General features: G+C 67.4%; 140 protein-coding genes, 7 pseudogenes, 1 CRISPR repeat array and 1 riboswitch. Of the genes and pseudogenes, 85 read left to right on the forward strand and 62 right to left on the reverse strand.

Going from position 1 to position 164,763, the window contains the following annotated elements; translation table 11 throughout:
- The first annotated feature begins 21 nt into the window (after window positions 1-21).
- The 3 genes from addB to trxA all read left to right on the forward strand — a co-directional run bounded on the left by addB (window position 22) and on the right by trxA (window position 6,887).
- Window positions 22-2,988, forward strand: a complete 2,967-nt coding sequence (gene addB, locus ASG29_RS06405) for a double-strand break repair protein AddB (RefSeq protein WP_055981840.1) — start codon at window positions 22-24, stop codon at window positions 2,986-2,988.
- 123 nt (window positions 2,989-3,111) lie between these two features.
- A complete protein-coding gene (gene addA, locus ASG29_RS06410; RefSeq protein WP_055981843.1) occupies window positions 3,112-6,510 on the forward strand; it encodes a double-strand break repair helicase AddA in 3,399 nt (1,132 codons plus the stop codon).
- A 53-nt stretch (window positions 6,511-6,563) separates the two neighbouring features.
- Window positions 6,564-6,887 (forward strand): thioredoxin, encoded by a 324-nt coding sequence (gene trxA, locus ASG29_RS06415; protein ID WP_055981846.1) that lies wholly within the window; start codon window positions 6,564-6,566, stop codon window positions 6,885-6,887.
- Window positions 6,888-6,976: 89 nt separating this feature from the next.
- Here trxA and ASG29_RS06420 read toward each other — a convergent pair whose 3' ends face one another.
- Together ASG29_RS06420 and dapE are read right to left on the reverse strand one after the other, a co-directional pair.
- The gene (locus ASG29_RS06420) at window positions 6,977-8,890 is read right to left on the reverse strand and encodes an alkyl/aryl-sulfatase (RefSeq protein WP_055981848.1); all 1,914 of its coding nucleotides are present in this window, start codon (window positions 8,888-8,890) and stop codon (window positions 6,977-6,979) included.
- A 127-nt stretch (window positions 8,891-9,017) separates the two neighbouring features.
- Complete coding sequence (gene dapE / locus ASG29_RS06425; RefSeq protein WP_235532804.1) at window positions 9,018-10,136, reverse strand: succinyl-diaminopimelate desuccinylase; 1,119 nt, start codon at window positions 10,134-10,136, stop codon at window positions 9,018-9,020.
- Between the two features lie 11 nt (window positions 10,137-10,147).
- On the opposite strand from dapE, the gene ASG29_RS06430 reads away from it, so the two are divergent.
- Window positions 10,148-10,582: a cupin domain-containing protein gene (locus ASG29_RS06430; protein WP_055981854.1), complete on the forward strand. Its 435-nt coding sequence runs from the start codon at window positions 10,148-10,150 to the stop codon at window positions 10,580-10,582.
- Between the two features lie 9 nt (window positions 10,583-10,591).
- Here the strand turns inward: ASG29_RS06430 and ASG29_RS06435 are convergent, their stop codons facing one another.
- The 7 genes from ASG29_RS06435 to ASG29_RS06460 all read right to left on the reverse strand — a co-directional run bounded on the left by ASG29_RS06435 (window position 10,592) and on the right by ASG29_RS06460 (window position 14,727).
- A complete protein-coding gene (locus ASG29_RS06435) occupies window positions 10,592-11,257 on the reverse strand; it encodes a glutathione S-transferase family protein (RefSeq protein ID WP_055981857.1) in 666 nt (221 codons plus the stop codon).
- 20 nt (window positions 11,258-11,277) lie between these two features.
- Window positions 11,278-11,937 (reverse strand): ribosome biogenesis GTP-binding protein YihA/YsxC, encoded by a 660-nt coding sequence (yihA, locus tag ASG29_RS06440; protein WP_055981858.1) that lies wholly within the window; start codon window positions 11,935-11,937, stop codon window positions 11,278-11,280.
- Window positions 11,934-13,649 (reverse strand): membrane protein insertase YidC, encoded by a 1,716-nt coding sequence (yidC, locus tag ASG29_RS06445; protein ID WP_055981860.1) that lies wholly within the window; start codon window positions 13,647-13,649, stop codon window positions 11,934-11,936. Before yidC ends, yihA begins: the two co-directional genes overlap by 4 nt.
- A gap of 16 nt (window positions 13,650-13,665) precedes the next feature.
- Window positions 13,666-13,878, reverse strand: a complete 213-nt coding sequence (yidD, locus tag ASG29_RS16335; protein WP_082515717.1) for a membrane protein insertion efficiency factor YidD — start codon at window positions 13,876-13,878, stop codon at window positions 13,666-13,668.
- On the reverse strand, window positions 13,860-14,183 hold the full coding sequence (gene rnpA / locus ASG29_RS06450) for a ribonuclease P protein component (protein WP_055981861.1): 324 nt from the start codon (window positions 14,181-14,183) through the stop codon (window positions 13,860-13,862). Before rnpA ends, yidD begins: the two co-directional genes overlap by 19 nt.
- 35 nt (window positions 14,184-14,218) lie before the next feature.
- On the reverse strand, window positions 14,219-14,353 hold the full coding sequence (gene rpmH, locus ASG29_RS06455; protein ID WP_028056723.1) for a 50S ribosomal protein L34: 135 nt from the start codon (window positions 14,351-14,353) through the stop codon (window positions 14,219-14,221).
- A gap of 101 nt (window positions 14,354-14,454) precedes the next feature.
- Complete coding sequence (locus tag ASG29_RS06460; RefSeq protein WP_055982363.1) at window positions 14,455-14,727, reverse strand: hypothetical protein; 273 nt, start codon at window positions 14,725-14,727, stop codon at window positions 14,455-14,457.
- A gap of 89 nt (window positions 14,728-14,816) precedes the next feature.
- On the opposite strand from ASG29_RS06460, the pseudogene ASG29_RS06465 reads away from it, so the two are divergent.
- Together ASG29_RS06465 and ASG29_RS06470 are read left to right on the forward strand one after the other, a co-directional pair.
- Window positions 14,817-15,455 (forward strand): annotated as a pseudogene (locus tag ASG29_RS06465) (magnesium chelatase domain-containing protein); the annotation flags it as partial.
- 177 nt (window positions 15,456-15,632) lie between these two features.
- Window positions 15,633-17,231, forward strand: coding sequence for a recombinase family protein (locus tag ASG29_RS06470; protein ID WP_055981865.1), 1,599 nt, complete (start codon window positions 15,633-15,635; stop codon window positions 17,229-17,231).
- A 106-nt stretch (window positions 17,232-17,337) separates the two neighbouring features.
- Here ASG29_RS06470 and ASG29_RS06475 read toward each other — a convergent pair whose 3' ends face one another.
- From ASG29_RS06475 to ASG29_RS06490, 4 genes are all read right to left on the reverse strand, one after another.
- Window positions 17,338-18,834, reverse strand: a complete 1,497-nt coding sequence (locus ASG29_RS06475) for a TM0106 family RecB-like putative nuclease (RefSeq protein WP_156457909.1) — start codon at window positions 18,832-18,834, stop codon at window positions 17,338-17,340.
- A gap of 10 nt (window positions 18,835-18,844) precedes the next feature.
- Window positions 18,845-19,498: an ATP-binding protein gene (locus tag ASG29_RS06480; protein ID WP_055981871.1), complete on the reverse strand. Its 654-nt coding sequence runs from the start codon at window positions 19,496-19,498 to the stop codon at window positions 18,845-18,847.
- A 116-nt stretch (window positions 19,499-19,614) separates the two neighbouring features.
- Window positions 19,615-19,914 (reverse strand): helix-turn-helix domain-containing protein, encoded by a 300-nt coding sequence (locus ASG29_RS06485; RefSeq protein ID WP_162242945.1) that lies wholly within the window; start codon window positions 19,912-19,914, stop codon window positions 19,615-19,617.
- Between the two features lie 150 nt (window positions 19,915-20,064).
- Window positions 20,065-20,775, reverse strand: coding sequence for a hypothetical protein (locus tag ASG29_RS06490; RefSeq protein ID WP_055981876.1), 711 nt, complete (start codon window positions 20,773-20,775; stop codon window positions 20,065-20,067).
- Between the two features lie 510 nt (window positions 20,776-21,285).
- On the opposite strand from ASG29_RS06490, the gene ASG29_RS06495 reads away from it, so the two are divergent.
- The 3 genes from ASG29_RS06495 (at window position 21,286) to ASG29_RS06505 (ending at window position 25,116) form a co-directional block, all read left to right on the forward strand.
- On the forward strand, window positions 21,286-21,477 hold the full coding sequence (locus ASG29_RS06495) for a type II toxin-antitoxin system HicA family toxin (RefSeq protein WP_200932378.1): 192 nt from the start codon (window positions 21,286-21,288) through the stop codon (window positions 21,475-21,477).
- A 97-nt stretch (window positions 21,478-21,574) separates the two neighbouring features.
- Window positions 21,575-23,626: a hypothetical protein gene (locus tag ASG29_RS06500; RefSeq protein WP_055981882.1), complete on the forward strand. Its 2,052-nt coding sequence runs from the start codon at window positions 21,575-21,577 to the stop codon at window positions 23,624-23,626.
- Window positions 23,627-23,715: 89 nt separating this feature from the next.
- Window positions 23,716-25,116 (forward strand): hypothetical protein, encoded by a 1,401-nt coding sequence (locus ASG29_RS06505; protein ID WP_200932379.1) that lies wholly within the window; start codon window positions 23,716-23,718, stop codon window positions 25,114-25,116.
- A gap of 57 nt (window positions 25,117-25,173) precedes the next feature.
- On the opposite strand, the gene ASG29_RS06510 is transcribed toward ASG29_RS06505, so the two are convergent.
- Genes ASG29_RS06510 through ASG29_RS06520 form a run of 3 tightly spaced genes read right to left on the reverse strand, consistent with a single transcriptional unit; the run spans window position 25,174 to window position 31,756 of the window.
- On the reverse strand, window positions 25,174-27,441 hold the full coding sequence (locus ASG29_RS06510; RefSeq protein WP_156457910.1) for a hypothetical protein: 2,268 nt from the start codon (window positions 27,439-27,441) through the stop codon (window positions 25,174-25,176).
- Between the two features lie 50 nt (window positions 27,442-27,491).
- On the reverse strand, window positions 27,492-29,213 hold the full coding sequence (locus tag ASG29_RS06515; protein ID WP_055981888.1) for a hypothetical protein: 1,722 nt from the start codon (window positions 29,211-29,213) through the stop codon (window positions 27,492-27,494).
- A gap of 2 nt (window positions 29,214-29,215) precedes the next feature.
- Window positions 29,216-31,756 (reverse strand): sensor histidine kinase, encoded by a 2,541-nt coding sequence (locus ASG29_RS06520; protein WP_055981891.1) that lies wholly within the window; start codon window positions 31,754-31,756, stop codon window positions 29,216-29,218.
- Window positions 31,757-32,316: 560 nt separating this feature from the next.
- Between ASG29_RS06520 and ASG29_RS06525 the strand changes: the two genes are divergently transcribed.
- Window positions 32,317-32,577 carry a hypothetical protein gene (locus ASG29_RS06525; protein ID WP_055981894.1) on the forward strand — a complete coding sequence of 87 codons (261 nt, stop codon included), beginning with the start codon at window positions 32,317-32,319 and terminating at the stop codon, window positions 32,575-32,577.
- A gap of 7 nt (window positions 32,578-32,584) precedes the next feature.
- Window positions 32,585-35,104: a hypothetical protein gene (locus ASG29_RS06530; RefSeq protein WP_156457912.1), complete on the forward strand. Its 2,520-nt coding sequence runs from the start codon at window positions 32,585-32,587 to the stop codon at window positions 35,102-35,104.
- On the opposite strand, the gene ASG29_RS06535 is transcribed toward ASG29_RS06530, so the two are convergent.
- Window positions 35,105-36,367, reverse strand: coding sequence for a DNA methyltransferase (locus tag ASG29_RS06535; RefSeq protein ID WP_055981900.1), 1,263 nt, complete (start codon window positions 36,365-36,367; stop codon window positions 35,105-35,107).
- Complete coding sequence (locus ASG29_RS16650; RefSeq protein WP_156457913.1) at window positions 36,357-36,707, reverse strand: hypothetical protein; 351 nt, start codon at window positions 36,705-36,707, stop codon at window positions 36,357-36,359. The genes ASG29_RS06535 and ASG29_RS16650 overlap by 11 nt, the downstream gene beginning before the upstream one ends.
- 282 nt (window positions 36,708-36,989) lie before the next feature.
- On the opposite strand from ASG29_RS16650, the gene ASG29_RS06540 reads away from it, so the two are divergent.
- Both ASG29_RS06540 and ASG29_RS06545 read left to right on the forward strand, forming a co-directional pair.
- Window positions 36,990-37,574: a hypothetical protein gene (locus ASG29_RS06540; protein ID WP_156457914.1), complete on the forward strand. Its 585-nt coding sequence runs from the start codon at window positions 36,990-36,992 to the stop codon at window positions 37,572-37,574.
- Between the two features lie 169 nt (window positions 37,575-37,743).
- Window positions 37,744-38,307, forward strand: a complete 564-nt coding sequence (locus ASG29_RS06545) for a hypothetical protein (RefSeq protein ID WP_055981905.1) — start codon at window positions 37,744-37,746, stop codon at window positions 38,305-38,307.
- An 86-nt stretch (window positions 38,308-38,393) separates the two neighbouring features.
- Here ASG29_RS06545 and ASG29_RS06550 read toward each other — a convergent pair whose 3' ends face one another.
- Window positions 38,394-39,080, reverse strand: a complete 687-nt coding sequence (locus ASG29_RS06550) for a hypothetical protein (protein ID WP_055981909.1) — start codon at window positions 39,078-39,080, stop codon at window positions 38,394-38,396.
- Window positions 39,081-39,198: 118 nt separating this feature from the next.
- On the opposite strand from ASG29_RS06550, the gene ASG29_RS06555 reads away from it, so the two are divergent.
- The gene (locus tag ASG29_RS06555) at window positions 39,199-39,414 is read left to right on the forward strand and encodes a hypothetical protein (protein WP_055981912.1); all 216 of its coding nucleotides are present in this window, start codon (window positions 39,199-39,201) and stop codon (window positions 39,412-39,414) included.
- A gap of 74 nt (window positions 39,415-39,488) precedes the next feature.
- On the opposite strand, the gene ASG29_RS06560 is transcribed toward ASG29_RS06555, so the two are convergent.
- Complete coding sequence (locus tag ASG29_RS06560; RefSeq protein WP_156457915.1) at window positions 39,489-40,172, reverse strand: hypothetical protein; 684 nt, start codon at window positions 40,170-40,172, stop codon at window positions 39,489-39,491.
- A 161-nt stretch (window positions 40,173-40,333) separates the two neighbouring features.
- Window positions 40,334-40,549: a hypothetical protein gene (locus ASG29_RS06570; RefSeq protein ID WP_055981922.1), complete on the reverse strand. Its 216-nt coding sequence runs from the start codon at window positions 40,547-40,549 to the stop codon at window positions 40,334-40,336.
- A 546-nt stretch (window positions 40,550-41,095) separates the two neighbouring features.
- Here ASG29_RS06570 and ASG29_RS06575 point away from each other — a divergent pair.
- The 4 genes from ASG29_RS06575 to ASG29_RS06590 are packed head-to-tail and all read left to right on the forward strand — an operon-like array spanning window position 41,096 to window position 47,182.
- Window positions 41,096-42,391 (forward strand): hypothetical protein, encoded by a 1,296-nt coding sequence (locus tag ASG29_RS06575; protein ID WP_055981925.1) that lies wholly within the window; start codon window positions 41,096-41,098, stop codon window positions 42,389-42,391.
- Window positions 42,384-44,408, forward strand: a complete 2,025-nt coding sequence (locus tag ASG29_RS06580; protein WP_055981928.1) for a hypothetical protein — start codon at window positions 42,384-42,386, stop codon at window positions 44,406-44,408. The genes ASG29_RS06575 and ASG29_RS06580 overlap by 8 nt, the downstream gene beginning before the upstream one ends.
- A complete protein-coding gene (locus ASG29_RS06585) occupies window positions 44,401-46,560 on the forward strand; it encodes a hypothetical protein (RefSeq protein ID WP_055981930.1) in 2,160 nt (719 codons plus the stop codon). The genes ASG29_RS06580 and ASG29_RS06585 overlap by 8 nt, the downstream gene beginning before the upstream one ends.
- Window positions 46,550-47,182 carry a hypothetical protein gene (locus ASG29_RS06590; protein ID WP_156457916.1) on the forward strand — a complete coding sequence of 211 codons (633 nt, stop codon included), beginning with the start codon at window positions 46,550-46,552 and terminating at the stop codon, window positions 47,180-47,182. Before ASG29_RS06585 ends, ASG29_RS06590 begins: the two co-directional genes overlap by 11 nt.
- On the opposite strand, the gene ASG29_RS06595 is transcribed toward ASG29_RS06590, so the two are convergent.
- Window positions 47,179-47,892, reverse strand: a complete 714-nt coding sequence (locus ASG29_RS06595; RefSeq protein WP_055981934.1) for a hypothetical protein — start codon at window positions 47,890-47,892, stop codon at window positions 47,179-47,181. The genes ASG29_RS06590 and ASG29_RS06595 overlap by 4 nt on opposite strands.
- A gap of 228 nt (window positions 47,893-48,120) precedes the next feature.
- A complete protein-coding gene (locus ASG29_RS06600) occupies window positions 48,121-49,344 on the reverse strand; it encodes a hypothetical protein (protein WP_055981938.1) in 1,224 nt (407 codons plus the stop codon).
- Window positions 49,345-49,731: 387 nt separating this feature from the next.
- Between ASG29_RS06600 and ASG29_RS06605 the strand changes: the two genes are divergently transcribed.
- From ASG29_RS06605 to ASG29_RS06620, 4 genes are all read left to right on the forward strand, one after another.
- Window positions 49,732-50,421, forward strand: coding sequence for a hypothetical protein (locus tag ASG29_RS06605; RefSeq protein ID WP_156457917.1), 690 nt, complete (start codon window positions 49,732-49,734; stop codon window positions 50,419-50,421).
- 36 nt (window positions 50,422-50,457) lie between these two features.
- Window positions 50,458-51,606, forward strand: coding sequence for a hypothetical protein (locus ASG29_RS06610; RefSeq protein ID WP_055981944.1), 1,149 nt, complete (start codon window positions 50,458-50,460; stop codon window positions 51,604-51,606).
- 181 nt (window positions 51,607-51,787) lie between these two features.
- Window positions 51,788-52,957 carry a reverse transcriptase family protein gene (locus tag ASG29_RS06615; RefSeq protein ID WP_055981947.1) on the forward strand — a complete coding sequence of 390 codons (1,170 nt, stop codon included), beginning with the start codon at window positions 51,788-51,790 and terminating at the stop codon, window positions 52,955-52,957.
- Between the two features lie 449 nt (window positions 52,958-53,406).
- Window positions 53,407-53,646 (forward strand): hypothetical protein, encoded by a 240-nt coding sequence (locus tag ASG29_RS06620; protein WP_055981950.1) that lies wholly within the window; start codon window positions 53,407-53,409, stop codon window positions 53,644-53,646.
- A gap of 181 nt (window positions 53,647-53,827) precedes the next feature.
- On the opposite strand, the gene ASG29_RS06625 is transcribed toward ASG29_RS06620, so the two are convergent.
- The gene (locus tag ASG29_RS06625) at window positions 53,828-54,454 is read right to left on the reverse strand and encodes a hypothetical protein (RefSeq protein ID WP_055981953.1); all 627 of its coding nucleotides are present in this window, start codon (window positions 54,452-54,454) and stop codon (window positions 53,828-53,830) included.
- Window positions 54,455-54,700: 246 nt separating this feature from the next.
- Between ASG29_RS06625 and ASG29_RS06630 the strand changes: the two genes are divergently transcribed.
- Complete coding sequence (locus ASG29_RS06630) at window positions 54,701-55,258, forward strand: hypothetical protein (protein WP_200932380.1); 558 nt, start codon at window positions 54,701-54,703, stop codon at window positions 55,256-55,258.
- 252 nt (window positions 55,259-55,510) lie between these two features.
- On the opposite strand, the gene ASG29_RS06635 is transcribed toward ASG29_RS06630, so the two are convergent.
- Window positions 55,511-56,614, reverse strand: coding sequence for a hypothetical protein (locus ASG29_RS06635; RefSeq protein ID WP_055981959.1), 1,104 nt, complete (start codon window positions 56,612-56,614; stop codon window positions 55,511-55,513).
- A gap of 141 nt (window positions 56,615-56,755) precedes the next feature.
- The gene (locus ASG29_RS06640) at window positions 56,756-58,249 is read right to left on the reverse strand and encodes a hypothetical protein (RefSeq protein WP_055981962.1); all 1,494 of its coding nucleotides are present in this window, start codon (window positions 58,247-58,249) and stop codon (window positions 56,756-56,758) included.
- A gap of 113 nt (window positions 58,250-58,362) precedes the next feature.
- Between ASG29_RS06640 and ASG29_RS06645 the strand changes: the two genes are divergently transcribed.
- Window positions 58,363-59,532, forward strand: a complete 1,170-nt coding sequence (locus ASG29_RS06645; protein ID WP_055981965.1) for a DUF3800 domain-containing protein — start codon at window positions 58,363-58,365, stop codon at window positions 59,530-59,532.
- A 344-nt stretch (window positions 59,533-59,876) separates the two neighbouring features.
- On the opposite strand, the gene ASG29_RS06650 is transcribed toward ASG29_RS06645, so the two are convergent.
- From ASG29_RS06650 to ASG29_RS06660, 3 genes are all read right to left on the reverse strand, one after another.
- Entirely contained in the window at window positions 59,877-60,569 is a 693-nt protein-coding gene (locus tag ASG29_RS06650) for a GNAT family N-acetyltransferase (RefSeq protein WP_055981968.1), read from the reverse strand.
- 79 nt (window positions 60,570-60,648) lie between these two features.
- On the reverse strand, window positions 60,649-60,999 hold the full coding sequence (locus tag ASG29_RS06655; protein ID WP_055981971.1) for a hypothetical protein: 351 nt from the start codon (window positions 60,997-60,999) through the stop codon (window positions 60,649-60,651).
- 475 nt (window positions 61,000-61,474) lie between these two features.
- Window positions 61,475-62,116, reverse strand: a complete 642-nt coding sequence (locus tag ASG29_RS06660; protein WP_055981976.1) for a hypothetical protein — start codon at window positions 62,114-62,116, stop codon at window positions 61,475-61,477.
- A gap of 17 nt (window positions 62,117-62,133) precedes the next feature.
- Here ASG29_RS06660 and ASG29_RS06665 point away from each other — a divergent pair, with 17 nt between their 5' ends.
- The 3 genes and pseudogenes from ASG29_RS06665 to ASG29_RS16340 all read left to right on the forward strand — a co-directional run.
- Window positions 62,134-62,619: an SMP-30/gluconolactonase/LRE family protein gene (locus ASG29_RS06665; protein WP_414884289.1), complete on the forward strand. Its 486-nt coding sequence runs from the start codon at window positions 62,134-62,136 to the stop codon at window positions 62,617-62,619.
- A 22-nt stretch (window positions 62,620-62,641) separates the two neighbouring features.
- On the forward strand, window positions 62,642-63,445 hold the full coding sequence (locus ASG29_RS06670) for a 2-keto-4-pentenoate hydratase (RefSeq protein WP_055981981.1): 804 nt from the start codon (window positions 62,642-62,644) through the stop codon (window positions 63,443-63,445).
- Between the two features lie 50 nt (window positions 63,446-63,495).
- A pseudogene (locus ASG29_RS16340) lies at window positions 63,496-63,717 on the forward strand (acetaldehyde dehydrogenase (acetylating)); the annotation flags it as partial.
- A gap of 350 nt (window positions 63,718-64,067) precedes the next feature.
- On the opposite strand, the gene ASG29_RS06680 reads toward ASG29_RS16340, so the two are convergent.
- Entirely contained in the window at window positions 64,068-64,547 is a 480-nt protein-coding gene (locus ASG29_RS06680) for a hypothetical protein (RefSeq protein WP_055981986.1), read from the reverse strand.
- Window positions 64,548-64,617: 70 nt separating this feature from the next.
- Here ASG29_RS06680 and ASG29_RS17735 point away from each other — a divergent pair.
- Window positions 64,618-64,719 (forward strand): annotated as a pseudogene (locus tag ASG29_RS17735) (ATP-binding protein); the annotation flags it as partial.
- A gap of 136 nt (window positions 64,720-64,855) precedes the next feature.
- On the opposite strand, the gene ASG29_RS16655 reads toward ASG29_RS17735, so the two are convergent.
- Both ASG29_RS16655 and ASG29_RS06685 read right to left on the reverse strand, forming a co-directional pair.
- Window positions 64,856-65,770 carry a hypothetical protein gene (locus ASG29_RS16655; protein ID WP_156457918.1) on the reverse strand — a complete coding sequence of 305 codons (915 nt, stop codon included), beginning with the start codon at window positions 65,768-65,770 and terminating at the stop codon, window positions 64,856-64,858.
- Window positions 65,722-65,952, reverse strand: coding sequence for a DUF6471 domain-containing protein (locus ASG29_RS06685; RefSeq protein ID WP_055982367.1), 231 nt, complete (start codon window positions 65,950-65,952; stop codon window positions 65,722-65,724). Before ASG29_RS06685 ends, ASG29_RS16655 begins: the two co-directional genes overlap by 49 nt.
- A gap of 86 nt (window positions 65,953-66,038) precedes the next feature.
- On the opposite strand from ASG29_RS06685, the gene ASG29_RS06690 reads away from it, so the two are divergent.
- Both ASG29_RS06690 and ASG29_RS16350 read left to right on the forward strand, forming a co-directional pair.
- Window positions 66,039-66,995, forward strand: a complete 957-nt coding sequence (locus ASG29_RS06690) for an IS1595 family transposase (protein WP_055981991.1) — start codon at window positions 66,039-66,041, stop codon at window positions 66,993-66,995.
- A gap of 209 nt (window positions 66,996-67,204) precedes the next feature.
- Window positions 67,205-68,119, forward strand: coding sequence for a hypothetical protein (locus ASG29_RS16350; RefSeq protein WP_082515723.1), 915 nt, complete (start codon window positions 67,205-67,207; stop codon window positions 68,117-68,119).
- Between the two features lie 28 nt (window positions 68,120-68,147).
- Here ASG29_RS16350 and ASG29_RS06695 read toward each other — a convergent pair whose 3' ends face one another.
- Window positions 68,148-68,582: a hypothetical protein gene (locus ASG29_RS06695; RefSeq protein ID WP_055981994.1), complete on the reverse strand. Its 435-nt coding sequence runs from the start codon at window positions 68,580-68,582 to the stop codon at window positions 68,148-68,150.
- A gap of 68 nt (window positions 68,583-68,650) precedes the next feature.
- Here ASG29_RS06695 and ASG29_RS06700 point away from each other — a divergent pair.
- The 4 genes and pseudogenes from ASG29_RS06700 to rimM form a co-directional block, all read left to right on the forward strand.
- Window positions 68,651-69,442 (forward strand): annotated as a pseudogene (locus ASG29_RS06700) (ATP-binding protein); the annotation flags it as partial.
- A 153-nt stretch (window positions 69,443-69,595) separates the two neighbouring features.
- The gene (ffh, locus tag ASG29_RS06705) at window positions 69,596-71,113 is read left to right on the forward strand and encodes a signal recognition particle protein (RefSeq protein ID WP_055981997.1); all 1,518 of its coding nucleotides are present in this window, start codon (window positions 69,596-69,598) and stop codon (window positions 71,111-71,113) included.
- Window positions 71,114-71,226: 113 nt separating this feature from the next.
- Window positions 71,227-71,679 (forward strand): 30S ribosomal protein S16, encoded by a 453-nt coding sequence (rpsP, locus tag ASG29_RS06710; protein ID WP_055981999.1) that lies wholly within the window; start codon window positions 71,227-71,229, stop codon window positions 71,677-71,679.
- A gap of 107 nt (window positions 71,680-71,786) precedes the next feature.
- Window positions 71,787-72,347 carry a ribosome maturation factor RimM gene (gene rimM, locus ASG29_RS06715; protein ID WP_414884291.1) on the forward strand — a complete coding sequence of 187 codons (561 nt, stop codon included), beginning with the start codon at window positions 71,787-71,789 and terminating at the stop codon, window positions 72,345-72,347.
- Between the two features lie 19 nt (window positions 72,348-72,366).
- Here rimM and ASG29_RS06720 read toward each other — a convergent pair whose 3' ends face one another.
- Both ASG29_RS06720 and ASG29_RS06725 read right to left on the reverse strand, forming a co-directional pair.
- Entirely contained in the window at window positions 72,367-73,407 is a 1,041-nt protein-coding gene (locus ASG29_RS06720) for a potassium channel family protein (protein WP_055982002.1), read from the reverse strand.
- Window positions 73,407-74,318: an NAD(P)/FAD-dependent oxidoreductase gene (locus ASG29_RS06725; protein WP_055982369.1), complete on the reverse strand. Its 912-nt coding sequence runs from the start codon at window positions 74,316-74,318 to the stop codon at window positions 73,407-73,409. The genes ASG29_RS06720 and ASG29_RS06725 overlap by 1 nt, the downstream gene beginning before the upstream one ends.
- Before the next feature lie 89 nt (window positions 74,319-74,407).
- Between ASG29_RS06725 and ASG29_RS06730 the strand changes: the two genes are divergently transcribed.
- From ASG29_RS06730 to ASG29_RS06790, 13 genes and pseudogenes are all read left to right on the forward strand, one after another.
- The gene (locus ASG29_RS06730; protein ID WP_055982004.1) at window positions 74,408-75,883 is read left to right on the forward strand and encodes a serine hydrolase domain-containing protein; all 1,476 of its coding nucleotides are present in this window, start codon (window positions 74,408-74,410) and stop codon (window positions 75,881-75,883) included.
- A gap of 37 nt (window positions 75,884-75,920) precedes the next feature.
- The gene (locus ASG29_RS06735; RefSeq protein ID WP_235532806.1) at window positions 75,921-76,208 is read left to right on the forward strand and encodes an AbrB/MazE/SpoVT family DNA-binding domain-containing protein; all 288 of its coding nucleotides are present in this window, start codon (window positions 75,921-75,923) and stop codon (window positions 76,206-76,208) included.
- Window positions 76,205-76,594, forward strand: a complete 390-nt coding sequence (locus tag ASG29_RS06740; protein ID WP_082515730.1) for a type II toxin-antitoxin system VapC family toxin — start codon at window positions 76,205-76,207, stop codon at window positions 76,592-76,594. The genes ASG29_RS06735 and ASG29_RS06740 overlap by 4 nt, the downstream gene beginning before the upstream one ends.
- Window positions 76,591-77,309: pseudogene (trmD, locus tag ASG29_RS06745) on the forward strand (tRNA (guanosine(37)-N1)-methyltransferase TrmD); the annotation flags it as partial. The gene ASG29_RS06740 and the pseudogene trmD, both read left to right, overlap by 4 nt.
- A 16-nt stretch (window positions 77,310-77,325) precedes the next feature.
- Window positions 77,326-77,721: a 50S ribosomal protein L19 gene (gene rplS, locus ASG29_RS06750; protein WP_055982015.1), complete on the forward strand. Its 396-nt coding sequence runs from the start codon at window positions 77,326-77,328 to the stop codon at window positions 77,719-77,721.
- Between the two features lie 131 nt (window positions 77,722-77,852).
- Window positions 77,853-80,087 (forward strand): DPP IV N-terminal domain-containing protein, encoded by a 2,235-nt coding sequence (locus ASG29_RS06755; protein ID WP_055982017.1) that lies wholly within the window; start codon window positions 77,853-77,855, stop codon window positions 80,085-80,087.
- Between the two features lie 9 nt (window positions 80,088-80,096).
- Complete coding sequence (locus ASG29_RS06760) at window positions 80,097-81,275, forward strand: hypothetical protein (protein ID WP_055982019.1); 1,179 nt, start codon at window positions 80,097-80,099, stop codon at window positions 81,273-81,275.
- Window positions 81,276-81,330: 55 nt separating this feature from the next.
- Window positions 81,331-82,353 (forward strand): DUF2336 domain-containing protein, encoded by a 1,023-nt coding sequence (locus ASG29_RS06765; RefSeq protein WP_082515733.1) that lies wholly within the window; start codon window positions 81,331-81,333, stop codon window positions 82,351-82,353.
- A complete protein-coding gene (locus tag ASG29_RS06770; protein ID WP_055982025.1) occupies window positions 82,350-83,672 on the forward strand; it encodes a sensor histidine kinase in 1,323 nt (440 codons plus the stop codon). The genes ASG29_RS06765 and ASG29_RS06770 overlap by 4 nt, the downstream gene beginning before the upstream one ends.
- Before the next feature lie 58 nt (window positions 83,673-83,730).
- Complete coding sequence (locus ASG29_RS06775; RefSeq protein WP_055982029.1) at window positions 83,731-84,396, forward strand: pyrimidine 5'-nucleotidase; 666 nt, start codon at window positions 83,731-83,733, stop codon at window positions 84,394-84,396.
- A complete protein-coding gene (gene dapD / locus ASG29_RS06780) occupies window positions 84,393-85,226 on the forward strand; it encodes a 2,3,4,5-tetrahydropyridine-2,6-dicarboxylate N-succinyltransferase (RefSeq protein ID WP_055982032.1) in 834 nt (277 codons plus the stop codon). Before ASG29_RS06775 ends, dapD begins: the two co-directional genes overlap by 4 nt.
- 154 nt (window positions 85,227-85,380) lie before the next feature.
- Window positions 85,381-86,343 (forward strand): class II fructose-bisphosphatase, encoded by a 963-nt coding sequence (gene glpX / locus ASG29_RS06785; RefSeq protein WP_055982036.1) that lies wholly within the window; start codon window positions 85,381-85,383, stop codon window positions 86,341-86,343.
- Between the two features lie 156 nt (window positions 86,344-86,499).
- On the forward strand, window positions 86,500-87,090 hold the full coding sequence (locus ASG29_RS06790) for a CPBP family intramembrane glutamic endopeptidase (RefSeq protein ID WP_235532807.1): 591 nt from the start codon (window positions 86,500-86,502) through the stop codon (window positions 87,088-87,090).
- Here ASG29_RS06790 and ASG29_RS06795 read toward each other — a convergent pair.
- From ASG29_RS06795 to ASG29_RS06815, 5 genes are all read right to left on the reverse strand, one after another.
- Window positions 87,080-87,841: an ABC transporter permease gene (locus ASG29_RS06795; protein WP_055982042.1), complete on the reverse strand. Its 762-nt coding sequence runs from the start codon at window positions 87,839-87,841 to the stop codon at window positions 87,080-87,082. The genes ASG29_RS06790 and ASG29_RS06795 overlap by 11 nt on opposite strands.
- Entirely contained in the window at window positions 87,838-88,770 is a 933-nt protein-coding gene (locus ASG29_RS06800; RefSeq protein WP_055982045.1) for an ABC transporter ATP-binding protein, read from the reverse strand. The genes ASG29_RS06795 and ASG29_RS06800 overlap by 4 nt, the downstream gene beginning before the upstream one ends.
- A gap of 73 nt (window positions 88,771-88,843) precedes the next feature.
- Window positions 88,844-89,560, reverse strand: a complete 717-nt coding sequence (locus tag ASG29_RS06805) for a DsbA family protein (protein WP_055982048.1) — start codon at window positions 89,558-89,560, stop codon at window positions 88,844-88,846.
- Window positions 89,557-90,918, reverse strand: a complete 1,362-nt coding sequence (locus tag ASG29_RS06810) for a M48 family metalloprotease (protein WP_055982050.1) — start codon at window positions 90,916-90,918, stop codon at window positions 89,557-89,559. The genes ASG29_RS06805 and ASG29_RS06810 overlap by 4 nt, the downstream gene beginning before the upstream one ends.
- Before the next feature lie 88 nt (window positions 90,919-91,006).
- Window positions 91,007-93,664 carry an Rne/Rng family ribonuclease gene (locus tag ASG29_RS06815; RefSeq protein ID WP_055982374.1) on the reverse strand — a complete coding sequence of 886 codons (2,658 nt, stop codon included), beginning with the start codon at window positions 93,662-93,664 and terminating at the stop codon, window positions 91,007-91,009.
- 456 nt (window positions 93,665-94,120) lie between these two features.
- Between ASG29_RS06815 and ASG29_RS06820 the strand changes: the two genes are divergently transcribed.
- Window positions 94,121-95,086, forward strand: coding sequence for an N-acetylmuramoyl-L-alanine amidase family protein (locus ASG29_RS06820; RefSeq protein ID WP_082515735.1), 966 nt, complete (start codon window positions 94,121-94,123; stop codon window positions 95,084-95,086).
- A gap of 7 nt (window positions 95,087-95,093) precedes the next feature.
- Here the strand turns inward: ASG29_RS06820 and ASG29_RS06825 are convergent, their stop codons facing one another.
- Complete coding sequence (locus tag ASG29_RS06825) at window positions 95,094-96,479, reverse strand: porin (protein ID WP_156457919.1); 1,386 nt, start codon at window positions 96,477-96,479, stop codon at window positions 95,094-95,096.
- A gap of 120 nt (window positions 96,480-96,599) precedes the next feature.
- Between ASG29_RS06825 and ASG29_RS06830 the strand changes: the two genes are divergently transcribed.
- From ASG29_RS06830 to ASG29_RS16360, 6 genes and pseudogenes are all read left to right on the forward strand, one after another.
- On the forward strand, window positions 96,600-99,062 hold the full coding sequence (locus ASG29_RS06830) for a penicillin-binding protein 1A (RefSeq protein WP_055982056.1): 2,463 nt from the start codon (window positions 96,600-96,602) through the stop codon (window positions 99,060-99,062).
- A gap of 75 nt (window positions 99,063-99,137) precedes the next feature.
- Window positions 99,138-100,265, forward strand: a complete 1,128-nt coding sequence (gene prfB, locus ASG29_RS06835) for a peptide chain release factor 2 (protein ID WP_055982059.1) — start codon at window positions 99,138-99,140, stop codon at window positions 100,263-100,265.
- Window positions 100,262-101,044: a class I SAM-dependent methyltransferase gene (locus tag ASG29_RS06840; protein WP_082515737.1), complete on the forward strand. Its 783-nt coding sequence runs from the start codon at window positions 100,262-100,264 to the stop codon at window positions 101,042-101,044. The genes prfB and ASG29_RS06840 overlap by 4 nt, the downstream gene beginning before the upstream one ends.
- Window positions 101,041-101,673, forward strand: a pseudogene (gene thyA / locus ASG29_RS06845) (thymidylate synthase); the annotation flags it as partial. The gene ASG29_RS06840 and the pseudogene thyA, both read left to right, overlap by 4 nt.
- Window positions 101,674-101,753: 80 nt before the next feature.
- A complete protein-coding gene (locus ASG29_RS17815; RefSeq protein ID WP_414884293.1) occupies window positions 101,754-101,957 on the forward strand; it encodes a recombinase family protein in 204 nt (67 codons plus the stop codon).
- A 118-nt stretch (window positions 101,958-102,075) separates the two neighbouring features.
- Window positions 102,076-102,975 (forward strand): thymidylate synthase, encoded by a 900-nt coding sequence (locus tag ASG29_RS16360; protein WP_082515740.1) that lies wholly within the window; start codon window positions 102,076-102,078, stop codon window positions 102,973-102,975.
- Window positions 102,976-102,992: 17 nt separating this feature from the next.
- On the opposite strand, the gene ASG29_RS06855 is transcribed toward ASG29_RS16360, so the two are convergent.
- A complete protein-coding gene (locus ASG29_RS06855; protein WP_162242948.1) occupies window positions 102,993-103,277 on the reverse strand; it encodes a hypothetical protein in 285 nt (94 codons plus the stop codon).
- A 131-nt stretch (window positions 103,278-103,408) separates the two neighbouring features.
- Between ASG29_RS06855 and ASG29_RS17820 the strand changes: the two genes are divergently transcribed.
- Window positions 103,409-103,681: a helix-turn-helix domain-containing protein gene (locus tag ASG29_RS17820; protein WP_055982065.1), complete on the forward strand. Its 273-nt coding sequence runs from the start codon at window positions 103,409-103,411 to the stop codon at window positions 103,679-103,681.
- 322 nt (window positions 103,682-104,003) lie between these two features.
- Here the strand turns inward: ASG29_RS17820 and ASG29_RS17450 are convergent.
- Window positions 104,004-104,360: pseudogene (locus ASG29_RS17450) on the reverse strand (LysR substrate-binding domain-containing protein); the annotation flags it as partial.
- 239 nt (window positions 104,361-104,599) lie between these two features.
- Here ASG29_RS17450 and ASG29_RS06870 point away from each other — a divergent pair.
- The 5 genes from ASG29_RS06870 to arsH are packed head-to-tail and all read left to right on the forward strand — an operon-like array spanning window position 104,600 to window position 107,745.
- Window positions 104,600-104,929: an ArsR/SmtB family transcription factor gene (locus tag ASG29_RS06870; protein ID WP_055982071.1), complete on the forward strand. Its 330-nt coding sequence runs from the start codon at window positions 104,600-104,602 to the stop codon at window positions 104,927-104,929.
- Window positions 104,930-104,943: 14 nt separating this feature from the next.
- Window positions 104,944-105,372: an arsenate reductase (glutaredoxin) gene (arsC, locus tag ASG29_RS06875; RefSeq protein ID WP_055982074.1), complete on the forward strand. Its 429-nt coding sequence runs from the start codon at window positions 104,944-104,946 to the stop codon at window positions 105,370-105,372.
- Complete coding sequence (locus ASG29_RS06880; protein ID WP_055982077.1) at window positions 105,369-106,655, forward strand: arsenic transporter; 1,287 nt, start codon at window positions 105,369-105,371, stop codon at window positions 106,653-106,655. Before arsC ends, ASG29_RS06880 begins: the two co-directional genes overlap by 4 nt.
- Window positions 106,652-106,975 carry a YnfA family protein gene (locus tag ASG29_RS06885; RefSeq protein WP_055982079.1) on the forward strand — a complete coding sequence of 108 codons (324 nt, stop codon included), beginning with the start codon at window positions 106,652-106,654 and terminating at the stop codon, window positions 106,973-106,975. The genes ASG29_RS06880 and ASG29_RS06885 overlap by 4 nt, the downstream gene beginning before the upstream one ends.
- A 29-nt stretch (window positions 106,976-107,004) precedes the next feature.
- The gene (arsH, locus tag ASG29_RS06890) at window positions 107,005-107,745 is read left to right on the forward strand and encodes an arsenical resistance protein ArsH (protein ID WP_055982082.1); all 741 of its coding nucleotides are present in this window, start codon (window positions 107,005-107,007) and stop codon (window positions 107,743-107,745) included.
- A 13-nt stretch (window positions 107,746-107,758) separates the two neighbouring features.
- On the opposite strand, the gene ASG29_RS06895 is transcribed toward arsH, so the two are convergent.
- Both ASG29_RS06895 and ASG29_RS06900 read right to left on the reverse strand, forming a co-directional pair.
- On the reverse strand, window positions 107,759-108,586 hold the full coding sequence (locus ASG29_RS06895) for a DUF5677 domain-containing protein (RefSeq protein WP_055982085.1): 828 nt from the start codon (window positions 108,584-108,586) through the stop codon (window positions 107,759-107,761).
- Window positions 108,586-108,990 (reverse strand): MerR family transcriptional regulator, encoded by a 405-nt coding sequence (locus ASG29_RS06900; RefSeq protein WP_055982088.1) that lies wholly within the window; start codon window positions 108,988-108,990, stop codon window positions 108,586-108,588. Before ASG29_RS06900 ends, ASG29_RS06895 begins: the two co-directional genes overlap by 1 nt.
- Before the next feature lie 68 nt (window positions 108,991-109,058).
- Here ASG29_RS06900 and ASG29_RS06905 point away from each other — a divergent pair, with 68 nt between their 5' ends.
- Genes ASG29_RS06905 through ASG29_RS06930 form a run of 6 tightly spaced genes read left to right on the forward strand, consistent with a single transcriptional unit; the run spans window position 109,059 to window position 116,641 of the window.
- Window positions 109,059-109,703 carry a cation transporter gene (locus ASG29_RS06905; RefSeq protein ID WP_055982091.1) on the forward strand — a complete coding sequence of 215 codons (645 nt, stop codon included), beginning with the start codon at window positions 109,059-109,061 and terminating at the stop codon, window positions 109,701-109,703.
- A gap of 11 nt (window positions 109,704-109,714) precedes the next feature.
- Entirely contained in the window at window positions 109,715-110,044 is a 330-nt protein-coding gene (locus ASG29_RS06910; RefSeq protein WP_156457921.1) for a hypothetical protein, read from the forward strand.
- Between the two features lie 57 nt (window positions 110,045-110,101).
- On the forward strand, window positions 110,102-111,364 hold the full coding sequence (locus ASG29_RS06915) for a TolC family protein (protein WP_055982096.1): 1,263 nt from the start codon (window positions 110,102-110,104) through the stop codon (window positions 111,362-111,364).
- Window positions 111,361-112,509 carry an efflux RND transporter periplasmic adaptor subunit gene (locus tag ASG29_RS06920; protein ID WP_055982099.1) on the forward strand — a complete coding sequence of 383 codons (1,149 nt, stop codon included), beginning with the start codon at window positions 111,361-111,363 and terminating at the stop codon, window positions 112,507-112,509. The genes ASG29_RS06915 and ASG29_RS06920 overlap by 4 nt, the downstream gene beginning before the upstream one ends.
- Before the next feature lie 3 nt (window positions 112,510-112,512).
- The gene (locus ASG29_RS06925) at window positions 112,513-115,734 is read left to right on the forward strand and encodes an efflux RND transporter permease subunit (RefSeq protein WP_055982102.1); all 3,222 of its coding nucleotides are present in this window, start codon (window positions 112,513-112,515) and stop codon (window positions 115,732-115,734) included.
- Window positions 115,724-116,641, forward strand: coding sequence for a cation diffusion facilitator family transporter (locus ASG29_RS06930; protein WP_055982105.1), 918 nt, complete (start codon window positions 115,724-115,726; stop codon window positions 116,639-116,641). Before ASG29_RS06925 ends, ASG29_RS06930 begins: the two co-directional genes overlap by 11 nt.
- 257 nt (window positions 116,642-116,898) lie before the next feature.
- On the opposite strand, the gene ASG29_RS06935 is transcribed toward ASG29_RS06930, so the two are convergent.
- From ASG29_RS06935 to ASG29_RS06940, 3 genes are read right to left on the reverse strand one after another with little or no spacing between them, the layout of a single operon-like run.
- Window positions 116,899-117,111: a hypothetical protein gene (locus ASG29_RS06935; RefSeq protein WP_055982108.1), complete on the reverse strand. Its 213-nt coding sequence runs from the start codon at window positions 117,109-117,111 to the stop codon at window positions 116,899-116,901.
- 43 nt (window positions 117,112-117,154) lie between these two features.
- Window positions 117,155-117,490: a hypothetical protein gene (locus tag ASG29_RS16660; RefSeq protein WP_156457922.1), complete on the reverse strand. Its 336-nt coding sequence runs from the start codon at window positions 117,488-117,490 to the stop codon at window positions 117,155-117,157.
- 52 nt (window positions 117,491-117,542) lie between these two features.
- Window positions 117,543-118,298 carry a MauE/DoxX family redox-associated membrane protein gene (locus ASG29_RS06940; RefSeq protein WP_055982110.1) on the reverse strand — a complete coding sequence of 252 codons (756 nt, stop codon included), beginning with the start codon at window positions 118,296-118,298 and terminating at the stop codon, window positions 117,543-117,545.
- A gap of 73 nt (window positions 118,299-118,371) precedes the next feature.
- Here ASG29_RS06940 and ASG29_RS06945 point away from each other — a divergent pair, with 73 nt between their 5' ends.
- Window positions 118,372-118,770 (forward strand): MerR family transcriptional regulator, encoded by a 399-nt coding sequence (locus tag ASG29_RS06945; protein WP_200932382.1) that lies wholly within the window; start codon window positions 118,372-118,374, stop codon window positions 118,768-118,770.
- Between the two features lie 357 nt (window positions 118,771-119,127).
- Window positions 119,128-120,192, forward strand: a complete 1,065-nt coding sequence (locus ASG29_RS06950) for a hypothetical protein (protein ID WP_055982112.1) — start codon at window positions 119,128-119,130, stop codon at window positions 120,190-120,192.
- Between the two features lie 322 nt (window positions 120,193-120,514).
- On the opposite strand, the gene ASG29_RS06955 is transcribed toward ASG29_RS06950, so the two are convergent.
- The 4 genes from ASG29_RS06955 to ASG29_RS06970 form a co-directional block, all read right to left on the reverse strand.
- Window positions 120,515-120,997: a c-type cytochrome gene (locus ASG29_RS06955; RefSeq protein WP_037529331.1), complete on the reverse strand. Its 483-nt coding sequence runs from the start codon at window positions 120,995-120,997 to the stop codon at window positions 120,515-120,517.
- Between the two features lie 12 nt (window positions 120,998-121,009).
- Window positions 121,010-122,245, reverse strand: coding sequence for a molybdopterin-dependent oxidoreductase (locus ASG29_RS06960; RefSeq protein ID WP_055982114.1), 1,236 nt, complete (start codon window positions 122,243-122,245; stop codon window positions 121,010-121,012).
- Between the two features lie 89 nt (window positions 122,246-122,334).
- Window positions 122,335-123,486, reverse strand: coding sequence for a TDT family transporter (locus ASG29_RS06965; protein WP_055982116.1), 1,152 nt, complete (start codon window positions 123,484-123,486; stop codon window positions 122,335-122,337).
- A complete protein-coding gene (locus ASG29_RS06970) occupies window positions 123,483-124,355 on the reverse strand; it encodes a LysR family transcriptional regulator (RefSeq protein ID WP_055982119.1) in 873 nt (290 codons plus the stop codon). Before ASG29_RS06970 ends, ASG29_RS06965 begins: the two co-directional genes overlap by 4 nt.
- 146 nt (window positions 124,356-124,501) lie before the next feature.
- On the opposite strand from ASG29_RS06970, the gene ASG29_RS06975 reads away from it, so the two are divergent.
- Both ASG29_RS06975 and ASG29_RS06980 read left to right on the forward strand, forming a co-directional pair.
- A complete protein-coding gene (locus tag ASG29_RS06975; RefSeq protein WP_037529332.1) occupies window positions 124,502-125,569 on the forward strand; it encodes a sulfite oxidase in 1,068 nt (355 codons plus the stop codon).
- On the forward strand, window positions 125,566-126,078 hold the full coding sequence (locus ASG29_RS06980; protein WP_052149081.1) for an MgtC/SapB family protein: 513 nt from the start codon (window positions 125,566-125,568) through the stop codon (window positions 126,076-126,078). The genes ASG29_RS06975 and ASG29_RS06980 overlap by 4 nt, the downstream gene beginning before the upstream one ends.
- Before the next feature lie 51 nt (window positions 126,079-126,129).
- Here ASG29_RS06980 and ASG29_RS06985 read toward each other — a convergent pair whose 3' ends face one another.
- From ASG29_RS06985 to ASG29_RS07000, 4 genes are read right to left on the reverse strand one after another with little or no spacing between them, the layout of a single operon-like run.
- Window positions 126,130-126,900, reverse strand: coding sequence for an anti-sigma factor family protein (locus ASG29_RS06985; protein ID WP_037529333.1), 771 nt, complete (start codon window positions 126,898-126,900; stop codon window positions 126,130-126,132).
- Window positions 126,897-127,406, reverse strand: coding sequence for an RNA polymerase sigma factor (locus tag ASG29_RS06990; RefSeq protein ID WP_055982122.1), 510 nt, complete (start codon window positions 127,404-127,406; stop codon window positions 126,897-126,899). The genes ASG29_RS06985 and ASG29_RS06990 overlap by 4 nt, the downstream gene beginning before the upstream one ends.
- Before the next feature lies 1 nt (window position 127,407).
- Window positions 127,408-128,847, reverse strand: a complete 1,440-nt coding sequence (locus ASG29_RS06995; RefSeq protein ID WP_055982125.1) for a YncE family protein — start codon at window positions 128,845-128,847, stop codon at window positions 127,408-127,410.
- Window position 128,848: 1 nt separating this feature from the next.
- On the reverse strand, window positions 128,849-129,214 hold the full coding sequence (locus tag ASG29_RS07000) for a DUF305 domain-containing protein (protein ID WP_229668351.1): 366 nt from the start codon (window positions 129,212-129,214) through the stop codon (window positions 128,849-128,851).
- Window positions 129,215-129,378: 164 nt separating this feature from the next.
- Window positions 129,379-129,455: riboswitch (Fluoride riboswitch) on the forward strand.
- Between the two features lie 23 nt (window positions 129,456-129,478).
- Here ASG29_RS07000 and ASG29_RS07005 point away from each other — a divergent pair.
- From ASG29_RS07005 to ASG29_RS07015, 3 genes are all read left to right on the forward strand, one after another.
- Window positions 129,479-130,837 carry a voltage-gated chloride channel family protein gene (locus ASG29_RS07005; protein ID WP_055982128.1) on the forward strand — a complete coding sequence of 453 codons (1,359 nt, stop codon included), beginning with the start codon at window positions 129,479-129,481 and terminating at the stop codon, window positions 130,835-130,837.
- Window positions 130,838-130,863: 26 nt separating this feature from the next.
- Entirely contained in the window at window positions 130,864-131,247 is a 384-nt protein-coding gene (locus tag ASG29_RS07010; protein ID WP_055982130.1) for a DUF190 domain-containing protein, read from the forward strand.
- Between the two features lie 1,305 nt (window positions 131,248-132,552).
- A complete protein-coding gene (locus tag ASG29_RS07015) occupies window positions 132,553-134,880 on the forward strand; it encodes an AAA family ATPase (RefSeq protein ID WP_235532809.1) in 2,328 nt (775 codons plus the stop codon).
- On the opposite strand, the gene ASG29_RS07020 is transcribed toward ASG29_RS07015, so the two are convergent.
- From ASG29_RS07020 to ASG29_RS07040, 5 genes are all read right to left on the reverse strand, one after another.
- Window positions 134,868-135,518: a hypothetical protein gene (locus ASG29_RS07020; protein WP_055982136.1), complete on the reverse strand. Its 651-nt coding sequence runs from the start codon at window positions 135,516-135,518 to the stop codon at window positions 134,868-134,870. The two genes, ASG29_RS07015 and ASG29_RS07020, sit on opposite strands and share 13 nt — an antisense overlap.
- A 69-nt stretch (window positions 135,519-135,587) precedes the next feature.
- Window positions 135,588-136,493: a hypothetical protein gene (locus ASG29_RS07025; RefSeq protein WP_156457923.1), complete on the reverse strand. Its 906-nt coding sequence runs from the start codon at window positions 136,491-136,493 to the stop codon at window positions 135,588-135,590.
- Window positions 136,494-136,555: 62 nt separating this feature from the next.
- Window positions 136,556-137,881 carry a hypothetical protein gene (locus tag ASG29_RS16370; protein ID WP_082515742.1) on the reverse strand — a complete coding sequence of 442 codons (1,326 nt, stop codon included), beginning with the start codon at window positions 137,879-137,881 and terminating at the stop codon, window positions 136,556-136,558.
- Window positions 137,878-139,419, reverse strand: coding sequence for a hypothetical protein (locus tag ASG29_RS07035; protein ID WP_055982142.1), 1,542 nt, complete (start codon window positions 139,417-139,419; stop codon window positions 137,878-137,880). The genes ASG29_RS16370 and ASG29_RS07035 overlap by 4 nt, the downstream gene beginning before the upstream one ends.
- The gene (locus ASG29_RS07040; RefSeq protein ID WP_156457924.1) at window positions 139,419-141,791 is read right to left on the reverse strand and encodes a hypothetical protein; all 2,373 of its coding nucleotides are present in this window, start codon (window positions 141,789-141,791) and stop codon (window positions 139,419-139,421) included. The genes ASG29_RS07035 and ASG29_RS07040 overlap by 1 nt, the downstream gene beginning before the upstream one ends.
- A gap of 412 nt (window positions 141,792-142,203) precedes the next feature.
- Here ASG29_RS07040 and ASG29_RS07045 point away from each other — a divergent pair, with 412 nt between their 5' ends.
- The 5 genes from ASG29_RS07045 (at window position 142,204) to ASG29_RS07065 (ending at window position 150,555) form a co-directional block, all read left to right on the forward strand.
- Window positions 142,204-143,562 (forward strand): hypothetical protein, encoded by a 1,359-nt coding sequence (locus ASG29_RS07045; protein WP_156457925.1) that lies wholly within the window; start codon window positions 142,204-142,206, stop codon window positions 143,560-143,562.
- A 342-nt stretch (window positions 143,563-143,904) separates the two neighbouring features.
- The gene (locus ASG29_RS07050) at window positions 143,905-145,158 is read left to right on the forward strand and encodes a metallophosphoesterase family protein (RefSeq protein WP_055982152.1); all 1,254 of its coding nucleotides are present in this window, start codon (window positions 143,905-143,907) and stop codon (window positions 145,156-145,158) included.
- Window position 145,159: 1 nt separating this feature from the next.
- Window positions 145,160-148,606 (forward strand): ATP-binding protein, encoded by a 3,447-nt coding sequence (locus tag ASG29_RS07055; protein ID WP_055982155.1) that lies wholly within the window; start codon window positions 145,160-145,162, stop codon window positions 148,604-148,606.
- Window positions 148,603-149,460: a hypothetical protein gene (locus ASG29_RS07060; protein ID WP_156457926.1), complete on the forward strand. Its 858-nt coding sequence runs from the start codon at window positions 148,603-148,605 to the stop codon at window positions 149,458-149,460. Before ASG29_RS07055 ends, ASG29_RS07060 begins: the two co-directional genes overlap by 4 nt.
- A gap of 315 nt (window positions 149,461-149,775) precedes the next feature.
- The gene (locus ASG29_RS07065) at window positions 149,776-150,555 is read left to right on the forward strand and encodes a hypothetical protein (RefSeq protein WP_200932383.1); all 780 of its coding nucleotides are present in this window, start codon (window positions 149,776-149,778) and stop codon (window positions 150,553-150,555) included.
- Between the two features lie 80 nt (window positions 150,556-150,635).
- On the opposite strand, the gene ASG29_RS07070 is transcribed toward ASG29_RS07065, so the two are convergent.
- Window positions 150,636-151,610 (reverse strand): tetratricopeptide repeat protein, encoded by a 975-nt coding sequence (locus ASG29_RS07070; protein ID WP_055982160.1) that lies wholly within the window; start codon window positions 151,608-151,610, stop codon window positions 150,636-150,638.
- Window positions 151,611-151,803: 193 nt separating this feature from the next.
- Here ASG29_RS07070 and ASG29_RS07075 point away from each other — a divergent pair, with 193 nt between their 5' ends.
- The 7 genes from ASG29_RS07075 (at window position 151,804) to ASG29_RS16375 (ending at window position 163,908) form a co-directional block, all read left to right on the forward strand.
- On the forward strand, window positions 151,804-152,313 hold the full coding sequence (locus tag ASG29_RS07075) for a hypothetical protein (protein ID WP_235532810.1): 510 nt from the start codon (window positions 151,804-151,806) through the stop codon (window positions 152,311-152,313).
- A 1,498-nt stretch (window positions 152,314-153,811) separates the two neighbouring features.
- Window positions 153,812-156,313, forward strand: coding sequence for a hypothetical protein (locus ASG29_RS07080; RefSeq protein WP_156457927.1), 2,502 nt, complete (start codon window positions 153,812-153,814; stop codon window positions 156,311-156,313).
- Between the two features lie 4 nt (window positions 156,314-156,317).
- Window positions 156,318-158,360 carry a site-specific integrase gene (locus ASG29_RS07085; protein ID WP_156457928.1) on the forward strand — a complete coding sequence of 681 codons (2,043 nt, stop codon included), beginning with the start codon at window positions 156,318-156,320 and terminating at the stop codon, window positions 158,358-158,360.
- Window positions 158,357-158,929 carry a hypothetical protein gene (locus tag ASG29_RS07090; RefSeq protein ID WP_156457929.1) on the forward strand — a complete coding sequence of 191 codons (573 nt, stop codon included), beginning with the start codon at window positions 158,357-158,359 and terminating at the stop codon, window positions 158,927-158,929. Before ASG29_RS07085 ends, ASG29_RS07090 begins: the two co-directional genes overlap by 4 nt.
- Window positions 158,930-159,458: 529 nt before the next feature.
- Window positions 159,459-161,648: an AAA family ATPase gene (locus ASG29_RS07095; protein ID WP_162242950.1), complete on the forward strand. Its 2,190-nt coding sequence runs from the start codon at window positions 159,459-159,461 to the stop codon at window positions 161,646-161,648.
- Window positions 161,641-163,026: a hypothetical protein gene (locus tag ASG29_RS16665; protein ID WP_156457930.1), complete on the forward strand. Its 1,386-nt coding sequence runs from the start codon at window positions 161,641-161,643 to the stop codon at window positions 163,024-163,026. Before ASG29_RS07095 ends, ASG29_RS16665 begins: the two co-directional genes overlap by 8 nt.
- Window positions 163,027-163,590: 564 nt before the next feature.
- Complete coding sequence (locus ASG29_RS16375) at window positions 163,591-163,908, forward strand: thymidylate synthase (protein WP_235532811.1); 318 nt, start codon at window positions 163,591-163,593, stop codon at window positions 163,906-163,908.
- A gap of 67 nt (window positions 163,909-163,975) precedes the next feature.
- Window positions 163,976-164,671: direct repeats of the CRISPR family, unit length 36 nt; unit sequence GTTGCTGTTGGCCTGCGATTTCTGAACTGCTAGGCC.
- Window positions 164,672-164,763 lie beyond the last annotated feature (92 nt).

The following is a 164,763-nucleotide window of genomic DNA, read 5'->3' on the forward strand; positions in this document are numbered from 1 at the left end:
TCCCCGTGCTGGGGAGGATAGATGGGCCGGCTGCGCCTCTACACCATCCCGGCGCACCGGGCGTTCGCCGACGCGCTGGTCGCGGGACTGCTGCGCCGGGTCGGTGACGATCGGCTCGCGCTCGCGCGCGGCATCGTGCTCGTTCCCAACAACCGCGGCGCACTGGCGGTGCGCGATGCGTTCGTGCGGGCGAGCGGGGCGGGGCTGCTGCTGCCGCGGATCGTCGCGCTGGGAAGCGACGATATCGGCGAGGCCCTGGGCGCCGCGCTCGACCCCGCCGATGCGCAGCCGCCGGTGCCGCCCGCGATTCCGCCGCTTCGCCGCCGCCTCGTCCTCGCGCGGCTGGTCGCGGAGGAGCGCGCCGCCGCGCGGCGTCCGGTCGACGCGGCGGAGGCGGTGCGGCTGGCGGGCGAACTGGCGCGCACGCTGGACCAGCTGGCGCTGGAGGATGTCGCGCCCGAACGCCTGGCGCAGATCGATCCCGGCGAGGGTCTGTCCGACCATTGGGAAAGCGCGTTGCGGCTGTTCCGCCTGCTGCTGGACCGCTGGCCGCAGGAGCGCGCGTCGCTGGGCGGCGTCGATGCGGCGGAGCGGCGGATGCTGTTGTTGCGGCGGCAGGCGGATCGCTGGCGCGCGGCGCCGCCTGCCACGCTGGTCTGCGCGGCGGGCATCACCGACACCGCCCCCGCGGTTGCGGAGTTGTTGCGCGTGGTCGCGGGATCGCCGCAGGGGATGACGGTCTTCGCGGGGCTGGACCGCGACATGCCGGCGGAGGAATGGGACGCGCTCGGCCCGCACCCGCGCGACGAGGCGACCGGCCGCACGAAGCGCGCGATCGAGGTGCATCCGCAATTCCATCTGAAGTTGCTGCTGGGCCGCATCGGCGCGGGGCGGGACGAGGTGATGCGCTGGGCCGACGGCAGCGAGCAGGACGCCCCCCCCTCGCGTGGCCGCGCCATCGCCGACGCGCTGGCGCCGGCCGCCTTCACGGGCAAATGGACGCGGTTGTCGCCGGCCAGCCGCCGCCTCGACGGCGTCGCCGCCGCCGAACTGGCGACCCCGGCGGAGGAGGCGCAGGGAATCGCGCTCACGCTGCGCGGCGCGCTGGAGCGGGAGGGGCAGACCGCCGCGCTGGTGACGCCCGATCGCGCGCTGGCGCGCCGCGTCGCCGCGCATTGCCGCCGCTGGGGCATCGACGTCGACGACAGCGCGGGGCGTCCGCTGTCGATCCTGCCGCCGGGTACGCTGCTCACCGCGATCGTCGAGGCGGCGGCGCAGGACTTCGCGCCGCTCGCGCTGCTAACGCTGCTGAAGCATCCGCTGGTCCGCGCGGGCGAGGCGCGTGGCGCCTGGCTCGACGGCGTCCGCCGCCTCGACCGCGCGCTGCGCGGGCCGCGCCCCGGCCCGGGGCTGGACGGGATCGACGCGCACCTGCGCGACGCGCCCGAGCGCGAGAAGCACGTCCGCGCCGCGGCGGCAGCATTCTGGCCAGAAGCGCGCGCATTGCTGGAACCGCTCGCGCGCACGTTCGGCGACGGCACCGCGCCGCTGCCCGCGCTCGTCGCCTGCCTGCGCGTCGCGGCGGAGGCGCTGGCGGGGGAGGAGGCGTGGCGCGGCCCCGCCGGGCGCGCCGCATCGGACCTGCTGGCGGACCTGGAGGAACAGGCGCCGCTGGGGCCCGCCGCGGTCGAGCGCGGCGGGTTCGCGCCGTTGCTGCGGCTGCTGATGGACGAGGTCGCGATCCGCCGCGCGCCGGGCGACCGGCACCCCCGGCTGGCGATCTACGGCCTGCTGGAGGCGCGGTTGCAATCCGCGGACCTGATGATCCTGGGCGGGCTGAACGAGGGCACGTGGCCCGGCATCCCCGCGCCCGACCCGTGGCTGGCGCCGCGCATCCGCAGCGAGCTGGGCCTGCCGGGGCTGGAGCGGTCGATCGGCATCGCCGCGCACGATTTCGGGCAGGCGCTGGGCGCGAAGCAGGTTCTGCTGACGCGCAGCCGCCGCGACGTGCGCTCGCCCGCGCTCGCCTCGCGCTTCTGGTTGCGGCTGGAGGCGATGGCGGGGGACCGATTCGTGCGTGCGCGCGATTTGGAGGGGTGGACCCGCGCGATCGACGACGGCGGCGTGCCGATGCCCGCCGCACGCCCCGCGCCGATGCCCGCGAAGGCGCACCGCCCCGATCGCATTTCGGTGACCGAGGTCGACCGGTTGAAGGCCGATCCCTTCGCCTTCTACGCCCGCCGCATCCTGAAGCTGATGCCGCTCGACGCGGTCGATGCGGATCCGAGCGCGGCGTGGCGCGGTACCGCGGTGCATGGCGTGCTGGAAGCCTGGGCGAAGGAGGACGATTGCGATCCCGCTGCGCTGATGCCGCGCGCGCTGGCGCTGCTGGACGATCCCGCCGCGCACCCGCTGCTGCGCGCCTTGTGGCAGCCGCGCCTGCTCGCGGGGTTCGAGTGGATCGCGCGCCGCACCGCGGAGCAGCGCGCGGAGGGGCGCGAGGTGCTGTCGGTCGAGGGGCAGGGCGGCGCGCGCATCGCGGGCATCGACCTGTCGGGCCGCTACGACCGGATCGACCGCATGCCCGACGGCGGGCTGGGCATCGTCGATTACAAGACCGGCAAGGCCCCCTCCACTGCCGCGGTGGAGGGCGGGTTCAACCTGCAACTCGGCCTGCTCGGCGCGATCGCGGAGGCGGGGGGATTCGAACGGGCGACGGGGACGGCGACCGCGTTCGAATATTGGTCGCTGGCGAAGAAGGACGATTCGTTCGGCGTCGTCAGCAGCCCGGCCGATCCCGCGGGAAAGAACGGGCGTATCCCGACCGACGATTTCGTCCGCACCGCGGTCGACAGCTTCACCGACAGCGCCAAGAAATGGTTGCTGGGCGAGGAGCCGTTCACCGCGAAGCTGCACCCGGAATTCGCGCCCTATGCGGAGTATGACCAGCTGATGCGGCGCGACGAATGGTATGGCCGTGAGGGGTGACATGTCCGTCATGCCGGACGTGATCCGGCATCCATCGTGCCGCGAGAGCAACGCCTGCAAGCCTGCGCGGCGCGATGGACCCCGGATCGAGTCCGGGGTGACGGATGTTTCGGGGCGAAGCGTATGACCACCGTCCGTCCGCTCCCCACCCTCGTCGGCGAGCAATTGCGCGCCAGTCGTCCCGACGCGCACGTATGGCTGTCCGCGTCCGCGGGTACCGGCAAGACGCAGGTGCTCGCCGCCCGCGTGTTCCGGCTATTGCTGCGCGGGACCGATCCGTCCGCGATCCTGTGCCTGACCTTCACGAAGGCGGGGGCGGCGGAGATGGCGACGCGGATCAACCGGCAGCTCGCGCACTGGGTCCGCATCGACGATACCGCGCTGTTCGACGATCTGCGCGCGCTGGGCGAGCCCGGCGGCCCTGCGCAGCGCGATTTCGCGCGGACGCTGTTTGCCAAGGTCCTCGATGCGCCCGGCGGCGGCCTGCGCATCCAGACGATCCACGGCTTCTGCCAATCGCTGCTCGCCGCTTTCCCGATCGAGGCGGGGCTGGTCCCCGGTTTCCGCCCGATCGAGCCGCGCGAGGAGGCGTTGCTGCGGCGGCAGTCGCTCGCCGACCTGCTGGTCGACGCGCAGCGCGACGGGCGCGAGGGGCCGGTGCGGACGATCGGCGCGCTCAGCGTGCGGCTGGGGGAGCAGGGGGCGGAGGGGTTCCTTGCCGCCTGTTCGCGCGCCGGGGAGGCGCTGGATGCGCTGCCCAGCGGCATCGCGCCGTTCGTGCGCGGGCAATTGGGCGTGCCGCTGGAGGATATCGAGGCGGTCATCGCCGCGGGGTGCGACGACCTCGATACGTCCGCCGTCGAGCGCCTCGGCGTCGCCAACCGCGCGTGGGGAACCGCGACGGGCACGAAACACGCCGACGCGATCGCAGGCTGGCTCGCCGCCGATATCGCGGGGCGGGTGGCGATGCTGCCGGGCCTGCTGGCGGTCGTGCAGACCGGGAAGGGCGAGCCGCGCAAGGCGTCGGCGAAGCTGCTGGCGGCGGAGCCGGATTACGTCGAACTGGCGGCCGACCTCGGGGATGCCTGCGCCGAACTGATCGGCCTGCGCATCCGCGCCGCCTATGCCGATGCGCTGGGCGCGGCGCTGGAGGTCGGGCGCGACTATGCCCGCGCCTATGCCGGCGCGAAACGGCGCGCGGGGGCGGTGGATTTCGACGACCTGATCCGTGCCGCGGTGGACCTGCTGCGCCAGCCGGGGATCGGCGAGTGGATCCGCTACAAGCTGGACCAGGTGACCGAACACGTGCTGGTCGACGAGGCGCAGGACACCAATGTCGCGCAATGGACGATCGTGCGCGCGCTGGTGGACGAATATTTCGTCGGCCGCGGCGTCTTCGCGCCGTCGGTGCGGACGCTGTTCACGGTCGGCGACCTGAAGCAGGCGATCTTCGGTTTCCAGGGCACCGATCCGCTGTTCTTCCAGGCGGCGGAGGAGCATTTCCGGCGCGCCGCCGAACAGGTGGCGGGCGACGACATGATGCCCGACGACGAACGCGGCCTGCCGCTCGAACGCCTGTCGCTGACCGATTCCTTCCGCTCCACCGCGCCGATCCTGCAATTCGTCGACGCCGCGATCGAGACGGTCGGCGCGGATGCGCTGGGCACCGACGTCGTCCCTGCGCATGCCAGCCGCGTGGCCGGGCCGGGGGAGATCGAGCTGTGGCCCCCCGTCGTCGCGGGCCAGACCGAGGGGGAGGATGCGGGCGAGGAGGGATGGATCGAGGATGCGGTGCGCGAGAATGCGACGCGCATCGCCAAGCAGGTCCGCCGGTGGCTGGACGACGGATTGTGGCTGGGTGCGAAGCGACGCGCATTGCGGCCCGAGGACGTCATGATCCTGGTCAAGCGACGCGGCGACCTCGCGCAATTGCTCGTCGCGCGGCTGTATGCGGAAGGGGTGCCGGTCGCGGGCGTCGATCGCCTGCGCCTCGCCGCGCCGCTGGCCGTGCAGGATTTGCTGGCGGCGGTGCGGTTCGTGTTGCAGCCCGACGACGACCTCAGCCTGGCGGGGCTGCTCGTCTCCCCGCTGATCGGCTGGACGCAGGACGAGTTGATGGCGCGCGCGATCCCGCGCGAGGGCCCGCTGTGGCGGCATCTGCTGCGCACCTGTCCGGAGCATCTGGAGGCTGTGCGCGCGATCCTGGCGAACGGCGCGATCGACACGCCGTATCGCTTTCTGGAACAGATCCTGTCCGGTCCGCTCGACGGGCGGCGCAAGTTGCTGTCGCGACTGGGGGAGGAGGCGCGCGATCCGATCGAGGAATTGCTGAACGCCGCGCTCGATTTCGAGACGAACACGACGCCCTCGCTGCAACGCTTCCTCGACTGGTTCGAGCGTGACGAGGTGGAGATCGTCCGCGACGCCGCCGCGCCGCTCGACGCGGTGCGCGTGATGACCGCGCACGGGGCGAAGGGGTTGCAGGCGCCGCTGGTGATCCTGGCCGACGCGACGGTCGATCCCGATTCGACGCCGCGATCGGTGGTGATGTGGACGCCCGACGATCACGATGCCGCGGTCCCGGTCTTCCGCCCGCGCAAGGCCGAGCGCGCGGGCGCGATCGATGCCGCACTGTCCGCGGTGGAGACGCGCGAGCGGCAGGAGCATTGGCGGCTGTTCTACGTCGCCGCGACGCGCGCGGAGGAGCGGCTGGTGATCGCGGGTGCCCTGGGACCGAAGGCGAAGGGCGTCCCGCCGGAGGCGAGCTGGTACGCCGCCGCGGCGCGCACGTTCGATGCGCTGGGGGTCGCGGGCGGGGAGGGGGAGGCGCGCCGTTTTGCGGGCAGCACCCCCGCCGCCGCCCGCGCGCCTGAGCCTGCCGCGCCATCGGCGGTGGAGCCGCGCGCGGCGCTTCCCGACTGGGCGCGCCTGCCCGCGCCGCCGGAATCGCGGCCGACGCGGCCGCTGGCGCCGTCGTCGCTGGGCGAGGACGGCGTCGCGGATGCGCCGCCCACGCCCGCGATGCGCGCCGCCGCGGCGCGCGGGCGGTTGATGCATGCGCTGTTCGAGCGACTGCCGCCGCTGGCCCATGGCGCGCGCCGCGCCGCCGCCGCGACGTGGCTGGCGGCACGGACCGACGACCCCGCCGCGGTGATCGATCCGGTGATGGGGGTGCTGGACGATCCCGCGATGACCGACCTGTTCGGGCCGGACGCCCTTGCGGAAGCGCCGATCAGCGCGACCCTGCCCGACGGTCGCGTCATCGCGGGGACGGTCGACCGGTTGCTGGTCGCGGATGGGGTCGTGCGCGTGATCGATTACAAGACCGGTCGCCACGTCCCCGCCGACGCGGCCGACGTGCCGCCCTATCACCGCGCGCAGATGGCGGCGTATCGCGCCGCATTGGCGGTCATCTTTCCCGATGCGCGGATCGAGGCGGCGCTGCTGTACACCGCCGGCCCGCGGCTGATCGTCCTTTCGGAAGAAGCTCTTGTCGCCGACGGAGCAAAGCTTGCCCCCTGACGGTTGAGCGGGCGATGCGCGCGCCCTAGCTAAGGGGCGAAGGAGATTTCGACATGGCGACGAAGAAGGTTACCGACGCGAGTTTCAAGGCCGACGTGCTGGATGCCGACAAGCCCGTGCTGGTGGATTTCTGGGCCGAATGGTGCGGCCCGTGCAAGATGATCGGCCCGAGCCTGGAGGAATTGTCCGACGAGCTGGGCGAGCAGGTGACGATCGCCAAGATCAACATCGACGAGAATCCGGAGGCCCCTGGCGCCTATGGCGTGCGCGGCATTCCGACGATGATCCTGTTCAAGGCCGGCGCCCCCGCTGCGACGAAGGTCGGTGCGTCGCCCAAGGGACAGATCAAGGGCTGGCTTGAGGGCGAGCTGCGCTAGGTCTTTCGTCGTTGCGAGCGTAGCGACGCAATCCAGTGTATCTCGCGAAACACTGGATTGCTTCGCTCCGCTCGCAATGACGGTATCGATTACGGCGTGACGATCGCGAAGTTCGGATCGGGCGCGTCGAACCAGCCCGCGAAACGTGCCAGCAGCGCGCCGTCGCCCTCGATCCGTGCTGCGCCGCTCGCCACCTGATCCGCCAGCGGCGCACCGCCGCCGAGGCTGTCGAGGAACGCGGCGCGTGGCACCGTCAGCGTCGCATCCGCCGTTCCCGTCGCGCCGATCCGGTGGGTCAGTACGCCGTTCGCCACCGACACCAGTACGCGCTCGTTCCGCTCCGGGAAGACGAAGGCGATCCGTGCTGTGCCCGCCTTCGCGGGGTCGAGCCGCGTCGCGAGCACGTCGAACACCGCCGCGGTCGGCAACGCGCCCAGTCGCGCGGGCGCCCGCGGTGACGGCGTCACCCCGCGCCGCAACTCGGCCGCGCCCGACAGATAAAAATTGCGCCACAGGCTCGTCTCGCTCTGCCACGCAAGCTGCTCGTAGCAGCGCGCCAGCAGCGTCTTCGCCGCAGCGTCGCCCGCGTCCGCGAACACCCCGCGGTTCAGCAGTTCCGCCGCCCACGCGTAATCGCCCGCGTCATAGGCGGCCTGCGCGAGCGCCAATACCTTCGCCGCGCCCCCCATCGCCGCGACGTACTTCCGCCCGCCCTCCTCCGCAGGCAGCGGCGCGAGATGCGCGGGATTGCCGTCGAAGAAACCCAGATAATATTGGTACACCGCGCGCGCGTTGAAGCTGGTGGAGCCGTAATAGGGCCGGTTGTACCATTGCCGCGCGAGGACGGGCGGCAGCTTTAGCGTCGCGGCGATCTCGTCCCCTGTCATCCCCTTGTTCATCATCCGCACGGTCTGGTCGTGGAGATAGGCATAGGCGTCGCGATGCTTGCCGAGATAGTCCGCCACCTCGGCCTGCCCGAAGCGCGGCCAGCCGTGGCTGGCGATCAGCACGTTCGACCCGGCGTACAGGTCGATCGCCTCGGACAGCCCGCGGGCCCAGCGGCGCGCGTCGCGGATCTGCGCGCCGCGCGGGGTAAGGATGTTGTGCTGCGTCGCATTGGCGTTCTCCGCCATGTCCACCACGCGCCAGTCGGGGAAGCCGACGTTCATTTCGGCGGGCGCCTCCGTCCCCGGCGTGAACTGGAACAGCATCCTGACGCCGTCGATCGTCACCTCCTCGCCGGTCCGCGCGATCTCGCGCGTCGGCGGGACCAGCGAGGGCGTACCTTGCGCGACGGCGGGGCCGATGCCGCTGTTGACCAGGCCGGTCGCGCTGCGCGGCAGGGCCATGCCGAGGTGGTAGGTCGCGCGGCGCTGCATCGCCGGGCCGGCGATGACGTTCTCGCTGATCGCGGATTCGAGGAAGCCGCGTGGGGCGATGACGGGCACGTCCTTCACCGCGAAGGGAAGCAGCCCGCCGGTGCCGCCATAATGATCGGCGTGGCTGTGCGTCAGGACGATCGCCGCGATCGGGCGCTTGCCCAGCTTCTCGGTGACGAGGTCGTAGGCCGCCTTCGCGGTTTCGGTGCTGGTCAGCGCGTCGATGACGATCCAGCCGGTGCCGCCCTTCACGAAGGTGATGTTGGCGAGGTCGAAGCCGCGTACCTGCCAGATGCGGTCCGTGACCCTGAACAGCCCGTGCCGCGCCATCAGGCCCGCCTGCCGCCACAGGCTGGGGTGGACGCTGCCCGGTGTCTGTTTCGCACGCGTGAAGGCGAAGGCGTCGAGGTCGAACACCGTCCGCCCATCCGCGGCCTTGATGAGCGGATCCTTGCGCGTGCCGACGAAGCCGCGGGTGGCGCGGTCGATGTCGGCGCGGTCGGCCCAGTTCAGCGCGGCGGCGTCCGCCTTCTGCTTCGCCAGCGTCGCGGGGGAGGGAGGATCGACCTGCGCCCCTGCCAGTGTCGCGATCGCCAGCGCCAGCGCGCTCCAATATCGTGTCATCGTCCCTCTCCCCGCTTTCCGAAGAAGGTAGAAGGGTTCCCGGCCGGATGACCAGCCCTTGTACTCTGTGCTCCCGCGAAGGCGGGAGGCCAGACTGGGTCCCCGCCTGCGCGGGGACACGAGGGGATCACCCCAGCGCCCGCCGGATCACCCCTGCATAGATCGCCGTCAGCGTGTGCAGGTCCGCCACCGCCACCGCCTCGTCCAGCTTGTGCATCGTGGCGTTGAGCAGCCCGAACTCCACCACCGGACACAGCGCGCGCAGGAAGCGGGCGTCGGACGTGCCACCGGTGGTGGACAGTTCCGGCACCCGCCCCGTCTCCTCCTCGATCGCGGCGGACACCAGTGCGGACAGCGGGCCCGGCGGGGTAAGGAATGCCTCGCCCGATACCTTCGCGGTCACCACCGCATCGGGCGCATGCAGCCGGACGATCGCGGTCACGCGCTCGGCCAGACCCTGTCCGGTGTGGAGGTCGTTGAAGCGGATGCTGATCCGCGCCGATGCCTTCGCCGGGATGACGTTGGTCGCGGGGTTGCCGACGGTCACGTCGGTGATCTCCAGGTTCGACGGCTGGAACCAGTCGGTGCCGTCGTCCAGCACCAGCGCGTCGAGCGCCGCCAGCGCGGCGACCAGTCGCGGGACCGGATTGTCGGCGAGATGGGGATAGGCGACATGCCCCTGTCGCCCGGGCACGTCGATCCACATGTTCACCGATCCGCGCCGTCCGATCTTGACCATGTCGCCGAGCTGCGCGGTGGAGGTCGGCTCGCCGACCAGGCAGAGGTTCGGTGCGATCCCGCGCGCGCGCATCCGTTCGATCAGCGCGACCGTGCCATGGGTCGCCGGTCCCTCCTCGTCGCCTGTGATGACGAGGGTGAGCTGCCCGGCATGCGCCGTCCGTGCCGCCGCGGCGACGAAGGCAGCGATCGCACCCTTCATGTCCACCGCGCCGCGCCCGTAGAGCATCTCCCCGCGCACCTCCGGCACGAACGCCCCGGCGGTCCACCCCTCGCCGGGCGGCACCACGTCCACATGCCCCGCGAAGGCCAGATGCGGCGCGCCGGTCCCGCGCGTCGCCAGCAGATTTTCGACCGGCCCGTCGGGCGCGGTTCCGTCCACGGTCCGTTCGACCGCGAAGCCGATCGCGACCAGCGCCGCCTCCAGCACGTCGAACACCGCGCCGCGCGCGGGGGTGACGCTGTTGCAGGCGATCAGGCGCGCGGTAAGGTCGACGGGATCGATCATGGGAGGCGCCATTGCCGAAGCTGGATCTGGACGCAATCGCGCATGAACCGGATAGCGATTATCCCGAACCGTTCCGCGCCGCCGCCGCGGGGCGGCTGGTCCGGGTGCTGTCGCACGCGGGCGGACTGACCGATTTCGTCGCGACGCATGTGACGGTGCCGCCGGGCGGCTGGTCGTCGCAGCGGCACTGGCACGAGGAAGAGGACGAGATCGTGCTCGTCGTATCGGGGGAGGGGACGTTGGTCGACAACGCCGGTCGCCACCCGCTGCGCGCGGGGGACGTGGCGACGTTCGCGAAGGGCGACGGCAACGCGCATCATATCGCGAACGACGGCGCCGCGCCGCTGGTCCTGTTCGCGCTCAGCCTGCCCGAACGCGGCCGGGTCCATTACCCCGACATCGGCATGGCGTGGACGCCCGGCGGCGACATGGTGGAGGAACGCTGACCCGCGCCGTCACGCTGTCGCCGGCTGCTCGTACTTCTCGATCACCCACTCCTCCGCCTGCGCCGCGGCGATCCAGTCCTGCATGAACGGGTGCTGCAAGACCGCCATGACATAGGCCGTCGCGAAGCGCGGCGTGGGCAGCGAATAGGTGACGATGCGGGTGCACACCGGCGCGAACATGATGTCCGCCGCGCCGAATTCGCCGTACAGGAAGTCGCCCTCTCCGCCGAACCGCGCGCGCGCCTGCGCCCATAGTTCGAACAGGCGCGACAGGTCGGCCAGGACCGCGTCGGACGGCGCCACCGGATCGAAGATCTGGCGCACGTTCATGCTGTGCTCGCGGCGCAGCGCGGCGAAGCTTGAATGCATCTCCGCCGCCATCGACCGCGCCATCGCGCGCGCCGCCTCGTCCGTGGGCCAGAACCGGTCGCGCCCGACGCGATCGGCGAGGAAGTCGACGATGGCCAGGCTGTCCCAGACGACCATGTCGCCGTCCCACAGGATCGGGACCTTGCCCGACGACGGCGCGAACTCGTCGCCCTCGCGCCGCTTGTCCCAGTCGGCGTCGTACATCGGCACGACGACCTCCTCGAACGGAAGGCCCGACTGCCGGCACGCGAGCCAGCCGCGGAGGGACCAGGAACTGTACGCCTTGTTGCCGATGATGAGTTTCATGGCCGCAGGGTGTAGCCGCGCTATCCGATCGCGTCGAGGACCGCGGCGCGCAGTTCGGGAATGCCGAGGCCGGTATCGCTCGACGTCGAGATGACCTCCGGATAGGCCGCCGCGCGCGTCCGCGCCTCCGCCACCGTGGCGGCGAGGACCGCTTCGTGGTCGGTCGCCTTGATCTTGTCGACCTTGGTCAGGACGAGGCGGTATCCGACCGCGGCGCGGTCCAGCATCTCCAGGATTTCGCGATCCACGTCCTTGATCCCGTGGCGGCTGTCGATCAGCACCAGTGCGCGTTTCAGCGCCTGCCGCCCACGCAGGAAGTCGTTTACCAGGTAGCGCCACTTGCGCACCACGTCCTTGGGCGCCTTCGCGAAGCCGTAGCCCGGCATGTCGACCAGCCGCATCGTCAGCGGCGTGCCCTCGGAACCGCCGACGTCGAAGAAGTTCAGCTCCTGCGTCCGCCCCGGCGTGACCGAGGTGCGCGCCAGCGCCTTGCGCCCCGTCAGCGCGTTCAGCAGCGACGACTTGCCGACGTTCGACCGGCCCGCGAACGCCACCTCGGGCACCACCGGATCGGGCAGATGCTCCAGCGCGGGCGCGGATTTCAGGAACGCGATCGGCCCGGCGAACAGCTTGCGCGCGGTTTCGATGTCCGCCGCGGGATCGACCTCGGGGTCCGTCATTTGACCGGTGCTTCCTTCAATTGCGGATGGCGGCTGTACAGCCACCGCTGCTGCGCGATCGAGATGCAGTTGGTCGTGATCCAGTACACCTGAAGCCCGACAGCGAACGGCGCCATCACGAACATCAGCACCCACGGCAGGATCGCGAAGATCTGCTTCTGCGTGTCGTCGATCGGGGCGGGGTTCAGCTTGAACTGGAAATACATGCTGATGCCCAGCAGGATCGGCACGACGCCGATCGCGATGAAGTGCGGCGGGGTGAAGGCCAGCAGGCCGAACAGGTTGACCGGGGTCAACGGATCGGGGGCGGACAGATCCTTGATCCACAGCACGAACGGCTGGTGGCGCATCTCGATCGTGATGAGCAGCACCTTGTACAATGCGTAGAAGATCGGGATCTGGATCAGCGTGGGCAGGCATCCGGCGAAGGGATTGACCTTCTCCGCCTTGTACAGCGCCATGATCTCCTGCTGCTGGCGCTGCTTGTCGTCCTTGTGACGCTCCTGGATCGCCTTCATCTTCGGCTGGATCGCACGCATCGCCGCCATGCTGGCGAACTGGCGCTGCGCGATCGGGAAGACGAGGAGGCGGATCGTCAGCGTCAGCAGGATGATCGACACGCCGAAATTGCCGACGTGGCGGAACAGCCAGTCGAGATAGTAGAAGATCGGCTTCTCGACGATGCGGAACCAGCCCCAGTCGATCGCGAAGTCGAGTCGCGCGACGCCCTGCTGGTCGGTGTAGCGGTCGAGCAGCGGCACTTCCTTCGCACCAGCGAAGAAGCGCGTCGTCTGCGTCAGTTGCCGCCCCGCGGGCAGCAATTGCGCGGCGGCGGTGTAATCCGCCTGATAGGCGCGGCCGGCGCCCGTGCCGCCCCCGGTGCGGAACTGCCCGTCGAAGGCGCGCGCCTGATCGGGGATCAGTGCGGTCAGCCAGTATTTGTCGGTGAAGCCCAGCCAGCCCCCGGTGGTGGTGAACCGCTGCGCGCCCTCGTCGATCGTCGTGAAGTCGACGTCATAGTCGGCCTTGTCGTTGTGCGCGCTGATCGGTCCGGTGTGGACGGTCCAGCTGTCCGCGTCCTTCGACACGCCGACGCGGTTGACCAGGCCGTAGGCCGCGACCGGCACCGCGCCGCTGCCCGCATTGGCGACGGTCTGGCGCACCGTGAACATATAGCCGTCGTCGACCGCCAGCTCGATCGCGAAGCGCTGCCCCGCGGCGTTGCTTGCGGTCAGCGTCACCGGACGGCCGGGGGCGAGGAGCTGCCCCGACGCGGTCCAGACCGCATCGGCGGCGGGCGGGCGGAGGCCGGCGTCGCGCCAGCCGAACGACGCGAAATAGGCGTCGCCGGTGCCCGCTGGGGACAGCAGGCGGATCGGCGGCGAATCCTTCGCCACCGTCTCGCGATGCCGTTTGAGCACCAGATCGTCGATGCGCGCGCCGCGCAGGTTGATCGAGCCCGACAGGCGCGGCGTATCGATGCGGATGCGCGGCGTCTCCGCCAGCACCGCGCGGCGGTCGCGGATTGCGGCAGGACCATCGGCGGCAGGATCCGCCTGCGGCTGGGGCAGCGGCTTCGACTTGCCGTCCACGATCTTCGTCACCGGCGGGTTCGCGGTGGGGAAGAAGCGCCCCTGCACCAGCGGCCAGCCGAACAGGATCAGCGCCGCGATCACCGCGAACAGCACGAAGTTCTTGTTGTCGTCCTTCACGGCGTATCCCGGCTAATCATGGGACGGGGTCGTACCCGTGCCCACCCCATGGATGGCAGCGCGCGATCCGCCGCGCGGCGAGCCATCCCCCTTTCAGCGCGCCATAGCGGGCAAGCGCCTCGATTGCATAGGCGGAACATGACGGCGCGTACCGGCACGAGGGCGGCAGGACCAGCGACGGCCCCAGTTGCCACGCGCGCGCGACGAGGATCAGGAGCTTCGCGAGCATTTCGCCAATGCCTTCGACAGGTCGGTGCGGAGCTGCGCGAAATCGCGTTCGATCCCGCCGGCGCGGCCGATCAGGACGTGGTCCGCGCCCGCGATCCCGGCCTGCGGCAGGATCTCGCGCGCCAGGGCGCGGAAGCGACGCTTGATGCGGTTGCGGACGACGGCGTTGCCGACCTTCTTCGTCACGGTGATGCCGATCCGCATCATCATGTCCCGGTCGTCGCGGGGCCGCACCAGAAGCACGAAGCCGGGCATCGGAGCCCGACGCCCGGCATTCGCCGCCAGATAGTCCGCCCGTTTCGTCATCCTTCCCACGGAAGGACGCACGGGCGCGATGCCGGTTACGCCGACAGCTTCTTGCGGCCGCGCGCGCGACGCGCCCGGATCACCGCCCGGCCGCCGACCGTCGCCATCCGCGCGCGAAAGCCGTGACGGCGGGCACGCACCAGGTTGCTCGGCTGAAAGGTCCGCTTCATCGTTCATGTCCCGAATACAAATACCAAGGGCCGCCTCCGCCAGGAAACTGGTTGAGGACGACCCGTATGTCGGGGGCGGTTAGGCGAAGGGGCGGCGAAAGTCAACGCGGCCCCTTGCGCCGCGCGCGCCGCCGCAGCGCGCTCCGCCGCCGCATCGCGACGTCGACGGCATGGCCGATCCTGGGCCAGCGTCGCTTCGCGCGCGCGAACCGCACCCGCGCGCCGCGCGAGTTGCGCAGGACCAGCACCATCCCGCCCGCGAACAGGAAGATGCCGCCCGGTCCGGGCAACGGCCCGACGATCCCCGCCGCCACGATCAGCAGCGCGCCGAGCGTCAGCTGCGTCACGCGTGCGACGGGATGGCGATCGGTCATGGCGGGCATGTGGTCGGGCCTTCCGGCATTGCAAGGCAGGTTTCGCCGTCTGGCAAACCGGCTATGAACGCGGTCTGACAGGGGGAATGATGGTCGCGATCGTATCGACGGTGGCGTACCTCGGGCTGGAGGCCCGGGGCGTCGAGGTGCAGGTGCAGCTGATCCCCGGCTTGCCCGCGTTCAACGTCGTCGGCCTGGCCGACAAGGCGGTGGGCGAAAGCCGCGAGCGCGTCCGCGGCGCCATCGCGGGCATGGGGCTGGCGTTGCCGCCGAAGCGGATCGCGGTGAACCTGTCGCCCGCCGACTTGCCCAAGGAAGGTTCGCATTTCGACCTGCCGATCGCGCTCGGCCTGCTCGCCGCGATGGGCGTGGTCGATGCGGAGACGCTGGCCGATTACGTCGTCGTCGGGGAACTCGGCCTCGACGGCCGTCTGGCCGCGTCGCCGGGCGTGCTGCTCGCCGCGCTGCATGCGGCGGAGACGGGCAGGGGGCTGATCTGTCCCGCGGCGCAGGGGGCGGAGGCGGCGTGGGCGGGCAGCGTGGAGGTCGTCGCCGCGCCCGACCTGCTGTCCCTGCTGGCGCATCTGAAGGGCGACCAGCTTCTTGCCCGCCCGCGTCCCGGCGACGTGGCGGAGGCGCGGACCGGCCCCGACCTGCGCCAGGTGAAGGCACAGGAGATCGCGAAGCGCGCGCTGGAGATCGCGGCGGCGGGTGCGCACAACCTGCTAAGGTTATGCAAGGCTACACCTCACGGTCGTTTGATCGTATGGGAGTTCGCCGGACGAGCTACGGAAGGCGGGAAATGAGGTGCGGTGTCTGGGCGTGATCGTGTGATCTGGCATCGCCAGGGGGTGCGGTCGCGGGTCGCAAGGTAGCACCGGCCGTCGTTTTGTGGGAGCGTTTTCGTGGACACCGTCATCTACATACGATGGTCCAGTGCGGAGCAGGGCAAGGGCAGCAGCCTCGAGCGGCAGCGCGAGGATTGCCGCCGACACGCCGCGCGCAAGGGATGGAACGTCGTCGATCAGATGGTCGATGACGGCGTGTCTGCCTTCAAGGGAAGGCACTCCTCCGTGGGCGAGCTGGGGCGGTTCATGTCGGCGGTCGAGGCGGGTGCCTATCCGGACGGCGTGGTGCTGCTGACGGAGAAGCTGGATCGCCTTTCCCGCGAAAGCGCGAAGACGGTCTTCTCCTGGATGCTCCGCGTCACCGAGCTCGGCGTGATCGTCGCGACGGTCGAAGGCGACAGGCAGTACAGTCGCACCAACATGGACATGCCGGCGATCATCGAGGTGATCGTGAAGGCGCAGCTGGCCAACGAGGAGTCGGAGAAGAAGGCGTCGCGCCTCTCCGCCGCGTGGGCGTCCAAGCGCGGACGGCTGGAGCGGGGCGAGGAACTTGTGCTGACCCGCCGGGCGCCCGCCTGGCTGACGGTTGCGGGGACGCCGCCCAGGTTCGAGGTCGTCGCCGAGCGGGCGGCCGTCGTGCGCCGCATCTTCGAGGAGACGGTCGCAGGTATGGGTAAGCACCACATCGCGAGGAACCTCAACCAGGACGGCGTCGCGCCGTTCGGACGGGCGGAGGGGTGGCACTCCTCATACATCCAGAAGATCCTCAAGAGCCCGGCCGTGCTGGGCGAGTACCAGCCGGGCCAGAAGCCCCGTGGCGAGGTGCGCCGGGAGGTGGGGGAGGCGATCCCGAACTATTATCCGAAGGTCATCGATTCGGACCTGCACGCTAACGCGATGCGCAGCATGGCCGGGCGCCAGCGGCAGGTGGCGGGACGCGGCAGGCGGCTCGTCAACCTGTTCGCCGGCCTCGCGGTCTGCGGCTCATGCGGCTCGCGCATGACGTTCAGGGGGAAGGGGCTGAAGCGCCGCGCGGACGGATCGATGGTCAGCGAGGACTATCTGATCTGCGACGGCTACCAGCGCGGACTGGGCTGCGACAGCGGCCACCACTTCAACTATCCGCTCTGGGAGAGCGGCATCCTCGACGCGATCCTGCTCGACGCGATGGAGGACCGGCACTTCGCGTCGCCCGAGGCATTGCGTCCGCTCGAGATCGAGCTGGCCGAGCGGATTCGTAGGCGCGCGGCGGACAAGGAGCGGTCCGGGAACGCGATGGCGCTCCACGTCGATACCGGACGGCCGGAGGCGAAGGCGATGTGGCTGTCGCTCGCCGAGATGGTCGACGAGCATGACGTCGCCATCTCGGAGCTTCGGCGAAGGGTCAAGGATGCCCGCGGCGCCGTGTCCCCGGAGGAGCACCGCCGGCGAATCTTCGCGCTGCGCGACACGCTCGAGGACGACGACGAGCAGGTGCGCTTCGAGACGCGGTCGCGGATCATGGAGGCGGCCCATGAACTCATCGCAAGCATGGCCTTCAGATCCAGCCCGAACTTCGTCGAGATCACGACGAAGGGTGCCGTCGTCATGCATCTGACCTACGAGGAATGGGCCGGGCAGAAGGGCATCGTCTGTTCGAAGTGGATGCCGCAATGACGGCATCGGGGGTCGCGGACCAGGTGCCGATCGATCGCCGCGACCGTCGCCGCTGGCTGACCCTCGGACGCGGCGGGCCTGTGCCCCTCACCCTGCTTTGTGCCGTCTACGGTGACGACGGTGCCGTCACCGGCGGCCACGGCGGCCGGCCACGCACGGGCAGCGCGCGAAGGCCATCGAGCAGGACGGCGGAGGCGACGACGTCGTCGTGGTTGTATTCGACGATGCGGCGGCGGACGGCTGGGTCGCCGCTTGCCTGATACTCGGCGAACCACGCGATGGAGGCGGCGCCGCCCGCCTCGGCATCGCGCCAGCGGAATCCGAGGGTCTTCGCGAGCGTCTTGATGCTGACGTTCCTGGTCGGCCATTCCGTGTCGGGCATCACGACGTGGAGCAGGAGGTCGACGGCGCGTCCCCTGGCGAACAGGGCCTCGACGTCCTCGGGCGAGCAGACCGACGGGTGGCGGCGCTGGAGCGCGCGGTAAGCGACGGGTTCGAACGCGCTGTAGTGGTAGATGACCGCGCTTGGATCCTCCGTGAGGTGGGCCATCGCGGCGGCGAACGCCTCGCGCTCGCCGTCGGGCCCGTCGGCGAAGAAGTGGACGAAGCGGTCCTCGGCGCCGGCCTGGCGCTCGAGGATGCCGTGGAGGTAGGTGAGCGGGATCGAGGGATCCGCCTCGAGGTCGAGGTGGAGTTCGCGCCGCGGCCGGGGCAGGTCGAGTGGGCGGCGCGCGTAGGGAGTCGCGCCCGGCGTCTTCAGCAGCCGCGCGCGGTCCTGGAAACGCTCCAGGCGTACCCTGCCGACGCCCTTCAAGGCTGTGCGCTCGCCACGGGCGGCGAGGGTGCCGACATCGAGGTCGGCGAGCGCCAGCACCGTTCGGGCCGCCGGCGCGATGGCGTCGCGGAGCGAACGGCCGAGACCTGCGATCAGCGACAGGTCGTCGAGCGCCTCCAGCTCTGCCGTGCACGCCGTCCTCCACTTGCATAGGCCACACGCCGCCGAGAGTGCGCCTCTCGTCTCCGCGTCGCCGCCGATCATCCGACGGGCCTTGTCCGTCAGCTCGCCCGCCAGTGACGCGGGCGTCCTGCCCGCCCGGTCGATCGCTTCGCCGAGGTCGTAGGTGGTCCGCTCGCCGTCCGCGCCGATCACGATCGCGGTCGTGCCGTCGCCGTGGCCCGCCGTGCGCAGCAGGTCGGCGTAGTGCGCGACCTGCACGGCGTACTCGACCTTCGGGCGCCGTCCGTCCGGCTGGAGCGGGGAGCCCGCCTTCACGTCGGCCGCCGTCCAGCCGACGTCGCCACGCAGGAGGATGTCCGGCATGCCGATGCGGTCGGCGCTGGCGAGCGTCGCGCCGAGGATGGTGTCGGACCGGCCGGCCATCGCCTCCTGCGTCGCGCCGGCGCGCAGATGCCGGGGCACCTCCCGCAGATCGGCGACCGCGCCCGGCAGCTCCGCGAGGATGCGCGCCTCGTGCCGCACGCCGGACGCCCACAGCATCTCGACGAAGGGCGACGTGGGATCGCGCTTCGCCGGTGGCGAGTGCAGGTCGTGGTGGGCCCGCCGCTCACACAGCCACAGGTCGCGCAGCATGGTGCCGGTCACCGGCCGTGGCTCAGCCACGGCCGCGGACCCTAGCGAGCGCGGTCATGTCGAGCGGCAGCGTCACGGTCACCGTGGTGCCCGCGACCCCGGTGCGGCGCTCGATCGTGCCCTCGGACAGGTGGACCAGGTCGTCGACGATGCCCGTGCCCTGGCCCGTGCCGCCGGTGGCGGCGGACGGTGCGATGCCGGGGCCGTCGTCGGCCACCGTCATAACGGCGTCCGTACCCTCGACCGTCAGCGCGACCTCCAGCCGCGACCCGCCGACGGCGAGGGAGTGGTGCAGGGCGTTGGCCACCAGCTCCGCCGCGATGAGCAGCAGGCGTCGGGCCGTGGCGCCATCGAGCCAGAGGTCGGGGATAGAGAGGGTGACCGTCTTCCTCCCGCCGAGCCGCCGGCCCTCGACGATCTTGCGGCAGAGCTGCTCCAGGTCGGCGCCCGCGTTAACCGACGTGACCGGGAGGTGCGCGAGCAGCCGGTGCGTCCCGGCGAAGCCCTCGAGCCGCAACAGCGCCTCGTCGACCATGCGCAGCCGCGCGTCGGGTCCGCGAGCCGCCTTGACCAGCCTGAGCGCCGCGATCGCCGCGGTGATCTCGTTGGCGGTGCGGTGCACGCTCTCGTCGAGCAGCAGTCTGTCCTCGCTGCGCGGCGGTCGCGCCTCGACCATACCGCGTTCATTTTGATGTCCCATAGTTCACCTCCTGATCGGCGGGAACTAGACACTGTCATCACTACCTACAAGTAGTGTTTTTTATCAGGTGACTCGTTTCGGGACCGGTCCCGCTACGCGCCCTTTCCGGTCGTGACGCCCGGGATCGTTCCGGTCGCGGCGATCTTAGCCTCCAGGCCAGCGGTCAGTTCGGCGACCGTGGTCCCCAGTCCTTGGGCGATCCGAATGAGGGTGCGGAGCTGGACGTTCTGCCGCCCGTCCTCGATACGCCAGATGTACGCGGGGCTGAGTTCGGACCTGCGTGCGAGTTCCTCCTTGCTCATCTCCCGCTCGGCGCGCACCTCGGCGACCCGCTGGCCGAGCGCCACGTAGGCCGGGTCGCGCGCGTCGCCCTCGATGTCCTTCTTGGCCATGGCCCATTGTAGGATGAGCGAGGGGTGTAGGCCAAGCGCCATCGCGTGGCGGGCGCGACAAGGGGACGCGGGACGTTCGCATCCGATCTATGCGGCGACCCTCGGCGCGGAGATGCTCCCTCGGCTGCAGTTATGACGGTCTGCGGCGCTTTAAGGGACTTGATGGGACGGGGTTTCCGCCAGCCTGTGCTCGGCGCGGCTCAGGTCGGCGTGCGGTAAGCCAGCCCGCCGCAGGCTGCCGGTCGTGACGTCGTAGATCGCGGTCAGGTCGATCGTGACCTGCGGCGGTGGGAGCGAGCCTCCAGCGTTCCTTGCGTCCTGCCGACCGGTCAGCGTCAGCGTACCAACCGGGTCCTCGGAGAACCGGCCCGAGCGCATGCCGTCGCGTCCCGTGTGCGACAGCGCATCGATCGCCACGGTGACCTCCGCCCTCTCGCCCCGTGCCGCGGCCGCCCAGAGCGCGTCGAGCGTCGGCCGGTTGCCCGTGAGGAGCGCGGCGGCGGCGGCGGGGGGCACGAACGCCCGCTGCAACGTCAGTGCGAGCGCGACGTCGAGCGCGTCCGGCAGCCCGTTGCGATGGCCCCGGCCGCGGCCTGGCGCGGGCCCGGCGTGGCGACGCAGGCCAAGTCCCAAGAGCGCCTTGACCCGCGCGCCCATTGCCTCGGTTCCCTTGTCAGGCGTTCCGAAGGCCGCGACCAGCGCGTCGCGCAGCACGTTGTACCTGATGACGAGCGCAGCGACGTCATTTATGTCCCGGGGATTGTGAGCAATCCCGGTTGCGCGGCGCGTCTGGGCACGGGGGCGTTGGTCGCGAGGCGTGGCGATCGCCGGCTGTGGCGCCGAGGCAACGGACGTGGCCATTCTCTTTTCCCTTCAATAATTTTTGGACCCCTCCACCGTCTCGGCGGGCTTTTTTTGCGCAAGGGCATCGACGTTGTGGACCGGGCTGGATCTTCGATGGCGCGGTTTGGATATCGATGCGGGACCCGTTCGGATGTCGATCCGCGGGCCGCCGGGTTGCGCACATCGATGGTCGATCCATGGAGGGTGAGAAAGAAGTTGCACTCCTCATCGTCACGTATATGTGGAAAAGACCGCGACATGGTTTTGCGGGCGCTCCACCCCTCGACTCGGTCGAGGGGGCGGCAACGTGGGTAGGTCGATCAGCTCGGCACGCCTTCACGCCTCGGGCTCGCCTCAACGGACCGTTGCCGCCCTGCATGACGCCGGCCGACCGCCGGTAAGTGTTGGGGGATGCGCACGGAGCGATGCTCCTTGGCAACCTGGATCCACGCAACCAAGTGTGCGTCCGGGATAGCCGCGTGCTCCCGGCGCCTGCCGAGGAGTATGGCGATGTCCGCCCATTCTACGATGACCAAGCTGCTGCGCGAACTCGAGCGCGACGGCTTCACCGCCACCCGCACCCCCGGTGGCCACCTCCGGTTCCAGCACCCCGCGATCAGCGGATGCGTGTTCGGCCCGAGCACGCCGTCCGACCACCGCGGCGTGAAGAACCTGCTCGCGACGCTGAAGCGCAAGCTGCGCACCGCCAACGACGGTTGAGGACGGGCGCGGCGGGGCCCCACGTCCCGCTGCGCCCTTCTGCCGCATTCCACATCTAGGATCGATGCGGGCCATGGCCCGCCAAGGAGCTTTCAACATGGCCAAGACCAACCTCGACGACCACGTCCTTCCCCGCCCGGTCGAGCGTCTGCCCGATTACGCCCACGCCAAGTCGCGCCAGTCGCTCGCCGAGCGCCTGCACGACGCCTTCGGGCTGACGCCGCAGTCCGCCAGCACGATCGCCGACGCGATCGTCGACCCGAGCGACGTTCGGCGCTCGATCGGCGAGCCTAGCGAGCCCGACGTCGAGCGCATCCCCGTGCCTGGCGGCACGCTGCTCGGCATCCGCACACAGGTGTGGGCGCGCCGGGTGATGCCCGACCCGCGCAACCCGCGCACCCTGCCGTCGCGCCGCCACCCGTTCGCTGTCGATCCCGGTTCGGGTGACGAGGACTCGCGCTTCCGGCCTGTGCCGGAACCGCAGCCGCTCGACGCCGCGCGGCCGCAGTCGGCCGAGTTGGTCGTAGACGTCGAGAGCCGCCACCATCTCGCCTGGGCCGCGCAGCAGACGGCGGCGTACGTCCTCAACGAGAACGACTGGCGCGTCTCGATCCGCAGCCAGGGCGTCATGGAGGCGGTGTGGCTCGTCGCGACGACGTTCCGGCATGCCGACGGCTCTGACTCGTCGACGACGCTGACGACCGCCGAGGGCTCGTCGCGCGCGACCGCGGTGCACAGCATTCTCAACATCGTTTCGGCCGACGTGCCGTACGATGATAACGACGCGGGGATGCGCGCACGCGTGAAGCGCATTAACGAGGCGTTCGACCGCGGCGAGCGCGACGCCGACACGATCTTCGCGCTGCGTTGCGAGCGCGTGCCGGCGCTGATCCTGGTGGGGTTCGAACCCTATCCGGGCGGCGCGACCACCTTCCCGACGGCGGTGCGTTCGCTCGTCGCGCTGCGCCACGTCGATCCGCCCAAGCCGTGGGGGGAGGGTCCGGAGAACGAGTCCCTTGCGGACGAGGTTCTGGACGAGTTGATGCGCCGTGGCCTCGTGACCTCGACCGAGCGCGAATACTATGCCGGCTCATGCACGAAGGCGGAAGCCCGCGCCGCGCATCTGCCCGATGATCCAGTGCTGCGCGCCGCCAGGCTCGTCCACCTGTTTAGCGCCGGTGGTGAAGAGGTGTACGAGGCGATCCGGGTCGCGGTCACCAGCCAGTCGACGCGCAAGCGCATGACTCAGAAGCTGATGAACGACCTCGCCACCGCGCTGATCCTTCGGGCGGTGTCCAAGGACCGCGCCGACATCGACCAGGCCCGCCGCTACCTCCGCCACGCGTTCGGCAAGGCGGCCCACCGCCGCGACGCCTGGACTGCGACCAGCCGGCCGACCGCCGAGCTCGTGGCGGCCGCGCTGAAGGAGGTGGAGACCGCGATCGCATCGGACCGGGACGAGCCCGGCCCGGCCTCGGTCGAGCTCGCCGTGCGCGCGGCCTTCCCGCTGGTGGTCGACGGCCGCCTGAACGCGGACCGGGGCACGTCGGGCAACGACCAGCCGGACCGTCGCACGCCCGGCGAGGTGCTCGACGCGATGCGGCGCAAGCCGCAGGGCATTCGCCAGCTCGGACAGGCGCTGGGCGACTTCGCCGAGGATATCGACATCCGCGCGGTCGGCGAGGACGGTGGAGTCCGCCGGCTCGAGGACGGGTCGGCGGACCAGGTCCTGAGCGACGTCTGGCTCCGCAACGAGTATCCGCCCGCGGGGAAGGCGAAGGCGGCCCGGCCGGGCGACTCGCCGACCGACCGCTACGACCGCGCCGTCGAGGCGCTCGGCGGCGCGATGGAGGAGCTCTCCCGGTGCTTCGTCGAGCTGGCCAAGGTCGCGGGGGAGGACGGGCAGCCGCTGGTCGATCGCCGCGGGGTGGAGGCGCGGCTGACCGACCCGTGGCGCAAGACGCTCCGCTCGGTGGACGAGGAGCTGCTGCTGTGGGCCCGCGCGTACCGCAAGCGGCACGGCCAGGGTCGGCCAGCGCCGCTCGCCACCGGCGGGGACGACGATGACGATGCGGAGGACGGCGGCATCGAGGCGGAATGGGACGCCGCCGACGACGCCCCTGTGGTCACTGCGGACGAGGAGGCCTGACGGCCGGCCGGGCGGGGGCTTAGACCCCGCCCGGTGTTCGTTCAGATCTGGCTTCGCACGGTACCGCCGTCGCGGTTCGACGCGCGGCGATGATCGATGATCGCCGGCTGCGATGGAAACGAAAATTGGGGATGACCGAGATGCCAAGGGACAACACGCTCTGGATCGCGCAGCGCGAGGGGCAGGACTGGCGCGACGAGGACGTGCTGGCCGGTGTTGGCTGGCTGCGTTCGCTCGTGCCGTCAGCGGAGTGGGCAGACCGCGAGGCGGCGGTCGAGATGCGTTTCCAGGCTGCCAAGCGCGAATGGGCGCAGGGACGACGGGTGCCGCTGTTCGATCCCGAGGACGCGATCGCCTGGTACGTGCATCAGGCGACCAGGTATGCCGACCCCGCGCTACGCCCCGATTTCTTCCTGCCCGAGGGCTACCGCATCGCGCCGCTGTTCAAGCGTATCGGCCAGCTCCGCGACGCGCTCATCGGCATCGAGGGCGGCGAGGCCCGCGCCGCCCGGCTCATGACGGAGAATACGGCGCAGCCCGACGATAGCATCTACGAGCTGCTGGTCGCTGGCGCCTACGCCAGACGGGGATGGGCCACCGTCCGCTTCGTGCCCGAGACGCCGGGCGTCGGGAAACGCCACGACCTCATGGTCGAGCGGCCCGGTGAAGGCTGGGGCGTCGAGTGCAAGCGGTCCGGACGCTCGGGATACGCGCGCGACGAGCGGCTTGCCGGCGAACGCATGGCCGACGGCGCGCACGCGTTGTCGCGCCGTGCCGGACGGCCCCTCATCGTGCTCGCCCGGTTCCGCGAGGAGCTCCATACCCTCGGCGATGACTATCTTGCCGCGCGGGTCGGGTATTTCCTGAACGCCGTGGGTCCATACGAGTGGGACGACGAGGGCGGTGAGGGCATGGTCGCCGACGTCGATTGGACAAGGCTGCACTCGGTCATGGTCGAGGACGACATCTACTTCGGGTCGAGCCGCATGGTCGAGCTGCTGCTCGGCAGCTACGAGCCCGCGGTCGACTTCACGATGGCGGGCGACTGGACCCCGGCCGATGGCCGCCCGCTCCACGCGGAATGGGTCGATCACCTGAGCCTCGTCGGTTGGAGGAGCGTCTCCGACGAGGCGGCGCGCCGCAAGTCGATGCACTTCCGCGGGCTGGTGGCCAAGGCGTCGACGCAGCTTCCGGGCGACCGGCCCGGCGCGATCCACGTCGGCTACGAGGGCGTGGGCGGCAATAGCGAGGATGGCCGCCGCCACGAGCTCAACCGACGGGAGATGGCTTCGTTCGAACCTGGCAGGACGGGCCTGCGCATGGTCTACGGCAACTACTTCATGCCGGAGCTGGTCACGTCGCGGAACGAGAGTGCGGCCGTCAGCGAGACTTTGGCGTGGTATCCGGTCGGACGGGGTGGGGTTCGCGATCCGTTGCCGGGCCACATGCTATTCATGGACGAGGACGGCCGGCCGGGATCGCATCTCTGACGGCCTGCTCCCTGAGGTTCGTGAACGCCCGGCGCCGTTCCGACGGACATGCTGTCCTCAGGGATGGGGCCGCGCGATCGCCGCGATCTGGTATGGTTCCTCCCAGCGGTCGATGTGGCGGGCGAGGATCACTTGGTCGCCGCTGCCGTCCAGTTCCTGCGAGGCGACGCGCTCGACCGCTCGCCGAAGCCCGTCGCGCTCCTTCTCGTCGTGGACGAGGAACGCGATGCTTGCCTTGCGGTCGAGCGGGGGCTTCACCGACACTAACACCCCGTGCTCCATACCCTTCGCTCTTCGGCGGACGGCCTTCCGCGCCCGTTCGAGCAAGCGGACCAGACGCGCTTGCTCCCCTTGGTCCGCCGCGCTCAGCAGGTGCATGCCGATGAGGGTCCAACCGGCGGGTCGGCGCGTCGCCAGCGCGTCCAGGATGGATGCGAAGTACCTCCCCAATTTCGGTCGCGGCTTTTCGAGGATCCGACCCGCGTCCCGCGCGTCGTAGTATCTGTCGATCGCCTCCGACATGCCGGATGGTGAGAGGCTCATCTCCTGCGGCACGCCACCGAGGTTGAAGCCGCTTTCCAGATAGAGTCCGAGAAAGTCGAGCTCGTCGCCGAGAAGTTGGAAGTGCCGCTGGAACGGGCCGCGCTCCGCCATGTAGTGCAGGAAAATTACTGGACGGTCGAGCACATCGGCGATCGCGAGCAGATCCGCGATGTTCATCATCGGCGCGAGCACGTGGTCGGGCGGCACCCACCCGGCGTCGCGAAGCTCCTGCTCTGCGGATGCGAGCACGGAGAGATCGTCAAGCGATACCGAGATCCTGATGATGCGGTCGATGTCCCCGGGCGCGGTGATGCCTGCCTCAGCCACCGTGGCGAGGGCCTCGGCGGAGCCCGCCTGCGCGTCACACACGACACCCTCGAGCCGCGCCGACTGCAGCGATGGCTCCACGACCATGTCGCGAACGTGGCGCCTGACGCGGTCCGGAGCGCCGCGAAGGCCCTGCGGTGTCAGGTGGTTGGCCTTGGCCTCCGCGATCAGAAGCACCTTGTCGATCTGGACGATCGCGTCCGTCTCGAACCGCTGGTCCCCGTAAGACCATGTCACGCCCGCTCTGACTGCCGCCATCGGCAAGGCCATCCGCAGTGCCTCCACCATCCGCCGCTCGAGGTAGGCGTTGCGGGCGGTATCCAGCCGGTTCAACGCGCCCGCCTCTTCGGCAAGCCTCCGCACGATCGCGTGTATGTGGCTCAGGATCGCCTGCGGCATCGGCGCGAGGAAGGTATCGCCGAGGTCGATGAGGGGCGCGAGCCAGATGGGGTTTGCGAGGAACAGAAAGTCGAGGTTGTGGCTGGACAGAGCGCCGGGCTTAAGCGAGATCGCCCGGAGTGCCCTTTCGGTTCGGGCGCCGTCCAAACCCGCGAGTTCGCCAAGCTCCTTCGCGCCGAAGCTCATGTTGTCGGGATGTCGCAGATCGGCATGCCCCAGCAACATGGCTAACACCTGCTGGCGAGTGATCCCTGACGGTAGTCGCTCCGTAAGTTCCTTGGCCGACCCGGCGATGTCGGGAAAACCTTCGCAGTAGCGCGCGAGCATCTCGGGAACCGACCTCGCGTTGGCGACAGATCGCATGGCGCCCGTCCAGAGATTGGCGCGACGCTCGAGTTCGGCGACCATGGTGCGGCCGAGCTCGATCACATCGCTCGCGGCGAAGCCGTGATGCGCGAGGAAGGCCGCATCGAGCGGTGAGTACATCTCCCTGGACATCGAGACGACGTCGCCGAAATAGCCCCAGTTGCGCACCGCGTGCGTGTGTAAACGTATCCGTTCCTGGAGGGCGGCTATCGTCCTCGCCTGGGGATCGTCCGTCTCTACGCCCGCGACGATTCGCTGCGCCAAAAAGCCGAGGGCCAGTGAAGGGAGTTCATCGAAGACGCGCTGGACGGCGCTCGGCACGGACGGGTTGTCCGACCAGTCAGCATGCGGAACGGTAAGGAGGACTGCTTGAAGCAGTTCGACGTGGTGCTGTTCGAGCTTGCTCGAGATCGGGGTGGTCGATCCGTCCTCGAGGACGCCGCGCTGAAGTCCGTAGTATGCCGCCGAGGCGATGAGCCCGGCGGGGTCGTGCTCGCGGAACAGCTGCTGGAACGCGGCGAACATCTCCGGCACTCGGGCCACGTGGGCTTTCGCCCCGGCCGCCATCTTCGCGCGGAACCCCTCGCGGTCGGCCGGCGGGGAGATGATCCTGAAGGTCGGCCCTCCGCCGTGGCCCGCCGGCGGCACGGTGTGATCCGTCTTCTTCCTGCGTCCTCGGCTCTTCGGCATGTTTCTGTTCGTCGCGCTTGAGCTGAGTTCGGTCGGCGGTTGAGGACGCGTCAGGGTTCGAAGTCGATGTCGAATGCCCGCCGGCCGAGCACCAGGAGCGTCGTCTCCAGCAGGGCGGAGGAGAACGGGGGGCGCACCCGGCCGATCCGCCTGAGGTTCCAGCTGACCCTCTCGGGCAGTGGACCCCGCTGATCGCCCTGTCGCTGAAGCGCCGCCTTGCGGATCCCGATACGTACCTGTTGCACCTTGACCGTCCGCGAGGTCGTCAGGATCAGGTCTTCCACTAGAGGTGGCGCGGGCATGGCTGGTGCCCCGAGCACCGCGTCGAGAGGCCCAGTGATCGCGACGTAGGCGGACGCGAGTCCTGCCAGGAGGTCCTCGTTCGGCGTGTGGCCCGTGTCCAGCCTTACCCTGCCGTCCGGTCTCAGGCTGGCGAGATCGAGCGCCGCAAGGCGCGCGAACGTGCAGTTCTCGATGTCGAGCTTCCACTCGGCCCCGTCGAGCTTGAAGGGAAGGAGGGGCATCTTGAGCCGCTCGTTCCCGGCACCCTCGTGTCGCCGCAGTGGGATGAGCATGGCTTCATGTTGCCGCCGCCCCCCATCAGCTCTGATCATGATGTCGCATGGCTGCCCGAGCAGAATGAAGCGGGTCGAGGCGGTCGCCCCGGGCTCGTTGGCGTCGATCTCGAAGAGGTCCCCATTCGCGACCGGGGAAAGCGCGCGGTTGACCACCTGCTCTCCGTCGAGAACCTCGGCCCGGCGGAGAGCGGAAAGAGCTTCGGAAGCGTCCTCACCCTCAGTGTCCAGGACCGTGGCGCGCAGCGCTCTCAGGGCGCGTCCCGCACCGATCGCCGTCTCATCCGTCGCGAAGAACTCACGCAGCCGCTGCGACTGCCCTGCCGCGAGTGCGCGTTCCACCACGTGGAGTTCGGACACCCCTTCCCGAAAGCCGCGTTCGAAAACGTGCGTCTCCAGGCGTTCCGGCACGATGTCCAGCAGCGCTCCCGCCGACTTGTCGAACGCGTCCTGCAGCTGGCCCCTCGCCGCGCGCAGGACGTCGCTGAGCGCCTTACGGAGGCCCGCCCTCTTGAACCCGATCTGCAGCGCACTCTCGATCGCGGCGGCGTCGCCCTCGAGGCGTTTCTTCGCCATGACGGTGACCGGAATGACCTCGCCTTCGGGGCCTCGCGGCAGGCTATTGCCAAGCTCCCTCTCCAGGGTTCCTTCGCCCGCCGCGTCGGTCGCGTGCGTCAGGATGAAGGGCGTTCCCCGCGACGCCCGCGCGCAGAGATCTGCGAGGACGTCGGCTCCGCGCCTGTCGTCGCCGGCGCCTTCGTTGAGGTCGACGACGTAGCCAATGCGCCCGTCATCGCCGGCAAGAGCGGGGAGCTTCGCCAGCGCGTCGTCGAACGACCACCTGTCCTCCGGCGCGATGCGCAGCACCGCACAGATTGCATCGGTGGTTTCCGTTGAGAGTTCGGCGGTGGCGAAATCACCTGGGGGGGCTTCGGCTGTCTCGGCCGCGAGCGCGGCGGTGAGGATCTCGGCGCGCCGATCGGAGCTGAGGTCGGCGAGACGCTGCTCGAGCTCGCCGGTGACATCGCCGCCGACGGCGATTACCGCGGTCAGCTCTGCGATCTCCGCGAAGCCGGCGCCCGCCGCTGGGTATACGAGCAGAAGTTCCGTAAGGTCGTGCGGCTTTGTGATCAGCTTGTCATCGATCCAGATCACCCGATCGATGCCCAGAGCGGTCCTGATCTCCTCGAGTGCCATCTTCAGATCCCGGTGGTGACGGCGCTGAGATCGACCGTGAAGCGATACCGACGTCCTTCCTCGTTTCGATCGGGCGAGAGGGCTATCGAGCATCCATCGATCGCGAGCAGCTGGTTGACGATGAAAAGGCCGAGACCCTGGCCTTCCTCCTCCTGGTGCTTGGTCGTGACGAATAGGTCGAAGAGGCTCTCCTCCACGCGCGGGTCGACGCCTGGTCCAGTGTCCTCGAGGATAAACCCTCCTGGAGTTGTCTGCACCGTGATCATCCGCTTGCCCTCCGGGGTCGAGCGGCGCATCCAGAAGAGGCTGTTGCGCACGAGATTGTCGACCACCTGCAGGAGCCGCGCTCGGTTCATGCGAACGCTGGTGTCGGGGCCCTGGACAGCTGCCGTCGCGCCCCAGCGCGCCAACGTGCCGTCACGCTGCTCGAGATACGTCTGCACGAACTCGACCAAGCCGAACCTGTCCTTCACCGCTCTGGACCGCTGCATCAGCGGATCGACCAGCGAGGCCGCCTGCTGGAGGGCGGCGCACGAGCGCTTGATCGCCACTAGGTGCTGCTTGGCCGCGGTGCCGCCCCCGGCGCTTCGCTCGAGCCGGGTCACCCGCTGCCGGATCTCGCCCAGATGCGTGCGGAGCTCGTGGGTGAGGCCGCGCGCCGCGAGCCCCACGGCGGCGCTCTCCACCAGCCTCTCGGCCTGCGCACGACCCTCCTCCACCTCGAGTTGCAGACGCTTGAGCAGGTCGCTGTCCGGCGTCGCCTCCGTCAGGGCCGCACCCGCTTCGTCGATGCTGCGCAGCGCTTCGCGAACAACGGCGGCCGCCCGTGACGGATCGGCCCCCGGGGCCCCGAGATCGTCCAGTTCCTTCGTGAGCCGCACGGTGGCCGCGCCCAGTCCCGCGCGCATCGCGACGACGGTCTTGAGGCGCCTCCCCACGGTCGAGAGCGCGCCCTCGAAGGTCTGCTCCGGTGGCGGAAGCCGATCCATCTCCAGCTTCTTCGCGAACGCGTCGACGGAACGCCGCACGTCGACGAGCGCCCCGTTCGCGAAGTCGCGGCAGCGACGGGCGATGCGCAGGAAGCCCCGGTAATTGGCGTCCTCGACGAAGCCCTCCCGGTCCGACTTCTCCACGAGGCGGTGGTTCTCGGAACCGCTCAGCACGAAGTACCCGACGGTGTTGTCCACGCGCATGTTGTACGTGCTTCCCGACGTCATGCCCGACGATAGCTCGAGCCAGTCGCCGCGCGACCTGACCTGGAAGCCGTCGCGGAGGATGGCGACGCCCGCCATGCTCTTCACCAGGCTGGGTGTCACGCCGCTGCCGGAGGCGGTCCCGTCGGCATCGTCGTCGTCGCCGACGAGGTGGAAGAAGTAGAACGCGCCTCGGAACGGACCCGGGTCGGCTGCGACCGCCGCATCCGCCGCGAGGGTGTCGTCATGCGCGTCGGTGCGATCGAGCTCGGCGAACCACGCGCCGTCGGGGTCGATCGACAGATCGTCGTAGCGCTTCCTCAGCCGGGGGCTGGCGCGCAGCGTCTCGGCGAAGGCGGCGCCCCCGTCGGCTTCGAAGACCGCCGCCGTTCGCGTCCGCTGCCGATCTGACCGCATTGGCGCCAGCAGGCGCTTGCGCAGCCGGGCGGTCGCGTGGAGCACGTTGGGTCCGCCCTCGAACGCCGGGCCCCAGTTGAAGTCGAAGCGCGCGACGGCGCGCGAGAGGAGCTCGTCGGTGACCATGCCGAGCGTGTTCTCGCGACCGTCGAGCTCGACCGTGACGGGGAAGGTGGATGTGGCCTCGAAGGGGGATATGAGGCGCGCCAGACTGGCGGTGATCTCGGCCAGCCGCCTGTCGCGTCGCCATTCCGCCAAGTCCCTCAGTCCAAGGACCGAGACCCTCGTTCCCTTGAAGCCGTCGATGTTGGGTCTGCTGCCGAGCGCCACGGGTATCTGGTCAATCGTGTCCGCGGTGTCGCAGTCGCGCCATCGGAACTGGGCGGAGGCGATCTCCGCGTCCGGCGCGATCGCCGTCTCCACGAGCAGGATGTCCCCCAGCTTCATCGACCCGAGGCGGCCCAGACCCTTGTCGCCGAGCGGAGTGCGTCCCAGCGCCGTGCGCGCCTTGGGTCCGCCGCCGTCCGCGCGCTTGCCCGACCCGCTGACGACCAGCCACGAGTTGGCGAGGTCCGCAGACGCTATGCCGGTCCCCGCGTCCTCGACGGTGATGCGGCCCTCGTAGTCCAGCCGGCGGACGACCGGGGTGTCGGGTCCGGGCTCCGAGCTCAGGGGCTGGCCGTCGACGCCTTCGATCGTCGCCAGAACCGTATCGGTGTCCTCGATGAAGCGGGCGAGGCGGGCGGCGGTGCCCGTCTCCGTCCTCGATGCGCGCTCGCGCGTGTCGATCTCGATGCGACAGGTCGGCGAGTCCGCGTCGTATGCGTTCTTGACGCACTCCAGGATCGCCTGCTCGGCGTCGGTGACGAGTTCGCTGCCGAGCTGGACGAGGACGTGCGCCCCGACGCGCAGCTCTGCGATGCTCTCTGTCAAACCCAACGCTTCCCCGTTTCACACTACGTCCTGGCGGTACCGCCCACGGACGGACCACCGTCGCAACCCAGCCGGACATGCGCAAGAGCGTTCCGTCGAAACGATTGGGCGAGGAGAAGCCCGAGCACAAGCGCGACTCGCGTCCCACACCCGGCAGCGTCACGAGGCGCGTCGACGGTCTGTCGCATCACCGCGACGCGGCTGATGACGTCTGGATCAGCTCAGTCAACGCCTCGGGCGTGCCGCGGACGAGCCCACCGGGAGGGGGCGGCGGCTTTGCTGAGCGGCGTTGTGCCGGTCGCGTGGTTTGCTCGTCGGCCGGATCGGCGAACGGGAACGGACAGCGAAACAGCCGCTTTTCTGGCGCTTTTACAGGCCGTCAAGTATCACCAGCGATGCCCCGCATTCCACCGCAGGGGGCTAGTTCTCAGTTAGTGTACCACCAAATGCCCGTTTTAGCGGTCTGTAGGACCGCTAATTTAGGAAATAAAACCTTTCCGCATATTGATTTTATTTGGTGCTGTCATATATCCGGTGTATCGCTCATCCAGGAGGTTCATATGGCGCGTGCAGATACAGATCAGACCGACCAGCCTGGCATCCGGGACAAGCGCACGAAGTTCGTGTCGCTGGCCGAGAGCCGGACCGCTGCGGCGATCAAGGCGATCCGCGTCGTCGCGAAGCTCGGGAACCAGTCCCACTACGACTACACCGAGACGGACGTGCGCAAGATCGCGACCGCGCTGAACAAGGAGGTCGACGCCATGAAGACGCGCATGTTGTCTCGCGGCGGCAAGGAAACGGTCGAATTCAAGCTGTGAGGTGACGATGACGAGGCTGACCAACAAGGAGTTGTGCGAGGCGCTCCTCCGGGCGGACACGGAGGATGCCGTCATCAGCCTCCTCACCGAACAGGGCCACTGGACGGACGCATCGGCGTGGCGCCACTACGGCGACGTCGAGAACAACTGGGGCCAGAGCGGCAATCAGCAGAGCCTCGCGGAGGCCGCGCTGGCGGAGAAGGTCGTCAACTCGGTCGACGCCACTCTGATCGGCAAGTGCCGCGAGGCTGGCATCGATCCCGAGGGGAAGGCGGCGCCGCAGACCATCCGCGCGGCCGTCTCCCGTTTCTATGACGTCGGCAGCGACAACATCGCGTCGGGCGGCAAGGTCACGGATTGGACGCCGGAGAAGCGCCGTGCGGTCGCGGAGACGATCACGCTGGCCGCGACCGGTGCCTCCCCCGAGATGTCGCTCACGATCTCGGACATGGGGGAGGGGCAGACGCCGGACCGCGTCCCGGAAACGATCCTGTCGCTCAACCGCAGCAACAAGATGCGCATCCCGTTCGTCCAGGGGCAGTTCAACCAGGGCGGGACGGGGGCGTTGCGGTTCGCCGGCAAGAACAACCTGCAGCTTGTCGTGACGCGGCGGAACCCGGCGTTCGTCCCCGCCGACGCGGTGGAGCGGGATCGCGAATGGGGGTTCACCCTCGTGCGGCGCGAGCGGCCGAGCCAGACCCAGAGCCGGAACTCGATCTACACCTTCCTCGCGCCGGTCGGCGTCGATCAGGGTCGCGACGGCGGCATACTGACGTTCGCGGCGGAACGGTTCGGCATCTTCCCCGATCAGGACACCGCCTACGGTCGCGAAGCGGCGCACGGCACCGCGATCAAGCTATACGACTACAGTTTCATCGGTGAGCGCTCGAACATCCTGCGGGGCAAGAGCCTGTTCTCGCGGCTGGACCTGCTGCTGCCGCGCATCGCGCTGCCGGTTCGCGTCTACGACCTGCGCAGGCGCCGCAGCGGGAAGCTGCTGCCGGTCGGGAGCCGCGAGACGACGCTCGACGGACTCGTTCGTCGTCTGGGCGAGTCAAGCAACCTCGAGCCGGGCTTCCCGGTCTACGTGCCGTTCTCGCCCTTGGGCGAGCGACTGACGGCCTGCATCTACGCTGGCAAGAAGGCCGGGTCTTCAGCCGACGACGCCGACGACGACAACACCGACGAGGACCGCCGCAAGGTTGGAGGCCTCAAGCGGTACCGGAAGCGTGAGGGTGTCATCTTCACGCGTAACGGGCAGACGCAGGGTTCGCTGCCCAAGGAGTTCTTCCAGCGGCCCGGCGTCAAGATGAAGCCGATCGCGGAGGACCTGCTCGTCTTCGTCGACTGCGACGGCCTGAGCGCGGACACCCGCGAGGACCTCTTCATGGCGAGCCGCGACCGTCTCGTCGATGGTGCCTTCAAGGCCGCGGCGGTTCGCGAGCTTGAGATCGCGCTCGCGAGCTGCGAGGAGCTCAAGGAGCTTCGCAACCGCCGCCAGCAGCAGGAGCTGGAGGAGAAGATCAAGGACGACCGGCCGCTCACCCAGGTGCTCGAGAGCCTGATCGACAAGTCGCCGAACCTGCGCCAGCTGCTGCGGCTGGGCACCCGCATCCAGACGCCGCTCCGCATCGTGCAGAACGATGTCGACGTGACGAAGCCGGCCAAGCTCGAGGCCTATCCCAGCTACTTCACGCTTCGTGGCTCAAGGGACGGCAAACCTCTCCCGAAGCCGTGTCCGATCAACCAGCGATCACGGTTCACCTTCGACACCGACGTGCGCGACGACTACTTCGTGCGGGACGAGCGCGAGAGGGGAAACCTCGGATGCCAGTCCGCCGACGGTACCATGATCTCGTTCTCCGGTCCGAACCTCCGTTCGGGCGTCGCGACCATCACCATGTCGCTGCCGGAAGGGGTCAGGGTCGGCGACGTGCTGCGGCTGACCTTCACGGTCAAGGACGATTTCCGTGAGTTCGTCAGCGAGGCCGAGGTCCGGGTGACGCCTGCTGCGGAACGGGCCGAGCCGCGGCCGCCGCAACCGCGTAAGGACGGTCGGAAGCGCGAAGGTGAAGGCCCGGACGGCCCATCGCGGCTGAACCCGCCGCATATCGAGAAGGTGTTCCGGGCCGATTGGGTCGAGCGCGGGTTCGACGAGACGACCGCGATGGTCGTGCAGAGCGCCGGCTACGACCAGGACGAGAAGGAGATCCGCAAGTTCCTCGTCAACATGGACAATGCCTCGCTGCTCCACGAGGCCGTGCAGAACAAGATGCATCTCGAGCTGGCGCGTAACCAGTTCCTGTACGCGAACGTCCTGTTCGGCTTGGCCCTCCTGCTCGACGACGCGAAGCGGTCGCACAGTACGCTCGGCGAAGGACCGACCGAGGTCGAGCCGGAGACGATCGAGAACCTGATCGCCCGCACGACCCGGGCGCTCGCGCCCTTCATGTTGGCGATCGCCTCGCTCGGCGGCACCGAACTCGGCGAAGGGATGGAGGTGGACGGACTCGAGGACGTGGCCTGATCAGTGGGCGCGCAGGCGGTGGAACAGCACCACCTCGCGCGCGCCGCCGGTCTGCCCACGGCTCGTCGCGTGCCACTTCCGGTTCGGGACGGAGCGCCAGAGACGGCCGTCCTCCTCGCCCGCAAGCGTGGAGAGCCCGAACTCCTGCCAGCCCGATCGATCGGCGACCTCGAGATAGCGCGCCAGCTGCCACTCCGGATCGGCGAAGGCCACGACCTGAACCAGGGTCGTCGCGCCATCGGCGATCGACGCGAGCGATCGCAGCGCGCCGCCTAGCTGGTCGAAGTACTTGTGGAGACCCGGACCCTTGCGACCTCCCATGGTGTAGTAGCTCTCGCCCGATCCATCCAACGCCTTGGCGATGAAGAACGGGGCCGGCGATTCCTTCCGGCCGTCGACCTGCCAGCGATGGTATAGCACATGGACACCGGGGTAGGGGGGGCTGGTCATGATCAGGCGCGGTGCGCCTGCCTTGATGATCGTCGGATCGGCCTCGAGCCCGATCACCGAACGGTTGAGGACGATGGGGCGTCCACCCGGGAACGCCCAGCTGGCTTTCTGCAGTGCGAGCGCACCCTCGACGATCAGCGACGCGCTTCCCGAGAGGGTCCGCCTGAAGGCGTCGGTCGACGGTAGCTGCTTGCGCCCGTCCAGTGCCCAATGGGCGGTGCGGAGCACGGCGCAGCGCGCGAGCGCCTCTAAGGTGGGATCGCTGATCTCCTCGATGGCGGACACGGCCTGCGCGATCGCCTTCCGTAGCCGCCACCGCTGGCTGGTGCCCATGTTCCGGAAGTATCCCTTCGTCGCCCAATCGTCGAAGGGGGGCTCGGGAAGCCGGAGGTTGATCCGACCGGCGATCCCCGCGATGACCTCGATGAAGCGCTCGGCGCGGTCCTGCGTCAGCGTCATCAGCTTCGCATTGGCCACGAAGGTCGCCAGCGTGCTGATGTCGCTGCCGATCGCTTCGCGCCCGCGCGCGTATGCCTCGACCAGGGTGGTGCCGCCGCCGACGTAGGGGTCCAGCACCAAGTCGCCCGGGAGGGTGAACGTCTCGATCGCCTCGGCGACGAGCAGCGGGGAGAAGCGGGCGGGGTAGTTGTAGTGCCGGTGGGTCAGCCCGCCGACCGCCTGCGTGTCCCGCGCCCGGTCGATCAGCGCGCGTTGGCTGGCCTCGCTCAGGGGGAGCGGTGCCGGCGGCGGGGCTAGCGAGTACGCTTCGCTCGATGTTTCGTTCGGCGCGACAGATGTGGGCTCAACGCGCATTGCACTGGCCTTCGGTACCGAGGTCACGCTCCAGAACGGTCGTCATGTATCGCAGCACCTGGAGCGCGATACCTGGCACGTCGCGGTTCGGATGTATCGCTTTTGTATCGGATGTATCGCTTTTGGCTGAGCCGTCAGCATTACGGTCTAGTGACTCCAGCAGTTTCCACAACTCGTTGCGTACGGCTGGCGTCGCGCCTCCCCCCTTTTTCCGTATCCGGTTCAAACGTAGGCGGGTCGTGCCGATGCGACGCGCCGCCTCGGACTCGTTCCCGCCTGCCTGTTCCACCACGGCTTCGATCGCGTCGAACAGGAGAATGTTGGGATCAACCTTCGGCATCGTGTTTCAGATGTATCGCAAGGATTGATGAAACGCAACAACTGATACGAAGCATTGGAGATGAGGTTGCTGAGCGTCGGTACTGGTCGCGGTGGCGGATCGCCTCGCTGACGGGAGCGCAACGCACGCGAAGCCGGAGGTATCGAGCGGCACCCGGGTGCGTCGTCGAGCATGGACGGAACTGAATAACTACCCAGGAGTAGTGATGTTCTCAGCATCTGGATTTGCCTAATGCATGCCGACGTTACACTCGACCCGCCCCCCTTGCAGGTTCCTGGCCTGATGCTGGCGATCCTGCGGGAAGCTCGCATGGGAAGGCGGAACCGGGCCGAGCGTCTCTTCGCGGGTCCTTCCACAGACCACGGATGTGAGCGCGATCGCGCGCGGCGGAAGCGCGCGAGGATGATGGTGGAGCGGCTGCTCTCGGCCCGTTCGGAAGGGGTGGTCGATCTGGGTTGCCTCGTCGCCCGCCATGCCACGCTCGAGCAGATCGCCACCCCAGGCGTCATGCGCCTGCACACCAGCGTCGAACGCATCCTGGTGCCGGACTGGTCGGCCCGCCTGCTGCTCGTGGCTCTCAGCGAATTGATCCATGCGGCCGGTACCGCGGCGCTGACGCCGTGCGGGGCGGCGCTGTACCTGGCGGTAGGCTGGAGCGGTGGGCAGCTCGTCGTCGCGCTCGCCGTCCGGCATCCGGATTGCGCGCCGGTCCTGACGGGTAGCGGGGCCGACGCATTCATGCGAGCGGACCGGGTCGCCCGCGCGATGGGCGGTGGCCTGGTCCGGGGGATGGAGCGGGACGGCATGCTGTTCGGCCTCACGTTCGAGTGGCCGTCCGCCGACCCCGGCGACTGGATTCCGTTCTGACATGGCACGCCTGCCGTCTTTCAGGATGTCGCCGGATCTGCGGAACGCCGCCCACCTCACCAGCGAAGCCGCATGCCGAGTGCGAGCGCACCGGCTCGCCCGGGGTCACGTTTCGTTCAAGGGTTCCGTGCGAGAACGCTGGCTCTACAGAGGACATGGAACGCCAAGCATGCCGATCGAGCTCGCGGACCCGGAACTGGTGGATACCCTTGAGCGGGTCGGTGTCCGCAGCGTGTACGAGCCGCTGGTTCCCTTCCTCGCTGACGCAACCGTCGACCTGGACAGGACCGTCGCGATCGCGACCGACGTACACCGCGAGGGCCTCCGCTCGGTGCCGAGCGCCCACGCGGCGCTCATCATCACCCGGATGACCTACGGCGCGCCGCCGACATGCTTCGAGCCCTATGTGGAGGAGGGCGTGCTCGGCGGGTTCATCCCGTTCTCACCGGATGTCTGGGGGGTCTGCCGCCATGGGCGTCTCGCCGTCCGCACGTATCAGCAGTTTCCCGACACGGTGCGGGTTGCGCTGGCGGGTCGGCCCTTGCGGCGGCTCATCGACGTGCCAGCGTTCGCAAACCGGGCCTACGTAATCGATGACTGCGTCGTCGAAGGCGGGGTGACGGTCGCCACGTGCACCGTTGAAACGCTGCCGGTCGGCGAGGCGGTGCGGCGGGCGTTGGAGATGCGGGCGGCCGCAGCGCCGGTCACGGCGTCCGATGCCGACGTCGACTAGCCAGTGAAGTCGATGTCGACCGATCGATATCGGGGGCACGTTGTGTCAGCCCACCCAGGCGGCCGCGTGACCGCGCCTCGCGCGGCTTAGCCGGCCCCTCGACTGGCCCCGCGACGTCGCGGCGACAGATATCTGTCCCCTAGCGGATGGTCGCTGGCGACATAGCCGTGGCCGCGCGTCGTGGCATGCGCAGCCTCGCGAAACAGCGCGTCGAAGCCCTCCGATCCCCCCCCTTCGCCACCAAGGAGCTTCCGCACGCCGCGACCGGCCATGCCGGCGAGATCGAGCAGCATCGCGCCGCGGCCATGCTGCTCCTCCGCCAACATCGAGGCGATCTCGGCGCCGGTGATCGGCGTCAGGGTGAGCGCCGACGGATCGGAGAGCCGGTTGGTCGCGGGCCCAACCGCGCCGGGCCGGTGCAGCGCGTGCATGCGGCCCTTTGGGTTTCGGTGGCCAACGCCGGTCGCCATGATCGCGAGCACTGCGTTCTCGTTCTCGCGCGCGAGCCTGATCGCGTCGGTGGGGCCGTAGCCCGCGTCGAGCAGCGCGGCGGCGGTGAGGATGCGGAGTGACTGGCGGGGGGTGTAGCCCTTCCTAAGGTCGACATCGGTCGAGGTGGTGTCCGGCCAGTCGTGCCGCTGCATCTGCTTGATGCGCCACCTGATGTCGGGGGCGTCTCCGTCAGTGATGCCGAATGCGGCGAGAAGCATCCCTTCGACAGCCGCCAGGCCGAACCTTCTCTGGGTAACCGGCTCGCGATTTTCGGTGCTCATGCTGATTCCTTCTCGCATCTTGACGATCGTTCACGCTCACTCGGCTTAGCTTATATCCATTGACAAACGGCGTCATCGTCCTATTTCGGATATAAGTTAAACCGAGAAGGAGTTTCTGATGAATAGGCTTGCAGACGACATCCTTCGCGGGGCCAAGGCGATCGCGGAATTCACCGGCCTGGAGGAGTGGGAGGTCTACTACCTGAAGAAGTCCGGCGCGCTGCCGGTCTTCAAGTTGCCCGGTTGCCGCGGTCTGTTCGCCCGCAAGTCGGAGATCGAGCGCGCGTTCAGCGCGCGCGGTTTGCAGGCGGGGGGTCTCGCGGAGGCGGCCTGACCGTCCCGCGATCCGTTCCCGCAGAAGCCACCCGCCCCTGATGGGGCGATACCGCGCGGGTGCCGCCGTTGGCGTCAACAAACGATCCCGGGCATGTCGGTGCCAGCGCCCACCGCCCTTCCCATGCGGTCGATGGGCACGAGCGGCATGTCCAACGACAATTCCAGCCGTGGACCCGTGGCGGACTGCACGTTTACGATGTCGCAGATCCTAAGCCGATCGCTGAGCAACTGGTGGCTGATCAATTCGGTTACCGGTCGCCCCTGGACCGCCGCCATCAGCGTGTCCGGAAGGCTCCAGCCCTCGATCGACATCGATGTACCACACCATCCGATCCCGGCTGCCGTCCCGCCGAGCGAGCGCAGGACGCCCTGATGCCAGAACAGCACGAGGTCGGCATGTGCGAGCCCCACCGTTCTGCCAAACGGATCCGGAATCTCCGCCTCAGCGCCGAACTGCGAGATCGCGCGCAGCGTCAGCTCGTCGGCCCAAGCCACACCCCCAACGGATGCGCACGCCTTCCGCGCGCTTAGGCGGCGCCTGAGCTTGGCTAGATCCCAGGCGAATTCGCGCCGCAGCAAAGCCGGGTCGGCGACATCCTTTATGATCGGCGCGGGCATTAGCCGATCATCGATACCTTCAAGTGAGACGGAGAAACGATCGGCTGCCGCCGGCGTCCAGCTGCTGCGCGCGGTGAGCTCGACCCCGGCAACGCCCGTCGCGATGCCGCGCGAGACTGCGATGGCCGCCAGTGCCACGGCGGCTCGCGACATCTCGAGCCGCGCCGCCGCGAGCTCGACGCGGCGCGGCGCGTTCGCCTCGACGGCCTCTCCGACTAGCTTCGCCGCGTTGGCCCCCTGATCGACCTCGGCGACGCCCGGCCGGGCGACGTACTCGATCGGCAGGATGAGGTCGGTGGTTAGCGCGACTTCGAACCGGAGGCCTGGACCCCAAGCCTGTCGATATGGGTCGTCGCGATCAGGCGCGGCCGGTCTCCCGGTCCACCGACGCTCGACGACAGGCGACGCTCGACGGCGGTGATCAACGGCTCGGCTGCGACGTGCCTGAGCAAACCCTCCGTCGCGATCACGCCATGACGCATCGCTGCGTTCACGCGCCACGTCAGGTCGCGCATGTCTCGGGGCGAGATGCTGGCGGGCGGGGGGCCTGCCGGCGCGGGATGCCGGACTCTGTCGCTGTTGGCCGCTGACCTGACGATGGCATCATGGCTCTCCCCCACGACGGAAGTCGCCAAGCGATCCGCGGAACCGCGATCGGGATGCTTCGGCGTCATTGCCGTCCCCCAGTGAACAGTTCGCAGGAGGGTGCCGCTCGCCGGAAAATAGTGGGAGTTGAAGCTAGTTGAAGCTCGTTGGAGGCCAGTACAGTCGGTTCGAAGTCGAAAAGACAAGATTCCTCTGAACAGAACAGATCCTTGCAGTATAAGTTGTGTTAACACTCGCGGTTTCGCCTGTTCAGCAGAGCATCTCGCGAACCGTTCACATCTACTCGCACTCAGCGATAGCTACAAGATTAGCAGGAATTTTCACCGAAGGTCTGGACTGTTGAACGCTGTCACAAGCGTTATTTGGTTGCCTCCACCGAGTCGCGACGACGACGGCGCTGACCTTTCAGCGGGGTCTAGCTAGGTCATCGCGGCCCCATCCCGGAGGCCGATCCGATGCCCATCGATGTCCAGCGCTACAACCCGCTCGCCACCACGACGCCGCTCTCCCGGGTGCCGCTCGAGGTGCGCAAGGACTCGATCGTGCCGGTCGGTTTCTCGTACCTCGTCAAGCGCACGTCCCGCGAGATTCTGCCGGAGGAGTTCGCCTATCTGATGTCCGTCGCCGACGTGCCCAAGCGCAAGGAGACAGGCAGCTATCCGCAACAGACCAACCGGATCTACGCCTACGACCTCCGCCCCTACGCGATCGTGCGCGAGATGGAGGGGCGCCCCTTCCGCTACATGTGCGACGACGTGGTGCAGGCGGCGGTGATCGGGATGACCATGGGCGTCACCCAGCGCGGCCAGTCCTACAAGCGCGGCACAATCGCGCAGTCGCTGCGGACCTTGTTGCGCTGCGTCGATCACGCGAACAAGGCCGATGGCTGCGACATCCAGCTCGACGGCGACGCCGCGTTATGCCGCGCCTGGGGTGTCGAGCGGCTCCGCGACGATGACGGCAAGGCGATCGACCCCTCCCATGTCGACGCGGCGCGGCGCCATATGATCCGGCCGCTCGCGCCGGACACCCGACGGCGGCTGGCGGCGTCGATGGTGGTCCTCCCGTCCGAATGGGTGCGCGGTGGGCCCTCCTCCAGGCCCGGTCTGGAGCTCGACCACGGCATGCGGGTCGGGTGCAGGCTGGTCGAGAACCTCGGTATCCACTTCGAGGACGTCCTCAGGATCACGGTGGCGGACCCCACGCGCGAGTACCCGTTCGTGTTGAGGCGCACCAAGGGCGCGGACACGCGTGAGGTGCAGGTGCCAGGCAGGGTGCTGCTCCGCCAGCAGGACTACATCAGCAACGAGCGCGCCGCGTGCGTCGAGGAGGCGAGGGAGCTCCATGGCAGCAACTGGGACGAGCCCGCCGAGTTGCTCGTAAACACCCTCGCCTCGGGCGTGCACGTCGGACACGCGACCCAGCCCAGCTCCATCCAGCGCGATTTCCGCGTCGCACAGGAGAGGCTCGGCATGGTGCGGCCGTTCGAGGGCGTTGACGAGGACGGCGGGCCCAGGACGATCGAGCTGCCCTGGCACTGCTACCACGACCAGCGTCACACCTACGCGTTCGCTATGTACAAGGTGGCGCTCCGCCGCCGCGAGGCGGATCCGGTCGCGTTCGTCCAGCGTCGCCTGGGCCATGCCGACCGCGGCACGACCGACCGCATCTACCTCTTCCCGGACCGCCGGCGCGTCGCCGAGGTGGGTGACATCGCGGTCGCGGGCACCGGGGCGATCATCCGTGGATGAGCTGTCCGCCGCGGAGCGGCGCCACCTGCGCCTGAAGGAGGGGCTCCTCTCCGGCGCGGTCGTCATCCCGCCAGCGCGCGGTGCCGTGCCGCCAGCGCCGCTGACGGCAGGCGCTGACGGCGGCGCGGCGGCGGAGCTGGCTGGCGCGCTGCCGGTGCTGCCCGGCTCCGGCCGCTGCGATCCGGCCGCGCCTGTCACGCTCATGCTCGCCGACGGCGGCCAGCCCTTCCTCGACCTGCCGCTGCGCACCGGCCTGTCCGGGCGCTGCGCGGTCGGGCTCGAGGATGTCTGGGCGCTCCCGCTGATCCGCGCCCCGCTGATCGGCGCGGTCGCCCGCTACGCGGAGGGCAGGGCGGAGGCCACCGCCAGGGCCGCCGCATGGGCGGCCGTCGCGCTCGCCCGTCAGATCGCGGCGCTTGGCCTCGGGGCTTCGCCACCGGAAGGTCTGCCCGCGGACCTCTTCGACCAGATCCATATCGCCGAGGAGGCTCGCACGGGCGAGCCGATGCATGCGAACCTCAGGCGCCGGCTCAACGTGGCGCGCGACCTGGTCGGCCGCATCCCCGGATGCGCGCACGTCGATGTCCGCGCGGAGAGCGTGGACCGTCCTGTGCCCGACGGCGACTGCGGCGGGATCTCGGGCGACGTGGATCTGCAGCGGCTGCTGAAGGAGTGCGCCGCGCGTGTTGATCGCGTGGTGCGCGAACAGACCCGCCTGGCCGCCGTGCTCGCAGGCGGTGACGGTGGCGACCGCGCCGATGACGGCGACGCCAGCGAAGATGGCGGTGACGGCGGTGGGGAACTCGACCCCGACGACGCGGATCGCTCCGAGCTCGCCGCGTTCCTGGCGACCGCCTATCCCGGCGGACCGCCACCGTGCCGCGAGCTGACGGCCGACGACCCGGTGCTGAGGAAGCGGATCCGCAGGTTGGGCTACCGGGCCATCTGCCGGATCGCGTGGCCCACCGTCTCCGACATGGTCGCCTTCGCGGTGCTGATCGGCATCCAGACGCGCTACAATGCGGGGATCCTGGCGTGTCTGCCCGTGGACGCGTTCATCTCCGAGGAGGGACCGGCGGGCCCGGGCGACGGAAACAGTGCCGAAGACGATGGTTGGGAAGACGATCTCGGCGACGTCGGCGCGCCACCTGCCGGTGGCGATCGCGTCGTCGCGTCGCAGTACAAGCCCCGGGCGGGACGGGAGCAGCCGGTCAGCTTCCCCGACTCCGGCGACCCGTGGGGTCCCGCGGTACTGGTCGAGTTCGTGCGCTCGTGGACGACCCCGATCCGCGAACACGCGGGCGGCCTGAGGGGCTACCTCTTCATTTACGCCAGGGAACGCAAGGCGGCCACCGTATGCTCGTTCGCCACGCAAGGCGGGGCGAACCTGCGGAGGGCTCTGGCGGAGCTTTCCCGCGACCTGGGGTTCGACGGCAAGGTCAGGAACAAGGACCTGCGCCCCGCCGGCGTCGACATCATCCACGAGGCCACGGGCGGCGACCCCCTGATGATCCGCGCGGCGGGCTGGTGGCGCAACGTCGTGACGGGCGTGCGGCACTACCTCGGGGGACCGGCGCGGCTCCGCGACGAGGAGCGGCTCATCTGGGGTCTGAAGATCGAGCACCGCCGCCTGCTGTGGGGCATCGAGGTCTACGGCCGGCCCGATGGCGCCGACCTGTTCAGCGCGACCGACGGCTTCCGCTGCGGGGATCCGCTGCGCGGGCCGCTCGGGCAGGATCCACGCGAGCTCTGCCGGGCGCGGGGCCTCTGCCCGATCTGCCCGCACGCTGACGTCGACGTCGCGGCGCCTGCCTGGTCGTGCGCGCAGATGGTGGCGCTGGCCGACCACCTTCACCGCGAGCTCGCCCACGGCGACCGCTCGCTCCGGTGGCGGGCCCGATGGCGCCCGGTGCTGACCGAGCTGCTCGACCTGTGGATCCCGCTCTTCCCCGACGCGGTCGTCGCCGAGGCGCGCCGCCTGCCCACCATCCGGATCGAAGGACTTGGCAATGGCTGAACTCGAGACCACCGCCCTCTCGCGGACGGGAACATGGCTTCGCACGATGGCGGAGCATCGTTCCCTGAGTGAGACGGTGCGCGTGTCGCGCGCCTCGGTCGTCACCGACGGACGCTGGACCGTGGACCTGCGCCAGCCCAGCGATGCCCGCACCTCGGTCATCTACCTCGACGGCCTGCCCGAACCGCTGGCCGACGAGATCAGGATCGCCTTGCTGGTGGGGATGGCCCATCCGTCGTCGACCGCCCGGTCTGCGAAGTCCATGGCCGCGTTGGGGCACTCGCTCACCATGATCGGGCGATGGATGGTCCACGGGAAGATCGGTTCCTTCGGCGAGCTGGGGGCGGGCTGCGGCGAGCTCTTTCTGGATGCCCTCAAGCAGTTCCACGAGCGCAAGCGGTCCGACACCCACGAGCCGGGGCGCGGACATTGGGAGCCCCGTCCCCGGTTCGGCAAGCGGCCCGGCAAGATCGGCGATACGCCCCGCGCGACGCGTGGGCTGGTCAAGGACGTGGCCAGCGCGTTCCTCTTCCTGCGCCGCAACGCGGCGCTCCTCGAGCGGTATGGCGGTGCCGCCCCGCGCGGAGATCCCTTCGGGCATACCGCCGCCCAGGCGGTGGCGACGGACTGGGCCGACGATGGCGCCGACCGCACGACCGAGCGCCTCCCCGACGCGGTGCTCGAACGGCTCGTTTCTGGCGCGACGCGCATGATGGGCGTGCCGGCCGACGACGCGATCCGCCTGGTCAAGCGGCTTGCCGCGCTCTGCGCGCGTGGACTGACCGGCGCGGAGGCGGCCGAACGCCTCCGCGACTTTCGCTTCGGGAAGGTCGAGGGGGAGACCTCGCGCTGGCGCGATGGCTTGCTCGTCGAGGGGATGAGCCCGATTGACTCGATCCGGCAGATCGTGCACCTCGTGCGCGACGCCGCGTATGCGCTCCACTTGCTTGGCGTTGGCCAGCGGCCGGGCGAGGCACTCGGCCTGCGCGGCGGGAGGCATCCGCCGAAGGGGACGGAGCGCGCCGGCGGGTTCGGCTTGGCCGGGCGCCCGGACGCCCCCTGGTGCCTGTCGGAGGCGCCGAGCAAGAGCGGCTTCTCGACGGTGCTGCATCTGCACGGCCACGTCTACAAGCGCGAGGCGACGCCCAGGCCGGTGCGGTGGGTGGTCGGCGGGCGGCAGCCCGGCGAGGGGCCGCCCGACGCGCTGCTCGCGCTCGAGGTGCTCGAGCGTCTGCACGCGCCGCTTCGCAGGTTCGCGCCCAAGGAGGCCCAGGGGCTGCTGGTGGTCGACTTCGCGTCGGAGGCCGGGGAGCCTCTCCGGACCGACTGGCTGGTCGTCACCCGGCTGTCGGCTTCCATGAAGCGCTCGATCCCGCGCTTCGCCGACTTCAGTGGCATCCCTGACGAGGAGATGGGCCGCGATCTCCGCAAGTACCGCGAGCCGGGGCCGAGCTGCATCGCCCTGTACGCCTTCCGCAAGACCTACGCGCAGACGCTCTACAAGCTCTACCCCGGGCTTCTGATGGCGATCGCCAGGCAGTTGCAGCACGCCTCGCCGGACTTCACCATGAAGGACTACGTGACGGGTGATCCGTCCTTCCAGCGCGAGCTGGAGCTCTTCCGCTCCAGGCACACCGTCCTGCTGTTCGACGAGATCATGGACGGGGTCGCGACCACGGCGCACACCATGGACGCGGCCATGGACCGTGTGCTGGGGCGCGTCGCCGGACGCGGCGCGGCGATCGATCCGACGCGGCGCGATGCGATCTGGGCCGAGCAGGCCGCCGCCCCGCAACCGCTGTTCGCGCGCGACGGCCTGCGCCCCGCCGCCGGCCTCGTCGCTGCCTTCATGGGAGCGGGCACCGGATCGGATCTGGCCATGGAAGGATCCGTCCCGGACAGCATCGGCGCCGGCGCCCCTCGGCCGGACCGCGCGCGCAATGGGGCCGCCATCATGCGAACGTACGTGACGGAGCGGCGGCGGGCGGTCGCGGCAGCCGCCGCGGGCGACTCCGCCGCTGGCCGGGAGGCAAGGGACCGCGTGCTGGCGGCAGCGCGGGCCCTCGGGAGCTCGGGCTTCAGGAACAGGCATCAGGCCGCCGCGACCGCGCCCGGCATCACTACCAGCGAAGGAGAGTACGATGACGAATGACGTTCAGACGGGCTGCGCAACCGACACGGCGGGTGCTCGTACCATCGCCGGCGCTGCTCCGCCGTCGCGGACCGCCGGCGTCTATGCACCCACGTCCCCGTCGGCGCAGCCTTGGCCGTCGGGCCACGTCCCGTCGGGCCTGGTGGAGCGCGAGATGTGGGCGGCGTTCGCGGCGATCAGCCGGAAGCAGGGTGCCCGCCTGTCGCTGTCGGCCGTCGCTAGGCAGTCGGGGCACTCCCGCACGATGATCTCGCACGATGGGGGTGACTTCCCCGTGCTGCGTGGCGCCATCCTGGAGGAGATCGGTCGCAGGAAGCCGGCGAGGGCCGCCAAGCCGACGCGCGAGGAGGCGGAGGCGATCGCCGAGGCGCGGAGGGAGCGGAAGGTGAACCACTGGCGGGCGGTGGCCCGCGAGGCGGATGGCCGCAACGCCGAGTGCATGGCGGCCGCGGTCGCGGCTGAGACCAGGACGGAGCGGGCGCACGGCGTGCTCCGGCGCATCCTGGACGACATGGTCGCCGGGCGCTGGGTACGCGCCGACCCGTCCGCGGTCCTCCTCGGCGAGATCGAGGTGCTGCTGGGGTCGCCCGTCCGGACCGGCGCCGCCGACGCCGCCGGCTAGCGCGTTCGGCGCGCCGGCGAGATCGCGCCGGTCGCCCCCCAGTCAGGTGCCGGGAGGTCGAGGTCCAGTTCGGGTCGCCAGCCAAGGCCATCGAGGAGGTCGTGGACGGCGCGGTCGAGCAGGGGATGGTCGGCACCGCGCAGCATGGGCGATGGCCGGCCGCCTCTCAATACCCCGACTGTGAGCGCCGCCGCGCCGCGCGTCACCAGCGACCGGACACGTCGCTCGCGGTTGACCCAGGTGAAGTCGGTCAGCGCGCGCGCGAGCAGGGCGGCGGCGAGATCGTTTTCGACAAGCAGCTTGGCGTCGGCGGAAGCGATCAGGTCGTGGCACGGGTCGGGCGGGGCGGCCGTGGGGAATCGGGCGGTGGCACCTTCGTCGGCATGGAAGGAGCCCTCGGCGTCCTGGGTCCCGCGGACCGCGATCGGGCTGGCGCCGTCACGTATCAGCCAGACGCCGGTATCGCGGCCATCGTCGAGGATCAGGGGTACGGCGGCCGCACCTTCGGCGGCAGGCGGCAGCTCGCGCGCCAGCACGGCGGCGCGTGCGGACGCCGCCAGCCGGAGGCTCTGGCAGGCGTCGGCGACGTAGGCCGCCGCGACGGGAAGCCCGCCGTCGGCGAGTGCACGGTGACACAGCGCCGCGGCGTCGATCAGCTGCTCCAGGACGGCGACGTCAGGCCTCGCACCTCCGGTGGCGGACGCGCTCACGCCGGGCCTTTCGCGGGGCGGCGCGCCGGCGCGGGCCGTGTCGACCTCTCCACGACGGACATGTCGGCGGCAGCCACGGCCGTGCCTTCGGCGACGGCCTCGCCGTCGCAGCGCAGAAAGGTGGAGACAGAGACAATCACTACTTGTAAGTAGTGATTGTCTCTGTCTCGTCAATATGCGCGGGTTCGCAGACGTGTGGCCGGGTGCGGGTCGATTGCGATCAGCGGATCACGCCGCGAGCGCCTGCGGCAGATCGTGGGTGACGGCGGCTTCCACCGGGATCGGCTTGCCGTCGTGGAAGATGTCGAGGGCACCCTGGCGGCTCTCGGCCCCGGTCGCGACCAGCTCGGCCGATACGAATGCCGGGTGGTCGACGAAGTCCGATAGCTTCCTTCCCGTGGCGCCGAGCGCCAGCGTTTCCGGGTAGCTGCCCCAGAGCGAGAGGGCGTTGTCCGAGTAGACGCCGCCTTCGAACTCAAGGAGGGCGACGAGTACGCCGTCCTGGTAGTGGAGGGTCTCGCGCTTGCCGTTCCTGTCGAACTGGACCCCGCCGCGGAAGTCTTCCGCACCCGCTGCCACCGCCTGCCGAAGCACCTCGCGGGGGTCGAGGCCCCGTTCCCTGACGATGGCCAGCGCGACCTCGCTGATCAGGCCCTGCGATCCGGCCGATTGTAGATTGGCCAGTGCGGTCGCGCGGCTCCGGTGTTCCCGATGGTGGTACCCGTAGTGGCTGCGGATCTCCCTGACCGTGCGGATGCGCTCGTCGCCGGTCGGCGCCCAGACGAGGCCCCGGTTCAGCGCGACCATCAGCATGACGTAGCGCAGCTCCGCGATGTCCTTGGGCCTTCCGTAGTGGGGTAGGGGCTCCATCCGCAACCAAAGCGGCGCGGTGCCGCGTCCGATCTTCGCGGCGGTCTCCTCGAGTGCGCGGCGCAGGCCGGCCTCGCGCTTGGCGATCCGGCCGCGGACCCTGTCGGCGTGCGCGAGGATGTCGAGCATCCCACCCGCGATCTCGTCGACCGTCGGCTTCTCGGTGACCCAGTAGCGGCGGTGGTCGACGCAAAGCGGCAGGATGAAGTCGCCGAAGTCGAAATCGATGACCAGTGCGATCTGGTCTGCCGTGCTGAGGCAGCACGTGCGGACGCTGTCAGGCATGGGGGGTGCGACGCCGGCGATTCGGAGTGCGAGGATGCCGCGGTGCAGTTCCCCGAGCAGCTGCGTGATCTCGGGTGCGCTCAGCATGACCGTCCGTTCGTCTTCGGAGCCGACGCGGATGTCCGACCGGCCATCCCACGCGTTGCCCACCCACTCGATGCGGCTGATACGCTCCTGCGTCGCGGAGCGTGGTAGGGTGCTGACCCAGTCCTGCACGTCGCCCGCGCGCAGTTCCCAATAGTCGCGTCCCCGCGCGATGCTCGCCACGATCTCCAATCCGTCCGTCATGTTCTTCATGCTCGTACCCCTGCTTCCTGTTTTCCCTCCAGCCGAAGGGAACACCTGCACTCTTCTGATGGAATAGACCTAGGGACGCACCGACGCGGCCCCACGATCGCGACCCTGATCCTCGCAACGACCAGGCCCCTCCCGAACGGGGCGAGGCGACGCCGTCCGCATGTTCGGCCGCGCTGCTCAAGAATTCGTGAAGGTCCGACCGAGCGCGATTGGCGTCGGCGCTGCCGACTGGCATGGTCTTCGGTCGCAGGTGCTTATGCGGTCGTCATCAATACGGCGGCGGGAGGATACGTTCGATGAGAGTTCTTCTGGTCATTTCGGAGCGAGCGCAGGGATCAAGCCGCGGCACGGGCGCGGATCGAGGGTGAGGCCATGCCGAACTTCTCGATGATCCTGAACGACGACGGTTCCGTTCGGCAGTTGCTGCGCGACGGCGAGCCATACGACCGCGCCATCCGGCTCGAGCCGGCGTACGCGATCGTGTCGACCTACTTCCGGCTTTCCGCGAGCAACATCGCCGGGCTCGCGGGCGCCGCCGATGACGAGCTGCGCCGCTTCCATGGCATCCAGGCCTTCCTGATGGCGCTCACCGGCGTCGAGGCGTTCACCAACGTCTTCTTCACGTTGCGCGCGCGGGAAACCGGCGACGACGCCCTCAAGGCGATCGTCGATGCGAAGAAGGGTTCCCTGCTGGCGCGGCTCGAGCGGTGCGTCGAACGTGCGTTCGCGGCCTCGCTCGACGATCAGGAAGCGCTGATCGGACGGTTGCGCGAGCTCTTCGCCATGCGCGCGCAGATCGTGCATCCCCGCTGGGACCCGGCGTCGGCGACCATCGGCGGCTTCATCCCGCTGCACATCGACGGCCTCTCGATGAACTTCCAGTCGAGCTTCGAGGACGAGCGCCTGTGCCGGGAGGCGTTCCTCTGGTGCCTGCTGCTGGTGATCAGGGTCGCGAAGGCGGCGGGTGCCGGGGACGTCGCCGCGTTCTGCCGGTTCTGGACCGGGCAGGAGAACGTCTCGGAGGAAGCCGTCCTGCGGCAGCTGGGTCTCGGCGCGGACGATGCGCCCGGTGGCTGACGACGCGTCGTCTAGCTCGCGGGCTCGGCGACGCTGATGGCGATCGCGCCTCGCACCGGTCATCCGCGCGTCGCCGCCTGGCTGTCAAACCTCCCGCCCAACCGGCAGGAGGCGGGGGCGCTGCTGGTGGACGGACTGCGGCTGGTGAGCGAGACCGACCTGCGCCGCGATCTGGGCGACCTCGTCGAGCGCCTGCTGGGCCAGCTGCCCGGCCCCGTCGCGGCGTTCCCGGCGCGCGAGGTTCCGTCCGGCGAGTCGGCGCATCCCACCGGCCGCGACGCCGGCTACGACGTGTTCCAGCCTGGACTGCCCGGCAGCGAGGCGGTCGTCGGGAACGTGCTGACCGGCGTGCTGCGGCAGCCGGCGGCGCGGGGCCAGCTGCTGCCCGATCACGGTCTCGCGCCGCTGCGGGCGGCCAAGGTGCGCACGATACTGCTGGTCGACGACTTCTCCGGCTCGGGCAAGCGGCTGGTCGACTTCGCGACCGCCCTCCGCCGTCACGCGACCGTGCGCAGCTGGGCCTCGGCGGGACTGATCGAGTTCCACGTGGCCGTGTTCGCCGCCACCGCCCGGGCGCTCCGGCTTCTCCACCGGCGGTTCGGGGAGGACCGCGTCCATCTGGTGCTGGCCGCGCCGACCTTCGCCGGCGCCGGCTGGACGGCCGAGCAGCTCGCCGACGTCGAGGCGATGTGCCTCGCCCAGGCCGGGAGGCGCCGCAAGGCGATGGCGCTTGGCTTCAAGGAGAGCCGCGCGCTGATCGCGTTCGAGCACACCGCGCCGAACAACCTGCCGTTTGTGCTCTGGAAGGTGGCGGACGGGTGGAACAGCCTATTCGAGGGAAAGGCGGTCCCGCGCGATCTGCTATCGCTGTTCGCGATGACTCCCGCGCCGCCGCGCGAGCCGCTCGCAGGGACGGCGGGGGCGGAGCGCCTCGGGCGGGTGATCGACCTGCTCGGTCACCGTGTCCGTCGGCCCGATCGGATCGCCGAGGTCACGGACACGACCCCCGCCGAGGTCGCGCGGCTGCTCGCCCTCGCTCAGACCTTGGGGCTAGCGGGGTCCACGCTGAGGCTGACCGATGCGGGTCTCGTCGAGCTCCGCCGCTGGCGGTCCGAGTACGCGCCCAGGGAGTTGCGCGACCACGACGAACCATACTATCCGTCGCAGCTGAGGGCGGAGCGGTGAGCATCCAGCCTCCCGCCGGCCGCAAGGCCGGTCCATGCCCCGGCTCGTCCGGGGCGGGCTGGCGCGTCGCGCTTCGCCTGGGAGAAGGTGTCGCCGTGATCGGCCATGGTGAAGCGGACTCCGGCACCGACGAGGACTGGGCTCGTCCCCTCCACCATCGCCTCCTATCGGGTCAAAGTGGATGATCGGCGCTTCGCCCCACCGATACGTCGTCGACGGCCGCGCGTCGGGTCGGTCCGACGAGCTCCTCGTCCGGGCTCTCGCGCAGGCCCGGTCGGTCGAGGTGGCCGGCGCGCCCGCGATCGTGACGCTGCGTCACCTCGCGGCCCGGATGGGCGTGGACTACAGGTATCTCCGCTCGGTGATCGCAAACAGGTCGGGCGACCGCTACCGCGACTTCAGCATATCCAAGCGCGGCGGCGGGGGCAGGCGGATCGCCGTCCCCGAGCCGACGCTGATGGCCGTTCAGCGCTGGATAGTCCGCGAGATCCTTCGCGGACGGCCGGTCCATCCGGACAGTCACGCCTACGCCGCCGGCAGCTCGATCGTGGCCTGCGCGCGGCGCCACTGCATGGCGGGATGGCTGCTCAAGCTGGACATCCACGACTTCTTCGAGAGCGTGCCCGAGCGTTCGGTGTACGACGTCTTCCGGACTATCGGCTATCAGCCGCTCGTATCCTTCGAGCTCGCGCGCCTGTGCACGCGGCCATGGGTCGACCCTCCGCAGGACAGGCGCGCCGCCCGCACGGTCTCCAACCACGCCAACCGTGGCATCGACCTGTATCGCCGTGAACTGACCGGCTTCCTCCCGCAAGGGGCGCCTACCAGTCCGATGCTGTCGAACCTCGCCTGCGTGGGACTCGACGGACGCCTGTCCAGCTTGGCCCGGTCCGCCGGGCTGACCTACACGCGCTACTCCGACGACCTGACGTTCTCAGGTCCGCCGGGCACGTTCGACCGAAGCCATGCCGTCGCGATGGTCGACGGCGTCCGGGACGTCCTGCGCGACCACGGCTTCCGCATGCACGAGCGCAAGATCTCGATCGTGCCGCCCGGCGGACGCAAGGTGGTGCTGGGCCTGCTCGTCGACCGGGACCGTCCGCGGCTGCCGGGCGGGTTGCGCCAGCGGTTGTCGGACCACGTCCGCGGCATCGAGGGCTTCGGCATCGCCGCCCATGCAGCCGAGCGCAACTTCGAGGCGGTCACGGGCATGGTCAACCACATCGCCGGGCTGCTCCGCTTCGCGCGGGACGTCGAGCCCGCTTTCGCCGATCGGCTGCGGGTGCGCTTCGAGGCGGCGCTCGCGCGGCATGGGTGGGGTGCCGCCCCCGAGAGCGGGTCCGAACCGTAGGTCTTAGCGCTCCGGAACAGGCCCGATCACGGCGGACGAGCCCAGCCGATCCGACTGATCCTGCTTCCTGCGAACAGACGGGGGCGTCGTGGGTTCGCGACGGGTAGGCGCATTTGCGTCTAGGCTTTGGGGACATGGCGCCGGACTATGGCCGCGCCCATTCTCGGCCTCGCGTCCCGCGCAGTCGGTGCCGTGCGCAAGCGGACCGGCGACGAGTGGAGGGGACGGGCGGCCGCCCGGGAAGGCCCGATTCTCGCGTTGGGGTAAAACACGGCAAGTCGCGCGTTGAAAGCGGTCTCGCCTTCGGTGGTTGGCGGTTTCCGAGCGGTCCCTCCGGCGCATCGCGCTGAACCGGGGTGACGGGTGCGGTATCGTGGGCAATGGCTTGACGATCGTCGCGCGGACGAAGGTTATGGCCTGTCGGGGCATCAAGGGGAATACGGGGGCTAATGAGCTACATCGACGACCTGATCGAGAATGGCACCAACTTCCAGGTCCGGCGTGGGGAGGGCACCGCGTCGTTCACGCCGGTCAGCGGACGCGACGAGGACATCGAGGCGTTCCAGGGCGTCGTGCGCGACCTGCGGTGCCACGAGGGTGACGGATACTCGATCCACATCGACCATCTGATGAGCGATCGGGCCGGTTCGTTCGTGGACGTGGTGATGATCACCTTCGACGCGAAGTGACATTAAGGGGCCCTCTATCGACGGAGGCCTCGGGGACCGCGATGCCGAGCTACCGCCGTGGACGGCTAGTGAGGCGTGGTCAGCGGCGGCGCGGTCGAGGCGCCACCAGCGGGCGGAGGGGCCGCGTCGACCGCGACGTTGGACCGCCTGCGGCCGGCCTGACGGCCGACCGCGTCGGCCGTCAGGCTGCGAGCCGCGACGTCTCGGCGTATATGTCCTGCCCGACGTTGTGGATGCAGTGCATGTAGCCCTCGCGGTGCACGTCGCGCAGGGCGTCGGACGACAGCAGGCGCTGCATGCGCGCGCTGGCGCGCCGCAGGCCGGCCTGGAGGTCGCCCGGCACGGGCGCGTCGACGAGCTTGAGCGTCCGCCCGGGCCGGAACGCGAAGTGGCCGACCTCCGGCCCGATGCCCATCGGCACAAGCAGGGCGCGGCCGTCGTTCGCCGGCGACCAGAGGCGGCAGTCGCCGTAGACGAACATGTTGTCGTCCTGCTTGCGGAACACCCCGGCGGCTAGCGGAGGCCCGGCCGCGTCGTCGACGTCGAAGGCGATGTAGATGTAGTCGGTGCCCGATCGCCGTGCGGCCGCCGCGCAGAGGTTCTGGTCGCCGTGCGTCAGCACGAACCCCGCCCCGAGCTGCGGCTCGCCCTGCCGCCGGTCCCGGCCGCGCCGCCCGGTGAGCATGATCGAGTACGCCGCGACGTACTTCATCATGTTCGCGCCGGCCGCCGGATCGGATGCGGAGAGCAATTGCAGGTCGTGGCGCGCCTGGCGCATCTCTTCGGTTTCTTCAGCCTTGTTCATCATTTCTCAACTCCTGTGGTTCAATGCGAAGCGGCGGGGCGGACCCGTCCCCGCTTTTCCCCTCTGCACCGCTTCACACCCTCCGCCGTGCCGATGGGCACTGGCTCCTGCTGCGGCCCTGGGAAGGTGCCGCCGTCGCTGGGGCGGCTGCGGCTTCTCCGCTTCGCAGGCCGGCTGCCAGACTTGAGTCCCACGCCGCAGGCGGGCGAGCTTCAGGAATCCTTACCGTTTGCGTGCCACGGCGGATCCGTGGCTGAACGTGATCCCATCTATCCGGGCGAACGCGCCTCCGCCCGTGACTTGCACAGGCTCGCCGAGGTGTACCGGGACGCCGCCTTCCGCGCGGCCGGGGCCATCCAGCGCGGCGACCCGTTGACGGCCGCACCACTCCGGCTGCTCGCGCTGCATTCCGTCGAGCTGAACCTGTCTGCCTACCTCATCCTCAAGGGCGGCACCGCGGCGACGATCCGCCGCTTGGGGCACGATCTGGGCGCTCGCTTGGCATTGGCGACGGAAGCGGGACTCGTGCTTCGTCGGCGGACTGCGGCCCATGTCGAGGCGGTCGCCCGCGACCGCGAATATCTCGTCGCGAGATACGGCCCGGAGCTGCTGGGCACCGTGTCGCAGGTGAACCGCCTGCTGGCGACCATGGAGGAGGTCGCCGGCAAGGTCTCCCGCGCCTTTGTCTGCGAGATCGCAACCGTCCCGTCGGCGATCGCACCGTTCGACGCGGCGTCATCTGCTGAGGGGAGGGTGGCAGGCCCGGCGGGTGCCGGCCCGATGTCGCAGACGAGCTTGGACCGGTGACGCCCCAAGCCATCCGGAGGCTCCACCGTCTCGGTCGTGATCCCGTGGGACGGCCCCGGCGGAGCTTGGACTAGGCCGACTCGACCGCGCGATCGTCCTGACGCCGGGCAAGTAAGGGATATGGCTGTCCGCGGTTTCGCCTTCCTGCCGCTGCGGGGGATTGGGAAGGGGTGACGGCGGGACGCCTACACGGACCCATGGCCATGCCCATATCTCGGCGTTCCGCATCGCCGTGGTGGCCGGCGGCGACCGCTATGGGATCGGTTGGGCCTTGGCGAGCTGCAGCAACTGGTTGACCTCGGACCTGCTCGACGGGTCCTCGACGTGCAGCTTCACGCTCGACGAGCGGTAGGTCCCTGCGCCCTGACGGAGCTGATCCAGCTTGCGGCCGACCCCGCGTGCGGTCGCGGTGTCCAGCATCCGCTTCATCCCGTCGACGTTGGCGTACCGCATGGCCAGCAGGCGGAGCATCTCGGTCTGCACCGCGCCCGCGACGAGGTTGTGGGCCAGGCAGCTCAGGGTATGCCGCCGCTGAGGTCCATCCTGTGGGCGATGCCGGGCGAACAGTCCTGGTCGCCAGATCGTCCGCCCTCGCGTCGCTGCGTAGAGGGCGTCGCCGGCCACACCGTTGAGGGATCTCATCGGCAGGAAGGCGGGCGGCTGGCCCAGTGGCGGAAGGATCGCGTTCTGCCAGTCCTGCGGCCATGCGGTGACGGCGTGCAGCTGGCGTTGCAACGGTTCGGGGACGGGTCCTGCCGGATCTCCGCCGGCGGCTTGCATGACTGTGTTGATGCTTATCGGCTCCGCCGACCGGGTCCCCGACGCGACGCCTGGGAAGTGGCAAGCGCGGTAGTGGTCCAGGAGATGCGTCACGACGTCAGGCAGCGTCGCGGTGGTCCCCGCGTTGACGAAGCTCGAGCCCAGTCGCAGCGTCCGGAGCCGCTCGACCCATTGGTCCAGCGTCAGCGCCGCACGCTTCGCGACGTGCACCGTGATCGCCACCACGAGACCGAACCGATAGCCGAACGCGTCGATGACGACGCGTTCCCCGAGGTCGGTTCCTATCGGTTCGGGGTCGCCCATGAGCCGGAGCGGCACGAAGGCCCTCCAGGCCCGTTCCGCGGGCACGTTGCCGGGTGAGTCCCCGAGGTAGTGGCGCCAGAACCCGCTCTTCTGGCTATCGCGCCACGGCATCGCGTATCTCAGCGGCGCGGAGCTGCCCCGGACGAGGTTGTAGACGTAGCCGTACATCCACTCGTCCGTGAAGGGCACGTCGTGGCCGTAGTGGCGGTCGAGGTGCCCATCGAAGCAGTCGCCGGCGATGAACGTGATCCGGGCATCGGTGATCGTCGTCATGCCGCCGTTATTGCGCGTATGATCATCGGCTGCTAGTCGGCTCGGGACTGAGAGTGAACCGCGAGGCCTTGGCCTAACCGCCATCGTAAGTGGACGCTTAAGGGCGGGCCACAGGGTCCGCCCACCTCAGTCGCCCGAGACTTAGCGCTGGGTCACTATCGACCCGGGACCCTCGGTCTGGTCGAGCCGGGCGGCGGGCACGATGCCCACGCCGCGGACGTCACCCGCCTGGGTCCAGTCGAGGCGTATGGCGCCCGCGGCGACGAGGTTCGCGAGGTGGTCACTCAGTTCCTTCGGGTCGCCGGCCCTGATCCTTCTGGCCAGTTCGAGCGCGTCGAACTCGGGCCGCGAGCGGTCCAGCACGTTCAGCTCGATCGCCGACGCGACCCATGCCTGACCGGCGCCTGCCGCGGATTCGAGCGAGTATATCCGGCTGTCGTCGTCGAGGGTCACGAACGGGAGCAGCGCTGACGACTTCCGGCTCGCGAGCCTCTCCAGCAGCTCGATCGGCGCGAGATCCTGGTTGAACGCGGCCGCGGCGCGCCGGCGCGCGACCAGGCTGGCCACGGCCGCGGTGAGGAGTGCAGCCAGGATGCCCGTCGCGATTGAGATGATCCAGACCCGGATCACGTCACCCAGGTCGAAGCCGTAGAGGATGTCCCGGCGGCTGCCGAGCCACATCTTCATCAGGCCGGGATAGATCCACACGAGGATCATCGACAGCGAGATCGCTACCAGCCAGTGGCCCGCCGACCACCCGAGCGAGAGGAGGCTCTCCTTGCCGTCCGCAGAGGGACCGGCGCCCGCGGCGGGACGGCGCAGCAGCCGCGTCGTGAGCGCGAACGCGGATACCAGCAGAAACCCGGGGAAGAGCAGGAAGGAGGGGACCTGTAGCACACCCTGCACCTCCGCCATGCCAGGGACGCCGACCGAGAGCTCGGCATCGGCGACGACCTGTCCGCTCCAGGCGGGCGATCCGACCCTCCGCGCCGCGACGATCACGGCCACCTTGTGCTTGCCGCTGGCGACGGGGTGGTCCCCTGACCCCGCCGTCGAGACGGGGATCGGCACGATGACCGACGAGTGCGCCGCGACGCGGCGCCCCTTGCTCCACTCCCCCTCGCCGGCGGCGAGGAACGCGGGCAAAGCGGGCCGCAGCGTCATGTCGAGGGGCAGGTCGGACAGGTTCGACAGACGCACGAGGAGCGGCCGCGTGAAGCCGTCGAGCAGGGTCTCCCCCTCGAAGGAAAGCCCGGCGCTCAGGAGCGCGGAGGCGGCCGGAGAGGGCCGGGCCTTGATCATGAGGGGCGTGGCGAGCGTCCGCCGCCGATCCTTCGCCTCCACGATCGCGGTCGCCTCGCCGTCGAACCCGGGGCGAGCCTCCAGCTCGAGGACCCACTGCGCGCTCCCGAACCGCCGCGCGGTCCACCGGACCGAGGCGGGGCCGGAGACCGCGATCGAGCGCCGCGCGACGCCGCCGCCCTCGACACGGACGAGCACCCGGCCCTCGTCGCCCGCGGCCAGCGTCACCGTGGATGGCTCGACGATCAGGCGTTGGGCTGCGGCGACGCCGGGACGGAGGAGGGCCGTCGCCAGCGACATAGCGAGCAGCATCAGGCCCACCACCTTGGTCATGCTGTTACTGTCGGGCGGGGCGGCGTCATCCGGGATCGATAGACCAACTCGGCGCGACCCTACAATCGAGGGGACGGCGTTGGCCTCGCCAGCGGCAGCACTATATCGTCGCTATGCCCGAACCCCGACGGATCTTCTGCGATGAATCCGGCCAGACCGGACCTAACCTGCTGGATCCGCAGCAGCGTCTGTTCGCATACTCCGGTGTCGCGACGTCGGACGAGGAGGCGTGGCGCCTCCTCGCGGCGGCGAGACGTGACCACGGCGTCCTGGATGACGAGCTCAAGGCCACCGCACTGCTGAAGAGCGAGCGTGGGCGCCTGTTCGTGCGGGACATCCTGCGGGCGGTGGAGGGGCGCTACTCGGTGGTGGTCTACGACAAGGCCTTGGCGCTCTGCGCGAAGGTCTTCGAGTACGTCTACGAGCCGGTCTTCCAGGACCGTCCGGAGCTGCTCTACGAGAAGGACCTCCACCGCTTCGTCGCGATGTACTGCTACACCTTCCTGATAACCAGGGACGAGCTGGGCGAGGAGGCCGTGCGGCAGTTCCTGGCGTTCATGCGCACCTATGACCCGGCGGCCGCGCCGCTCCTCTTCGGTGATGGGGGCGGCGGTCGGACGTTCGACGGCAACCCGTTCGAGATGGTGACGAGGTTCGCGAATGGCTATCGCGACGCGATCGTCGCCGACAACCAGTCCGAGCGCGACGCGCTGAGGCCGGGGACGCTCACGCTCGACTTGGCGGCGTCCGGTCTCTTCAGCCTGCTCTGCCACTTCGGGCAGGAGGGCCGTCCGCTGGACGTGACGTGCGACGAGCATCCCCAGCTGGAGAGGATCGCCCCCGCCCTCGTCGGCGGCGAGGACGATCCGGCGCTGCAGCGCGCGCGGCGCATGGCGTCCGGCGGGGCGCCTCTGGGCTGGTCGCTTGCCCGGCCGATCGACTTCGACGACTCGAGGAACCGGCCCGCGCTCCAGATCGCCGACCTCGTCGCCGGGACGGCCGGTGCCGTGGGATCTGGAAGGACAGCGACGCGCGGGCTGGAGGAGCACCTTGAGCTGATTGATCGGCACCTCAACCCGCACGCCATGCTGCCCGACTACTCCGTCGTCCGGCCGCAGCTTCGCGGCCCGATGGTGAACTGGGTCGTGCTGTACGGGCTCGGCGAGCGGGCGAGCAGGGGCGAGGACCCGTACCATCTGCTGCGGGAGGTCTACGAGGAGGCTGAGCGGGCCTGGGATGCTGGCGAGCTGAGGGTATCGACGTTGGCGGACGATGGCGGGTAGCGACGCCGAGGGGGTCGCCCTTCGTGGTGCACCCGCCATTGCTCGGTAGCCGCCCCGTCGGAAAGTGGTTGGGCCGAGTGCGGTCGACCGGCCAATGCCCGACGTCGCCGGGTGGTCGCCGCTACGGCGCGGGGGGCGGGGACCCGCGGGATGACCGGACGTGGCAGGCTTCGGTCATCCGGTCGGAGACGCTTTCCGTCTTGATCGGTTTGAGTTCGCGGGACGACTTGCGGGCTCGACGCCGGCCGGGGCCGTTCATGGCCTGCGGGATGCCGGCGGCGGACGGAGTGGATCGGCATCGACGATCGACGCGATGACCACCCCTTCGGTCGATCACGGCGCCGTTACGTGGGGGGGTGTGCCTGAACGACGCTTGGGCCCGCGCGGGCCGCCATATCGCGGAACGCCTGCGCCCAGAGTGCGAGCGAATACCCGGGGAGCATGTCGATCCTGGCGGGCGTTCCATCGCGTAGCGCACCCGGCCATCCTTCGGCCCACTCCGCGAGTGAGACGAGCGCGTCCGGAACGACGAGGTGGAACTCGTCCCCATGGACCATGCCGTCCGGCTCGGCGCGCAGGCCCGGCATGATCTCGGATGGTATCGTGACGGGCTTGTGGAATGCGAAGCCAACGGCTGGAACGATGCCCCGCGGGGCCTCGTTTCCCTTGAGCACGTGCGTCACGATTGCGGCGGGCGGGGTGCTGCCCAACGGGTCTTCGGTGAACAGCACGTGCGCCAGGGGAAGCTGCATCATGAGTTTGCCCAGTCCCTTGTCGCGCGCCTCGGGCGAGACCATCAGCCCGCCGACCTCCCATTCGTTTTTGGGTTCGTCGAAGCTGGCGTAGGACATCGCCAGGAACTCGTCGTTCGACGATATCGCACCCCAGACGCAGCGGTCCATGGCGAGTTCGAGGAAGTGCTTGGCCGTCCGCGGGTAGAGCGCGTCGTTGGTGGCGGCGAACTCCTCGTGCCACTGGTGCGCGCGACCGATCTCCGACGTGTCGAAGGCTCTCAACTCAACCTGCAATGCGACCATCCCCGTTGCCGGGCGCTCGTTATCGCCCGGAACGGGATGGTTTAGCGACGCCCGGGGATTCGGGCAACGCGCGAGGCGTTCAGGACCTGAGGTTCTTGGCCTTGACGCGTGCGTGTCCGCCCAGCGCCTCGAAGATCGCGCCTCGGCCCAGCGGGTGTGGCTGCGAGACGCCTCGGATCCAACGGCCGACGGTCGGGCGCGACACTTTCAGCATGCGCGCCATTTCGCCATCATCCAGCTCGAGGATACGCTGTGCCGCCTTCACCAGCCCGCCGAAGTCCACGTCCGCATCGGACGAGGAGGCGTCCGCCAGCTTAGCCACGAGTTCGTCGAGCGCGCCGGCCATCTGGGCACGCGCCGCCTCTACGAGCGCGACGAGATGCCCGATGTCGATGAAGGCGCCTGGCGACTGCGAATGTGCCTTGATCATGTCATGCTCCTCTGCCGGTTCATGCCCGGCTGATATCTGATAATATGCACAAAATGCTACTTATTCAAGATCCATCACCACTACGACATTTTTCAACTCCCTCAGCTACTTACGCGTCTGGCACCTCTGCTTCAACCGTGCATGATGCACAAATCCAGCTCGGGGAGGCGGAATTTCCCACCGACTCGCCGCCGCTTCGCCGGATGGGCCGGGGAGGCGCCCACTGGCCAGCGGCGGACACGTTCGCCGAGGCGATTGCGACCGAACCGAGGGCGCCGACGGTGTCGTCCGGCGCCGGGCCGCAGCGGCATCGGCCTCAGCTTCGAGGCCTGCCCAGATGGCGCGACCGGCGGAGCGGCCGCCCTCCCGAAGGTCGTCTTCGTCGATGGATTGCGGTCCGTCCGCTTCTGGGAGCCGATCAGCGGGAGCGCTGGCCGCCCGTCGCGCCGGATCGCTGATCCGTCTCCCTCCGGCGCTAGACACCACGGCGGCTGATCGAGCGGCCCCATCGAAGCCATGTCTGGGAATTCGTCAGACTCGATGCGACGACGTCGAGCTCCGGGTTGCCGCTGATCTCGCGAAAGGTCTCGGCCACGCTGTCGAAGATCGTCGGCGCGATCCATGGATTGAGGACGATCCGCTTGATCCATGCCAGGTCGATCGTCAGGAAATGGACCTCCTCGTCGCAGGCACCCTCGAAGATGACGCGGAACTCCTGCTCGGGTCCGAAGCCCGCCCCCTTCAGGAAGGGAAGACTCGCGATGTCGTAGTCGCAGTCCTCGATCTCGTTCAGGTGGATGTAGTCGACGGCGTTCGCCCGGTAGCGCGCGTCCGCCCTGATGCTGTCCAGCAGCTGCCGCCGGTCCAATTCGATGAAGCAGCCGTCGGCGGGCTGGGTGAACACCTTCCAGTGGTGGTAGGTCTCCGAACTCTCGGTGCAGCAGAGGGCCTTCAGCCCCTCGCGGCCTGACCTGTTACGGTAGAGGCGCATGAATTCGGCGTCGTTGCGGTCGTCCCACTTGTCGGGGTTGACGAAGGCAAGGCGTCGGTTGCGGAGCGTGTCGATCGCTGATCCGATGCTCGTGAACCGCTTCAGATGGACCTGTCGCTTGGGCATGTCGGCTTCTACCTCGCATTGATCCCGCGGGACACGGGTACGCGCTGCCGGATGGCAGCTCCATCCGCCAGGTGGTCTGGCCGATGGATGGCGCGAACGGGATCGCGCTCACCCCCGACAACTCGGCGCTGCTCGTGGTCGAGACCTTCAACCGCTACCTCTGGCGGTTCCCGATCACCGCGCCGGGCGAGATCGCCCGCGACCCGCAATCGTTCATGCCGCACGGGGGCCACTTCGTCGCAGGTCCGGGCGGGCTGGGGAGCGTGGACAGCTTCTCCCTCGACAGCGCGGGCAACGCGGTGATCGCCGCCCCACTCGCGGGCGCGCTCTACGTGATCTCGCCCGAGGGCGCGATCGAGACCATCCCGATGCCCGACATGGCCCCCACCAACACCTGCTTCGGCGGCGCGGACCTGGGCACGCTCTACGTCACCCTGGCGACGACGCAGCGCGTGCTGAGCATGCCGTGGCCGCGGCCCGGCCTCCCGCTGAACTTCCAGTGACAGCGGGCGGGGTGCGCGGTCGATGCGTCCGGATCGCCTCGTGAGTGCGACCGAGCGGCTCGCGCGACGGCTTCGTGATGCGTACGGCTCTGGTCCGGTTGAGCCGCTGCGCGACGGCCTCGGTCCGACCGACGCCGCGGCGGCCTACGCGATCCAGGCGGCGAACACGCGGTTCTGGGCCGCCGGCGGGCGGCGCGTCGTCGGGCGCAAGATCGGCCTGACCGCGCGAGCGGTGCAGTTCCAGCTCGGCGTGGACCAGCCGGACTACGGGGTGCTCTTCGAGGACATGGCGAACCCGGACGGGGGCAGGCTGCGGCCATCGCGGACGCTCCAGCCCAAGGCCGAGGCGGAGGTGGCGCTGATCCTCGGGGCGGACCTCGACGTGGTGGACGCGACGCGGGAGACGGTGGCGGCGGCGGTACAGGGGGTCGCCGCGGCCATCGAGATCGTCGACAGCCGCATCGCGGACTGGCGCATCTCCTTCGCCGACACAGTCGCCGACAACGGCTCGTCGGCCTTCTACGTCCTGAGCGATCGGGTGGTCCCGCTCGACGGCATCGACCTCTGGTCGTGCGGCATGGTGCTGGAGATCGACGGCGAGGTGGCCTCGGTGGGCGCGGGCGCCGCCTGCCTGGGCCATCCACTGGAGGCGGCCGCATGGCTCGCCCGCACGCTCGCGGCGTGCGGTGAGCCGCTGCGGGCCGGCGACGTCGTGCTGACGGGTGCCCTCGGGCCGATGGTGGCGCTCAAGGCCGGCGCGAGCGTCCGCGCGACCGTGGGCGGTTTGGGTTCGGTGGGGTTCCGGTTCGAGGAGGCGGGAGCGTGAGCCGCACCAAGGTCGCCATCATCGGGTCGGGCAACATCGGCACCGACCTCATGATCAAGGTCATTCGCCTCTCCGAGGTGCTCGAGGTCGCGGCCTTCGTGGGCATCGACCCGGAGTCGGACGGGCTGAAGCGCGCCGAACGGATGGGCGTCCCGGTCACCGCGGGGGGCATCGACGGTCTGGTCGCGATGCCGGGGTTCGGCGAGATCGCCATCGTCTTCGACGCGACGTCCGCCGCCGCTCATCTCCAGGCCGATCTCACGGCCCGTCGGCCTTTCCGATCCGGTGGCGCGGATGATCGTGCCGCCGTCGGCCAGAACGGACCTCGCGTCCGGCGCCCGGCCACGGTGCACCGCGGTGACCTCCGCCGGCTCGCAGAACAGCTGGGTCGTCCTCCGCGATGCCAGAAGCGGGTCGTCACCAAGGAGGAGGTACATCCCCGCATCGACCCGGTTGAGTGGTATGTCGGCGTTGAACATTGGCCTGGTCCTTCGGATTGCGGAGAGCGGTGAATGCGGGATCCCTGATTTGAGCAGGGAAGCGGATGTCGACGGGCCGGCGAGGGACGGCGCGGATTGAAGACGAGTCTTTCTGGCGCGGACGATGCCGAGGGCAGGCCGACCTACATCATGGTCTGTTGCTCGATGTCCTCGGGCAGTTGGCGCGCGGCCTCGCGGAGGAGGGCCTTCGCGCGTAGCGCCCCCTCGGCGTGGTCGTCCGGCCTGCCCAGGAGCGCGACCAGCGAATTGCCGTCGTAAGTGAAGCTGACTTCGGGATCGTCGGTGAGGACGTAGAGCGGGCCGGTGGCGGTTGACGCGTACAGCCGGCAGTTCGGCCAAATCCGCAGCTCGCCGTCCCGCATCTCCTCGACGAAGATCTCCGACGGCCCCTTCCACTCCTTACCGGGCCGAAACCCGAACCCCAGCACGTCGAACTTCATGTCCGGGTTGGGCATCGCGATCTTCTTGCCGGGCATGGCGGGTCCGCAGGCGAGCATCAGGCGGCGGCGGTTCGGACGCAGGTCGGTCGAGAACACCCGCGTCATCAGGATGCTTGCCGCGAGCGCGAACTTCTGACTGACCCTTACGTCGATCTTCTTCATATTTTCCTCCCGAACTGATCTTCAACAGGCCTTATCAACAGGATTCTGGCTATGGAGTGTAGCCATATCCAACCTGCTGTTCGTCGGTCCGCCGGGCGCGGGAAAATCGCTGATGGCATCATGCCTGCCCGGTATCCTTCCGCCATTGGACCCCGCGGAGGCGCTCGGCATTATGTAGCAAATGCACCAACGCGATTACGGACGCCCGCCCCGACGGCGACGAACGTATCGCAGACGGTGACGAGGCTCATACCGCCGCTCCGACAGGAGCTTAGAGCGTGTCTCTGATTTTTTCGATCCTGCTTGCGCTAGGTTGCATAGCCAGCGAACCCGTGAGCCAAGCCCATCGCAACGTTTTGTTGACTCGGTGGATCCGTTGGATCGATCAAGTAATCGTCGCGCCGGGCATCGTGTATATTCCACGCTCGCGCCGTGATACGCTTTGTTTTACTGAAAACAGTCTCGTACACAGCAACAACGTACACCACGTAGCCGCTCAGCCCTTCATGGCCAGCCGTGTTTTCTCCCGTGGTATGCCTCTCAAAGTCATCACTTGGGAATATAATATAGTCAGACCAATCGAGGTCGCCGGAAAAGAAATCGTCTCGTATACGATCTACCTCCTGAACCAACTTCCCGGTCGTAGTGATCGCAAGAAAATAAGACAAGTTGAGGGCAGGTGTCGAACCTTTGTTGCGGAACTTAACCAAGGCCCGAACAAAGTCTCCTGCAAATGGAGAATGTCTCATATTAAGATCAAGGCTGATGTCGACCCAAGCACGCATCTGGGCCTCAACCCCATCGGCCGCAATTTGATTGGCGATCTTGGCTTGTTTCAAGGCGAGTTCGGTTTGACTAAGCGAGCGCAGCAAGAAAGCCAAACCGGCAAGACTCAGGACGGCACCTATAACGCTCAGGTAGTTGGACCAGGCAGCAGAGCTCGCCGCTTTTTCAGCGGCAATAGCAGCGCGCCATTGAGCGCACAGATCGGCGCTATCATGATCCTTAGCGCTGTAGCAGCGATTGGATTCTACAATGGGATATGCGGCAAACCCCGAATCGAGTGGCTTCGTTGCATAACGCTTTGCGGAAGCATGGGGCTTTTGTGTCTGCTCGTATGGCTTACTAGTCCACTCGCCACCTATAGCTAAGCCTGCGCCGAACGGGATCGCTACTAGTCCAAAGATAGCCGCAACGATGAGACTTCGATCGCTTCTAGGCATTGGACAAGGAACACCGCTGTAAATTTACCACGGCTTAGCTTGTTCCTGATGTTCGGCTCCGAGTCCATGACGCCGATGTCCGCCAGCTTTCCGGCAAGCTGCGCGTAGGTCACACCCTTCCGCTTCAGTTCGGCTTTCAACATGGCGCTAACGCGCCGCTCCCATGTCAGCTCATCCGTCATAAATGCCATCATACGCGATACGTTTGTGCTTGTACACAGTGCCTATTCGTACTACATACGATGCATAGGCATCGCAGGTAGTGACAATGCAGCACTTTCTTCTCTCTTCCAAGGCTCGGACGCTCAGCCTCAAGGCCGTGTTCCGTATGGGCGAGGATGCCGCTTACGAGTGCTTCCGGCAGATGCGCTTCCACGAGACGGACGGCGAGGCCGTGTGCCCGCGTTGCGGCTGCTATGAGGTGTACAACATCACCACCCGTCGCCGCTTCAAGTGCGTTGCATGCCATCACCAGTTCAGCGTCACCAGCGGCACGATCTTCGCCAGCCGCAAGCTCTCGTACACGGACCTACTCGCCGCGATCGTCATCTTCGTAAACGGCGCTAAGGGCGTGTCGGCGCTGCAAGTCAGCCGCGATCTGGACGTGCAATACAAGACGGCATTCGTCCTCTCGCACAAGCTGCGCGAGGCGATGGCGCTTGAGCTTCGCGACCGTCAGCTCGACGGTGTTGTCGAGATCGACGGCGCCTATTTCGGCGGATACGTGAAGCCTGAGAACGAGAAGGCCGACCGCAAGGATCGCCGCCTCGCCATGAACCGCACCGGCAAGCGCCAGTGCGTCGTCATCATGCGCCAGCGCAACGGCAAGTCGCTTCCCTTCGTCGTTCGCAACGAGGGCGATGCTGTCCCGTTCGTCCGCGATCACGTCGGAACGCTTACCACGATTCACGCCGACGGAGGTACCGGCTGGGACGCCCTGCACGCTGGCTGGGATACGAAGCGCGTCAATCACTCCGTCCGCTTCTATGATAAGGGCGCATGCACCAATCAGGCGGAAAGCTACTTTTCGCGCTTGCGCCGCATGGAAGTCGGCACGCACCACCATATCGCGGGGCCGTACCTCAACGATTACGCGGGCGAGGCTTCGTGGCGCGAGGATTACCGCCGCGTCGACAACGGCGCGCAAGCGGCGATAGTCACACGCGCCGCTATGGTGTCGCCGGTGTCGCGCAAGTGGGCAGGGTATTGGCAGCGGGCGGCTTGACGAAATTTGACCAACGCCGAAAACGATTCGTGCGTGCGATCCTACTTCGGTATATATGGAGGGTTCCGAAGCACCTCGCCTTCTCAAGCGAGGTGCCCAGGAACGGCTCGGCTGAGCGCCCTTCTTGTGCAACCCTTACCTACGGGTGAGGATAGAAAGCGTCTAGCCGAGTTGAGCATCACCTCAACCCATTGAAAAGGCTAGATAATATGACGAATTTAGTGCCACAGAGCATCACCCGAAAGCAGTACAATCTTGATCTGGAGATCGAGGTTGAGCGGGAAGTGGACGGTATCGGAATGGGCGTCCTTAGTGACGGCTCGCCATTCCTTAATATTCGTGGGCTTGCGAGCATGTGCGGCGTCGATAGCTCGATGATTACCCGCATTACTGGCGATTGGATCGCTACACCGTTGAAGCCGCGGGAACAGAAAATCCGCGAGCTTGTACGTGCGCAGGGTTCCGATGACGCGGTAGCATTTATCGCCATCGAAAAAAACGGTACAATCAATCACATCATTCCATCCGCCGTATGCATGGCTGTGCTGGAATATTATGCCTTTGAGGCGAAAACCTCTAGCGACAAGGCGGCGCAAAGCTATCGCATTCTAGCGCGGAAAGGATTCCAACAGTTTATATACGCCCAAGTTGGTTATAATCCGAGTGGAGCGCCGAGTGTTGCTTGGCAGCAATTTCACGACCGCGTTTCTCTTGTTTATCACACCGTCCCAGACGGATACTTTAGTATCTTCAAGGAGGTGGCCGACATTATCGTAACTATGATCCGTTCCGGCGCAAAAATCGGTAAGGACTTTATCCCGGATATCAGCGTGGGGATGGCTTGGGCGAAGTACTGGAAGGCAGAAAATCTTGAAGTGCTGTTCGGCGAACGACGACGCTATGAGCACAACTACCCAGAGTATTTTCCCCAAGCACTTTCCAACCCACAGCCTGCCTACTGCTACCCAGATGACGCCCTAGCCGAATTTCGCAAATGGGTGCGAGATTTGTATCTGGATCAGCAGATGCCGAAGTATTTGGAGAGCAAGGTGCGCGAAGGCAAGCTGCCCGCTCCGGCGGCTACAGCGGCAATCGCCGCCTTCAAACCTAAGCTAATCAAGTGAAACATAGGGCGGGGAGTGCGACCCCGCTCTATTTTACGATCTGCCACAGGCCCCAGAATCCTGCGTCACCTTCAGTAGAGGACGCCCGGCCAAGCTCCCGTTGACGACGCAGACAGCACGCCACCCGCTTCCCCATGCTGTTCAGCGCGGCGGTATCAGCCTGTAGGCCTCGCTCCACGACCATCCGCTCCGCTATCTCCCGCGTCGTCATGGGGGCGCGTGCGGTGCGCAGGATCGACAGCACCATACGCGCCATCTCGCCACGTTTCGACCAGTCGGCAGGCGGGCGGAACACCTTGGACTTGATCGCTTCCACCGCCATGTCAGGCGCAACGATGCGCAGCGTGGCATCAATATGCTCTAGGTCCGCCGCCAGCTTGCGTAGCGCCTCGTGCGTCCGCTCAATCTCGCCTGCCACCTGCGCTCGCTTCTTCGCGAGGCCTTCCACCATGTAGTCCGTCATACGATGACACTACGCACTACGGGCGATTACATCTATCCGTGTGCTGGTGCATTTGCTACATAATGCCGGAGGCGCTGGAGGTCAGCATGGTGCAGTCGGTCGCGGGTGCGCTGCCCGGCGGCACGCTGACACGCACCCGACCGTTCCGCAGTCCCCACCATTCCGCCAGCATGGCCGCGCTGACCGGGGGCGGGCTGCGCGTGAAGCCGGGGGAGGTCAGCATGGCGCACATGGGCGTGCTGTTTCTGGATGAGCTGCCCGAATTCCAGCGCGCCGTCCTCGATTCGCTGCGCCAGCCGCTCGAGACGGGCACCGTGTCCGTGGCGCGGGCGAATGCGCATGTGACCTATCCGGCGCGGGTGCAGTTGATCGCGGCGATGAATCCGTGCCGGTGCGGGCATCTGGGCGATGCGGGCCTCGCCTGCGCGCGCGCGCCGAAATGTGCGGCGGATTATCAGGCGAAGGTATCGGGGCCGCTGCTCGACCGCATCGACCTGCACGTCGAGGTCGCGGCGGTCAGCGCGGCGGACCTGTCGCTGCCGCCGCCGGCGGAAGGATCGGCGGAGGTCGCCGCGCGGGTCGCGGCGGCGCGGGCGGTGCAGGCGGCGCGGCACGGGCGGGACGGGCCGCGGACCAACGCCGAACTGGACGGCGACGCGCTCGAGCGCTTCGCCACGCCCGACGAGGCGGGACGCGCGTTGCTGGCGCAGGCGGCGGCGGCGATGCACCTGTCGGCGCGCGGTTATACCCGCATCCTGCGGGTCGCGCGGACGATCGCCGACCTCGCGGGGGCGGAGACGGTCGGGCGGATGCAGGTGGCGGAGGCGTTGAGTTATCGGCGTCAGCCGCCGCGCAACTGACGGGCCGGTTGCCTCCGCATCCGTTTTACGCTAGGCGCCGCGGCACGTTCCGACGTTGAACGCATTCGACACGTGCCCCAAGTGGTACACGCTGGCCGGCGAGGTTTCGCCCGCCGGCGGTTTTTGCGTTCGGCCCGGTGGGAAGGATTGTGGATGTTCGATAGCCTGAGCGATCGTCTTGGCGGTGTGTTCGACCGGTTGCGTGGCCGTGGCGCGCTGACCGAGGCGGACGTGCGTCAGGCGATGCGCGAGGTGCGCGTCGCGCTGCTGGAGGCGGACGTCGCGCTGCCCGTCGCGCGCGAGTTCGTCGACAAGGCGACCGAGAAGGCGATCGGGCAGAACGTCCTTCGCTCGGTCACCCCCGGGCAGCAGGTCGTCAAGATCGTCAACGACGCGCTGGTCGAGATGCTGGGCGGCGACGATCCCGAGGCGTCCGCGCTGCATCTGGACGTCGCGCCCCCCGCGATCGTGATGATGGTCGGGCTTCAGGGTTCGGGCAAGACCACCACGACGGCGAAGATCGCGCGCCGCCTGTCCAGGGGCGGCGGCATGGCGGGGGAGAAGCCGCGCCGCGTGCTGATGGCGTCGCTGGACGTCAATCGCCCGAACGCGCAGGAGCAGTTGGCGACGCTGGGCACGCAGGTCGAGGTATCGACGCTGCCGATCGTTCAGGGGCAGCAGCCGGTCGACATCGCGCGGCGCGCGGTGCAGGCGGCGAAGTTGCAGGGCTTCGACGTCCTAATGCTCGACACCGCGGGCCGCCTTCACGTCGACCAAGCGTTGATGGACGAGATGAAGGCGGTGGCCGAGGTCGCGCGGCCGCAGGAGATCCTGCTCGTCGTCGACAGCCTGACCGGGCAGGACGCGGTCAACGTCGCGCAGAATTTCAGCGATCAGGTGCCGCTGACGGGCATTGTCCTGACCCGCATGGACGGCGATGCGCGTGGCGGTGCTGCGCTGTCGATGCGCGCGGTGACGGGCAAGCCGATCAAGTTCGCGGGCATGGGCGAGAAGCTGGACGCGCTGGAGGCGTTCCAGCCGAGCCGCGTCGCGGGCCGTATCCTGGGCATGGGCGACATTGTGTCGCTGGTCGAGAAGGCCGCCGAATCGATCCAGCAGGAAGACGCCGAACGCATGGCGTCGCGGCTGGCCAAGGGCCAGTTCGACCTGAACGACCTGCGCTCGCAGCTGGCGCAGATGCGGCGGATGGGTGGCCTGGGCGCGCTGGCGGGAATGATCCCCGGCATGAAGAAGGCGCAGGCGGCGATGGCGTCGGGCGCGGTGGACGAGAAGATCCTGCTGCGCATGGACGCGATGATAACGTCGATGACGCCCAAGGAACGCGCGAAGCCCGAGCTCATCAACGCCAAGCGCAAGATCCGCATCGCCAAGGGCAGCGGCACCAACGTGCAGGACATCAACAAGCTGTTGAAGATGCATCAGGAAATGCAGTCCGCGATGAAGAAGATCAAGAAGATGGGCGGTATGAAGGGCATGCTGGCCATGCTGGGCAAGGGCGGTCCCGGGGGCGGGATGGCGGGCCTGGGCAATGCGCTGGGCGGCGCGGACCTCGGCGACATGCTGGGCAAGGCGGGCGGCGGACTGCCACAGCTGCCGGGCATGCCGGGCGGTGGCGGCGGATTGCCGCCGGGATTCAAGTTCAGGAAGTGAGCAACACCCTCGTCACCTCGGCGAAAGCCGGGGTTTCGGGCGAGGATCGAAACGACAACCGGAAGACCCCGGCGTGCGCCGGGGTGACGATTTGAGAAGGCAAGGAAGACAACATGGCACTCAGCATTCGCCTGTCGCGTGGCGGCTCCAAGAAGCGTCCCTATTACCGCATCGTCGTCGCCGACGCGCGCAGCCCGCGTGACGGCAAGTTCATCGAGCGGATCGGCAGCTACAACCCGCTGCTGGCCAAGGACGACGAGAAGCGCGTCGTGCTGGACGCCGATCGCGCCAAGCACTGGCTGGGCGTGGGCGCGCAGCCGACCGACCGCGTCGCGCGCTTTCTGGACGTGGCGGGCGTGCGCGAGCGCGCCTCGCGCGAGAACCCCAAGAAGGGCGAGCCTGGCGAGAAGGCCAAGGAGCGCGCCGAGGAGCGCGCCGAGAAGGTGAAGGCGCAGGAGGAGGCCGCCGCGGCCGCCGCCGCCGCCCCGGCACCCGAGCCGGAGGCCGCCGCGGAGGAGCCCGCCGCCGCCGAGGGCGAGACCGCCGAAGCGACGAGCGAGCAGTAAGGACCGCGGCCGGTCGTCGTGCGTTCCCTTCGTCTGCCCTTCGGCATGATGGAGGTATCGCATGACGACCGACCCCGATCCCCGCACCGCACCCGACGATGACCAGGATACGGCCAACCAGGGGCAGTCGTCCGACGACCCCGCCGAAGGCGCCGACGACACCCCCGCCGGCGGCGACGGCTCGCCCGCGGGTTGAGGCGCCCGCCGGTGCGGTCGTCCTCGCGGCGGTCGCGGGCGCGCACGGCATCGGCGGCGAGGTGCGGCTGAAGGTGTTCGGCGACGACCTGTCGCCGCACCGGACCTTCAACAACGGGGCGCTGACGCTGTCGTCCCTGCGTGACGGTACGATCGCGCGCTTCGCCGAGGTAAGCGATCGCAGTGCGGCGGAGGCGTTGCGCGGGACGCAATTGTGGGTGTCGCGCGACGCGTTGCCACCGCTGGGCGAGGGCGAATATTATCACGCCGACCTGATCGGGCTGGCCGCGGTGTCGACCGACGGCTCGGCGGTCGGCCGCGTGGTGGCGGTCGAGAATTTCGGCGCCGGCGACGTCGTCGAGATCGAACGCGACGCGATCGACGGCCGGGGCAAGCGCTTCATGGTGCCGATGCACGCGGTGCCGGAATGGGGCGACGGCCGCCTGACCGTCGAGGCGGGGTTCGTCGAATAGGCCCGCCGGGGTCGGCCCGCTATCCGTCGATCGTTCCGCGCGTGACCTCCACGATCCGGTCGCCGGGCGCCAGGCGCTCGACCTCCTCCTGCCAGAAGCCCAGCACGCGGTCGCCGCGGTGGACGCGCAGGCCCTTGCCCGTCGCAAGGGCGGACAGCGGGCGGCCGATCTCCTCCGCCGTCACCTCGCGCTCGCGCAGGGTCACTCGCCCGTCGACCGCGGCGAGGTCCGCCAGATAGTCCGCGATCCCCGGGCCGTGGGTCGATCCCGCCAGCAGCAGGCCTGCGAAGCGGGTGGGATTGATGACGGTGTTGGCGCCCGCCTGATAGGCCAGCGCCTCGTTGTCGATCGAGCGGATGCTGACGCTGATCGGCACGTGCGGCGCCAGCCGCCGCGCGGTCAGCACGATCAGGATCGACGTGTCGTCGCGACCCGCCGCCACGATGACGGACGACGCGCGGGCGACCTTCACCGCCTCCAGCGTCGTGTCGCGCGTCGCGTCCGCGGCCAGCACGGCCAGCCCGGCGTCCTCCGCCTCGCGGAGCGCGGCCTCGTCGGTGTCGACGACGACGATCGCCTCCGCCGGACGGCCGCGACGCATCAGCTCGCGCACCGCACCGGCGCCGCCGCGGCCATGCCCGACGACCACGACGTGATCGTGCAGGCGATCCTGGATCAGCCCCATGCGCCATTTCTCCCAGATACGCTTGAACAGGAAATCATAGGCCGTCCCCAGGAAGATCAGCCAGACGAACAGGCGGATCGGCGTGACGACGAAGGTATCGAACAGGCGCGCCTGCGGCGTCACCGGGATGATGTCGCCGAAGCCGACCGTGGTGACGGTTATCATCGTGAAATACAGCACGTCGACGAAGCTGATATGCCCGTCGACATTGTCGCGCAGGCCCTCGCGATCGAACCAGTGCACCGCCAGCGCAATGCCCAGCAGCGCCAGGACGAGCGCCGCGCGCCACAGGATCGACATCCATGCGGGCATCCGGCCGCGACGGTACAGTCGCAGGCTGTCGTCGCGGATGCGGCGCACGGCGGGACGACGCATCAGCGGCGCAGCGGCGTGCGGGACGCGAGCAGATTGCGGATCGTGGTGGCGGCGACACCGGCCTGCCCCATGGCGTTGCCGATCTGGTCCAGCCCCTTCACCACGTCGCCCGCCGCGAACAGGCCGGGGACGGTCGTGCGCTGGTGGGCGTCGACTTCCAGACAGCCGTCATCCGTGGCCGCCGCGCCCGCCGCGACCGCGAGATCGGACCGGATGAGCGAGCCCAGCGCGGGATAGATGCTGTCGAACGCCATTCGCCCGCGCGCCGTGTCGAGCGCGATACGGTCGCCCTCGATCGCGAAGCCGCCGCACGGGCCGTCGACGCGCGCGATCCCGGCGTCGTCGAGCGCGCGGGCGCAATCGGGGGCGAGGTCGTGTTCGGCGGCGGGGGAGATCAGGGTCACGTCCTTCGTATAGCCGCGCAGGAACAACGCCTCCTGCATCCCGTGGTCGCCGGTACCGATGACGCCGACCCTGCGGTCCGTGACTTCATAGCCGTCGCATACCGGGCAATAGCGCAGGAGGCCCGCGGCCAGCGCCCGATCGTGCAGTGCAGAGTCCATGTCCGGACAATTGTTGACCACACCGGTGGCGAGCAGGACGGTGCGTGCGCGCCATTCGCCGGCATCGGTGCGCACGCAAAAATCGTCCCCGTCGGCGACGATCGCGGTGACCGCCACCGCCTCGCGCGTCACGCCGAATGCCTGCGCCTGTTCCAGCATACGGGCGAGCAACGCCGGCCCGGCGATGCCGTCGGGAAAGCCCGCGTGGTTGCGGGTCAGCGGGATCAGCGCGGCGCGGCTCGACCCGTGGTCGAACAGCCGAACCGACAGATGGAAGCGCGCGAGATAGATCGCCGCGGTCAGGCCCGCGGGACCGCCGCCGATGATGATGCAGTCGTCGGTGTCCATCCCCCAGCCCCCCTCTGCGTTTCCGTCCGCGCCCTTGCCGCCGCGCAACGCGTGGGTCAGGATCGCTGCCGTCATAGGGGAACAACTGCATGATCCGCACCGCCTTTCTCGCCGCCGCCGCGATCGCTTCTCCCGCCGCGGCGCAGGCACCCGCGATGGCGACGGTGGCGCCGCGGATCGAGGCCGCGTTCGCAAGCTGGATGAAGGCGCGCGACGTGCCGGGCGTCGTCTATGGCGTGGTGAAGGACGGGAAGCTGGTGCTTGTCCGGGGACTGGGCGTGGCGGAGGTGCCGACGAGGCGGGCGGTGACGGCGGACACCCGTTTCCGCATCGCCTCCATGTCCAAGGCGTTCACCGCGCTGGCGATCCTGAAGCTGCGCGACGAGGGGAAGCTGTCGCTCGATGCGCCGGCCGAGCGCTACGTGCCCGAGTTGAAGGGGTGGCGCTATCCGACGACCGACGCACCGCGGATCACGGTGGCGGACCTGCTGCATCACACCGCCGGATTCGTGGAGGACAATCCCTGGGGCGACCGGCAGCAGCCGCTGGACGAGGCGGCGTTCACCGCGATGCTGGCAAAGGGTGTGCCGTTCGCGCAGGCGCCGGGGATCCGGATGGAATATTCCAACCTCGGCTACGCGCTGCTGGGGCGGATCGTCACCAACGTGTCGGGGCGGCCGTACCAGGCGTACATCCGGGGCACGCTGATGCAGCCGCTGGGGATGCGCTCGACGGGATTTGACGTATTCGCCACCCCAGCGGGGGAGCGCGCGCTCGGCTATCGCTGGCAGGACGGGGCGTGGGTGCGCGAGCCGGACATGGCGGACGGTGCGTTCGGGGCGATGGGGGGCGTTGAGACGACCGCGGACGATTACTGGCGCTGGGTCGCGTTCCTCCTGTCGGCGTGGCCGGCGCGGGACGGACCGGATGCGGGGCCGGTGAAGCGCGCCACGGTGCGCGAGATCGTCGAAGGCGCGAACTTCATGACCGTGGGGGATCGCGCGACGCTGGGCACCCCATGCCGGACGCCGGTGACCTACGCGAAGGGGTGGTCGGTGGTGGAGGATTGCACGCTGGGCCGCGTGGTGTCGCATGGTGGCGGCTATCCCGGCTATGGCTCGATCGTGATGCTGCTGCCCGATGCGGGGGTGGGCGTCTTCGCCTTCGCCAACCGTACCTATGCCGGGCCGTCCGCGCCCGCGATGCAGGCGCTGGCGGCGCTGCGCGCGGCGGGGCTGGCGCCGGTGCGGGCGGTGCCGGTCTCGCCGGGGCTGGCGCGCGCCTATGCGGCGGCGAAGGTGGTGTGGACCGCGGGCGATCCGGCGCGCGCGCCGCTGGCGGAGAACGTGGCGCTGGACCAGGATCTCGCGCGGCGGCGGGGGGAGATCGCGGCGCTGAAGGCGACGGTTGGAGTATGCGCGATGGCGGAGCCGGTCGTGCCGGTGTCGGCGATGGAAGGCAGCTTCGCGTGGTCGTGCGCCACGGGGAAGGTCGCGGGACGGGTGCAGATGGCGCCGACGCCGGCGTTGAGCCTACAGGTGCTGTCGTTCGCGGCGGGGAAGTGATTGCGACCGAAGCCTCGTAAGCGTATATACGTTCCGTATGCACAGCGAGGTTGTGATGGACGAGCAGCGGTTGAGGACGTTCAAATCGGGCAATTCGGTTGCGTTGCGCCTGCCCAAGGCGATGGGCGTTGTGGAGGGTGAGGAGATGAAGATCGTCCCGCACGCGGACGGCTCGTTCAGCCTGTGGCGGGTCGCGGACGATAAGGCCGTGTTCATGGCGCTGCCCGGGCAGTTGTCGGCCGGGTTCATCGCTGGCACACGCGGCGATATCGAGCAGCCGGAACGCGACTGGTCGCGTGGCGACGGGACAGCGGCGGCGGCGTGAACTACCTGCTGGACACGAACGCCTGTCTCGATTTCCTTCTGGAACGTAGCCCGCCGTTGATCGCCCGGGTGGGCGATGCATACGGCCGGATGGCGGTGTCGGCGGTGACTGCGGCGGAATTGCGCGTCGGTAACCGCGCATCGACCGATCCGGCGGGCGATGCGCGGGTGATCGATGCGTTCCTGACGGGGGTCGAGGTGCTGCCGTTCGACGAGGTCGCCGCCACGATTTACGGCGAGACCGTCCGTCGGATCGGTATGCGCCGCGGCAGTTTCGACCGCCTGATCGCGGCGCAGGCACTGTCGCTGGGCCTGACACTGGTCACCAACAACGAACGCGATTTCGCGGAGATACCGGGGCTGGTGGTGGAGAACTGGACGCGATGACCTTTGCCGCCACCGTTCTCACCCTCTACCCCGACATGTTCCCCGGGCCGCTGGGCCACAGCCTTGCCGGGCGGGCGCTGGCGGAGGGGAAATGGTCGCTGGATGCGGTCAACATCCGCGACTTCGCCACCGATCGCCACCGGACCGTCGACGATACGCCCGCGGGGGGCGGTGCGGGGATGGTGTTGCGGGCCGATGTCGTGGCGCGCGCGGTCGATGCGGCGGCGGCGGACGGGCGGCCGGTGCTGGCGATGACGCCGCGGGGACGGCCGCTGGATCAGGCGCGGGTGCGCGACCTGTCGGCGGGGGCGGGCGTCGTGGTGCTGTGCGGGCGGTTCGAGGGGTTCGACGAACGCCTGTTCGAGGCGCGCGGGATCGAGGAGGTGGCGATCGGCGACTATGTCCTGTCGGGTGGGGAGATGGGCGCGCTGGTCCTGCTGGACGCTTGCATCCGGCTGCTTCCCGGCGTAATGGGCGCCGCTTCCAGTGGGGATGACGAGAGCTTCGAAAGCGGGCTCCTCGAATATCCGCACTATACCCGACCATATGAATGGGAAGGGCGCACGATCCCCGAGGTGCTGCGATCGGGGGATCATGCGAGGATCGCCGCCTGGCGCAAGCACCGGGCGGAGGTCGATACACGGCTACGGCGGCCGGACCTGTGGGAGCGTCACGTCGGCGCTCGGGTCGGTCGCCCTCTGGCGCGCGGCGACGAATAGGGACGTTAGACGATGAACCTGATCCAGACGCTCGAGGCCGAGCAGATCGCGAAGCTGACCGATGCGCGCGCCATCCCCGAATTCCGCCCCGGCGACACGCTGAAGGTCGGTGTACGCGTGGTCGAGGGCGAGCGCACCCGCGTGCAGAATTACGAGGGCGTGTGCATCGCCCGCGCCAACCGCGGCATGGGTTCGTCCTTCACCGTCCGCAAGATGAGCTTCGGCGAGGGCGTGGAGCGCGTGTTCCCGCTGTATTCGCCGAACATCGAGTCGATCACGGTCGTCCGCAAGGGCGCGGTCCGGCGTGCCAAGCTGTATTACCTGCGCGGTCGCACCGGCAAGTCGGCGCGTATCGCGGAGCGTCGCGACACCCGCCCGGCGAAGGGTACCGCCGCCGCCGCCGAGTGATCGGCCCGCAGCGATGACGCCACGGGGGCGCGGACGGGATGCCGTCCGCGCCCCTTTCGCGTTTCGTGGGCGGTGGGGTTTACGCCGCGCGAACATCCCCCGATAAGCCCCGCAACTGGCGGGAGGGTTTCATGTGGAAAGCGGCGTTTGTCCTGGTCGCGGCAGCGGCGGCGGGGCCGGTCGTGGCGGCTGATCCCGCAACGCTGACGCTGGAGCGGGTGTTCGCCAGCCCGGACCTAGCGGGCGCGCAGCCGCAGGCGGTGCGGTTGTCGCCGGACGGCACGCTGCTGACGTCCGTCCGCCCGCGCGCGGACGAGAAGGAGCGGTTCGATCTGTGGGCGCTGGATACGCGCACCGGGCAATCGCGGATGCTGGTCGATTCGAAGAAGGTGGGCAGCGGCGCGGCCCTGTCCGAGGCGGAGAAGATGCAGCGCGAGCGCGACCGGTCGCTGACGGGCAAGACCGGCATCCTGAAATACGACTGGTCGCCGGACGGGCGCACCTTGCTGGTCCCGATCGACGGCGACCTGTATCTGGCGCAACGGGACGGCAGCGCGCGGAAGATCGAGGGGACGAAGGACGCGCTGAACCCCGCGATCAGCCCGCGCGGCACGTTCGTCAGCTTCGTGCGCGACCAGAACCTGTGGGTCCAGCCGCTGGGCGCGGGCGCCGGGCGGGCGCTGACCAGTGGCGGGGGCGGCACGATCCATTGGGGCGAGGCGGAATTCGTCGCGCAGGAGGAAATGGATCGCCGCACCGGTTACTGGTGGTCGCCGGACGAGACGCGCGTGGCGGTGGCGAAGTTCGACGAGGCGCCGGTGAAGGTCGCGGTCCGCGCCGCGATCGGGGCGGCGGGGACCAGCATCTACGAACAGCGTTATCCCTATGCCGGCACGCCGAACGTGGGGATCGAGCTGTACGTCGTCGGGCTGGACGGACGGCAGGTGAAGGTGGACCTGGGCCGCGACCCGGACATCTACCTCGCGCGTGTCGACTGGCTGCCCGACGGGTCCGCGTTGCTGGTACAGCGGCAGACGCGCGACCAGACGCGGCTGGACATGCTGCGCGTCGATCCCGCGACGGGCAAGGCGACCGTGCTGTTCAGCGAAAAGGCGGGGGCGAAGAGCTGGGTCAACCTCAACGACGGATACCGCTGGACGGCGGACGGCAGCTTCCTGTGGCGGTCCGAACGCGACGGCTTCGGGCACCTGTGGCGGCTGAAGGCGGGGAAGTGGACCCAACTGACCCGCGGCCCCTGGGTGGTGCAGGGCATCACCGCGGTCGACGAGGCCGCCGGGAAGGTGTTCCTGATCGCGAACAAGGACGACGTGCTGGAGCAGCACCTGTATTCGCTCGACCTGGCGTCGGGCGCGATGCAGCGGCTGACCGAGCGCGGCTGGTGGAACAGCGCGACGGGCGACGCGACGGGCACGCGCTTCATCGTCACGCGATCGAATTCGTCGCAGCCCGCGCAGACGTACCTCGCGGATGCGACGGGCAAGCGGGTGGCGTGGATCAACGAGAATGCGGTGGCGGGTTCGCATCCCTATGCCCCGTTCCTGCCGCGGCATCGCGCGCCCGAGTTCGGGACGCTGAAGGCGAAGGACGGCACGACGCTGTATTGGGAGATGATCGCGCCGACGCGCGAGCCGGGAAAGAAATACCCGGTTTTCTTCGAACATTACGGCGGCCCCGGCACGGGGCAGACGGTGACGCGCGGGTGGCAGGGCGCGCTGGCGCAATATCTCGTGCAGCAGGGCTGGGTCTATTTCCGGATCGATAATCGCGGGTCGTACAATCGCGGCAAGGCGTTCGAGGACCATATCTGGCACGCGATGGGAACCGTGGAGGTCGAGGACCAGCTGGCGGGCGCGAATTACCTGAAATCGCTGCCGTTCGTCGATGGGACGAAGATCGCCACCTATGGCTGGTCGTACGGCGGTTACATGTCGATGAAGATGCTGGAGAAGACGCCGGGCGTCTATGCGGCGGCGGTGTCGGGCGCGCCGGTGACCGACTGGCGCCTGTACGACACGCATTACACCGAACGCTACATGGGCGATCCGCGCGTCGTGGGCGACGCCTATGACGCGTCGGGGACGATCGTGGATGCAGCGAAGATCCGCGATCCGTTGCTGGTGATCCACGGCATGGCCGACGACAACGTGTTCCTGGACAACACCACGAAAATGGCGGCGGCGATGCAGCAGAAGTCGGTGCCGTTCGAGATGATGCTGTATCCCGGCCAGACGCACCGCGTCGGCGGGCCGGGGGTCAGCGTCCACCTGTGGCGCACGATCCTCGATTTCCTCGATCGGCATGTGAAGGCCACGCCAGCGGTTGCGGGCACGGCGGCGAAACCCTAACCGGCGGGAATGCTGGCAGGGCTTCTTTTCGCGACGCACGAGGCGGAGGACCGGCCGGGGACGCTGGCCGCGACGCTGCCGTTCGCGGCGGCGACGTTGATCGAATATCAGGCGCGGCTGCTGATCGCATGCGATGCGGCGCAGATCGTCGTGGTGGTCCAGCGGCTGACACCCGAACTGGTCGGTGCGATCGCCCGGATCGGGAAGCGCGGGATCGCGGTCGATACGGTGCGCAGCGCGGCCGAGGCGGAGGCGAAGCTGCATCCCCTGGCGCGCATCGTGATGCTGGCGGACGGACTGGTCACCACGGGCAGCATCGTGGCGGCGATGGCGGGCGAGGGCGGCGACGCGCTGCTGGTCGTCCCGCGCGAGAATGCGGAGCCGGCGTTCGAGCTGGTCGGCGGGGGCGCGGCCTGGGCCGGGGTCGCGCTGATCGAGGCGCGGCGCGTGGCGGAGGCCGCAACGATGCCCGCGGACTACGACCTGCAATCCACCCTGCTGCGTGCGGCCGAGCAGGCGCAGGCGCGGCACGTCCACCTGGCGTTGCGCGAGGTCGAACGCGGACACGGGATCGAGCGGCAGGGCCTGGCGCTGGAGGCGCGGGGGCGTTCCGTGCTGGCGGCGTCGATGGCGTTGCGGCCGAGCTGGTTCGACCGCTTCGTGCTGCGTCCGCTGGCGAAGGTGGCGATACCCGCGATCGCGCGGCGCGGGATCGATACGACCGCGATGATGGCGGTCGGTGGCGGACTCGGGCTGGCAGGCGTCGCCGCGGTGTTCGCGGGCTGGGCGGGCGCGGGATTGCTTGCCGCGATGATCGGCGTGCTGTCGATCGAGATTGCGGGCGCGCTGGCACTGTTCCGGGACGAACCCGGCGTCGGTCGCGCGGGGCAGATCGCGACGCTGGTGCTGCCGACGCTCGCGACGCTGGCGCTCGGCCATGTGGTGGACGGCGACAGCGGCGAACTGACCGCGACGTTGCTGGCGCTGGGCGCGGTCGTCGCGGGCGCGATCGGCGAGCGTGCCGCGGGCGCGACGCGGCGGCGCGGGTGGTGGGGCGGGGCACCGGCCTATCTAGCGATCCTGTCGCTGGCCGCGATCGCGGGCGTGCCGACGCTGGGGCTGGCGGCGGTGGCGCTGTACGCCGCGGCGACGCTGGGCGCCGCGGTGGAAGGGTTGCGGCGCGGATAGGGGCGCGATTGGCTTAGCGCGCCTTTAACGAACCCCGCGCTAGGCCGGGGCGGACATGCCAGCGGATCGCCCCTCCACGCCCGGTGACGACGGCGCGGTGCCCCCCGACGCTCGGGTGGCGGCGGCGGAACGGCGCGCGGCGGCGCGGCTGGATCGCGATATCGCGGACCTGCTGCCCGGCCCGGGGCCGGCGCTGGACGAGCGGACGCGCGTGACGGCGGTACGATTGCTGGAGCGCGGGATCGCGGCGATCGAGCGCGACCTGATCGCGCAGGTGCGCGACATGGCCTTGCCCAACGATTTCGATGCCTATGCCCGATTGAAGACCGCGGGGGTATTGCGCGAACCGGCGCTGATGGCGGAGGTGATCGCGCAGGCCCGGATCGCGATCCTGGACGAATCGCTGGTGGCGCAACGGATGCCGGGAAGTGCGCCGGGTTTCCTGGTGCGGCTGGGCGAGGCGGGCGATCGGCAGGTGCGCGCGGAAACGCTGGCCTATCTGGTCGCGGACAATCGCCAGCGGGTGGCGGGCGGCGAATTGCCGCTCGCGCTGCATCGACGGCTTTCATGGTGGATCGTGGCGGTGATGCGCGAGCGGACGGGGGCGGGGTCCGACCGCGCACTGGCCGCGGCGGCGGACCGGGTCCTGGCGGCGCGGGCGACGCGCGACGATGCGGCGACCGCGGCGGGACGACTGGCCGCCGCGATCGACGCGCGGCCGAACGAGCATGTGCACGTGTTGATCGATACTTTGCTGGAGGGGCGGATCGCCCTGTTCGTGGCGGTGCTGGCGCGCGCGCTGGGGATCGATGCGGTGGAGGCGCGGGCGATCGTGCTCGATCCCGAGGGTGATCGGCTGTGGCTGGCATTGCGCGCGCTGTCGCTGCCGCGCGCGGCGATGGCGCGGATCGGCTGGGTCCTGGGCGAGGCGGACGCCGCGCGCGACGTGGAGGCGCTGCCGGACACGCTGGAGGCGATCGAGCGCGTCGCGCCGGACGAGGCGGCGGGGGCGCTGGCGATGCTGGCGCTGCCCGCCGAGTTCCGGGATGCGATCCGCACGCTGGGACGCGCCGCATGACCGCCATCCTGGCGGCGCGCGTCGACGAGGCCGGGCGGCTGCTGAGCGCGGACGACGCGCTGGCCGCGATCAACGATCGTGCGGGTGGGGCGGTGGGGCGGCGCGTCGCGGTTCCGCAGGTCGCGGCACTCGTCCGGCTGGCGCGGCGGCTGGGCATCGACATCGCGCGCGCGACGACGATCGCGGACGGCGAGACGGACCTCGATTGCTGGATCGCGGCGACGCCTGACGACGACGGGGTCGCGCTGGCGGTGTCGATCCTGCGCGAGCGTCCGGCGTGGCGCGTGCCGGTCGGCCCGGCCGACGCGGTGCCGCCGCCCGCGGGGGCGGACTGGACATGGGAAACCGACGGCGACCTGCGGATCGTTCGGGTCGAGGGCGACGGCGCCCTTGCGGCAGGGGTGACGCCGGCCGACGCGCTGGGGCAGGCCGCGACGCGCGTCTTCGCGCTGCTGCCCGCCGCGGACGGCACGGTGCCGATGATCGAGGCGATGGCGGAGCGCGCCGACTTCGCGGCGCAACCGGCGACGCTGGCGGCGACGGGAGTGCGCGTGCTGCTGGCCGGAAGCGCGCGGAGCGATGCCGCCGGGGGATTCGCCGGGTTCGTGGGCGGCACGTTCGCGGCGCCGGAAGAGCCCGCGCCGATCGGCGTGACGGGGACGTTCAACGCGCGGCTGGAACGGATATTGCGCGCGCCGCTGGGGCGCATCGTCGCCAATGCGGACAGCATCAATGCGCGCGCCGACGGCCCGATCGACCCGCATTATGCGGATTACGCCGCGGATATCGCGCAGGCCGGGCGGCATCTGCTGGGGCTGGTCGACGACCTGGCCGACCTGGAGGCGATCGAGCGCGAGGATTTCGCGGTCGAGGCCGAGCCGCTCGACCTGGCCGACGTCGCGCGCCGCGCCGCCGGGCTTCTGGCGGTGCGTGCCGCCGAGGCGGGCGTCACGATCGATCGCGGCGACACGACGCCGTTGCCCGCGATCGGGGAATTCCGGCGGGTGTTGCAGGTGATGGTGAACCTGATCGGCAACGCGGTACGCTATTCGCCCCGCGGCGGCACGGTGTGGCTGCGCTTCCGGCGGGAGGGCGGCCGTGCGGTCGCGATCGTCGCGGACCGGGGGAGGGGGATCGCGGCGGCGGACCAGGCGCGCATCTTCGACAAGTTCGAGCGCGTCGACCCGGGCGAAGTGGGGGGCAGCGGGCTGGGCCTCTACATCGCCCGGCGCCTGGCGCAGGCGATGGACGGCGACCTGACCGTGGACAGCGCGCCGGGCGCGGGATCGCGGTTCATCCTGTCGCTGCCCGGCGCCTGACGGCGGGCGCGAACAGGAGGGTTCAAACGCGCGCCGAACCGCGCTACCGCCGCTCCCGATGCTGCGCGCCCTGTCCCATGTCGACACCTGGATCTTCGATCTGGACAACACGCTGTACCCGGCGTCCGCCAACCTGTTCGCCGCCATCGATGCGCGGATGACCGCCTTCGTCGCCGACCTGCTGGGCATCGACCCCGTCGCCGCACGGCGGATCCAGAAGGATTATTTCATCGATCACGGCACGACTCTGGCGGGCCTGATGATCGACCACGACATCGATCCGCATGCCTTCCTGTCGTACGTCCACGATATCGAGATGGACGTGCTGGAGGAGAACGCCCCGCTCGCCGCGCACATCGCCACGTTGCCGGGCCGCAAGCTGGTCTTCACCAACGGGGACAAGCCCTATGCGCTGAAGGTACTGGACCGGTTGGGCCTGGGCGCCAGTTTCGAGGCGGTGCACGACGTCCACGCGATGGACCTGTCGCCCAAGCCCGCGGCGTCGGCCTATGCCGGGCTGTGCGCCGCCTACGACATCGACCCGCACCGCGCATTGTTCGTCGAGGACATGGCCCGCAACCTGAAGCCCGCGAAGGCGATCGGGATGACGACCGTGTGGGTCGACAACGGCAGCGAGCAGGATCGCGACGCCGACCGGTCCTATGTCGATTACCGCACCGACGATCTGACCCTCTGGCTCGACCACATATTGGAGTCCGCATGACCCCCCATCCGAATTTCGGCGACCTTCAGCAGACGATCGACACCGCGTGGGAGGATCGCGCGACCCTGGGCCTGACCACGAGCGGGGAGGTCCGGTCCGCGGTCGACCGCGCGCTGGCGCTGCTTGACGCCGGCGAGGCGCGGGTGGCGGAGCCCGACGGGGCGGGCGGCTGGCGCGTCAACCAGTGGCTGAAGAAGGCGGTGCTGCTGTCGTTCCGGCTGAACGACAATGCGCTGATCGACAACGGCCCCGGCGCGGGCCATTGGTTCGACAAGGTGCCGAGCAAGTTTTCCGGCTGGAGCGAGACGCAGTTCCGCGATGCGGGCTTCCGCGCCGTTCCGGGATCGGTCGTCCGCCGCGGCGCCTTCGTCGGCAAGGGCGCGATCCTGATGCCGAGCTTCGTCAACATCGGCGCGCATGTCGGCGAGGGGACCATGGTCGACACCTGGGCCACGGTCGGCAGCTGCGCGCAGATCGGCAGGAACGTCCATCTTTCCGGCGGCGCGGGCATCGGCGGCGTGCTGGAACCGTTGCAGGCCGATCCCGTCATCATCGGCGACGGCGCCTTCATCGGCGCGCGCGCCGAGGTGGCGGAGGGCGTGCGCGTCGGCGAGGGCGCGGTCCTGTCCATGGGCGTGTACCTGGGGCAGTCGACGAAGATCATCGATCGCGCGACGGGGGAGGTGTTCCGCGGCGAGGTGCCGCCCTATGCCGTGGTCGTGCCCGGTTCCACCGGCGGGAACCTGGGCCTGTATTGTGCGGTGATCGTGAAGCGCGTGGACGCGCAGACGCGGTCGAAGACCAGCATCAACGATTTGCTTCGCGATTGATAAGCGGACCGCCGCCGCCTAAGCGCCGGAGCGACGAACGCCCCCTTCCGTTCGCCCTGGGCGAGGTGGAAGGGCAGGCGTCACGCTTTGGCTTCGACCGTGCCCAGCCCGAACGGCTGTGATGGCCGGGGCAAGGAATGAGGGGATAGCCGACATGACGACTGCCGCGAGCAAGACGCTCGACCGCGTACTGGTTCTGGAGATGGTGCGCGTGACCGAGGCCGCCGCGATCGCGGCGTCGACGCTGGTCGGGCGCGGGGACGAGAAGGCCGCCGACGCCGCCGCCGTGGAGGCGATGCGCGCCGCCCTGAACGAACTCGACATGGACGGCACCGTCGTGATCGGCGAGGGCGAGCGCGACGAGGCGCCGATGCTGTTCATCGGGGAGAAGGTGGGCACCGGAAAGGGACCCGCGATCGACATCGCGCTGGACCCGCTGGAGGGCACCACGATCTGCGCGAAGGCCGGGCCGAACAGCCTGGCCGTGCTGGCGATCGCGGAGAAGGGCGGCCTGCTGAACGCGCCCGACGTGTACATGGACAAGATCGCGGTCGGGCCGGGCTATTCCGCCGACGTGATCGACCTCGACCGTACGCCGACGCAGAACGTCGCGGCGATCGCCGCGGCGAAGGGCGTGCAGCCGCACGAGATCATCGCCTGCGTCCTCGATCGGCCGCGGCACGAGGCGTTGATCGCGGAGTTGCGCACGATCGGTTGCGGCGTGGTGCTGATCGGCGACGGCGACGTGGCGGGCGTGATCGCGACGACCGACCCCGACACCACGATCGACGTCTACATGGGATCGGGCGGCGCCCCCGAAGGCGTGCTGGCGTGCGCCGCGCTGCGCTGCGTCGGCGGGCAGTTCAAGGGCCGCCTGCTGTTCCGCAACGACGCGGAGAGATCGCGCGCGCGCAAATGGGGGATCGAGGACCTCGACCGCCAATACGATCTGAAGGAACTGGCGAAGGGCGACTGCATCTTCGCCGCGACGGGCGTGACCGACGGGTCGCTGCTGGAAGGCGTGAAGCGGCAGAGCAAGCGGATGACGACCGAAAGCGTCGTGATGCGCGCGTCGACCGGTACGGTCCGCTGGGTGAAGGGCGAGCATCGCCTCTGAACGGAGGGGAACGATGTGCGATGAGCCGGGCAGGTCCCCGCGCTGAGCCCCATATTCCCCCTCGCCGCCGCGATCGGCATCCTGTGGCTGTTCCTGCGCGGCGACATGTTCGGCCGGTGGCGGCGCGGGGCGCCGTCGCGTCGTTATCCGGCATGGGTGGCGAAGGCGTGGACGGCGTTCGGCGCAGGCTCGCTGACCCTGTTGGCGGCAAGCGGTCAGGTCCGTGCGATCGTCGACCTGCCTCCACCGTTCGCCGCGGCGCGCACGGTGGTGGTGACGTGGTTCGGCGCGATCGATCCGATCGGGCCGATGGGCCTGGCCGCGCTGGGCGGCGTACTGCTCGGCGGGCTGGTCGCGGCCGCGCTGGAACGGCGTGGGCGGAAAGTGGGGCTGGGCGATGTGGAGCGCGTGCTGCCGCGCAGCCGGGCCGAGCTGAGGTGGGCAGCGGCGCTGGCCGTCACGGCGGGGATCACCGAGGAATTGTTTTTCCGGCTGCTGCTGCCGCTGCTGATCGCGGCCGTCACCGGCTGCGCGGTCGCGGGGTTCGCGGTGGCGTGCGTGCTGTTCGGCCTGGCGCACCGGTATCAGGGACCGGCGGGGGTCGTGGCGACGATGGCGGTGGGGGCGTTGCTGACGATCGTCTATCTCTCGACCGGCAGCCTGTGGGCGGCGATGGCGCTGCATGCGGCGATCGACCTGAACGCGGTCGTGCTGCGCCCGATCGTCTCCGGCCGGGTCAGCTCTTGAGCCGCCATCCGGTGCGGAAGATCGCCACGATGGCGGCAAGGCACAGCAGCAGGAAGGCGAAGGTCACGCCCATGCTGACGCCGATGTCGACGTCGCTGACGCCGAAGAAGGTCCAGCGGAAGCCGTTGATGAGATAGACGACCGGGTTGAACAGCGTCACCGTCCGCCACGGTTCGGGCAGGACCGTCACCGAATAGAAGGCGCCGCCCAGGAAGGTCAGCGGCGTGACGACCAGCAGCGGGATGACCTGCAACTGCTCGAACCCGTTGGCCCAGATGCCAAGCGCGAAGCCGAACAGGCAGAAGGTAACCGCCACGAGCAACAGGTACAGCGGCATCAGGAACGGATGCGCGATCGGCAGGTCGACGAACAGGTGCGCGGTGGCGAAGATGATCGCGCCGATCGTCACCGATTTCGTCGCCGCCGCGCCGACATAGCCGATGACGGTTTCCACCGGCGACAACGGGGCCGACAGCAGTTCGTAGATCGTCCCGGTGAACTTGGGCATATAGATGCCGAGCGAGGAATTGAAGATCGACTCGCTGAAGATCGTCAGCAGCATCAGCCCCGGCACGATGAAGGCGCCGTACGCGACGCCGTCGACGGCGCCCATCTGCCGCCCGATCGCGGAGCCGAAGACGATGAAATACAGCGTCGTCGTGATGACGGGGGTCAGCAGGCTGGTCCAGATCGTGCGGCCGAAGCGCGCCATCTCGAACCGGTAGATCGCCCAGATGCCGTGGAGGTTCATGCGCGTTTCTCCGCGACCAGATCGACGAAAATATCCTCCAGGCTGGACTTGCTGGTTTCCAGATCGCGAAAGGCGATGCCCCGCTCGCCCATCCGGTGCAGCAAGGCGGGGATGCCCGTCTCTTCCGCCTTGGCGTCGAAGACGTAGCGCAGCTTGTGCCCCTCGTCGGTCAGCGTCAGGTTCCAGTCGTCGAAGCCGTCGGGTACCGTCGTCATCGGCTCGACCAGGGTCAGGTCCAGCTCGCGCTTGCCCAGCTTCGCCATCAGCGCGGCCTTCTCCTCGACCAGCAGCAGCTCGCCACCGGTGATGACGCCGACGCGGTCGGCCATCTCCTCCGCTTCTTCTATATAATGCGTGGTCAGGATGATCGTCGTGCCGTTCTCGCGCAGGCGGTGGACGAGGTTCCACATGTCGCGGCGCAGCGACACGTCGACGCCCGCGGTCGGCTCGTCCAGGAACAGCAGTTCGGGTTCGTGCGCCAGCGCCTTCGCGATCAGCACGCGGCGCTTCATGCCGCCCGACAGGTCCTTGATCTTCGCGTCGCGCTTGTCCCACAGCGACAGGTCACGCAGCACCTGCTCGATATAATCGCTCTGAGCCGACCGGCCGAAGAGACGGCGGGAGAAGGTGACGGTCGCCAGCACGCTTTCGAAACTGTCGGTCGACAATTCCTGCGGCACCAGCCCGATCGTGCGCCGCGCGGCCTTGTAGTCGCGCAGCGCGTCGTGACCGGCGACGGTGATGCTGCCGGTCGACGGCGTCACGATGCCGCACACGATGCTGATGAGGGTGGTCTTCCCCGCGCCGTTGGGACCCAGCAGCGCGAAGATTTCGCCGCGGTTCACGGTCAGGTCGACCGACTTCAGCGCGGTCGGACCGTTGGCGTAGGTCTTGGAGACGCCGGCGACGGTGAGGATCGGTTCCGGCATGTCGCGGGAGGTAGGGCGGGGGTGGGGGAGTGGCAAGGGTGGCGACGCTCATGCTCCCCGTGCCGGGCAGGATCTAGCGCGCCCGCGCCTTCGCGATCGCGTCCTTCAGCCGGTCGATCGGCAATGCGCCGGTCAGGACCTGGTCGCCGATCACCCAGCTCGGCGTGCCGTTGATGCCCAGCGCCTCCGCAACGGTCAGGTTCTGGCGGATCGCATCGTCGGCGTCGTCGGGGATCGCGGCGACGTTCACGCCGGCGGCGCGCGCGGCGTCCGCGATCGTCGCGTCGCTGACCTGGCCGCGCGCGTACAATGCGTCGTGGAACGCCTTGAACTTCCCCTGCTTCGCCGCCGCCAGCGCGGCGCGGGCGGCAGTGCGGCTGGACGGGGCAAGGACGGGCAGTTCGCGGAAGACGACGCGCAGCTTCGGATCCTCGCGCACCAGCCGCTCGATCGTGGGCAGCGAGGCGCGGCAGTAACCGCAATTGTAATCGTAGAATTCCACCAGCGTGACGTCGGCGTCGGGATTGCCGATCCACGCGCTTTCGTACGGCTGCTCGATCGCGCCGCGGCGCGACGCCACCGCCTTCGCCGCCTCGCGCTGTTGCAGCTTCTCCATCGCCTCGGGCAGGATTTCGGGATGCGCCAGGACGTAGTCGCGCACCACGCGCTCGATGCGGACGCGATCCGCGCCCGTCAGGTCGCCGGGCGCCACGCGGTCGGCAAGCCACATGCCGCCCGCCCCCGCCGCCGCGCCCAGCAGCGCCAGTCCCAGCATCGCCGGACGGCTCATTTCTTTTTCTTCTTTTCCGTATCGACCGTGTCCTGCGCGGTCATCGCGATATCCTGCGCGCGGATCCAGTCGGGCGTATTCTTGGGGATGCCCGCCATCGCGTAACGCGCGCGCGATACTGCGGTGCGCGCGTCGCCGGTCATCGAGGCGCGCTCCGCGGTCGCCAGTGCGGCGCGTGCATCGTCGCCGGTCAGTTCGTAGATCGTGCCCAGTTGCTGCCAGGCGAACGGGTTCCGGTCGTCGCGCGCCACCGCGACGCGCAGGATCTGCCGTGCCACCGGATAGTTGGCCGGATCCTCCGTCGCGATCAGCGCATGGCCGTAGGTGGTGGCGATCAGCGGGTTGGAGCGCGACCCCTCGGTCGCGGCCTTCAATGGTGCGAGCGCGGCCTTCGGCTTTCCCGCCTCCAGCAGGATCTGGCCGACGATCTCCTGGAAATACGGGTCGTCCGGCTTCGCGCGCAATAGCGCCGCGCCCTCCGCATCGGCCTTCGCGGGATAGCCGCTGCGGTGCCAGGCGTAGGCGCGGGCGTAATGGGCGTAGATGGAATCATCGCCCTCGGGATATTTCTGGAGCGCCTGCGCGGGCGGCAGGAGATAGCCGTCGAGCTTCGCCTGCACCCGCTTGAACCGCTCCTCGATCGCCGGATCGGACGGCTTGTTCCACGCCTTGTCCGTCTCCATCGCCTCGGTCAGGTTGGCGATGCGCTCGCTCGACACAGGATGGTCGAGCAGGAACTCGACCTTGCGCGTGATGCCGTAGCGATATTCCAGCTGCTGCATCTTCTTGAAGAACGACAGGTAACCCTTGCCGGTGATCCCGGCGGTGGCCAGGTATTTCGCGCCCGCGGCGTCGGTCGACGCCTCCTGCGCGCGGCTGAAGGCGAGGTATTTGCCCATCGCCGCCTGCTGCCCCGCGGCCATGACGCCCGCGCCGGCCGCGCCACCGCCGGCCAGCATCGTCGCGACGCCGACCAGCAGGCTGACCAGCGTGATGCCGGTCGCTTCCTTGCCCGCCGCGCCGCCCAGCGGCACGTGGCCGCCCGCGATATGGCCCAGTTCGTGCGCGATCACACCCTGCACCTCGTTCGCGCTGGTCGCGGCCTGCAAGGTGCCCGAGTGGACGAACACCACCTGTCCGCCCGCGACGAAGGCGTTGATCGAATCGTCGTTGACGAGGACGATCTGCACGTCGCGCGGCCGCAGGCCCGCCGCGGTGATGAGCGGCGCCGACATGTCGTTGAGCAACTGTTCGGTCTCGGCATCGCGCAGGATCGACTGCGCATGCGCGGGCTGGACCGCGAGCAGGACCGCGGCGGCGACGAAGCCGAACAGGCGTTTCGCAGACAGCCGCGTCATCGCGTGGATATGTCCCTCGATATCATGATGTGGCCGGGCCTGTGCGGCGGTTCGGGTGAACCGCCGCTGAAGGCCCGGCCGTCATCGATCAGGCGCCGAACGTGCGCTGCCACCAGCCGCGACGCGGGCTGCCGTCGGCGTCGTTCGCTTCCTCCGGCGCGGCGTCAGCGGGCGCATCGGCGGCGTCCTCCTCCACGGCCCCGGGCTCGGCAGCGACCGCCGCCGGGGCGTCCTCCGCCACCGGCGCGGCATCGGCCTTCTTGCGCCGGGTGCGCTTCGGCTTGGGCGCGGGCTCCTCGACCGGCGCATCCTCCACGGCCAGGTCGGGCGCGGGCAGGCCGTCGTTCACCGGGCCGGCATCACCGGCCTCGATGACCGGGGCGTCGGCCTTCTTGCGGCGCGTGCGCTTCGCCTTTGCGGGCGGCACGTCGGTCGCGACGGGGGCGGGGGCAGGTGCCTCCTCCTCCTCACGCTCGACCGATGCGGTCGCTGCGGCCGTATCGACCGGGGCACCGGCGCGTGCGCGCGGGCGGCGGCGCGTCTTGGGCGCGGGTGCTTCCTCCGCCACCGGCGAGGCGGCATCGGCGACGGCGACGATTTCAACCGGCTCCGCGGCGTCGACGGTCGCATCGGTCACCAGGTCGGCGACGGGAGCGATGTCCGCGGTCGATCCGTCCGCCGGCGCGCCATCGCGACGACCGCGACCGCGGCGACGGCGACGGCGACGGCCGGAGCGTCCGTCGTCGCTGCCGTCGGCGGGCGCTTCCTCGTTGCTGTCGACGTCGGCGTCCGTGTCGGCGTCGGTATCGACGGCCTCATCCGCCTCCTCGCCGGCGACCGGTGCGTCCTCACCCTCGGGACGGCGATTGCGACGGCCGCGGCGGCGCCGGCGACGGCCGGAACGGTCGCCCGCGTCGTCGCGCGGCTCGGCGGCCTCGGGACCGGCATCCGCCTCGACCTCTTCCTCATCCTCCTCGACCTCGATCTCGTCGTCGATGTCGTCCTCGGGCTCCTCGATCGGGCGATCGAACTTCGGCGCGTGCGCGGGCGGCGGGCCGCTGGCCTCCACCGACATGCGCGCGCCTTCCTCCTCGCCCTCGGCCAGGACCTCGACGTGCACGCCGTAACGGTCCTCGATCTCCGCGATGTCGGCGCGCTTGCGATTCAGGACGTAGAATGCAGCCTCATGACTGCACCGCAGCAGCAGCACCGAGCCGCGACCGCGCGCAGCCTCGTCCTCGATCAGGCGCAGCGCGGACAGGCCGGACGACGAGGCGGTGCGGACGAAGCCGGTGCCTTCGCAGTGCGGGCACGGGCGCGTGGATGCCTCCAGCACGCCGGTGCGAAGGCGCTGGCGGCTCATCTCCATCAGGCCGAACGACGAGATACGGCCGACCTGGATGCGGGCGCGATCGTTCTTCAACGCCTCCTTCATCGCCTTCTCGACCTTCCGGACGTTCGATCCGTTGTCCATGTCGATGAAGTCGATGACCACGAGGCCCGCCATGTCGCGCAGTCGCAGCTGGCGCGCGATTTCCTGCGTCGCCTCGAGGTTCGTCGCGGTCGCGGTCTGCTCGATATTATGCTCGCGCGTCGACCGGCCTGAGTTGATGTCGATCGACACCAAAGCCTCGGTCGGGTTGATGACGAGGTAGCCGCCCGACTTCAGCTGCACGACCGGATGGTACATCGCGGACAATTGGTCCTCGACATGCGCGCGCTGGAACAGCGGCACGGGGTCGCTGTAATGCTTCACCTTCTTCGCGTGGGTGGGCATCAGCAGCTTCATGAAGTCCTTGGCCTGGCGATAGCCTTCGTCGCCCTCGACCACGACCTCGTCGATATCCTTGTTGTAGATGTCGCGGATTGCGCGCTTCATCAGGTCGCTGTCGCCGTACACCAGCGCGGGGGCGGAGGATTCCAGCGTCTTCTCGCGGATTTCGTCCCACAGGCGGGCAAGATAGTCGAAGTCGCGCTTGATCTCGACCTTCGTGCGCTGAAGCCCGGCCGTGCGCACGATGCAGCCCATCGAGGACGGCAGCGCGAGGTCGGCCATGATCGTCTTCAGCCGCTTGCGGTCCGCCGCGTTGCTGATCTTCCGGCTGATCCCGCCGCCGTGCGACGTGTTGGGCATCAGGACGCAATAGCGGCCCGCGAGCGACAGGTAGGTGGTCAGCGCCGCACCCTTGTTGCCGCGCTCCTCCTTCACGACCTGGACCAGCAGCACCTGACGGCGGCGGATCACGTCCTGGATCTTGTAGCGGCGGCGCAGGTTCATGCGACGTTCGCGCAGGTCCTCCACCGCATCGTCCTGCGGGCGCGACTTGCGGCGCGGGGAGGGGGCGTCGGCCGCGCCCTCCTCGTCGTGATGCTCCTCCTCGCCGTGGTCGTCCTCGTGCTCGGCATCGTCGAAATCGGCTTCGAGATCGTCGTCATCGTCGTCGGCGCGCAGCGCGGCTTCCTCGGCGGCGTGCTCCGCCTCCTCGCGCAGCAGCGCCTCGCGATCTTCCTTCGGGATCTGGTAATAGTCCGGGTGGATTTCGCTGAACGCGAGGAAGCCGTGGCGATTGCCGCCGTAATCGATGAACGCCGCCTGCAACGACGGTTCGACGCGCGTCACCTTGGCGAGGTAGATGTTGCCCTTGAGCTGCTTGCGCTCGGCGCTTTCGAAATCGAATTCCTCGATCCGGTTACCCTTGACGACCGCCACACGGGTTTCTTCCCGGTGGCGTGCGTCGATCAGCATGCGCGTGGTCATGATATAGTCTCCGCGCGCCGCAGGCGTCCCGAAGGGCTGCGGCGCGATATAGGGGCGCGGCGTGTCGCACGCGCGGGGATGATGAAACTGCCTTCGCTGCCTGCGCATTTCCGGACGAACGGGGGCCGGGGGCCGCGACGACGCTGCCGCCGGCGTGGGCCGGGCGGGGAAGCGGTCGGGCGAAATGCGGCATGGAAGCGTCAACCTGGGTGGGCCCGTATCCGGCCGGATGCCGGATGGGCAGTGATGCCGGGGCGCTCGCGCGCTCCCGTGCCGGGGCGGCGTAGCATTGCGTGCGCCACGCTTCAACCGGCTGTTACACGCGTTAGCCGGAACCTCTTAACGGTCCGTTAACGATATCGCGCAACCATATGGCGACGGGGTTCGCGCCATCACGGGGCCGGACCATGCGGGGGGCGGGCGGTGCGCCAGGGACGGACACGAATGGGATTTCGCTGGACCCGGGGGCCGGGCATCCGGCATCTGCGGCGTGTGTTGCCGCTCGCCGTCCTAGCCCTTGGCCTGTTGCCGGCCGTGCCCGCGGGCGGGACGGTGCCCGATCGTGCCGGGGGACTGGTGCTCGACCTGACCGACGCGGCACCGGCATCGGTACGGACGGTGGCGTGGGGCGGCGGCGATCGCGCGCGATATATCGTGTCGCAAAAGGTGCCCCCGCGCGCGAAGCCGCGCCCGCTGCCGACGGTGCGCGGCGATGCGGACCGGCCGCTGGTGGTCATTGACGCGGGGCACGGCGGGGTCGATCCCGGCGCGGTCAACACCGAAAGCGGCCTGCGCGAAAAGGACGTGACACTGCGCATCGCGAAGGCGATCCGCGACCGCCTGCTGGAAGGTGGGCGCGTGCGCGTCGCGCTGACGCGCGAGGACGATCGCTACATCCTCCACCGCGAGCGGTTCGGCGCGGCGCGGCGGTTGAAGGCGGACCTGTTCATCTCGATCCATTGCGACAGCGTCGGTTCGGGCACGACCGCGACCGGCGCGACCGCCTACACCCTGTCCGACGTCGCCTCCGACAAGGAGGCCGCGCGGCTGGCGGCGCGGGAGAATCGGTCGGACGTGATCGCGGGCGTGACGCTGGATCGCGACGCGGACGTGTCCTCGATCCTGATCGACCTGACGCAGCGCGAGACGATGAACGCCTCCGCCGGGTTCGCGCGGCTGCTGGGTCGGGAGGCCAGGCCGTTGATGCCGGTGAAGGACAATTTCCACCGCACCGCGTCGCTGCTAGTGCTGAAGGCGCCCGACCTGCCGTCGATCCTGTTCGAGACGGGCTATCTGTCGACGCCGGAGGATGCGGCGTTTCTGGACAGCAAGGCCGGGCGGGGAAAGATCGCGGAGAGCGTGAAGCGCGCGGTGGAAATCCACTTCGCGCGCAGGCTCGCGCTGAAATAGCGGGACGTCAGTAGTTCCACTGCAATTGCGTGCGGATGAGGTTGCCCTCCGCGCGGCCTTCACGATCCGGGTCCGCTTCCAGCCGGTGCATCCGCGCGAAGGCGACGGTCAGCTCCAGCGGCGGGACCGGTTGCCATTCCAGCCCGATCTCGAACTCGTCGGTTTCCAGCCGCGGTGCATCGGGCAACGCCTTCCACCCGCCGCGATAATGCTGCCAGCGCCCGTAGGGCATCAGCTTCGATCCCGGCAGTCGCAGCATCGACTGGACATAGCCACCGTTCAGCGGGCCCGTGACGATGCGGCCCTGCGCGCGATCGTATTCCGGTCCGCGGCCCCAGTTCCATTCGGCCTGGAACCCTAACGGCTGCGGATACAGGATCGCGTGGATGCCGAACCGTTCGTCCGCGAACGACACGTCGCTGGTGCCGCCGCTTCCAAGCTCCGGGTTGATCCGGTTGCGCAGCCCCGCGGCGCCGACCTCCAGCACCTGTCCCGCGAAACCATCGCCCAGCGCGTCCAGTTCGAATGGCCATGTCGCCATCGCGACGGTCATCAGGCTGTCGTTGGTTTCGGTGCGGTTGATGCCCTGTCCGTTGTACAGCGCCAGCGCGAAGGCGCCGTAATTGCCGAACAGCTTCTGCCCGTCGTCGGCCAGCCGCTTCCAGACGCGGTCGACGCGCGTCGGCGTGTAATAAGCGACGATGCCCAGATCGCGTTCGCCGGGCACCGCGCTGTTGATCGCATCGCTGCGGTCCAGCGTAAGGCGGTTGGAGGAGGATTGCATATTCTCCCACCCGTACGGCACCTTCGACTGGCCGAAACGCAGGCGGAAGCGGTGCGCGTCGTCGAGGAACGCGTCGACATAGGCGTCGCGCAACTGCCCGAACCCCTCGCGCCGCTCGCCCGCGGTCTGGTTGCTGACGTTCGTCGCGAAATCGGGTTGCAGATAGAGCGAGACGTCGTCCGATATGTCGCCTTGCAGGACCAGGCGCACGCGGCGCAGCGTCAGGTTCGTGCCGTCCCCGATCCCCGAATCATGCACCGAGCGCAGCCGCGACACGCCCGCGGGGGCGGTGCGGTCGCCGGACAGGAATTCGCTGAAGCGCAGCTGCGTGTAGCCGCGCAGGGTCAGGCGGTCGTACCACGCTTCCTTCTTCGGCGGTGTCGCGGGCGCGGGCACGGAAACCTGCGCGACCTGCGCCGGAGTCGGGGCGGGCGCGACAGGGGAAGCGACCGGAGGTGAGGGAGCCGCGGCGACGGCGGTTCGCGCCGCCTTCATCTCCGCGATCACCGCCTTCAGTTCGTCGATCTGGCGTTGCAGATCGGCGATCGACGGCGCCTGCGCCATCGCGGGCGCGGGCGCCACCGCCATCAGCGCCGCTGCGCGCAGCATGTGGTGACCCATCCCTCAAACCCCTCACGACGACGCCGCGCGCCTTGGCGCATGGCGGGGGCGGCGGCAAGGGCGGCGGGCGCTTCCCCCTCGCGCCGAACCTGCTACACGCTGCCCGACATGGTTTCCGTCGCTTCCCTGCGCAGCGTTCCCGCGCGTCTGTGGCGCCGCCTTCCGGTGCGGCTGCTCGTCTACGCCGCCGTGCTGTCCGTCGCGGCGCTCGGCGGCCTGTGGCTGCTGGTCGCGCGCGACCTGCCCTCGGTCGACAAGCTGAAGGCGTATCAGCCGCCATTGCCCACCAACGTCCGCGGGATCGACGGGACGCCGATCTATTCCTACGCCCGCGAACGCCGCGTCCAGTTGTCGTTCCAGGAATATCCGCAGCTGATGATCCGTGCGATCCTGGCGGCGGAGGACAAGACGTTCTTCGAGCATCACGGCCTCGACTACCCCGGCCTTGTCCGTGCCGCCTATCAGGGCGTCGTCAGCGGATCGACGCCGCGCGGCACGTCGACGATCACGCAGCAGGTGGCGAAGAATCTGCTGGTCGGCAACGAGGTCAGTTACGCCCGCAAGCTGCGCGAGGCGATCCTGGCGTGGAAGATCGAGGACGCGCTGACCAAGGAGCAGATCCTCGAGCTGTACCTGAACCAGATCGCACTGGGCCGGAACGCCTTCGGGGTCGAGGCGGCGAGCCACGCCTATTTCGACAAGGAGCTGGACGAACTGGGGCTGGCGCAATTCGCCTATCTCGCGATCCTCCCCAAGGGGCCGTCGAACTACGAACCCTTCCGCCACACCGAACGCGCGCTGGAACGCCGCAACTGGGTGCTGGGGGAGATGGCGCGCAACGGCTTCATCACGCCGTCGCAGCGCGATGCCGCACGCGCCGAGCCGATCGGTGCGGTCACGCGGCGCACGCCGAAGTTCGAGCGCGTGCGCGGCTATTTCGTGGAGGAGGTCCGCCGCCGCCTGATCCAGCGGTTCGGCGAAACCGATCGCGACGGGCCGTACAGCGTATATGCGGGCGGGCTGTGGGTGCGCACCTCGCTGGACAAAAGGTTGCAGGAACTGGCGGCGGAGGCGCTTCGCGACGGCCTGCTGCGCTACGAACGCGGGCGCGGGTGGTCGGGGCCGCTCGGCCATGCCGACATCATCGGCGACAATTGGCAGGGCGCGCTGCTGAATACGAACATCAGCCTGGATTATTCCGACTGGCGACCCGCGATCGCGATCACGCGCGCGGGGGATGCATGGACGATCGGTTTCGCCGACGGCAGCACGGGAACGATGCCGCGCTGGGCCGCGCAGGTGCCGATGCGGGGCACATCGACGCCCGCCTTCGGTTCGATCAAGGCGGGCGACGTGCTGGCGGTCGCGCCGTCCGGCACCGATTACGCGCTGCGCGGCGTGCCGCGGATTTCGGGCGGCTTCGTCGTGCAGGAACCCGCGACGGGCCGCGTCCTGGCGATGCAGGGCGGCTTCGAATCCAGCATCCAGTCCTTCAACCGCGCGACGCAGGCGCAGCGTCAGCCGGGCTCCACGATCAAGCCGATCGTATATTCCGCGGCACTGGAACACGGAATGACCCCCGCGTCGATCATCGTCGACGGCCCGTTCTGCGTCTATCAGGGCGCGCGCCTCGGCCAGAAATGCTTTCGCAACTTCTCCGGCGGCGGCGCGGGGCCACATACCATGCGCTGGGGCATCGAACAGTCACGCAACCTGATGACCGTCCGCGCCGCGGCGCAGACCGGCATGGGCAACGTCGTGCGCCTGATGAAGAACCTCCAGATCGGCGATTACCAGCCGTATCTGTCCTATTCGCTGGGCGCCGGCGAGACGACGGTGGAGAAGATGGTCAACGCCTATGGCGTGCTGGCCAACCATGGCCGATGGCATGATTCCAGCGTCGTGGACCTGGTGCAGGATCGCGACGGCAAGGTGATCTGGCCGGATCAGTGGCGGGCCTGCAACGGCTGCAACATGCGCGAGTGGAACGGGCGCGCCATGCCGCGACCCGCGCCGCGCGGGCGGCAGGTGCTCGACGCGATGAGTGCGTACCAGATGGTGCATATCGCCGAAGGTGTGATCCAGCGCGGCACCGCGACCGCGCTGAACGACCTGGGTCGCCCCATCTTCGGCAAGACGGGAACCAATTCCGGTCCCACCGACGTGTGGTTCATCGGCGGTACGCCGCAGATGGTGGGCGGCCTGTACATGGGATACGACACCCCGCGCAGCCTGGGCGGCTACGCGCAGGGCGGAACCCTGGCGGTCCCCATCTTCAAGGCGTTCGCGAAGAAGGCGTGGGAAGGGATGGAGGTCCTGCCCTTCCGCGCGCCGAAGGGCATCCGCATGGTCCGCATCGATCGCGGATCGGGGCGGCCGGTGTACGGCACGTGGCCGGGGTTCGAGGAGTTCAAGCCCGCGGTCATCTGGGAAGCGTTCAAGCCGCAGAGCGAGGCCCGCCGCGCACGTCGCGTCGCCACGACCGCCGCACCGACCGCCGTGCCCACCGCCCGCGCCAGCCAGGCACCGCGCGACAGCGAGTTCTTGCAGAGGCAGGGCGGCATCTACTAAGCCGCATCCGACCCCAGACGCCCGTCGTACCGCACGACACCGGCTTGCCGGCGTGTCGTGACCCAGGAGAGCCCTATGCGCGCCGAAGCGCAGTCCCATGTCGATACCATCAACGAGGCGCTGGCGCTGTTGCGCCGGTCGCTCGACTGGGACCGCGCGCTGCGGCGGCTGGACGAACTGAACGCGCGCGTCGAGGATCAGGCGCTGTGGAACGATCCGAAGGCGGCGCAGGACGTGATGCGCGAGCGCCGCCGCCTGGACGAGGCGATCACCGCCACGCGCGCGATCGAGCGCGACCTGTCGGACAATGTCGAGCTGATCGAGATGGCGGAGGCCGAGGGCGACGCCGGGATGGTCGACGACGGCACCGCCGCGCTTGCCGAACTGGCCGCGCGGGCGGACAGGGACAAGGTCAAGGCACTGCTGTCGGGAGAAGCCGACGCCAACGACAGCTATATCGAGATCAATGCGGGCGCGGGCGGCACCGAGTCGCAGGACTGGGCCGAGATGCTCCAGCGCATGTACACCCGCTGGGCCGAGCGGCAGGGATACAAGGTCGAACTGATCGACTATCACGCCGGGGAGCAGGCCGGGATCAAATCCGCCACGCTGCTGCTGAAGGGCGAGAACGCCTATGGCTATGCCAAGGTCGAAAGCGGGGTCCACCGCCTGGTCCGCATCAGCCCGTACGACAGCGCGGCGCGGCGCCATACCAGCTTTTCCAGCGTCTGGGTCTATCCCGTCATCGATGACAATATCGAGGTCGAGATCAACGAAAGCGACCTGCGCATCGACACCTATCGTGCGTCGGGCGCGGGCGGGCAGCACATCAACACCACCGATTCCGCGGTCCGCATCACTCACCTGCCCACGAATATCGTCGTGCAGTGCCAGAACCAGCGATCGCAGCACAAGAACAAGGCAGAAGCGTACAACCAGCTGCGCGCCCGCCTGTACGAGCGCGAACTGGCGGAGCGCGAGGCGGTGGCCAATGCCGAGAACGCCAGCAAGACCGACATCGGCTGGGGCCACCAGATCCGCAGCTATGTCCTGCAACCCTATCAGCTGGTGAAGGACCTGCGCACCGGCGCGACGTCCACTTCGCCAGGTGACGTGCTGGACGGCGACCTCGGCGACTTCATGGCCGCCGCGCTGGCCCAGCGCGTGACCGGCGAGAAGGTCGAGGTGGAGGACGTGGATTGAGGCGGACCGGCCTCCTGCTGCTGGCGGCGTTCGTCCTGACCGGATGCGACGGATCGCAACCGCTGGTGAAACGCAAGGCCAAGGCTCCCGGTCCGTTTCCCGCGGCCGACCGTCCGGTCGCGAACATCGTGTCGTCGCGCTGGTCGACCGAGGAGGCACGCGACCGGCTGAACGAGGCGGAGCGGGTGATGGACCTCGCCGGCGTCCGTCCCGGCATGACGATCGCGGATATCGGCGCGGGCGAGGGTTATTATACCATCCGGCTCGCCAAACGCGTCGGCGAGGACGGGCGCGTGCTGGCGCAGGACATCTTTCCCGCCGTGCGCGATGCACTGGCGGAGCGGGTCAGTCGCGAGCGGCTGGAGAACGTCAGCGTCCGGCTGGGCACCGCATCCGATCCCAAATTGCCCGACGCGAGTTTCGATCGCGTGCTGATGGTCCACATGTATCACGAGATCGCGCAGCCGTACGAGTTCCTGTGGCGACTGCGCCCGTCGCTGCGCCCCGACGGACTGGTCGTGGTGGTCGACGCGAACCGTTCGACGCGTGACCACGGGACGCCGCCGGTCCTGCTGGAATGCGAGTTCCGCGCGGTCGGTTATCAGCGCGTGGGCATGCGCGAACTACGGTCGGCCGGGGGATATTTCGCGACCTTCCGCGCGGTCGGCGCCCGCCCCGATCCCGATGCGATCCGGCCATGCCGCATCGACGACCGCCGTCCCGCGTCGACGGCGACCTCGCATCCGACGGTGCGAGACGGCGATCGCGAGGCATCATGACCCGTCACCCCGAACACCAGTATCTCGATCTCCTCGGCCAGGTGCTCGACCATGGCGACGACCGGATGGATCGTACCGGCGTGGGCACGAGATCGATCTTCGGCGCGATGGTGCGCTTCGACCTGTCGACCGGCCAGGTGCCGATCCTCACGACCAAGCGGGTGTATTGGAAGACCGCGGTGAAGGAGATGCTGTGGTTCCTGACGGGCGGCACGAACATCCGGCCATTGCTGGAGGACAATGTCCGCATCTGGACCGACTGGCCCTTGGCCACCTACCGGCGCGAAACCGGGGAGGACGTATCGCAGGAGGAGTTCGAGCGGCGGATCGTCGCCGATGACGACTTCGCGGCAAGATGGGGCGAGCTGGGGCCCGTGTACGGCAAGCAATGGCGTCGCTGGATGGGCGCGGATGGTCGCGAGTACGACCAGATCGGCGAACTGGTCCGCATGCTGCGCGACGATCCGTCGAGCCGGCGGATGCTGTTCCACGGCTGGAACGTCGCGGAACTGGGCGCGATGGCATTGCCGCCGTGCCACATGGTCTACCAATATCACGTGACCTCCGACGGGCGTTTGAACTGCCTCCTCTTCCAACGATCGGTCGACCTGCTACTGGGTGCGAGCTATTTTTCCGGCGTAGCGCCAAGCTATCACTGAATGAATGAGAGTGTGGGAAGCGTCTAATGCGCATAGTAGCGCTACTATCGATGAATGAAAGTAGCCAGCTGCCTCCGCTTCGCCGTACCGACAGCGGGCGTCTTGAAACGACAAACGTCATGCACAAGATCATGTTCATGGCCTTTACGGCGATTGCCGCCTGTGAGCGGGACCTCGTTACTGAGCGAACAGAGGCCGGACTGGCCTCAGCACGCGCGAGTGGGCAGAAGAATGGCAGGCCGTTTGCAAATTAGGGCAATGATTCAAAGCTCGCGTCGCCCATGCTTTTCGAGGTCAAGTCCTTGGTCACGGAAGTAGCAAACTGTTTGGGGTCGGGCGAAACGCTCTCAATGCTCTGCGGAAGGAAAAACAATGATTAGGCACCCCGAGCATCAATATCTCGATTTACTCTCGCAGGTACTTGAGGCAGGCGACGAACGTGAGGATAGAACTAAGATCGGCACTAAGTCAGTGTTCGGCGCCATGGTGCGCTTCGATCTTTCCGAAGGCGACGCCCCAATCCTCACGACGAAGCGCGTCTACTGGAAGACGGCCGTCAAGGAGATGCTTTGGTTCCTCACTGGAAACACAAACATCCAGCCGCTGCTGCGGGAGAACGTGCGTATATGGAGCGATTGGCCGCTTGCCACGTATCGGCGCGAGACGGGCGAGGAAGTATCGCAGGAAGAATTTGAGCGCCGAATCGTTGAAGACGATTCCTTCGCTGTGCGGTGGGGAGATCTCGGGCCGGTCTACGGCAAACAGTGGCGCCGATGGCTCGGCTCCGATGGTCGAGAATACGATCAGATCGCCGAGCTGGTTAAAACGCTTCGAGAAAATCCGACAAGTCGCAGGATGCTTTTCCACGGCTGGAACGTCGCCGAACTTGGATCGATGGCGTTACCGCCCTGTCACATGGTCTATCAGTATCACGTGACGTCGGATGGACGGCTGAATTGTCTTCTTTTCCAAAGGTCAGTTGATTTACTGCTCGGGGCCGCATTCAACTACGTCGGTGCGACGGCACTTCAGCTCATGCTTGCTCAGCAGGCAGATCTGCGCGCCGGTGAGCTTATCTGGGTAGGCGGTGACGTTCACCTCTACCTGAACCATCTCGAACAAGCCCGCGAACAGGCCCAGCGACAGCCACGGCCATTCCCTAAAATGCGTCTCATCCGTAAGCCCAGCGACATAGACGGTTATCGAATCGAGGATTTTGAGGTCGAGGGCTATGCACCTCATAGCGCGATCAAAGCAGATGTAGCGGTGTAGTCCGCTCCCGTCGAACGTCAGCGCCGATCTTCCGGCCATTCTTGGCCACTCAGCCAGGGAAAATGCCAACCCGTGGCAATCATCTCGTCGTTGCCTGCGTTCTCTCTGTAGACGCGTAGGCCGGCGTGCCTCCCCTGCATGTCCGATGGGTACGTTTCACGTCCGTCGAGGTCGAATGCGGTGAGAGATATGTCAATGTCTTCAAGGCCTCCGATTTGACCCTCTGTCAAGATCGGCAGCACCTCCGCCATTATGTCGGCGAACTCCTTAGCGGTGTACCTGCCAGCTAAATGTATCCTCATCTCCGTCCTTCTAAGTTGCATCTGCGGGCCAGCCCGACGTCGCAACCCTTATAGCTGAAATGCACGGGACTCAAAAGCCGTGTTCTTCAAGGCCGTGGACCTGTCGACGTCCAGCCGTCACGTCCGTTCTCATGGAGCGAGAGGTGCTGCAGATCATCGGAGCGACGATTCGGAGACTCCGCGAACAAACCGGGTTGAGCCAGGAAGCGTTTGCGCAAGCTGCGGACTTGGACCGATCCTTCTACGGTCGGGTAGAGCGCGGGACCCAGAACATCGCACTTACCACCCTATGCATCGTGGCTAGCACCCTGAAGGTCCATCCTCGCGAACTCCTCGACGATCTCAACGAGCCTGACTATATCGGTTTGAAGCCTTCACGCCGTAGACAGGAGGTCCTCAAATAAGAATTAAACAGCTCATGTGTTGCATCGTAGCGAAAGTAGAGTGGTGGCTACTGTAGAATATGTCCGCCTTTAGTCTCAGGCAACTACTGAGCTACGACTGTTGGCAAAGCTCCGCGGATCATCCGGACTGCCATGCCACTTCCTAGAACCGGTTATTTATCCGTGCGCCCGGAACAACAACTGTGCCGTTTTGGTCAAGAGGTGAAGCGGATTTCCTCGGGGCGGCCGCTGACAAACGGGATTTACCACCCTGAAGCAGATCGGTGCCGTTCGTTAGGCGCTGAGGATCCCGATTGCGGTGCTTCAACGAACGTTCGTGCGGCTATGATTTATGGCGCAGGGAATCCACTAGGAGTGTGAAAGCAGCCGATGGTTGCCGCCGACTGGGGTAATGCAGGTGTTCGCCGGCAAAGGGCGGGCACCAATCATCCAGCACCCTGACCAGCTCCCCGCGAATGACGTGCTCGGCGACCGAACTTTCCATCACGAACTCGAGACCGACACCGCGCACGGCAGCCCGCACGATCGTCGCGGTGCTGTTGCAGGACATTTGCCCGTCGACCCGCATGCGTATCTCTCGGTCGCCATGCTCCAGCTCCCGCGCGTACATGCCTCCCGCCGATCGAAGCCGCAGATTGATGCAGTTGTGCTGCGATAGATCCTGCGGTGTCGTTGGAAAGGGGTGCTGTTCAAGGTACGACGGTCAGCGGACAGCTGCCATCCGGAGATCGGGACCGATCCTTGCGGCGATCATATCCTTCGCGAGTGCCTCGCCCAATCTGACGCCGGCGAACTGATCCGTGGTGATATCGGTCAGACCGGAGTCGATACTGAGCTCGACCTGGATGTCGATGCGATTCCATCGGAATAATCCGATGCATATTGCGGAGAGGGCGTCTCATCGGTTAAAGCCGATGCATGAACAATCTGGAAGCACTCACCGCCCTGGCGGCACTTTCGCACCCGACGCGCCTTGCGACGTTCAGAATGCTGGTCAGATACGAGCCGGCTGGCCTCGCGACCGGGGAGATCGCACAGGCCATGAGCATGACGCAAAGCACGTTCTCGACTCATCTCGCCGTGCTCGCAAAGGCCCGCCTTGTTCGCGCCGAGAAGAACGGTCGCAACCAGGTACAGCGTCCGAACGTCACCGCTCTTCGCGAGCTCATGGTCTTCCTCGCCAAGGACTGCTGCCAAGGCAGCCCCGAACTCTGCGAGCCGCTGCTTGCCGAACTCACCTGCTGCTGACGCGGAGCACTGACATGACCGAAATCGTGATCTACCATAACCCCGCCTGCGGGACCTCGCGCAACGTCCTCGAGCTGATCCGCAACACCGGCGTTGAGCCACGCGTCGTCGAATATCTGAAGACGCCGCCGTCACGCGTTATGCTGACCCAGCTCATTGATCGCGCTGGCATCACGGCGCGCCAGCTTCTGCGCGAGAAGGGCACGCCCTACGCCGAGCTCGGCCTCGACGACTTGGCGATCAGCGACGAAGCTCTGATCGACGCGATGATCGATCACCCGATCCTCATCAACCGCCCGCTGGTCGTCACGCCGTTGGGTGTCCGCCTCTGCCGCCCGTCGGAAGCGGTGCTGGACATCTTGGTGGACGCGCAGATCGGCGCCTTCGCCAAGGAGGACGGAGAGCAGGTCGTCGATGCCGACGGGAACCGCGTGGCGGGATGATCGCCGCTCTCCTGATCTTCGTCGTCACCATCGGCCTCGTCATATGGCAGCCCCGAGGCCTCGGCATCGGCTGGAGCGCAATGGGCGGCGCGGCGGTCGCGCTGGTCGCCGGCGTCGTCACAGTCCCGGACATCCCGATCGTCTGGAACATCGTCTGGAACGCCACCGCCACCTTCGTCGCGATCATCGTCGTCAGCCTGCTGCTCGACGCCGCCGGCTTCTTCGAATGGGCCGCTCTCCACGTCGCCCGCTGGGCCGGTGGACATGGACGCCGCCTGTTCGCGCTGGTCGTGCTGCTTGGCGCCGCGGTCTCTGCGCTCTTCGCCAACGATGGTGCGGCGCTCATCCTCACCCCCATCGTCATCGCGATGTTGCGGGCACTGGGCTACGGTCCGAAGCCGACGCTCGCCTTCGTCATGGCTGCCGGCTTCATCGCAGATACAGCCAGCCTGCCGCTGGTCGTCTCGAACCTCGTCAACATCGTCTCGGCCGACTTCTTCCGCCTCGGCTTCGGCGAATATGCGCTGGTCATGGTGCCCGTCGATCTCGCCGCGATCGCCGCCACGCTGGTCGTACTGACGCTCTACTTCCGGCGCGACATCCCTGCCGAATACGACGTCGGGCAGCTTCGGCTGCCGGGGGCCGCCATTCGCGACCCGGCGACTTTCCGCACTGGCTGGATCGTCCTTGCGCTGCTGCTCGTCGGCTTCTTCGTGCTCGACCCGCTTGGCGTGCCGGTCAGCGCGGTGGCAGCGGTCGGGGCGCTGCTGCTGCTGGCGGTCGCCGCCCGGGGCACGGTCATCGAGACGCGCAAGGTGATCCGTGACGCTCCATGGCAGGTGGTGATCTTCTCGCTGGGCATGTATCTCGTCGTCTACGGTCTGCGGAACGCCGGTCTTACCACTCATCTCGCCACGCTGCTCGACCGCACCGCCGAAGGCGGCGTCTGGGGCGCGGCGTTCGGCACCGGCATCATCGCGGCCGTGCTGTCGTCGGTCATGAACAACATGCCGACGGTGCTGGTGGGCGCGCTGTCGATCGACGCGTCGCACGCCACGGGCACTGTGCGGGACGCGATGATCTACGCCAACGTCATCGGCTGCGATCTCGGCCCCAAGCTCACGCCGATCGGGTCGCTGGCCACGCTTCTGTGGCTCCACGTCCTCGACCAGAAGGGCGTCAAGATCGGCTGGGGCTACTACTTCAAGGTCGGGGTGACGCTGACGGTGCCCGTGCTGCTCATCACGCTCGCCGCCCTTGCCCTGAGGCTCTCCATCGCATGACCGCCATCGTCTACATCGCCGCGGCGCTCGCCGAGATCGCCGGCTGCTTTGCCTTCTGGGCGTGGCTCCGGATGGGCAAGTCACCGCTCTGGTTCGCCCCGGGCATCGTGTCGCTCATCCTCTTCGCATGGCTGCTCACCCGAGTGGACAGCGACGCGGCAGGCCGAGCGTATGCTGCGTATGGCGGCATCTACATCTGCGCGTCGCTCATCTGGTTGTGGAGCGTAGAGGGTGTCCGACCAGACCGATGGGACGTCGGTGGCGCCGCGCTGTGCCTGGTGGGCACCTGCGTGATCCTGCTTGCACCGCGAGCCACCTGACCGCGACCAGCCATACTGGAGCTACCCACATGCCCCTCCGCACGATCACCGATCCGACGCACATGCCGGCCCTCGACCGATCCTTCGTCATCGATCGACCGGCGCTGGGTCTCGGGTCGGATCAGCCACCGCCGCGCATCCTTCTGCTCTACGGGTCGCTGCGCGAGCGCTCGTTCTCCCGCCTCTGCGTCGAGGAGGCGGCGCGTCTACTGCAGCTGTTCGGCGCCGAGACGCGCATCTTCGATCCCAGCGACCTGCCGCTGCCCGACAGGATAGCGGGTGACGACCACCCGGCGGTGCACGAGTTGCGCGAACTGTCGATGTGGTCGGAGGGCCACGTATGGTGCAGCCCGGAGCGGCATGGCCAGATCACGGCTGTCATGAAGAACCAGATCGACCATCTGCCGCTTTCGATGGGTGGAATGCGCCCGACGCAGGGCCGTACTCTCGCCGTCATGCAGGTGTCGGCCGGGTCGCAGTCCTTCAACAGCGTCAACACGCTGCGTCTGCTCGGCCGCTGGATGCGAATGTTCACGACCCCGAACCAGTCGTCGGTCGCGATGGCCTACAAGGAGTTCGGCGACGACGACCGCATGCGGCCCTCCAGCTACTACGATCGCATCGTCGACGTGATGGAGGAGCTGGTGCGCTTCACTGTGCTTCTACGACCCCACTCAACACAGCTTGTCGACCGCTATTCAGAACGCAAGGAGCGCGGGGTTATCCTTGATCCATCCATGGACCACTCGGCGATCGCCATCGCACGATGATCTCCTGCTGCGGTCACCGCCGGCGGCGTAATACCTTCTTCCCCGGCTTTCTGATCTTAACCGAACGCGCCTTACGCCCTCTCTCCTCGGCCTCTGGAAACAGTCCTGACATGTCACGTATCGCCCGGGTCATCAGCATCGCCGCGAAGTCCAGCGCGGAAGCCATGTAGAAGGTGTCCTTCTCGTTCCGGAACCCCGCCCCCCGGCCGTGCTCGCTCATCCGGTAAAAGGCGACCGGGCCCGTATGGGTGTGGTTGCTCAGGAACCGGTAGAAGAAGCGGAACCCCTTCTTGTCGAGGTCAGTCCGGTCGATCACGTCGTCCTGAACGAACGGCGTCTTCTCGCCCTTCAAGAGTTCCCGCCGCCTCTTCTCCGATAGCGCCGCGAGATAGGGATTTGCGGCGAACCTCGTCTCCAGGTCGGTCCGGACGACATTTCGGAGGGCACGCGTCTCTTCATCCATCTCCTCCTCACCAAGCTCTGCGAACAGTTTCGCCCTCGACCCGTCGTCGTGAAGGTTGAGAAGGATGATGCGTGCGTCCTTCTGATCCTGCGGCACGTCGTCGATGCATAGGAAGAAGAAGAACAGGTAGCATTCGGCCAGATTGCGCGCGATCGACGCCACCGCGCTGAAATCCACGTGCGTGTTCGGGCCCATCGTCGGCGTCAGCGTCTGGATGCTCTTGGCCGTCACCACCAAACGGGTGAAGAGTACCGATGCCCAGTAGTGCTGCGGCGTGGGGCTGGGTATCCCACTCGCGCCAACGGAGACAACTTCCGCAGCCGATACGAGCTTGCCGAAGGCGGCTCGGGCGGGAACGTACATGGCCTCCGCCTTCATCAGCGGGCTCCCGGGGCGAATGCCTCGAGAATGCGACACTCCGCCATGGTGCCTCCAGCGCAGCTGGAGATGACACCCGCTAGTTCGCGCCGAAGCGCCGTCAGATCGGCGATCTTGCGATCGATCTCCTCCAGGTGACGGTTGGCCAGTGCGTCCACCGTGCCGCAGTCCCGATCGCGCTGCTCAGCCATGTCGAGCAGCGCGCGCACCTCGTCCAGCGAGAAGCCGAGATCGCGCGTGCGGCGGATGAAGCGAAGCCGCTCCAGATCCTCCGGCCGATAAGACCGGTAGTTGCCTGCCGTCCGAGCCGGAGGAGCGATCAGTCCCGCGCGCTCGTAATAGCGCACCGTCTCCACCTTGGTGCCGGTCGCCTCAGCCAGCTTGCCGATCGTCAGTGCATTCATCTCTTGACCCTGTAGCGGCTACAGGGTCCATATAGGACGTCGCACGACGAACACGAAGGGCGACGACCATGGCCTGCGGCAGCTGCTGCGCATCATCGAACAAGGGGACATCCGCCGATCCCAGATGGAGGCGGGCGCTCTGGATCGCGCTCGGCGTGAACGCCGCCATGTTCGCCGCCGAGATCGTCGCGGGCGTGGCGGGCGGATCGAAGGCGCTGCAGGCGGACGCGCTCGACTTCCTCGGCGATAGCGCGAACTACGCGATCAGTCTTGGCGTGGCCGGCATGGCGCTGGCTTGGCGAGCGAGGGCGGCACTGCTCAAGGGCGCGACGCTCGCAATCCTCGGCGTCTACGTCCTGGCAGCGGCACTTTGGGCGGTCTGGCACGGCGGCACGCCGCAGGCCGGGATCATGGGTGTTGTCGGCGTGATCGCGCTGGTGGCGAACGCCGGTGTCGCGCTGATGCTGTATCGCTATCGCACCGGCGACGCGAACATGCGCTCCGTCTGGATCTGCTCGCGCAACGACGCGATCGGCAACGTCGCCGTAGTGCTCGCCGCAGCGGGCGTGTTCGGGACCGGCACCGCCTGGCCCGATCTGATCGTCGCGGGCATCATGGCCCTGCTCGGTATCAGCGGCGGCGTGCAGATCATCATGCAGGCGCGATCCGAGATCGTCCCGGATGGGCGGGGTTACACGGTGCCGGCGGAATGATAATAAAAGGCATGCGCAAGCTCGTGCCCTTCCTGGCGTGCCTGATGCTGGTCCTCACGACATGGGCCGGCATGGCGCATGCTACCGAAGCAGGCGGCGTCGAGATGAGCAGGACCGAGATGGCCGCCCACGCACCAGGCGACGGCGACGAAGTTCCGGCCGATGCCGACAAGGGCTATCCGCACCATCACGCGAGCTGCCACGAGCACCATGTGAACACGCCGAACGTCGAGACGACGGCGGCTCCAATCCTCGCGGCGTCGACCTTGCCGCCAGCTGATTCCAGCCGCGCGCTGAGCGGGCACGACACCGAAGCAGACCTCCGCCCCCCGCAAACCTGACGCGTCGATTGGGCGCGCGTGGACGCGCGTCCGGGTCAATAACGTCAGGAGCATCTCATGCATCGCATCATCGCGGCCGTACTGGCCGCAGGCGCCTGCGCATCATCGCTGCAGGCCCAGACTGTGAGGACCGCCGCCCCGGCGCCGGTCCTCACGCTTGCCGAGGCGCTCGACAGGGCGGGCGCGTCGTCGCCGTTCCAGGACGCGGCAGCGGCCGGCATCCGTGCCGCCGAAGCGCAGCGCCGCGTCGCCGGCCTTCGTCCCAACCCGTCGATCGTCGGCGAAGCGGAGAACGTCGCCGGCACCGGCATCTATCAGGGGCTGCGATCATCGGAGACGACGCTTGGCCTCGCGCTGCCGCTGGAGCTCGGCGGCAAGCGCGGCGCCCGCATCGCCGTCGCCGAGGCGCAGATCGGACGTGCCGGTCTCCAGGCCGAGATCGCTCGCGCCGACCTGCGGCTGCGGGTGACACAGACCTACAACGCCGCCGCCGCCGCCCAGCGTCGGGTCATCATCGCGGAGGATCAGGTAGGCATCGCGGCCGAAGTGCTGCGTGCCGCCCGCGTGCGGGTGCGGGCCGGCCGCGCATCGCCGCTCGAGGAGCAGCGCGCGGACGTCGCTCGCATTTCTGCGGAAGGGGCGTTCGAACGAACGCGACGGTCGGCCGAGGCTGCGTCCGGCAATCTCGCCCGGCTGCTCGGCATGCCGGTGGGACGGCTCGATCGCAGCTGGTTCGATGCGGTGCCTTCAGCTGGCACGATGCGACCGATGGCGACTTCCGGGACCCTGACGGTCGCAGCGGCGCGCGCCGACCTCGACACGGCGAGCGCGCAGGTGCGTCTGGCACGCAGCCAGCGAGTGCCCGACCTGACGGTCAGCGCCAGCGCGCGGCGGCTGGAGCAGACCAACGACGTCGCCGCGGTGTTCGGCTTCTCCATCCCCCTCAACGTCTTCAACAACGGGCGCGCGAGCATCGCGGTGGCCGAGGCCCAGCGCGAGCAGTCGGATGCACAGAGGCGCGCCGCGCTGCTTGACGCCGAGCAGGACGTCGCGACAGCGCAGGCCGATGCCGAGAACGCCGCGACCACGGCGCGCAACGCCGCTGGACCGGCGCTTGCCGCGGCGACCGAGGCCGCCCGCATCGCCCGCATCGGCTACCGCGAAGGCAAGTTCGGGCAGCTCGATCTGCTCGATGCCGAACGCACGCTGCTCGAAACCCGCACGGCCGCGATCGACGCGCTGGCCGCCCATCACGACGCGCAGGCGCGCCTGGATCGGCTGACCGCCGCCGCGCCGCTTCCCAAGGACGATCAACGATGAACCGCATCATGAAGGTCGCCATGCCGGCCATTCTGGCGCTCGCCGTCTCCGGCTGCGGCCGCTCGGCCGAGCCAACGGAGAACGCCGGCGAGGCCGGGGAGACCAAGGAAGCCGCCACAGGCGATCCGATGACCGCTACGCTCTCCGCGCAGCAGATCGCGGACGCAGGCATCGAAGTCACCCGTCCGACCGTTGGCGGCGTCGCGGGCGCAATCGAGCTTCCCGCGACCATCGAGGGCGACCCGCAGGGCGTGCAGGTGGTCTCGGCCGCCATCGGGGGCCGCCTCGTCTCGCTAACCCGCAATCTCGGCCAGCCGGTCCGGCGCGGCGATACGCTCGCCATCATCGAGAGCCGGGAGGCCGCAAGCCTCAACGCCGAGGTGGAAGCGGCGAGCGCCCGCTCGGCGCTGGCGCAGTCGAACCTCCGACGCGAGCAGCGCCTTTTCGCGGAACGCGTGTCGCCCGAGCAGGACCTCGTCGCCGCCCGCACTGCCGCAACCGAGGCGAACATCGCGCTGCGTCTCGCCCGTCAACAGCTGTCGGCCACCGGTGGCGGCGGTGGCGCCCTCAACCGCATCACCGTCCGGTCGCCCATCTCGGGTCAGGTGATCGCCCGCTCAGCCACGCTCGGTCAACAGATCGCCGCCGACGCCGAGATCTTCCGGGTCGCGAACCTCGCCAATGTGTCGGTGACGATGTCGGTGGTGCCGGCAGATGCCCGGCGCGTCGCGCCTGGTGCGCGCGTCGAGGTCACGTCGGCAGGACGGCGTCAGGAAGGCCGCGTGACCTTCGTCTCGCCGATCCTCGACGAGACCACCCGCCTGGTGCCGGTGATCGCCAGCATCGACAACGCAGGCGGCACATGGCGCGTCGGCGAGAATGTCAGCGTGTCGGTGCTGTTGCCGGCCACCGGCGATCGCAGCATCGCCGTGCCTTCCGCCGCGGTGCAGATGATCGGCGACAAGCCGCATGTCTTCGTCCGAACCCCGTCCGGCTTCAAAGCCATTCCGGTGACGCTCGGCCGGACCAACGGTGGTTCGGTCAGCGTCACCGCCGGCCTGACCGGCGAGGAGCGCATCGCATCGACCAACTCGTTCACGCTCAAGGCCGAACTCGGCAAGGGCGAAGCGAAGGACGAGGACTAGGTCATGCTCGCCCGTATCGTCACCATCGCCGTCGAGAAGCGCTGGCTCGTCCTGCTGCTGACCGTCGCCGCGGCATTCGCCGGGGTGTTCGCCATCCAGCGGCTGCCGATCGACGCCGTGCCCGACATCACCAACAACCAAGTGCAGATCAACGTCGTCGCGCCTGCACTATCGCCCGACCAGATCGAGAAGCAGGTCGCCTTCACCGTCGAGACCGCGCTCGCCGGCATTCCCGGCCTCGAACACACCCGCTCGCTCAGTCGCAACGGTTTCGCCCAGATCACCGCGGTCTTCGATGAGAAGACCGACATCTACTTTGCGAGGTCGCAGGTCGCCGAGCGGCTACGCACGACGGAGGAGAGCCTGCCCGAAGGCGTGAACCCGGAGATGGGGCCGATTGCCACCGGGCTCGGCGACATTTTCATGTGGACGGTCGAATATCGTGAGCTCGACCAGGTCAACCATCGCAATGGCGAGCCCGGCCTGCAGAAGGATGGCAGCTACATCACGCCGGAGGGTGACCACCTCGTCGATGCCGCCGACAAGGCGACCTACCTACGCACCGTTCAGGACTGGATCGTCACGCCGCAGCTGAAGAGCAGTGCTGGGCTGGCCGGCGTCGACAGTCTGGGCGGCTACACCAAGCAGTATCTGGTCGTCCCCGACATCCAGCGCATGGCGGCGATGAAGATCACGCTTCAGGATCTCGCCACCGCGCTCGAGCGCAACAACACCAGCGCCGGGGCTGGCGTCGTCAACCGCAACGGCGAGGGGCTGGCCGTTCGTGCGGATGGTCGCGTGCGCAACGCCGACGAACTGGCGCGGACCGTGATCGCCACACGCGAGAGCGTGCCCATCCTGCTCAGCCAGATTGGCACCGTCCGCACAGGACAGGCGCTGCGCATGGGATCGGCATCCGAGAACGGGCGCGAGGTCGTCGTCGGCACCGCCGTCATGCGGATCGGCGAGAACAGCCGCACCGTATCCACCGGGGTCGGCGAACGGCTAAAGGCAATCGGCCGCGCGCTGCCCGTCGACGTCGTGGTCAAGCCGGTGCTCAACCGCACCGAGCTGGTCAACTCGACCATCGCCACGGTCGCCCGCAACCTCGCGGAGGGAGCGCTGCTCGTCATCGTCGTGCTGTTCGCGCTACTCGGCAACTTCCGCGCGGCGCTGATCGCGGCGCTCGTCATTCCGATCACGATGCTGCTGACCAGCGTCGGCATGCTCCGCGCAGGCGTCTCGGCCAATCTGATGAGCCTCGGCGCGCTCGACTTTGGGTTGATCGTCGACGGCGCCGTCATCATCGTCGAGAACGCGCTGCGGCGGCTTGGCGACGCGCAGCACGGCCGAGCCGAGCCGCTGCCGCTCCGGCAACGCCTCGATCTGGTTGCGGCATCGGCCCGTGAGATGATCCGCCCGTCCGTCTACGGTCAGGCGATCATCATCCTTGTCTACGCACCGTTGCTCACCTTCACCGGTGTGGAGGGCAAGATGTTCGAACCGATGGCGCTGACGGTCATCATCGCGCTCGTCTTCGCCTTCATCCTGTCGATGACCTTCGTGCCTGCTACCATCGCCATCTGGCTCAGCCGACCGGTCGACGAGAAGGAGAGCCGGATCATCGGCTGGCTGCGTCGCCGTTACGAGCCGGGTCTCGGCAAGGCGATGGGGCGGCCGAGCGTCACGCTGGGCGTCGCGATGGGCGCGCTGGCGCTGGCCGGCGTCGGGTTCACGACCCTCGGACAGGAGTTTCTGCCGCAGCTCGACGAGGGCAACATCCTTGTGCAGGCGGTCCGCATCCCCGGAACCTCGGTCGACCAAAGCCAGGCAATGCAGTTCCAGGTCGAGAAGATGCTGGCGCGTCAGCCCGAGGTGCGCTTCGCCTTCTCGCGCACGGGCACGTCTGAGATCGCGTCGGACCCGATGCCGCCGAACGCCACCGACACCTTCGTCATCCTGAAACCGCGTGCCGAATGGCCCGACCCCGGCCTCGCCAAGGAGGAGCTGGTGGAGCGGATGGAGAAGAGGCTCTCGACGCTGCCCGGCAACGCCTACGAGATCACCCAGCCGATCCAGATGCGCTTCAACGAACTGATCGCCGGCGTCCGCGGCGACATCGCGGTGAAGGTGTTCGGTGACGACTTCGGCGGCATGAATGACGCGGCCGACCGCATCGCCGACATCCTGCGCAAGACGCGTGGTGCGGTCGACGTGCGGGTCGAGCAGACCGAAGGACTGCCGATGCTCGACATCCGCCCCAATCGCATGGCGATGTCGCGGATCGGCGTCACCGCCGGTGACGTGCAGGACACCGTCGCGGCCGCAATCGGCGGACGTGAGGCCGGGGTGATCTTCGAGGGCGATCGCCGCTTCCCGGTGGTGATCCGCCTGTCCGAAGCATCGCGATCGGACCTGACCGAGGTGGCGCAGGTGCCGGTGCCGACCTCGGTTGGTGGCTTCGTGCCGCTATCGACGGTCGCCGACATCGCGGTCGTCGACGGCCCGAACCAGATCAGTCGCGAGAACGGCAAGCGCCGCGTCGTCGTACAGGCGAACGTCCGCGACCGGGACGTGGCGGGTGTGGTGGCTGACGCGCGTGCGGCCATCGATGCGCAGGTGAAGCTGCCGCCGGGGACGTACGTCGAATGGGGTGGGCAGTTCGAGAATCTGGCCTCCGCCCGCGATCGGCTGCTGCTGGTCGTGCCGGTGTGTTTCGCGGTCATCATGCTGCTGCTCTACGGGGCGCTCGGCTCGGTGCGCGACGCAGTGATCGTCTTCACAGGCGTGCCGCTGGCGCTCGTCGGTGGCGTGCTGGCGCTGGTCCTCCGGGGAATGCCGTTCTCCGTGTCCGCCGCCGTCGGCTTCATCGCATTGTCGGGTATCGCAGTGCTCAACGGGCTGGTCATGGTGTCTTCCATCCACGACCTCATGGCGCGCGGCATCGACCGGGTGCAGGCCGCCCAATACGGGGCGCTCGCACGCCTGCGGCCCGTCGCGATGACGGCGCTCGTGGCCAGCCTCGGCTTCGTGCCGATGGCGCTCGGCCACGGTGCGGGCGCGGAAGTGCAGAAGCCGCTGGCGACGGTCGTCATCGGCGGCCTAATCTCGGCGACGCTACTGACCCTGTTCGTCCTGCCGACGCTCTACGCCCGCTTCGGCGGATGGCGCCCTGCCCACACCGCACCCGAAACTCCATATGAGGAGGCACACCATGGCTCATGACGACGGCTCGGCCGGGCACTCGCACGACCACACGGCAGGCGCCAACGCCAAGATGCTCGGCTGGGCGCTCGCCTTGACCTCCGCCTATCTGGTGGCGGAGGTGATCGGCGGCATCGTCTTCAACAGCCTCGCCCTGCTGTCCGACGCCGCCCACATGATGACCGACGTTGCGGCGCTGGTGATCGCGCTGCTGGCGATCCGGCTCGGACGCAAGGCGCCGGACGAGAAGCGGACGTTCGGCTACCGACGCTTCGAGATCCTTGCCGCCGCCTTCAACGCGGTGCTGCTGTTCGGCATCGCGATCTACGTCTTCGTGGAGGCGATCAGGCGGTTCACCGAGCCGCAGGAGATCCAGTCCTGGGGCATGATGATCGTCGCGGCGATCGGCCTGGTCGTGAACCTCATATCCATGCGGCTGCTGACCGCCGGCAAGGACGCGAGCTTCAACGTCAAGGGAGCCTACCTCGAGGTGTGGGCTGACATGATCGGCTCGATCGGCGTCATCGCGGGCGCCGCGGCGATCCGCTTCACCGGCTGGACCTGGATCGATCCCGTGGTTGCGGTGGCGATCGGCCTGTGGGTGCTGCCGCGCACGTGGATCCTGCTTCGCGACACCACCAACGTGCTGCTCGAGGGTGTTCCATCAAGCCTGCGGCTGACCGAGGTCCGTGCGGCCATCGCAGCCGTGCCGGGCGTCGCGGGGCTCCACGACCTCCACGTCTGGTCGATGTCGAACGACGACGTCAGCTGCACCGTGCACGTGACGCTGGGACAGGGATGCGATCCGGACCCCGTCCGCCTCGGCGTCGCGGCCATGCTGGACCAGCGCTTCGACATCTCGCACGTCACCGTGCAGACCGAAGCACCGGGCGAACCATGCGGAGACGGGCACGAGGTCCATGCCTGATGGTGCGCCGCCGGCACGAAGGCCACCCCGGCGATGGTCGGATGAGGACGACGACGATTTGCGACGGCGCATCGCCGCACGTCAGCAGATCGGCGACATCGCACGGGCCATGAACCGAACCGTCGACGGGATCCGGGGACGAGCGGCGACGCTTCGTCTGAGACTGCCGGGGCGGAACCGGCCATGGCGGACAAACGGCGGCACCGTCCCCGACGGTCAGGACTGAGCGGCGGGGGCGCAGGCCCCCGCCGGCAGCTTCACTTGGTCGGCATCTTCATGCCCGACATGTCGTGGCCGGCGTGATTGCCGCCCTTCTTCATGTCCTTACAACAGTCACCCTTGCCGTCCTTGCAGCAGTCAGCGCCGTCCTTGCAGCACGTCTTGTCGGCACAGCAGTCGGCCGCCGCGAACGCGGTGGCGGGAACGAGCGCGAGCGCGACAGCCGCGCCGATGAACCTGATCGTCTTCATGTGTGCATTCCTCGAAAAACATAATCTTCAGATAGCCGTTAGATCACGCGGTTCGCGGAGGAGGTGGTGCGGGACCACCGGTGCGGCCCTCCAGGTCGGGGAGGGAAGAGGCGATCGGAATGCCCGCTGCAAGCACCGGCCGGGTCGCGTCGCCGATCCGCTGCGGATCGGTCGCCACACATGAACTCGCACACGCGGCGGCTGAAGACTTTCCAGCCGGCTTGTCCGAAGGCTGTTCGCATCCAACCATGGCATCATGCACGACGGCGGGTGGCGCCGCTGCGTTCGCGGCTGCTTCGCATACCGGGCCGACACGCAGCACGAGCATCATCGCCAGCACTGACAGCGCAATGACGCGGGAGATGCGGGCGAAGCTCATGATACGCGTCTAGGACGAACGGAGGAACTACGCCAGTGCGACACGCCGTTGTTCAGTGCCCGGCCGACAGGATCGGTGCCGCGACCATCCAGAGCGCCATCGCCACCATCATCACGTTCTCGGTGAGAGACAGGAACCCGAGCGGCACGTTGCTGTCACCGCCTACGCAGGCGCATTTCAGTTCGCGCCTGTCCACGTAGACGGCCTTTATCACCGACGCTGCACCGATCGCCCCGATCACCAGCGCGATCGGAACAGACAGCCAAGTCAGCACGCCGGCCCCCATCAGCACGCCCGCCAGCCCCTCGGCGTAGGGATAGACGTAGGAATACGGCACCCAGCGTTTGGCCAGCAGGTCGTAGTTGAGGAACATCGTCGCAAACTTCTCGACGTTCTGGAGCTTCAGCAGCGCCAGCACGCACATCGAGAACGCGATGAACCACTCGCCTGCGCGCACCGTAAGCGGCGTGCCGAAGGCGGCCAGGCTGGCGGCAAGCGCCATCAGCCCCGTCATCGCGAAGACGACGATCACGGGGCGGTAGGTCACGGCCTGGGGGTCGGGCACGGACTTGCCGAAGAAGCGACGCAGGTCGTCGTAGCCGCCGATCCGCTCGCCGCCGATGAAGGTCTGCGGCGTGGTCTTCACGCCATGCTCCGCCTTGAACGCGTTGGTTTCTTCGCGCGTGCGCAGCCAATGGTCCTCGACGTCGTAGCCCTGCCGCTGGAGCAAGTCCTTCGCCTTCAGCCCGAACGGGCACGTGTGGGTGGGCATCACCATGCGGTGGAGCACCGCCTTCTTCGTCGCCATCTCGTCTTCTCCGATCCTAGATCGGGTCCCATATGGGGTCCGTACCATGGTCCGGGGTCAAGACGTGGCAGACATGACGATCGCGAAACTTGCAGCGGAAGGCGGTGTCGGCGTGGAGACGATCCGCTTCTACCAGCGCCGCGGCCTGATCCACACCCCGAAGAAACCGCAGCGCGCCGGGACTGCAGGCGGTATCCGCCGCTACGGCCAAGACGACGTGCGGCAGCTGCACTTCATCCGGTCAGCCAAGGCGGCAGGCTTCACGCTGGAGCAAATCGGCGAGCTTCTGGCCCTCGACGCCACGGACGATCGGGCACGAGCGCGCGAACTTGCCGGCGAGCGGCTGAAGGCGCTGGACGAGAAGATCGCCGAACTGGATCGAGCCCGGGCTGCGCTTCGGCGCCTTGCTCATGAATGCGGCAGCGGCAGCGCGGGACCCTGTCCGATACTCACGGCGTTCGACGCCGCGTGATCAGTCGGCGCGCATGCGGCACCCCCTCGATGCGCGTCATCTAGACTCGCGACACGCACTACTCTGCCGAAAGGCGCAATTGACGTCATCCAGCAGATCGGTGGCAGTAAGGGCCAATTGCAGACGTTCAGTGGCACCTACCCGTTTCTGGAAAGCTGCCGTTCGTTCACCGAAGTTGCGCGCCATGGTTCGAGCTCTGTCTAGATAATGCACAGGGATCGCGAAGGCGAGCGTTCCACAGTCCGGCTTGATCGGTGATCGACAGAACCGTACCGGGCGAACCCGCATGACGAGGCGCAACGTGCCGGAGGTGCTCAGTACCTTCACGGCGTCGCCAACCGCGCGTAATATCCGCTCATGTTCAGGCAGAAGACGACAATCGTGGTAGGGGCTGGTGCCAGCTGCGAGCTTGGACTGCCTTCAGGCGACGGGCTCAAGGAGCAGATCGTTAGCCTGCTGCGGCCCACCAACGATAACGCCTACGGCTTCGCGGATCCGGCCCTCCAGCAGGCGATGAAGGCGCTGGTCAGCCCAGACGTGACCTCATTCCAGAGCACGTTGCGCCCCTTCAAAGCGGCCGCACAACGCATCCTTCGTGGCCTCCCCTTGGCGCTGTCAATCGACAACTTCCTGCATTCGCATCAGGACGACCCCCATGTCGTTGACCTCGGGAAGCTTTGTATCGCGATCTGCATCCTGCGCGCCGAACGCTCGTCCCACCTATTCAAGCGACGGAACATCTACGTACTGGTCGAAGATCACAACGAGCCGCGAGAGGCATCCACGCATGGCGAGGAGCTGGCGAAAACTTGGTACCCCGCCTTCGCGCGCCTTCTTATGTCCGGCGTCCAGAGAAATAACATTAAGGAGGCGTTCGAAAACGTCCGTTTTGTCATCTTCAACTACGATCGGTGCCTCGAGCATTTTCTCTGGATGGCGTTACAAGACTATTTCGACGTAGACGGCGAAGTGGCTGCCGAGGTGCTGGAGGGCGTCCAGTTCACCCATCCCTACGGATCGCTCGGCGTTTTGCCTTGGCGCGGCAGGAGCGATGCCAACCTGCCGCTCGGAGGCACGGACAGCGTGGACCATTGGAAGGTCGGGAAGAGACTGCAAACGTTCACCGAAAGCGTCCGCAGCAAGGTAGCTCAAAACGTGGTTGAGGCCGTGCACAGCGCGGATACGCTGCTCGTCCTCGGCTTCGGCTATCTCGACCAGAATTTGCAGCTCCTGCGGCCGCAGATGAACGGCAACGCGCAGCGGGCGATCAGCACCGCCTATGGCGTGTCCGAGCCCGACCAGCGCATCGTTAGGCAGGCCCTGCTCACACTTGGCAACCAGACTCCGGACTTGACCTACCTAGAACAAGGATCGTGCAGAGAGCTGTTCGAGCACTTCCGGCTGATGCTTAGCTTGTCGTGAGAGGCTTGCAGCCGAACTTCACTACTCGCGACAAATCCTCACCTGAGAGACACTCAAGCGACGTGCGCGATGGAAAAGCGAGATCGGCAGGCAGACCCACTTCCGGCCACTCACACCCTCCATTTCGCTGCCCGATACCTGCCGCTCGTTCATGTGAGCGGCCCGACCGCTTGAGCGTGTGCTACCAGCACCCTGGAATGGCTGAGATTGGGGACATTGCTGCCCGGCCGGTTTCGGGAGCGCTGACACGGATAGCTGCCACTCGCCGTGCCCTCGGGTGTCCCGAAAACGATGGTATTTTGGGATTATGGAAGTGGCTCGGTTAGCCGGTTCCACCTGAAACATCGGGAGCCACCTTGGGGTCGGGGTCCTGCGCCTTGCCGGTTGCGGGTGCCGCCTTCTGATGCGGCATGGCGGTGAGATAGGCGACGATTGCGTCGACGTCCTTCTCGGCCACCGGCGCCTTATACACCTCGCGCATCTTGGTGACGGTCGCCTTCCACTGAGCCGCCGATAGCGCAGGCTGGGTCAGCGCCATACTGGCCGAGTGGCATGAGGTGCAGTTGGCGTTGATGACGTCGGCGTGCGGACCATCGGGATAGCTCGCGTCGTCGACCGGCAGGTCGACGCTGGTCGAGGTAAGCGAGAAGCCGCGGGCCGACACGCTGACGGGGGGCGCCGGCTCGGACGTCTCGGAGATCGGGGCAGACGCCTTGCGGCTGCTCGGCGCACCTATCGAGATGAGGATGATACCGGTCAGGCCGATCAGGCCAGCGGCCATGATGCCGGGAGACGGGGTCTTCATGCTACTCGCTCCTCAGGCCGCAATGATGGTGGTGGTTTCGATGTTGCCGCGCATGAACCCGCCGGGGTTCCAGATCGGCTTCATCGGCTGGGCGACACCGTTGGCGTTCCAGCAGCGCACCATGATGGGGTTGGGACCGCGCCTAAGCGGCACGCGACCATCCCAGCGCCGGAAGCTATACTTGCCCTCGTCCGCTCCGAGCGTCGTCCTGTACCAAGTGCGGCCACCATCGGATGAGACATCGACCTTGGCGACGCCGCAGTCGCCGCCCATCGCGATCCCGCCAACCGGGATGGACGCTTCATAGGCGATCGCCTGGCCATCCGGCAGGCTGGTCATCCAGCTGCGCGGGATCATGCGATTGATCGGCACGGTCGGGAAGTCCTTGGCACCGGGCGCGACATTCGCGCCGGGTGTAGCCGGTATCTTGTAGGCCTTGGCCATCCAATACTGGTCGTCAGGGCCGGGCAGTACCTCGATCGCGTTCAGCATCTTGACCCAGTAGGTCGAATACCAGCCCGGGACGATCAGCCGGCAGGGAAAGCCGTTGAGGAGCGGCAGCTGCTCGCCGTTCATGCCGAAGGCGATCATCACTTCGCCGTCGCGGGCATGGTCGATGTCGAGCGCCTTCTCGAAGTCAGGGGCGCCCGTCACAACCGGCTGATCGAGCGCGCCGAAGCGCACCTGTACCGCGCCTGCCTTGACCCCCGCGAGGTCCAGCACGTCGCGCAGGCGCACGCCGAGCCATTTGGCATTGCCCATCGCGCCGTTGCCCCATTGCGCGCCGGCGACACGCGGCTGGAACAACCCACGGCTGTTGCCCGAGCACTGATTGACCGCTGCCATCTCGACGCGCGGCAGGCGCAGCAGTTGGGCAAGGCTGATCGACAGCGGTCTGTTGACGTGGCCGAAGACCTTGAGGCGAAAGCTCTCGACGTCGATCGAGGTCGGGATGTCGGCCCAGTGCCAGCGGACGAAGAACTGGTCGTTGGGCGTGAACACCGACTTGTCGAACACGTCCATCGGCGTCTCCAACAGCGGAGGATGGATGCGTTGGAGGATCATGCTGCCCTTGCCAGGAAAGGCGCTGGTCATCGGCCGCTCGGCATTGCCGCCAGGCAGCTTCAGGTCGACGAGCTGCTGCGCCAGCGCAGGTGCTGCGGCAAGGCCGGCGGTGCCGAGCGCCGTACGCCTGAGAAAGCGGCGACGGCTGGTTTCACTCGCCAGCGCGGCGTCAAAATTGTCCATGACAAGGCTCTCCTGTGGCCAGCCACGCTGGCGGATCGAAGGGGCGTTCTGCAAGTGATCGGACCGACTGATCCGATCATCAGGGTGGATCAGTTCGGGGTAGCGATGCAGGGCGAGACGAACAGGTTGCCGCGCCATGCTCCGGCGAGCGTCTTGGCACCGACCAGCAGCCACATCGCCGCGAGCGCGATCGTCAGCACCGTGCCGACGATACCGAAGAAGCCGAGGTTCAGCGTCGTACCGAGGCGGAAGGTGGCGACGGTGTAGACGCCGAGCGGGAAGGTATAGCCCCACCAGCCAAGGTTGAATGGGACGCCGGCGCGCCAGTAGCGGATGGTGATGAGCGTCGCGAGCGCCAGCCACCACAGGCCGAAACCCCACAGGCAGAGCCCGGCGACGACGCCGATCCCTTGCGCGACGGTACCGACACCGACCAGCCCGTGCGCCGCGAGGATCGCCGGCGCATCCGCCCCAAGCACCAGCATACCCAGCGCCCCGGTGCCGATCGGCCCCAGCGCGAGCCAGGAGGATGCCGCCATGCTCTCGTGCGGGAGCTTGTGGAGCGCCATGCGCAGGATCAGAATAGCGAGGATGCCAAACGCGACCGGCACCGAATAGGCCCACAGCACATACGAGGTCGCGAGCGTCACGATCTGCGCGTGGGGATCGGTCAGATGCGGAGCGAGTAGCCCGCCGCTGGCACCCGCCACTTCCGCTGCGACGACCGGCAGCAGCCATACCGCGGTCATGCCGTCCAGGCTGTGCTCGTGGCGGGTAAACATCAGGTAGGGGATCAACACGCCGCAGGCGAGCGACATGGCGACGTCGATCCACCACAGGACGTGTGCGACCGGCACGATGCCGTTACCGAATCGCGCGATCCCGAAGGCGAGACATCCGTTGATGATCGTCGCCAGGCCCATCGGGATGGTCCCGATGAACATCGACACGGTGTTGTGGCCGAAGATGCGCCGTGCCTCATGCCCGAACATCGCCCAGCGCGCGCCATAGAGACCGGCGAACAGGATGAAGAGCGCGATGTTGAAGAACCACAACACCTCGCCAATCGGTTTGAGCGCGGGGCCGATGCCGGGCACCTGCGGCAGCGCGAGAGCGAGGATGCCGGTGCCCATGGTCGCGGCAAACCAGTTGGGTGTGAACTGGCGGATCATCTCGCGCGGGTGATCGAGCCTGCTTAGCGGCTTGAGGCCGGTCAGGGCCGAAGGTGCGTCGGCAGTCATGCGACCTGCTCCTTGATGAGGTCCGTCAGCGCGTCGGCCGCGCGGGTGCGATAGCGTTCCTTGTGGCGCAGCGCGTGGAAGGCGCGATCGGGTAACTCAAGCGCCAGCTCGACCAGATCGCCGGCCTTGAGCGCGCGTGCGACGACCAATCGCGACAACACAGCGACGCCGGCACCGGCCTCGACCGCGGTACGCACCGCCTCGTTGGACGGCAGCGTCATCGCTACCGTCAGCTGGGCCGGATCAAACCCGCGCGTTCGCAGCACGTCCTCGAAGGTCGAGCGCGTGCCCGAACCCTGCTCGCGGACGATCCAGCGTGCAGCGCGAAGCCAGTCCTCGTCGACACGCTCGGCGTCCCTGCGTCCGACCAGCACCATCGGATCGCGTCCGACTTCCCAATGCGCCAGCGCTGGTTCGTCCACTTCGCCTTCAACGAAACCGAGTTCCGCCGCTCCGCTAAGGACCTGCGCTGCCGCGCCTTCGGTGTTGTCGATCGCCAGCTCGACCGCGATCTGCGGGTGGCGCTCGTGGAAGGCGGCAAGCCTTGCGGGCAACCAGTAGCTTGCGATCGTCTGGCTGGCGACGATCCGCAACGAACCACGGGCAAGCCCGGCATAGTCCGCCAGCATCGTCTCGGCATGCGCTGCCCGCCCCAGCACCGCGCGCGCTTCCTCCAGAAAGCCGCGGCCCGCTTCGGTCAGCTGGATGCCACGCCCGACGCGGTGAAACAGAGGAACCCCGTAGCGCGCTTCGAGGGCCGCGACCGCGCCGGAGGCAGCGGACTGCGTGACGTTCAGCACCTCTGCTGCCTTGGTGACGTGTTCGCGCTCGGCGACACCGACGAAGATTCTGAGCTGCTCCAGGGTCATGCAGCTTGTATCGCGGAAACTGATCGATACGACCAACCGTTTGATCTGTTTGTTCCAATCTGGATATCGGAACGATTGGTAATCCTTCGTCTGCGATAGTCTTGAAGGCTTGAAGCGATCCGCGCGCTTGCGGCGTTGGTTCGTCCATGACTGATATGATCGAGCGCAAATCCGATCCCTACAACGCCGAGCCGACGCCCGGCGCGCTGATCGAGCGGTTCCTGACGCCGCAGGCGCTGTTCTACGTGCGCAGCCATGGTGCAGTGCCCGATCTGCCTGCCGATCACCGGATCGAAGTGAGCGGGACGGGCATGGCGAGCCGCTCCTTCTCGGTGGAGGAACTGAAAAGCGCGTTGGCCACGCGGACGGTGACGGCAGTTCTCCAGTGCGCCGGCAACCGGCGCACGGATCTCCAGCAGGTCGCTAAAACGTCCGGCGACCCCTGGGACGTGGGCGCGATCGGCAATGCGGAATGGACCGGCGTACGACTGTCCGACGTACTGGATGCCGTCGGTGCGCCGAATGCGTCCGACCTGTTCGTGGCGTTCACCGGCGCGGACGAGGTGGACGTCGAAGGCGAGGAAGCATTGTTCGGGGTCTCGATCGCCATGGACAAGGCGCGGCAACCCGACGTCCTTATTGCCTGGGCGATGAACGGCGAGCCGCTGACGCCCGAACACGGCGCACCGCTCCGCATGGTGGTGCCGGGCTATGCCGGGGTGCGGAGCGCCAAATGGCTGACACGGATCGAGGTGCGCGAGACGCCATCCGACGCACCGATCCAGGCGCACGACTACAAGCTCTTTCCTGCCGATGTGACGAGCGACACCGTCGACTGGAGCCAGGGTCTGACCATCAATGCCATGCCGCTCAACGCCGCGATCTGCGTGCCCGGCTCTGGCGAAAGCCTGCCGGCCGGGGAGGTGCGGATCGAGGGCTATGCCATCGCCTATGATCGCCGCGTCTCTCGGGTCGAAGTGTCGGTAAACGGTGGTCGCGACTGGCAACAGGCGACGTTCACCGATGATCCGGAGGCGCACTGGGGTTGGCGGCGCTGGACCCTCGACGCCACGCTCGCCAAGGGGCGCCAGCACCTTGTCGTGCGCGCCTTCGACGAGACTGGACAGGGTCAGCCCGAGCGGCCGGATACGGTGTGGAACTTCGCCGGCTATCTGTGCACCGCCTGGCATCATGTGCACGTGCTGGTCGAATGATCGAAGCATCAGCGGCATCGGACCTCGGCTTCTGGATCGATGCGATCGGGCGGCTGGTGGTGGCGACCGCGGCTGGGATGGTGCTCGGCTGGGAACGCTCGCGCGAGAACCGGCAGATCATGGGATTGCGAACGCTGGGTCTGGTCGGTCTGGCGAGCTGCATCGCCGTGCAGGCGATCGTGCACAGTGGCTTGCCGAACGTAAACGCCGATGCCGCAGGACGGGCGATGCAGGGCATTCTGTCCGGCGTCGGCTTCATCGGTGCCGGCGCGGTGCTGCGGGTCGGCCAGGGTCAGGAAGTGCATGGATTGGCGACCGCCGCGTGCATCTGGGTCACGGCCACGATCGGCGCGGCAGCAGGGTTGGCGGTGTGGCCGCTCATCATCGGCGGGTTGAGCCTTGCGATGCTCGTACTGTTCGCGGGCGCTCCGCTCGAACGTCGCATTCGCGAGCGGGCCAGGCTGACTCCGGCAGAGGCCGACCGGAAGGATGCCGAGCGCAAGCCGTGATCCCGCTGGTCCGCCCAGTGCCTGTCGGCGCTAAGAAGCGGCCAGGCGCTATCAGGAGACAAGCCCCGCATCGGCCTGGCGCCGGACCTCATCGGCGATCGGATGCAGCTCGGCAGCGGGTCGCTCGCCCACTACACTATAGCCGATCCCGTCGACAGCCCATGTGACCCGGCCCATGGTCCCGCTGGACGTGCTGGTCATGCTTGCGCTCTTGTCGATTTGCATAGGCCTCGTCAGCACCGCGAGCTTTGACGCTTGCGGTCCATCGTAGAGGAGAAGAACCGCAGGGCCGTGGGGCGTCGCGACCAATCGCCCCCCGCCATAGCGGTAACCGGCTGTGCTGAGGTCCGGGATGGTCACGCGCTCACCCAATCGGGCGGAGGTCCACCGGATCAGCATGGCGCGCTGGTCGGGGCCGATTTCCGCCGGTCGTATCCGGTCGGCGGCATAGACACGGAAATTGTCACTCGCCTCGTTGGCCAGCGCCGCGATGCCCGCGCGGGGTTCGCCGCTCCAACGCGCACTCGACCAGCCCCCGCCAAACCCGACCGCCAGCAGAAGCGACGCGGCGATGGCGAGTTGCCAACGCGGTTGGCGTTGCCGTCCCCTGATGGCTGCGACGCGCATCGTCGCCGGGATAGGTTCATCCGCGATTGGAGCGAAAAGCGATGCAAGGGCTCGCGCCTGCTCCGCCTGCTCCCGCAAACGGGCATGCACGTCCGGCTGGCCTTCAAGGTAAGCGTCGACCAGACGCTGCCGCTCGGGCGACAGCCTGCCATCGATCCACGCGGCCAGATCGTCCTCTCCGATCGGGCTGGTCATCGAATACTCCTTAATCGTGGCCGTTCACCCTCCCGGAGGAGCGTCGCCAGACGGTCGCGCCCCCGCGATATGCGCGACATCACCGTTCCCAGCGGCACACCGACGACGGCAGCGACTTCCCCATATGACAGACCTTCGACGGAAATGAGGAGCAGCACCGTCCGCTGCTCCTCGGGCAACGCATCAAGTGCGCGCAACAGGTCTCGGTGGTGCAGGCCTGCGTCCTGATCGGCCGGGCGACCGAGCGCAACGTCGTCCACGAGGTGGAGCGGAACCGCCGTACCTCGCCGGACATGCTGCCGCTTATGATCGACCAACAGATTATGCAGGATTGCATAGACCCAGGGGCGAACCTCCGTCCCGCGTCGTTGCCGCCAGCGCCCGACCGCGCGCTCAAGGCAATCCTGCACCAGGTCATCCGCCATCGCCTGATCGCGCAACCACGACCGGGCATAACGGCGCAGACCGGGGACCAGGGGCTCGATCGCGGCGGCAAGCGGGTCCATCTCAGTCGCGCTGCACCTGCACGATGCGGCCCGGTGCGCCATTCACTACCTCGGCGACCGCCAGAAAGCGCCGGGGGGCCGCTGCACTGCCCTGAACGATCTGCCGGATCGGACCCGATGCGTTGACAATCGCCGCACCTGCCGGATTGCTCATGAAGTTCGCAAGCGGCTCTACCGCACCGCTGCCGTCCGCGTTGGCGGTGAGCACGAGCATGTAAGGCTTCTTGGGCTGCAAACCGGTAACGGCACTCTGCACGACCTGAATGATGCCCTGGTCGAAGAGGGTAATGCTGCTTGCCGCACCATTGCCGCCAACCGGCCCCATGTTCAGATGCACCGCCTTGCCTGCCGTACCGAGCGGTTGGAGATTGTCGGTGCCGGGGCCTGTCGGAACAGCGTTCGGCACATAGGCGATCGCCTGCGGTGCCTGTCCGACCGGCACGGTGGCAACGACCTTGTTGCCGGCGGTGTCGATCGCGGCAAGTTCATCGGCATTCTCCAGCCCGACATAGATGCGCCGGCCGTCGCCCGATGGCCAGACGCCGTGCGGCATCTTGCCGACCGGGATGGTGGCGACAAGCGCGAAGTCGGACGTGCGGAACACCTTCACCGCGTTTTCCCCGCCCACCGTGACATAGGCGAACTGTCCCTTGACCGTGCGGGCGAAGTTGACGTGATTGGTGATCGGTCCGGTATCCAGCACCTTGAGGATCGCGAAAGGCGGCTTGGCATCGAATGCGACCGTCTTGCCGATGTCCTTCAGCGTGAACCAAACCTGCTTGCCGTCCGGCGTCGCGGCGATGTTGGGACAGAACGGACTCGGCTGCGCCACCTGTCCGACCTGCGCGTGGGTCGAGACATCGAACACGGCCAGCACCGGATTGAATGAGGAACAGACATAGCCGTATCGGCCATCGGGAGAGAAGATCGTCATGCCCGGACCACCGGGCGTCTTGATGCGACCGGTCTCCTTGTACGTCGTGGGGTCGAGCACGGCGATGTAATCCTCGCCGCGTACCGTGACCCACACCTCCTTGCCGTCCGGCGTGAAGAACGCCTCATGCGGACTGCGCCCGACATAGGTCGTGTGCTTGACGGTGTTGGTGGCGGTGTCGATCCACGACACGGCGTTGGATCCGATCGACACGACCGCCAGTGTTTTCCCGTCCGGCGAGAAGCCGAGGCCGTGAACCAGCACCTGCCCCTTGTAGAGCGGGGAAAAATTCATCGGCTGCGGATCGCCGAGCTTGATGACGCCGAGCAACCTGTTGTCGGCCGGGTCCGTTACCGACACCGTGTTGGAGAATTGTTCGGATGCATAGACGCGGTCGCGGTGGCTGACAGGCACGTCCTTGGCGTTCCACGGCGCCTGCTGAGCCATGGCAATGCCCGGTGCGGCGCTCATCAGCAAGGCGGCCGAGAGCAGGAAGGTCCGGATCATGTCAGTGCTCCATATGGCTGTGGTGGTCGCCGCCCTGCGTCGGGGCTGGCGTCGAAGGGGGTAGCGGCTGACCGATCGCCAACTTCATGGCGGCGATCTCCTGCTGCTGATCGATGATGATCTCCTGCGCGATGCGCTTGAGCTGCTCGTTATGGCCGTAGCGCAGCTCTGCCACCGCCATATCAATGGCGCCCTGGTGATGCGGAAGCATCATCGCGACGAAATCGCGGTCGACGTCGCCGGACGGCTTGACCATCATGCCCGCCATCATCCGGTCCATCGCGGCAGATACCATGCTGGCGTAGCCATCGGCGGGGGCGGCCGCGACTGCGCCGGTGAGCATGGCCGAAGCAGTCAGACCCAGCATCCAATTTCGTCTACGCATAAGCCTCCTGCGGATCAGTCTCGAAAGGGTAGACGACGCCCGTCGGGGTTTATTCCATGGGTGAGCCAATTATTGATCCTCAGCAAAACAATCGTCTCATCGTGACCCTGCCGTTGGTTGACCAGGTCGCCGTCGGACAGCATATGCTCGGGCACGGCGATGGATTTCCGCCGGGCCATTCGGCCGAACCGCCCTCGCAAGGGCCGATGATTCCTACCAGGCGCCGTAAGGCAGCAAGGAGGAATCGTGCGCGCGACATTTCGCAATCTCTACGACCAGTTCAACATGGCAGCGTTCATTCGCGATCGCCGCACCCATGCCATGTCGGTGCTGCGGTGGGCTTTGATCCTGGTCCCGATGGCCGCAACGGTGGGAACGCTCTGCGCAGCCTTCCTGTGGAGCCTCGATGCCGTAACCCGGATTCGCTTCGCCTTTCCCTGGCTGCTCTACCTGCTGCCGATCGGCGGGTTCGTGGTCGGACTGCTCTACCATCTGACAGGGCGCTCGGTCGAAGGTGGCAACAATCTTATCGTCGAGCAGATCCACGAACCGGGGGGCGGCGTGCCGCTGCGCATGGCCCCGCTCATTTTCTTCGGCACGGTCGTGACACATCTGTTTGGTGGATCGGCGGGGCGCGAAGGCACCGCCGTGCAATTGGGCGGCAGTCTTTCCGGCGGGTTCGGGCGCGCCCTCAAGCTGGATACGCAAGCAACGCGCATCCTGCTGATGACCGGGATCGCGGCAGGGTTCGGCGCAGTGTTCGGGACGCCGATCGCGGGAGCGGTCTTCGCGCTGGAGGTGCTGGCGATTGGCCGGGTCGAGTATCGCGCGCTGGTGCCGTGCCTGGTCGCGGCACTGGTCGGCGACTGGACCTGTCTTGCCTGGGGCATTCACCACGGCATCTACCATGTCGATGCGACAGTGCCGGTCGACGCTCTAATCGTCATCAAGGTTGGCGTCGCGGGCGTCGTATTCGGGTTAGTCGGACTAGCTTTTGCAGAGGCCAATCATGCGCTGGGCGGATGGCTGAAGCGCATGGTGCCTTATGGCCCACTACGACCCGTCATCGGTGGCGTGGCCGTGATCGCACTGGTCTGGCTGTTCGGCACGCGGGACTATCTCGGTCTGGGCACGCTAGCGGCGACGCCGGATGGCCTGACCATCGCCAGCTTCTTCGGCTCCAATACGGACCCGTGGAGCTGGGCGCTGAAGCTGCTCTTCACCGTCGTCACCCTTAGTACCGGCTTCAAGGGCGGGGAGGTGACACCGCTGTTCTTCATCGGCGCGGCGCTCGGCAATGCACTCGCGCCTATGTTCGGGGTGTCGACAGGGTTATTCGCGGCGATCGGCTTCGTTGCGCTGTTCGCGGGTGCGGCCAACACGCCGCTTGCCTGCACGTTCATGGGGATCGAATTGTTCGGGGCGGCCTATGCTGTGCCGATCGCGGTCGCATGCTTCGTCGCCTACCTTTGCTCGGGTCATAACGGCATTTATCTGTCGCAGCGCGTCGCAGTCCCCAAGGTGCCTGCTGCGCGCCTCACACCCGATGCGACCCTGCGTGATGCCCGCACGCACCGTGCTTCCCGCCGTCGCTCGCGCGTCTGATCCTGCTTCCTATCGAAAGGCCCATTATGCCTGATCGTTTCACCGTCCAGCACCGCGAGGTTGGAATGCTGCGCATCTATTTGAAGCCGTCTGACAAGGTCGGCCCACGTCGCTTCTGGGGTGCGAAACCTTTTTATCGCGAGCTGATCCGCACCGCGAAGGCGGACGGCATCATCAACGCCGTCGCGCAGAACATGCATTACGGCTTCAGCAATCGCGGCCCAATCCGGGAAAATGGATCGGAGATTGCCGATCCGCATCTGACTATCTGCGTCGAGCTGGTCGGCGAACGTGACCAGCTCAACATTTTCTGTCGCCGGCATGGCGATCTGCTCGGCAACAAGGTGATAGTTTACAAACAATTGGAGCATTGGACGATCACGCGCGAAACTGAGCGAACCAGAGCCTGATCGGCGTTCCCATAATGGAAGGTTGAACGGGATCGCCCGGACAACATCCACCTTCCTGAGGCATCGCGCGGGGCCGCTTTCCCGAAATCTATTCCCGATTGAGTTTTCCCGAAATGGTCTGTTGAACATGGAGAAACGGGACTGCTGCGGATTCTCGGAGGGGACGGTTTTGGGATGGCGCGCCGATCTGCTCAACGGCCGGGATTGGGTCGGAAACCGACCGGCAGATTGCGGCTGCTCCGACCCATAACCAGACACTCAGTTGATCATCCGAGCTTCTCAAGAGCGGTCGTTTATTCATCGTCGTCCACCCACTCCATTCCGGTCGGACGTGCATGTATTGCATTCTAAAGCGTCGGCAGCACGACCGGGTTTGCTATCGGTCCAACATTGGCGAACCCTGAGTCGAAAACGCACTCAACACCTCCACCTGCCTGGCCATACAATGGCACGCTTGCGCCGCAGCGGAACCGCGTACCGCGAGGGGGCCTCAATTCCCACCGCCAGTTCGCCGGCGAGAGCCCGGGCAGGGCATAACGCCCCACGGCGCCGAAACCGGAGGCGACGAATGGCACCTCTGAGAGCGGCGCGGTGAAGGTGCCAGGACTGACAGCATTCGTGGACGGATCGATACGGCGGCTCGTAGGAAACGGTTCCCATCGGTAGTATACTTCGTCCCGACCGCACTGGCCGACGAACGGAAGGTGGCCATATACTGTGGTCGGTGGCGCCGGAGGCGGCGGGAACGGTCCAGCGGGCACAATCCAGAAACGGCGGTCCACCACCCTACCGTTGCGTAGTATCCCCTCGAAGGGCGGCAGCTGAGCGACCCATGCTTCGAACGGCTCTGCCCTGGACTCCGCTTCGCCGCCAGATAGCCAGGGCTCGTCGAGCAAGCGCTCTACTTTGCCGTCGTCCTCGGACCCTGACATGTCCCAGACAACCCTCCCGCCCGCGACGACGGCGACGGAATAGCGGCCGCCCGGCAATTCCAAGGCAACCATCTGGACCGCCATCGCGGTCTCTGGCTGTTCCGCCAACCAGGCCAAATCCTCGTCAACCACCCTAAACAATCGCACTTCCATCTCCTCTATAAGCGTTGCGAAAGCCGCTCGTTGGCGGGACGCCGTCCAAGCACATATTCCTCTGCTATCGAATGGCTCAAGACAATTTTCCTGCGCGGTACCAGACGCAACCGATGTCGTCGGGAGCTTGGACTGAACCGGAGACGTGCTAGGAGAGAGCGCCGAAGCGAAGGAAGAAGTTGACATCGAAGCGGCCCCGTCATCCACTGACCGGATGGGGATGATCACGAACATCAAGTCGATGCAGGGCCTGGGCATCTATGCTGACCGAGGTGCGAAGTCGCCCCCGCTCCAGTTCCGTCGATACAATCTGGTCTATGGCTTCAACGGGTCGGGCAAGAGCACTCTCTCGCGGCTGTTCGCCAGCCTTCAGGCTGGCGAGCCCCACTCTAAGTTGCCGGAAGGCGCGGCGTTCGAGGTGTCGCTCGACGATGGGACCGCCTTTGGCTGCCCGTCCAATCCGAACGGCCTGGAGCGGCGCCTGCTGGTGTTCAACTCGGACTACATCGAGCAGAACCTGCAATGGGCCGCGGGCCGTGCAAACCCGGTGTTCTACATCGGCGCCGACCAGGCGGACGCTGCCAACGAGCTGACCAAGATCGAAGGGCAGATCGTCATCGCCGAGGCGGACCGGAATGTCGCGACGGCAACGGAGAAGGCGGCGGAGAAGACCTTCGCGAACTTCAAGAAGGAACGGGCGAAGTCGGTCGCCTCCCGCCTTCACCTCGGCAGCCGGAAGTACGAGGCGCCGGGGCTGGCGAAGGACTACGAGAAATGGAAAGGCGACGAGCGCCCGAAGCTGAGCGATGACGAGCTGAAGGCCGCCGAGGACACGCGGCGGTTAGACGAGCCGATGCCGCGCCGCGAGGCGCTCACGTTCGACGAGGCCACCATCGGGACGGCCTACCGCTTCATATCCGAGGTCTGCGGCCAGTCGCTGGCAATGGTGGCCCTCGACGAGGTGCAGCGCCACCCGGACATGCTGCTCTGGCTGAAGCACGGACACGAGTTCCACGAAGCCAACAGCATCGAGGACTGCCTCCTGTGCGGCAACGCCATCTCCAGTGAACGGCGCGCTCTCCTCAGCTCCGCCTTCGACGACCGGGTCGACCAGTTCGTGGCCCGCCTCGCGAAGACGTCCGACCGCTTGAACGAACTTGTCACGGCTGTCACAGGTCTGGAGGGCCAGGTCCCGGCATCCGACGACCTTGTCACGGAGCTGCGGGCGCAGTTCAAGGTCGCCCGACAGACCACGCTCGCGGACACGGCGACGCTCGTCGCGCAGCTTGGCACCCTGCAGGCCGTGCTCGCATCCAAGCGGGAACGGCCCGCAACGCCTGCCGACATGACCGGCGTCGCCTCCGAGGCGGACGTGCTCGACACGGCAGGAAGGATCGGGGCCGGGGTGTCGGCGATCAACGCCGCGATCGCCGCCCACAACCAGGCCGTCACCGACTTCAAGAAGCACCAGGAGGAGGCCGAGACGTCCATCTGCCGGCACTTCATCGCCGACTGCCGCGATGATTATGCCAAAAGCGCGAAGGAGGTCGATGACGCGACTGCGGATGTCCTCCGCCGAACCGAACAACTGGAGGTGCTCAGGAAGTCCGCTCGGGAACTACGCGAGCGGATCAGGACCCATGGCCCGGCGGCGAACGTAATCAACAAGCTGATCGCGGCCTATCTCGGCCACGGTGAGTTGACGATCAACCCGGTCGACGATGGCTACCAGCTGCAGCGGCATGGCACACCGATCAGCGGCGTCCCGAGCGAAGGCGAGAAGACGGCCATCGCCATCTCCTACTTCCTTTCGTCCATCGAGGCGGACAACCGCAAGCTGAAGGACGCGATCATCGTCGTGGACGATCCCGTCTCGAGCCTCGACACGAAGGCTCTCAACTTCGCCTGCTCCCTAGTGCGAACGCGTCTGGACAAGGCCGGTCAGGTGTTCGTCATGACGCATAACCTGCAGTGCATGAACGAATTCCGGAAGGGCTGGAAATGGAAGGCCCGGCCACCCGAGGGCAAGGATCCTTCGGCGACGTTCCTCTTCATCGACGTCACGATGCCCGAAGGGCAGACGCGCCGATCGTCGATGATCGTCGAGATGTCGAAGCTGCTCCGGGAATACGATTCCGAATACCACTTCCTCTTCAGCCACGTTCTACGGTTCGTCGAGCAGCCGGACGCCTACGACGACCACGGATACATGATCCCCAACGTGCTTCGTCGGGTCCTGGACGTATTCCTCGCATTCAAGTGCCCGGGCGGGTCAGGCCTTCCCAACCAACTCGACAAGCTGTGCGCCGACCATCCGGATCTCGATCGCGATCGTCTCGCCGCGCTTGAGCGGCTGGCCCAAGTGGAATCCCATTCGGACAACCTCGACGACCTGCTGTCGTTCTCGACCATGACGTTGGAGGAGACGCGTGCCGCCGCCGGCGCGCTCTTCGCCATGATGGACCATGTCGACTCCAACCATCTCAAGAACCTGAAGCGGCTGTGCCGCCTACCGGCGGCCAGCGCGACGGGCGCTCAGTCGAGCTGACCCGGAAAATTGGTCGACCGGCCCACCGTCAGGTTGCGGACCATGTTATCGACGGCGACGCGGTAGAACTCGGCCAGGTGGAAGTTCATCTGTCCCGACAGGCGCCGCTGATGCGCCGATACGATGCCGATGACGGCGTTCACCAAGGCGATCACATCGGACTGGGACAGGGGAAAGTCCTCATGGATCGAGGCGGTGCCGTCGAAATACTTCTTGTCGAGATGGGCGAAGTGCTTGTCCCTCCTCCCCATTATCGCGTCGATCGTGGGCCGGTGGGCCTCAAGCTGGTCGATCTGCGTCTGTAGAAGATCCGCCGGCGGTGGCGTGCCGTCGAGCCAGGTTATGAGCGTACGGTTCTCCCGACAGAACTTGAGGAAGCCGATGAGGCTCCTGTCGCTGCGGTTGGGTCGCTCCAGCAGCCGCGCTGTCGCCAGATGGAGGTCGATCTCGACGGATTGGATCAAGGGATACAGGAGTGGCTCTATCTTCCACAGCCGCTCGCCCAAGATCGATTCCTGTTCGAGCAATGCGGAGTAGATAGCGAGCGTGGCGACGAGACCCGGGGGCTCGTTTCCGTGGATCAACGCTGCGTAGCGCGACAGCCGCTGCTCGTACTGCGCCTGGACGACTTCCTTCATGCGACTGCTCCTCTCGAGCAACGCGCGTCGAAGCCCGGCATTCGCCAGGACGACGCGCTCAAATGACGATCAGGCGGTGGGCGAGCAGGAAGTCATACACCGCTCCGGGGTCCTTCGGAGGTGGGAACCCGGCAGCCGTACACCGCGTCGAAACCTGTGCATGGCGCTTCCTCTGATTTGCGGAGAGCATCGACCGGCGACCGGTGCCCGAAGCGCCTTCTCGAACACCGCCTCGGCCTTCTCCGCGTGGCAAAGTTCCGCATCGATCGTCGCGATGATTTTGATGAGCACGTCGGTGAACCCGACGACCCCGCGCAGGTTCAGCGACACCTTCTGGCCGAGCGTGACCGGATCGAACGCGAGGTCGCCCTTCCTCCCCAGCTGCGCTTTGCCGGAGACCGGCTGGAAGGCTGTGTAGGCATCGACCGCCTTCTGGTCGGCCACGCCTCCAGCGTGCACCTGCGCGTTCCTCAGTTCCTTGAAGTAACGATAGCACAGCATGAAGTTCTGGAGATGCGGGAGAGAATACTTCCTGTCGGTGGAATAGATTGGATAATAGGCTGACTTCAGAGTGCTGGACTCGCTCGCGAGAAGACCCGCCATCGTCGTGACCACCCTGTCCGGAAACTGCAGCTTCTTGCCCGATCCGGCCCGTTCGCCAAGCGAGTGCAGGATGTCGTCGGCCCACTGCTCGTAGATCGCGAAAGCGTTCGTCAGAACGAACGACCCGAAGATCGCGGTCTGGTCGTCCCACGTGTAGTCGGTGACGGTGCGCCTGAGATCGACGTTGTCGATCTTGCTTCCGAACAGGAATCTCTGCTTCAGCTGATCGACAGAGGCGTGCGGCACCTCGGCGATGAAGCCCTGCACCTGCCAGCGAAGGTTCCACAGCGCGGCTGCCGTCGGCCACACGAACTCGAAGAGAGACGTGACCTGGCGTATCGCCTGACGGCTCGCCGGGAAAAACAGTTCCATGCCACAGTCCCCCATCGTCGCGCCGGTTTGCATCGATGCTTCAGCACAGGCAAAACCGCGAATTATAGCAGGCGGCGCCGCGCTATGCGCCGCTCCTCCTCAGTGAAGATCCCATCCCAGCGCGGCTGGAGCACGAGCGACTCCACCGCGAGGTCGATGCGCTCGAGCAACGCGAGGCGCGCGAACCCCTCGGAAGGCGGAAGCTCCAGCAACCTGCGGGCGGTCCCGATGCCGCCGAGCCGGTCGATCATCTGGAGCATACCGGTGGGATGGTAGTCCAACGCCGCGCACTGGGCGTAGATGTCACGGAGAGCGTCGGCGAACTCGCGATCCAGCGAGGCGGCGTCCCGCGCCGTGGTGGCAGCCGCGCGCGGTGTCGGAGTGCCGCCGCCCAGGACCGCCGCCAGCTTCGGAGCGTTGCCCTCCAACCAGTCCACCAGTGCGGCCATGGCGTCCAGTCCGGCCAGGACGGCGTCGCGCTGCGAGGCGAACGGAGACTGCGGGTCGATGCCCGGCGTCCGCGCGCGGATCGCGAGCGACTTCCCCGCCCCCTCGGCCGAGTAGGGCGTTCCGGCCAGGATCCCGGAGGCGCGCGCGGCCGGCGCCAGGTGCGCCAGGCTCGAGAACTGGGCGTTGACCCATTTCCAGGGAACCGAGTTCCCGAACTCGTGCCGCAGGGCCGGGGCCGGCAACCCCGGCAAGGTCAACCCCTCGAATATCCGCGTGATGGCCTTGGGTCCGTCCGTCGATGGCCGCACACGCAGGGCCGGCAGGCGTTCGCGCGCCAGCGCCGCATAGGCCTCGGCGAAGTCCCGCTTCTCCGGAACGGTCCGGGCGATCCAGGCGGCGGACGCACGCTTGCCGCATAGCGCCTCCAGCAGCTGGACGCGCACACCGAGCCGGGCATCGACCTCCAAGGGAACGTCCTCGCCACGACGCACCTCGAGAGCGTCGGCGATGTCCTCGATCGACACGCTGGCGTCGAAGGTCGAAGCGTCGAGCAGGGTGCGGAGCCTGCCGGCTGGCGCGACCAGCACCGACGCGGCCCGTCTGGCGCCCAGTTCCGAACGGGCGGCGGCCACCTCCGCCGCATAGGCCTCAGCCTGGCCGGGCTGAAAGTCGGCCGTGACCTTGCTCTCGATCAGGACGCGCGCCGTTACCGCACCGGTCGGATCGAACCACCCGATCTGGACGTCTGTCTGCCGGCTGTCCTGGAGCCGGGTCGGCGACTTCTGCAACCTGACCTCGCACCCTTCGGGAGCGTCGAACCGCGCGGTCAGATGCCCGAGCAGCCAGCTCCGGAATTCCGGCGAGGCGTGCAGCTCTTCGACAAGGAAGTTGTCGAGGTCGCGCTCGCGGACCCGGTCCCTGAACAGCTCGTCGCTCATGCGGTACCGCCTCCGGTCCGCGCCGCCGGGCTGACGTAGCCGCCTTCCGCCTGGTCGACGATCCCGCAGTCGGAGGCGAGTTCCAGCAGCGTGTAGAGGCGGTCCGCCGTGGGATTGGATCGTCCCGCGCCACGCAGGGCGATCCAACCGCCCTCGTCGAGCACGATCCGCAACCGCTGCGTGTCATCGCCGCTGCGACCTACCGCCCAGTACACGTGCTGGCCGATCAGGAGCTCCGACACGATCAGCTCGCAGGCGTCTCGCATCGGCAGACCCGCGGCGCTGCGGAAGCGTGCCGAAAGACGTGTCAGCGGCAGCCGGTCGGGCTGACCCGCGAACAGGTCCTCGGCCTCGTCCATCACCCTGCAGATGGCGATCGCTGCCCGAAGGCCGGATGCGCAGAGGGCAGGGTCGTCCCACTGGCGGGATCCCTCGATCGCGTCGAGCAGCGTTACCGGCGACACCACCGCGTCATCGCCCTCGTCACCACGGTCCCGCCGGTCCAGCCATTCCCCGAACGGCAAGTCGGGGGAGGCGTCTAGCGCCTCGAGCAGCCAGCCCACGAGCTCGTCGAGCGTCACCGGCCGGTTGGACGCCATCGCCAGGACCCAGTTCAGAAGACCCTCCAGCGACAGCCGCATCAGCTGGCGGGTCTGCATGGCACGCCACAGGCGAGCGGTCGGCCAGTCCGACCACTCACGGTCGGACCGTGCAGCGAGCAGCCTCAGCTGGCCGGTGTCGAGCGGTCCGGTCGCGGAGCCGAGGATTGATCCGACAAGCTCCATGGTCCGGGCGCGGGGCGAGACGCCACCCGATCCGACAAGCGCCAGGCGCCCGACTTCGGCCTCCGCCGGGGTCAGATCCCGCATGTCCCATAGCGGATGCCATTCGACCATGAGGTCAAGTGACACCCAGCCGCACTCCAGCGAGGCGAACGCCTCATGGCCAAGCGCCGGCGCCAATCTGGCGTCGAGGGCGAGGACTGCCGGCATGACCTCGTCCACCGGCGCGAACAGCCCGCCCGACGATCTGAGGAAGCCCATCCCAAGCCCCTCCTTCACCGAGGGACCATACGAGACCGGGGACATAAGCGACCCCTGGTCACGGCGCCGGAGATGCCAGTCCTCCCACTCGGGCGTTGAGAAGTCGTAGCCCCGCTTCGCTACGACGCGCGCCTGCAGACCCTCCACACCCGGAAGGCTAGAGAAGTCCCCCGCCATCAGCTGGCCCGTCTGGAAGATGACCTCGATCCGGTCGGTGAACCGCCGCCCGACCGGCACGGGTAGCGACTGCAGCCCGGCGCGCTCCGCCAGCCGCGCTGCCTGCCACCACGCCCACGCCATTACCACGTAGGGTCGCAGCCGCCATGCCGCGTTGTTGAGGCCCGGGATGCAGCGATCCATCATGTCGAAGTTGAGCTGCCTCAATCCAAGCGGATCCACGCCCCCCGTCTCGAGCGGCAGGATCGGGACCGGGCGCGGGCGATCGGCCAAGGCGATCACATCGTCCAGATCATGGAGATTGCGGATCCGCGCCATCACAGACTCCGATCCAGAACAACGACGCTCGAGCAGCAGTTCTGTGCAGCGACCAGGCCGATGGCGCGCAGCCGCTGGATGTCCGCCGCGGGCAGGCCGATGCTACATTTGGGGCAGGACGTGTGCCACGGACCGGCGATCGGTATGCGGGCGGCGAAGCCGTCCGCGATGCGACGCCGGATGCGGGCCATCTCCGGTTCGCGGTCGAGGCAGGGAAGCGGCGGCGGGGCCCCGCCGGCGCGGATCGCAGCTAGCAGGACCGGCAGCTCCTCAAGGACGGAGCGCTCCCCGCGGACTTCGGCCACGAACGCGTCCAGCGCCTCGCGGCCCGCCGTAGCTTCGGCGACTAGGCCGCTGACAACCGGGGTCATCGCGCCCATGCACGCGTCCAGCGCATCGTCCACCGGTCCGACCATGGCCGCGATCCTGCGCCGCGCGCGGATCGGCGAACGCGCGGCCATCGCGTCGATAAGCACCATCGCCGTCGCAAGGGAGCGGAGTTCCGCCCGTTCCGGGTCGCAGCGCAGCCTGGGCGACGCGAGCACCGTCCACCACGAGGCGAACTCCGAGACCCGCGCGGCGTCGGGGCGGCGCGCGAGCACGCACAGGCCGAGATCGCCCAGCCGGTGGAGTTCGGTCTGAGGATCATCGTCGATCCTCGAGGCGAAGGCCTCCCGGATCACCTCGAACACCTTCTCCGTCCGCTCCGGCGGCGGGCTGGCCGCGCGCCCGCCCGCCCCGGCATCCTCCGCATCGCCGGCGGCCGATCCGCCACCGCCAGTGCCGCCGCTCACGAGACTGCGGCGCACCGCCGCGATCAGCCGGTCGATCGCGCTGGCGCCCCAGCCGGCGACGTGGGGCGATGTACCCCCGGCGCGTGGTCGCACATCCAGTTCCGCCAGCGACACGCTCCGGTCGTCAACCACGCGATCGGTCGGGCGGACGGCGGAACCGTTGCTCCACGGCGCGGCCGTCTCGTCGGGGTGCCGGGCGAAGTACTCCAGCACGCCGGCGAGATCCTCGTCCTCCGCCGAGCCGCCGACGACCCGGATCATGCTGCCGGCGCTCGAACCCCATCGGCGGTTCAACTCGAGCAGATCGGGGAAGGTCACGAAACCGGCGACACGCCGCCCATCGCGCGACAGCGCAAGGATAGCGCGCCGGCTGCCGAAGCCGATCTCGTCCCCTCCGCGGATCTCGATCGAGAAGCGGCGGTCTAGCCCAACCTCAAGATCGCCCAGCTCGCGGAACTCCCCCGTCGCGTCGAGACGCGCCGACCAGGTGCCCTGGGCGTCGGCACCCATTACGATCCCTGACAGGTTACGGCCGACGAGATTCGCAAGCAGGATCGCGTCGTCGCTTCCGGACCCCTCCGTCTCGACCACTGGAAGCGGAGGCAGCGAGCCGACGAACGCCCGCACCGGCGTGCGCTCAGGTCCCGCGCGCACGACCGCGAGCTCGACGTTCACTGCCCGGGAAAGCGCCGGTCCGCTCGCGTTCACACTGCCGCTCACGGTCAGCACGCGGTCGCGGCAGATAATCTCGATGAGCTTGGCATGCATGGGACGCTGCCGCGGCTCCTCGTCGAGGCCCTCGACGACGACCCGGTCCGCTCGGGTATCGTGTGCGAAGTCGTAGTGCTGACCGGCCAATGCCAAGGCGGTGGACACATGGACCGCGAACCGCTCCAGCCCCAGCCCGTCGGCCAGTCTGCGGACCGCGCCGGCTAACCCGAAGTAGGGCGACGCGACGAGAAGCCCGGTTGCCCCGCCCGCCGCGTCCGCCATCTCCACGAGCTGGTCCGCGATTGGCCGGTCGACGCTGTGGAGGAGGCGCACGTCTGACCCGCCGCCCATATCTCCCGACCGCCGCAGCGCGCCCGCCCAGGACGCGGCGATTCCTGCGTTCGGGAAGTCGAGGCGGGGCGACGTGGCAAGCGCCTCGAGGAAGTCGGCCATGTCGCCGAACGCCCGCGGCGACGTGCGCGGACTGAGTATCTCGCAGAGCTCGAGGTTGCGCCCCCAGCCCCCGAACGTGAGGTTCCCCGAACCGATCACGAGGCGCGGACCATCCTCGCCATCGAGCAGGACGAACTTCGGATGGAAGCATCCGCCGGGCGCGCCGATCGCGTCCACGGCGTAGGTCCGGCCAACCTCGCGCGCCCCGGCCTCGCCGAGCGAGGCCGCCACACCCGACACGTCGGCGAGGATCCGGATGTCGTTGGCGCCGACCCGACGCAGCGCCCGCAGCGGTGCCGCCTCGAAGAACCCCAGACTAAGCGCATAGGTGCCAAAAAGCGCCCGCGTCCAACGCCCGGCCCGGACGACGTCCAGCGGATGCGCGGTCGCAGAAGCAGCCTCAGCAGCCGTCACCACTTTATTGGCACGTCGATGAATCCCCCCCATACCGCGGCCTCGCCTGCGACGCACCGATCGTGACCCACGCAGGCGGAGGAGGCAAGGCCGACGAGAAAACCTCAGCCCAGAGGCGCCGGGATGCTCAACGGCTGAAAATAGCTGAAGATGATAATAGGGGGCGAGAATTATATGTACGAAGCCAAGCGACGTGTTGGCCTTTTGTATTGATGGTCCGACTAACGGTCGAGTCAAGTGAATCACATCGGCGGAATCGGACGCGAGGACTTTCGGTATCCTGCAGCGGATCCCTTTTTCGACGGAGACGAATGCGTCGCGACCGCCGTGCTGCTGGACCGGGTTAGGGTCTCGCCAACGATAATGCCGTGGACCGCCTTGCCGACGCTGTATGCGACGCTATCGTCCGGCAATGTCAAAACAACGCATGGTGTCGGCGACCATCCTCGTCGGACGACCTGACCTCATCGCTCTCGGCGACGACGTCGACTACGTCGAGCTTGACGAGGCTCTCGAGGCCGCGGCCTCGTCCGCTACCGAGATCACAATCCTTGGCGGCTTCTACAGTGTCGAGCCGATCATCGCGCTGTGCAAGCAGGTCAGACGGTCCAGGCGTAGCGCCTGCAAGGTCAGGATCGCCGTCGGGATCGAGGCGAAATCGGCAATCCCAGCGACTTGGGCAGACATGCGTCGGCTGAGGGAAAAGCTGCTCAAGAGCGGCTTCCGGGACGTCGTCGTGGCGGTCGTGAGAAGCTCGCCGGTCCACTTCCATACCAAGCTCTTCCGGTTCCTCAATACCACCCGACCGGTTTGGTTCGTGGGCTCCGCCAATCCGGGAAGCACCCGCCACGAACTCATGGTCCGGCTATCCGGCCGGCACGAGGCGCTGTCGGCATACGTCGCAGCCGTATTCGCCAAGGCCGTCGACGTCGCGCTGTCGCCCCCGGCGGCCGAGATCACGACGCTGCGGGACTTTTTTATGGCGGGGCTGCTCTGTCACAAGCCGCCGGCGCAGCGACTATTCACGTTCGACGCGTTCCGGTTCGACGCCCGGCATCACGAGCGGCTCGCCGAGGCGCTCGCTGGATCGTCCGCCGTCAGCCATGCCAATCCGCGGACGCAGGGATTCGGCTTCGACTTGAGAAGCCCGTTGCAGATCGCGGACGTTGACGACGACCTCGACGGTGACGGCCCGTCCGGCAGTCGGGTGCAGATTCGACCATACTCGATCGACACGGTGTTCGGATGGTGGATGCCCCAGGCCTACGGCGACTACGTCCGCGGCAAGGTGGCGCAGGACGAAGCAGCCAGGGAGCGGCGTCTCGCGGAGATCGGCGCCACGCTGCGGACGCCCGAAGGCGAGCGTTCCGTGCGCGATGCCTTCGCCAGCCACGTCGAGACGTTGGGGAGGTTCCTCGAGACGCACGGGATCGACGCCCGTCCCGTGAGCAACCGCGAGCTGCGCTTCGAGCGGTTCGTGACGTCCCGCACCAAGGCGCTGAGCAATCCGGTCACCGTCCAGCGCCACGCCCGGTCCATGACGCTGACCGGAATGCCGGACATCTGGGAAGACGGCGTAGCGGTGGAGGAGTTCGAGCGGTCGTTCTTCGAGGACCTTGCGTTCCGGGCCGGCGGGACGACCCAGCCAGCGATCGTCAAGTCGATCCCCGCGCGGCTGGACGACGACACACTCTCGATCGGCTCGGAGTTTGAGGACGCGCTGCGCGACACGATCGCCGAGGAGCCATGGAGCGACGACGATTGGGAGTGACAAGTCCCGCGGACGGTGCTGACAACCAAGTCCCGACCGGCGGCAAAAACTTTCGGTTTCCGGCCCTGGTGCACTCCCACAAGACTTATTCGTCCCCGCCGCTTCGGCAGCGGCACGGTAGCTAGTAGGACGGCGGTCACGACCGGGAACCGATGGACTACGGGCGGCTCGACAGGCTGATCGGTTCGGCCAGCTGTTATATCACCCTGACGATGACGGAGCGTGTCCGACCGGCAGTAGCACCCGTTCCCTCGAATTTGTGTCAATCGACAACATGCTGCAAGGTGTCTTAACATTACCAACCGAGGCGACACTTGAACCGCGACACATGGGGGACGATCGATTACTGATTTTCGCTTTCTCCATGCGGCCGACATCCACCTCGACAGTCCGCTTCGCGGACTCTCGCGCTACGAGGGCCTGCCGGAGCAGGAAATCCGCGGCGCAACCCGTGCGGCGTTCGACAATCTGGTGCGCTTCGCCATCGACGAGGCGGTGGACTTCGTCCTAATCGCGGGCGACCTCTTCGACGGCGAATGGCGTGACATGGGCACCGGCCTTTACTTCGCCCGCGCGATCGGGCGGCTCGACCAGGCAGGCATCCCGGTATTCCTCCTCGCCGGCAATCACGACGCGGAATCGGTCATCACGAGGAGCGTGCCGTGGCCGCCTAACGTGCGACTGTTCGGCACGAAGAAGCCGGAAACCCACATCCTCGCCGACATCGGGGTCGCCATCCACGGCCAGGGCTTTCCTACACCCGCCGTCACCGACAACCTCGTGCTCGCCTATCCCGAGGCCGCCAGCCACCACTTTAACATCGGCATGCTGCATACCGCCCTTGCCGGACGGCAGGGTCACGCTTCCTATGCCCCGTGCAGCCTCGATGACCTGAGGTCCAAACGATACGATTACTGGGCGCTCGGGCATGTCCACGAGCACGAGATCGTATGCAAGGAGCCGCACGTCGTGTTCCCGGGCAACACGCAGGGACGCACGATCCGCGAAACCGGACCGAAGGGCGCGGTGATCGTCACCGTGGAGGACGCACGGGTCGCGTCGGTGGAGCGCATCGAGCTCGACGTGCTGCGCTGGGCGGTAGTCGAGGTCGACTGCACCGACGCCATGGCCGACGCGGTCCCGGCGCTGATACGCGCCGCGCTGCTCACGGCATGGCGGGGCAGCGCCTCGGGACTTCCCCTCGTGGTTCGCGTGACGCTCACGGGGCCGACGTCCGACGCGGGCACGATGCACGATCGCGCGGGCCCGCTCCGCGACGACACCCGGGCGGTCGCCGCGTCCATCTCGCCCGACCTGTTCATCGAGAAGGTGAAGGTGCTCGTCGCCTCCGAAAGCCAAGCCGACGAGGTAGTCATCGGCGACGACCTCGCGGCGCTGATCGCGCGCGCACCGACCGACGCGGCGCTCGCTGAAATGCTCGCGGACGATCTCGGCCCGTTCCTCCTGGCGGCGCAGATGTCACTGGGGCCCGACGAGGACGGCGAGCTGCGCAACGCCGCCACCACCGGCGACTGGAGTTCCGTCCTCCAAACCGCGACGCTCGCACTCCGCTCGCGCCTGACGAGCGAGGCCTAGCATGCGTTTCGCCAGCCTCGCCCTCGAGCGTTACGGCCACTTCGAGGGCTGCGAACTCACCTTCCGCCCCGGCGCACCCGACCTGCACGTCGTCTACGGTGCGAACGAGGCGGGCAAGACCACCTCGATGGCCGCGGTGTCCGATCTGCTCTTCGGCTTCCCGACCCGTTCACCATACAACTTCCGCTACGACTACTCCCTCCTGCGCGTCGGGGCCGTGATCGAGGACGACGGCAGGACGCTCGCCTGCCGCCGCAAGAAGGGCACCAGCGGCACGCTGCTCGGCCTGGACGACCGGACACTCGACGAAGGCACGCTGCTGGCCATGCTGCGCGGCCAGACGCGCGAGACGTTCGGCCTGTCATTCAGTCTCGACCAGGAGGGCCTGCGCGCGGGCGGGAGGGCCATGGTCGAGGCACGCAACGACCTCGGGCGCGCCCTGTTCGCGGCAGGCTCCGGCCTTACCGGCGTGTCGGACGAACTGTCGCGCATCGAGGAGGACGCGGACGCGATCTGGGGTCCGCGAGCGTCCAGCAAGCGGTCCTTCACCATCGCGCAGCGCGAATTCGAGGCACAGACGCGTGCGGTGCGGGACCAGTCGCTACGTCCGAAGACATGGCTCGATGCACGGGCCGCGGTGGCGGCCGCGCAAGCCGAGCTGGACGACGCGCAACGACGGCGGGACGAGGTCCTCGCGGAAGTGAGCCGCGTCGAGCGGACACGACGCATCGCGCCGTCGGCGCGGCTCCTCGCGGACCAGCTCGCCTCGCTCTCCGATCACGCGGAGACCGTCGACATCGCTCCCCAGCGCGAGGACGCTGCGGAGACGACGATGGCCGAGATCGACCGCGCCACGCTGGCGAAGGCGATGGCCTTGAAGCTGGCCGACGAGGCGACCGGGCGCATGAAGGCGCTCGTGCCGGATCCGACCGTGCTCGCGCAGGCCGATCAGATCGACGAGATCGGTGCTACGGCCGGCGCGGTGGCCAAGGCGAGGCACGACATGGTCCGCCTCGCGGCGGCGCACGCCACCGGGGACGGCCTCGTCGCCCGGCTGCGGGAGGAGGTCGGCGCGGCGGAGCCGCCGACCAGGATCGTCAGTTCGAAACTACGCGAGCTGGCGCTGGCCCACGTGCAGGATGTCTCGGCGCTCGACCAGATCGCCGAGAGCGAGGAGGACCTCGCCCAGCGACGCAAAGCCGTGTCGGAGAGCGTCGACGAGACGCCCAAGACGGTCGAACTCGCCGCGGTCGTGGCAGCCGTCGACGCGGCCCGGGCGCTCGGCGTGGACGCGGACGCCAGGTGCGACGCGGCGGAGCGTAAGGCCTCACTCGCCGCCACGGCGGTCGAACAGGCGCTCGCACGTCTGGCGCCCTGGAAGGGCGACATCCCGCACCTTCTGGCTCTTCCGCGCATCGCCGCCACCGAGATCGAGGCGGCACGCACGGCTCTCGCGGACCTGGCCGCGACGGCGAGCCGCGAAATGGCCCTTGCCACTCGGGCGCGCGAGGAGGCGGCGGCCCTCGAGCTGCAGATGAGGCAACTCTCGTCGGGTCCAGCCATCTCGGCCGACGAGATCGTGGTCTCGCGGACCCAGCGCGACGACCGCTGGCAGCCGATCCGCGACCATGTCCTCAGGCAAACCGCCCTTCATGCCCCGGATGACGCGGTCGCTGCCTTCGAGGCAACCGTCGCCGGGGCGGACGAACGGAGCGATCTCCGGTTCGCCGCAGCCGACGAATCGAGCAGGCTGGCCGACATGGGCCAGCGCGCCGCGAAACTGCTGCTGGACGCCGAACAGGCCGAGGCCCGTGCCACGACCGCGACCGGGCAGGGGACGGCGTTCCGTGCCGACTGGACGGCACGACTGACCCGCGCCGGCTACGCAGAGATGGAGCCTGAGCAGCTCACCAGCTGGCTCGACGACCGCGACGCGGCGGAGGCGGCGCACGAGACCGCGACTTCGCTCGAGGACGAAGCCGCGGCCAGCCTCCGCCGACGGGCAGGTGTCCGTGCCGCGCTCGTCGCATGCCTCCCCTTGGACGCGGCGGAGCACGAGGCCACCGAACTGGCCCCCGTCCTCGCCCGTGCCGAGCGGATCCGCTCAGATGGCGAAGCGGCGGAGCAGACCGCCCGGCTCGGCAAGGCCGCGGCGGAACAGCTCGAGCAGGACGCCGACGCGCTCACCCGACGCAGGAAGAGGCTCGAGGATGCGGCGACGGTCCGGGCCGCCGCCTGGCGGGACTTGCTGGCGGATGCCCGCATCAAGATGGACATCTCCGGCGCGATCGCCACCCTGGACGTCCTCGAGGAGCTGCGGGTGGCGCTGGCGTCGCAGACGGAGCGCAAGGCCCGCATGGACGGAATGGGGCGCGACGCCGACGAGCACGACGCGCGCATCGCGTCGATCGCAGACGCGCTCGGCATCGACGCGTCGGGAAGCCCCGCCGAACGCCTCCAGATCATGCGTGAACGGCTCACGGCGGCGCGCGCGACCGCGAACGTGCTCGCGTCGTTAGAGGAGACCGTGGCCGAGCGAACCGAGGACGCCGCCGCCGAGGACGCCAAGCTCGCGGTGGCCCTCGCATCCCTCGGCCCCCTCATTGACGAGACCGCCTCGAAGGACACGGCCGAGCTCGAAGCCGCCATCCAGAGGTCGCGGGAGGCACGCGCCCTGCGCATCGCCATCGCGGCGACGGAGACGGCGATCAAGACGGCGGGCGACGGCAAGAGTCTCGAGGAGCTGCTGGCGGCGCAGGAGGGTGTCGATCCCGACGGTCTGGCGGGGCGCACGCAGACCCTCTCCGCCGAGCTTGCCAGCCTCAACGGCGAAGTCGCCGCCGCGGCCGCCGCGCATGGTGACGCGCGGACGGCGTTCGCCGGCCTCGAGACGACCGGCGCCTCGGCGGTGGACGCGGCCACCGACGCCGGGCAGGCGAGGTCGGAGCTTGGCGTGCTCACCGAGCAGTACATCCTCAAGCGGGCGCAGGCGGTCACCCTGCGCTGGGCGATCGAGCAGTATCGCGAGCGCCACCAGGACCCTATGCTGCTGCGCGCCAGCGAACTCTTCTCCTCACTGACGATCGGGCGCTACTCGGCCCTGCGCATCGACAACGACGGCACCACCCCCAGGCTGCTCGGCCTGCGGGACGACGGCCGCACCGTGGTCGACGTGGGTGCGATGAGCGAGGGCACGACGGACCAGCTCTTCCTGGCGCTGCGCCTCGCCGCCGTCGAGCAGTCGGTCGCCTCGGGCATCCGGCTGCCGTTCCTCGCAGACGACCTCTTCGTGAACTTCGACGACAAGCGGTCGGAGGCGGGCTTCCGCGTCCTCGCCGAGCTGGCCAAGTCCACTCAGGTGTTGTTCTTCACCCACCATCCGCATCTGGCGTCGATCGCCCGGTCGGTGGTCGGGGCCGACGTCCACTCGGAATGCTCACTGGCTTGAGGACGTTACCGCCCGGACTCCTTCCAGCATTCAAGCCCGATTGGAAGGCCGCCGACCTGTTGAATGAGCGGCTTCGCTTCGTCGATCCGACCGCGCTGATGCACCTCTCGCGCGGCCTGACCTTCAACCCGCTTCGCTCGGCCGAGGTGCTGGACGATGTCCTCACCGCGTTCGACGAGACGAGCGGCTACGTCTCGGACATGCAGGCCTGGGTCCGCGGGGGCGGCCTGCAAAACGGCCCGTCACCGTCCTTGTCATCAGGCCGCATCGTCGCCGACGTCACCGAGACCATGAACGCGGAGCGCAAGGTGCTCCACGCGGCCGCGATCCTGAACGTGGAGCGGGAGGCCGGGATCGCGCCGGCGGTGTTCCTCAGCATGGTCTCCCCTACGCTCGACGTGGGAATGCGCGTCGAGCTGCCGATGCGGGCCGTGCTCAAAGGCAACCCGCCGCTCGAGGGGACATACACGGTATACCTCCACGTACTCATGACGAGCGACGGAAGAGATCTCGTCTACTACGGCGTCACGAAGCGGGGTTGGAGCTTGCGCTTCCAGGAACACACACGACTCGCAGTCGCCCGGAAGTCCCACCGCCTATTCGCGCGAACGCTAAGGAACCTGACGGCCGCGCGCGCGCAGGAACTCTACAGCGTGCCCGACGAGCGGCCAAAGCTCCGCGGCCTGATAACGACCATCTGCGCCACCGGCCTCTCACGTGACGAGGCGCTCGACGTCGAGGAGGCCATGGTCGAGAAGTACAGCCTTGCCTCGAAGCATCCGGACGGCCTTAACATGATCCCCGGTGGCGCTGCGGGACTTCGCGGTACCGCAGCTTTCAGACCTAGAGGTTGATGGGCTAGCAAAACCGGCGGCTCGCACACTGCAGATCGACTCCGTCAGCACGGCGGCCTAGCCTGCAGCCGCTGGTCCGGCGTTCGGGCGTGTCGCTTCGATGGGGTCTCGATACAAGGGGGAGGGCCGAATGAGAACTTTGGGCATCCTGATCTTCTCGCTTGGGGCGGACAACACGCGCACCCGGGCCGCGGCGAACACGATCGAGATCGAGCTCTACGTCACGGGCGGTTTCGGAGGCTCTTGATACGCGCGCCGGCGATCTCGCGGACCCGGGCGGCGGCCCTGCCTTTCAGCATTTCCGCCGCGGCTTGGGTGGACCTGCTCGGATACGGTTCGATGATCGGGGAGGCGGAGCTCAACCCCGTAGATCCGAGAGCCAAGATCGCGGTGACCCGTCTGCGTGCGTTCCACCGCATCGTCGCCGAGCACAGCGGCCGGCACTTCAAGACTCTCGTGATCAACGACGGCGCAGTGGCCTACCGGGACCTGTCGCTGCGCAGCAACGGCATCACGCACGACTTCCTGCAGCGCTCGTTCCTCCTGTTCGATGCGATATCGGAACTCGAGCGGCGCAACGGCTGGCCGGGCGCGCGCATGGTCGTCGCTGCCGGCTTCCGCGCGCGCGGCAGTCGGCGGGGCATCGATGCGGCTGCAGCTCGGGTTGAGCGTATCCTCGAGCGCATGGCCGCGGGCGAGATCGCGCCCGAGCAGGCGGTGCGGGAGGCCGGCCGCATCCAGCGCTACTCGGACGACATACCACAGCTGCAAGCCAACTTCGCGTTCACGCGGGCCTACGTGGCCGACGCCGGAGGATCGGGTGCCGGCCTGGGCGGACCCCGCATGTTCGTGGACACCGCGCTCTTCGCCGGCGGGAAGACGCCGCTGTGGGTTACGTCCGGTCCGCCGATCCCTTTCCAGGAGCCGAGACTGGGCCTCCAGTGCACCTTCGCTCCGGTGACAGGCCTGGAGGCACCCGGACGAGGCGACGGCCTAAACATTCCGGGTTTAAGAGACGGCCTGGAGATCGGCGAGACCATCGCACCCACGCTGTCATTGCGTAAGCTGATCAAGGCCGCCCGCGAGACGTCCTGACGGTCGAGTGGCGGTACCGTGTCGGACCTCCCGGCGTCTGTAGTCCAGACGGGCGCGCGATCCGTTGGACCGGTCCGGCGTCAGCCGCCGCCTATCCGCTTCGAAAGGGCCGTGGCCCGCTTCGCGACGCCGATGCGCGGATTGATCTCGAGTGCCTGCCGGTATGCTTCGATGGCCGCCCGATCGTCTCCGGCAAGCTCCTCGATCTCGCCAAGCAGGCGGAGGCTCTGCGCCCTGAACCGGTCGTCCGGGTCGGCGAGGGCGACCTCGACTCCCTTGCGTAGGTCGGCCGGCGCGAGCTCCGTCACGGCTTGGCCATGTTCGAGAGCCTCCCGGATGACGTGGTGCTCGCCCCGGGACACCCCGTCGAAATACCACAGCGCGCGGTCAAGAAACTCACCGTCCAGTCGGTAATCTAGCGGGGGCCTGCCGCGGCGGATCATCCGAACGCGATCCTCACACGGAAACTCGTATTCATCCGCCCAGCCCGAGACCGGCTGCCAGCAAGCGAGTTCCTTCCCCGCCGCCAGGTCGAATACCGCCAGGACCGAGCTGTCCAGTGACCCGGGCGCGTTGCAGGTCTGTACGACCGCGAGCGCGCCATCATCCGAAAGCCCGTTGTTCAGAAGATTGGCCCTGAAGCCGCGGGACGCTATCCGTCCACCATCGGACGAGAACGAATGGAACGTGCCGGAAAACTCGTCGCTGGCTCCCCAGTCGTTGAGAATGAAGGTCCCATTGTCGGCGACCTTGCCGTGCTGGGGCCGCGCCATCGGCGCGTCGACCACAAGCCGTCCACTGTCCAGGAGGACGTATCGTCCGCCACGCACCGTGCCGTTGATCGACGCGCGATCCTGCCACAGCAGGTTGAAGCGACCGTTTGGCGATGTGGTGTGCTGACCGACGAAGTCGATCGCGTCGATCGTCACGATGCTACCGCCAGCCTTGCGAGGCCTCAGAAGGCCCGCATTGAGTAACGGTCCCCCCGGCGCGGACGTCGCGACGTCCTTGCCTGCATGCAGCGCCAACTCCAGCAACCTGCGCAACCACGCCATCGGCACCTCCCCCCGGATCTTCTGTGCTAAGCGAGACCGGCATCAGCGGCAACGAAGGATGTTGACCCTACCTGCGAAAAGGGCGCCCCCCACCAGGTCGACGGACGACGGCAGGCCGGCCCGGCGACGAAGCCTTCACCAAGCGACGTCATGCAGGTGCGGAGAGAATCAGCCGGGGTCTATTCGCATGGGAGTGCTGGAGAGCAACAACGCGTTCTGGGATGACGGCGTGTGGATCAGCTGGGACGAGATCGACGAGCAGATTCAATACAAGGAGTGGCGAGCACGCTATCCGCACGCCAACCTGTCGGTCGTCTCGGTTTTCGAAAGCCTCCTCGGCACGGCCAGGAGTATCACGAGATCACGGGCCGACCCAGGAGTATTACGAGATCACGGGCCGACACCTTCAGGTCTACGGCGACATCGGCGAGCTGTACGGCGTCATAACCCTCGGCCTGAAGCTGCACCGCAACTACGCGCAGGGTTCATCGGCAACGACCTCGACGAGGTGAAGACGACCACACCGTTCAAAAGCAACGACCGGATAACGCTGAATATGGAGCGCAACTTCAGCAAGATACTGATCGTGAAGATCAACGGGACATTCGAGGTGAAGGGCAAGCTCGTCGACCGCGCGTCGCTGCCGAGGACATCCGCTGGCAAGCTCACGCTCGAGTGGGACGCGCTGGCGCACAGCGGCTAAAGCGAACCCTCGATTCAGCGCGCCAGCAAGGCGTCTGACCGCACCTTCGTTGCGGTCGACCCTGCCGCTAATGCTTGCCGGACTAATCGCTGGGCCCGGTGGCGACCATCTAAGTCATTGAAGAATAGCGCTTCCGGTAAAGCCTGAACTTACGACCTCAGCTTTACCAAGGATCTGATCTCCGTTGACGGCGCGAGAGGTAGGTCCCGAGCGATCTTCGCTGCGCCCGAAATGCTGAAAATCGGGTGCCTAACTGCCGTAGCGCTCTGGATGAACGAAGGGCCAGTTACGGCGTATGCCGCCCGAAAGCGGCCGGACCGTTTTCCACCAAATCCGGACCACACCACTTCTGCCGGCAATAGCTCAGCGAAGAGTCTGACAACCCTGCCCCTCTCTCGTGGGCGGGCCAAATGGGTCAATCCTTCTTCACTTCGATGCCCCGTAGACGTCACCGCGGCGTGTATGTCCTTATGTACCCGACGGTCAGAACTCCCTTCTCAACGTGAGTGACGATCTCCGCCGGGCTGGCGTGCTCCGGCGGCCCTACGCCGCGCGTGATGGCGCGCCGTAGCGGCGCTTGCGCGAGGGGCCGCACTCATGTCGTTCCTCGTCGTGGCGCTTCTCGTCGAAGATAGACAGCACGCGGTCCCTCATATGCACGTTGTCGTAGTCGTTCTTACGACCGGGAGGCGAGGTGAACCTACCGACATGCCTGTTACGCAAAAATCCCATCTTGGGACATTGCGGAACTTCGGGCCGCTGCTATAAAACTCTGCGGTCCTCAAGCAGGGGCCAGCCACCCGCCAGGGTAAAGCTGTAATGGCACTGCTAATGGCTAACTTGGTTTGGGCCTTCGGGCTCGAGTCTCAGCTCCTGACGTGTCGGGCGGGCGATACTGCGATTGGCTGGAGACCCGTATGTCTGATGAAAAGGCAAGTGACCAAGCTAAACTGAAGCGCCTTGCTAAGGCCCTCAGTACCTTCGTTGGCATTCCGCTCTACGAGGCATTTGATCAAGCGTCGCGCCTCGGAGGCTTCCGGGATTACGCGGAAGCCAGGCGCGCAATGGCGATCGGCTCGCCGGTACACGCAGTACGCGTTGAGCGTTCCCTTCTGACGAGCGACACAACTTGCTCCGCTCGCTCTCCTCACCCTCCGATCCGGTGCGAGTTCCGCCCCTCGCAGTCGATGTGTCAGATCCATGATCACGGATCGCCGCAGGAACGCGCCTCCCGCCAAGATCAGGCCGCGTCGACTGAAGGCTCGTCTCCCATCGCCGACTGAATAGAGAGACCAGTCGAGCGGAATTGGCTCGAAGCTCGCATAAGTATGATCATGGAGCGTAATCAACGCTCCAGCGCACAACGGCGCGGAGGCGATCAGTGTCAGGTATAGATTTGGGCAGTCGACTTCGCGTTTTATTGGATGCCGACGGAGATCGAGTTGTCGCGATCCGAAGCGGAAAGATAAGTAGGTCCCACTACGCGAAGCTTCTTGGCGTGAACCAATCCGCCTTGTCTTGGTACCGAGACGTTCTTGCCGAATACGAACAACGTCTCGGCGTTGCGACCGGGCCCGTTCGACGTATTGAAGAAATGAGTCTCTGGCTGAACCGAGCCTACGATGCCGGCGAACTGAAGATCCGAGATGGCAAGATCGACCGAACCACGTTTCAACAACACTTCGAGCTCAAAGGTGGTACCTTTCTCACCAGACACCCGGAGTTACGGAAGCTGTTTGAGCGACTGGACCGCCGAGCGGCGGCGGAAGGATACATAGAGGCTGCTGATCGGGAAACACTCGCCCAGATCGAGGCGGTCTTGGCTGGGCAGGTGACGCTCAACAAGGATCGCATGACGATCAGCAAGACGTGGCTTTCGGGTGTCTGCGGTGTTCCGGTGCATCGCCTGAACGGCCGGCCGTTCGGAACTGCATTGGCAGCGCGGCAGGCTCTCGTCACTCGCGAAGTTGAAGCAAGCCGCATCGACCCCTTCGTAAAAGGGCGCGTGTACGCCTTCAGCAACTTGTCTGCGCTCTGGTCCCGAGACCTGCTCGAGCGCATCGGCCGCCGGTTTAAACAGACCGCTGCTGGCTTGGCGGACCCCAAAAGGCCGTACCTGGAGTTCTGGCACGCCTTTGAATGGATCGGGCGAAGCGGGCAACCTGATTGTCGGGAGGTAGTCGCGGAAGCGGCGAAGCGCGGGCGGATATTGTCGGCGGCACGGTGGGCAGAGGCGCTATTCGCGTACCGCGACCATCTGATTGCCAAGATCTCGACCGGAACGTTGACCGAGAGCTCCGTGGATGGGCGCATAGCTGCCCTCAGGACCATGCTCGAGCTCTTGACCTCAGGGCAGGTGATCCCTGGCACGCCCATCCCGTTGCCGGGCGTCAAACATGCTCGCCGAATGGCTGGTCATCGGCTGAGCGTTGCTGAGGCGGGGGCGATCGATGCCGAAGGCGGGCCCGACTACGTGGCGTTCGCTCGTGAACGGTTCCTGGCGGCATGCCAGTCTTCGAAAGTCGAGATTTCAGAGGGAGACTCCGAGGATTTTTTAAACGGCATCGCCGCCGAGCTTCGACACTCGTCGGACCTGCCTGCCACTCCGGTCGAAGCCATACGACATATTCTCGAGCGCCGTCTCAGCACTTTGCGGACCGCTGCCGAGCGCATCGTAGCTGAGAACATCAATGCCTACGAGCGTGGACGAGAACTACTGGAGATGGCCAGCATCGACGGGGCCGAGTTTGAGCGTGCGTACCTTAATGCCCGTGCGGATCGCTTCCAACAGCGTAAGCTCGTGCGACACTTCTTCCCCGATCCCGGCAACATGTCGCAAGACGCTGCCATCAAAGGCACAGCCAACCTGCTCAGCCTGATACGGCAACGTTGCGATGGTCTACCACCGGGGAACAAGCCACCCGTTGAGGGGTACGGTCAATTTTTCCCAAAGCGCTACTTGGAATACGGTGGGACGAGAACGATCGCGCCGATGTTGCTTCCTGTCCCGGACGCTTCTGGCGCGGTCCTGACGCTTTACATGATCGAGAGTGGCGCCAACATCAGCGTAGGACGAACGCTCGACCGAGAATGCTCCGAAAAGAGCGATCTAGAGGGACATCGCCGCATCACCGGTCACAAGGCCAGGGCGGACGGCAAGCCGATCATCGTCGACATTCCCGAGGAATCATCGGCGGTGCGCGCAATAGATTGGTTTACATCGGTCAGCGCCTGCCTGACGGTTCACGCCGACAATGACCGAGATCGGCTCTTTCTGCAGAGGATAGGCGATCGCGTCCAGTTGATGACGCCGCATTGGTATACCCACTGGTTTAAGCGTCTCGTCGCGCTCGAGCCCACGCTGGCGCACATCCGCCTCGTGCCGAGCATGATCAGGCCGAGTGTCCTCCTTCACGCCGCCTTAAGCAACGATGGGCGACTTATGGTGGGCATGGCCATCGGCCAACATGGCCTCGGCGTCACGCAGGGATACCAAGTGAAGTGGCCCACGAAGCTGCTTTACGACCAGAATATCGCGCGCTTCCTGAATGCCTTCGAAACGTTGATCATGTCCGGGATCGAGGACGCCGCTTCGAAACTCGGGATCACGCCCGAGAAGTTCGCCGAACGCCTGACTAACCTTCGCTCCACCGGCCTCGGCACCTTCTGCAAGAATTCCCGCGGCCGCCCCGGAGAGCAGGAGGCGAGCTGTTCCAAGATCGATTGCTGGAACGACTGCCCCAACCTTCTGATCGTGGCCGAGGTCGAGGCCATCGCTGCCATGCAGATCTGGCAGCGGTCCCTTCGAGAGATCCAAGGCGATTGGGAGCGAGATCGGCCCGAGCGTTGGAGCGAAGTCTGGCTCCCCTGGCTCTGCCTGACCGACGTCGTCGAGACGAAGTTGTCACGCGGTCCACTGGCCAAGATCTGGAGGCAGGCATGTCGGCGGGCGGATGAGATCCTTTCCGATCCGAACTTCGTTCCGCCCCGCCCGTGGTGAGGACATGACCCATATCAACATCGCAGATGCTTTCCCGCCCTCGACGGAATCCTCGACGCTGGCTGACCGGCGAACGGCAAGCTGGCTTCACGACGACTATGAGGCTCCGTCCTGGCGAGTTTCCAACACTCGGGACTCTGGCCGAACAGCCACGATCGACTTCAGGTTCATGCTGGCGAACGGAACGTCCCTTGTTGATGCCGCCAGCCTGTATGCCACGGTGAAGGAGTACGCATTTTGGGTCCGGGATCCTCGATACAGCCGCATCGATGACGCTGTGACCCACAAGGCAATGGTTGGGAACTTGATGTATCTGGCTCACGCTCTGACCATCCGTGGAATATGGTCGTTCCGCCATCTGCAGCCGTACGAGATCGAAACGCTCGTGGAGGAATGCCGATACGGTACCGATGCAGTTACGCGAGCCTCGGACCGGGTTCAGGAATACTTCTACCAAATTGCTGCAGACGCACAATCGTCGTCCGAGCGCTTCAATGGCGTACCCGAGTATAGGAACGCCACCACTGGCTGGCGCACCTGCATGATCGACAGCAGTGCGCTGACTAGACAGCTCTGCCTACCATCTGCGGTCAAGGGAATTCCGCGAGTGGCCGCGGCTATCGGCCGAGGTGCCGTGGCCAACGGACTGAGGACGCCTAGCGGAAAGGCAGAGGCGCCTGAGTTGCCGCCGCAAACGAACCAGTCGGTTCAAGCGGTGCAACGTTGGTTGGATCCGCTCGAACAACTGTATGCCATGCGACTCCGGCTTAAAGCCGAGAAGATCGACGCCATCGCGTTCAAACCCTTCCCGAAAGGCGCTGCGAAGGTCGCCGCCGTCAAAGGCGTCGGAACGGAGCGAACACCGATACCGCCACCTAAGCTCGCACTTCATCTTCTCGAGCACGCCGCCCGATGGATCTTTGATCCGGCTAAGGTGCCCGATTTTGACATCGCTTATCGCGAGGATGTCCTTCCCCTGGCGACCGCCTGTTGGATAGTGATCGCAGCATTCTCAGCCCGTCGAGACGAGGAGATCGATGATCTCCAGGTCGGTTGCATTCGCGGCGATGCCGAGACCGGCTGGTGGCTGCATGTCTACATCGAGAAAACGTTGCAGCGGAAGGAATGGATACCGGTGCCGAGCTTGGTCGCTCGTGCAATCGAACTCCTCCAGGCGATGAGCCGCTCGGCGCGCGAGCGAACGGGCTCGGACGGATTGTTTCAGTGGTTGCGTCCGGACGGGGAGGTCGTCCGCATAGATGTCGGGCGACACCTGGATGCGTTTGCCGGGATTGTTGCAGTGCCTCCGCACCAGCCGCAGAATGGACCGGCTGCTGCGTGGCACTGGCACCCGCACCAGTTCCGACGCTTCTTTGCCATCCTATACTTCTATCGCTTCGAAGGGGCGAGCATCGAAGCACTCGCACATCATCTCCGCCACTTCGATCTGAACGTCACTCGGGGATACACGACGCGAGATCCGGAGGTCGCTGCCCTGTGGACCGACGTAGAATGGGGCTACAACTCGCATGTCGCGAGGACGATCGCGACTGGCGAGCGCTCGGTAGCAGGGTCGGCCGGCGAGCGGCTTAAACGAATGGCGAAGCGCTTAACCGATCTCTTCAAGAGGAGGCTCCAGGTGGTCACTCCTCATCGAGTCGGTGCCGCCGTCGCCATGGTCATGCAGCGCCAGGGAATGGTGCTCACGCCAAAGCCATGGGTAACCTGCTCCTGCCCAAGAACTCCGGATGCAGCGAGGACGGCGGCGTGCCGGCGGGGAACGACCGCCGCGCCGGACATAATCGGCCCCGACTTCGCCCGCGCCGGTCCTTCCGTCTGCCCTGTGTGCCCGCATGCTCTAATCGAGGGCAGCCGTTCGTCATTCGTGGCGGTCGAAGTGGAGCAATTAGAAGGAGCGGTCGAGAGCGGCTCGCGTGCCGGTACGATGTTTGGGGCCCTTGAACAGGCGCGGGTCGTCGAACTTCGGCGATACGAGCAAATCTACGAGAACGCCCGCTCTCTTGATGCAAAAGGGTTATCCGCATGAGCATGGACGACTGGGGTGTCGCCGATCTTGTCAGGGTCGTCTCTCGTGCGAAGGTGCCCTCCGTGGCGGAACGGATCGAGCGCCGCATCGAGTTGCTCAGCCAATGGCTTCAACACGGCGTCCCGCCGGGGAAGACGATTCCCTCAAGCCTCAACAAGGCTCGTGAATGGGATGATGCCGAGCTCGGCATAACCCCGATCGGTTCAGCGGGCGACTTCGTGACCACCAACAAGACTCATGGGCCGCGCATCGAGGCCTTCGACAAACTCCGCAAAATGGCTCTCAAACGCTATGGGCTCCCACCAGGGCATAAGAAGCAAGGACGCGGTCAGAGAGCCAATACTTCATCCACCAAGATGATCGATCGCACGATCTCTGACCTGCACATTACGGCTGCCGTCTCTCAGTGGCATTCCGAAAGAGACCAGCGGCTGGCGGAGCAGGCACGTGCGAATGCCGCTGAGGGCCGGAGCATTCAACTGCTCCAGGAGAATGCCGAAAGGGACGTCCTCATCGCCGACCTGAGGCGACAACTTGCTTCTCATAGGGGACTGAGGGCTGTTGAATGAGATTCGAACAACTCGAGAGCATCTGGGCGGACGACCTTACTGGACTGTCGAACTCTGACAAAGCTCGGGTATATTACGAGCGCGCCAAGCAGGTCGTCACCAAGGCACTTGTGGACCCCGCCGAGCGGACCAAAGCGGTTTTTGGAGGTCGCTTCCGTCGAGCGTACCTCGTCGAGAGGATTGGGTCCGGCCCAGCTGTCACAACCCAAAACCCGGACATAAAAAAGTTACTCGCTGACACCGACGTCAAACTGGCGAGGGGTGCGCCATCAATCTGTTCGTCGCCTCGCCCGAGTCCTGGCGATCAAATACCCGAGCTCCGTCAGGCGATGGCCCTAATCAATGACCTGAGACGTCAGCTCGACGTACAACAGGCTGAGAACGTCGATCTACGACGACAGTTGCGAGAAGCTGGTTGGGCGGAACTGGAGCTGCCTGGGCACGGTCGATTGCCATGGTGACCCAGGCAGGCCAACTCGTCACGTACCGTGTTGACGCCGTTCGGTTCCAAAAGGCTGGACTTGGAGCTGTGCTGGTCGTCGTCGCCATCGCTCGAGGCGGCAGTGTCAGCGAGCGCCTGATACTTCGCGTACCGGGGAGGCTCTACCAGAACTATCGTCCATTCCATGTATCCCAGACATTGCGCGCCCGCGGGCGAGAAGTATCTTGGAGCAATCGACTTACATGGGCAGAAGAACTACAGATCGAGGTCCTCGAATGGTTCGAAGTTCGGCCCCGTGGCGCCAACTGGATCGACTTCGTGTCGGCCAGCCCAAATTTTAAAGGGATCGGCCGCAGAACGGCTGAAGCCGTCTGGCGAGCCGTGGGTGACCAACTATTCGACATCCTGCCGAAGGGCGACTTTAGCGTTCTTGCTTCAGCGGTACCCGGTTTGGGCGCGCAGCGGGCCCGCGTAATCATCGAGGGTTGGGCGGCATCGGGTCAGGACCGCTTGATCGAGTGGCTCGACGAGCGGGGGCTGCCGCGAAGGCTTAGCGACTCGATGCTGAGTGCGTACGCGAACCAGGACTTGGCGGTGTCCAGCCTAACCTCGGACCCTTACCGGCTGCTGGTCTTCGGGGTACCGTGGAAGGACGTCGACGAAATCGCTCGTTCGGGGTTAGAAGTCGGGCTTGATGACCGTCGCCGACTGCACGGCGCCGCCGTCGAGGTTCTCATGAACGATTACCGTCGAGGGGATACGGCCTCGACAGCGCGGTCGCTTAAGTCGGGGGTCAGACACTTGCTCGGTGCTACACACGAGCAAACGGAACGTGCGCTGCGACAGGTGTTCACAGACGGTGGTTTCGTCCAGACCAGCAAAGATCTGTTCCAGCTGCGCGGTGTCCATGTCATGGAACGGGCGATTGCCACAGATATTCGCGCGCGGTGCACAGACGTACAGCCAAGATTCGAACTCGAATGCGACGCTGCCATCAAGTCGTTTGAACGACAGGGAAGCAGGGCGTTCAAGCTGGCGGAGAAGCAGCGCGCGGCGGTCCGCAGCGCTATTGAGTTGCCATTGTCCATCGTGATCGGCGGAGCCGGAACCGGTAAGACAGCATGTCTCGCTGCCCTTCATCACGCCGTTGAACAGATTCAGGGCCGAAAGGACGCCGTCCTCCAGATGGCGCTCGCCGGGCGAGCAGCCAAGAGGATGCGTGAGGCGACCGGGAGAGACGCCCTAACCATCGCCGGTTTTCTGCACACTGTGGAACAGAGTCGCATAGCGCAGGCCACTCATGTCATCATCGATGAGGCTTCGATGTTAGACGTGCCGAGCTTCTATGCCGTTCTCAGACGTCTGAAGGGGCGAGCAAACCTCGTGCTCGTCGGAGACGACTTCCAGTTGCCGCCGATAGGAGGCGGAAAGATCCTTCATCTTTTGAACGCGCGCGAGGAGTTTCCAATCACGGTCCTCGACCGGATTTGGCGACAGGAGGAGGGCAACTCGATCCGGGACGTCGCCAGCGCTGTTCGGATGGCAGAGATCGATCATCCGCCGGTCTTCGACGGACCCGCAGATGGCGTCTTTATGATGCCTCCCGGGGGAGATGCAGTCAAAGCCACCTGTTTGGCTTTCGCCGTTCTCGGAGGAACCGACGATCAAAGTGACCTCTGCGTCATTGCTCCTCGTCGTCGCACCGGGCTCGGCAATGCCCTGAGCATCAATACCGCAATCCACGAGACCTTTTTCGGTGCGCGGGACGTTGTGAAGGATGAAGCGGGAGACACCGGGTTCTGCTTGGGCGATCGGTTCGTCTGCGATATGAACCACTGGGATGTGGACCTGATGAACGGTAGTCTCGGCCGTATCCTTCGCTTGGCGACGAAAGAAGAGATCGATCAAAGCCGCCGAGAGCACGAGGCGCGTGGCGCCGGTCACGGCGCTCTGCCGTTAGTGTTGGTGGAAGTCGATGGAACGACACGCCTTTTGCAACATCGACATTTGGCAAGCTGTTCGCGGGGCTACGCTCTGACTTGCCATCGGGCTCAAGGATCCGACTTCGACCGCGTCATCATCATCCTCGACGACGATATGGATCGAAGCTGGCTCTACACGGCGATTACTCGTGGAAGGCGCCAGGTCGTGCTTGTTGGAGAGCCGGACCAATACTGCCGTATCGTTAGATCCAAGCCGAAGGTCGATCGAAGGCGCGTTGCGCTGGACGTCCTCCTCGCGGCTCACACATCAGCGGGCGCCTCCTCATATGCCTGAGCCGGACATTGCGACCGGACTGATCGTCCTCACCGACGCGACCTGCGTTATCAAAGGACGGTCCTACGCCGGAATCCCTACTATCGTTTGGAAAGACGGCATCGATGAGGACGCTTCAGACTGGTTTCGCGACCTTGTGGTCCGCGATGGACTGGCCACCAGCAGCGTAGAAGAATACGCGAATATCCTCCGGCCCTTTCTGCGTCTTTGCCGCGCGAGGAAGAGAAACTGGAAGACAGTCGATGATGACTTTTTACTAATATGGCGAGGAGAACTTCATCGCGGCCGAGGAGTGGCGATCCCTAGGGTGAATACTTCCATGGATGTGATCTTTAATTTCTATCGCTGGGCGGAAGAAACGAGGCGAATTCGCTATCACGTCGGCATTTACGCCGACGATGAAATGCCTACCCATGTAAGAGAACACGGCTTCGCCATAACTGCCAAACGAACCTTCCGGAAGACGCGACATGGACGAGTGTTCGCGAGTTGGTCGACGAAGCTTAGGCTTGCTGGTGGAAACCAGAGTTCTCGCCTTCGCCACACGCCATCCGAGGAAGAGACACGCCGCGCCCACGAACTCGTTGCCGAGCAACCTTTAGGTGAGCGGGACGCGCTGATGTTCTCTTGGGCGGAGGAGGTCGGTACGCGCCGCGCGGAGATGCTACAAATCCGCAAGTCGCACATGCCGACCCCGGAGCAACTCGAGCAATTGGTTGAGCGAGGAGAGGAATTGTGTATCGAGCTCAAGCGCAAAGGCGGCAAAATGAAACCCCTCTACGCATCGCCAGACCTAATCATCCGAACAATCGATTTTATCGAAGTCGGCAGAGCAGAGATCGTCAATGCCTGTAGGGCTAAGATTTTTGATTATCGCGAACCGGATGAGGTATTCATCTCAACTCGCACCGGTCTTGTCTTGCATCGCGACAGTGTGACATCCATCGGTGCAAAAGCCTTCGAGGGAGCGGGCATTAAGAACGCGAACATACACCGGTTACGGGCGCGAAAAGCCGTAGAGGTCGTCGAAACGCTCGTTGAAGCGGTATTCAGCGGTGAGATGATCGGCTCGGAGACGAGTTGGATCGAAACCATTCTCACGATCGCGGCCGAGCGCATGGGGCATATGAGCCCAGAGTCTCTGCGCCCTTACCTGAATTATGTGCTCAGGAGACGGATCGAGAAGTCTGACGCGAACGCGGTGGCGAAGCTAAAAGCGAAGCGCCGCCAGCTCGAAGCGCATGTAGGAACGCTCGCTCGTCGCTTGTCGCAGCACGCCGAGCTTCATCGCGCTTCACGGATGATCGCGGAGTCGAGAACTAACGAAGCGGTTTTAGCGCTGCGGCGGATCGCTGACGAGCTCGCTCTCACTGCGTAGCAAATCAAGCCAACATCCAGATCGGACCGAGCAAGCCGTAGGACTAGCAACTGGCGATCCGCATCCTCTAAAAGTAAAGTTGAGGCAGCATGGTATCATCATCCTTCGACGCGGAGCTCGATGAATGGCGAGTGCTTATTGATACCGCGCCATTCGAGCCGGCCAAGCAGGAGGTTCGGATTGTCGGTCGAATCTACGGGGATAGCCGCCAGCGTTTCGCCGACGGTACAGGTGTCATAACTTCACCGCTCAGGACTCCTCTCCAGCAGATTGTTCCTGGAGCGACCGTAAGCACGTCTTATTCACGTTACCGGCTCCTCGCCGAGCGAAGGTAGGTTCGAGCAAGCCAGCTGGCGTCTGGAAGTCGACCGGGCCCGCTGCTAACGCAGCGGGCGTGAAAGTGGGATGTTGGGCACGACCGATACCGGTACTCCACAGGCACCTCCCGCGGGCACCACCGCCAGCGCTCTGGGCTGCGCGCGGCGATGCCCGCGGGCCCCTCCTATGGATTACCGATATCGACCTCTGTCGGTATATGGCGCACTAGCGTCAGAGGAGAAAAACGTGGCTACCGTAGCGATTGAGGCTGGTTTACCGCACACCGGAAAAGCCTTCAATTTCGTGGGCGCGGCCGCGCTCCAACTGATGCTCGCCCAGCAGGCGGGCCTTCGTCCGGGGGAACTGATCTGGGTCGGGGGAGACGTTCACCTGTACGCCAACCACCTGCCACAGGCCCGCGAACAGGTGGGACGGCAGCCACGCCCATTTCCGACCATGCAGCTCATCCGCAAGCCCGACGATATCGATGGCTATCGCATCAGCGATTTCGAGGTGCAGGGCTATGTGCCCCATGCCGCGATCAAGGCCGATGTGGCGGTATAGGCGGGGTGTTGCCGGGAACGGCCGCCGTCGGGCTTGGTTGCGAACCGGCGGGTAGACATGGACGGCGGTTGCTGTTGGCCTGCGATTTCTGAACTGCTAGGCCGTGAAGTCGCGCCAATGCACCCACCCGTTCGTTGCTGTTGGCCTGCGATTTCTGAACTGCTAGGCCCAGTGTCAAAAGGGAGCGCGACGCCGCGAGGTTGCTGTTGGCCTGCGATTTCTGAACTGCTAGGCCGATCGACAGTGCCAACCGGTTGGAGCGCGTGTTGCTGTTGGCCTGCGATTTCTGAACTGCTAGGCCGCGGACGCTATTCGGGTTGAACACATGGGCGTTGCTGTTGGCCTGCGATTTCTGAACTGCTAGGCCGAACAATATCTGCATCGCTACGGCGGGCGCGTTGCTGTTGGCCTGCGATTTCTGAACTGCTAGGCCGTTACGGGGCACCTCAATATCCATCGTGACGTTGCTGTTGGCCTGCGATTTCTGAACTGCTAGGCCCTTCAAGGCCATCTGGGGCGGACGAGGCGGGTTGCTGTTGGCCTGCGATTTCTGAACTGCTAGGCCACGCGCTCCCTGTGCGATAAACACCCCCAAGTTGCTGTTGGCCTGCGATTTCTGAACTGCTAGGCCGCACACCGTAGGCGAGCGCACGTTCTGGCTGTTGCTGTTGGCCTGCGATTTCTGAACTGCTAGGCCTGACGGGTTCGAGGGCAACCTGTACGTCACGTTGCTGTTGGCCTGCGATTTCTGAACTGCTAGGCCTGGCGCATCGGAGGATGGGACATCGATATTGACGTGCTCCCCTGAAACTCTGCCAGTTTGAGCTAGAGTCCGCCTTCGTGAGGAGACGGACG

Origin of the sequence: Sphingomonas sp. Leaf412 (assembly GCF_001425405.1) — a bacterium.
In the GTDB taxonomy this organism is placed as follows: domain Bacteria; phylum Pseudomonadota; class Alphaproteobacteria; order Sphingomonadales; family Sphingomonadaceae; genus Sphingomonas.

Coding starts and splice junctions, on each gene's coding strand:
- addB (WP_055981840.1), top strand. CDS start 22: ATGGGCCGGCTGCGCCTCTACACCATCCCGGCGCACCGGGCGTTCGCC.
- addA (WP_055981843.1), top strand. CDS start 3,112: ATGACCACCGTCCGTCCGCTCCCCACCCTCGTCGGCGAGCAATTGCGC.
- trxA (WP_055981846.1), top strand. CDS start 6,564: ATGGCGACGAAGAAGGTTACCGACGCGAGTTTCAAGGCCGACGTGCTG.
- ASG29_RS06420 (WP_055981848.1), bottom strand. CDS start 8,890: ATGACACGATATTGGAGCGCGCTGGCGCTGGCGATCGCGACACTGGCA.
- dapE (WP_235532804.1), bottom strand. CDS start 10,136: ATGATCGATCCCGTCGACCTTACCGCGCGCCTGATCGCCTGCAACAGC.
- ASG29_RS06435 (WP_055981857.1), bottom strand. CDS start 11,257: ATGAAACTCATCATCGGCAACAAGGCGTACAGTTCCTGGTCCCTCCGC.
- yihA (WP_055981858.1), bottom strand. CDS start 11,937: ATGACGGACCCCGAGGTCGATCCCGCGGCGGACATCGAAACCGCGCGC.
- yidD (WP_082515717.1), bottom strand. CDS start 13,878: ATGCTCGCGAAGCTCCTGATCCTCGTCGCGCGCGCGTGGCAACTGGGG.
- rnpA (WP_055981861.1), bottom strand. CDS start 14,183: ATGACGAAACGGGCGGACTATCTGGCGGCGAATGCCGGGCGTCGGGCT.
- rpmH (WP_028056723.1), bottom strand. CDS start 14,353: ATGAAGCGGACCTTTCAGCCGAGCAACCTGGTGCGTGCCCGCCGTCAC.
- ASG29_RS06460 (WP_055982363.1), bottom strand. CDS start 14,727: ATGACCGATCGCCATCCCGTCGCACGCGTGACGCAGCTGACGCTCGGC.
- ASG29_RS06480 (WP_055981871.1), bottom strand. CDS start 19,498: ATGGTCGAGGCGCGACCGCCGCGCAGCGAGGACAGACTGCTGCTCGAC.
- ASG29_RS06485 (WP_162242945.1), bottom strand. CDS start 19,914: ATGGCCAAGAAGGACATCGAGGGCGACGCGCGCGACCCGGCCTACGTG.
- ASG29_RS06490 (WP_055981876.1), bottom strand. CDS start 20,775: ATGGCCACGTCCGTTGCCTCGGCGCCACAGCCGGCGATCGCCACGCCT.
- ASG29_RS06495 (WP_200932378.1), top strand. CDS start 21,286: ATGACCAAGCTGCTGCGCGAACTCGAGCGCGACGGCTTCACCGCCACC.
- ASG29_RS06500 (WP_055981882.1), top strand. CDS start 21,575: ATGGCCAAGACCAACCTCGACGACCACGTCCTTCCCCGCCCGGTCGAG.
- ASG29_RS06505 (WP_200932379.1), top strand. CDS start 23,716: ATGATCGATGATCGCCGGCTGCGATGGAAACGAAAATTGGGGATGACC.
- ASG29_RS06510 (WP_156457910.1), bottom strand. CDS start 27,441: ATGCCGAAGAGCCGAGGACGCAGGAAGAAGACGGATCACACCGTGCCG.
- ASG29_RS06515 (WP_055981888.1), bottom strand. CDS start 29,213: ATGGCACTCGAGGAGATCAGGACCGCTCTGGGCATCGATCGGGTGATC.
- ASG29_RS06525 (WP_055981894.1), top strand. CDS start 32,317: ATGGCGCGTGCAGATACAGATCAGACCGACCAGCCTGGCATCCGGGAC.
- ASG29_RS06530 (WP_156457912.1), top strand. CDS start 32,585: ATGACGAGGCTGACCAACAAGGAGTTGTGCGAGGCGCTCCTCCGGGCG.
- ASG29_RS06535 (WP_055981900.1), bottom strand. CDS start 36,367: ATGCGCGTTGAGCCCACATCTGTCGCGCCGAACGAAACATCGAGCGAA.
- ASG29_RS16650 (WP_156457913.1), bottom strand. CDS start 36,707: ATGCCGAAGGTTGATCCCAACATTCTCCTGTTCGACGCGATCGAAGCC.
- ASG29_RS06540 (WP_156457914.1), top strand. CDS start 36,990: ATGCTGGCGATCCTGCGGGAAGCTCGCATGGGAAGGCGGAACCGGGCC.
- ASG29_RS06545 (WP_055981905.1), top strand. CDS start 37,744: ATGCCGATCGAGCTCGCGGACCCGGAACTGGTGGATACCCTTGAGCGG.
- ASG29_RS06550 (WP_055981909.1), bottom strand. CDS start 39,080: ATGAGCACCGAAAATCGCGAGCCGGTTACCCAGAGAAGGTTCGGCCTG.
- ASG29_RS06555 (WP_055981912.1), top strand. CDS start 39,199: ATGAATAGGCTTGCAGACGACATCCTTCGCGGGGCCAAGGCGATCGCG.
- ASG29_RS06570 (WP_055981922.1), bottom strand. CDS start 40,549: ATGCGCGACCTGACGTGGCGCGTGAACGCAGCGATGCGTCATGGCGTG.
- ASG29_RS06575 (WP_055981925.1), top strand. CDS start 41,096: ATGCCCATCGATGTCCAGCGCTACAACCCGCTCGCCACCACGACGCCG.
- ASG29_RS06585 (WP_055981930.1), top strand. CDS start 44,401: ATGGCTGAACTCGAGACCACCGCCCTCTCGCGGACGGGAACATGGCTT.
- ASG29_RS06590 (WP_156457916.1), top strand. CDS start 46,550: ATGACGAATGACGTTCAGACGGGCTGCGCAACCGACACGGCGGGTGCT.
- ASG29_RS06600 (WP_055981938.1), bottom strand. CDS start 49,344: ATGAAGAACATGACGGACGGATTGGAGATCGTGGCGAGCATCGCGCGG.
- ASG29_RS06605 (WP_156457917.1), top strand. CDS start 49,732: ATGATCCTGAACGACGACGGTTCCGTTCGGCAGTTGCTGCGCGACGGC.
- ASG29_RS06610 (WP_055981944.1), top strand. CDS start 50,458: ATGGCGATCGCGCCTCGCACCGGTCATCCGCGCGTCGCCGCCTGGCTG.
- ASG29_RS06615 (WP_055981947.1), top strand. CDS start 51,788: ATGATCGGCGCTTCGCCCCACCGATACGTCGTCGACGGCCGCGCGTCG.
- ASG29_RS06620 (WP_055981950.1), top strand. CDS start 53,407: ATGAGCTACATCGACGACCTGATCGAGAATGGCACCAACTTCCAGGTC.
- ASG29_RS06625 (WP_055981953.1), bottom strand. CDS start 54,454: ATGATGAACAAGGCTGAAGAAACCGAAGAGATGCGCCAGGCGCGCCAC.
- ASG29_RS06635 (WP_055981959.1), bottom strand. CDS start 56,614: ATGACGACGATCACCGATGCCCGGATCACGTTCATCGCCGGCGACTGC.
- ASG29_RS06640 (WP_055981962.1), bottom strand. CDS start 58,249: ATGACCAAGGTGGTGGGCCTGATGCTGCTCGCTATGTCGCTGGCGACG.
- ASG29_RS06645 (WP_055981965.1), top strand. CDS start 58,363: ATGCCCGAACCCCGACGGATCTTCTGCGATGAATCCGGCCAGACCGGA.
- ASG29_RS06650 (WP_055981968.1), bottom strand. CDS start 60,569: ATGGTCGCATTGCAGGTTGAGTTGAGAGCCTTCGACACGTCGGAGATC.
- ASG29_RS06655 (WP_055981971.1), bottom strand. CDS start 60,999: ATGATCAAGGCACATTCGCAGTCGCCAGGCGCCTTCATCGACATCGGG.
- ASG29_RS06660 (WP_055981976.1), bottom strand. CDS start 62,116: ATGCCCAAGCGACAGGTCCATCTGAAGCGGTTCACGAGCATCGGATCA.
- ASG29_RS06670 (WP_055981981.1), top strand. CDS start 62,642: ATGCGTCCGGATCGCCTCGTGAGTGCGACCGAGCGGCTCGCGCGACGG.
- ASG29_RS06680 (WP_055981986.1), bottom strand. CDS start 64,547: ATGAAGAAGATCGACGTAAGGGTCAGTCAGAAGTTCGCGCTCGCGGCA.
- ASG29_RS16655 (WP_156457918.1), bottom strand. CDS start 65,770: ATGCCTAGAAGCGATCGAAGTCTCATCGTTGCGGCTATCTTTGGACTA.
- ASG29_RS06685 (WP_055982367.1), bottom strand. CDS start 65,952: ATGACGGATGAGCTGACATGGGAGCGGCGCGTTAGCGCCATGTTGAAA.
- ASG29_RS06690 (WP_055981991.1), top strand. CDS start 66,039: ATGCAGCACTTTCTTCTCTCTTCCAAGGCTCGGACGCTCAGCCTCAAG.
- ASG29_RS16350 (WP_082515723.1), top strand. CDS start 67,205: ATGACGAATTTAGTGCCACAGAGCATCACCCGAAAGCAGTACAATCTT.
- ASG29_RS06695 (WP_055981994.1), bottom strand. CDS start 68,582: ATGACGGACTACATGGTGGAAGGCCTCGCGAAGAAGCGAGCGCAGGTG.
- ffh (WP_055981997.1), top strand. CDS start 69,596: ATGTTCGATAGCCTGAGCGATCGTCTTGGCGGTGTGTTCGACCGGTTG.
- rpsP (WP_055981999.1), top strand. CDS start 71,227: ATGGCACTCAGCATTCGCCTGTCGCGTGGCGGCTCCAAGAAGCGTCCC.
- ASG29_RS06720 (WP_055982002.1), bottom strand. CDS start 73,407: ATGCGTCGTCCCGCCGTGCGCCGCATCCGCGACGACAGCCTGCGACTG.
- ASG29_RS06725 (WP_055982369.1), bottom strand. CDS start 74,318: ATGGACACCGACGACTGCATCATCATCGGCGGCGGTCCCGCGGGCCTG.
- ASG29_RS06730 (WP_055982004.1), top strand. CDS start 74,408: ATGATCCGCACCGCCTTTCTCGCCGCCGCCGCGATCGCTTCTCCCGCC.
- ASG29_RS06735 (WP_235532806.1), top strand. CDS start 75,921: ATGCACAGCGAGGTTGTGATGGACGAGCAGCGGTTGAGGACGTTCAAA.
- rplS (WP_055982015.1), top strand. CDS start 77,326: ATGAACCTGATCCAGACGCTCGAGGCCGAGCAGATCGCGAAGCTGACC.
- ASG29_RS06755 (WP_055982017.1), top strand. CDS start 77,853: ATGTGGAAAGCGGCGTTTGTCCTGGTCGCGGCAGCGGCGGCGGGGCCG.
- ASG29_RS06760 (WP_055982019.1), top strand. CDS start 80,097: ATGCTGGCAGGGCTTCTTTTCGCGACGCACGAGGCGGAGGACCGGCCG.
- ASG29_RS06765 (WP_082515733.1), top strand. CDS start 81,331: ATGCCAGCGGATCGCCCCTCCACGCCCGGTGACGACGGCGCGGTGCCC.
- ASG29_RS06770 (WP_055982025.1), top strand. CDS start 82,350: ATGACCGCCATCCTGGCGGCGCGCGTCGACGAGGCCGGGCGGCTGCTG.
- ASG29_RS06775 (WP_055982029.1), top strand. CDS start 83,731: ATGCTGCGCGCCCTGTCCCATGTCGACACCTGGATCTTCGATCTGGAC.
- dapD (WP_055982032.1), top strand. CDS start 84,393: ATGACCCCCCATCCGAATTTCGGCGACCTTCAGCAGACGATCGACACC.
- glpX (WP_055982036.1), top strand. CDS start 85,381: ATGACGACTGCCGCGAGCAAGACGCTCGACCGCGTACTGGTTCTGGAG.
- ASG29_RS06795 (WP_055982042.1), bottom strand. CDS start 87,841: ATGAACCTCCACGGCATCTGGGCGATCTACCGGTTCGAGATGGCGCGC.
- ASG29_RS06800 (WP_055982045.1), bottom strand. CDS start 88,770: ATGCCGGAACCGATCCTCACCGTCGCCGGCGTCTCCAAGACCTACGCC.
- ASG29_RS06805 (WP_055982048.1), bottom strand. CDS start 89,560: ATGAGCCGTCCGGCGATGCTGGGACTGGCGCTGCTGGGCGCGGCGGCG.
- ASG29_RS06810 (WP_055982050.1), bottom strand. CDS start 90,918: ATGACGCGGCTGTCTGCGAAACGCCTGTTCGGCTTCGTCGCCGCCGCG.
- ASG29_RS06815 (WP_055982374.1), bottom strand. CDS start 93,664: ATGCTGATCGACGCACGCCACCGGGAAGAAACCCGTGTGGCGGTCGTC.
- ASG29_RS06820 (WP_082515735.1), top strand. CDS start 94,121: ATGGGATTTCGCTGGACCCGGGGGCCGGGCATCCGGCATCTGCGGCGT.
- ASG29_RS06825 (WP_156457919.1), bottom strand. CDS start 96,479: ATGCTGCGCGCAGCGGCGCTGATGGCGGTGGCGCCCGCGCCCGCGATG.
- ASG29_RS06830 (WP_055982056.1), top strand. CDS start 96,600: ATGGTTTCCGTCGCTTCCCTGCGCAGCGTTCCCGCGCGTCTGTGGCGC.
- prfB (WP_055982059.1), top strand. CDS start 99,138: ATGCGCGCCGAAGCGCAGTCCCATGTCGATACCATCAACGAGGCGCTG.
- ASG29_RS17815 (WP_414884293.1), top strand. CDS start 101,754: ATGAATGAAAGTAGCCAGCTGCCTCCGCTTCGCCGTACCGACAGCGGG.
- ASG29_RS16360 (WP_082515740.1), top strand. CDS start 102,076: ATGATTAGGCACCCCGAGCATCAATATCTCGATTTACTCTCGCAGGTA.
- ASG29_RS06855 (WP_162242948.1), bottom strand. CDS start 103,277: ATGAGGATACATTTAGCTGGCAGGTACACCGCTAAGGAGTTCGCCGAC.
- ASG29_RS17820 (WP_055982065.1), top strand. CDS start 103,409: ATGGAGCGAGAGGTGCTGCAGATCATCGGAGCGACGATTCGGAGACTC.
- ASG29_RS06870 (WP_055982071.1), top strand. CDS start 104,600: ATGAACAATCTGGAAGCACTCACCGCCCTGGCGGCACTTTCGCACCCG.
- arsC (WP_055982074.1), top strand. CDS start 104,944: ATGACCGAAATCGTGATCTACCATAACCCCGCCTGCGGGACCTCGCGC.
- ASG29_RS06880 (WP_055982077.1), top strand. CDS start 105,369: ATGATCGCCGCTCTCCTGATCTTCGTCGTCACCATCGGCCTCGTCATA.
- ASG29_RS06885 (WP_055982079.1), top strand. CDS start 106,652: ATGACCGCCATCGTCTACATCGCCGCGGCGCTCGCCGAGATCGCCGGC.
- arsH (WP_055982082.1), top strand. CDS start 107,005: ATGCCCCTCCGCACGATCACCGATCCGACGCACATGCCGGCCCTCGAC.
- ASG29_RS06895 (WP_055982085.1), bottom strand. CDS start 108,586: ATGAAGGCGGAGGCCATGTACGTTCCCGCCCGAGCCGCCTTCGGCAAG.
- ASG29_RS06900 (WP_055982088.1), bottom strand. CDS start 108,990: ATGAATGCACTGACGATCGGCAAGCTGGCTGAGGCGACCGGCACCAAG.
- ASG29_RS06905 (WP_055982091.1), top strand. CDS start 109,059: ATGGCCTGCGGCAGCTGCTGCGCATCATCGAACAAGGGGACATCCGCC.
- ASG29_RS06910 (WP_156457921.1), top strand. CDS start 109,715: ATGCGCAAGCTCGTGCCCTTCCTGGCGTGCCTGATGCTGGTCCTCACG.
- ASG29_RS06915 (WP_055982096.1), top strand. CDS start 110,102: ATGCATCGCATCATCGCGGCCGTACTGGCCGCAGGCGCCTGCGCATCA.
- ASG29_RS06920 (WP_055982099.1), top strand. CDS start 111,361: ATGAACCGCATCATGAAGGTCGCCATGCCGGCCATTCTGGCGCTCGCC.
- ASG29_RS06925 (WP_055982102.1), top strand. CDS start 112,513: ATGCTCGCCCGTATCGTCACCATCGCCGTCGAGAAGCGCTGGCTCGTC.
- ASG29_RS06930 (WP_055982105.1), top strand. CDS start 115,724: ATGGCTCATGACGACGGCTCGGCCGGGCACTCGCACGACCACACGGCA.
- ASG29_RS06935 (WP_055982108.1), bottom strand. CDS start 117,111: ATGAAGACGATCAGGTTCATCGGCGCGGCTGTCGCGCTCGCGCTCGTT.
- ASG29_RS16660 (WP_156457922.1), bottom strand. CDS start 117,490: ATGAGCTTCGCCCGCATCTCCCGCGTCATTGCGCTGTCAGTGCTGGCG.
- ASG29_RS06940 (WP_055982110.1), bottom strand. CDS start 118,298: ATGGCGACGAAGAAGGCGGTGCTCCACCGCATGGTGATGCCCACCCAC.
- ASG29_RS06945 (WP_200932382.1), top strand. CDS start 118,372: ATGACGATCGCGAAACTTGCAGCGGAAGGCGGTGTCGGCGTGGAGACG.
- ASG29_RS06950 (WP_055982112.1), top strand. CDS start 119,128: ATGTTCAGGCAGAAGACGACAATCGTGGTAGGGGCTGGTGCCAGCTGC.
- ASG29_RS06955 (WP_037529331.1), bottom strand. CDS start 120,997: ATGAAGACCCCGTCTCCCGGCATCATGGCCGCTGGCCTGATCGGCCTG.
- ASG29_RS06960 (WP_055982114.1), bottom strand. CDS start 122,245: ATGGACAATTTTGACGCCGCGCTGGCGAGTGAAACCAGCCGTCGCCGC.
- ASG29_RS06965 (WP_055982116.1), bottom strand. CDS start 123,486: ATGACTGCCGACGCACCTTCGGCCCTGACCGGCCTCAAGCCGCTAAGC.
- ASG29_RS06970 (WP_055982119.1), bottom strand. CDS start 124,355: ATGACCCTGGAGCAGCTCAGAATCTTCGTCGGTGTCGCCGAGCGCGAA.
- ASG29_RS06975 (WP_037529332.1), top strand. CDS start 124,502: ATGACTGATATGATCGAGCGCAAATCCGATCCCTACAACGCCGAGCCG.
- ASG29_RS06980 (WP_052149081.1), top strand. CDS start 125,566: ATGATCGAAGCATCAGCGGCATCGGACCTCGGCTTCTGGATCGATGCG.
- ASG29_RS06985 (WP_037529333.1), bottom strand. CDS start 126,900: ATGACCAGCCCGATCGGAGAGGACGATCTGGCCGCGTGGATCGATGGC.
- ASG29_RS06990 (WP_055982122.1), bottom strand. CDS start 127,406: ATGGACCCGCTTGCCGCCGCGATCGAGCCCCTGGTCCCCGGTCTGCGC.
- ASG29_RS06995 (WP_055982125.1), bottom strand. CDS start 128,847: ATGATCCGGACCTTCCTGCTCTCGGCCGCCTTGCTGATGAGCGCCGCA.
- ASG29_RS07000 (WP_229668351.1), bottom strand. CDS start 129,214: ATGCTGGGTCTGACTGCTTCGGCCATGCTCACCGGCGCAGTCGCGGCC.
- ASG29_RS07010 (WP_055982130.1), top strand. CDS start 130,864: ATGCCTGATCGTTTCACCGTCCAGCACCGCGAGGTTGGAATGCTGCGC.
- ASG29_RS07015 (WP_235532809.1), top strand. CDS start 132,553: ATGATCACGAACATCAAGTCGATGCAGGGCCTGGGCATCTATGCTGAC.
- ASG29_RS07020 (WP_055982136.1), bottom strand. CDS start 135,518: ATGAAGGAAGTCGTCCAGGCGCAGTACGAGCAGCGGCTGTCGCGCTAC.
- ASG29_RS07025 (WP_156457923.1), bottom strand. CDS start 136,493: ATGGAACTGTTTTTCCCGGCGAGCCGTCAGGCGATACGCCAGGTCACG.
- ASG29_RS16370 (WP_082515742.1), bottom strand. CDS start 137,881: ATGAGCGACGAGCTGTTCAGGGACCGGGTCCGCGAGCGCGACCTCGAC.
- ASG29_RS07035 (WP_055982142.1), bottom strand. CDS start 139,419: ATGGCGCGGATCCGCAATCTCCATGATCTGGACGATGTGATCGCCTTG.
- ASG29_RS07045 (WP_156457925.1), top strand. CDS start 142,204: ATGTCAAAACAACGCATGGTGTCGGCGACCATCCTCGTCGGACGACCT.
- ASG29_RS07055 (WP_055982155.1), top strand. CDS start 145,160: ATGCGTTTCGCCAGCCTCGCCCTCGAGCGTTACGGCCACTTCGAGGGC.
- ASG29_RS07070 (WP_055982160.1), bottom strand. CDS start 151,610: ATGGCGTGGTTGCGCAGGTTGCTGGAGTTGGCGCTGCATGCAGGCAAG.
- ASG29_RS07085 (WP_156457928.1), top strand. CDS start 156,318: ATGACCCATATCAACATCGCAGATGCTTTCCCGCCCTCGACGGAATCC.
- ASG29_RS07090 (WP_156457929.1), top strand. CDS start 158,357: ATGAGCATGGACGACTGGGGTGTCGCCGATCTTGTCAGGGTCGTCTCT.
- ASG29_RS16665 (WP_156457930.1), top strand. CDS start 161,641: ATGCCTGAGCCGGACATTGCGACCGGACTGATCGTCCTCACCGACGCG.